210 protein-coding genes, 3 tRNA genes, 1 pseudogene and 1 riboswitch (1 of these 215 cut by a window edge) are annotated in these 230,686 nt (G+C 70.0%); of the genes and pseudogenes, 98 read left to right on the plus strand and 116 right to left on the minus strand.

The window, feature by feature from the left end; genetic code table 11:
* Window positions 1-326: 326 nt before the first annotated feature.
* From CLV68_RS00005 to mfd, 6 genes are all read right to left on the minus strand, one after another.
* Window positions 327-1,238 (minus strand): nucleoside triphosphate pyrophosphohydrolase, encoded by a 912-nt coding sequence (locus CLV68_RS00005; protein ID WP_121388607.1) that lies wholly within the window; start codon window positions 1,236-1,238, stop codon window positions 327-329.
* Window positions 1,235-2,227, minus strand: a complete 993-nt coding sequence (locus CLV68_RS00010; protein ID WP_170224005.1) for a SurA N-terminal domain-containing protein — start codon at window positions 2,225-2,227, stop codon at window positions 1,235-1,237. The genes CLV68_RS00005 and CLV68_RS00010 overlap by 4 nt, the downstream gene beginning before the upstream one ends.
* 53 nt (window positions 2,228-2,280) lie before the next feature.
* Window positions 2,281-3,024, minus strand: a complete 744-nt coding sequence (locus CLV68_RS00015; RefSeq protein ID WP_121388609.1) for an ESX secretion-associated protein EspG — start codon at window positions 3,022-3,024, stop codon at window positions 2,281-2,283.
* Complete coding sequence (locus tag CLV68_RS00020; RefSeq protein WP_121388610.1) at window positions 3,021-4,349, minus strand: PPE domain-containing protein; 1,329 nt, start codon at window positions 4,347-4,349, stop codon at window positions 3,021-3,023. Before CLV68_RS00020 ends, CLV68_RS00015 begins: the two co-directional genes overlap by 4 nt.
* Window positions 4,346-4,660: a hypothetical protein gene (locus CLV68_RS00025; RefSeq protein ID WP_121388611.1), complete on the minus strand. Its 315-nt coding sequence runs from the start codon at window positions 4,658-4,660 to the stop codon at window positions 4,346-4,348. Before CLV68_RS00025 ends, CLV68_RS00020 begins: the two co-directional genes overlap by 4 nt.
* 575 nt (window positions 4,661-5,235) lie before the next feature.
* Window positions 5,236-8,820, minus strand: coding sequence for a transcription-repair coupling factor (gene mfd / locus CLV68_RS00030; RefSeq protein ID WP_170224006.1), 3,585 nt, complete (start codon window positions 8,818-8,820; stop codon window positions 5,236-5,238).
* A gap of 149 nt (window positions 8,821-8,969) precedes the next feature.
* Between mfd and CLV68_RS00035 the strand changes: the two genes are divergently transcribed.
* Complete coding sequence (locus CLV68_RS00035; protein WP_121388612.1) at window positions 8,970-9,566, plus strand: HD domain-containing protein; 597 nt, start codon at window positions 8,970-8,972, stop codon at window positions 9,564-9,566.
* Here CLV68_RS00035 and CLV68_RS00040 read toward each other — a convergent pair.
* On the minus strand, window positions 9,540-10,304 hold the full coding sequence (locus tag CLV68_RS00040) for an enoyl-CoA hydratase/isomerase family protein (RefSeq protein WP_121388613.1): 765 nt from the start codon (window positions 10,302-10,304) through the stop codon (window positions 9,540-9,542). The two genes, CLV68_RS00035 and CLV68_RS00040, sit on opposite strands and share 27 nt — an antisense overlap.
* A 66-nt stretch (window positions 10,305-10,370) precedes the next feature.
* Here CLV68_RS00040 and CLV68_RS00045 point away from each other — a divergent pair, with 66 nt between their 5' ends.
* Entirely contained in the window at window positions 10,371-11,519 is a 1,149-nt protein-coding gene (locus CLV68_RS00045; protein ID WP_121388614.1) for a PQQ-dependent sugar dehydrogenase, read from the plus strand.
* A gap of 23 nt (window positions 11,520-11,542) precedes the next feature.
* Here the strand turns inward: CLV68_RS00045 and CLV68_RS00050 are convergent, their stop codons facing one another.
* Entirely contained in the window at window positions 11,543-12,142 is a 600-nt protein-coding gene (locus CLV68_RS00050) for a TetR/AcrR family transcriptional regulator (RefSeq protein WP_121388615.1), read from the minus strand.
* A gap of 92 nt (window positions 12,143-12,234) precedes the next feature.
* A complete protein-coding gene (locus tag CLV68_RS00055) occupies window positions 12,235-13,185 on the minus strand; it encodes an acyl-CoA desaturase (protein WP_121388616.1) in 951 nt (316 codons plus the stop codon).
* 318 nt (window positions 13,186-13,503) lie between these two features.
* Between CLV68_RS00055 and CLV68_RS00060 the strand changes: the two genes are divergently transcribed.
* The 7 genes from CLV68_RS00060 to CLV68_RS34440 all read left to right on the plus strand — a co-directional run bounded on the left by CLV68_RS00060 (window position 13,504) and on the right by CLV68_RS34440 (window position 20,018).
* Window positions 13,504-13,574, plus strand: a tRNA-Gln gene (locus tag CLV68_RS00060).
* 79 nt (window positions 13,575-13,653) lie between these two features.
* The gene (locus tag CLV68_RS00065) at window positions 13,654-15,411 is read left to right on the plus strand and encodes a GGDEF domain-containing protein (protein ID WP_121388617.1); all 1,758 of its coding nucleotides are present in this window, start codon (window positions 13,654-13,656) and stop codon (window positions 15,409-15,411) included.
* A gap of 85 nt (window positions 15,412-15,496) precedes the next feature.
* Window positions 15,497-16,981, plus strand: coding sequence for a bifunctional UDP-N-acetylglucosamine diphosphorylase/glucosamine-1-phosphate N-acetyltransferase GlmU (gene glmU / locus CLV68_RS00070; RefSeq protein ID WP_121388618.1), 1,485 nt, complete (start codon window positions 15,497-15,499; stop codon window positions 16,979-16,981).
* Entirely contained in the window at window positions 16,978-17,958 is a 981-nt protein-coding gene (locus CLV68_RS00075; protein WP_092779760.1) for a ribose-phosphate diphosphokinase, read from the plus strand. The genes glmU and CLV68_RS00075 overlap by 4 nt, the downstream gene beginning before the upstream one ends.
* 229 nt (window positions 17,959-18,187) lie before the next feature.
* On the plus strand, window positions 18,188-18,811 hold the full coding sequence (locus tag CLV68_RS00080) for a 50S ribosomal protein L25/general stress protein Ctc (protein WP_121388619.1): 624 nt from the start codon (window positions 18,188-18,190) through the stop codon (window positions 18,809-18,811).
* An 85-nt stretch (window positions 18,812-18,896) separates the two neighbouring features.
* Complete coding sequence (gene pth / locus CLV68_RS00085) at window positions 18,897-19,475, plus strand: aminoacyl-tRNA hydrolase (protein ID WP_121388620.1); 579 nt, start codon at window positions 18,897-18,899, stop codon at window positions 19,473-19,475.
* 12 nt (window positions 19,476-19,487) lie between these two features.
* Window positions 19,488-20,018, plus strand: coding sequence for a DivIVA domain-containing protein (locus CLV68_RS34440; protein ID WP_092779754.1), 531 nt, complete (start codon window positions 19,488-19,490; stop codon window positions 20,016-20,018).
* Between the two features lie 510 nt (window positions 20,019-20,528).
* Here the strand turns inward: CLV68_RS34440 and CLV68_RS00095 are convergent.
* Complete coding sequence (locus CLV68_RS00095) at window positions 20,529-22,193, minus strand: fatty acyl-AMP ligase (RefSeq protein WP_121388621.1); 1,665 nt, start codon at window positions 22,191-22,193, stop codon at window positions 20,529-20,531.
* Between the two features lie 21 nt (window positions 22,194-22,214).
* On the minus strand, window positions 22,215-23,993 hold the full coding sequence (locus tag CLV68_RS00100; RefSeq protein WP_121388622.1) for an ABC-F family ATP-binding cassette domain-containing protein: 1,779 nt from the start codon (window positions 23,991-23,993) through the stop codon (window positions 22,215-22,217).
* A gap of 243 nt (window positions 23,994-24,236) precedes the next feature.
* Here CLV68_RS00100 and CLV68_RS00105 point away from each other — a divergent pair, with 243 nt between their 5' ends.
* Both CLV68_RS00105 and CLV68_RS00110 read left to right on the plus strand, forming a co-directional pair.
* Entirely contained in the window at window positions 24,237-24,761 is a 525-nt protein-coding gene (locus CLV68_RS00105; RefSeq protein ID WP_121388623.1) for a hypothetical protein, read from the plus strand.
* Between the two features lie 980 nt (window positions 24,762-25,741).
* A complete protein-coding gene (locus CLV68_RS00110; RefSeq protein ID WP_121388624.1) occupies window positions 25,742-26,701 on the plus strand; it encodes a 4-(cytidine 5'-diphospho)-2-C-methyl-D-erythritol kinase in 960 nt (319 codons plus the stop codon).
* Between the two features lie 496 nt (window positions 26,702-27,197).
* Here CLV68_RS00110 and CLV68_RS00115 read toward each other — a convergent pair whose 3' ends face one another.
* From CLV68_RS00115 to metG, 5 genes are all read right to left on the minus strand, one after another.
* Window positions 27,198-28,205 carry a methionine ABC transporter ATP-binding protein gene (locus CLV68_RS00115; RefSeq protein ID WP_121388625.1) on the minus strand — a complete coding sequence of 336 codons (1,008 nt, stop codon included), beginning with the start codon at window positions 28,203-28,205 and terminating at the stop codon, window positions 27,198-27,200.
* A 197-nt stretch (window positions 28,206-28,402) separates the two neighbouring features.
* Window positions 28,403-28,492, minus strand: a riboswitch (SAM riboswitch).
* A 108-nt stretch (window positions 28,493-28,600) separates the two neighbouring features.
* Window positions 28,601-29,458, minus strand: a complete 858-nt coding sequence (gene rsmA / locus CLV68_RS00120) for a 16S rRNA (adenine(1518)-N(6)/adenine(1519)-N(6))-dimethyltransferase RsmA (RefSeq protein WP_121388626.1) — start codon at window positions 29,456-29,458, stop codon at window positions 28,601-28,603.
* Window positions 29,459-29,580: 122 nt separating this feature from the next.
* A complete protein-coding gene (locus CLV68_RS00125) occupies window positions 29,581-31,128 on the minus strand; it encodes a resuscitation-promoting factor (RefSeq protein ID WP_246009603.1) in 1,548 nt (515 codons plus the stop codon).
* 304 nt (window positions 31,129-31,432) lie between these two features.
* Window positions 31,433-32,293, minus strand: coding sequence for a TatD family hydrolase (locus CLV68_RS00130; protein WP_121390850.1), 861 nt, complete (start codon window positions 32,291-32,293; stop codon window positions 31,433-31,435).
* Window positions 32,290-34,077: a methionine--tRNA ligase gene (gene metG / locus CLV68_RS00135; RefSeq protein ID WP_121388627.1), complete on the minus strand. Its 1,788-nt coding sequence runs from the start codon at window positions 34,075-34,077 to the stop codon at window positions 32,290-32,292. Before metG ends, CLV68_RS00130 begins: the two co-directional genes overlap by 4 nt.
* A gap of 105 nt (window positions 34,078-34,182) precedes the next feature.
* On the opposite strand from metG, the gene CLV68_RS00140 reads away from it, so the two are divergent.
* The 3 genes from CLV68_RS00140 to CLV68_RS00150 all read left to right on the plus strand — a co-directional run bounded on the left by CLV68_RS00140 (window position 34,183) and on the right by CLV68_RS00150 (window position 36,545).
* A complete protein-coding gene (locus tag CLV68_RS00140; protein WP_121388628.1) occupies window positions 34,183-34,755 on the plus strand; it encodes a PadR family transcriptional regulator in 573 nt (190 codons plus the stop codon).
* Between the two features lie 64 nt (window positions 34,756-34,819).
* The gene (locus tag CLV68_RS00145; RefSeq protein ID WP_121388629.1) at window positions 34,820-35,788 is read left to right on the plus strand and encodes an ATP-binding cassette domain-containing protein; all 969 of its coding nucleotides are present in this window, start codon (window positions 34,820-34,822) and stop codon (window positions 35,786-35,788) included.
* Window positions 35,778-36,545, plus strand: a complete 768-nt coding sequence (locus tag CLV68_RS00150) for an ABC transporter permease (RefSeq protein WP_121388630.1) — start codon at window positions 35,778-35,780, stop codon at window positions 36,543-36,545. Before CLV68_RS00145 ends, CLV68_RS00150 begins: the two co-directional genes overlap by 11 nt.
* On the opposite strand, the gene CLV68_RS00155 is transcribed toward CLV68_RS00150, so the two are convergent.
* The 4 genes from CLV68_RS00155 to CLV68_RS00170 are packed head-to-tail and all read right to left on the minus strand — an operon-like array spanning window position 36,498 to window position 39,631.
* Entirely contained in the window at window positions 36,498-37,529 is a 1,032-nt protein-coding gene (locus CLV68_RS00155) for a glycoside hydrolase family 183 protein (RefSeq protein WP_121388631.1), read from the minus strand. The genes CLV68_RS00150 and CLV68_RS00155 overlap by 48 nt on opposite strands.
* A complete protein-coding gene (gene rsmI, locus CLV68_RS00160; protein WP_121388632.1) occupies window positions 37,526-38,353 on the minus strand; it encodes a 16S rRNA (cytidine(1402)-2'-O)-methyltransferase in 828 nt (275 codons plus the stop codon). Before rsmI ends, CLV68_RS00155 begins: the two co-directional genes overlap by 4 nt.
* The gene (locus tag CLV68_RS00165; RefSeq protein WP_147459847.1) at window positions 38,350-38,751 is read right to left on the minus strand and encodes a hypothetical protein; all 402 of its coding nucleotides are present in this window, start codon (window positions 38,749-38,751) and stop codon (window positions 38,350-38,352) included. The genes rsmI and CLV68_RS00165 overlap by 4 nt, the downstream gene beginning before the upstream one ends.
* 40 nt (window positions 38,752-38,791) lie before the next feature.
* Complete coding sequence (locus tag CLV68_RS00170) at window positions 38,792-39,631, minus strand: helix-turn-helix domain-containing protein (RefSeq protein WP_121388634.1); 840 nt, start codon at window positions 39,629-39,631, stop codon at window positions 38,792-38,794.
* Between the two features lie 186 nt (window positions 39,632-39,817).
* On the opposite strand from CLV68_RS00170, the gene CLV68_RS00175 reads away from it, so the two are divergent.
* The gene (locus CLV68_RS00175; protein WP_121388635.1) at window positions 39,818-41,386 is read left to right on the plus strand and encodes a dolichyl-phosphate-mannose--protein mannosyltransferase; all 1,569 of its coding nucleotides are present in this window, start codon (window positions 39,818-39,820) and stop codon (window positions 41,384-41,386) included.
* On the opposite strand, the gene CLV68_RS00180 is transcribed toward CLV68_RS00175, so the two are convergent.
* Window positions 41,337-41,573: a hypothetical protein gene (locus tag CLV68_RS00180; protein WP_147459848.1), complete on the minus strand. Its 237-nt coding sequence runs from the start codon at window positions 41,571-41,573 to the stop codon at window positions 41,337-41,339. The genes CLV68_RS00175 and CLV68_RS00180 overlap by 50 nt on opposite strands.
* An 86-nt stretch (window positions 41,574-41,659) precedes the next feature.
* On the opposite strand from CLV68_RS00180, the gene CLV68_RS00185 reads away from it, so the two are divergent.
* Window positions 41,660-42,616 carry a GlxA family transcriptional regulator gene (locus CLV68_RS00185; RefSeq protein WP_121388637.1) on the plus strand — a complete coding sequence of 319 codons (957 nt, stop codon included), beginning with the start codon at window positions 41,660-41,662 and terminating at the stop codon, window positions 42,614-42,616.
* Window positions 42,617-43,077: 461 nt separating this feature from the next.
* Here CLV68_RS00185 and CLV68_RS00190 read toward each other — a convergent pair whose 3' ends face one another.
* The gene (locus CLV68_RS00190) at window positions 43,078-45,003 is read right to left on the minus strand and encodes a serine/threonine-protein kinase (protein ID WP_121388638.1); all 1,926 of its coding nucleotides are present in this window, start codon (window positions 45,001-45,003) and stop codon (window positions 43,078-43,080) included.
* Window positions 45,004-45,276: 273 nt separating this feature from the next.
* Between CLV68_RS00190 and CLV68_RS00195 the strand changes: the two genes are divergently transcribed.
* Window positions 45,277-45,489: a KTSC domain-containing protein gene (locus tag CLV68_RS00195; RefSeq protein ID WP_092779719.1), complete on the plus strand. Its 213-nt coding sequence runs from the start codon at window positions 45,277-45,279 to the stop codon at window positions 45,487-45,489.
* Window positions 45,490-45,550: 61 nt separating this feature from the next.
* Here the strand turns inward: CLV68_RS00195 and trxA are convergent, their stop codons facing one another.
* Window positions 45,551-45,916 (minus strand): thioredoxin, encoded by a 366-nt coding sequence (trxA, locus tag CLV68_RS00200; protein ID WP_121388639.1) that lies wholly within the window; start codon window positions 45,914-45,916, stop codon window positions 45,551-45,553.
* Between the two features lie 83 nt (window positions 45,917-45,999).
* The gene (locus CLV68_RS00205; RefSeq protein WP_170224007.1) at window positions 46,000-46,599 is read right to left on the minus strand and encodes a TetR/AcrR family transcriptional regulator; all 600 of its coding nucleotides are present in this window, start codon (window positions 46,597-46,599) and stop codon (window positions 46,000-46,002) included.
* 77 nt (window positions 46,600-46,676) lie between these two features.
* Between CLV68_RS00205 and CLV68_RS00210 the strand changes: the two genes are divergently transcribed.
* A complete protein-coding gene (locus CLV68_RS00210) occupies window positions 46,677-47,243 on the plus strand; it encodes a TIGR03086 family metal-binding protein (protein WP_170224008.1) in 567 nt (188 codons plus the stop codon).
* Here the strand turns inward: CLV68_RS00210 and CLV68_RS00215 are convergent.
* The 9 genes from CLV68_RS00215 to CLV68_RS00260 form a co-directional block, all read right to left on the minus strand.
* On the minus strand, window positions 47,200-48,042 hold the full coding sequence (locus tag CLV68_RS00215) for a putative RNA methyltransferase (RefSeq protein WP_121388641.1): 843 nt from the start codon (window positions 48,040-48,042) through the stop codon (window positions 47,200-47,202). The genes CLV68_RS00210 and CLV68_RS00215 overlap by 44 nt on opposite strands.
* 2 nt (window positions 48,043-48,044) lie before the next feature.
* Window positions 48,045-49,409, minus strand: coding sequence for a dihydrolipoyl dehydrogenase family protein (locus tag CLV68_RS00220; RefSeq protein WP_121388642.1), 1,365 nt, complete (start codon window positions 49,407-49,409; stop codon window positions 48,045-48,047).
* The gene (locus CLV68_RS00225) at window positions 49,409-50,602 is read right to left on the minus strand and encodes a glycosyltransferase 87 family protein (protein ID WP_121388643.1); all 1,194 of its coding nucleotides are present in this window, start codon (window positions 50,600-50,602) and stop codon (window positions 49,409-49,411) included. The genes CLV68_RS00220 and CLV68_RS00225 overlap by 1 nt, the downstream gene beginning before the upstream one ends.
* Before the next feature lie 22 nt (window positions 50,603-50,624).
* Complete coding sequence (locus tag CLV68_RS00230) at window positions 50,625-51,356, minus strand: M48 family metalloprotease (RefSeq protein ID WP_246009606.1); 732 nt, start codon at window positions 51,354-51,356, stop codon at window positions 50,625-50,627.
* A 583-nt stretch (window positions 51,357-51,939) separates the two neighbouring features.
* Window positions 51,940-52,012: transfer RNA gene (locus tag CLV68_RS00240), tRNA-Ala, on the minus strand.
* A 56-nt stretch (window positions 52,013-52,068) separates the two neighbouring features.
* Window positions 52,069-52,758: a divisome protein SepX/GlpR gene (sepX, locus tag CLV68_RS00245; RefSeq protein ID WP_121388646.1), complete on the minus strand. Its 690-nt coding sequence runs from the start codon at window positions 52,756-52,758 to the stop codon at window positions 52,069-52,071.
* A gap of 179 nt (window positions 52,759-52,937) precedes the next feature.
* A complete protein-coding gene (locus CLV68_RS00250; RefSeq protein ID WP_121388647.1) occupies window positions 52,938-53,591 on the minus strand; it encodes a GNAT family N-acetyltransferase in 654 nt (217 codons plus the stop codon).
* On the minus strand, window positions 53,584-54,807 hold the full coding sequence (gene glp / locus CLV68_RS00255) for a molybdotransferase-like divisome protein Glp (RefSeq protein WP_121388648.1): 1,224 nt from the start codon (window positions 54,805-54,807) through the stop codon (window positions 53,584-53,586). Before glp ends, CLV68_RS00250 begins: the two co-directional genes overlap by 8 nt.
* 33 nt (window positions 54,808-54,840) lie before the next feature.
* Window positions 54,841-55,731: a UTP--glucose-1-phosphate uridylyltransferase gene (locus tag CLV68_RS00260; RefSeq protein WP_425454805.1), complete on the minus strand. Its 891-nt coding sequence runs from the start codon at window positions 55,729-55,731 to the stop codon at window positions 54,841-54,843.
* A gap of 24 nt (window positions 55,732-55,755) precedes the next feature.
* Between CLV68_RS00260 and CLV68_RS00265 the strand changes: the two genes are divergently transcribed.
* The 4 genes from CLV68_RS00265 (at window position 55,756) to mscL (ending at window position 57,952) form a co-directional block, all read left to right on the plus strand.
* On the plus strand, window positions 55,756-56,364 hold the full coding sequence (locus CLV68_RS00265) for a 5-formyltetrahydrofolate cyclo-ligase (protein ID WP_121388650.1): 609 nt from the start codon (window positions 55,756-55,758) through the stop codon (window positions 56,362-56,364).
* Window positions 56,365-56,481: 117 nt separating this feature from the next.
* Window positions 56,482-56,823, plus strand: coding sequence for an FmdB family zinc ribbon protein (locus tag CLV68_RS00270; protein ID WP_121388651.1), 342 nt, complete (start codon window positions 56,482-56,484; stop codon window positions 56,821-56,823).
* A 107-nt stretch (window positions 56,824-56,930) separates the two neighbouring features.
* On the plus strand, window positions 56,931-57,500 hold the full coding sequence (locus CLV68_RS00275) for an SAF domain-containing protein (RefSeq protein ID WP_121388652.1): 570 nt from the start codon (window positions 56,931-56,933) through the stop codon (window positions 57,498-57,500).
* Window positions 57,501-57,553: 53 nt separating this feature from the next.
* Window positions 57,554-57,952: a large-conductance mechanosensitive channel protein MscL gene (mscL, locus tag CLV68_RS00280; protein ID WP_121388653.1), complete on the plus strand. Its 399-nt coding sequence runs from the start codon at window positions 57,554-57,556 to the stop codon at window positions 57,950-57,952.
* Between the two features lie 472 nt (window positions 57,953-58,424).
* On the opposite strand, the gene CLV68_RS00285 is transcribed toward mscL, so the two are convergent.
* The 12 genes from CLV68_RS00285 to CLV68_RS00340 form a co-directional block, all read right to left on the minus strand.
* Window positions 58,425-58,610 carry a hypothetical protein gene (locus tag CLV68_RS00285; protein ID WP_121388654.1) on the minus strand — a complete coding sequence of 62 codons (186 nt, stop codon included), beginning with the start codon at window positions 58,608-58,610 and terminating at the stop codon, window positions 58,425-58,427.
* Window positions 58,611-58,615: 5 nt separating this feature from the next.
* Window positions 58,616-59,116 carry a MogA/MoaB family molybdenum cofactor biosynthesis protein gene (locus tag CLV68_RS00290; RefSeq protein ID WP_121388655.1) on the minus strand — a complete coding sequence of 167 codons (501 nt, stop codon included), beginning with the start codon at window positions 59,114-59,116 and terminating at the stop codon, window positions 58,616-58,618.
* 454 nt (window positions 59,117-59,570) lie between these two features.
* The gene (locus CLV68_RS00295) at window positions 59,571-59,879 is read right to left on the minus strand and encodes a hypothetical protein (RefSeq protein ID WP_121388656.1); all 309 of its coding nucleotides are present in this window, start codon (window positions 59,877-59,879) and stop codon (window positions 59,571-59,573) included.
* A gap of 740 nt (window positions 59,880-60,619) precedes the next feature.
* Window positions 60,620-61,984 (minus strand): S1C family serine protease, encoded by a 1,365-nt coding sequence (locus CLV68_RS00300; RefSeq protein ID WP_246009816.1) that lies wholly within the window; start codon window positions 61,982-61,984, stop codon window positions 60,620-60,622.
* 1,056 nt (window positions 61,985-63,040) lie between these two features.
* Entirely contained in the window at window positions 63,041-64,117 is a 1,077-nt protein-coding gene (gene galT, locus CLV68_RS00305; protein WP_121388658.1) for a galactose-1-phosphate uridylyltransferase, read from the minus strand.
* On the minus strand, window positions 64,114-64,914 hold the full coding sequence (locus tag CLV68_RS00310; RefSeq protein WP_121388659.1) for a DeoR/GlpR family DNA-binding transcription regulator: 801 nt from the start codon (window positions 64,912-64,914) through the stop codon (window positions 64,114-64,116). Before CLV68_RS00310 ends, galT begins: the two co-directional genes overlap by 4 nt.
* A 66-nt stretch (window positions 64,915-64,980) precedes the next feature.
* Window positions 64,981-66,375: a sensor histidine kinase gene (locus CLV68_RS00315; RefSeq protein WP_121388660.1), complete on the minus strand. Its 1,395-nt coding sequence runs from the start codon at window positions 66,373-66,375 to the stop codon at window positions 64,981-64,983.
* A complete protein-coding gene (locus CLV68_RS00320; RefSeq protein ID WP_092779677.1) occupies window positions 66,375-67,082 on the minus strand; it encodes a response regulator transcription factor in 708 nt (235 codons plus the stop codon). The genes CLV68_RS00315 and CLV68_RS00320 overlap by 1 nt, the downstream gene beginning before the upstream one ends.
* 41 nt (window positions 67,083-67,123) lie before the next feature.
* Window positions 67,124-67,735 carry a trimeric intracellular cation channel family protein gene (locus tag CLV68_RS00325; RefSeq protein ID WP_092779675.1) on the minus strand — a complete coding sequence of 204 codons (612 nt, stop codon included), beginning with the start codon at window positions 67,733-67,735 and terminating at the stop codon, window positions 67,124-67,126.
* An 18-nt stretch (window positions 67,736-67,753) separates the two neighbouring features.
* The gene (locus CLV68_RS00330) at window positions 67,754-68,917 is read right to left on the minus strand and encodes a GNAT family N-acetyltransferase (RefSeq protein ID WP_121388661.1); all 1,164 of its coding nucleotides are present in this window, start codon (window positions 68,915-68,917) and stop codon (window positions 67,754-67,756) included.
* Entirely contained in the window at window positions 68,911-69,753 is an 843-nt protein-coding gene (locus CLV68_RS00335; RefSeq protein ID WP_211346402.1) for a 3-hydroxyacyl-CoA dehydrogenase family protein, read from the minus strand. Before CLV68_RS00335 ends, CLV68_RS00330 begins: the two co-directional genes overlap by 7 nt.
* On the minus strand, window positions 69,750-70,067 hold the full coding sequence (locus tag CLV68_RS00340) for an EthD family reductase (RefSeq protein ID WP_121390853.1): 318 nt from the start codon (window positions 70,065-70,067) through the stop codon (window positions 69,750-69,752). The genes CLV68_RS00335 and CLV68_RS00340 overlap by 4 nt, the downstream gene beginning before the upstream one ends.
* A 53-nt stretch (window positions 70,068-70,120) precedes the next feature.
* On the opposite strand from CLV68_RS00340, the gene CLV68_RS00345 reads away from it, so the two are divergent.
* Both CLV68_RS00345 and CLV68_RS00350 read left to right on the plus strand, forming a co-directional pair.
* Window positions 70,121-70,762: a histidine phosphatase family protein gene (locus CLV68_RS00345; protein WP_121390854.1), complete on the plus strand. Its 642-nt coding sequence runs from the start codon at window positions 70,121-70,123 to the stop codon at window positions 70,760-70,762.
* A gap of 113 nt (window positions 70,763-70,875) precedes the next feature.
* Window positions 70,876-72,387, plus strand: a complete 1,512-nt coding sequence (locus CLV68_RS00350; RefSeq protein ID WP_121388662.1) for a GGDEF domain-containing protein — start codon at window positions 70,876-70,878, stop codon at window positions 72,385-72,387.
* Here CLV68_RS00350 and CLV68_RS00355 read toward each other — a convergent pair.
* From CLV68_RS00355 to CLV68_RS00365, 3 genes are all read right to left on the minus strand, one after another.
* On the minus strand, window positions 72,363-73,010 hold the full coding sequence (locus CLV68_RS00355; protein ID WP_121390855.1) for a response regulator transcription factor: 648 nt from the start codon (window positions 73,008-73,010) through the stop codon (window positions 72,363-72,365). The genes CLV68_RS00350 and CLV68_RS00355 overlap by 25 nt on opposite strands.
* A gap of 95 nt (window positions 73,011-73,105) precedes the next feature.
* Window positions 73,106-74,311: an ABC transporter permease gene (locus CLV68_RS00360; protein ID WP_121388663.1), complete on the minus strand. Its 1,206-nt coding sequence runs from the start codon at window positions 74,309-74,311 to the stop codon at window positions 73,106-73,108.
* Window positions 74,308-75,228: an ABC transporter ATP-binding protein gene (locus CLV68_RS00365; RefSeq protein WP_246009607.1), complete on the minus strand. Its 921-nt coding sequence runs from the start codon at window positions 75,226-75,228 to the stop codon at window positions 74,308-74,310. The genes CLV68_RS00360 and CLV68_RS00365 overlap by 4 nt, the downstream gene beginning before the upstream one ends.
* Before the next feature lie 167 nt (window positions 75,229-75,395).
* Here CLV68_RS00365 and CLV68_RS00370 point away from each other — a divergent pair.
* Window positions 75,396-75,468, plus strand: a tRNA-Arg gene (locus CLV68_RS00370).
* A 274-nt stretch (window positions 75,469-75,742) separates the two neighbouring features.
* Window positions 75,743-76,176, plus strand: a pseudogene (locus tag CLV68_RS35930) (IS30 family transposase); the annotation flags it as partial.
* Window positions 76,177-76,282: 106 nt separating this feature from the next.
* On the opposite strand, the gene CLV68_RS00375 reads toward CLV68_RS35930, so the two are convergent.
* Genes CLV68_RS00375 through dndB form a run of 5 tightly spaced genes read right to left on the minus strand, consistent with a single transcriptional unit; the run spans window position 76,283 to window position 82,781 of the window.
* Window positions 76,283-77,704: a DNA phosphorothioation-associated putative methyltransferase gene (locus CLV68_RS00375; RefSeq protein ID WP_121388665.1), complete on the minus strand. Its 1,422-nt coding sequence runs from the start codon at window positions 77,702-77,704 to the stop codon at window positions 76,283-76,285.
* Entirely contained in the window at window positions 77,701-78,090 is a 390-nt protein-coding gene (dndE, locus tag CLV68_RS00380; RefSeq protein WP_121388666.1) for a DNA sulfur modification protein DndE, read from the minus strand. Before dndE ends, CLV68_RS00375 begins: the two co-directional genes overlap by 4 nt.
* Window positions 78,091-78,109: 19 nt before the next feature.
* A complete protein-coding gene (gene dndD, locus CLV68_RS00385; RefSeq protein ID WP_121388667.1) occupies window positions 78,110-80,083 on the minus strand; it encodes a DNA sulfur modification protein DndD in 1,974 nt (657 codons plus the stop codon).
* Window positions 80,080-81,621, minus strand: a complete 1,542-nt coding sequence (gene dndC / locus CLV68_RS00390; RefSeq protein WP_121388668.1) for a DNA phosphorothioation system sulfurtransferase DndC — start codon at window positions 81,619-81,621, stop codon at window positions 80,080-80,082. The genes dndD and dndC overlap by 4 nt, the downstream gene beginning before the upstream one ends.
* The gene (dndB, locus tag CLV68_RS00395; protein ID WP_211346404.1) at window positions 81,618-82,781 is read right to left on the minus strand and encodes a DNA sulfur modification protein DndB; all 1,164 of its coding nucleotides are present in this window, start codon (window positions 82,779-82,781) and stop codon (window positions 81,618-81,620) included. Before dndB ends, dndC begins: the two co-directional genes overlap by 4 nt.
* A gap of 178 nt (window positions 82,782-82,959) precedes the next feature.
* Between dndB and dndA the strand changes: the two genes are divergently transcribed.
* Window positions 82,960-84,105, plus strand: a complete 1,146-nt coding sequence (dndA, locus tag CLV68_RS00400; protein ID WP_211346405.1) for a cysteine desulfurase DndA — start codon at window positions 82,960-82,962, stop codon at window positions 84,103-84,105.
* A 51-nt stretch (window positions 84,106-84,156) separates the two neighbouring features.
* Here dndA and CLV68_RS00405 read toward each other — a convergent pair whose 3' ends face one another.
* Window positions 84,157-85,929 (minus strand): ATP-binding protein, encoded by a 1,773-nt coding sequence (locus CLV68_RS00405; RefSeq protein ID WP_211346406.1) that lies wholly within the window; start codon window positions 85,927-85,929, stop codon window positions 84,157-84,159.
* Between the two features lie 702 nt (window positions 85,930-86,631).
* Between CLV68_RS00405 and CLV68_RS00410 the strand changes: the two genes are divergently transcribed.
* The 5 genes from CLV68_RS00410 (at window position 86,632) to CLV68_RS00425 (ending at window position 93,685) form a co-directional block, all read left to right on the plus strand.
* Window positions 86,632-88,833, plus strand: a complete 2,202-nt coding sequence (locus CLV68_RS00410; protein WP_170224010.1) for a sigma factor-like helix-turn-helix DNA-binding protein — start codon at window positions 86,632-86,634, stop codon at window positions 88,831-88,833.
* Entirely contained in the window at window positions 88,830-90,962 is a 2,133-nt protein-coding gene (locus tag CLV68_RS00415) for a DEAD/DEAH box helicase family protein (protein ID WP_121388673.1), read from the plus strand. Before CLV68_RS00410 ends, CLV68_RS00415 begins: the two co-directional genes overlap by 4 nt.
* Before the next feature lie 67 nt (window positions 90,963-91,029).
* Window positions 91,030-91,164 carry a hypothetical protein gene (locus CLV68_RS35560; protein WP_281274617.1) on the plus strand — a complete coding sequence of 45 codons (135 nt, stop codon included), beginning with the start codon at window positions 91,030-91,032 and terminating at the stop codon, window positions 91,162-91,164.
* Window positions 91,161-93,221, plus strand: coding sequence for an AAA family ATPase (locus CLV68_RS00420; protein WP_170224011.1), 2,061 nt, complete (start codon window positions 91,161-91,163; stop codon window positions 93,219-93,221). The genes CLV68_RS35560 and CLV68_RS00420 overlap by 4 nt, the downstream gene beginning before the upstream one ends.
* Window positions 93,218-93,685 carry a DNA phosphorothioation-associated protein 4 gene (locus CLV68_RS00425; RefSeq protein ID WP_121388675.1) on the plus strand — a complete coding sequence of 156 codons (468 nt, stop codon included), beginning with the start codon at window positions 93,218-93,220 and terminating at the stop codon, window positions 93,683-93,685. Before CLV68_RS00420 ends, CLV68_RS00425 begins: the two co-directional genes overlap by 4 nt.
* Before the next feature lie 641 nt (window positions 93,686-94,326).
* Here the strand turns inward: CLV68_RS00425 and CLV68_RS00430 are convergent.
* The 5 genes from CLV68_RS00430 to CLV68_RS00450 form a co-directional block, all read right to left on the minus strand.
* Window positions 94,327-96,297, minus strand: coding sequence for a hypothetical protein (locus CLV68_RS00430; RefSeq protein ID WP_121388676.1), 1,971 nt, complete (start codon window positions 96,295-96,297; stop codon window positions 94,327-94,329).
* Window positions 96,294-97,154, minus strand: a complete 861-nt coding sequence (locus CLV68_RS00435) for a 5'-methylthioadenosine/S-adenosylhomocysteine nucleosidase family protein (protein ID WP_246009608.1) — start codon at window positions 97,152-97,154, stop codon at window positions 96,294-96,296. The genes CLV68_RS00430 and CLV68_RS00435 overlap by 4 nt, the downstream gene beginning before the upstream one ends.
* A 203-nt stretch (window positions 97,155-97,357) precedes the next feature.
* The gene (locus tag CLV68_RS00440; RefSeq protein WP_121388678.1) at window positions 97,358-98,056 is read right to left on the minus strand and encodes an NUDIX hydrolase; all 699 of its coding nucleotides are present in this window, start codon (window positions 98,054-98,056) and stop codon (window positions 97,358-97,360) included.
* Window positions 98,057-98,106: 50 nt separating this feature from the next.
* Complete coding sequence (locus CLV68_RS00445) at window positions 98,107-100,929, minus strand: CHAT domain-containing protein (protein WP_121388679.1); 2,823 nt, start codon at window positions 100,927-100,929, stop codon at window positions 98,107-98,109.
* 12 nt (window positions 100,930-100,941) lie between these two features.
* The gene (locus tag CLV68_RS00450; protein WP_170224012.1) at window positions 100,942-102,063 is read right to left on the minus strand and encodes a TIR domain-containing protein; all 1,122 of its coding nucleotides are present in this window, start codon (window positions 102,061-102,063) and stop codon (window positions 100,942-100,944) included.
* A gap of 246 nt (window positions 102,064-102,309) precedes the next feature.
* Between CLV68_RS00450 and CLV68_RS33255 the strand changes: the two genes are divergently transcribed.
* The 3 genes from CLV68_RS33255 to CLV68_RS00460 all read left to right on the plus strand — a co-directional run bounded on the left by CLV68_RS33255 (window position 102,310) and on the right by CLV68_RS00460 (window position 105,187).
* Complete coding sequence (locus CLV68_RS33255; RefSeq protein ID WP_147459849.1) at window positions 102,310-102,669, plus strand: CATRA system-associated protein; 360 nt, start codon at window positions 102,310-102,312, stop codon at window positions 102,667-102,669.
* Window positions 102,644-104,584, plus strand: coding sequence for a CATRA conflict system CASPASE/TPR repeat-associated protein (locus CLV68_RS00455; protein ID WP_121388681.1), 1,941 nt, complete (start codon window positions 102,644-102,646; stop codon window positions 104,582-104,584). The genes CLV68_RS33255 and CLV68_RS00455 overlap by 26 nt, the downstream gene beginning before the upstream one ends.
* A 177-nt stretch (window positions 104,585-104,761) precedes the next feature.
* Window positions 104,762-105,187 carry a transcriptional regulator gene (locus CLV68_RS00460; protein WP_246009609.1) on the plus strand — a complete coding sequence of 142 codons (426 nt, stop codon included), beginning with the start codon at window positions 104,762-104,764 and terminating at the stop codon, window positions 105,185-105,187.
* 4 nt (window positions 105,188-105,191) lie between these two features.
* Here the strand turns inward: CLV68_RS00460 and CLV68_RS00465 are convergent, their stop codons facing one another.
* The 3 genes from CLV68_RS00465 to CLV68_RS00475 all read right to left on the minus strand — a co-directional run bounded on the left by CLV68_RS00465 (window position 105,192) and on the right by CLV68_RS00475 (window position 107,361).
* Window positions 105,192-106,331 carry an alpha/beta hydrolase family protein gene (locus CLV68_RS00465; RefSeq protein WP_121388682.1) on the minus strand — a complete coding sequence of 380 codons (1,140 nt, stop codon included), beginning with the start codon at window positions 106,329-106,331 and terminating at the stop codon, window positions 105,192-105,194.
* 62 nt (window positions 106,332-106,393) lie between these two features.
* Window positions 106,394-106,801 (minus strand): hypothetical protein, encoded by a 408-nt coding sequence (locus CLV68_RS00470; protein ID WP_121388683.1) that lies wholly within the window; start codon window positions 106,799-106,801, stop codon window positions 106,394-106,396.
* 86 nt (window positions 106,802-106,887) lie between these two features.
* Window positions 106,888-107,361: a helix-turn-helix domain-containing protein gene (locus CLV68_RS00475; protein ID WP_170224013.1), complete on the minus strand. Its 474-nt coding sequence runs from the start codon at window positions 107,359-107,361 to the stop codon at window positions 106,888-106,890.
* 578 nt (window positions 107,362-107,939) lie between these two features.
* On the opposite strand from CLV68_RS00475, the gene CLV68_RS00480 reads away from it, so the two are divergent.
* Window positions 107,940-108,692 carry a type VII secretion system-associated protein gene (locus CLV68_RS00480; RefSeq protein ID WP_121388685.1) on the plus strand — a complete coding sequence of 251 codons (753 nt, stop codon included), beginning with the start codon at window positions 107,940-107,942 and terminating at the stop codon, window positions 108,690-108,692.
* Window positions 108,693-109,483: 791 nt separating this feature from the next.
* On the opposite strand, the gene CLV68_RS00485 is transcribed toward CLV68_RS00480, so the two are convergent.
* Window positions 109,484-110,797: an aminotransferase-like domain-containing protein gene (locus CLV68_RS00485; protein ID WP_121388686.1), complete on the minus strand. Its 1,314-nt coding sequence runs from the start codon at window positions 110,795-110,797 to the stop codon at window positions 109,484-109,486.
* Between the two features lie 75 nt (window positions 110,798-110,872).
* On the opposite strand from CLV68_RS00485, the gene CLV68_RS00490 reads away from it, so the two are divergent.
* Together CLV68_RS00490 and CLV68_RS00495 are read left to right on the plus strand one after the other, a co-directional pair.
* A complete protein-coding gene (locus CLV68_RS00490) occupies window positions 110,873-111,559 on the plus strand; it encodes an alpha/beta fold hydrolase (RefSeq protein WP_121388687.1) in 687 nt (228 codons plus the stop codon).
* Between the two features lie 50 nt (window positions 111,560-111,609).
* Window positions 111,610-112,155, plus strand: a complete 546-nt coding sequence (locus CLV68_RS00495; protein ID WP_121388688.1) for a PadR family transcriptional regulator — start codon at window positions 111,610-111,612, stop codon at window positions 112,153-112,155.
* Between the two features lie 16 nt (window positions 112,156-112,171).
* Here the strand turns inward: CLV68_RS00495 and CLV68_RS00500 are convergent, their stop codons facing one another.
* Entirely contained in the window at window positions 112,172-112,546 is a 375-nt protein-coding gene (locus CLV68_RS00500; protein WP_121388689.1) for a very short patch repair endonuclease, read from the minus strand.
* A 198-nt stretch (window positions 112,547-112,744) separates the two neighbouring features.
* Between CLV68_RS00500 and CLV68_RS00505 the strand changes: the two genes are divergently transcribed.
* On the plus strand, window positions 112,745-114,625 hold the full coding sequence (locus tag CLV68_RS00505) for a trypsin-like serine protease (RefSeq protein ID WP_246009610.1): 1,881 nt from the start codon (window positions 112,745-112,747) through the stop codon (window positions 114,623-114,625).
* Between the two features lie 76 nt (window positions 114,626-114,701).
* Window positions 114,702-115,619 (plus strand): helix-turn-helix domain-containing protein, encoded by a 918-nt coding sequence (locus CLV68_RS00510; RefSeq protein ID WP_092779646.1) that lies wholly within the window; start codon window positions 114,702-114,704, stop codon window positions 115,617-115,619.
* Between the two features lie 218 nt (window positions 115,620-115,837).
* On the opposite strand, the gene CLV68_RS00515 is transcribed toward CLV68_RS00510, so the two are convergent.
* Complete coding sequence (locus CLV68_RS00515; protein WP_121388691.1) at window positions 115,838-117,421, minus strand: S8 family serine peptidase; 1,584 nt, start codon at window positions 117,419-117,421, stop codon at window positions 115,838-115,840.
* 158 nt (window positions 117,422-117,579) lie between these two features.
* Entirely contained in the window at window positions 117,580-119,172 is a 1,593-nt protein-coding gene (locus CLV68_RS00520) for a S8 family peptidase (protein WP_121388692.1), read from the minus strand.
* A 274-nt stretch (window positions 119,173-119,446) separates the two neighbouring features.
* On the opposite strand from CLV68_RS00520, the gene CLV68_RS00525 reads away from it, so the two are divergent.
* From CLV68_RS00525 to CLV68_RS00545, 5 genes are all read left to right on the plus strand, one after another.
* On the plus strand, window positions 119,447-122,356 hold the full coding sequence (locus CLV68_RS00525) for an ATP-binding protein (RefSeq protein WP_246009611.1): 2,910 nt from the start codon (window positions 119,447-119,449) through the stop codon (window positions 122,354-122,356).
* Window positions 122,357-122,975: 619 nt separating this feature from the next.
* Window positions 122,976-124,640 carry a M14 family metallopeptidase gene (locus CLV68_RS00530; RefSeq protein ID WP_121388693.1) on the plus strand — a complete coding sequence of 555 codons (1,665 nt, stop codon included), beginning with the start codon at window positions 122,976-122,978 and terminating at the stop codon, window positions 124,638-124,640.
* Between the two features lie 273 nt (window positions 124,641-124,913).
* Window positions 124,914-125,684, plus strand: a complete 771-nt coding sequence (locus CLV68_RS00535; protein WP_121390858.1) for a S1 family peptidase — start codon at window positions 124,914-124,916, stop codon at window positions 125,682-125,684.
* Between the two features lie 210 nt (window positions 125,685-125,894).
* The gene (locus CLV68_RS00540; protein WP_121388694.1) at window positions 125,895-127,688 is read left to right on the plus strand and encodes an AMP-dependent synthetase/ligase; all 1,794 of its coding nucleotides are present in this window, start codon (window positions 125,895-125,897) and stop codon (window positions 127,686-127,688) included.
* A 77-nt stretch (window positions 127,689-127,765) separates the two neighbouring features.
* Window positions 127,766-129,424, plus strand: coding sequence for a substrate-binding and VWA domain-containing protein (locus CLV68_RS00545; RefSeq protein ID WP_121388695.1), 1,659 nt, complete (start codon window positions 127,766-127,768; stop codon window positions 129,422-129,424).
* A gap of 3 nt (window positions 129,425-129,427) precedes the next feature.
* Here CLV68_RS00545 and CLV68_RS00550 read toward each other — a convergent pair whose 3' ends face one another.
* Window positions 129,428-129,931: a PadR family transcriptional regulator gene (locus CLV68_RS00550; protein ID WP_147459850.1), complete on the minus strand. Its 504-nt coding sequence runs from the start codon at window positions 129,929-129,931 to the stop codon at window positions 129,428-129,430.
* Between the two features lie 164 nt (window positions 129,932-130,095).
* On the minus strand, window positions 130,096-131,727 hold the full coding sequence (locus CLV68_RS00555; protein WP_121388697.1) for a long-chain fatty acid--CoA ligase: 1,632 nt from the start codon (window positions 131,725-131,727) through the stop codon (window positions 130,096-130,098).
* Between the two features lie 383 nt (window positions 131,728-132,110).
* Here CLV68_RS00555 and mihF point away from each other — a divergent pair, with 383 nt between their 5' ends.
* The 3 genes from mihF to CLV68_RS00570 all read left to right on the plus strand — a co-directional run bounded on the left by mihF (window position 132,111) and on the right by CLV68_RS00570 (window position 134,848).
* Window positions 132,111-132,422, plus strand: a complete 312-nt coding sequence (mihF, locus tag CLV68_RS00560) for an integration host factor, actinobacterial type (RefSeq protein ID WP_177215623.1) — start codon at window positions 132,111-132,113, stop codon at window positions 132,420-132,422.
* A 126-nt stretch (window positions 132,423-132,548) separates the two neighbouring features.
* Window positions 132,549-133,670: an isochorismate synthase gene (locus CLV68_RS00565; protein WP_121388699.1), complete on the plus strand. Its 1,122-nt coding sequence runs from the start codon at window positions 132,549-132,551 to the stop codon at window positions 133,668-133,670.
* Window positions 133,671-133,729: 59 nt separating this feature from the next.
* The gene (locus CLV68_RS00570; RefSeq protein WP_121388700.1) at window positions 133,730-134,848 is read left to right on the plus strand and encodes a PucR family transcriptional regulator; all 1,119 of its coding nucleotides are present in this window, start codon (window positions 133,730-133,732) and stop codon (window positions 134,846-134,848) included.
* A 109-nt stretch (window positions 134,849-134,957) separates the two neighbouring features.
* Here the strand turns inward: CLV68_RS00570 and CLV68_RS00575 are convergent, their stop codons facing one another.
* On the minus strand, window positions 134,958-135,806 hold the full coding sequence (locus CLV68_RS00575) for an SDR family oxidoreductase (RefSeq protein ID WP_121388701.1): 849 nt from the start codon (window positions 135,804-135,806) through the stop codon (window positions 134,958-134,960).
* Window positions 135,807-135,928: 122 nt separating this feature from the next.
* On the opposite strand from CLV68_RS00575, the gene CLV68_RS00580 reads away from it, so the two are divergent.
* The 3 genes from CLV68_RS00580 (at window position 135,929) to CLV68_RS00590 (ending at window position 137,500) form a co-directional block, all read left to right on the plus strand.
* Window positions 135,929-136,315 (plus strand): winged helix-turn-helix transcriptional regulator, encoded by a 387-nt coding sequence (locus CLV68_RS00580; RefSeq protein ID WP_211346407.1) that lies wholly within the window; start codon window positions 135,929-135,931, stop codon window positions 136,313-136,315.
* 98 nt (window positions 136,316-136,413) lie between these two features.
* Complete coding sequence (locus CLV68_RS00585; protein WP_121388702.1) at window positions 136,414-136,893, plus strand: DUF4232 domain-containing protein; 480 nt, start codon at window positions 136,414-136,416, stop codon at window positions 136,891-136,893.
* A 217-nt stretch (window positions 136,894-137,110) separates the two neighbouring features.
* Window positions 137,111-137,500 carry a hypothetical protein gene (locus CLV68_RS00590; RefSeq protein WP_121388703.1) on the plus strand — a complete coding sequence of 130 codons (390 nt, stop codon included), beginning with the start codon at window positions 137,111-137,113 and terminating at the stop codon, window positions 137,498-137,500.
* Here CLV68_RS00590 and CLV68_RS00595 read toward each other — a convergent pair.
* On the minus strand, window positions 137,448-139,100 hold the full coding sequence (locus tag CLV68_RS00595) for an FAD-binding oxidoreductase (RefSeq protein ID WP_121388704.1): 1,653 nt from the start codon (window positions 139,098-139,100) through the stop codon (window positions 137,448-137,450). The genes CLV68_RS00590 and CLV68_RS00595 overlap by 53 nt on opposite strands.
* On the opposite strand from CLV68_RS00595, the gene CLV68_RS00600 reads away from it, so the two are divergent.
* On the plus strand, window positions 139,099-139,704 hold the full coding sequence (locus CLV68_RS00600; RefSeq protein WP_121388705.1) for a TetR/AcrR family transcriptional regulator: 606 nt from the start codon (window positions 139,099-139,101) through the stop codon (window positions 139,702-139,704). The genes CLV68_RS00595 and CLV68_RS00600 overlap by 2 nt on opposite strands.
* Window positions 139,701-141,242, plus strand: a complete 1,542-nt coding sequence (locus CLV68_RS00605; protein WP_121388706.1) for a glycerol-3-phosphate dehydrogenase/oxidase — start codon at window positions 139,701-139,703, stop codon at window positions 141,240-141,242. The genes CLV68_RS00600 and CLV68_RS00605 overlap by 4 nt, the downstream gene beginning before the upstream one ends.
* Here CLV68_RS00605 and CLV68_RS34445 read toward each other — a convergent pair.
* From CLV68_RS34445 to CLV68_RS00625, 4 genes are read right to left on the minus strand one after another with little or no spacing between them, the layout of a single operon-like run.
* Window positions 141,232-141,654, minus strand: coding sequence for a hypothetical protein (locus CLV68_RS34445; protein WP_211346408.1), 423 nt, complete (start codon window positions 141,652-141,654; stop codon window positions 141,232-141,234). The two genes, CLV68_RS00605 and CLV68_RS34445, sit on opposite strands and share 11 nt — an antisense overlap.
* Before the next feature lie 37 nt (window positions 141,655-141,691).
* Window positions 141,692-143,257, minus strand: coding sequence for a hypothetical protein (locus CLV68_RS00615; RefSeq protein WP_121388707.1), 1,566 nt, complete (start codon window positions 143,255-143,257; stop codon window positions 141,692-141,694).
* The gene (locus tag CLV68_RS00620; RefSeq protein WP_121388708.1) at window positions 143,258-143,557 is read right to left on the minus strand and encodes a type VII secretion target; all 300 of its coding nucleotides are present in this window, start codon (window positions 143,555-143,557) and stop codon (window positions 143,258-143,260) included. It abuts the gene before it with no gap.
* Between the two features lie 17 nt (window positions 143,558-143,574).
* Entirely contained in the window at window positions 143,575-144,006 is a 432-nt protein-coding gene (locus CLV68_RS00625; protein ID WP_092779601.1) for a YbaB/EbfC family nucleoid-associated protein, read from the minus strand.
* Between the two features lie 170 nt (window positions 144,007-144,176).
* Here CLV68_RS00625 and CLV68_RS00630 point away from each other — a divergent pair, with 170 nt between their 5' ends.
* The 3 genes from CLV68_RS00630 to CLV68_RS00640 are packed head-to-tail and all read left to right on the plus strand — an operon-like array spanning window position 144,177 to window position 146,668.
* Window positions 144,177-145,073, plus strand: coding sequence for an ABC transporter ATP-binding protein (locus CLV68_RS00630; protein ID WP_121388709.1), 897 nt, complete (start codon window positions 144,177-144,179; stop codon window positions 145,071-145,073).
* The gene (locus CLV68_RS00635; RefSeq protein ID WP_121388710.1) at window positions 145,070-146,257 is read left to right on the plus strand and encodes an ABC transporter permease; all 1,188 of its coding nucleotides are present in this window, start codon (window positions 145,070-145,072) and stop codon (window positions 146,255-146,257) included. The genes CLV68_RS00630 and CLV68_RS00635 overlap by 4 nt, the downstream gene beginning before the upstream one ends.
* A 54-nt stretch (window positions 146,258-146,311) precedes the next feature.
* Window positions 146,312-146,668, plus strand: a complete 357-nt coding sequence (locus CLV68_RS00640; protein WP_121388711.1) for a hypothetical protein — start codon at window positions 146,312-146,314, stop codon at window positions 146,666-146,668.
* Window positions 146,669-146,683: 15 nt separating this feature from the next.
* On the opposite strand, the gene CLV68_RS00645 is transcribed toward CLV68_RS00640, so the two are convergent.
* The 3 genes from CLV68_RS00645 to CLV68_RS00655 form a co-directional block, all read right to left on the minus strand.
* Window positions 146,684-148,027 carry a cryptochrome/photolyase family protein gene (locus CLV68_RS00645; RefSeq protein WP_425454806.1) on the minus strand — a complete coding sequence of 448 codons (1,344 nt, stop codon included), beginning with the start codon at window positions 148,025-148,027 and terminating at the stop codon, window positions 146,684-146,686.
* Window positions 148,028-148,711: 684 nt separating this feature from the next.
* Window positions 148,712-150,028, minus strand: coding sequence for a citrate synthase (locus CLV68_RS00650; protein ID WP_121388712.1), 1,317 nt, complete (start codon window positions 150,026-150,028; stop codon window positions 148,712-148,714).
* Between the two features lie 187 nt (window positions 150,029-150,215).
* Entirely contained in the window at window positions 150,216-150,818 is a 603-nt protein-coding gene (locus tag CLV68_RS00655; protein ID WP_121388713.1) for a TetR/AcrR family transcriptional regulator, read from the minus strand.
* Window positions 150,819-150,903: 85 nt separating this feature from the next.
* Between CLV68_RS00655 and CLV68_RS00660 the strand changes: the two genes are divergently transcribed.
* Window positions 150,904-152,049 carry an acyl-CoA dehydrogenase family protein gene (locus CLV68_RS00660; protein ID WP_121388714.1) on the plus strand — a complete coding sequence of 382 codons (1,146 nt, stop codon included), beginning with the start codon at window positions 150,904-150,906 and terminating at the stop codon, window positions 152,047-152,049.
* A gap of 130 nt (window positions 152,050-152,179) precedes the next feature.
* Entirely contained in the window at window positions 152,180-152,803 is a 624-nt protein-coding gene (locus CLV68_RS00665) for a hypothetical protein (RefSeq protein ID WP_121388715.1), read from the plus strand.
* 43 nt (window positions 152,804-152,846) lie between these two features.
* Here the strand turns inward: CLV68_RS00665 and CLV68_RS00670 are convergent, their stop codons facing one another.
* Window positions 152,847-154,058, minus strand: coding sequence for an amidohydrolase (locus tag CLV68_RS00670; RefSeq protein ID WP_121388716.1), 1,212 nt, complete (start codon window positions 154,056-154,058; stop codon window positions 152,847-152,849).
* Between the two features lie 88 nt (window positions 154,059-154,146).
* Window positions 154,147-155,031 (minus strand): aldose 1-epimerase family protein, encoded by an 885-nt coding sequence (locus CLV68_RS00675; RefSeq protein ID WP_246009613.1) that lies wholly within the window; start codon window positions 155,029-155,031, stop codon window positions 154,147-154,149.
* A gap of 64 nt (window positions 155,032-155,095) precedes the next feature.
* Here CLV68_RS00675 and CLV68_RS00680 point away from each other — a divergent pair, with 64 nt between their 5' ends.
* Window positions 155,096-155,659 (plus strand): TetR/AcrR family transcriptional regulator, encoded by a 564-nt coding sequence (locus CLV68_RS00680; RefSeq protein WP_121388718.1) that lies wholly within the window; start codon window positions 155,096-155,098, stop codon window positions 155,657-155,659.
* Window positions 155,660-155,661: 2 nt separating this feature from the next.
* On the plus strand, window positions 155,662-156,486 hold the full coding sequence (locus CLV68_RS00685; protein ID WP_121388719.1) for an MBL fold metallo-hydrolase: 825 nt from the start codon (window positions 155,662-155,664) through the stop codon (window positions 156,484-156,486).
* Here CLV68_RS00685 and CLV68_RS00690 read toward each other — a convergent pair.
* Together CLV68_RS00690 and CLV68_RS00695 are read right to left on the minus strand one after the other, a co-directional pair.
* On the minus strand, window positions 156,476-157,837 hold the full coding sequence (locus tag CLV68_RS00690) for an APC family permease (protein WP_121388720.1): 1,362 nt from the start codon (window positions 157,835-157,837) through the stop codon (window positions 156,476-156,478). The two genes, CLV68_RS00685 and CLV68_RS00690, sit on opposite strands and share 11 nt — an antisense overlap.
* 926 nt (window positions 157,838-158,763) lie before the next feature.
* Window positions 158,764-159,915: a citrate synthase 2 gene (locus CLV68_RS00695; RefSeq protein ID WP_121388721.1), complete on the minus strand. Its 1,152-nt coding sequence runs from the start codon at window positions 159,913-159,915 to the stop codon at window positions 158,764-158,766.
* Between the two features lie 306 nt (window positions 159,916-160,221).
* Between CLV68_RS00695 and pdxH the strand changes: the two genes are divergently transcribed.
* The 11 genes from pdxH to CLV68_RS00750 all read left to right on the plus strand — a co-directional run bounded on the left by pdxH (window position 160,222) and on the right by CLV68_RS00750 (window position 173,536).
* Window positions 160,222-160,881 carry a pyridoxamine 5'-phosphate oxidase gene (gene pdxH / locus CLV68_RS00700; protein WP_092779573.1) on the plus strand — a complete coding sequence of 220 codons (660 nt, stop codon included), beginning with the start codon at window positions 160,222-160,224 and terminating at the stop codon, window positions 160,879-160,881.
* Between the two features lie 55 nt (window positions 160,882-160,936).
* Window positions 160,937-162,244 (plus strand): MFS transporter, encoded by a 1,308-nt coding sequence (locus CLV68_RS00705; protein ID WP_121388722.1) that lies wholly within the window; start codon window positions 160,937-160,939, stop codon window positions 162,242-162,244.
* Between the two features lie 84 nt (window positions 162,245-162,328).
* The gene (locus CLV68_RS00710; RefSeq protein WP_121388723.1) at window positions 162,329-163,162 is read left to right on the plus strand and encodes an ABC transporter ATP-binding protein; all 834 of its coding nucleotides are present in this window, start codon (window positions 162,329-162,331) and stop codon (window positions 163,160-163,162) included.
* On the plus strand, window positions 163,159-163,998 hold the full coding sequence (locus tag CLV68_RS00715) for an ABC transporter permease (RefSeq protein WP_121388724.1): 840 nt from the start codon (window positions 163,159-163,161) through the stop codon (window positions 163,996-163,998). The genes CLV68_RS00710 and CLV68_RS00715 overlap by 4 nt, the downstream gene beginning before the upstream one ends.
* Window positions 163,995-165,176: a sensor histidine kinase gene (locus CLV68_RS00720; protein ID WP_121388725.1), complete on the plus strand. Its 1,182-nt coding sequence runs from the start codon at window positions 163,995-163,997 to the stop codon at window positions 165,174-165,176. The genes CLV68_RS00715 and CLV68_RS00720 overlap by 4 nt, the downstream gene beginning before the upstream one ends.
* A gap of 5 nt (window positions 165,177-165,181) precedes the next feature.
* Window positions 165,182-165,802, plus strand: coding sequence for a response regulator (locus tag CLV68_RS00725; protein ID WP_092780031.1), 621 nt, complete (start codon window positions 165,182-165,184; stop codon window positions 165,800-165,802).
* A 22-nt stretch (window positions 165,803-165,824) separates the two neighbouring features.
* On the plus strand, window positions 165,825-167,186 hold the full coding sequence (locus CLV68_RS00730) for a serine hydrolase domain-containing protein (protein WP_121388726.1): 1,362 nt from the start codon (window positions 165,825-165,827) through the stop codon (window positions 167,184-167,186).
* 85 nt (window positions 167,187-167,271) lie between these two features.
* Entirely contained in the window at window positions 167,272-168,405 is a 1,134-nt protein-coding gene (gene serC, locus CLV68_RS00735) for a phosphoserine transaminase (protein WP_121388727.1), read from the plus strand.
* Between the two features lie 269 nt (window positions 168,406-168,674).
* Window positions 168,675-169,673, plus strand: a complete 999-nt coding sequence (sepH, locus tag CLV68_RS00740; RefSeq protein ID WP_121388728.1) for a septation protein SepH — start codon at window positions 168,675-168,677, stop codon at window positions 169,671-169,673.
* A gap of 270 nt (window positions 169,674-169,943) precedes the next feature.
* Window positions 169,944-171,707, plus strand: a complete 1,764-nt coding sequence (locus CLV68_RS00745; protein ID WP_121388729.1) for an ABC transporter ATP-binding protein — start codon at window positions 169,944-169,946, stop codon at window positions 171,705-171,707.
* Window positions 171,704-173,536, plus strand: a complete 1,833-nt coding sequence (locus CLV68_RS00750; protein ID WP_170224015.1) for an ABC transporter ATP-binding protein — start codon at window positions 171,704-171,706, stop codon at window positions 173,534-173,536. The genes CLV68_RS00745 and CLV68_RS00750 overlap by 4 nt, the downstream gene beginning before the upstream one ends.
* A 35-nt stretch (window positions 173,537-173,571) precedes the next feature.
* Here the strand turns inward: CLV68_RS00750 and CLV68_RS00755 are convergent, their stop codons facing one another.
* From CLV68_RS00755 to CLV68_RS00765, 3 genes are read right to left on the minus strand one after another with little or no spacing between them, the layout of a single operon-like run.
* A complete protein-coding gene (locus tag CLV68_RS00755) occupies window positions 173,572-174,069 on the minus strand; it encodes a P-loop nucleotide/nucleoside kinase family protein (RefSeq protein WP_121388730.1) in 498 nt (165 codons plus the stop codon).
* Between the two features lie 17 nt (window positions 174,070-174,086).
* Window positions 174,087-174,695, minus strand: a complete 609-nt coding sequence (locus tag CLV68_RS00760; RefSeq protein ID WP_121388731.1) for a DUF2537 domain-containing protein — start codon at window positions 174,693-174,695, stop codon at window positions 174,087-174,089.
* Complete coding sequence (locus CLV68_RS00765) at window positions 174,673-175,503, minus strand: TrmH family RNA methyltransferase (RefSeq protein ID WP_121388732.1); 831 nt, start codon at window positions 175,501-175,503, stop codon at window positions 174,673-174,675. The genes CLV68_RS00760 and CLV68_RS00765 overlap by 23 nt, the downstream gene beginning before the upstream one ends.
* A 177-nt stretch (window positions 175,504-175,680) precedes the next feature.
* On the opposite strand from CLV68_RS00765, the gene CLV68_RS00770 reads away from it, so the two are divergent.
* The 5 genes from CLV68_RS00770 (at window position 175,681) to CLV68_RS00790 (ending at window position 179,514) form a co-directional block, all read left to right on the plus strand.
* Window positions 175,681-177,174: a glutamate-cysteine ligase family protein gene (locus CLV68_RS00770; protein ID WP_092779552.1), complete on the plus strand. Its 1,494-nt coding sequence runs from the start codon at window positions 175,681-175,683 to the stop codon at window positions 177,172-177,174.
* A gap of 85 nt (window positions 177,175-177,259) precedes the next feature.
* Window positions 177,260-177,895 carry a superoxide dismutase gene (locus tag CLV68_RS00775; RefSeq protein WP_121388733.1) on the plus strand — a complete coding sequence of 212 codons (636 nt, stop codon included), beginning with the start codon at window positions 177,260-177,262 and terminating at the stop codon, window positions 177,893-177,895.
* Between the two features lie 595 nt (window positions 177,896-178,490).
* Complete coding sequence (locus CLV68_RS00780; RefSeq protein ID WP_147459851.1) at window positions 178,491-178,847, plus strand: DddA-like double-stranded DNA deaminase toxin; 357 nt, start codon at window positions 178,491-178,493, stop codon at window positions 178,845-178,847.
* A complete protein-coding gene (locus CLV68_RS00785) occupies window positions 178,844-179,248 on the plus strand; it encodes an Imm1 family immunity protein (protein ID WP_170224016.1) in 405 nt (134 codons plus the stop codon). Before CLV68_RS00780 ends, CLV68_RS00785 begins: the two co-directional genes overlap by 4 nt.
* 65 nt (window positions 179,249-179,313) lie before the next feature.
* Complete coding sequence (locus CLV68_RS00790) at window positions 179,314-179,514, plus strand: Imm1 family immunity protein (RefSeq protein ID WP_170224017.1); 201 nt, start codon at window positions 179,314-179,316, stop codon at window positions 179,512-179,514.
* Here CLV68_RS00790 and CLV68_RS00795 read toward each other — a convergent pair whose 3' ends face one another.
* Together CLV68_RS00795 and CLV68_RS00800 are read right to left on the minus strand one after the other, a co-directional pair.
* Window positions 179,515-180,783, minus strand: coding sequence for an MFS transporter (locus CLV68_RS00795; RefSeq protein ID WP_246009818.1), 1,269 nt, complete (start codon window positions 180,781-180,783; stop codon window positions 179,515-179,517).
* 102 nt (window positions 180,784-180,885) lie between these two features.
* Window positions 180,886-181,317, minus strand: a complete 432-nt coding sequence (locus CLV68_RS00800; protein WP_425454807.1) for a MarR family winged helix-turn-helix transcriptional regulator — start codon at window positions 181,315-181,317, stop codon at window positions 180,886-180,888.
* A 77-nt stretch (window positions 181,318-181,394) separates the two neighbouring features.
* Between CLV68_RS00800 and CLV68_RS00805 the strand changes: the two genes are divergently transcribed.
* Window positions 181,395-181,892: a GNAT family N-acetyltransferase gene (locus tag CLV68_RS00805; protein ID WP_121388739.1), complete on the plus strand. Its 498-nt coding sequence runs from the start codon at window positions 181,395-181,397 to the stop codon at window positions 181,890-181,892.
* On the opposite strand, the gene CLV68_RS00810 is transcribed toward CLV68_RS00805, so the two are convergent.
* Both CLV68_RS00810 and CLV68_RS00815 read right to left on the minus strand, forming a co-directional pair.
* Entirely contained in the window at window positions 181,889-182,053 is a 165-nt protein-coding gene (locus CLV68_RS00810; RefSeq protein WP_121390862.1) for a DUF397 domain-containing protein, read from the minus strand. The genes CLV68_RS00805 and CLV68_RS00810 overlap by 4 nt on opposite strands.
* Before the next feature lie 8 nt (window positions 182,054-182,061).
* Complete coding sequence (locus CLV68_RS00815) at window positions 182,062-182,916, minus strand: helix-turn-helix domain-containing protein (protein ID WP_246009819.1); 855 nt, start codon at window positions 182,914-182,916, stop codon at window positions 182,062-182,064.
* 146 nt (window positions 182,917-183,062) lie between these two features.
* Between CLV68_RS00815 and CLV68_RS00820 the strand changes: the two genes are divergently transcribed.
* Together CLV68_RS00820 and CLV68_RS00825 are read left to right on the plus strand one after the other, a co-directional pair.
* Window positions 183,063-183,278 (plus strand): hypothetical protein, encoded by a 216-nt coding sequence (locus CLV68_RS00820; RefSeq protein ID WP_121388741.1) that lies wholly within the window; start codon window positions 183,063-183,065, stop codon window positions 183,276-183,278.
* A 15-nt stretch (window positions 183,279-183,293) separates the two neighbouring features.
* The gene (locus tag CLV68_RS00825; protein WP_121388742.1) at window positions 183,294-183,542 is read left to right on the plus strand and encodes a DUF2530 domain-containing protein; all 249 of its coding nucleotides are present in this window, start codon (window positions 183,294-183,296) and stop codon (window positions 183,540-183,542) included.
* 8 nt (window positions 183,543-183,550) lie between these two features.
* Here CLV68_RS00825 and CLV68_RS00830 read toward each other — a convergent pair whose 3' ends face one another.
* Together CLV68_RS00830 and CLV68_RS00835 are read right to left on the minus strand one after the other, a co-directional pair.
* On the minus strand, window positions 183,551-186,478 hold the full coding sequence (locus CLV68_RS00830; protein ID WP_121388743.1) for a sacsin N-terminal ATP-binding-like domain-containing protein: 2,928 nt from the start codon (window positions 186,476-186,478) through the stop codon (window positions 183,551-183,553).
* Window positions 186,475-187,446, minus strand: coding sequence for a DUF3027 domain-containing protein (locus CLV68_RS00835; RefSeq protein ID WP_121388744.1), 972 nt, complete (start codon window positions 187,444-187,446; stop codon window positions 186,475-186,477). Before CLV68_RS00835 ends, CLV68_RS00830 begins: the two co-directional genes overlap by 4 nt.
* A 58-nt stretch (window positions 187,447-187,504) precedes the next feature.
* On the opposite strand from CLV68_RS00835, the gene CLV68_RS00840 reads away from it, so the two are divergent.
* The 3 genes from CLV68_RS00840 to CLV68_RS00850 are packed head-to-tail and all read left to right on the plus strand — an operon-like array spanning window position 187,505 to window position 190,660.
* The gene (locus CLV68_RS00840) at window positions 187,505-188,296 is read left to right on the plus strand and encodes a glutaminyl-peptide cyclotransferase (RefSeq protein ID WP_246009614.1); all 792 of its coding nucleotides are present in this window, start codon (window positions 187,505-187,507) and stop codon (window positions 188,294-188,296) included.
* Between the two features lie 54 nt (window positions 188,297-188,350).
* Window positions 188,351-190,198, plus strand: a complete 1,848-nt coding sequence (locus CLV68_RS00845) for an MFS transporter (RefSeq protein ID WP_121388745.1) — start codon at window positions 188,351-188,353, stop codon at window positions 190,196-190,198.
* Window positions 190,199-190,207: 9 nt separating this feature from the next.
* A complete protein-coding gene (locus tag CLV68_RS00850) occupies window positions 190,208-190,660 on the plus strand; it encodes a DUF2771 family protein (protein ID WP_092779539.1) in 453 nt (150 codons plus the stop codon).
* An 11-nt stretch (window positions 190,661-190,671) separates the two neighbouring features.
* On the opposite strand, the gene CLV68_RS00855 is transcribed toward CLV68_RS00850, so the two are convergent.
* Complete coding sequence (locus CLV68_RS00855; RefSeq protein WP_092779537.1) at window positions 190,672-191,058, minus strand: cold-shock protein; 387 nt, start codon at window positions 191,056-191,058, stop codon at window positions 190,672-190,674.
* Window positions 191,059-191,256: 198 nt separating this feature from the next.
* Between CLV68_RS00855 and CLV68_RS00860 the strand changes: the two genes are divergently transcribed.
* A complete protein-coding gene (locus CLV68_RS00860; RefSeq protein ID WP_121388746.1) occupies window positions 191,257-191,448 on the plus strand; it encodes a hypothetical protein in 192 nt (63 codons plus the stop codon).
* A gap of 34 nt (window positions 191,449-191,482) precedes the next feature.
* On the opposite strand, the gene CLV68_RS00865 is transcribed toward CLV68_RS00860, so the two are convergent.
* The gene (locus tag CLV68_RS00865; protein ID WP_281274620.1) at window positions 191,483-192,100 is read right to left on the minus strand and encodes an HAD family hydrolase; all 618 of its coding nucleotides are present in this window, start codon (window positions 192,098-192,100) and stop codon (window positions 191,483-191,485) included.
* 10 nt (window positions 192,101-192,110) lie between these two features.
* A complete protein-coding gene (locus tag CLV68_RS00870) occupies window positions 192,111-193,694 on the minus strand; it encodes an AMP-binding protein (RefSeq protein WP_121390865.1) in 1,584 nt (527 codons plus the stop codon).
* A gap of 96 nt (window positions 193,695-193,790) precedes the next feature.
* Between CLV68_RS00870 and CLV68_RS00875 the strand changes: the two genes are divergently transcribed.
* Window positions 193,791-194,165, plus strand: a complete 375-nt coding sequence (locus CLV68_RS00875; RefSeq protein WP_121388747.1) for a YccF domain-containing protein — start codon at window positions 193,791-193,793, stop codon at window positions 194,163-194,165.
* Here the strand turns inward: CLV68_RS00875 and CLV68_RS00880 are convergent.
* The 3 genes from CLV68_RS00880 to CLV68_RS00890 form a co-directional block, all read right to left on the minus strand.
* Window positions 194,155-194,976, minus strand: a complete 822-nt coding sequence (locus tag CLV68_RS00880) for a metallophosphoesterase (RefSeq protein WP_425454808.1) — start codon at window positions 194,974-194,976, stop codon at window positions 194,155-194,157. The two genes, CLV68_RS00875 and CLV68_RS00880, sit on opposite strands and share 11 nt — an antisense overlap.
* Window positions 194,977-195,066: 90 nt before the next feature.
* On the minus strand, window positions 195,067-195,858 hold the full coding sequence (locus CLV68_RS00885; protein WP_121388749.1) for an HAD-IIA family hydrolase: 792 nt from the start codon (window positions 195,856-195,858) through the stop codon (window positions 195,067-195,069).
* A gap of 9 nt (window positions 195,859-195,867) precedes the next feature.
* Complete coding sequence (locus CLV68_RS00890; RefSeq protein ID WP_092779524.1) at window positions 195,868-196,263, minus strand: TOBE domain-containing protein; 396 nt, start codon at window positions 196,261-196,263, stop codon at window positions 195,868-195,870.
* Between the two features lie 147 nt (window positions 196,264-196,410).
* Between CLV68_RS00890 and moaA the strand changes: the two genes are divergently transcribed.
* From moaA to CLV68_RS00915, 5 genes are all read left to right on the plus strand, one after another.
* Entirely contained in the window at window positions 196,411-197,454 is a 1,044-nt protein-coding gene (moaA, locus tag CLV68_RS00895; RefSeq protein ID WP_425454835.1) for a GTP 3',8-cyclase MoaA, read from the plus strand.
* Between the two features lie 14 nt (window positions 197,455-197,468).
* Window positions 197,469-197,714 (plus strand): MoaD/ThiS family protein, encoded by a 246-nt coding sequence (locus CLV68_RS00900; RefSeq protein WP_281274621.1) that lies wholly within the window; start codon window positions 197,469-197,471, stop codon window positions 197,712-197,714.
* Window positions 197,715-198,163: 449 nt separating this feature from the next.
* Complete coding sequence (locus CLV68_RS00905) at window positions 198,164-198,829, plus strand: LysM peptidoglycan-binding domain-containing protein (protein WP_121388751.1); 666 nt, start codon at window positions 198,164-198,166, stop codon at window positions 198,827-198,829.
* A gap of 113 nt (window positions 198,830-198,942) precedes the next feature.
* Window positions 198,943-199,302: a VOC family protein gene (locus CLV68_RS00910; protein ID WP_121388752.1), complete on the plus strand. Its 360-nt coding sequence runs from the start codon at window positions 198,943-198,945 to the stop codon at window positions 199,300-199,302.
* Between the two features lie 172 nt (window positions 199,303-199,474).
* Complete coding sequence (locus CLV68_RS00915; RefSeq protein ID WP_121388753.1) at window positions 199,475-199,678, plus strand: hypothetical protein; 204 nt, start codon at window positions 199,475-199,477, stop codon at window positions 199,676-199,678.
* 17 nt (window positions 199,679-199,695) lie between these two features.
* Here the strand turns inward: CLV68_RS00915 and CLV68_RS00920 are convergent, their stop codons facing one another.
* The 4 genes from CLV68_RS00920 to CLV68_RS00935 all read right to left on the minus strand — a co-directional run bounded on the left by CLV68_RS00920 (window position 199,696) and on the right by CLV68_RS00935 (window position 203,243).
* A complete protein-coding gene (locus CLV68_RS00920; RefSeq protein ID WP_121388754.1) occupies window positions 199,696-200,610 on the minus strand; it encodes a molybdenum cofactor biosynthesis protein MoaE in 915 nt (304 codons plus the stop codon).
* Window positions 200,607-201,083: a cyclic pyranopterin monophosphate synthase MoaC gene (gene moaC / locus CLV68_RS00925; RefSeq protein WP_121388755.1), complete on the minus strand. Its 477-nt coding sequence runs from the start codon at window positions 201,081-201,083 to the stop codon at window positions 200,607-200,609. Before moaC ends, CLV68_RS00920 begins: the two co-directional genes overlap by 4 nt.
* A gap of 14 nt (window positions 201,084-201,097) precedes the next feature.
* Window positions 201,098-202,480, minus strand: coding sequence for an NAD-dependent malic enzyme (locus CLV68_RS00930; RefSeq protein ID WP_121390867.1), 1,383 nt, complete (start codon window positions 202,478-202,480; stop codon window positions 201,098-201,100).
* Window positions 202,481-203,060: 580 nt separating this feature from the next.
* A complete protein-coding gene (locus CLV68_RS00935) occupies window positions 203,061-203,243 on the minus strand; it encodes a hypothetical protein (RefSeq protein ID WP_121388756.1) in 183 nt (60 codons plus the stop codon).
* Between the two features lie 73 nt (window positions 203,244-203,316).
* On the opposite strand from CLV68_RS00935, the gene CLV68_RS00940 reads away from it, so the two are divergent.
* Window positions 203,317-205,551, plus strand: a complete 2,235-nt coding sequence (locus tag CLV68_RS00940; protein ID WP_121390868.1) for a helicase-associated domain-containing protein — start codon at window positions 203,317-203,319, stop codon at window positions 205,549-205,551.
* Window positions 205,552-206,153: 602 nt separating this feature from the next.
* Here CLV68_RS00940 and CLV68_RS00945 read toward each other — a convergent pair.
* Genes CLV68_RS00945 through CLV68_RS00960 form a run of 4 tightly spaced genes read right to left on the minus strand, consistent with a single transcriptional unit; the run spans window position 206,154 to window position 210,847 of the window.
* The gene (locus tag CLV68_RS00945; protein ID WP_092779506.1) at window positions 206,154-206,759 is read right to left on the minus strand and encodes a GTP-binding protein; all 606 of its coding nucleotides are present in this window, start codon (window positions 206,757-206,759) and stop codon (window positions 206,154-206,156) included.
* The gene (locus CLV68_RS00950; protein ID WP_092779504.1) at window positions 206,740-207,450 is read right to left on the minus strand and encodes a DUF742 domain-containing protein; all 711 of its coding nucleotides are present in this window, start codon (window positions 207,448-207,450) and stop codon (window positions 206,740-206,742) included. Before CLV68_RS00950 ends, CLV68_RS00945 begins: the two co-directional genes overlap by 20 nt.
* 29 nt (window positions 207,451-207,479) lie before the next feature.
* On the minus strand, window positions 207,480-207,905 hold the full coding sequence (locus tag CLV68_RS00955; RefSeq protein ID WP_075978064.1) for a roadblock/LC7 domain-containing protein: 426 nt from the start codon (window positions 207,903-207,905) through the stop codon (window positions 207,480-207,482).
* Complete coding sequence (locus CLV68_RS00960; RefSeq protein WP_246009615.1) at window positions 207,902-210,847, minus strand: sensor histidine kinase; 2,946 nt, start codon at window positions 210,845-210,847, stop codon at window positions 207,902-207,904. The genes CLV68_RS00955 and CLV68_RS00960 overlap by 4 nt, the downstream gene beginning before the upstream one ends.
* 650 nt (window positions 210,848-211,497) lie before the next feature.
* On the opposite strand from CLV68_RS00960, the gene CLV68_RS00965 reads away from it, so the two are divergent.
* From CLV68_RS00965 to CLV68_RS00980, 4 genes are read left to right on the plus strand one after another with little or no spacing between them, the layout of a single operon-like run.
* Window positions 211,498-212,535, plus strand: coding sequence for an ABC transporter substrate-binding protein (locus tag CLV68_RS00965; protein WP_121388757.1), 1,038 nt, complete (start codon window positions 211,498-211,500; stop codon window positions 212,533-212,535).
* A gap of 41 nt (window positions 212,536-212,576) precedes the next feature.
* Complete coding sequence (locus CLV68_RS00970; RefSeq protein ID WP_246009616.1) at window positions 212,577-213,353, plus strand: ABC transporter permease; 777 nt, start codon at window positions 212,577-212,579, stop codon at window positions 213,351-213,353.
* On the plus strand, window positions 213,350-214,150 hold the full coding sequence (locus CLV68_RS00975) for an ABC transporter permease (protein WP_121388758.1): 801 nt from the start codon (window positions 213,350-213,352) through the stop codon (window positions 214,148-214,150). Before CLV68_RS00970 ends, CLV68_RS00975 begins: the two co-directional genes overlap by 4 nt.
* Window positions 214,151-214,157: 7 nt before the next feature.
* On the plus strand, window positions 214,158-214,925 hold the full coding sequence (locus CLV68_RS00980; RefSeq protein ID WP_121390871.1) for an ABC transporter ATP-binding protein: 768 nt from the start codon (window positions 214,158-214,160) through the stop codon (window positions 214,923-214,925).
* Window positions 214,926-214,982: 57 nt separating this feature from the next.
* On the opposite strand, the gene CLV68_RS00985 is transcribed toward CLV68_RS00980, so the two are convergent.
* Together CLV68_RS00985 and CLV68_RS00990 are read right to left on the minus strand one after the other, a co-directional pair.
* A complete protein-coding gene (locus CLV68_RS00985) occupies window positions 214,983-215,831 on the minus strand; it encodes an LppU/SCO3897 family protein (RefSeq protein WP_121388759.1) in 849 nt (282 codons plus the stop codon).
* 140 nt (window positions 215,832-215,971) lie between these two features.
* Window positions 215,972-216,565, minus strand: a complete 594-nt coding sequence (locus CLV68_RS00990; RefSeq protein WP_121388760.1) for an LppU/SCO3897 family protein — start codon at window positions 216,563-216,565, stop codon at window positions 215,972-215,974.
* 148 nt (window positions 216,566-216,713) lie between these two features.
* Between CLV68_RS00990 and CLV68_RS00995 the strand changes: the two genes are divergently transcribed.
* Entirely contained in the window at window positions 216,714-218,369 is a 1,656-nt protein-coding gene (locus tag CLV68_RS00995; protein ID WP_121388761.1) for a DNA repair helicase XPB, read from the plus strand.
* Window positions 218,366-218,548: a hypothetical protein gene (locus tag CLV68_RS01000; RefSeq protein WP_121388762.1), complete on the plus strand. Its 183-nt coding sequence runs from the start codon at window positions 218,366-218,368 to the stop codon at window positions 218,546-218,548. Before CLV68_RS00995 ends, CLV68_RS01000 begins: the two co-directional genes overlap by 4 nt.
* On the opposite strand, the gene CLV68_RS01005 is transcribed toward CLV68_RS01000, so the two are convergent.
* Window positions 218,545-219,351, minus strand: coding sequence for a serine hydrolase domain-containing protein (locus CLV68_RS01005; RefSeq protein ID WP_121388763.1), 807 nt, complete (start codon window positions 219,349-219,351; stop codon window positions 218,545-218,547). The two genes, CLV68_RS01000 and CLV68_RS01005, sit on opposite strands and share 4 nt — an antisense overlap.
* 65 nt (window positions 219,352-219,416) lie before the next feature.
* Between CLV68_RS01005 and CLV68_RS01010 the strand changes: the two genes are divergently transcribed.
* Window positions 219,417-220,370 (plus strand): o-succinylbenzoate synthase, encoded by a 954-nt coding sequence (locus CLV68_RS01010; RefSeq protein WP_281274622.1) that lies wholly within the window; start codon window positions 219,417-219,419, stop codon window positions 220,368-220,370.
* Window positions 220,371-220,801: 431 nt separating this feature from the next.
* Here CLV68_RS01010 and CLV68_RS01020 read toward each other — a convergent pair whose 3' ends face one another.
* From CLV68_RS01020 to CLV68_RS01060, 9 genes are all read right to left on the minus strand, one after another.
* Window positions 220,802-221,929 carry a CapA family protein gene (locus tag CLV68_RS01020; RefSeq protein ID WP_246009617.1) on the minus strand — a complete coding sequence of 376 codons (1,128 nt, stop codon included), beginning with the start codon at window positions 221,927-221,929 and terminating at the stop codon, window positions 220,802-220,804.
* Window positions 221,926-222,864 (minus strand): ribose-phosphate diphosphokinase, encoded by a 939-nt coding sequence (locus CLV68_RS01025; RefSeq protein WP_121388765.1) that lies wholly within the window; start codon window positions 222,862-222,864, stop codon window positions 221,926-221,928. The genes CLV68_RS01020 and CLV68_RS01025 overlap by 4 nt, the downstream gene beginning before the upstream one ends.
* A gap of 104 nt (window positions 222,865-222,968) precedes the next feature.
* Window positions 222,969-223,895 (minus strand): SRPBCC family protein, encoded by a 927-nt coding sequence (locus CLV68_RS01030; protein ID WP_121388766.1) that lies wholly within the window; start codon window positions 223,893-223,895, stop codon window positions 222,969-222,971.
* 13 nt (window positions 223,896-223,908) lie between these two features.
* Entirely contained in the window at window positions 223,909-224,763 is an 855-nt protein-coding gene (locus tag CLV68_RS01035; RefSeq protein ID WP_121388767.1) for an FAD binding domain-containing protein, read from the minus strand.
* Window positions 224,760-227,195, minus strand: a complete 2,436-nt coding sequence (locus CLV68_RS01040; RefSeq protein ID WP_121388768.1) for a xanthine dehydrogenase family protein molybdopterin-binding subunit — start codon at window positions 227,193-227,195, stop codon at window positions 224,760-224,762. The genes CLV68_RS01035 and CLV68_RS01040 overlap by 4 nt, the downstream gene beginning before the upstream one ends.
* Complete coding sequence (locus tag CLV68_RS01045) at window positions 227,195-227,686, minus strand: (2Fe-2S)-binding protein (RefSeq protein ID WP_121388769.1); 492 nt, start codon at window positions 227,684-227,686, stop codon at window positions 227,195-227,197. Before CLV68_RS01045 ends, CLV68_RS01040 begins: the two co-directional genes overlap by 1 nt.
* A gap of 179 nt (window positions 227,687-227,865) precedes the next feature.
* A complete protein-coding gene (locus tag CLV68_RS01050) occupies window positions 227,866-228,978 on the minus strand; it encodes an XdhC family protein (protein ID WP_121388770.1) in 1,113 nt (370 codons plus the stop codon).
* Window positions 228,971-230,068: a vWA domain-containing protein gene (locus tag CLV68_RS01055; protein ID WP_121388771.1), complete on the minus strand. Its 1,098-nt coding sequence runs from the start codon at window positions 230,066-230,068 to the stop codon at window positions 228,971-228,973. The genes CLV68_RS01050 and CLV68_RS01055 overlap by 8 nt, the downstream gene beginning before the upstream one ends.
* A gap of 34 nt (window positions 230,069-230,102) precedes the next feature.
* Window positions 230,103-230,402 (minus strand): PadR family transcriptional regulator, encoded by a 300-nt coding sequence (locus CLV68_RS01060; protein WP_121388772.1) that lies wholly within the window; start codon window positions 230,400-230,402, stop codon window positions 230,103-230,105.
* A gap of 266 nt (window positions 230,403-230,668) precedes the next feature.
* On the opposite strand from CLV68_RS01060, the gene CLV68_RS01065 reads away from it, so the two are divergent.
* On the plus strand, window positions 230,669-230,686 hold the beginning of the coding sequence (locus CLV68_RS01065; RefSeq protein WP_121388773.1) for a Pls/PosA family non-ribosomal peptide synthetase. 3,855 nt of this gene lie beyond the right edge of the window; 18 of the gene's 3,873 nt are visible here — the first part of the coding sequence; its start codon is at window positions 230,669-230,671; the stop codon falls past the right edge of the window.

Below are 230,686 nucleotides of genomic sequence, written 5' to 3' on the forward strand. Positions count from 1 at the left end.
CCATCGAGCTTGTCGCTTGAATCGCGCACAGGCCAATGCCGCAGGCGAGGCGTTCACCGTCGACGGCGCAGCCGAGAACGAGAGCCGGACAGTCCTCAGCCCAAGATCAAACCGCCCAAAGCACCCCCCGATATACAGCCTACCGAGAGCCGCCATCAGCCAAGAAGACTGAAAATCGCAGCTGTGGACAACCCACACCCATGGGGACAACACCAATCGACACCAACGCCCGCAGCACCAACACCACGCCACACACCATCAGCCAACACAAGCCATCAGCCATCACCAAGCCCCAAGCCCCAAGCCCCAAGCCCCAAGCCAAAGGATCAAGCCAAAGGCCAGTGCGCCCGCCACCCCTCAGCCGTGAGTTCCGCCCCCGCCGCCCGAGCTGACTTCTCTGCCGACCGCACCCGGTCCGCGAATCCCCGAGCCACTTCACGCAACTCCTGCTCCGGGTCCAGCCCGCTCAACCGTGCCCGGGCCGCCAGCGCGAAGAGCTGCGACCCCACGGACTCCCCCGCGGGCACCAGGTCAGCCGGAAACCCGGCCTTCCCCGCCCGGTGCACCAGTTTCGCCGCCAACGCCACCGCGGGCTGCCCCATGGCGACCCCATCAACGCTCGACGAACGTTGCTTCTCCTGCTGCTTCAGCTCATCCCAGCGCCCCTGCTGGGTCTCCGCGTCCCACACCGCCGGGCCGTCCGCGAACACGTGTGGGTGACGGGAGACCAACTTGTCCACCAACGCCGTGGCGACGTCGTCGATGGTGAAGGGGTCTGTGGGGTCGTCGGAGGCGATGCGGGCGTGGAAGAGGACTTGGAGGAGGACGTCGCCCAGTTCTTCGCGCAGTGCGGTGCGGTCGGTCTCGTCGATGGCGTCGAGGAGTTCGTACGACTCCTCGATCAGGTACTGGCGTAGCGACTCGTGTGTCTGCTCGGCGTCCCACGGGCACCCGCCGGGGGAGCGGAGCGTGTCCATGACCTGGGCCGCGAGGATCAGGCTCGCGCCGCTGGTCCGGTAGACCGGGGCGCCCGGGAGTGCGTAGTCGGGGTCGTCGGTCAGCACCACGATCGGGTGGGTGGCGGCTTCAGCGGCCACGTCCGGGGGAAGCGGGCCGTCACCGAGTGCCGGGTCTACGCCGCCTGTGACGTAGACGCGGGTGGCGGCGCGGAGGAGGGGTAGTGCTGACGCGGGCAGGGTCGTGGCGGTCAGGACCACTACGGCGGTGCCCGGTGTCACTGCTGGGGCGTGTTCTTGATCGGCATGACCACGCCGAGGGTCTCGGACTCGCTGCCCGCGACGTTCATGTCGGCGATGTCCCACACGCCGTAGCGGGGGCTGATGGTGATGCCGAGGTCCTGGCCGGTGGTCTGCAACAGCCTGCGGCCGAGCGAGGTGGCGACGCGGGGGTCGTTCTGGGCCTCGGCGGTGGGCTTGCCGTCCTGGGTGCGCTTGAGGATGACGGCGACCACCCAGTTGGCGTTCTCCGGGTTGGGCTGGAACGCGATGACCGAGTTGGCCGGGGCGCCGAAGATGACCGTGCCCGCGATGTCCGGTGCGGCGCCCGGGGTCAGGGTCTCGCCCTTGGCTGCCTGGGCACCGGCGGCGACGTCGGCGTCGATGACCTTCGCGGCCTCGGCGAGGCCCTGGGACAGCTCCTTGGCCTTGTCCAGCGCCTGCTGGCGCAGCGACCCGGTCTGGCCCTGCCCGGCGGCGGCGACCAGGGTGAAGTCGAAGGTGACCGACAGCTTGTCCAGCTGCGCGGTGCCGAACTGGGCCAGCAGCAGGTAGTCGTGCGCCAGGTAGTCGGCGGGGAAGGTGCGGTTCACCGCCTGCTGCACGATGGCCTCCGGCGAGGCGCTGCCGTCGGCGGGGAACTCCTTGAACGAGCCGGTGATCTGCTCGGCGAGCTCGGTGACCGCGGCGGGCTCGACGGTGATCCGCTGCTTCGCCGAGTAGTCCTCGATCAGCTCGTGCAGGACGAGCTGGCGCAGGATCGCCCTGGAGAGCAGCGCGAGCTTGCGCTGGTCGGCCAGCACGCGCACGGCGGGCTCGGCCTGCGTGGCCTTCTCCACCAGGTCCTGGACCTCGTTGACGCCGATGGTCTTGCCGCCCACGATCGCGGCGGTGTTCACCTGGCTTGGCCCGCTCGCGCAGGCGCCGAGCACCAGTCCGAGCGCGAGGAGCGACGCGACGAAGGGGCTGCGGCGGCGGATGACGGTGGTCACAGTGGCCAAGCCTCTCACAGGACCCCTGGCGCGGCGACGAGTACCCGACCGTGTTACACGCCGTGAGCGGCGCCGCTGCCGCGCAGCAGGTGCGCCAACTGCTCGCGCAGCATGGCCGCGTCGGCGGGGGCGAGGGCGACCCAGGGGCGGCCGTCGGCGCGCACGGTGCGCATCAGCGCGTAGCGGCCGTCCCCGGCGACGTCGAACCAGAACAGCGACGGTCCGCGCTCACCGTGCGTGGTCACGCCGAGCTGCCCGGCCCGGAGCCTGCGCGCGGCCAGCAACTCGGTCAGCGCGGACACCTGCTCGGCCTGTTCGGCGGGCCAGTGGCCGCCGGGCAGCCTGCCCGCCCGGTCCGCGGGCAGTTCGGCGACGACAGCGGAGACCAGGGCGCTGATCCCGACGTCGCGGACGAGGACGTCGCCGCCCGCGTGCTCGCTCGGTCCCGGTTCCTGGGTGGCGATGGCCGCGCGCCTGCCGACCCTGGCGGCCAGGACCCGGTGCGGGGAGTCGGAGCCGTCCTCGGCCATCCACACCGAGTCGACGGAGATCTCGGGGGCGTGCAGCATCCGCAGGCTGGCGTCGAGCTCGGGGTCGACCCGGTCGCCGCGACCGAGGATGCCCGCCGTGCGCAGCCTGGCGCGCACCCGCTCGTTGACCTCCGCCTGCTCGCGCTGGGTGATGCCGGCGCGGGCCACCTGCAGCGGGTACGGGAAGACGTCCATGCCGAGCCGGTCCCACACGTGGCCGAACTCCTCGGGGGTGAGCGTCCAGCCGAGCTGGGTCGTCAGGGTCACTGCTGCTCCCCGATCACGGGCGGCGCCGCCTGGATGCCTGCGCCGAACACCTCGTCCTTGTCGATCTCCGTCAGGTACCGGTTGCGGTGCTCGGTGTCCTCATCCCCGGTCGAGGAGCCGCGCGCACCCGTCGGTCCCGGCGCGCCCGCCGAGCCGGGGCGGGGCGCCGTAGCGGACCCTTTCGCCGACGCGGGCCCACCGGTAGGGCCGAACTGCCCTGGTGGCACCGCCGCCGACCACGGGCGAGGGCCGCGCGAGTCCGTCCACGCGGTCGCGTTCGGACCCGAACCGACCCCGGCGCGCATGCGGCTACCTGCGGAAACAGCCCCGCCGGTGATCGGTAGCGCAGCCGAAAACGGCACGGTCGACGCCGGAACCGTTGGCACGGTTGGTGTCGCGGAGGACACGGTGGGCGATACGGCGTTCGGCGGCACAGTGCCGGATGGGACAACGGGTGATGGCACAACACCCGATGACACCGTCGTGTGGTGCGTCGCGGGCGGGAGGTATTCGGCCGGATGTCTCGACGAGGTGGTGTAGTCGGGTGGACCTGATGGCGTCACATGCGTTGGTACGAATACGGGACGCCGGTCGACAAACGTCCACTGGGGACGCGAGTCGGACGCCGTGGCCTGGTAAACACTGGACGAGGACTGCGGGGTGTTGCCCGTGCGCGTGCCCGGTGGTGGTGGGAACGCGGGCACGCTGCTGTCGACGTAGACATAAGGGCTTGTGAAGTACGTGGCCATAACCTGGCGCGCACGGGCCAATGCGGCCTCGCGTTCGTTGAACTGCTGACGCATGTCGTAGACGCCTGCGGCGCTTGCACTTGCTGCCGCTAGAGGGCCGTAGCCGCCGCCGAACGCGGCACCCGTAAGAGCGGCCGTCATGTTGCGTCGCCAGTTGAAGTCAACGGGCTCAGGTAGGTGTGCCTTGGTGTTGCGGACCGCTTGGGCTACCTCGGCGAGTTTGTCCGCTGTGCCGTGCATGGAGTCGCTTAGGTCTGTGGCCCACGCGCGGTAAGGGTTCACGGTGGCACTAGCGCGCTCGGCGGCGTCGCCGGTCCAGCTGACGCCCACGATCTTCGACAGGTCGTCGCTGAAGTCCTCGAAGGACTGGACGAACCTCGCGCCGAGGTCGCGCCACCCGTGCGCGGCCGCGTCGATCTTGCCGATGTCGATCCGGTGGACCATGCGCTTGAGGTTGTGGTGGTCCCACACCCACCAGTTGTCCAACTCGGCCAGTCGAGGTGAGTCGAACCCGGCGAACTGGCCGTGCTCGGGGAACTGGCCGTAGTGCGGAACTCTGGCGGGCTCCAAGGTCACCGGCTGCCACCGATCCACCGCAGGCTGTCGAGGTCGGCCTCGGCGTAGCCGTCGGCGATCGCGCGGAACTTCTCCGCCATGTCCCACAACTCGGCCCGGACCTGCGCCACCCGGTGGTCGAAACCGTGGTACGCGGCGGCCTTGTCGGCGAACTTGAAGCCCATCTCCCGGCCCGACTGGCAGTCGCCGTAGTCGATGTACTCGTGCACCGTCGCCCCCGCGACGAGCGCGTCCAACCGGTTGATCTGCGCCATGCAGTGCGCGGTAGCTCGGCGCGCCTCGTCGGGACTGATCGAGAACTCGCCGCTCATGACCGTTCCTCCCCTGGTCAGCCGCCCTTTCCAGGCCGCTCGCCAGGGGAGTCGCCGCGTGCGGGACCTGTGTTACCGACCACAGCACCGTCCACACCCTGGACGCCGCTTAGTCGCCGGCCGTCCCCCCGACCGACACCGGCCCCCTCACGACCCGACGCCCGCCCCCGCGGGCACGACCTCAAGGGAGGCAAGGAACTTGACGCACCAGTCCAGGAGGTCGCGGTCGCGCCCTATCAAGCGCGCCAAGGCGCCCACCGATGAAAGCCGTCCTGACGAGAGGTCGAGACCGTTCCGCGCGGCAGGCCATCCGGCCGCGTGGTCGGCGCATTCCGGTGGCAGACGCGGCCCGCGAGTGCATGAGGCCGGTGAACGATTCCCGGCAGAGTCCGGCAATCCGGACTTCCGCGATCGGGGTCGGGAATCGACGTCGCGCGCCCACCGTTCACCACCGACCCGTTGGTGGCATTGCCGGTTGGTCGCATTGCCGGGTCTGGCGCGCTCATCGAACGGGCGAGGAGTCGGACCTGCGCCCTATCGGGATGTCCGCCACCGATCCAGGGGGCCGTGGTGGCTCACACGCCCGCCACCGCGGGTTTGACCTCCAAGGACTCCAAGAACTTGACGCACCAGTCCAGGAGGTCGCGGTCGCGTAGGACGGGGGCGCCGATGCGGCCGCCTGCGCCGCCCTCGGTCGGTCGGGGGACGGTGATGGTGTTGGTGACCGCTTTGTGGGTGGCCTTGGGGTGCAGGCGCTTGAGGCGGACGAGTTGGGAGTCGCGCAGTGGTAGTGGGGCGAAGCGGATCGTGTTGCCCTGGGCGATGGCCTCGGTCACCCCGTGGGCACGGCACTGCTGGCGGAACCCGGCCACCGCCAGCAGGTTCACCACCGGGGCCGGTGGCTCGCCGTAGCGGTCGACGAGTTCCTCGCGGACCGAGTCGAGCGCGGCCTCGTCCGGGGCGGCCGCCAGTTTGCGGTACGCCTCCAGGCGCAGGCGCTCGCCGGGGACGTAGTCGTGCGGGATGTGGGCGTCGACCGGGAGGTCGACCCGCACCTCGGCCAACTCGTCCTCGTCCTCGGCACCCGGGGCGCCCGCGTGCTTGCGGAACGCCTCGACCGCCTCGCCGACCAGGCGGACGTACAGGTCGAACCCGACGCCCGCGATGTGGCCGGACTGCTCGGCGCCGAGGATGTTGCCGGCGCCGCGGATCTCCAGGTCCTTCATGGCCACCGCCATGCCCGCGCCGAGCTCGGTGTTCTGCGCGATGGTGGCGAGCCGGTCGTGCGCGTGCTCGGTGAGCGGCGACTCCGGCGGGTACAGGAAGTAGGCGTAGCCGCGTTCCCTGCCGCGGCCGACCCGGCCGCGCAGCTGGTGGAGTTGGGCCAGGCCGAGCATGTCGCCGCGCTCGACGATCAGGGTGTTGGCGTTGGAGATGTCCAGCCCGGTCTCCACGATCGTGGTGCACACCAGCACGTCGTGCTCGCGTTCCCAGAACCCCTGGATGATCTTCTCCAGCCGGTCCTCGTTCATCTGGCCGTGCGCGGTGACCACCCTGGCCTCGGGGATCAGCTCGCGCAGGGCGCGCGCGGCCTTCTCGATCGAGGACACCCGGTTGTGCACGAAGAACACCTGGCCGTCGCGCAGCAGTTCGCGGCGGATGGCGGCGGCGACCTGCTTGTCGTCGTAGCCGCCGACGTAGGTGAGGATCGGGTGCCGGTCCTCGGGCGGGGTGAGGATGGTCGACATCTCGCGGATGCCCGCCAGCGACATCTCCAGGGTGCGCGGGATCGGCGTGGCCGACATGGTCAGCACGTCGACGTGGGTGCGAAGGGACTTGATGTGCTCCTTGTGCTCGACGCCGAAGCGCTGCTCCTCGTCGACGATCACCAGGCCGAGGTCCTTGTACCGCAGGCCGGTCTGCAGCAGCCGGTGCGTGCCGATGACGATGTCGACGGAGCCGTCAGCGAGACCTTCGACGGTGCGCTCTGACTCCTGCGGGTCCGTGAACCGCGACAGGCCGCGGACCGTGACCGGGAAGGAGTGCATGCGGCCCGCGAAGGTGTTGAGGTGCTGCTGGGCCAACAGCGTCGTCGGCACCAGGACCGCGACCTGCTTGCCGTCCTGCACCGCCTTGAACGCCGCGCGCACCGCGATCTCGGTCTTGCCGTAGCCGACGTCGCCGCAGATGACCCGGTCCATCGGCACGCCGCGCATCATGTCGGCCTTGACCTCGTCGATGGCGGCGAGCTGGTCGATGGTCTCGGTGAACGGGAACGCGTCCTCCAGTTCCCGCTGCCACGGGGTGTCCGGGCCGAACGCGTGCCCGGGCGCTGCCTGGCGGGCGGCGTAGAGCTGCACCAGCTCCGCGGCGATCTGCTTGACCGCCTTCTTGGCCTTGGCCTTGGTGTTCTTCCAGTCGGAGCCGCCGAGCTTGTTGAGCGTGGGCAGTTCGCCGCCGACGTAGCGGGAGATCTCGTCGAGCTGGTCGGTCGGCACGAAGAGCCGGTCGCCCGGCTGGCCGCGCTTGGAGCTGCCGTACTCCAGCACCAGGTATTCGCGGGTGGCGCCAGCGACGGTGCGTTGCACCATCTCCACGTACCGGCCGATGCCGTGCTGTTCGTGGACGACGTAGTCGCCCGGCTTGAGCGCCAACGGGTCCACCGCGTTGCGGCGCCGCGACGGCATCTTGGCCGACATGTCCTTTGTGGACGTGCCGTGCCTTCCGCCGGTCAGGTCCGCTTCGGTGAGCAGGACCAGGTTTGAACCGGGCGCGATAAGCCCATCTTCGATGGCACCGCACACGACGGTGACCAGCCCGGCGCGCGGAGACTCCGACAGACCTTCCTCGGCGAACACGGCCGACACATCGGCGTCGGCCAACTGCTCCACCGCACGCTTGGCCGTACCGGCGCCAGGTACGACCAACACCGCCACGCCACCGGTCGCCGTATGTGCGCGCAGGTCGGCGAAGGCTCGTTCGATCTCGCCGCGGTAGCCCTCTACCGGGCGCACGTCGAGGGTGATCGAGTCTTCGTCGGGGGTGGTCAGCTGCGAGAGGGTCCACCACGGGTGGTCGCTGTCCCGCGCGTGCGCGGCGACCTCACCGAGATCGCGGTAAGCGGAGGCGCCCAGGTCGATCGGAGCCTTACCGCCACCGGCCGCGGCCATCCACGACGCCTCTAGGAACTCTTGGCCTGTGCGGACGAGGTCGTGCGCACGGGTGCGGATCTTCTCCGGGTCGTTGAGCAAGACGTGCGTGCCCGCGGGGACGACATCGGTGAGCAGTTGCATCTGACCCGCGACCAGAGCCGGGATCAGCGCCTCCATGCCCTCCGACGGGATGCCCTCGGCGAGCTTGGTCAGCATCTCGTGCAGGTGCGCGTCGGCCTGGTGCGCCTCGGCCAACGCGGCGGCGCGCGCCCGCACGGCCTCGGTGAGCAGCAACTCCCGGCACGGCGGCGCGGTGACCTCGGCGACCTCACCGGGCAGCGACCGCTGGTCGGCGACGGCGAACGGGCGGATCTCGCTGACCTCGTCGCCCCAGAACTCGACCCGGACCGGGTGCACGGCGGTCGGCGGGAACAGGTCGACGATGCCGCCGCGCACCGCGAACTCGCCGCGCTTCTCGACCATGTCGACCCTGGCGTAGGCCAGGTCGGCCAGCCGGGCGATCACCGCGTCGAAGTCCTGCTCGACACCGGTCCGCAGGTGCACCGGCGCCAGTTCACCCAGCCCGGGGGCCATCGGCTGGATCAGGCTGCGGACCGTGGCGACCACGACCTTGAGCTGACCGGCCGGGTGCTCCTCTGGGTGGGCGAGCCTGCGCAGCACCGCCAGCCGGGCACCCACCGTGTCGGCGCGCGGCGAGAGGCGCTCGTGCGGCAGGGTCTCCCAGCTGGGGAAGTCCGCCACCGCGTCCCGGCCGAGCAGGTCACCGAGCACGGCGACCAGGTCGTCGGACTCGCGGCCGGTCGCGGTGATCGCCAGCACCGGCGCCCTGGCGGCCAGCGCGGCCACCACCAGCGGCCTGGCGGCGACCGGGCCGGACAGGACCTTGGTGGGGGCACCGACCGCGTCGCTGATGGCGACGGCGGCGGGGTCGGCGAGCAGGGTGGTCAGCAGGCCGTGCAGCTTCGACACGAGCGGGGTGTCCTTCATGGCGTGGGGTGCGGTTGGGCGTCTTGGGGCGTCCACGGACGTGCGGGAGCGCCTGGCCCAGGGCTGGCGCCCGGCCGGGGGTCCACCTCCCACACTACGGCTTGGCACCGACAGCCGTCGCGTCGTATCCGGGCGGCTAGCGTGCCGGTATGGCGCTTGCGCGGTGGGTCTCGCTCGGGCTCGACGAGTCGGTGGGGCGGTCGTTGCTGGACCGGTGGTCGGAGCCGCACCGGCGGTACCACGACCTGGCGCACCTGGCGGCGGTGTTGTCCGGTGTGGACCTGTTGGCGGAGCACGCCGACGACCCTGACCTGGTGCGATTGGCCGCGTGGTACCACGACGCCGTCTACCGGGGCAGCCCGGACGACGAGGAGCAGAGCGCACTCCTGGCCGAGGCAGAGCTACCTGCGGCAGGTCTTGATGCGGCTGCGGTAGCCGAAGTGGCGCGCCTGGTTCGTCTTACGGCGGGGCATCGGACGTCGCCCGGCGACCGCAACGGTGAGGTGCTGTGCGACGCGGACCTGGCCATCTTGGCGTCGGACGGGTACGACGCTTACGTGGCGGCAGTCCGGGAGGAGTACCGCCACGTTCCAGAGGAAGCCTTCCGCGTCGGTAGAGCCGCCGTGCTTCGGAACCTGTTGGCTCTGCCCAACCTCTACCGGACTCCCCTGGCACGTGAGCGGTGGGAGGCCGTCGCGCGGAAGAACCTGCGCTCGGAGCTAGAAGCGCGGAGCTCTCTTCTCTAGGAACGCGGAGACACCCTCTGCGTAGTCAGGGCTGTTCACCGACGCGGAGTACATGAAGTGCACTTCCTCGTCCTCCTCGTAGCGCCCGTCGACGATGCGCCTGACGATGTCCTTGGCACCGCGGATCGTCACCTGGGAGCGCGAGGCCATGGTGGTGGCCAGTTCAGCCGCACGCTTGGCAGGCTCGGCGTGCAGCTCGTTGACCAACCCGATCCGCAGAGCGGTGTCGGCGTCGATGATGTCGCCGGTGAAGAGGATCTGCTTGGCCCAGGCAGGCCCGACAGCGTCAACGAGCTGCTTGGTCGACGGCAGGTTGAACACGATGCCCAGCTTCGACGGCGTCACCCCGAACCGGGCGTCGGTAGCCGCGACCCGCAGGTCGCACGCAAGAGCCAGTTCGCAGCCACCACCGATGCAGAAGCCGTTGATCGCGGCGATGGTGGGCTTGGCGAGGCTGGTCAGCGCCTTGGTGGCGGCCTCGATCGCGTCGGCGTAGCGGCGCGCTCCAGCGGGGTCCTTGCGCAGGGTGGTGAACTCGCTGATGTCGGCGCCCGCGGAGAACAGGTCCGCGCTGCCCGTGATCACCAGGACCCGCACGTCGTCGTCGGCGCGGACCCGGGCGGCGATACCGGGGATGGCGGCCCACATCCGGTAGCTGATCGCGTTCTTCTTCGCGGCCCGGTCGATGACGAGGGTGGCGACCGGGCCGTCGCTGGTCAGGATGAGGTGCTCGCTCACGCGGTCACGGTAACCGTGGGAAAGTTCTAGTAGTTAGTGTTTGGCTAGATGGGGCATTCTGCCCATATGCGCCGTACTCCCCTGGTTGGCCTGTCTGCCGTGTTGGTACTCAGTGCGTGCGGTTCGAGTGGGGCCTCGGTGCCCGCTGGACCGGCCCCCGCGGGCGCACCGGGGTTAAAGGTGGAGACGGTCGCGACCGGCCTGAGCCATGGCTGGGACATCGGCTTCCTGCCCGACGGCAAGATCCTCGTGACCCAGCGCAACGGCGAGTTCGCGCTCATCTCGGGCGGCGGCACCGTGACCCGGCTCAAGGCGGCAACGGAGACGGTGCAGGTGCGCGGTGAGGGCGGCCTGATGGGGCTGGTCGTGCACCCGGACTTCGCGACGAGCCGCGAGTTCACCACCTGCCAGACGCACACGGAGAACGGCGAGCCGGTCGACATCCGCCTGGTGACGTGGCGGCTGACCCAGGACGAGTTGATGGCCACGCGGGTTCGCGAACTGCTCACCGGGCTGCCTCTAGCCGCTAGCGGGCGTCACTCGGGCTGTCGACCCACCATCGCATCCGACGGTGCCCTGCTGGTCGGCACGGGCGACACAGCCCGCGGCGACGCGTCTCAGGATCTCCGCTCACTGGGCGGCAAGGTCCTGCGCATCGACCTCAAGACAGGACAACCGCTGCCGGATAACCCCACCGCAGGCTCCCCGGTCTACACCTACGGGCACCGCAATGTGCAGGGCGTGGCGGTACGGCCAGGCGGCCAGGTCTTCGTCGCCGAACACGGCCCGGACAAGAACGACGAAGTGAACCTCTTGAAGCCAGGAGCCAACTACGGCTGGGACCCCTCCCAGGGCGGCACGGTCCCCGGCTACGACGAGAGCGTCCCGATGACCGACCTGACCCGCTTCCCCGACGCCATCCCCGCCAAGTGGCAGTCCGGCAGCACAACCGAGGCCATCTGCGCCGCCGCATTCCTCACCGGCGCCCAGTGGGGCTCCCTCGACGGCACCCTCGTCATCACCGCCCTCAAGGGCGCCAAGGCCCTCTTCCTCACCCTCAACCCCGGCGGCGACGTCACCTCGACCACCATCCCCACCGAACTCCAGGGCCACGGCCGCCTCCGCGCCGCCAGGACCTCCCCCGACGGCTCCCTCTACATCACCACGTCGAACGGCACCGACGACAAACTCCTGAAGGTGACCCCGGCGAACTAGCCGGAGCCGCACGGGTCACCGGACTAGGGCTGTTCGCTCAGGCGGGGTTTGCCGTCCAGGTTGGACAGGCCGTTCCAGGCGAGGTTGACCAGGTGGGCGGCCACGTCGGCCTTCTTGGGCTTGCGGGCTTCCAGCCACCACTGGCCGGTGAGGGCGACCATGCCGACGAGGGCCTGGGCATAGAGCGCGGCCAGCTTGGGTTCGTAGCCGCGGCGGTGGAACTGGACGCCGAGGATGTGCTCGACCTGGCTGGCGATGTCGTTGAGCAGGCTGGAGAAGGTGCCGGTCGTGGTGGCGACCGGGGAGTCGCGGACCAGGATCCGGAAGCCGTCGGTGCTGCTCTCGACGTAGTCCAAGAGGGACAGCGCGGCGCGTTCGAGCAGGACGCGCGGGTGCTCTTCCTCCGACAGCGCGGTGGTCATGCCCTCAAGCAGGGTTTCCATCTCGCGGTCGACGACCACGGCGTAGATGCCCTCTTTGCCGCCGAAGTGTTCGTAGACAACGGGTTTGCTGACGCTCGCGCGGTGGGCGATCTCCTCGACCGAGGTGCCGTCGAAGCCCTTCTCCGCGAACAGCGACCTGGCGACGTCGAGCAGCTGCTGCCTGCGCTCCTTGCCGGTCATGCGGACGCGGGGGGTCTCGATCTTTCTCGGCACCGGGACAGCCTAGGCGTCACGGGCGGCGCCGGCCGCAGGACCGGCGCCGCCCCGCGGGCTCACTTGACGCTGAGCTTGGCCAGTCGGGCCTCGGTGGGCCAGCGGACGTCGCTGACCCAGCCCGCCTTCTCGAAGATCCAGATCAGCCGGGCGGAGGTGTCGATCTGGCCGCGCTGCACGCCGTGGCGGGCGCAGGTGGGGTCGGCGTGGTGCAGGTTGTGCCACGACTCGCCGAAGCTGAGGATGGCCAGCGGCCAGAAGTTGGCCGCCTTGTCCCGGCTGGCGAACGGCCGCTCGCCGATCATGTGGCAGATCGAGTTGGTCGACCAGGTCACGTGGTGCAGGATCGCGACGCGCACCAGGCCCGCCCAGAAGAACGCGGTCAGCGCGCCCCACCACGACCAGCTGATCAGTCCACCGAGGATCGCGGGCAGCACGAAGGTGGCCACGGTCAACCACGGGAACAGCGTGCTGACGCGGATGATGTCCTTGTCCGCCATCAGGTCCGGGGCGAACCGCTCCTTGTTGGTGACGTCGTTGTCGAAGATCCAGCCCATGTGCGCGTGCCAGAAACCGCGGGCCAGCGCCGCCGGGGAGGTGCCGAACAGCCACGGCGAGTGCGGGTCGCCCTCGCGGTCGGAGAACGCGTGGTGGCGGCGGTGGTCGGCGACCCAGGTGGTCGGCGGGCTCTGCACGGCCATGCTGCCCATCACCGCGAGCAGGATCTTGAGCGGCCGCTTGGCCTTGAACGAGCCGTGGGTGAACAGCCGGTGGTAGCCGACGGTCACGCCGAGGCCGGAGAAGTAGAAGAAGAACACCGACAGCGCGATGTCGACCCAGCTCAGTCCCCAGCCCCAGGCGAGCGGGACGGCGGCGACCAGCGCGGCGAACGGGCCCAGGATGAAGATGTAGACCGCGATCCGCGAGGTCAGCGTGCGCTGTCCCTCGAACATCGGTTTGCGCCCCTTGGGCGACTGTTCCGTCGTCGCGTCGTCGAGCGTGCTCGTCATGGGATGTCCCTCTCTCGAACCAGGGCCAGGCTCACCTACGGCGCCGTAACCTACGACAGCGTAAGGAACGATCCACCGACCGCGCCAGTGCCCGGGGTGCGCGCCACCCCACCACTGTGCCGAGACCCCGGCGACGGCGCTGACCAGGTGAACGACGGTGCGCACCCATACCGCCGCGTTCGGTGACACCGCCGCGGATCTTGTGACACCGCTAACACCCGAACGGACGCGAGAGGGGGCCAATCGCCCGGGTAGGGCTGCCCCGGTGGGTACCCTCGTGCCACGATGTTCCCCACTGTGAGCGAACACCGCTCGCGATCCGCCGTGGTGTAAAGGCAGCACCTTGGATTTTGGTTCCAATGGTTCAGGTTCGAATCCTGGCGGCGGAGCAAGCCTCATCTGAGTCACGACACCGCACCACCCCGACTCAGCACCAGCAGACGCGTACGAGGGGGTGCCGCGCCGCACGTGGACGACGAGCAGCGGGACCCTGGCGACCTACCCGCGTTGGAGGAGCGCTCCGACGCCTGGCTGGTCGGGCGCGCCAGGGAGCTGCTCGCGGTCATCCAGGTGAGCCCGGTCGCCGAGCGGATCCGGCACACCGACGAGGTCGACCGGCTGCTCGCCGAGGCCCAACACCGCGGTGAGCCCAGGATGGTCGCCCAGCTGCTGCGCTCGGCGGTCGCGGTGCGGGTGGTCAACAACGAACTCGCGGACACCGCTGAGCCGCTGCTCGACGAGATGCTCGCGCACACCCGCAGGCACGGTCTTGTGGTGCTGCAGGCCGACGCGCACGCGCTGCGCGGTCGCCGGTTGCTGCTGGCGGGCGCCGAGGACGCCGCGCTGACCGAGGCCGCGGTCGCGCTGGCCATGCTGGACGAGGACATGACCCCGGACGTGCTGCTCGGCGGCCGCAACTGGGACATGATCATGGCGGCCACGCTGATGGACATCGGCACCGTGCTCACCCAACTCGGCGTCTACGAGGTCGCCGACCAGGTGATGGCCAGGGCCAACAAGTGCATCCGGGCCAGCGCGGGACCGCACCTGATCTCGGTGCACCTGATCAACCGGGCCCGGTTGCTGGTCGGCTGGGGGCTGCGGCTGGAGCGCATCGGCGAGGACGAGCGGGCCGCGGAGCGCTTCGCCACGGCGGCGGCGATCGCGGTCGCGGTGGAGGCCCCGTTCCGCGAGTCGCTGTTCCCGCGCGACCAGAACCTGTCCGCCGCGGACCAGAACCCGATCATCGGCGCGGCGCTCGCGCTGGCCCAGCCCTCCGGCGCGCACATCAACCGGTTGCAGCGGCTGTCGGCGTCGATGCGGTACCCGCGCGAGCTGGTCATCGTCGCGGTCGCGCTCGCCCGCTGCCTGGAGCACGAGGGCCGCGAGGACGAGTCGGTGGACGTGCTCGGCGAGGCGCGGTCGCGGATGTACCACGAGGCGGCCGAACCGACGCTGCGCCTGTGCCTGATCCGCGAGTACGCGCGGCTTTCCGGCCCTGAGGGCGGCGAGCGCACTACGGGCGCGCTGGAGCACTACGCGACCGAGTTGGAAGCCCAGCTCTGGGACATGCGCGAGTCGCGGATCGCGACCCTGAACACGCGGCGCGAACACGAGCGGTTGTCGCGCATGCACGGCGCGATCGCCCGGCAGGCATTGCAGGACCCGCTGACCGGGTTGCCCAACCGGCGCGCGTTGGACGAACGGCTGGAGACCCTCGCGGGCTCACCGGCGAACCACCCGCTGGCGGTGGCGCTGGTCGACCTCGACGGCTTCAAGGGCGTCAACGACCGCATGTCGCACGCGGAGGGCGACGACGTGTTGCGTGTCGTCGCGAGCACACTGCGCGATGCCTTGCGCGGCAGCGACATGGTGGCCCGTTACGGCGGTGACGAGTTCATCGTATTGCTGCCGGGTGCGCCTCTTACCGCCGCCGAGGCAGCTTTGCGCAGGGCGTTGACGGCGGTCGCCGGTCTACCGCCGGACCTGTCGCACGGGGTTACGCTGTCCATCGGCGTGGTGTCCTTGCGTCCACAGGAGACCGCCGTCCGCGCGCTCGCCCGGGCCGACGCCGCGATGTACCAGGCCAAGCGGGGCGGCGGCAACGACATCGTCGCCATCCACGCGGGCGAGGGCGACGGCACGGCGGAGGACGGGAAGCCGGACACCGACCGCGTCGACGGCGAGCGGCTGGACCCGGCGTGGGTCCTCCCGGAGACCACGTAGGATTTGGCACCGGTCGCCCGTCGCGCGCGATACCCCGCCGACGGCGGACCCCTTCCGCCTCGTTTCGCCAATGCTAGGGAGCGCGATGTCTACACCCTCCCCCGATCGTGCACGCCTGGGTCAGGTCACCTCCGTCATCCTGGCCGCGGGGGAAGGCACCCGGATGCGGTCGGCCACCCCGAAGGTGCTGCACCCGGTCGCGGGCAGGCCGCTGGTCGAGCACGCCGTGCGGGCGGCCGCCGGCCTGGAACCGGACCACCTGGTCGTGGTGCTCGGGCACGGCAGGACCGCCGTCGGCGCGCACCTGAGCGGTGTCGCCGACGCACTCGGCCGGGAGGTGACCACCGCGGTGCAGGAGACCCAGGACGGCACCGGACACGCGGTCGCCTGCGGGCTGGCGCCGCTCGGCACGGTCACCGGCACCGTCGTGGTCACCTACGGCGACGTGCCGCTGCTGGACACCGCGACGCTCACCGCGCTGCTGGCCGAGCACGCCGAGCAGGGCAACGCGGTGACCGTGCTGACCGCGCGGGTACCGGACCCCACCGGGTACGGCCGGATCGTGCGGGCCGACGACGGCACCGTCGAGCGGATCGTCGAGCACAAGGACGCCACCGAGGCCCAGCACGCGATCGACGAGGTCAACTCCGGGGTCTACGCCTTCGACGCGGCCGTCCTCGTCGACGGGCTGGCCCGGCTCAAGACCGACAACTCCCAGGGCGAGCTGTACCTGACCGACGTGCTGGGCACCGCCCGCGCCGACGGCCGCCGCGTTGGCGCGCTGGTGTGCGCGGACCCGTGGCTGGTCGAGGGGGTCAACGACCGGGTGCAGCTGGCCAAGCTGGGCGCGGAGCTCAACCGGCGCACCGTGGAGACCTGGATGCGGGCGGGCGTGACCGTCGTCGACCCGGCCACCACCTGGATCGAACTGGGCGTCACGCTGGGTCGCGACGCGCGGATCGAGCCGAACACGCAGCTGCGCGGCGCCACCACCGTCGGTGCCGGTGCCCTGGTCGGGCCGGACACGACGCTGACCGACGTGGTCGTCGGCGACGGCGCGGAGGTCGTCCGCACGCACGGCACGTCGGCCCTGATCGGCGACGGCGCGAGCGTCGGGCCCTTCGCCTACCTGCGGCCGGGCACGAAGCTCGGCGCCAGGGGCAAGATCGGCACCTTCGTCGAGACCAAGAACGCCGACATCGGGGTGGGGTCGAAGGTCCCGCACCTCAGCTATGTGGGTGACGCCACGATCGGTGACCACAGCAACATCGGTGCGGCTAGCGTGTTCGTCAACTACGACGGGGTGAACAAGCACCACACAGTTGTCGGCTCCCACGTGCGCATGGGGTCGGACAACATGTACGTAGCACCCGTCACCATCGGTGACGGTGCGTACAGCGGCGCCGGGACGGTCCTGCGCCGCGACGTGCCGCCCGGCGCGCTCGCGGTCTCGGGGACCCCCCAGCGCAACATCGAGAACTGGGTGGTGCGCCGCCGCCCGGGCACGGCTGCCGCGGACGCGGCGCAACGGGCACTCCCCGCCGACGGAACCAGCGAGGACAACGGATGAGCTTCAAGGTCGGTACCCCCAAGAAGAACCTGATGTTGTTCTCCGGCCGGGCGCACCCGGAGCTGGCGGAGGAGGTCGCCAAGCACCTCAACGTCAGCATCACCCCGCAGTCGGCCTACGACTTCGCCAACGGCGAGATCTTCGTCCGGTTCGAGGAGTCGGTCCGCGGCTGTGACGCGTTCGTGATGCAGAGCGCCACCGCGCCGATCAACCAGTGGATCATGGAGCAGCTGCTCATGGTCGACGCGCTCAAGCGGGCCAGCGCCAAGCGGATCACCGTGATCATGCCGTTCTACCCGTACGCGCGGCAGGACAAGAAGCACAAGGGCCGCGAGCCGATCTCCGCGCGCCTGATCGCCGACCTGTTCAAGGTCGCTGGCGCCGACCGGATCATGACCGTCGACCTGCACACCGCGCAGATCCAGGGCTTCTTCGACGGCCCCGTGGACCACCTGTTCGCGCAGAACACGCTGGCCCGCTACATCAAGGACAACTACCCCACCGACAACATCGTGGTGGTCTCCCCGGACGCGGGCCGCACCAAGCTGGCCGAGAAGTGGGCCGACGACCTCGGCGGCGTGCCGATCGCCTTCATCCACAAGACCCGCGACCCGCTGCGGCCGAACGAGGTCGTCGCCAACCGGGTGGTCGGCGAGGTCGAGGACAAGCTGTGCGTCGTCATCGACGACATGGTCGACACCGGCGGCACGATCGCCAAGGCGGTCCGCCAACTGCTCGACGAGGGCGCCTCCGACGTGGTCATGGCCGCCACCCACGGCGTGCTCTCCGGCCCGGCCCGCGAGCGGCTGCAGGGCAGCGGCGCGCGGGAGGTCATCTTCACCAACACGCTGCCCATCCCCGACGACAAGCGCTACCCCGGCATGACCGTCCTGTCGATCGCCCCGCTGCTGGCCCGCGCCATCCAGCAGGTGTTCGAGGACGGGTCGGTCACCTCGCTGTTCGACGGCGACGCCTGAGCGCACCGCACGGTGGGGCGACCCCCGGGTGCGCCCCACCGGTGACGCGTGCGTAAACTATTCGAGTTGCCTCGGCGAGGCGGGCATCGCGCCTGGCGTGATCGACGTGGCGGTTCGGTTCTTCGAACCGTGGCGTCTCACTGCCTCCCGTGCCCCTTGCCGCAGGCCACCCGCCCCGACTGTGAAGTCGCGCCCCCGCCGCACTGCTGATCGCAAGGAGAGCACCACCGTGTCCGAGGTACGTCTGGCCGCCGAACAGCGCACCGAGTTCGGCAAGGGCGCCGCGCGCCGCACCCGCCGCGCGGGCAAGATCCCCGCCGTGCTCTACGGACACGGTTCCGACCCCAAGCACCTGGCCCTGCCCGGCCTGGAGTTCGCCCGCGTCGTGCGCGAGCACGGCCAGAACGCGGTGCTGACCCTCAACATCGGCTCGGCCACCGAGCTGGCGCTGACCAAGACGGTCACCACCCACCCGCTGAAGAACTACATCGAGCACGTCGACCTGCTGCTGGTCCAGCGCGGCGAGAAGGTCACCGTCGAGATCCCGATCGTCGTCACCGGCGACGCGGTGCCCGGCACCCTGGTCACCCAGGACCTCACCTCCCTGCTGATCGAGGTCGAGGCGCTGCACATCCCCGAGCAGGTCGAGCTCAGCATCCAGGGCGTGGCGGCGAGCACCCAGATCACCGCGTCCCAGGTCGAGCTGCCCTCGGGCGCCGTGCTGGTGACCGACCCGGAGGCCCTGGTCCTCGCGGTCAACCCGGCGCCGACCGCCGCCCAGCTCGAGGCCGAGCTGGACACCGAGGGCGCAGGCGTGGTCGAGGACCCGAAGTCGGACTCCTCGGACAGCTGATCCCTTACGCTTCCCCGGTGCCCCGGTCCCTCGTTCAGGGTCCGGGGCACCGTGCTGTAGGCAGGCCAGGTGCTGGAGGGATGACATGGCTGACGACGCGCCCTGGGTGGTGGTCGGGCTCGGCAACCCCGGGCCGAGGTACGAGGGCAACCGGCACAACATCGGGTTCCTGGTCGCCGACGAACTGGCCAGCAGGCTCGGCGGCCGGTTCAAGGCGCACAAGGCGGGCGCCGAGGTGGTGGAGGGCAGGCTGGGCGACCAGCGGGTCGTGCTGGTGAAGCCGCGCTCGTTCATGAACCTGGCAGGCGGTCCGGTCGCGGGCGCCACCCGGTTCTTCAAGGCGGGCGCCGACCGGCTCGCGGTGGTGCACGACGAACTCGACCTGCCGTTCGGCACCATCCGGTTGAAACTGGGCGGCGGCGAGAACGGCCACAACGGACTGCGGTCGATCACCAAGTCGCTGGGCAGCAAGGACTACTATCGGGTCCGCTTCGGCATCGGCCGCCCACCCGGCCGGATGGACCCGGCTGACTTCGTGCTCCGGGACTTCTCGGCCACCGAGCGCAAGGAGTTGGCGTTCGAGGTGGACACCTGCGCCGACGCGGTGGCCGCGCTGGTCTCGCAGGGCATCGAGGCCGCGCAGAACACCTACCACGCGAACTGAAGGAGGCCCCCGTTGTCCCTCACCCCCGACGCCGTGCGCGCGGTGACCTTCGACAAGGCCCCCTTCGGCAAACGCGGCTACCACGAGGACCAGGTCGACGCGTTCCTGGACAAGGTCGAGGCCGCCCTGGAGGGCCGCGGCAAGCTGACCGTCGCCGAGGTCCGCGAGGCCGAGTTCGACGCCGCCCCGCTGGTCAAGCGCGGCTACAACGAGGACCAGGTGGACGAGTTCCTCGACTCGGTCGCCGTCGAACTGGAGTCCCGCGCGGCCGAGGACGCCCTCAAGGTCATCCCGGCCAACTCCGAGGCCCCGTACCTCCCCCTGCCACCCGCACCCCCCGGCACCCGCGGCTACCACCCCACCGACGTCGAACGCCTGGCCCACCTCCTCGACCGAGCCGCCAACGAACACGGCGCGGGCCCCAGCGCCGACCAGGTCGAAAACCTCCGCCTCGGCCTCTCCGCCTACCCCGGCCAGGGCTACCACCCCGCCGCCGTAGACGCCATCAAAGCCGCCTGGCTCACCGAACTCCGCCGCCGCTAGTCCCCCGGCGTTTGAACCGCGACCAGGGCCCAGGAGGCTCCGGGTCAGGCCATGAGCCGCACACGCTCGCGCTTCGAGAACGGCACCAGGATCAGCCCGCAAGCCCGCCCAGGCGGCCCCCCACCCCAAGTGACCCACCCACGCCCCCCGGTGCCACCCATTGCCCAACCAGCGCCCGCCCAACACCAGCCCGAAACGGCCCCGCCCACTGGCCCTCCACGACGGCCTCGCGCGCGCACGCCAGTCCGGCCCCAGCCCCCACCCTCTCCGGGGGGCGTCCCAGGTCCCAGCCTACCGGCACCCCCCGACAAACGATCTTCACACAAGGCGCCGAAGATCCACATGTGGATAACTTCTGTCGCTGGACCGGGTGAATGTCGCCACCCGGCCGTGCGAGAAACCCCTGGTCAGCGCGTCGAGCCCGCACAAGAGCCACCCCGCCGACCCAGGTCGCTCAGAACCCGGGTGAACGGGGCGGGAAACCACCGCTAAGTGTCCACAGTGGACAGATCAGCCCTCGGACGCCTTGATCGTCGCCGCGACCTGGTCCCCCGCGGCGGCCCGGCGGAGCTTGCCCGAGGGGGTCTTCGGCAGTGATCCCGGCTTGAGGACCACCACCGCCACCGGTCGGGCGTTCACGGCCTCGAACACCCGCGCCGCGACGTCCTTGCGCAACACCTTCGCGGCAGTGTCGTCCTCGGCCAGTCGCGACTCGACGACCACCGCGAACCGCTCCCGCCGGGACCCGGCGTCGATCCGCACGGCGACCGCGTTCCCAGCTCGCACACCCTCCACAGTGGACGCCGCGCGCTCGATGTCGGTCGGGTAGATGTTGCGCCCGCCGAGGATGATCACGTCCTTGCGGCGTCCGCAGATGACGATCTGCCCGTCCACCAGGTACCCGATGTCCCCGGTGGCGAGCCACCCCTCGGCGTCCTGTGTCGCGACAGGACCGTCGACGGTCAGGTACCCGGGCGTCACGGCCTCGCCGCGCAGGCGGATCTCGCCGACCTGGCGCGAGCCGAGCACCGCGCCCTCCGGCGACACGATCTGCGCCTCGATGCCCCGCAAGGGCTTGCCCAGCACCGCGAACGCGCGCCCGGAGTCCACACCGGCCGGTACCGCGAGGTTGTCGGACTCCAGCTTCTCCGCGTCGACGTGGTCGAGGGTCAGCCCGGTGAACAGCGGCGCGAACGACACCGCCAGCGTCGCCTCGGCCATCCCGTACGCCGGGAACACGCACTCCGCGCGCAAGCCGAACCGGGCGCCCTCACCGGTGAACGCCAGCACCGCCTTCTCGTCGATCGGCTCGGCACCGTTGAGCGCCAACCGCAGCGACGACAGGTCGTACTTGTCCTCTTCGTCCACTCCGGACAGTCGGCGGCCGAGCAGCGCGTAGGCGAAGTTGGGCGCGGCGGTGATCGTGCCGCCGTAGCGGGAGATCAGGTCGGCCCAGATGAGCGGGCCGCCGAGGAACTCGACCGGGGTGACCTTGACCAGTTCGATGCCCGCGGTCATCGGGACGGTCAGGAAGCCGACCATGCCCATGTCGTGGAACAGCGGCAGCCAGGACACCATGACGTCGGCCTCGGTGTCGATCTCGGCGGTGTCGACCATGGCGGTCAGGTTGGAGAACAGGTTGCCGTGGGTGATCCGCACGGCCTTCGGGTCGGCGGTCGAGCCGCTGGTGAGCTGCAGCAGCGCGGGCGCGTCCTCGCCGACCTCGACCACGTCGGCGAGCGGGGCGCCGCTGTCGAGGTCGGCCAGCCGCAGGTAGCCGATGCCGTGCTCGTCGAGCAGCGGGGCCAACTGGTCGAACGGGGCACCGAGCAGGACGAGCTTGGAGTCGATCATGTTCAGCACGCGCACGGTGTCGTGCGCCCACTCGGCCAGGTCGGTGCGCGCGGTCGGCTGGTGCAGCATGGTCACGCTGCCGCCCGCGAGCCACACGGCCTGCACCGCGGGGGCGATGGCGACCGGCTCGGCGGCCAGCACCGCCACCGCGCCGTGCCTGCCGAGCCCCCCGGCGGCCAAGGCGCCCGCCATCCGCAGCGCGCGCTCGTGCACCTGTCCCCAGGTGTGGCGGACGGGCTCCTTGGGCTCCCCGGTGGTGATGCCCTTCCGCTCACCCCTGGTGCGCGCGGTGTCCAGCAGCATGTCGACGAACCGGCTCATGCCGCCAAGCCTAGATCAGTGTTACTCCGCGGTATCGGCCAGTTCGAGCCACCGCTGCTCCAGTTCGTCCTTCGTCGCGACGACCGACCGCAGCTCCGCGTCGAGTTCGAGCAGCTTGGCGGCGTCGGTGGCGGCCTCGGCGAGGGCCGCGTGCAGCGTGGCCTCCTTCTTCGCCAGGGTCTCGACCTGCCGCTCCAGCCTGGCCAGCTCCTTCTGCGCCGCGCGCCGGTCGGCCGCGTTGACCTTGACCGCGGTGGCGGCGGCCGCGGGCTGGGGCTTGGCGGGCGAGGGGGTGGCCAGGGCGGCGGCGCGCCTGGTCAGGTACTCCTCGATGCCGCCGACCAGGTGGGTCACCTTGCCGTCGCCGAAGAGGGCGACGACCCGGTCGCAGACGCGTTCCACCAGGTACCGGTCGTGCGAGACCACGACGATGGTGCCCGGCCACGAGTCGAGCAGGTCCTCCAACTGCTGGAGGGTGTCGATGTCGAGGTCGTTGGTCGGCTCGTCGAGCAGCAGCACATTCGGCTCGGCCATCAGCAGCCTGGCCAGCTGGAGCCTGCGCCGCTCGCCGCCGGACAGGTCGCCGATCGGGGTCCACTGCTTGTTCGCCGGGAACCCGAACCGCTCCGCCAGCTGCGACGCCGACAGGTCCTGCTTGCCGAGCGTCACGCGGCGCGCGATCTCCTCGACCGCCTCTAGGACCCGTAGCTGCGGCGGTAGCTCGTGCAGCTCCTGCGTCAGGTGGGCCAAACGGACTGTCTGCCCCTGGATCCGCTTACCGGCTTGAGGCTCGCTGTCGCCCGCCAGCAACCGGAGCACGGTGGTCTTACCTGAGCCGTTGACGCCCACGAGCCCGACACGGTCACCGGGCCCGATGCGCCAGGTCTCGCGGTCGAGGATCGGCTTGTCCCCCGCGCTGATCGACACGTCCTCGAGCTCGACCACGGTCCGCCCCAGGCGCCGCTTGGCGAACGCGAGCAGCTCCACGTTGTCGCGCGGCGGCGGGACGTCGGCGATCAGCGCCTCGGCCGCGTCGATCCGGTAGCGCGGCTTCGAGGTGCGGGCCGGGGCGCCGCGGCGCAGCCAGGCCAGCTCCTTGCGGGCCAGGTTGCGCCGCTTCTCCTCCAGCGTGTCGGCCAGCCTGGCGCGCTCGGCCCTGGCGTAGATCCAGTCGGCGTACCCGCCCTCGTACTGCTCGACCTGCCCGCCGACGACCTCCCAGGTGCGGCCGCAGACGGTGTCGAGGAACCAGCGGTCGTGGGTGACGACCACCAGCGCGGTGCCCCGGGAGATCAGGTGGTCGGCCAGCCACTGCACGCCCTCGACGTCGAGGTGGTTGGTCGGCTCGTCGAGCACGACCAGGTCCAGCTCGCGCACCAGCGCGGCGGCCAGCGCGACCCGGCGCCGCTCACCGCCGGACATGGTGTCGACCGGGCTGTCCAGGCCGAGCGTGGTGATCTCCAGGCCGGTGAGGATCGACCGCGCCCTGGGGTCGGCCGCCCACTGGTGGTCCTCGGTGATCCCGAGTGGATCCAGCACGGCGTTGCGCACAGTGGACCCCGGCGCCAACTCGGTGCGCTGCGTCACCACCGCCATCCGCAGGTCGCGCACCCGCGACACCCTGCCCTCGTCAGCGGGCTCTATGCCTGCCAACACCTCGAGCAGGGTGGTCTTACCGCCGCCGTTGAGCCCAACGACGCCGATGCGGTCACCGCGCCCTACGCCGAGGGAAACTCCGTCCAGCAGCGGCCGCACACCGAAGCTCTTGCTGACGTTCTCCAGGTTGACCAGGTTGGTCATCTAGCCCCGCACTCCCCGCCGTCCGCCGGACACACCGGGGGCAAGCGTATCGACCGTGGCCGGTGGCCGACCGGGTGCGGGCCGTCACTTTCCCAGTTTTACCGAATATCGAGCGCATTCGGACGGCGACCCAAGGTGAGCGGTTCTGTTTGTGCGCAACCGTTCGGACACGCTCCGTGTGATTCTTTTGACGTGGTAACAAAATTCGACTAGTTACGACATAGGAGTTCGTCTGGAGGTCAAATGTCGTACGTGCGCCGGTGGGCGCGGTTCCCGGTCGTCGCGGTGACCGCGGGTCTGCTGCTCGCCGCCTGTTCGAGCGGGTCCGACTCGTCCGGGGGGACCACGGCCGCCCGCCTGGGTGGCCAGATCGCGATCCGCTCGAGCGGTAGCCCCACCCTGGCCACCCTCTGGCTGGACAGCGTCGTGGCCGTCGACTGCACCGAGCCGGGCAGCCTGCCGCCCAACAACGGCCACTACCTCGCCGCCACCATCGTGCTGAAGACCAGCGAGCAGTACCAGCCCGACTCCGGCTGGTGGATGAGCGCGGGCGACTTCGCCACCGAGGACGCCGACGGCAAGCAGACCGGCAAGGGCATCGTGACCTCTTGCCTCCCCGAACACCGCTACCTCCCGGACGACTTCTACCTCTCCGACTCCGGCTACTACGGCGTGGTCCTCATCGACTCCGCCAGCGTCCACGGCACCCTGACCTACAAACCCCACAACCTCCCCAACAACGTCACCGGCTGGCACTGGAGCTATTAGTTCCCGCCACCCGCCCCCACGTCCCCGCCCGGCATCGTTCCCGGCTTGGCAGGTGTGCGTCCTCGGAGCCGTCCCCGGCTTGGCCGGGTGACGTCGCTGGAGCGGTTCTCGGCCTGGCGGGCGGGCCTCGCAGCAGCGGTCCCGGGCTGGCAGGGTTGCGTACCTGGAGCGGTTCCCGGCTTGGCGGGCGGGCCTCGCAGCAGCGGTCCCGGGCTGGCAGGGTTGCGTACCTGGAGCGGTTCCCGGCTTGGCGGGCGGGCCTCGCAGCAGCGGTCCCGGGCTGGCAGGGTTGCGTACCTGGAGCGGTTCCCGGCTTGGCGAGCGCATCTCCCAGCAGCGGTCTTGGGCTGGCAGGTTGACATCCCCTGTAGCCGTTCCCTGCCTCGGCGGGCACGTTGCCCCGACAGCGGTCCCAGGCTGGCAGGTTGACGTCCCTGGAGTTGTCCCAGGTCTGGCGGGGCCGCGTCTCGCAGCAGTGGTCCCGGGTTGGCGGGGTTGCGTACCTGAAGCCGTTCCCTGCCTGCGCGGGCACACTGCCCGGCAAGGGGCCCGGGTTGGCAGGTTGACGTCTCTCACTCAGCGCCCTGCCCGGCCAGCAGATCCATCCCGGGCTGCCAACGCCCCGGACCTGACGCTCTTACCCCACCGCCGCCGCCATAGCGGTAACCCCACCTCCACCCCCACACGACAGCCCAACCCAGCCCGTTAGCCCTACCGAACCTCCGCCCCCTCTTACGCGCACGCGCGGTCCCACCCCAGCCCGGCCCCCACCCTCTCCGGGGGGCGTCCCCGTCGCCAGTCTAGTGGGTCACGGTTGCGGGGCAGGGGGAATGGGGCGGGCTGTGGACAACTCGGGAGTTGGGGATGGCGCGACCTGGGGATCTGTGGGGGTTGGGTGGGGTGCGGCGGGAAGGTTCACCCGGGAGTGGGGTGGACCAGGGGATTCATGGTGTGCGGTCGGGTCCCCGTAGGCTGGCCGGGTGCTCGCTGTCGTGCCTGCCCCGGTGACCGTCCGGGTGCCGTCGAAGGTCAACCTGCACCTCGCCGTGGGGGACCTGCGGCCGGACGGGTACCACGACCTGGCCACCGTCTTCCAGGCGTTGTCGTTGACCGACGAGGTCACCGTCGCCGTGGCCGATGAGCCGGGGGTCGAGGTGCACGGCGAGGGGGCCGACTCGGTGCCGACCGGCGCGAGCAACCTGGCCTGGCGCGCGGTGCAGGAGTTGGCGCGGCACGTGGGGCGGGACGCGGACGAGCCGAAGGTGCGCATCGTCATCCGCAAGGGCATCCCGGTGTCCGGCGGTATGGCCGGGGGCAGCGCGGACGCCGCGGCGACCCTGGTCGGGCTGGCGTCGCTCTGGCGGTTGGACATCGGCCGCGACGAGCTGGCGAAGGTCGCCGCGCGGCTGGGCAGCGACGTCCCGTTCGTGCTGCACGGGGGTACCGCGCTGGGCACCGGTCGGGGCGAGCGGCTCGTGCCGGTGCTGACCAGGCACACCTACCACTGGGTCCTCGCGTTCGACCGCCGCGGCCTGTCGACCCCCAAGGTCTACGGCGAGCTGGACCGCCTCCGCGCCGACGGCGACCCACCCCGCATCGGCGATGTCGAACCCGTCCTCGAGGCCCTCGCCACCGGCGACCCGCGCAAGCTCGCCCTGCTCCTCGGCAACGACCTGCAGGCCGCCTCGGTCTCGCTGCGCCCCGGCCTGCGCCGCACCCTCCGCGCCGGTGTCACCGCGGGCGCCCTGGCGGGGACCGTCTCCGGCTCCGGCCCCACCTGCGCCTTCCTCTGCGAGGACGCCGAAGCCGCCCTCCGCGTCGCCGCCGAACTCTCCGGCGCGGGCGTCTGCCGCACCGTCCGCGTAGCGCACGGCCCCGTCCCCGGCGCCCGCATCACCCCGACCGAGGAACGCCCCGTCCCCCCGGAAGCCCACGCCTAGACCAGTTTCGAACGACTTGCCCGCCGCGGCACCGCTTTCCCGGCCATTGACGCCCGCGGCCTGCGAAAGCCTTCCAGCCGAGTGAACCCGATTCACCCGTCCCAGCGACAGAAGTTATCCACATCTGGATCTTCGGCGCCCTGTTTCAAGATCTTCTGTCGGTGGGTGCCGATAGACTGGCACTGGGACGCCCCCCGGTGTGGGTGGGGGCTGGGCAGGGTCGGGACCGCGTGCGCGCGAAGCGGCTGGGGCGGGCATAGAGGTGCGTTCGGGGGAGAAGTTGTTGTGGGGCAAGGAGACTGGCGCGCGTTAGAGGCGCAGTCACAGCTGACTGTGTAAGAGGATTGACGCACACTAGAGGTGCGCGGTCACGGTTGCCTGTCGGGACGAGTGCGGAATAGAAGCCGCACACAGCGGTACGCGAGAAACGAAGACCAGCGCAGCGCAAAGGAATCGCCCGGCCCACCGAAGTGAGCCGGGCGATCAAAGAAAACACTCAGGCGGCAACCGTGCGGGCGAGGCCGACCTGCGGGCGGACGACACCGCCGCGCTCGGCGATCCAGGTGAGGGATTGGTCGGACCAGGCGCCGGTGACGCCGAGGAGGAAGCGGGCCACCGGGGTCTCGCCGATGCGGGTGAGGCCGCCGCCGATGACGGAGATGGTGGCGCCGAAGCGGGCGGTGGCCTCCGGCAGGAGTGCGCCGACGGCGGCGAAGCCGATGAGGACGACCTCGGCGACCCGGTCGTACCCGGCGGTGGCGCCCTTCGGGACGTCGATCGACGGCAGCAGCGTCTGCGCGACCTGGCTGTTCGCGTCCTGCACCAGCGACAGCAGGCTGCCGCTCTCGGTGATCTTGCCGCCGTCGAGCAGCGCGACGTCGTCCGCGATCCGCCGGACGACGGCCGAGTCGCTGGTCACGACCAGGACCGTGGCGCCCAACTCGGCGCGCGCCCGGTCGAGGACCGTCAGCACACCGGCGGCGGCGTCGGAGTCGAGCGAGCGGGTCGGGTCGTCGGCGAGCAGCAACCCGGGGTCACCGACGAGGGCGCGGGCGACCTCGACGCGGGCGCGCTGCCCGTCGGTGAGGGTGTCGGGGTAGCGGGCGGCCTTGTCGGTGAGGCCGATCAGGTCGAGCAGCTTGCCGACCTTCTCGCGGCGCTGCGGGCCATCGATCCCGGCCTGCTCCAGCGGTAGCGCGATGTTGCCCGCGGCGGTGCGCTGCGGCAGCAGGTCGCCCTGGGTGATGACGCCGATGCGCCTGCGGGCGGCCCGGAGTCTGCGCGGGTCGAGGGCGGCGGTGTTGAAGCCGTCGACGCGGATGACGCCGCTGTCGGGGCGTTCCTGCAGCGCGACGAGGCGGGCGAGGGTGGACTTGCCGGAACCGGAAGGGCCCACCACCCCGGTGATGGTGCCGGTGGGCACATCCAGGGTGACGTCATCGATGGCGACGACGGGGCCGGTGTTGCCCCAGAAGGACTTGCTGAGGTTCTCGACGGTGATCACGGTGCTTAACTCCAAGCGGGCGCGACGGCAGACCAGAAGTCCACAGAGGACAGTCCGGTTCCGGGAGGGGGGTGCTGCGAAAGACGTGGTGCTACGCGAAGATCAGCGGGCTACGCACATCGGTCGACATGCCGTCACAGAACGCCTGCACTGGTCGATGACCCGGCGTGTGGTGAGGATCTGCATCCGTTCTCACTCCTCCATCGCTCCTGGCGGTAGCACCTGCCCGCGGTGGGTGGTTGCTGCGGCGTCTTGGAGCCAGGTCTCTCGGCCGCTCGGGATGGAATGCCCCAAGAGTAGACCCGACCGGGACCGCCAAAAGCAAGCGTGTGAGGTCAAGTTGAGGTCCCGGGTTCGATACATCACACCGGGGGAGTAACGGTGGCGGGTTCGCGCTACTGCACCGGAGTGAACGCCTGGGCTATCCGGACGAAGTCCCCTACCGACAACTGCTCGCCCCTCAGGGTCGGGTCGACCCCCGCTGAGGTGAGCACCGCCTCGGCCCGCGCGGGTGAACCGGCCCAATCGGACAGTGCCGCGCGCAGCGTCTTGCGCCGTTGGGCGAACGCGGCGTCGACGACGGCGAACACCGCGGCGCGGTCGACGCCCGCGGGACTTGGCCGCCGGGTGAGAAACACCAACGCGGAGTCCACATTGGGTACTGGCCAGAAGACCGCCCGCGGCACCGTCGCGACGCGACGCGACTCGGCGTACCACGCGATCTTGACGCTGGGCACCCCGTAGACCTTGCCGCCCGGCCCGGCCGCCATCCGGTCGGCGACCTCCGCCTGCACCATCACCAGCACGGTGCGCAGGCTCGGCAGCTCGGCGAGCAGGTGCAGCACGACCGGCACCGCGACGTTGTAGGGCAGGTTGGCCACGAGCGCGGTCGGCTCGGCGCCGAGTTCGGCGCGGGTGACCCGCATGGCGTCGCCGAGCACAACGCTGAGTCGACCGGCAAACCCGGGCGCGCGTTCGGCGACCGTCCCGGGTAGACGCGCGGCGAGCACTGGATCGATCTCGACGGCCACGACCGAGGCGCACTCGGGCAGCAGCGCCAGCGTCAGCGAGCCGAGTCCCGGGCCGACCTCGAGGACGACGTCGTCGGGCGTGAGCCGCGCGGTGGTGGCGATGCGCCGGACGGTGTTGGGGTCGTGCACGAAGTTCTGGCCGAGCTTCTTGGTCGGCCGCACCCCGAGTTCGGCGGCGAGCCTGCGCACGTCCACCGGGCTGAGCAACGCCGAACCGGTCATTGCCGAGATGCTACTCGGGGCATCCGGCAATGCGCGCACCGGCCTGTTTCCCGCCCATTCCCGAAATAGCAAAAGGCCCCCTCCGCAGAAAGGAGAGGGCCTTTTGGCGGTGCTTTAGCGGATCAGGTCGGCAGGCCGAGCTTGCGGGCGCAGGCGGGCCAGGCGGAATAGCCGCCGCGGGCGTCGCGGACCTTGGTGGCGATGGCGATCTGCTGCTCGCGGGTGGCCTGGTGCGGGTAGGCGGCGTACTGGCTACCGCCGTTGGAGTCCCAGGTGCTCTTGTTGAACTGCAGGCCGCCGTAGTAGCCGTTGCCGGTGTTGATGGCCCAGTTGCCGGTCGCCTCGCACTGGGCGAGCCGGTCCCAGGCCGCGCCGTCGGAGATGACCGGCTGCGGCGGCTTCTTGGTGCCGACCTTGACGACCTTGGGCTTGGCCTCGGTGAGCGTCTTCGCGCCGATCTCCTCGCGCTTGACGACCTTGCCGTTCTTCTCGGTGATCCGGTAGGTCACCATGCGCTCGCCGGGGACACCGGGCTCGACCACGGTCTCCTTGCCCTTGTCGAGCTCCGGGTCGTCGACCTTCTCGACCGGGGGCGCGATGGGCTCGGCCTGGTTGATCACGGTCACGCCGGTGCGGCTGATCCGGATCTCCGCGCCACCGGCCAGCTTGAGGTCGGCGCCGGGCAGGATCGCGTCCTGCGGGCCGAGCGACAGGCCGCGCTCGCCGAGCAGCTCGCCGACGGTCACCGCGGTGGTGCGGACCGGGACGCCCGCGTTGCCGCCGTCGTAGAGGGTGATCTCCTTGGCGGTCTTGATCTCGACCGCGAGGCCCTCGAGCGGGACCTGGGCGTCGTTGCCGACGGAGACCCACGACCCGGCCACGGGGGCGCCTGCCTGGCGCAGCGCCTCGCCGACGGAGCTGGCGCGCACCCAGACGTCGCGCTGCTCGCCGTCGACCTTGAGGTGCAGCTGGCGGCCGCGCTGGAGCACGATCTTGCCGTCGTCGCCGATCTCGGCGCTCGGCGACGGGCTCAGCGAGTCGTGCGCGCCGACCGCGATGCCCTCTTCGGCCAGGACCTCGCCGACGGTGTCGGAGTAGGTGTTGACCTGCTTGGTCTGGCCGTCGACCTCGACGGTGACCGTGTTGTTCATCGCGATGGCCGCGCCGCCGCCACCGATCAGGGTGACCAGGACGGCCGCGATGGTGGCCTTGAGGAACGTGCCCTTCCACCGCTTGACCGCGGCGAGCAGCCCGGGCGCGGGCGCGTCGGCCTCGCCGACCTTGAGCGGCTGCGCGGCGACGGACAGGTCATCGGGGATGACCGGGAGAACGGTGGTCTCGGCGTTGATGAGCCGGATGAGTTCGTCGACGTCGACACCGGCGGTCGCCATGATCTCGTCGGCCTGCGGGCCGAGTGCGTGGCGGACGTCGTGGTCGGTGATGCTCAGCGAGGACGAGTAGCCGTCATCGAACTCGCGGCGCGTGTCGTAGAAGCCGGTGGACTGACCATCGGGGAAGCTGGGGAGACTCGGGAACTCCGACTGCCACGCGGTGAAGTCGTCGTCGAGCGTGGTCGCGCTGACCGCCTGGACCGGGGTGAACCAGTCGGTGTCGGCGGAGAAGCTGTCGTGCCCAGGGCGGTCGGAACCGCCGGTCTGTTTACCGCTCACAGGGTCGTTTCCTCCAGAGGGCACCAGACCCGGCCGCGTCCCGCCGTGGCTGTCGGTTCGGTCTGGCCACCGACGTCCACTCCCTCGCGTGCTCGGCCGCTCTCGCGCCTCGTGTGTGTCCGACGACCCGCAACCAGCCAACCCCGACGGTCAACACTGCTCGGACTGGCTCCGGGCCGACTCGGGGCAGGTGCCCCTAGTCGTACGGTCACGGGACAGTAACGGGGGCCGGGGGGTTGCGCAAACACATCCAGCGATCTCGTGAGTCCTGTCACACCCCTGTCCGCGTCGCGCCATCCCCCGATCATCGCAATCCTTCACCGTTCGGAAGGTCCGATGTCACGGTGCGCAATCGGAACACGCGGTCAGCGGTCGCGGACACCGCGCTGGCGAGCTCGGCCACGTCGTCTCCGCGTAGCTGCGCGAGGTCTCTGAGTGTGTAAGCGGCGCAGTAGGGCTCGTTGGGCCTACCGCGGAAAGGGTGGGGGGTGAGGAATGGGGCATCGGTCTCGACCAAGAGCTGATCCGCGGGCACGAACGCCGCTGCTTCACGCAAAGGGGCCGCGTTGCGGAAGGTCACCGGGCCCGCGAAGGAGAGGACGAAACCGCGCTCCACACACGCCTTCGCGAACTCGAGGTCCCCGGAGAAGCAGTGGAAGACGACCACCTCGGGGGCGCCCTCCTCGACGAGCACCTTGAGGATGTCCGCGTGCGCGTCCCGGTCGTGGATCATCAGCGGCTTGCCGACCCGCTTGGCGAGGTCGATGTGCCAGCGGAACGCCTCGTGCTGGGCCGCGGGCGGGCTGTAGTCCCAGTAGTAGTCCAGCCCTGTCTCGCCCACCGCCACTACCCGCGGCTGTTGGGCTAACCGCTCGATCTCCGCCTTGTCGGCGTCGGTGAACTCTGCCGTGCGGGTCGGGTGGATGGCGACGGCAGCGAAGACACGGCTATCCCACGTGGACGCTTCAGCGGCCCACCGCGCCGAGGCGAGATCATCGGCGACGGTGATGACCCTGTCCACTCCGGCCGCTTCGGCGCGGTCGAGCATTGTGGACACGTCGGCGGCATCCTTGGCACCGCAGGCGTCCAGGTGGGTGTGCGCGTCGACCACCGGCGCCGGAAGTCGCTCCGGCACCGGCGGTCGCTCGCCCTTGCGGGGTGTCACGTGACCGGCGCCCACTCCGGACCGGTCTCGCCGAGCTTCGGGTCGAGCTTGGCGAACAGCGGCTCCGGCTTGGTCAGCGGCGTGCCGACCTCGATGTCCACCGACCCCCACGCGGCCTGCTCGCCCGCGTAGTCACCGGTGAGCACCGGGTAGCTGATCGACGGGTCGTCCAGGTCGTCGACCTCGCGCAGCTCCGGCTGGGCCGCCCAGACGCCCTTGCCGCCGAGCAGCTCGTGCACCTTCTGCGCCGAGTGCGGCAGGAAGGGGGTGAGCAGCGTGTTGGCGTCGGAGACGACCTGCAGCGCGGTGTGCAGGATGGTGTCGCGGCGCGCGGGGTCGTCCTTGCGCTTCCACGGCTCCTCGTCGGACAGGTACTTGTTCGCCGCGCCGACGACCCGCATCGCCTCCGAGGCCGCCGCCTTGAACCGGGACCGGCGCAGGTTGTCGCCCACCGTCGCGAACGCGGCCTTGGCCAGCGCCTTGAGCTCGGCGTCGGCCGCGGTCGGCGCGGTCGGGGCGGGCACGGCGCCCACGTTCTTGTGCGCCATCGACACCGACCGGTTGACCAGGTTGCCCCACTCGTTGGCCAGCTCGAAGTTGGTCCGGCGGATGAACTCGTCCCAGGTGAAGTCGGTGTCCTGGTTCTCCGGGCCCGCGACCGAGATGAAGTAGCGCAGCGAGTCGGGGCCGAACTCCTTGAGGAAGTCGCCGACGTAGATCACGGTGCCGCGCGAGGTGGAGAACTTCGACCCGCTCATGGTCAGGAACTCGCTGGAGACGACCTCGGTGGGCAGGTTCAGCGTGTCGAACCGGCCCGGGGTGCCGCCCTTGTCGCCTGCGCCGTTCTGGCCGAGCAGCAGCGACGGCCAGATCAGCGAGTGGAAGACGATGTTGTCCTTGCCCATGAAGTAGTACGCCTGGGCCGGGTCGGTCCAGAACTCCTTCCAGGCGTCGGCGTCACCGGTGCGGCGCGCCCACTCGACACTGGCCGACAGGTAGCCGATGACCGCGTCGAACCAGACGTAGAACCGCTTCATCGGCGCGTCCCGCCAGCCGTCGAGCGGGACCGGGATGCCCCAGTCCAGGTCGCGGGTGATCGCCCGGGGGCGCAGGTCGTCGAGCAGGTTCTGGCTGAACTTGAGCACGTTCGGGCGCCACTCGGTGCGGGTGGACAGCCACGAGCCGAGCGACTCGGTGAACGAGGGCAGGTCGAGGAACAGGTGCTCGGTCTCGACGAACCTCGGCACCTCGCCGTTGATCCGGGACCTGGGGTTCTTGAGGTCGACCGGGTCGAGCTGGTTGCCGCAGTTGTCGCACTGGTCGCCGCGCGCGCCGTCGTAACCGCAGATGGGGCAGGTGCCCTCGATGTAGCGGTCGGGCAGCGTGCGGCCGGTGGACGGGCTGATAGCGCCCATCTGGACCTTGGACTGCACGTAGCCGTTGCGCCATAGAGAGAGGAAGAGGTCCTGCACGACCTTGTAGTGGTTACCGGTCGTAGTGCGCGTGAACAGGTCGTAGGACAGGCCGAGGCCCTGGAGGTCCTCGGCGATGACCCGGTTGTACTTGTCGACCAGCTGGCGGGTGGTCAGTCCTTCCTTCTCGGCTTGGACGAGGATCGGCGTGCCGTGCTCGTCGGTGCCGCTGACCATGAGCACGCGGTGGCCGGACATGCGCATGTAGCGGGAGAAAACGTCCGAAGGGACACCGAATCCGGACACGTGACCGATATGGCGGGGGCCGTTGGCGTAAGGCCAGGCCACCGCGGTCAACACGGGGGCGCTCATGGGCCACTAGCGTACGGAGTGGCCGCGCACCAGAGCCGCCGGGTTACACCTGGCCAGGCCCGCGCCTAGCCTTGGACGCAAATCACCGGTTCCCGGGAGGGCGGCATGTCGGCCACGCGGATGTTGGTGCTCGGCGTGGTCTTCTGGGCGGGCAAGGCGCACGGGTACCAGATCAGGGCCGAGCTGCAGAGCTGGCGGGCCGACAGCTGGGCGCGGATCAAGCCCGGTTCGCTCTACCACGCGCTGCGCCGGGCGGTCACGGACGGACTGCTGGTCGACGCGCCCGAGCAGGGTGACGGCGGCCCGGAGCGCACCTCGTACAGCATCACCGGGGCGGGGCGCGAGGAGCTGACGAGGCTGGTCCGGTCAGGGCTGTCCACGCCTGGGGACCCGTGGATGCTCAACGCGGCGATCGCGATGTTGCCGACTCTGCGGCGTGAGGACGCAGTCGCGCGGCTAAAGGAGCGGGTCTCGGCGCTAGAGGTGCAGCGCCGGGAGATGGAGGACTGGTCCTTCGGCGGTCCGCCGATCAAGCCGGAGCACGTCATGGAGCAGGCGCAGTTGTGGCTCGCGCAGCTGGTCGCGGACCTGGAGTGGGCGCGCAAGCTGCTGGCGAAGCTGGAGGACGGCGCCTACGAGATGACCGAGGACGGCTCGCCGCCGAGTATTCAAGTTTGACTAGACCCGCCAGGCGGGGTCATGCTGCACACCTTGGTAGTCAAGTTTGACTAGAGGGGTGCGCATGATCGAGGCACAGGGCCTGGCCAGGAGCTTCCAGGCCAGGGGCAAGACCATCGAGGCGGTGCGCGGCGTCGACCTGGACGTGGCGTCGGGGGAACTCGTGGGGTTCCTCGGGCCGAACGGCGCGGGCAAGACCACGACCCTGCGGATGCTGACGACGCTGCTGCGGCCGACCGCGGGCCGCGCGGTGGTCGCGGGCAAGGACCTGGCCACGGACCCGGTCGGCGTGCGGCGCCGGATCGGTTACGTCGCGCAGGGCGGCGGCACGATCCCGGAGTCCAGGGTGGTGGAGGACCTGGTCCTGCAAGGCCGCCTGCACGGCATGGGCAAGGCGGACGCGACGGTCCAGGCCCACTCGGTCGCCGAGCGGCTCGACCTGGGCGACCTGCTGGAGCGTCCGATCAAGTCGCTCTCCGGCGGGCAGCGGCGCAGGCTCGACATCGCACTGGGCCTGGTGCACCGGCCGAGCGTCGTGTTCCTCGACGAGCCGACCGCCGCACTCGATCCGCGCAGCAGGGCGAACGTCTGGCAGCACATCCGGGCACTGCGGGCCGACCTCGGTACCACTGTCTTCCTCACTACGCACTACCTCGACGAGGCCGACGCACTGTGCGACCGCGTGCTGGTCATCGACAACGGCACGATCGTCGCTACCGGCTCCCCCGCCGAACTGAAGGCGAAGGTGTCTGGGGACTTGGTAGCGATAGGAGTGCCGGAACTGGCTCTTACCCGTACGGCGGAGATCGCGGCGCGTATTGCTGGTGGGGATGCCGTGGCCACCACTGGTTCCACTGTCGAGTTCCGGGTCCCTCGCGGCGATCTGGCACTGCCGGAACTGCTGCGCGCGCTGGACTCCGCCGGAATCGGCACAACCTCGCTGCGAGTACTCCAACCCACTCTCGACGACGTATTCCTCACCCTGACCGGTAGGACCATCCGCGACGCAGAGGAGGCCCACGTTGCTGCGTGAAACCTGGCTCGTCTTCAACCAGGCCATGAGGCTGTCCCTGCGGAACCCCGCGTGGATGGTGATCGGCGTGATGCAGCCGGTCCTGTACCTGTTCTTCTTCGGCCCCCTGTTGGAACGGATGACCGAGAACACCCCTGGCTTCCCGCCCGGCACCTCGTGGCAGATCCTCACCCCGGCGTTGATCGTGCAGCTGGCGCTGTTCGGGGCGTCCTTCGTCGGTTTCGGGCTACTGGCCGAGCTGCGAATGGGCGTGGTCGAGCGGATGCAGGTGACCCCGGCCAGCCGGGTCTCGCTGCTCCTCGGCCGTGTCCTACGAGACGCCGTGCAGACCTTGGCTCAAGCGGTGCTGATCCTGATCCTCGCGTTCACCGTGTTCGACCTCAGCGCCTCGTTCGGAGCGGTGGCGCTGACCTTGGTGATGGTGGCGTGCCTGTCTCTAGCGCTGTCCTCGTGCTCTTACGCGTTGGCCCTGACCTTGCGCAGCGAGGAGGCGTTCCCCGCTGTGCTCAACACGGTCCTGATGCCGATCTTGCTGCTGTCCGGCATCTTCATCCCGATCACGCACGGCCTCGCGCCGGACTGGCTCTACACCCTCTCGCGGTGGAACCCCTTCACACACGTAGTGGATGCCGAGCGGGCATCCTTCCGCAGCGAGTTCACCACCGACGCCCTTCTCACCGGCTCGATCGTCTTGTTCGCGATGACCGCCCTAAGCCTCTACTGGGGCGTCCGAACCTTCCGCCGCGAGAGCGCCTAGATCAGTCCGCATGAGATAGACGTTGTAGGACTGCCAGAGTGACATGGTGAAGTAGATGACCGGGCCGTGCGCGGACGCTGGGTGGATGAAGCCGCCATAGAGGCCGGGGGAGTCCTGACTGGTGACGATTACCCTGCCTTCGCTCCATGGCCCGGTCAGCGTCTTTGCGCTGCGCAGCACAAGAGCGCCCAGCGCCTCGTCCAAGTGGATGGCGAGCCAGCGTCCGAAGTGGACCGAGTAGATGACCGACAGCTCGGCGACGTTGCCCTGCATCACCGGCACCGCGCGGAACTCGTCCCGCGGGTACCAACCGGCGCCGTTCCAGTAGTCGTAGGCCCGTGTGTCTAAGACGTCGTCCTTGGCGACACGGGCCAGGCTGGCGCTACCCCAGCGACCATTGGGGGTGCCTAAGAGGTAGAGGTAGTTCTCCCCCAGCGCGAACGCACCCATCTGGAAGGGGTGGTCTCGCTCGGCGCGGTTGATCCACCGCGCGCTCATGGGCTTGTCCCACGTCTCGCCGTCGTCGGTGGAGACAGCGATACCGCTGTAGTTGGTGGTCCACCGCCCGCGGGAGCCCCAGGCCCGGACGGACATGTAGTGCAGGTAGTGCGTGTCGCCGATGGCCACGCCCGAGCACGGGATAACCGTCTCCTCGTCGATGCGTGGATCGCGGTCGAGGACCTGCCGGGCATGGCCGCCCGGCCCGGTGATCACCGCGTCGAACCGCAGGCCGTTGTCGAGGTCGCGGTCGGTGGACACGGCGAGGAAGTTGCACCGCCAGTCGCTGCCCTCGCTCGGCCCGGCGCCGTCACCGCACCAGCCCTCGCCGTAGGTGTCGCCGAACAGCACGAACGTCCGCCCCGCGGCATCGGCCCACAGCAGGCCGAGGTCGGTGGCGTGCACCCCGAACCGGCGGGCGGTGTCGTTGGCCGAGTCGTGCCCGGTGATCTTGGCGATCAGCGTGGTGCCGATCGGAGGGGTCATGCTCGACTCACCGCCGCGTCGTAGAGGGTCTTCTTGCTCACCCCCGTGGCCGCCGAGACCTCGGCCGCGGCGTCCTTGAGCCGGGTGCCCTCAGCCGCCAACGCCCTGACCCGCTCGACGAGGGTGTCGAGGTCCAGTGTGCGGGGCTCGGCGCCTGCCAGCACGACGGTGATCTCCCCGCGCACCCCCTCGCGCGCCCATTCGGCCAGCTCGGCGAGGGTTCCGCGCTTGACCTCCTCGTAGGACTTGGTCAGCTCCCGGCACACCGCCGCGCGCCGCTCGCCACCCAGCACCTCGACGGCGTCGGCGAGCAGGTCGTCGATGCGGTGCGGCGCCTCGAAGAGCACGGCGGTCCTCGGCTCGTCGAGCAGGTTCGCCAGCCACTTGCGCCGCTCCCCCGACTTCCGCGGCGCGAAACCCTCGAAGCAGAAGCGGTCGCAAGGGAGCCCGGAGAGCGCAAGAGCCGTCGTCACCGCCGACGGACCCGGTAGGCAGGTGATGGGGAGCTCGGCCTCGACGCACGCGACGACCAACCGGTACCCCGGGTCGGACACGCTGGGCATCCCGGCGTCCGTGATCAGCAGGACGGTCTGCCCGTCGCGGACAGCGTCAACGAGCGCAGGTGCCCGGCTGGCCTCAACCGCGTCATAGAAGCTCACGATCCGGCCGATCATCGTTACCCCAAGAGCCGCCGCCAACGCTCGCGCTCGCCGCGTGTCCTCAGCGGCGATGACGTCGGCGCTCCCCAACGCGTCGACCAACCGCGCCGAGGCGTCCCCGATCTCGCCCAGCGGCGTTCCCGCCAATACCAACCTGCCGGTCACTTCTGCAGCCCGATCGGCAGCACGCTCTGGTCCCGCAGGAACTGGTAGGCCGGAACGCGCCACTTGACCCGCTTGGCGGCGCTGCGCGACGGCCAGTCGTCGTTGTGCTCGACCAGGCCGGTGGTGAAGTGCAGGGTCCCACCCTTGCGTTCGATGAAGTCGACCCAGCGGAAGGTGACCCGCACGCCGTTGCCCTCGACCACGCAGAGCTCGTCGCTCACCAGCAGCCTGCGGGACCGGAGCGGGAACACCGTCATGACCACGGCGGCGACCGCGATGGCGACCGTGGCGAGGTCGACCGCCTGGCGGATCAGGAAGTGGCCCAACGCACCGGCGGCGCCTGCGAGCAGGGCGATCCCGAGGATGATCTCCCAGCGCGGGCGATGAGTGGTGAACACCAGGCGAGGGTACCCGCGCACCCCGGGCCGACCCCGGCGCTCAGGTCAAGCCGGTGATCATCTCGGTGGACTCCTGCGCCGACAGGGCGACCGCGGCGATCCGCTCCCACGCCCGCTGGTGGACCGCCACCGACTCCTCGTCGTCGAGGAACAGCGACCGGGACCGGTGCTCGGTGTGCACCACGGACCGGTCCTGGTCGAAGTCCATCAGCAGGAACGAGCCGTCGAGCCCGGGGTGCGCCCCGGCCGAGTCGGGCACCACCCGCACCTGGACGTGCGGCTTGCGGATGGCCTCGGCGAGGTGGCGCAGCTGCGCGGCGGCGATGGCGGGACCACCGACCGGGATCCGCAGGGCCTGCTCGCCCATCACCGCGAGCAGGGTGGGCGGGCGGTCCCGGCTGAGGATGCCCTGCCTGGCCAGCCTGGCGGCGACCTTGGCGTCCAACTCGGCGTCACCCGGCGGCTCGGCGGCGGTGTCGCGCAGGACGGCCCTGGCGTAGTCCGCGGTCTGCAGGAGCCCGGGCACCAGGCCGCCGTGGTAGGCCCGCAGCGCCACCGCCTTGGACTCCCAGTCGATGAGGGTCAGCCACTGCTCGGGCAGGCCGCGCCCGTGCACCTGCGGCCAACCCGGCTCGGCGGCCCGGCGGACCAGGTCGAGGATCTCGGCCTGGCGCGGCTCCGGCACCCGGTAGAGCCCGAGCATGGCCTGCACGTCGCCGAGCCGCAGGCCGCTGCTGCCGGTCTCGACCCGGCTCACCTTCGCCTGCGAGAGACCCAGCTGCGCACCGACCTCACCGGTGGTGAACCCGGCCTGCTTGCGCAGCCTGCGCAGCTCGCCCGCGACCTGTCGCGACCTGATGGTCGGCCGTCCTGGAGGCACTGTGCACCCCGTCCGTCACGCCAGCGTCCCGGTACGACAACGGCTGATGATCCTCTTGTACCGCTCCTGAACTGGGCGAACAACTACACGATCAGCTGATCCCTAGATCACCGCGAGACACCGACGCGCCACGATCGAGGAACTTCCGACGCGGATCGCACACCCGGGCGCCTACGATCTCCCCCCGTGAGCGCCCTGGTAGCCGACGACGAGGCCAGCCGGACACCGTCACCCGAAACGGTGACCCCGGCCGCCGACCCCACCGAGGTCACGCGCGCGCGGCTGCTGGGCACGCCGATGCCCACCGACCGGCTGCGCGGCTGGCTGGTCACCCTCTTCGTCGGGCTGATCGGGGGCATCGTCCGGTTCCAGAACCTGGGCTGGCCGACCGACCAGGGCACGCCCGTCTTCGACGAGAAGCACTACGTGCCGCAGGCGTGGCAGATGCTGCGCAACGGCGGCGTCGAGGACAACCCCGGCTACGAGCTGACCGTGCACCCCCCGTTCGGCAAGACGCTGCTCTCGATCGGGGAGTACCTGTTCGGCTACAACGGCTGGGGCTGGCGGTTCACGGCGGCCGTCGCGGGCGTGCTGATGATCGTGCTGGTCGTCCGGATCGCCCGCAGGCTGACCCGGTCCACCCTGCTCGGCGGCGTCGCGGGCGTGCTGCTCATCGCCGACGGGGTCTCGCACCTGCAGTCGCGGATGGGGATGCTCGACATCTTCCACGCGTTCTTCGTGCTCGCCGCGTTCGGCTGCCTGCTGCTCGACCGCGACCTGGTGCGCAGGCGGTTGGCCCGCGCGGTCGAGGAGGGCTGGGCGACGGCGTCGGCGCTGGGCCCGCGCCTGGGCGTGCGCTGGTGGCGGCTCTCCGGTGGCGTGCTGCTCGGCCTGGCCTGCGGGGTCAAGTGGTCCGGCCTGTACTTCATGGCGGCCTACGGGCTGCTCACCGTCATCTTCGACCTGACCGCCCGCCGCGCGGCCGGGGTGCGCAGCCCGTGGTGGGGCACCCTCGCCAGGGACGTGGTCCCGGCGCTGTGGGCGTTCGTCGGGGTGGCCCTGCTGGCCTACCTGGCGACCTGGTCGCCGTGGTTCGCCAGCGAGACCAGCATCGACCGGCACCTGGTCGCCACCACCGGCAGCGACCCGATCTCGGTGATCAAGGGCGCCCTGGGGTCGCTGCTGCAGTACCACGACAAGGTGCTGACCTTCCACGAAGGACTGGTCACCAAGCCCGAGTCCCAGCACCCGTGGGAGTCGAAGCCGTGGACGTGGCCGATGAGCCTGCGGCCGATGCTCTACTACTACGAGGGCAACACCACCGCGTGCGGCGAGTCCAAGTGCGTCTCGGCCACGATGCTGATCGGCACCCCGGCGCTGTGGTGGCTGTCGCTACCGATGCTCGGCTGGGGCCTGTGGCGGATGTTCAGCAAGTTCGACTGGCGCTACGGCGCGGTCGTCACCGCCTACCTGGCCGGGTACCTGCCCTGGTTCCTCAACCTCGACCGGCAGATGTACTTCTTCTACGCCACCCCGATGGCGGCGTTCCTGGTGCTCGGCCTGACGCTGACGGTCGGGCACCTGCTGGGGAAGGCGGGCGACGGACCGGAACGCCGTCGTACCGGTCTGCTCGCCCTCGCGCTCTACGTCGGCCTGGTGGTGGCGAACTTCGCCTGGCTGTGGCCGATCCTCAACGGCGACTCGATCACCGAGTGGCGCTGGCAGGCCGAACTCTGGCTGCCGTCCTGGCGCTGACCGGGCGCTGCTCGGTCCGGTCGGGCTCGACCGCGCGCAGTTCGGCGCTGACCCGGAGCAGGTCGCGGTCCTCGACATCGGCGCTCCCGGCGAGCCTGGCGTGCGGGGCGGTGGTGCGGACGTGGTTGCGGTCGAGCCCCAGCAGCAGCAGGGCCAGCAGTGTGACCAGCACAAACGCGGTTGTCATGGCGCTAAGTTTGCGATGAGCCAGTTCCCGCCAACAGTGGCAGTTCTGACCTTGTGCGACAAAATCCTGCCAGCTACGCTTTGGGCATGCTGAGGACCGTGACCGCCGTCCTGATCGACGGTGTCGCCCCGTTCGAGTTCGGCGTGCTGTGCGAGGTGTTCGGCACCGACCGCACCGACGACGGGGTCCCGCCGATCGAGTTCCGGGTGTGCGGCGAGGTCGCGGGCGCCCCGGTCCGCAGCAACGTCGGCGTCACCATCACACCCACGTTGGGCCTAGAGGCACTCGATGGCGCCGACCTGATCGCCGTCCCCGCTACGACTATCCGCGACGGCTATCCCCCAGCCGTCCTCGATGCTCTTAGAGCGGCCGGCGACAGCGGCGGAAACCTGCTCTCCGAGTGCAGCGGCGCCTTCGTCCTCGGCGCGGCGGGCCTGCTCGACAACCGCGCCTGCACGACCCACTGGCGCCACGCCGACGAGTTCGCCGCCCGCTTCCCCCAGGCCCGCCTCAACGCCGACGTCCTCTTCGTCGACGACGGCAACATCATCACCAGCGCGGGCACAGCCTCCGGCATCGACGCCTGCCTGCACGTGGTCCGCCGAGAACTGGGCGCCGCCGCAGCCACCGCCATAGCCCGCCGCATGGTCGTCCCCCCACAACGCGAAGGCGGCCAACGCCAGTACGTCGACACCCCCATCCCGGAGTGCACCAGCGACAGCCTCCAGCCTGTTCTCGCGTGGATGCTGGAGACCCTCACCGAGGACCACACGGTGGCCGCGTTGGCCGCTCGGGCGCGCATGTCCGAGCGCAGCTTCGCCCGGCACTTCGTCGCCGAGACCGGCACCACGCCGCACAAGTGGCTGTCAGCACAACGAATCCTGCACGCGCGGCGTTTGCTGGAACAGACGGGACTGTCCGTGGACGAAGTCGCCCGAGAATCCGGCTTCGGCAGCGCCGCCCTCCTCCGCCACCACTTCCAGCGACTGGTGGGCGTGCCGCCCAAGGACTACCGCCGGACATTCGCGAACCAGACGGCGTGAGCGGCTCTCGGTCTCGGCTGCGCCATCGACGGTAGACGCCTCGCCTTCGGCATTGGCCTGAGCGCGAGTTACGAACCAAGCTCGATGGGGCGAACTTGTTTTGCGCGGGGCCCCTACGACCTCCTGGGAAGAGCACAAAGGCGGGGCCTGAAGAGACGGCCCTCCCCCGCGCAGCGAGCTTACGGACGCCGCCACCCCACACAAAACAAGTCCACCCCATCGAGCCGGCCTGGCACCAGCGAATCCGAGGAGCGCGGTTCGGCCAACGTCGTTCAGGAGCGCGTGTTGGCCAACGTTGCAGAGGGGCGTGTAGGGGCCAACGTCTGAGAGGGGCACGTGGGGACCGCCCGGGAGGGGCGCGTGGGGACCAATGCCCGGGAGGGGCGCGTGGGGGCCAACGATCGTGAGGGCCGGGTGTGGGCCACCGTTGTTTAGGGGCGTGTTTGGCCCAGCACTGACCTTTAGCGCATGGGGCGGGTGCGGTCTGCTTGCTCGATCGCGCTTCGGCGGACTATTTGGGTTACTGGGCCGGTTTCGGTGTGGCCTTCGCGGGAGAGCCAGTCGCTGAGTTCGCGGGCGACCGTGTTGAGGGTGGGGCGGCGGGCGGGTTCGGCGTCGAGGGAGGCGGTGAGGAGGCGGCGGTGGGCGCTGCGGAGGGGGAGTTCGGAGAGGGGTTCGCCCTTGGCGGCGGCCATGAGGGCGGCCATGGCGTTGTCGCGGCTGCCGCGTGGGGGTTTGCCGGTGAGGGCGTAGCTGACCGTTGCCGCTAACTGCCAGGCGTCGGATGCGGGGGTGGCGTTGGCGCCAGCGGCGGTTTCCGAGGCTAGGAAGTCGGGGGTGCCGACCATCATCCCGGTGGCGGTCAGCGTTGAGTCGCCCTTGGAGCGGGCGATGCCGAAGTCGATCAGGTGGGCGTTGCCGTTCGGGTCGATGATGATGTTCGACGGCTTCACGTCGCGGTGCAGGACGCCCTTGGCGTGGGCGGCGGACAGGGCGCCCGCCATGGTGATCCACAGGCGGGCGACGGCGACGTCGTCGAGCGGGCCGCCGCGGCTGACCCGGTCGGCGAGCGGCTGGCCCTCGATGTACTCCATGACCAGGCCGAGGCCGTCCGGTTCGGCGACGATGTCGTAGACCCGGACGCAGTTCGGGTGGTGCACGGCGGCGAGGGCGCGGGCCTCGCGCAGCATCCGCTCCTCGGTCTCGGCGTCCGGCGCGTGCGCCATCTTCACCGCGACCGTGCGGTCGAGCTGCGTGTCGACGGCCAGCCACACCGTGCCGAAACCGCCGTGGCCGAGCGCGCGCACCTTGCGGAACCGGCTGCCCGACGGCTTGACCGGCGGGGGCGGCGGCGTGGCGCCCCGGGGCGTGAACGGGAGCGGACCGGGGTCCGCGGCGAGCTTGCCGAGCGCGGCACGATCCGGCTCGGGCTCGCGCAGGGTCGGGTTGGGCAACGGCGGCGGCACGTACGCGGGCGGTGGCTGGCGCACCGACGGCTGCCCCTGGGGCACGTACTTGGGCACCGGGGGCGGCGGCACGTACGGCGGCGGCTTCTGCTGCCCGTGCTGCTGGCTGTGCTGGGGCTGCTGGCCGGGTGGCGGCTGCGGTGGGTGCTGCTGGCCGTGCTGGGCCTGCGCCTGGCTGTGCTGCGGAGGCGGCGGTCCCCCCGCATCCGGTTTCTGGTAGTTGCGCTCGACGGAGCCCCAGCTCGGCGGTCCGATGACGTACACAGGTACCAACCCCAAGATGCTGATCGGCAGGAAGCCGAGCCACAGGTGTGCCGCGGTGTTCGCCTCGACCGGCAGGCTCAGCACGGCCATGATCGCGAACGGGATCCAGATGAGCCTGCTCGGCCACTTCGGCCCCCTGCGCATCGCCGCGCGCGCCTGCAGGATCACGAACAGCAGGCAGACGGCGGGCACGACGACGAGAGCGCCGATGCGCAGCAGGTACATGGGCCAGGTCTCGTATGGGTGGAACAGGACCTCGTAGCCGTTGGCCCTACCGCCGAGGTAGGAGTTCTGCGGCCCCACCCAGCAGGTGCCCTCCTGGAACGACCGCATCTCCTCGGCCGTGAAGGTCACCGCGCCGTCTCCGGTGAAGATGCTGCGGTAAGCGCTACCGACGCCGTTGAAGAGCAGCCATGGCAGCAGGAACGCGGTGACCCCGCCGATGACGCCGAACACCGTCAAGGTGACCGGGTTGTAGGTGTTGCCGGTGAACTTGCGGACCAGCGCGATGATCACTGTGCCGAGCACCGGCAGCAGCGCGATGAGCGCCCCGGCCGTGCTGGTCGCCCACACCCAGTCACCGGGGCAGATCCCCGGGCCGAAGATGCTGTGCGCGAAGGACAGCAGTGAAGCAGCCAGCTCCAGCACCGCGTCCACCAGCTCCTCTCTCGTCAGGCTTGCCCCGGGCGTCCAGGGTACTTCGGCCGTGACCGGTAGCCGGTCGGTTGTCCACAGGACGTCACAGGGGGCACCGAGGTTGTGGTGGCCTCGCACACGGGCCGCCCCCGCGCGCCTGATCCCGGCATCCAGTCTATCGGGGCCGGGTGGGCACCATCGGTGGCCGAAAGGCGGCCTACCGGTTCGGCGGGTGGCAAGGTGGTCGCGATGACAGGGTGGGGTCGCACGGTAGGCCAATCGGAGGGGCAACGGATGGAACGCAGACCGGTCGCGTCCACCAGCATCGCGGCCATCGGCTACGACGCCGACCGGCGCGTCCTCGAGGTCGAGTTCCACAACGGCGGCGTCTACCAGTACCTGGACGTGCCGAAGAAGGTCTACTGGCAGTTCGCGTCCTCCCCCAGCCTCGGCGCCTTCCTCAACCACGAGATCAAGGACCGCTACAGCATGCGAGAAGTCGACTGACAGACAGCGCAAGAGGCCCCGGTGACGCGGTTGTCACCGGGGCCTCTTGCGCTGTCGAGGACTACTTGGTCTGCGTGGCGGCTACCTGCGCACGGACCTCGTCCATGTCGACGGCCTGGACCTGGCCGATCAGGTCTTCCAGGGCGGGCGCGGGCAGTGCGCCGGGCTGCGCGTAGAGCACGACGCCGTCGCGGACCGCCATGAGCGTGGGGATGGAGGCGATGTTGAACGCCTGCGCGAGCTGGGGCTGCGCCTCGGTGTCGACCTTGGCGAAGACGATGTCGTCCCACTTCTCCGACGCGGCGTCGAAGACCGGGGCGAACTGGCGGCACGGTCCGCACCAGGCAGCCCAGAAGTCGACCAGCACGGTACCGCCACCGCCCACGACCTCGTCGAAGTTCTCGGCGGTCAGTTCCACCGTTGCCACGTGGCCTCCTCAGTCCGGGTATGCCTTCCGGGATACAGCCCTACCAACGAGCGGCCCCCGGCAAACATTCCCGGGGTGACCGGCTAGCCCGATGCCCCCAAACGGGTCCGCACCGCGGTTGTGGCGCGATCGTAGTGGGAGTCTTGGCGCGTGAGGAGGCTGTCGTGGTTGGCAGCCCTACCGAGCGCGCTTAGCTCGAAGACCAGCTGATCTACGTCAACGCCCTCCGGTAGGTGCCCCTCCTCGACGCACTCGGAGATCAACCTGGCCAGGAGCTCGTTCCACACCCGGCTCCACCTGACGACCACGTCGTAGACACGGCCCTCTCGCGCGTCGAACTCGGCCATGACCGCGGTGAAGAAACACCCGCCCGCGAACACCCGCGCGCGGGAGAAGTCCATCCACCGGTCGAACAGCGTGAGCAGCCGCGGTCGGCCGCGGGGGGCTTGGAAGGCGGGTCGCAGTACGTGCTCGGTGAACACCTCTTCGGCGAACGAGATGGTCGCGAGCTGCAACTCCTCCTTGGAGCCGAAGTGCGCGAAGATGCCGCTCTTGCTCAGCTGCAGCTCGGCGGCGAGCCTGCCCAGGGTCAGCCCTTCGAGCCCGTCGACGGTGGCGATGTCCACCGCGCGGGCGAGGGTGACGCGGCGGGTGTGGACGCCGCGGGCGTGTCGTCCGTCCATGGAAAACAATCTAGACGGTCGTGCGGGCATCTGACACTATCTGACCGATCGTTCGTATAACTTTCTGGAGGACCCGCGTGGACGTCAGGGACTTGGACCGCCGCGCCATCGAGGCGACCGGTCGGATCATCGACACCCTCACCGACGACCAGTTGGCCACCGCGACGCCGTGCCCGCAGTGGCGCGTGCGGGACGTGGTCGCGCACATGGTCGACAACAAGAGGCAGCTGCTCACCAACCTCACCGGTAGCGCGCCGGAGCCCGAGGACGACGTGCGGGCCGGTTTCCGCACCGCCGCCGAGGCCCTTACCGCTGCCGTCGCCGATGACACCGTGCTCACCACCCCGTACAAGCTGCTCGACGTGGAGTACAACGCCGCAGTGGCCCTGTTTGTGCACTTCGCCGACACACTTGTCCACGGCTGGGACATCGGTACCGCTATCGGCCGCGATGTCCGCCTACCGGAAGATCTCGTCCACGCCGCCCTCAAGGGCATCTCGCGGTGGCCGGAGGACGGCACCATCTGGGGCAAAGAGGGTCTCTTCAGCGAGAAGCTCCCCGCACCCGAGGACGCGTCACCACAAGAGAAGCTGCTCGCGATTACCGGCCGTTCTCCACAGTGGACACCGGCAAGTAAGTCGTGACCGTCACCGATCCAGTTACGGCTACCGGCTCTGTCAGACCTCTTACTCTGGCCGCGATCGCGCCCGCTTCGGTATGGAACGCAGTGGGCCCCATGCCTACCAGAGCAGCGGCATCGCGGTGAGGTAGCGCCATCGGGAACTCGCAGAGTGCCCGGCTCTCTTCAGTGAAGTACGGCGCCAGCCGCGCCGAGACTTGGTCACCCTTGTCAGCGGCCACGGTCAGCATGTCCACAGCGGACACCAGCTCGCCCAGGTGCCGTTCAGTCGGAGCGACTACGACGAGTTTACCCAAGGGATGCAGGATCCGGTTCAGTTCAGCGGGATTGCGTGGGGCGAACACGTTCAAAACCAGGCCAGTTGAGCCTGTCCGTATCGGTAGCGGCTGCCAGGCGTCACACAGAACCGCGCCAAGGCGTTCATGCGCCCGCGCAGCCCGCTTGAGCGCTGGTTTGGCGGCGTCAAGGGCAATCCCCACGCGATCCGGGTTCGCGTCCAGCACAGCTGACAGATAGTGCCCGATGCCAGCACCGATGTCGGTGACACATCCAGGCCCAAGGTCGACAGCAACGAGTTCCCGCACGATCGGGTCGTAGTGACCCGAGCCGAGGAACGCGCTGCGCGCCTCGATCATGGCGGCAGTGTCACCGGTGAAGTTGGTCGGTGCTCGTAAGAGGCTGACGTAACCCTGTTTCGCGATGTCAAAGCTATGCCGGTTCGAGCAGTACAAGGAGGTGCCGGACAGCACAAGGTCGTTACCGCAGTGCGGGCAAACCAAGTACGGCAGTACGTCGGTCAGCACGGTTAGGCGCGCAGGTCGGCCAGCGCCGACTCGATTGCCCGGTGGAAAGTCGGGTACGCATAGATCATGCGACGGAGCTGGTCGACCGGCACGCGCGCGTGCACCGCGAGAACCAACGCACCCAGAACCTCACCACCGGTTGGACCGGCCGAGGTAGCACCAACGAGCACTCCCGTGTCCGCGTCCTCGATCAGCTTGATCAGACCCTCTGCCTTGTGCAGGAACCCCCGTGTCGAGGACGACAACTGCGTGATGCCGACGCGAACGTTGATTCCGGCGGCGCGCGCAGCCGCCTCCGTCAGACCTACCGAGCCGATTTCCGGGTCCGTGAAGGTAACCCTAGGAACCGCGTGGTACTCGGCACCAGGTCCTTCCTCACCGAGGATGTCCGCGGCCGCGATAGCCGACTGGTACATGGACATGTGCGTGAAAGCGCCCTTGCCGGTGAGGTCGCCGATCGCCCACAGCCCGTCGGCGGCGCGCATGTGGTCGTCGACCGTGACCCCGCGCGCCGACTCGTCCAGCCCGTAGGCGCCCACACCCAACTCGGCCAGGTCGGACTTGCGCCCGGCGGCCACGAGGACCTGCGCGGCGTTGATCGGGTTGTCCCCGTCGAGTTCGACGGTGAACCGCTCGCCGTCGTGGCGAACCGCGGTGATCTTGGCGCCGGTCTTGACCCGGATGTGCTCGGCGGCGAACCGCTCGGCCAACAGCGCGCCCGCCTCCGGCTCGTCGAGCGGGAGCAGCCGGTCGTTGGACTGCAGGAGGGTCACCTTGGCCCCGAACCGGGCGAACACCTGCGCGAACTCGCACCCGACCGGACCGCCGCCGATCACGACGAGCGACTCGGGCACGGCGGTCGCGCGGACCGCCTCCCGGTTCGTCCACAGCGGGGTGTCGGCCAGACCGGGCACCGGGGGCACGGCCGGGTCTGTGCCCGGGTTGAGCACGATCCCGCGCCTGGCCCGCACGACCTGGTCACCCACAACGAGGACACCCGGCTCGGTGATCCTGGCCCGGCCGCGGACGATCTGGACACCCGCGGCCACCAGCCGGTCGACGGCCGCCTGGTCGTTCCAGTCGGTGGTGATCTCGTCGCGCACCCTGGCGGCGACCTTGCCCCAGTCGGGGGTCACCTGCGCGGTCCCGGCGAACTCGGGCACCCTGCGGGCCTCGGCGAGCACGTCGGCGGCACGGATCATGCCCTTAGTCGGCACGCACGCGTAGTAGGGGCACTCGCCGCCTACGAGCCGGGCCTCGATACCGGCCACAGACAGCCCTGCCTGGGCGAGTCGGCTGGCCACGGCCTCACCACCGGGACCAAGCCCGACCACGGCGACATCAACGACCAACTCGGCCACGCCCATCAACTCCTCGACTTCTCGCCTGGCTCTAGCTCAACACGGGCAGTCCGACCGCGCAGAGCCGGGTCGGCACCAGCCAACAGGATCACGATCGGCGCGGCCACCAGCGCCGCTATGAGATAAGAGTTGCCCAGCAGGACATCCGCGGCGGTCCAGGTCAGCTCGCTCTTGGCCCCACTCGGCACCATCTTGAACTGCCAGCCCGAGAACACGACCACGAGCGCTAGAAGTCCCCACACGTTGCTGCGGGCGATGAGGTAACCGGCCAGCGGTACGACCCACACCCAGTGGTGGGTCCAGGACACGGGGCTGATGAGCAGGCCGATGGCGGCGGTCACCAGCAACGCGCCCAAGTCGTCGCCGTTCCGATGGAGGCGGCGAACGACCATCGCCCCTAGAGCGAGCGCGATCACCGCGGTGGCGGCGAACAGGAACAGCGCCGTCTTACCTTCCCCGGTGAGCCGCTGGAGGATTCCGTTGAGCGACTGGTTGCCGATCCACGAGTTCGTGGTCGCGTCGTTGCCGTCGACCAACGCCTCGGTCCAGAACCGCACCGTGTCGTGCGGCAGGACAACCGCGGCGACGAGGTTGAGGACGACGAAGGTCGCCATCGCCCGGGCCGCGTCCGCCCAGCGCCTGGTCAGCACGAGGTGCGCGACGAAGATCAGCGGGGTGAGCTTGATCGCCGCGGCTGCCCCGATGAGGACCCCGGCCCCCTTACGGCCACGGAGCAGCAACACGTCCGCCACGACCATCGCCAACAGCAGCAGGTTGACCTGTCCTAGCCCTATGGACCGCCACACCGGCTCTAGCGCCAACGTCGCCACTAGGAGAGCACCGAACCGCCACCCGGTCCGTAGGCGCGGCGGGAGGCTCTCGTGCAGGACGAGCCCGAGCGCGAGCGCGGAGAAAGCCGCTAGGACGCCCCAGCCCAACTGCGAGGGCAACATCGTCAACGGTAGGAACAAGAGGCCCGCGATCGGCGGGTAGGTGAATGGCAATGACGGCGCCCATGGCTCCCCGGTCGTGAGCGGCGCGTAGAGAGAGTCACCGTGCAATAGCGTCAACGCGCCCGCTCGGTAGACAGAGCTATCTACGCCTAGTCCCTGCCCCTTTACCCAGCAGGCGACAGCGAGAATGACGAACCCTGCCGCGACCGCTGTCGCCGCGTACGGCACTCGCCGCGCGACCCCCATGACGTCACACTAATGGCGCAGCTCACCGGCCCGCTCGCAACCGCCGGATCCGGTCCGCGGTCGCCGGGTGGCTGGCCAGCATCCGCACCCGCAGCGGGCGCCGGACGGCGTGCTCGGCGGCCAGCCAGCCGGACAGCACGGTCACCAGGTCGGGCCCGTAGCCGAACCCGGCCGCGGTGGCGTCCGCCCGGTACTCGCCGAGCCGCCGCGACCAGGCGAGCAGCGGGCTGAGCAGCGGCATCAGCAGCAACCAGGGGTTCAACGCGATCAACCCGGCGAGCAGCAGGAGCGACAGCAGCGTCGCCGCCAACGCCCCCGCCGAGCTCCCGAACCGGGCGAACACCTTGCCCACCGCGAGCACGAGCCGCATGGCCGTCGTGACCAGCCAGATCGCGCCCTGGGCGGGCAGTTCGTACCACCAGGCGAGCAGGGAGACGCGGGAGTGACCGGAGAGGTGGTGACCAAGCTCGTGCGCCAGGATCGCCTCTAGAGCCCTCGGCGGCAGCTCTAGCGCCCGCCTGGTCACCGCGACCGTCCGCCCACCGGCAGCGAACGCGTTCAGCTCCTTGGACTGCTCTACCCACAGGCTGTACTTAGAGCTGTTGGCCGAGGCAGCCACACACACCGACTCCCACAGCGGCCGCAACCTCGTCATCTCCACCGTCGTAGGCGGCCGCATGTCGAACATGAGCTTCGCCAACAACGCCTCAACCGACGGTACGAACGTCACCGCCCCCGACAACACCCACAGCACAGCCACAACCCAAACAACCCAGCCTGCCGACCACACCAGCCCAGCCAGCAGCCCCACCACAACCAGACTGCTCACAAACCCCGGCAGCCCAAAAACAACCCCCATCACCGCCGAAGCGTCAGGCCGAACCCCCCGCCCACGCCCCGACCCCCGCGGTATCCACGTCTCCGCCACCACACCTCACAAGATCGCCATCCCCCCACCACCCTCCCGCCCCCCACTCCCCCTTGTCCACCCCACCCCCACCCCGAAGCCAAGCGACCCCCGCTAGTTCCGCCCCCACCCCCGTATGCGACCAACCCCATCGCTCACACACCCAATGCGACGGCCGAAGGCCAAGCGAATTGCTCACATACTCGACGCGAGGACCGAAGGCCCGAGCGAGCCCACCCTGGATCAGGCACCCACCGCCCCGTGGGCGACAAACCCATTGGTTACATACTCGACGTGAGGGCCGCCAGGCCCGAGCGAGCACCGCTGGGTCGAGAGTGATCGCACCGTGGGGGCCTGGGGGGTCGCCCCCCAGATAACACAACAGGCGACCCGGTCCACGCTTTCCGTGGACACAGGTCGCCTGAGCCTGTGGAGCTGCGGGGAATCGAACCCCGGACCTTCTCGATGCGAACGAGACGCGCTACCAACTGCGCTACAGCCCCTTGTTCGTGCTCGGAGAGCTTAGCAGGGCTCTAGCTCGCGCTCGCGCGCAGGGGGGCTATTCACCGACGGCTCGGCGGTAGGTGTAGTGGTGGCCGGTTTCGCCGAGTTCGTCGAACCAGGGGTCTTCGTCGTCGAGTTCGACGACGATGGCGCCGGGGTGGATGGAGCGGGTGGGGATGGTGACGATGTGGTCGTCCTCGGCGGGGCGCGCGTGGGAGCGGCGGGGGGTGCCGGTCATGCGCGCGGCGCGGCGTTCGCGGATCTCCTGCTCGATGCGGACCTGCCTGCGCAGGTAGCTCAGGTAGCCGACGAGGGTGAGGTCGACGACGCCGTGCAGCCACCAGAGGAGGGGTTCGAAGACGCCCGCGGCGACACCGGTGCCGATGGCGGCGAGGAGCATCAGGACCACGACGCGCTGGCGGAAGGCGTACTTGGCGCGGGCGGCGCGGGCCGCGGCCTCGGGGTCGTAGCCGCCCCGGCCCGGGCGGTAGCGGCGGGGTTCGGCCGGTTCCTCGTCGGGCTCGTCGTCGAGCTCGTCGAGGGTGTCCAGGGCGTCGTCGTCAGCGGGGTCGTCCACGGCGATCTCCTCCGGGGTGTCCGCGCTGTGCGAGCCGCTGCGCACCACGCGCGCCGCGAGTGCGGTGTCGGTGGTCCTGGCGATCTCCTGGCGCTTGCGCACGACCATCGGGACCAGGACGACGAGCCACGCCACCACCAGTCCGACCACGATCAACGAGCTCGGCATGTCCCGTCACCTCCCCCTCGCTGTGCTCCGGCGTTCGCCACGTTAGTCACAACAGTCACACCCGCGGCGGAGGCGCGCCGACCCCACGGATCCACGCCCACCCGATCGGGTAGTTCGTTTGTGGACCGTTCCCCGTAACGCTCGAGATCAAACTTCACGCGCGAAAAACGTGAACGCGCCTACACGGAACCTGCTTTTCCCGCCTCGACCAGGCGCGGTACCAGGCCGTTCCGAATGTCCTCTGTGGTCAGCGCGAGGCACTGGTGGTCGCGCCACCCGCCCGCGACGTCGAGGTACCGGCGGAACAGGCCCTCGTACCGGAAACCCAGCTTGGCCAGCACACGGAGGCTGGCCGCGTTCTCCGGTCGGACCGTGGCCTCGACCCGGTGCAAGCCCGCGGCGGTGAAGCAGTGGTCGACGACAAGGGCCGCGGCGGCTGTCGCGACGCCCCCGCCGACGATGTCGGCCGCGACCCAGTAACCGACCCAGGCCGAGCACAAGGACCCGCGGATGACGTTGCCCACAGTGACCTGCCCCGCGAACTGCCCGTCTACGGTGATGACGAACGGCAGCGACATGCCGCGCCTGCCCAGAGCGCGCAGGGTGGACCACTGCGCGAACCACGCTCCGGGGGCGTTGCGCTCCTCCCACGTGCCGGGGACGGTTGGCTCCCACGGCTCCAGGTATGCCTGATCGCGCAACCTGATCCGGCTCCACGCGCGCCCGTCGGTGAGCCTCGGCGCGCGTAACTCCACCACTCCCGCGGGGACGCGCAGCGGTCCCAGGCGGGCAGGCCAACCGGGATGGCGGCCGACCGCGTACGGGCTAGCCACGCTGTGCGAGGAACAGAACCTGGACCCCCTCGCCGACGGAGACCTCGGTGGTGTCCTCGTCGACCAGGATCAAGCAGTTCGCCTCGGCGAGTGAGGCAAGCAGGTGCGAGCCGGACAGGCCCAACGGCTGCACCAGGTACTCGCCGTTGCCTTCGTCGCGCAGCAACTGCCCACGGACGTAGCCGCGGCGCGCCTTGCTAGAGGTGATGGGCGACAAGAGCCTCGCCTTCACGATCCGGCGGTGGGGGTTGCGTTTGCCCTGTGCGGCGCGGATGAGCGGTCGCACCATCACCTCGAACACGACAAGAGCGCTCATCGGGTTGCCTGGCAGCAAGAAGGTCGGGACCGCGTCAGGACCGAGCCTGCCGAAGCCCTGCACGGAGCCAGGGTGCATGGCCACCCTGGTCAGGTCGATCTCCCCGAGTTCACTCAGCGCGGAGCGGACCTCGTTCGAGAGGTCGCCGCCCGCGCCACCGGCGATCACCACGATCTCCGACAGCAGCAGCCTGCTCTCGACGGTCTCGCGCAAACGCCGGGTGTCCGTGGACACGATGCCGACCCGGATGACCTCCGCGCCCGCATCGCGCCCGGCGGCAGCGAGTGCGTAAGAGTTCACGTCGTAGACCTGCCCCTGGCCAGGGGTCCGGTCGATGTCGACCAGTTCGTCGCCAAGCGAGATCACCGACACGCGCGGCCTCGGGTAGACCAAGACCTTGGAACGGCCTACCGCGGCGAGTAGCCCTACCTGAGCGGACCCGATCACCGAGCCACGGCGTACGGCTACGTCACCGGTCTGCACGTCCTCACCGGTCCGCCTCACGTAGGCGGCGGAGGGCACGGGTTGTTCGATGGTCACCCTGGCGTGGTGGCCGTCGGTGTAGCTGTTGGGCACCACGGCGTCGGCCAGGGTGGGAAGCGGCGCGCCTGTCGCCACGCGCACCGCCTGCCCTGGTTGAAGCCTGCGTGGTTGCCTTGACCCGGATGCGATCTCACCGACGACCGGTAGCACCACCGGGTCGGTTCCCGCCGCCTGGGTGTCGACACTGCGCACCGCGTAACCGTCCACGGCGGCTTGGTCGAACCCGGGCAGGGCGCGCTCGGCCACGACCTCCTCGGCGCAGAGCAGACCCTGCGCCTCGGAGATGGCGACCCGCACGGGTGCGGGCCGGACCGCGGCCGCCAGCGCCCTGGCGAGTTGCTCGTCGACTGACCTCATCCGGTTTACCTTGGTTCCGTCCGCTGTTGCCGTCTACTCGGAGCCGACGCGATCGCGCAGCCACGCGCGCAAGCCAGGCCCATACTCCGGGTGCTCGAGGGCGAAGTCCACGGCGGCACGCAGGAACCCGCCAGGATTGCCCAGGTCATGCCGTCCACCGCGGTGGACGACGACGTGCACCGGGTGCCCCTCGGAGATCAACAGCGCGATGGCGTCGGTGAGCTGGAGCTCGCCACCGGCGCCCGGGGTGATCCGCTTGAGCGCGCCGAAGATCGCCCGATCGAGCAAGTAGCGGCCCGCCGCGGCGAAGGTCGAAGGCGCCTCGGCGGCCGGGGGCTTCTCGACCATCCCGTTGACCTTCTTGACGTCATCGTCGTCGGTGGCCTCAACGTCGAAGACACCGTAAGCGGAGATCTCCTCGCGCGGGATGTCGAAGGCACAGAGGACGGTGCCGCCCTTCTCCTCGCGAACCTTGGCCATGCGCGCGAGAACGCCGGTGGGCAGCACGAGGTCGTCCGGCAAGAGCACCGCGACGGCCTCGTCCTCGGGTCGGAGGTTGGGCTCCGCGCACCCGACAGCGTGACCGAGCCCGAGCGCCTGCTCTTGGATGGCGGTCTCTACCGCGAGCAGGTTGGGCGCGCGGCGGATCTTTTCCAGTAGTTCTGTCTTACCTCGATCCTCAAGGGTCTTCTCCAGCTCGGGACGCGGCTGGAAGTACTGGGCCACTGACTCCTTGCCCGGCGAGGTGACGATGATCAGCCGGGTGGCTCCCGCCTCGGCGGCCTCCCTGGCGACGTACTCGATGCCGGGGGTGTCCACCACCGGCAGGAGCTCCTTGGGGACGGCCTTGGTCGTGGGCAGGAACCTGGTGCCCAACCCCGCCGCGGGCACGATGGCGGCGGTGAATGCGGTCGACGCGCTCATGGACATGCAGCCTAACCTCGACATGTGGCCGGGCCCGGTAATGATCTCGACGCGACGCGCGCGTGGACCAAGGACCAGTGGCGCAGGGCGCTGCTCGCCGAGCGGCGGCGAGTGCCCGCGAGCGTCCGGTTCGCGGAGGCGATGCAGCTGACCACGCTGCTGACCAGCGGCAGGGTGGTGGGTCGCGGCCAGACGTTGTGCGCGTACGTGCCGATCGGGTCGGAACCGGGGTCGGTGCAGATGCTCGAGGAGGTCGCGGACCACGGCGTGCGGATCCTGCTGCCGGTCGTCTCCGGGGCGGGGCCGCTGGACTGGGGCTGGTACGACGGGCGGGAGTACCTGCGGCCGGGGCCGTTCGGGCTGCTGCAGCCCATAGGGGAACGGCTGGGGGAGAGCGCGCTGCGGATCGCGGACGTGGTGTTGGTGCCCGCGCTGGCCGTGGACCGCAACGGCACCCGTTTAGGGCGTGGCGCGGGTTACTACGACCGCTCGTTGTCGCTGGCCGCGCCCGGGACGCCGCTGGTCGCCGTGGTGCGCGATCCGGAGTTGTTCGACCAACTGCCGTCAGAACCGCACGACGTGACCGTCACCGGAGTGTTGACGCCGGGTCGTGGCCTGCTGCGGTTGCGCTGACCGGTCAAGACCGTGTGTGACCTTGAACGGGAACATTTGCGCTGCGCGTAGGCGTTACCGCAGAATCGGTTGGCACTCTTGCTGACCGAGTGCCAGATGCGACGAGGAGCCCAGTCCGTGCCCACGTACCAGTACGCCTGTACGGCATGCGAGCACCGCTTCGAGGCGGTGCAGTCGTTCACCGACTCCGCGCTGTCCGAGTGCCCGGAGTGCACCGGGCGCCTGCGCAAGCTCTACGGGTCGGTCGGGGTCGTCTTCAAGGGCAGCGGCTTCTACCGCAACGACAGCCGGTCCGGCTCGTCGAGCGGCTCGACCCCGGCTGCCGCGGCGACCGCGAAGACCGAGTCGACCACCAAGTCGGAGCCGAAGACCGAGTCGAAGTCGAAGTCGGACTCGTCGACCGGGTCGACGGCGCCCGCCGCCGCCAAGCCCGACAGCACGGCGGCCAAAGCCTCCTGAGTTATCCCCAACCCCCGGGATCATCCACAGCCCCGATCCCGGGGCTTCCGCCTGTCCCGACGTCCTCCTAGCTTGGTGTCAGAGCCCATCTGACCAGGAGGAACGCCATGATCAGGCCCCGCAGGCCACGCCAGTCGACCGTCCGCCGAGCGCTCGCCGCGGCGCTGGTGCTCGCCGCCGTCGTCCTCGCCGTCCGGCCGTCCGCACCCGACGCCTCGGTGCCCGTCCTCGTCGCCGCCCGGGCACTCGCCCCTGGCGTCGCACTCACACCGGGCGACGTCAAGGTCATGCGCGCGCCGCCGGACCTCCGACCGGCCGCCGCGCTGTCCGACCCGGCCGAGGCGGTGGCGCGGGTGCCCGCAGGGGCCATCGGCGAGGGCGAGCCGATCACCCGGGTGCGGCTCGTCGGCGCGGACAACCTGGCGGCGACCGCGGGCCCGGACGGCGCGGCCGTGCCGGTGCGACTGCCGGACGACGGCGTGGCGGACCTGCTCTACCCGGGCGTGCGGGTCGATGTGATCGCCAGGGAGCGCGTCGTGCTGGCCAGGGACGCGTCGGTGCTGACGGTGCGCCCGTCCGAGGCGGGGGCGCTCGTGCTGCTCGCCTTACCCAGGGCCGAGGCCGCGGAGGTGGCCGCGGCGGCGTTGCGAGAACCGGTGGCGGTTACGCTCCGGTAGCCATCGCCCCCGGACGGTGACGCGCCGTCCACCAGAGAAAACGGAGCGCAGCGGTGTTCAAGGGCTTCAAGGACTTCCTGATGCGCGGGAACGTCATCGACCTCGCGGTCGCCGTCATCATCGGCGCGGCCTTCACCACCATCGTCACCTCGTTCACCGACGGCCTGATCAAGCCGCTGATCAACTCGGCTGGCGGCACGAAAGCGGCGGAGGGCCTCGGCTTCCGGATCATCGGCAGCAACCCGACGACGTTCCTCGACTTCGGCGCGGTCATCAACGCGGCGATCAACTTCCTGATCGTCGCCGCGATCGTCTACTTCGTGATCGTGCTCCCGGTCAAGCACATCCAGGACCGCCGCAAGCGCGGCGAGGAGCCCGGCCCAGCCGAGCCCACCGACGTCGAACTCCTCACCGAGATCCGCGACCTGCTCCGCCAGCAGCAGTCCCGCTGACCCCCGCGCGAGCGCGCTGCGGCCCCCGGCCACACCGACCCGCAGCGCGCCCCCGCGATCACCTTCAACAACCCAACCAGGAGGTGCGAGAACCCCTCAGCCCGCACAACAACCGCAGCCCACCACACCTCGCCGCCGCCTGGACCTCGACCACACCTGCGGCCGCCCACGCGAAACACCTCGCCGTGGCCTGACCAGCCGCCTCGGCTGGTAGCCGATGTCAGTAGCTTCGCCCCGGTCGCACACCATCGCCGACCCGTCACGGCTTGGCTTGGCCGACATTGGCTGGACGACCGCCGCCCTACCGCCGATGGGCACACCATCGACTCGACAGCGCTGGGTCGACATCAACCAGGTGGCCGATCGGCGCAGCATGGCCAGCCGCCCGTGGCTTGGCAGGGGCGCGGCTGGCCGCTGGGTGGGCTAGGTGTCGGGATGGGTACCCGGTCGGGGTGCGGCGATGTGGGGGTGGTCAGCCGCCGTGGTGGGGTGGGCGGTTGTGGTGGTACCAGTCGTCGGTGGGGGGTTGGGTGGGGGACGGGTCGCGTTCGTCGGTGGTGGTGTCCGGGAGGACGTCGCCGAAGATCTCGTCCAGGGTGGGGCGGCGGCGCTTCGGGGGCTCCGCGGGCTGGGGAGGTGGGGTTGGTGGGGGCGACACGGGGGTCAGTTCGTGTCCAGGCCGGACAGCTCGCCGATGACGTAGGGGACGAGGGCGGACAGGGTCGCCATGCCGTCGCGCACGGCGCTGCGGGAGCCCGCCAGGTTCACCACGAGCGTGCTGCCGGAGACACCGACCAGCCCGCGGGACACGCCCGCGTCCACGGCGCCCGCGGCGAGGCCGGACGAGCGCAGGGCCTCGGCGATACCGGGGATGGGGCGGTCGAGCACGCCCTGGGTGGCGTCGGGGGTGACGTCGCGCGGGGACACGCCGGTGCCGCCGACGGTGACCACCAGGTCGGCGCCACCGATGACGGCGGTGTTGAGCGCGTTGCGGATCGCGACGGTCTCCCCCTCGACGGTGACCACACCGTCGACGATGAACCCGGCCTCCTCGAGGAGCTCGGTCACCAGGGGCCCGACCGTGTCATCGTGCTCCCCGTGGGCCACGCGGTCGTCGACGATCACGATCAGAGCCCGGCCAAGCCGCTGCGCGCTGCGTTCCATAGGTGCCACCGTAGTCGGATCACCGGCGGCAAGCCGCCGGAGGTCAACCGCGACAGCGACTGTTCACCGATGCCGCCACGGGCGGCGCAAGACGCCCTGGACGGCCGCTAGCGCGACACGCGACCCCAGCACAGGCGACCGGCACGGGTGGCGACACGGCAACAGGCCGGTGGGCGTACGTGCGCATCGAGAGGGACGAGCTCCAGGCGGCGTCCGAGGCGAGGGCCCGGACGCGGCGGCAGATGCGGCCCGCCCGTGGCGGGTCCTGAGGCGGGGTGCGGCGGCGCGGGGGCTTCGGTACCGGCGCTCGCGGGCCCGGTCCCGGAGCGCTGGCGTTCCCTACTGGGGAGCAGGTAGCGGTGGGCCGCAGTCAGGCGAGAGGGCGCTCAGCCCGGTGCGCGCCCGAGCCGGGGCGTCGTACGTGGACGGTCACTGTGGACTGGGCGTCCGGGGATCAGGCGAAACTCACCGAGAGCAGGAAGGCCAGGTAGAGACCTACCGCCACCATGGCGGTGCGGTTGAGGATGATCCGTTCGGCGCGCATCGCGTATTCCAGGCAGACAGCGCCCAGCACCACCCACACGGCCGGGTGGGCCCAGTGGACGAGGAAGGCGTGGGTCCCGGACAAGCCCTCGGTGCGGACGGTCAGCACGGTTGCCTGGAGCACGGCCACGCCTGCGCACACGACAGCGGCCAGCAGGCCCAACGGCACCCGCACCGGACCGCTCAACGAGTCCCGAACCCTGCGCAGCGTCGACGCCATAGCCCCATTGTCACGTCTGCGACCCCGTCGTGTCGCGGTAGATCGCCTGCAGCTAGATCACAATTCGCGATCCTGCCGCTTTCTTGGAACCAATTGTGCCGCTGTCATCGCGCAATGTGCACGACGCAATCCCGTGGCGCTGTTGCCGCGCGCACCCGGGGGATCGGACGGGGGCAGATGGAGCATCGGCAGCATACCCATCGCGCGACCGTCCACTACAGCTGGTGACCAAACCGAACACGGAGAGACAGTGACTGTGTCAGCCGCACCGTTCCCGGGTGACCGGAGTGGACAGTGCGCCGGGTGCGGGACAGGACTGGGAACGCTACCAGTCCCGTGCATCCTCACCATGCATCCGCCCGCGACCCCCTGGCGCGGATAACCGAATTCACTGAATTCAAGGATCCACATTCCCCTGACAACCCGGCGCCGGTCGACAAACAGTTCTCGACCAAACACGAAAAGTAATCTCGACCGCGCGGACTACCGTTATCCCCGTGGCCATGACCCGGTCCGGCCAAGAGCCGCACGCGGGTGGTGAGGGGTGGTCCAACCGCGTGCGGCTCGGCATTGGGCTCCTCAGGAGGAGCCCGGTCCGGTTCGGGGGCAACGAACCGGAGTCGGTGTCGGGGGCGCGGGCCCGACGGAGTCAGCAGCCACCGCCTCCGAGGGGAGGCGGTGGCTGGTGGACGTTGGTCTCGGGCGCGTGGGGGCGCCCGAGCGATCGGGGGACGGGCCGGTCAGCCGGTTTCCACGGGCTGGCCGCCCAGGGTGGCCTGGCTCGTCTTGCCGCCGGTGAGGGTCAGCGTGACCTTGTCACCGGGGGCCTGGGAGCGGACAGCGGCCACCAGGGCGTCGGCGGTGTCGATGCGGCGGTCGTTGAGCTTGGTGACGACGTCGCCCGGCTTGAGGCCCGCCTGCTCACCCGCGCCACCGGAGACGACGTCGGCGATGACGGCGCCACCGTCGTCGGCGTCGCGGACCGAGACACCGAGGACCGTCTGGGTGGCCTTGCCGGTCTTGACGATCTCGTCGGCGGTGCGCCTGGCCTGGTCGATCGGGATGGAGAACCCGATGCCGACCGAGCCGCCGCTGCCCGACGCGCTGCTCTGCGGGCTGTAGATGGCCGAGTTGATGCCGATGACCTGGCCCTGCATGTTGACCAGCGGGCCACCGGAGTTGCCCGGGTTGATCGCGGCGTCGGTCTGGATGGCGTCCATGACCGTGGCCTGGCTGCCGCCCTCACCGCCCGCACGGGTCGGCCGGTGCAGCGAGCTGACGATGCCCGAGGTGACGGTGCCGGACAGCTCGAACGGCGACCCGATGGCCACCACCGCCTGCCCGACCCGCAGGTCGTCCGACCGGCCGAGCTCGCTCACCTGGAGGTTGTCGACGCCCTGCGCCTTCACCACGGCCACGTCCGATGTCGGGTCCCTGCCGACGATGGTGGCCGTCGCGGTGCGGCCGTCCTGGAACACGGCCTGGATCTGACCGCCGCCCACGGCGCCCTCGATCACGTGGTTGTTGGTCACGATGAACCCGTCGCTGCTGATGACGAAGCCGGAACCCTCCCCTGCCGAGGACCGACCACGCACCTGCAACTGCACCACGGTCGGCAGCACCTTCTGCGCCACCGACTCGACCGAGCCCGCCGGGGCGGCGGTCTGCCTGGCGGGCGGCGCCGACTCCAGCGCGTTCTGCACCGGCGCCCGCTGATCCGAGGCGATCAACCCGCCCGCGACCCCCGCGCCACCCCCGACGACCAGCGCGAGCACCGCGACCCCGACCACGAACCCCACGCGCCGCGGCTCCCGACGCGGCTGTGGGTGGAGATGAGTTCCCTGCTGCGGCACTCCCTGCCGCCACTCCCCCTGCGGCCACCCGTGCGGCGCGCCGCCACCCTGATGGCCCGCCCCGCTCTGGTGCGCGGCGGTGGCCTGGTGCGCGCCCGCAGCCCAAGCGCCGCTCTGCGGTCCCGACCACTCGGACTGCTGCGCCCCGCTGGTCGGCCATTGCCCAGACTGCTGTCCTGCGTTGTGCTGCCCCGCGGCTGGCTGTCCCGCGGCCTGCTGCCCCAGACCATGCTGCCCGGACGCCTGCCACACCGCGTCCGCCCCCGCACCCTCCGGCTGCCCGACGCCCTGCCGCGCCGTGCCACCCGGTGCGGGGGCCTGCCACTCACTGGACTGCCCCGCGCCCTGCCGCGCGACACCGCCCTGTTCCACCTCTGCCTGCGACCCGCCTGCACTGCCTGACGCCGAAGCGCCTCGCACCCCGCCGAGGTACTCAGTCGAACCCGATGGTTCCGCTACCGGTCGCTCGTCACTCACGCCCGACCCCCAGGCAGCGTCCTCGCCCGATCCAGCGCCCTGCCGCGCTGAACCACTCTGGTCACTACCGCTCGCCCACGCCCCGGCGGCATCACGCTGCTCCGTCGAGCCCGACGGCCGCTCGGTAGCGCCATCTGCCGCCGAAGCGGTCAGCGGGGCGTCGAGGGGTTCGGAGTAAACCGAACGCTGGTTGACGTCTTCGCTCGGTTCAGCGCCCTGCCGCGCTGTTCCGGGCTGTTCGTCTGTCGAGTCTGACGCCGAACCCACCTGTGGCCCCGCTTCCCCGTGCCGCGCGGCGGGCTGCGACCCGCCGGGCTGCGCTACCGAACCTGACAGTTCGTTCGTGCGCGGTGCGGCGCCCTGGTGCGCCGCACCGTCCTGCTGTTGGGTCTGCCGCTCCGTGGGCTGCCACGCACCCTGCTGCGCGGTGTCGCTCTGGTCGGCGGACCCCGGCTGTCGCGCACCCTGGTGCGCGGAGCCATCCTGCTCAGCCGAACTCGGCCGCCAAACGGCACCCGGATCCGACTCCGAAGCCGCGGGCGACCCGGTTCGGGGGTCGTGCGGCGAGTTCTGGGTGGAGGTGCCGGCACCCGGCGCGGTGGGGCCCTGCTCCCCACGCGCCGGGGTACCGGCCTCCGGCCGAACGGGGCCCTGTTCCCCGGTCGGTGTCCGGTCGCCCGACGGCTGCGCGGCGCCGGTGGCTGCTCGCGGTGACCGGGGACCGGTGGATCCGGTCTGCTCGTCGGGCTCGTTCTCGGTCATATGAACCACCTTGGCCGTCGTGACTGAGAAGCACCTGAGACCGTCCTGTGCGGAACCCGTGATTCCGGTTCAGCCGCGATAACGGGCCGGGGCGGCGCGCAGACGGGCGGCCTGGTCCTCCGGCGTGGTGTCGTTGATCCACACCGCCATGCCGGACTCGGAACCCGCCAGGTACTTCAGCTTGTCCGCAGTTCGCAGCGTAGAGAAGACCTCCAGGTGCAGCCAGGCGAACTCGCGCCCCGTCCTGACCGGGGCCTGGTGCCACGCGGCTATGTAAGGCAATGGCCGGTCATAGAGCCCGTCCAGCCTGCCGAGCACAGTCAGATAGAGCGCTGCGAAGTCGTCCCGCTCGGCTGCCGTAAGCGCGGGCAGGTCCAGAACGTGCCGGTGCGGCACTAGATGCACCTCTACCGGCCAACGCGCCGCGGCGGGTACGTAGGCGGTCCAGTATTCGGAGGTGGCGACGATGCGGCTGCCGTCCGCCTGTTCGTACGCGAGTACGTCGCCCAGTATTGGCCCGCCGTGTGCCTGGGCGACAGCGAGCATCTTCTCGGTGCGGGGTGTCACGAACGGGTAGCCGTAGATCTGCCCGTGTGCGTGGCTCAGGGTCACGCCGATCTCGTCGCCGCGGTTCTCGAACGGGAAGACCTGTTCGACGCCGGGTAGTGCTGACAACGCTGTTGTTCGGTCCGCCCAAACGTCAACGATCGTGCGCACGCGCGCTGGGCTCAGTTCGCCGAATGAGACGTTGTGGTCGGCGGTGAAACACACGACCTCGCACCGGCCGATGCCTGGCGCGCGCGGGACGAGACCTGGCTCGTACGGCCCGGCCGCGTGTTGGGTGAACGAGGGGAAGCGGTTCTCGAAGACGACCACGTCGTAGTCGGCTTCCGGGACCTCGGACGGCTGGTCCGGCGCAGACGGACACAGTGGACACAACCCGGCCGGGGGCTTGTAGGTGCGGGTCTGCCGGTGGGCGGCGAGGGCGACCCACTCGCCGGTCAGCGGGTCGCGGCGGATCTGCGACGAGGTCTCGGCGGGCGGCAGGTCCCTGGTGTCGACGGCGACCCTCGCGGGTGCCCCTGGGGTGTCGTCGAAGTAGATGATCTCCCGGCCGTCGGCGAGCCTGGCCGCGGTGCGCCTCACACCTCGGCCTCGACGTATTCCTCGAGCTCCGGCAGCGCCTCGGCCACGACCAGTTCGCCGACCCTGGCCCGCAGCAGGGTGACGGCCGCGTCGGGCAGCCCGTCGTCGGTGATCAGCACATCCGCCTCCTCCAGCGCGGCGACGGTGGAGATGCCGATGACCCCCCACTTGGTGTGGTCGGCGATCACCACCAGCTTCTGACCCGCCTCCACCAGCGCGCGATCGGTCTCGCTCTCGTTGATGTTCGGCGTGGTGAAGCCAGGTCCCTCGGCCATGCCGTGCACACCGAGGAACACCATGTCGAGGTGCAGAGAACGCAGCGTTCGCACAGCGACAGGGCCAACGAGCGCGTCGGTCGCGGTTCTCACGCCGCCCGTTAGCACTACCGTGCAGTCTCGCCGCCCGGCGCGCAGCACGTCGGCAACCTTGATCGAGTTGGTGACAACGGTCAGATCGGGGATGTCGTCGAGGAATCTGGCGAACGTCCACGTCGTAGTGCCCGCGGAGATCCCGATAGCGGTACCGGGGCGGATGAGCGACGCGGCGTGCGCGGCGATGGCCTGCTTCTCTTGCAGTGACCGCACGGACTTGAACCCGGGCTCGCGGGTGACCTGCCCGACGGCAGCGGTAGCACCGCCGTAGACCTTCTCCACGAGGCCGCGTTTGGCCAGCACGTCCAGGTCCCGGCGGATGGTCATGTCGGACACGCCGAGCCGGGCAACCAGGGCGTGCACCTGGACGGCGCCGGTGCGCCGGATCTCCTCCAGGATCAGTTCCTGACGCTGACGTGCGAGCACAACACAATTCTACGCAGTCAAACGAGCGGTTCTGTTTGTCCGCGACGCCCGCTTACCCCGGTCGGCTCAGTCCGCCCTGCCGGGAAGGCGCATCGCCATTAGCGCGCCGCCGTCGGCAGATCTACCGGCGAACACTGATCCACCGTGCCGTTCCGCGGCCTGCTTTACGATCGCCAGGCCCAAACCAGAGCCTGGGAGCGTGCGGGCTTCCTCCGAGCGGTAGAACCGGTCGAACACGTGCGGGAGGTCGTCGTCGCTGATTCCCTGGCCCGCATCAGCAACTTGCAAAAAGGCAAAACCATCACCCGTTGGTGTCAACTCGACCCGGACGACACCACCTGGCGGGCTGAACTTCACCGCGTTGTCCAACAGGTTCAGCACCGCGCGCTCCAACGACGCGGCGTGCCCGATGAGGTGCCACGGCTGTAGTCGTACGTCGAACTGGACGTGGCTGGCCCGCCTGCGCGCGCGGTCGAGCGCCTGCTCGACCACCTCGAGCAGCTCGACGTGCTCCTGCACCGACGGCGCCGCGTCCTCCCTGGCCAGTTCGACCAGGTCGCCGATGAGCTGGGTGAGCTCGTCGAGCTGGGCCCGCAGGTCGTCCTGGATCTCGGCGCGGTCCTGCGCGGACAGGTTCGGCGCGCCGGGGGCCTCGGACGCGAGCATGAGCTCGAGGTTCGTGCGCAGCGAGGTGAGTGGCGTCCGCAGCTCGTGCCCGGCGTCGGCCACGAGCCTGCGTTGTCGCTCTTGGGCTTCCGCCACGGCGCCGAGCATGGTGTTGAAGCTGTCGGTCAGCCGAGACAGCTCGTCGTCCCCGGCGACGGGGATAGGTCTGAGTTCACCGGTTCTGGTCACCCGCTCCGCCGCGGCGGTAAGGCGCTGCACCGGTCTTAGGCTGCCGCGCGCGACAGCGGTACCGGCCAAGGCGGCGACGATGATCCCGGAGCCGCCGATGACGATAAGGACCACCGCGAGCTTGCTCAGGGTGCTCTTCGTCGACTCCAGCGGTTGCGCCAAGACCAAGGCGGTGCCTTCGAGGAACGGGTACTTCACGGTGAGCACCCGGGCGTCGGTGGCCTGGTCGGTGCGGACGTGCTGGACCTTCGCCCCGGCGGCGACCTCGAGCTCCTCCGAGCCGACCGGCGGGCGGATCACCGGGCGGTTGATCGCGGACTGGCCGGTCTCGTCGATCACGTCGAACTTGATGTCGGACAGCTCCAGGAAGATCCGCGGTATCTCGGTGCGGCCCTCGGCGACGACCTGGGTGTTGTTGACCAGCGCGTCGGCGCGTTCGCGCAGGTTGTCGTCGATCTGCTGGTAGAGGCCGCGGTAGACGGTGATGTACGCGCCGAGGGACACCAGGGCGACCGCGCCGCCGACGCAGAACGCGGCCAACAAGGTGATGCGGGAGCGCAGGGACACACGCTGCGTCGCGCGGTCCCCGACATGGATGTCCGTCATCAGGGTGGGGTCTCACGCAGGACGTAGCCGACACCGCGGACGGTGTGGATCAACCTGGGCTCGCCGTCGGCCTCGGTCTTGCGGCGGAGGTAACCGACGTAGACCTCCAGGGCGTTGCCGGAGGTGGGGAAGTCGTAGCCCCACACCTCCTCCAGGATCCGGCCGCGGGTGAGCACCTGCTTGGGGTGCGAGAGCAGCAGCTCCAGGAGGGCGAACTCGGTGCGCGTGAGGCTGATCTGGCGCTCGCCCCTGCGGACCTCGCGGGTGCCCGGGTCCATCTCCAGGTCCGCGAAGCCCAGCGTGGGCGCTGTGGAGGTCGTCTGCTCGTGGGCGGCCCGGCGCAGCAGAGCGCGCAGGCGCGCGAGCAGCTCCTCTAGCGCGAACGGCTTGGGCAGGTAGTCGTCCGCGCCCGCGTCGAGCCCGGCCACGCGGTCGGAGACCAGGTCGCGAGCCGTGAGCACCAGGATGGGCAGGTCGTCGCCGACGCCGCGCAGCCGCCTGCACACCTCCAGCCCGTCGAGCCGGGGCATCATCACGTCGAGCACCATGGCGTCGGGGCGGTCGACCTGGTCGCCGCCGGTGCCGAGGACGGCCTCCAACGCCTGCTGGCCGTCGCTGGCGAGGTCTACCAGGTAGCCGTTGAACTGCAACGACCGCCGGAGGGACTCGCGCACGGCCCGGTCGTCGTCGACTACCAGAATGCGCATGCGGCTAGTGTTCACTGTGCTGCTGAGACGCGCCTGAGAGTTCACCGTTCAAGACCCTTAGCGACTGGCGCGTTCCATTGCCTCCAGAGTGCGACCAGCCGGACAGCGCTAACGATCGTCGCCCCCACGACCGCGACAAGAGCCGCTGGCCAGCCAGTTCGGGTGCCGACGACAACTACGACAGCACCAGCGAGCGCGGCCAGTGCGTAGATTTCGCGCCGAAGAACTAGGGGTATCTCGCGGAGCAGAAGATCGCGTAGTGCCCCGCCCCCGATGCCTGCGGTCATGCCGATGAGGCAAGCGGTGTAGGCCGGGACGCCGGTGTTGAGGGCGGTAGCGGTACCGGACACGGTGAACAGACCTAGCCCTACCGCGTCGGCTAGCAGTACCGCGCGCCTCAGCTTGGCCACCTGAGGGTGGAATCCGAAGACTCCTAGCGCTGCCCCGACCGGGACGACCAGGTAGGTCCAGGTCGTGAGGCTCGTCGGCGGGTGGATACCCAGCAGCACGTCGCGGAGGATGCCGCCGCCCAGGGCCGTGGTGAGCCCCAGGACGACGACACCGAACAGGTCAAGCCGCGCTCGAACGGCCGCCAAGGCCCCTGACGCCGCGAACACGGCGAGACCGATCAGTTCGAGGACGATGAGCAGCACAAACGCGCAGAGTAGTACTCAGAAGGATTCGGCTAGGTGGACCGGGTGCGGCGCGCCGGTGAGCCTGTCGAGCGCTATGGCCGCCTCTCGCGGGCCGACCAAGAGCCCCGCCTTACGCAGCGAGGTCGCTGTCGCCGAACCCGCGTACCAGGGACCGAGCGCACGAGCCTCCAGTCGAACCTCACCGCTACCGCCTGGCTCGGCCGTGACCGCGCCGTCTTCGTGGATCAAGCGCCACCGCCCTGCCTGCCACGGGGCATGTGGGTCATTGATCTCGATGTCCACGCTGAACGGCTTCGACTCCGCCACGGCTGGCCAACCGCGCGCCGCTACCGCTACCGGGAGGTCGACCACGCGGAGCATGAAGTCGTGCATCTCCAGGCCGCGCTGAAGACCGCCCGGCACGGTGAGGTCGAGCAGGGTGTAGTCGACGAGTCGGACATTGGCGTCGGTTATGCCACCTGACCAGCTTCCGAGTTGCCGCAAGAGCGCGTGCGCGGTGTCTACGTCGTCGGCGATCAGGTCGTACACGCGCAAGCGTTTGCCGTCGGGCCGAGCGGCGGTGAGATAGCCGCGTAGACCGTCAGGTCCAGGAGCGACGGTGACGACGTCGAGTTCGAGCACGCGAGACAGGGTGAACGCCGGAGTGGCGCGGTCGAGCATGCCGTCGATGGTTGACGCTGTCCTGAGGTAGCAGGCGTGGATCGCATCCAGGTCGGCGTCGGTCGCGGGCCGGACCGGGACCGAGGACCGTGGTGTGCCCGCGAGGTCGGACAGGGTCACCAACGCGGTCTGCATCGTGCCGACGTGTTCCCAGCCATGGCGGCGGTAAGGCGGGATCACATACGGGTACAGCGCGGAGATCCCCTGTCCCTGTTCGCGCATCAGCGCTAGAGCGTCGGTCAGCAACTTCCCAGCAACGCCACTACCTCGCGCGTGAGGCGCCACTGACACGCTGGCCACTCCGCCCATCGGCACTGCCCTACCGCCGAAGAACTGGCGGTAGCCCCAGACACGCAGGTACCCGGCCAGGCCGGAGTCGTCGTGCGCGACAAGAGCACTCGACCCACCGGGTGGGTCCACCGTGGGTGGTGGCGGCTCGTGAGGCCCACCGAACGCCAAGCGCCGCAGCCGGTAGACGGCCTCGTAGTCCTCGTCGACGTAAGGGCGAACGACTACCACGAGAAGAATCCCTGCCCGGTCTTACGCCCGAGCTCTCCGCGGGCGACCTTGTCGCGCAGCAACTGTGGCGGCTCGAACCGCGGACCGAGTTCACGCGCGAGGTGCTCGGCGATGGAGAGCCGCACGTCAAGGCCGACAAGATCGGTCAAGCGCAACGGGCCCATGGGCCACGCGTAGCCCAGCCGCATGCCGGTGTCGATGTCCTCGGCGGAGGCGACGCCTTCCTCGACCATGCGGATCGCCTCCATCCCGACCGCGATCCCGAGCCGGGAGGTGGCGAACCCCGGCGAGTCCCTGACCTCGATGACGGTCTTGCCGAGCGCCTCGGCCCAGCCCCGGGCTGTGGCGGCGGTCGACGCGGCCAAGCCGGGGTGCACGACCAGCTCGACCAGCGCCTGGACCGGCACGGGGTTGAAGAAGTGCATGCCGATCAGCCGCTCACCCGGCAGGCCGTCGGCCAGCTCGGTGATCGACAACGACGAGGTGTTCGACGCGAGGACCGCGTCCGGGCAGCGCCGGGCCGCGGTGGCGAACACGGCGCGCTTGAGGTCCAGCCGCTCCGGCACGGCCTCGACGACCAGGGCGGTGTCGGTCGGCAGCGCCGCCAGGTCTTCCACTGTGGACAGGCGGGTGAGCAGCTCGGCCGCGGTCCCGTCGAGCTTGCCGCGCTCCTCGGCCTTCCTCAGCGACGCCTCGACGTTGCTCACGCCTAGAGCCGCACGTTCAGCGTCAGCCTCAGCGAGCACGACAGAGCTACCGGCGGCGAGGAAGACGTGCACGATGCCCGCTCCCATGGTCCCGCCGCCCACTACCGCGACCGTGCCCGGCACGCTCACGACCGCACCTCCGCAGCGAACATGGCGACCAGGTCAAGACCACCGATCTCGGACAGGTTCGCCCCCGCCACCTGCCACTCCGGCGACTGGAGCGCGATCTTCAGGGCCGCCTCGTCCTGGAAGTACATCTCCGCGACCAGGTAGGGCTCACTCTCGCCGAGGAAGCCGTGCACGAAGACCCGCTGCACCTTGGCGACCTCCCAGCGCAGCAGCCCGGGTGTCTTCTCGATGAGCGGCAGGTGGCTGTCGAAGTACTTCGCGTCGAAGTCCTCCGGCTCGTCCGGCCGCCGGTACAAGGCGATGTACTTAATCACGGAATGGCTCCAGGGTTGTTCGGCCAGGGTGGACATTGGGCACGATAGTGAGTGTGCGGATCATCTTGCTGCGGCACGGCGAGAGCCTGGGCAACATCGACGAGCTGGCCTACTGCCGCATACCCGACCACGCCCTCCCCCTGACCCCCCGTGGTGAGGCGCAGGCAAGCGCCGAAGGCACGCGTCTGCGCGAGCTGCTCACGGGCCGACCAGTAGCCGCTTACATCAGTCCGTACGTGCGCACGATGCGCACGTTTGAGTTGTTAGGTCTACCGGTAGAACGGCGTGTGCAAGAGCCCCGGTTACGTGAACAGGACTGGGGGAACCTGCAGGACCCGGTAGAGCAGCAGGTCCAGAAGCAGAAGCGGCACGAGTTCGGCCACTTCTTCTACCGGCTCGCGCACGGTGAGTCGGGCGCGGACGTGGATGACCGCGTGGCGAGCTTCCTCACCGAGCTGGAGGCCCGCGTAGAGCACGATCCGAGCCACCCGGACACCGCGCTGGTCGTGTCGCACGGGCTGACGATGCGGTTGCTGTGCAGGCGGATGTTCTCGTGGAGCATCGAGCTGTTCGAGTCGTTGTCGAACCCGCCGCACTGCGACCACAGAGTCCTGACGCACGAAGACGGTCGATGGACGCTAGACCGGCCGTTCGCGCAATGGAGGGAGTCGCCGGACGGGACCACACAGCTCTAGAGCCTTCGCGCCACTACTCCATTCGGTGCATGTCGCGGCGGGCTTGTAGCCTGGCCGTCACTGTGTCGTAGACCACGAACGGCCCGCCGTTCGGCGAGCAGGTCGGGGACGGTGTGGGGCACGACGGCCAAGGCGCGACCGAGGCGTTGTTGGCGGACCAGGAGGTCCGCCTGCTCATCGACGCCGGGCGGGCCAACGAGGCGAACTCGCTGTTCGACCAGCTGCTGGCCAAGGTCCCGCCGGACCTGGACCCGTGGACCAGGGCGGCGATCCTGACCAGGCGGGCGGTCGCGGCGTGGCGGCTCAAGCGGATCCCGCTCGCCCTCGAACTGGCCGCCGAGGGGTGGAGCGATATCGACGCGGAGAAGCCGACCGGCTCGTACGCGGCGGACACCCTGGGGCGGCTGGGGTACCTGCTGGACGGGATCGGTCACCGCCGGGCCGCGCTGGACATCAGCCGGGTGTCGGTCGAGGTCGCACGATCAGGTGAAGACCGGGACATCCTCGCGCACTGCCTGCAAGGTCTGGCGGGCACGCTGAACTTCCGCGCCTGCGAACTGCCGCCCGAGTTGGCCGAGGCGACGTTCCGGGAGGCCATCCCGCTGTTCGAGGAGGGCCTGGCGCTGGTCACCGAGGGGCGCATCCACATCGCGCTCCTCGCCGCCTACGGCGCGGCGCTGGCGGGCATCGGCGAGTTGTTCCGGGCGGAGAAGACGGCCAACGAGGCGTTGACGCTCGCCGCGCGGCAGGACAACCGGTGGGCGCGGTCGGTCGGGAACTGGGTGCTGTCCATGGTCCGGCGGCGGCAGGGGCGGCTCGACCAGGCCACCGGGTTCGGCCGGATCGCGGTCGACGAGGCCGAGCGCATCAACGACGCCTCACTCTTGCAGCGGTACTCGCAGGACTTGGCCGACATCTGCCATGAGAACGGCGACCCGGTTGGCGAGGCCGAGGCGCTGCGCCGCAACATCTCCGCCCGGCAGACAGCGATAGAGACGCTGCAAGAGGGTCTAGGGCAGGCATTGGAGCAGCGACGGCTGGCGATCCGCGCGCAGCGTCTGGCGACGGCAGCGCAAGAGCTGGCCGCTCGCGATCCGCTGACAGGGCTGTCCAATCGCTTGGGCCTCGAACGCTCCGCGCAAGGCATCTTGGACCGCGCAACGGCGTCAGGTCGGATCCCGTGGCTTGTCCTGATCGACGTCGACTGGTTCAAGGGTGTGAACGACGTGGCCGGTCACGCGGCGGGTGACGCGGCGCTGCGGGAGGTCGCGCAGTTGCTGCGGGCGGAGTGCCGTGGCGGGGACCTGATCGCCCGCTGGGCGGGCGACGAGTTCGTGGTGCTGCTGACCGACGCGGTCACCGATCACTCGGAAGGCCGCACCAGTCCGGTCGGGGTCGCGGTGGCGGAACGCATCCGGCTCGCGGTCGACCACCACGACTGGACCACCATGCTCGGGGTCTCCCAGCAGCCCACGGTGAGCGTCGGCGTCGCCACCGGGCACGACACGCTGGAGCGCTTGTTCGCCAACGCCGACGTCGCGCTCTACCGCGCGAAACGCCATGGCCGCAACCGTGTCGAGGTCTATACGCCGTCCGAGGACTACGCGATCAAGCCGCCCCGGTAAGCCACCAACGCTGCCTGGACCCGGTTAACAGCACCGATCTTGCCTAAGACAGCCGACACGTACCCCTTCACCGTCGCCTCAGACAGATGTAACTGCTGGCCGATCTCGGCGTTCGAGAGCCCGTGACCCACTAAGCCAACGACTTCAAGCTCGCGGTCAGACAGTGTCGACAGCAGTTGCCGCGCAGGTTCAGCGGCGCGGGCACCATCCGCGACCGTGGTAACCACACGCGCGGCGACCTTCGGGTCAAGGACAGCGCCACCGGTCGCGAGGTCACGCACGGCCTTGATGATGTGCGCGGGCTCGGTGTCCTTAAGAAGAAACCCATTCGCACCAATGCGTAGTGCCTCACGCACGTACTCGTCGACGTCGAACGTCGTCATCATCGACACGGCTGGGGGCTCCGGTAGGGCCATCAGTGCGCGTAAGGCATCTAAGCCGTCACAGGTGCGCATCCGGATGTCCAGCAGGACGACGGCGGGCCGGTGCAGCCTGACCAGGTCTGCCACCTGCACGCCGTCGTCGCACTCGGCGACCACCTCGATGTCGCCCGCACTGGTGAGGATCGTCCGCAGACCTGAACGGACCAGGTCCTCGTCGTCCGCGATGAGCACTTTGATCACAGGCGCCTCCCGGTCGACCGTCACTCCATCACCAAGTAGCGGTGCATGAGGTGAGATCGTACCCTGTCGCCCGGTTCCACACGTGACAGTGTTGATCAGGTAGCGCGGAGCGCGTCCCGCAGCTTGACCTTGGCGCCACTACGGGTCACGGCGTTGCGGTAGATGCGGCCGGACAACCACACCAGGCCCGGGATAAGAGCCAGGACAAGCACAACCGCGAGCCCGGCCTCCCACGCAGGCACGCCACCCATCGCCAACCGCATCGGCATCAGCGTCGGGGCGAACAGCGGCACCATCGACAGGATCTCGATCAGCCTGCTGCCCGGGTCGGAGGGGAGGATCGAGATACCGAGCACGTAGCCGAGGATCACGAACATCAACGGCGGCGTGATAACCCCACCGATGTCCTCTTGCCGCGAGACCAGCGCACCGAGCGCGGCGAAGACCAGCGAGTACGCGAAGAACCCGAGCAGGAACCACACGACCAGCCAGACCACCGTGCCGACCGCGGCGGACACCGAGATGGTCAGCACCCCGGTCGCCAGCCCGACGGCGATCCCGGCCCCGCCGATCACCACCATCTGCACCAGGCCGACCACGCCGATGCCGACCACCTTGCCCAGCATCAACTGCCACGGCCGGATCGTGGCCAGCAGCAGCTCGACCACCCGGCTGGACTTCTCCTCGACCACGCCCTGGGCGACCGACTGGCCGTTGATCAGCAGCGACATGTAGATCAGGATCCCGGCGATCATGCCGATGACCAGCTGCTGGCCGTTGTAGTCGAACGGCGGCTCCATCGGCCTGACCTCGGCCTTGGCGTCGGCGACCTGCTTGCCGACCTGCGCGGGGTCGCCACCGAGATCGGTGATCTCCTGGTTGAGCGCGAGCTGACCGGCCAGCACGTTGAGCGTGTTGCGCAGCTTCTCGTCGATCTCCTTCTTCACGACCACGACGATCTTGCCGCCGTCGCCGACCAGGAGCGCGTCGAGATCCCCGTTGTCCACCTGCGCCCGGCCAGCGGCCTCGTCGACCTGCCGGGTGTCGATGGTCTGCCCGATCGAGGTGGCCGTCGCCTTGAGCGGGGCCTCCAGCGCGACCGAGCCGCCGGACACGCCGACCGTGGCGTCGGAGCCGCCCGAGACGAACTTCATCACCAGGCTGAAGCCGATCAGCAGCAGCAGCGTCGCCGCGGTGGTGATGATGAACGCCTTGGACTTGAGCCTGCCGGTGATCTCCCGCCCCGCGACGAGGCCGACCGCCTCCCAGTTGCCGACCCGCACATCGGGAACCGAGCTCATGCCGCCACCGCCTCGTGCGACTCGGACACCACGTTGCGGAACAGCTCGGTCAGCGACTGCCCGCGCCTGCTGAACTCGGTGACCGGCCCGGTCGCCAACGCCGCCCGCAGCACGGCCTGGTCGTCGGCACCGTCACCGAGCTCGAACACGGTCTTGGTGCCGGTCTGCTCGACCACGGTGACACCCGGCAGCCCGTCCGCCCACCCGCGCGGGGCCCGCGGCGCGTCCACCACCAGGTGCTCGATGCCACCCGCGCGCAACGCCTCGACCGTGTCGCACGCGACCATCTGTCCATTTCGGACAATCCCGACCCGGTGGCACAACCGCTCGACCAGGTCGAGCTGGTGGCTGGAGAACACCACCGGCACCCCCTCCGCCGCCTTGTCCGACAACACCTTGCTCATCACGTCCACCGCGACCGGGTCCAACCCGGAGAACGGCTCGTCCAGCACCAGGATCGACGGGTTGTGCACCAGCGCCGCCGCCAACTGCACCCGCTGCTGGTTGCCCAGGCTCAACTTCTGCACCTCGTCGTCCCGCCTGGCCGCGACACCCAGCCGCTCGGTCCACTCCTGCACAGACTGCTTCGCCTGCGCCGTGGTCAAACCGTGCAACCTGGCCAGGTAGACCAACTGCTCGGCGACCTTCATCTTCGGGTACAGCCCGCGCTCCTCAGGCATGTAGCCGATGTGCCTGCGGGTCTCCAGCGTGATCGGCTCCCCGTCCCACCGCACCACCCCGGCATCCGCGGCCAACACCCCCAGCGCGATCCGCATCGTGGTCGTCTTCCCGGCCCCGTTCGACCCGACGAACCCGAACAACTCCCCCGCCCCAACCTCGAACGTCATCTCCCGCAACGCCACGATGTCCCCGTACCGCTTGGACACCCCATCGATCTCCAACCGCCGTCCAGCCACCCCGACTCCCTCCTCCACGGCCCGTACCCGGAGTATCCTGCTCAACTCGAAGCGGACCGACATCCGGTATCGCCCCTAGTGGACCACCCACCCACCTCCCCCGACGTCCACCCTGAGGACCACCCGCGAACCGTGCCAGAGACGGACCCGGTAGGGTGTCAGGCGCCGCCCTCGTAGCTCAGGGGATAGAGCATCGGTTTCCTAAACCGTGCGTCGCAGGTTCGAATCCTGCCGGGGGCACATAAAACATGGGTAACATCGACCGCCGAGCGGCTGGTACTAGAAGACACCTATCAGGTGTGAGTACCGGCCGCTTGGGCGTTGTCCGTGTCCGATCCGCCTTTCAGGGCGATGATCGGTCTCACCTTCGGCCGTGCCCTGCCTGGACTCAACCGTCACAGGCTCGATCGACGGTGCGTTGATTGGGCCAGTTGAGCCACCCGACCTTTCTCGTGGCGGGTCGTCCGGCAACCTGATACTCCCGCCGCCGAGTGCGCCCACCTGGCGGAGCCACGGGAAGGGCGGCAAGTCGGCGGTGGCGACCCTGGCGGAGCGCACCAGTCGATTCCTGATCCTCGTCCCGCCGACCGGGCCAGACTCGCTGATGGGCACCCAGGCGGTCATTGCCGCCGTCGACAACCTCCCCGCGTCGATCACACGCTCGTTGACATGGGACTACAGCTCGGAAATGGCTCTGCACAAGGATGTCACGGCGATCAGGTTGCCGTTTCTTCGCCCACCCGCACTCACCGTGGGAACGAGGAAGCAACGAGAACCTGAACCGGATCGTGCGCGAGTACCTCCCCAAGGGCGTCGAGATCACCAGCGACCCGACCCACCTCGTCGCCATCGCCGGAAGATCAACGACCGACCCGTAAACTCCACGACTGGAAGAAGCCCAGCGAAGTATTCACCGAACTCCTCGAAGCAGATGCTTCCACCGCCTGAACTCGCCGTGGTCTCCTGCACCGGACGCCGCGGAAACGCGGCTAGCGTGGCATACGAATTGCAGATCGTGTAGGCATTCACTGTCGAATAATCGCCAACCTTCGGATCACTCTGAGAGCCTCCGGTGGCGATGCAGTTCGCTGCGCCAGCCGTCGAGGGTCCCTATACGTTCGGGGTGTTGGTAGAGCCCAGCAGCCACCTCGGCGGTAGTGACACGGGCTAGCTCGTCGTACTGCGGGTGATCGGTGTGGAGGAACTCCTCGGTGCGGTGCAGGAGTGGCGGGTCCGAGGAGCGAGTGTAGTCGCGGAAGTCGATGGTTCGGGTGCGGAGGTTGACCGTAAGCGCGGTGGCAAGGGTGGGATGAGGGTTGGCCCCGAACTCCGGGTAGTTGAGGTAGCTCACCAGGGGCTGCTCGCGGTGCAACTTGATTACGTTGGCACCGGGGACGGTGCCGGTCAGGGTACGAGCACATCCTTCGAGGACCCTGAGAACGGGTGGGGTGTGCGGAAGGGCTGTCGCGTGCAGGTAGAGAGCAGTGGGGGTTCGCTTGCCGACAAGGCTGGCGTTGACGGCTAGGGCGACGAGGTTCGGGCTACCGGAGGCGAAGAGGAGACGGTCGGCGCGCTCGCAGGCCGCCTTGTACGTGCCGGTGAACTCGCGGACGTCGTGCTGGAGGTCGCGAGGTAGGTGGGAGTAGCGGGGGCGGCCGTCGAAGCGGGCCAGTGCCAAGAAGACGAGGAGGTCGGCGATGGCACGTTGACGTTGCTGGTTCCAGTGGTCTTCGCCAGTGGCAGTGGCGATGATGGCAAATGCTCGCGCGAGGCTGTCGAAGCGGTGTGTGATGCGACTGGTCTCCGGGAGTTCGCCGGGTTTGGGGAGGCGGCCGCGGTGGGTGAGAAAGTCAATCAACGGGGCGAGCAGGTCGGCGTGTTCGGCGTACAGCCGCTCACAGATCCACGGCTCGGGTGGAGCGGTGCGGCAGCGGATGCGGGCGGCCAGCAGCGCGTTGGCGCGTGTGGGGTCCCGGAACACGTAGATGATGCCGGGTGCCGCGGGCAGCGCCGGGGCGGTGAGTGAGTCCTGGATGAGCGTGCGGAGCTCCTCCTGGGCGAAGAACTTCTGGAACGAGCCGGTGCTGGTGACGAAACCATCCCCAGCAGGGCGGGCACGCAACCCGCGGGCATCCCACGTCATGCGAGCGGAGACGATCAGCACCTCTTCGGTGAGGTCCCAGGCTTCACGAAGAGTGGTGACGCGCTCAGCGGGGTCTTCGATGACATTGAGCACGTAGCCGAGATTGACCACCTGGGCGGGCGCTCGCTCGGCGTCCGGACGGTGGCTGGGATCCCAGCCACCGGCGGTGATGCCTCGTTCATCGAGGTGCATGAGGTCAGTTCCACGGCCACAGCCATAGTCGAACACGGTGTGGTCGGCGGTGATGATCCCGTCGTCGAGCGCAGTGGCGAGCGGGCGCGACAACGTGGTGCGGACCAGGGCTGTGCGGTGCCGCGGAACCGTCCAGGTCATTCCGATGGCGGAGTGATGGCGAGTTCGAACAGGCCGGTTATGGTCTTCATGTTGGGATCGCCGACGAGGTACCCGATGCCGCGGTGCAGGTGGATGCGGAACTGCTGGGCGAGGGTTTCCTCGTCGAGCGGGAGGCCGTCGGTGTGGCAGCGCTGCCGCAGCAGCGCCCAGTATATGTCACCGTGTGCGCCCGCGAAGGTGCGCCAGCCGATGTCGATGTTGCTGTCAGCCGGGTGCTTCGCCGCCGGAGGCGGCGTTGGCTCGGCTAGGGACCGGCAGAACGCCCACCGGCACAGGACGTTCCAGTGAGCGATCTTGGTTCGGCGCTTCAACGTGACCAGCTGGTCACGGGCCTGCTGGCTAGGCTTGATGTTGTCGATCGGCATGAGTGGTCCAGGTGGCGAGTTACCAGAGGTAGCCGGTCCGAGCGTTGGTTGCGCCCGAGGCTGCGTCGTGGGAGAGGGTGTAAGAGTGGCCGACATGCTTGCTGAGCTTGCGCATGGCGGTTTCGTCGATTTCCTGGTCGGTGGAAAGCAGGATCACCTGGTGGCTGGCCTGCGGAAAGTAACGTTCGATCAGGTGGTTGCGGTGTACCCCGTCCAGCCGGCCCAGCGGGGTATCGATGACAACCGGCAGCGGCCGTCCGGATGCCTGGGCCAAGCCCCACAGCATCGACACCGCGAGCAGTTGGCGCTCACCCGCGGACAGCTGCTGGGGTAGCAGGACCGTTCCGTCGCGGCCGTGCAGTTCGACCTCGAAGGTAGCCGGGTTGATCTCGATGTTGGTGATCAACCGGTCCTTCCTGGCTAGGCGTTGCAGGGAGTCCAGGATCAACTTCTGGATCCGGTCGACGTTGCGGCGGGTCGCTTCTTCCCGGAACCTCGCCAAGGTCAACCGGACGCGTTGGCTATGCTCGATGATGCGACGTGCGTCGTCCGCCTCGGCGATCTCGTCGGCCGCTTTGTCCAGGAAGTTGCTCAGCCGCTTCTCGATGGCCGCCGCGTCGGCGATCGCCTTGTTCAACTCGCCTTCGGCCTGGCTGAGCTCTTGGGTCGCGGCGGCCGAGATGCGGTGGGCATCGCGGCGGAGTTCGTGGAGGTCGACCAGGGCCTCGTCCGACGGAACGCTCTGCATGCTGCGTTTAGTGTCCTCGAGGTTCGCCACGGTCTCGTTGCGTTCGTTGATGAGGTCACGAACAGTGGCAGCGTGCTCGTCCAGGACCGAACCAGTCAGTTGACGCAGTGTGAGAAGGTCGTCGTGGTTGAGACCCGCGATGCGTGTCTGCGACCTGCCCCGCCAGGCTTTGCGGTCTGAGGACAGGAACCGCTGCAGCGCCTCGAGGGCTTTGGCCGAGCCGCCGTGCCGCTTGAGGAAGTCGACGGTCTCACGATCCCGGGCGGTGAGGATGTTCGCGACGTCACGCTGCTGAACGTGATCCAGCTCGATTTCCGTTTGGTCGGCTAGCGTGGCGAGCTGATCCCGGACCAGGAGAAGCGGTAGTACCCCGGCGGCCTCGTTCTGCAGCCGGGCGTCGAGGGTCTTGACCGCCGCGGTGAGGATCGCGTCGGTCTTCTGGAGGTCCTGGCGTTGCTCGAGTAGTTCACCGCCTTCCAAGTTGATCTTGACTTCGACGTCGTAGAGGACCTTCTCCGCACGTTCGTCGGCTTCGTGGGCCTCAGCGACCCGATGCTTGGCATCCGTTTGCCGCTGTCGCGCCTCCATGAGCTGCTTGCGGTACAGGTCGACCATGTTCTTCATCGCAGGCGGCGCCTGCGCGGTCTTGTAGTTGCGCTCAATGACAGCCAAATCAGCGGACAGGCGGTCTGGGAGGTCCAGGCCGAGCAGCGAGCCGATCGCGGTACGCAGCATGTCCCGCGCGTTGTCCAGCTCCGCCAGCGTTTCGATCTTTTCGCCGTCGAAGAAGAAGAGCTCAGCGACGCCTCGCGGAACGAAGACGTCGACCCGTTCCGCCCAATGCCGGGACAACGCACCGTCGTGGACGTTGTCGACGAGCACTTCCAGCCGCTCGCGCGCACCTGAGCTGTTCCCCGTCCAGGAGCGGCACACCCGGTAATGCCGTGGCTTACCCTCCTCAATGATGTGGAAGGCGAGCTCGACCGAAGCGCCGTCCTCCGGCGGGACTCCGTTGTGGATCAACCTGCGCAGGTACAGCGGGTAGCTGCCGCTGCCCCGGCTGGTGGTCCGTGCCAGTGGCCCGAACAGGGCGAGTTGTATCGCGTCGAGGAAGGTGGTCTTCCCGCTGCCGTTGAGGGCACCGATAAGGATGACCGGTTTGCTCTCCGAGGGTGGTGTCAGGGTGAACGTGTGGCGGCCACCGAACACACCGACGTTGTGGACAACCAGTTCATCGAAGATCATGATCCGTTGATGCTCTCGATCGGGAGCTGCTTGATGAGCCCGGCCTCCATCAGCTCTTCATTGGACACAAGGTCCTGGTTCTGGCCCGGTTGCTTCTGCTGCTTGCGAGTGAGCGCGCGGCCGACCGCGTCCTCCTCGTTCTCGTAGAAGCTCCTGCGCATGGCGTCTTCCAGCGCGTCGAACAAGCCCGCGCGCCGCGCCATGGCCCGGTGTCGCTGCTCGATGTCCAGAAGCTCGCGGACCATCTCGAAGTGCAGCGGGTTGCCGTCTTCACCGACGATGTCGCGGAGCAGCCGGACCTCGTCGGCACCGAGCGGGAGGTGGTCGTCCATGGACCGGCCTTGGTACGGGTCACCCATCGCGGCTTCGTAGATGCCCGGCAGGGAGTCTTCGAACTCGTGCTTCTCCACAACCCAGATGCGGCGGATCTCCTCGAGCTCGGCCAAGGTGATCAGTTCGATCTTCGCGACGTGGCTCGGCCCCTCTTGCCGGATGTAGGCCTGAGCTTCCAGCAGCTTCCTCAGCCACGCCTCCCGCCACTGCTGCAAGTACGGACCGGGGATGGGCTTGTCGTTGAACAACTGGACGGTGCCGTTCATCCGGCGGAAGTCGCGGCGGTCGCGGTCGTCGGTCTTGTCCAGCTCGTTGCGGATGTCCAGCAGGGGGCGCATCCACTCCTTCTCTTCATCGTTCTGGATCATCGCCGACATGGACTTGTCCTGCTCGACCAGCGTGCAGGTCCAACAACCGAACCGGCTATCCCCGCAACTGGGAGTGCTGGTGTCCACGACGAGTGGGCACTCGGCGTCCGCCGACGCACCCATGTACATGGTGAGCAGATCCTTGTTGTCGTACCCCCACGGATTGGGGCGTTGCATAAGGAACAGCCACACGTCGTCGTTGGTCCAGTTCTCGATGGGGCTATACACGAGCGAGTTCGGCAAGTTCGAGTTCGGGCTCAACTGATCGCGCACGCGCCGCGACTCGAGCGAGTTCATGCGGGCAGCCCGACCGGAGCTCTCCGCCTTGCGGGTACCCAGCACGAGGATTGCCTCACCGTGCTTGCGTACCATGTTCCGGATAAACTCGTTCGACGGCTTGATCTTCAACCGTTCGGTGCACCAACGGAACTTCGGTCGCGGTGCGGGATAACCCCGGCCGATCAAGTTCACCCAGAACGTGTCCGTGATCTGCGGTGTGAGCCGGTGCGGCTCGATCGGCAACGCGCGCGCCTCGGCGACCTGGCCAATCAGCTCCAACGAGTGCGCGACCCAGGACGCGACGACGGGATTCTCCACCAGCGTGTCGGTGCTGATGACATGGATCGGCTTGGTGCGTTGCTCCTCAGGCAAAGCTTCCAGCGCCATCCACACGAGCTGGAGTGTCGCGGTCGAGTCTTTGCCGCCGCTGTAGCCGACGACCCACGGGATGCGGTCGGCAAGATACAGGTCCTGCACTTGCTGGACGAGTCGGTCCACTGACGCGGACAAGCCACCGCCGTCGAACGCGGACTTCTTCGTGCTTTTCGCCTGACTCATGACATCCCTCGCTCGTGCATGGTCTCGATCCGCAACTCCTCCGGGGCTAGCGGGATACCGAGAGTTGTTTTGATCACATTAGCGGTGAGCGCGACGCAGTTGCTCGTTTTCGACACCCGCCCACCGATGATGGCTCGACCTTCCCATAGCTGCGAATTCGTCCGCGACCAGTCCATCGTGCTCAACGGGTCAAGCTTGCGCCGCCAGGAGCGGATGTCCCTGGAATCCCGCAGCAGAGTGTTTCCAACCTTACCCAGAGCATGGAGAAAGATCCCGTGGCTGTGTATAAAGTCACGACGAACATCTCCGGCAGTCACCTTTCTCTCGTGCACGAGCTTCCATTCTGGAATCTTCTCGGCCGCCACTCCCCAATAGGTGCGAGCCAGCTTCGCGGCATCGTCGACGGTCAGCTCACCGATGGAGTCCAGGAGCGCTTTAGTCGCGCCGTACAGTGCCGACAATGTGAACAACTTCCGCGACCTGGCGGAGAGGTTGCTGCGTTCCATCTCAATCAAGTCGGTCCACAGCGACGACTGTCTGACCAGATTCTTCACGATACGGGCACCACTCTCACGCTGGTCATACAAAATCGTCAATGACCGCGACGGCCGAATTGCGTAGCGATTCAGGTCGGTGAACATCTGCTGACATCGCTCAAGGCCAAGGTCGACGAATAGCACGATAGGAATGCTCTCATCGCCGAGTTCCGGATTCTCTCGGAGCGCCTGTTCGATCGCGGCACGACGATGCTGGCCGTCGTTGATGACAAACCGTGCAGACATCGGGATGGTCAGCTGCCCTATATGCGCCGTCGCGCCGCTGCTATCAAAGGAATCGAACAAAATATTAGCGTCCACCGAAGCCGTGAGCGCAGAGAAAACGTACTCCCGAGGGTTGTCCAGAATGTAGCGCGCAATCTCCGGGATTCGCGCCTTGTTCAAGGTGCGCTGCGCACGTAGAGCGGGCTGCAATTCTTCTTCGTCAAAGAGAAACAGTCGAGGTATCAACCGGAGCGGAAACATGGTCACATAGAAGTGACGGCCCGCTTGCAGACCTCGAATGGCAGGAAAGACGTAGCCGAACGAGTCCTTGGGAACCTTCGACGCGGGCAGCGGCGTCTCAGAACGCAGATTCGCAGGGGTAGCCATTGGCGCGGTCAATCCACAACCTCGATCCTGCTCAAGTTCGCATGTCCGACTCCTCGATCCCGTACCACCCAGGGCGTGTCTACGAACAACCATGGACGGCGTTGCGTACACTATCGTCAGGGACCGACAGTGCTGGAAGCAGTGTCGCCAGACTCCTCGCTCTAGCTGCCGTACGTTGTAGGAGATGGTCTTGACCAGCGAGAACCGTGCAGTTTACCTCGACTCAAACGCGACAGCACCCATGGAACCAGCGGTACTCGACGAGGTGCTGCACTACCTGACCGTCGAGTACGGCAACTCGGGCAGCCGCACCCACGAGTACGGCCAGACAGCGAAGAACCGCGTGCAGCGTGCTCGGGAGCAGCTCGCGGCCGTGGTGGACGCGCAGCCCGACGAAGTGATCTTTACGAGCGGCGCGACCGAGAGCGCCAACACAGCGCTGTTCGGCCTTGCCCCGCACGGCGAGAAGACCGGGCGCCGTCGGATCATCACGACCCAGATCGAGCACAAGGCGGTCTTAGAGCCCGCCGAAGAGCTGCGGAAGCGGGGCTTCGACGTCGTCTGCGTACCACCGACTTCAGGGGGTTGGGTCGATCCCGAAGCGATCGCCGCTGCGTTGACACCGGAGACTCTGGCTGTGTCGGTCATGCAGGTCAACAACGAGACCGGCGTGCGCCAGCCACTCACCGACATCACGACCGCGCTCCGCGACCACGACGCCTACCTGCACGTCGACGCCGCGCAGGGATTCGGCAAGGAACTCGACGACCTCCGCGATCCCCGCATCGACCTGATCAGCGTGTCCGGTCACAAGGTCTACGGCCCCAAAGGTGTCGGAGCGCTCATCACTCGGCACCGCGGGTACAAGCGCCCGCCGTTGACCCCGCTCGTCTTCGGCGGCGGCCAGGAACGGGGCCTGCGGGCGGGCACCCTACCTGTCCCCCTCGTCGCCGGGCTCGGGACTGCGGCTCAGCTGGCCCGCGAAAGTCACGCCCGGCGCCGCGACGCGTGCCTCGAATACAGGAAGGACGTGGTCGCGATGTTTCAGCGGCTGGGCGCCGAGTTCAATGGCGACCCTGAGCACACCGTCGCGCACACGATCAATGTGTCCGTGCCCGGTCTCAACTCCGAGGCCGTCATACTTGCCCTCAAAGGTGCGGTCGCGATCTCCAATGGTTCCGCCTGCACCTCCCACAGCTATGACCTCAGCCACGTCCTTACAGCCATGAACCTCCCCAAGGAGCGTATCCAGGGTGCTCTCCGGATCTCCTGGAGCCACCTCACGCCGAGCACGGACTGGGCGGACATCTACGACCGCATAGCCGCGATCCGCTGACCTCCGCCAGTCGGGACGGCGGCGGGTTCACGCCGCCGCCGCCACACCAGCTTAGTCGATCACGTCCTTGATCTTCGCCAGGAACTTGTCGGTGAAGCTTCCCCACCACTGGCGAAGATCGCCGTAGGTCCCGTTCGGGTCGTCACACATCGACTCGGCCCTGGCGTACGCGACGATCAACAAGGTCATCGCCTCCACCGCTCGTCGCGCTGCCGCCGTTCCGTCCTTGACTGAGGCTGGCTCGCCCTTCGAGAGTGCCCGCAACGGCTGGTACATCTGCCGGTAGAACCGGTGCCGGGTGTTCAGGCGAATGAGCGATCTCTCATGGGTATGAGTGATGTCGAACAGGCCAGTACCAGGCATGTCCACCGATTCGATCAGCACGGGTAGTGACTTCGCCTTCTCTACGTAGTCACGCTTCTCTTCCTCGGTGTTCCGGCCAGTGTCGCTCGCCAGGAGCTCGAGCAGTTCGTCGACGCTGATCTCGTCACTATCATCGGTCGGCGGAGCAACACGGGTCTTGGGGAGCGTCGCGTTGACCTGCGCCACCGCTTGGTTGATGTCGTCGTGTTCCCCCGCGGCGGTGCCACCGCGGCGGTCCGCCTCCCCCCAGATGGTCTGGATCTCCAGACGAGCCTCGGGAATAAATTGTGCGAGCCTTTCCCGAAGCGCCGACCGGAAGTCATCGGATGGCTCGGCACCGCGCTTGACGTTGCGAACTCCCATCATCCGGTCAAGGTCAGGTGAGAAGTGAACCTCGATACCGATGAACCGGTCAGGGTCATCCACGCCTTGCGGAAACATCCTCGGCACGTTCGTGTACGAGATTTCACGACCGCGGCGCATGAAGCTGATCTGCCCTTGGTTGTCAGGAACACGTAGCTTCCGGGCGAGCTCGTCTCCGCCCAGGCCGCGGCGACGGACAACCTCTCGAGGGGCGAGCGTCACGACCAAGCCGACATCGTGACCGTCGACCCTGACCTTTCCGTCAAAATAGATCCGCGTCGGCGCGAAGTGCTCGGGCGCGTCAGTCCTGCCCGTGGCCAGTCGGCCGTGCTCCTCGGCGAGCACCTTGTCCGCCCACGTCCGCTCTCGGACGAAGGTGGGGTCGTGAGGCAGGAGCGGACGGTCGTTGACGCGCAACTCGATCCCGCCGTAGAGGAACTCCCGGAAGATCCGCGACAGCTCTTTCTCGATCTCCTGGCGTAAGTTTCCCGGCGTGTGAGGCCCCGAGCCGTCGGCCAGGCGATCGATGTTCGACCACGCCACCAGGGTCCCAGACTTCTGCGGGAAGAGTGGGACCAGGTCCCCCGGGAGGGGCTGGTCATCCGGTGGCATGATCGTGACATCAAGGCCCTCGCGCTCAGCATCCAGTGCTTCCTCGAGGTCGAACCAAACATGTCGCACGGCATCGCCGAGCCTAGTCTTGGTCCAGACGTCAATACGGGTGCCGAAGTTCAGCGCCGCGAGCTTGGCGCCCACTCCGAACTTCCCGATCGAGGTTTCGGACATGTAGCGAGTGGAGAAGCCGAGCTGCAGGTAGTGGTGCAGGATGTCGTCGGTCATGCCGTCGCCGTCATCGGCGACGACGATGCGATCGATCGCCTTGCGCTTCCCCGATTGCACCTCGCGGAGATCAACCTTAATCTGGTTGGCGTTCGCTTCGAGGCTGTTGTCGATGACCTCGCCAAGCGCCGCAGCGAGGGTGTAGCCCGATTCGCGCAGGCTCTGCATGGCGCGGCCTGCCAACATCGCCGGTATCGGTTTCAGAGCATACGTCCGATTAGTCGGACTCCCGGCATGACTGAACAAGTTGTTCGACACTTGCGGCTTCCTTGCCTGTGATCATCGAGATAGCGTTCCCCGTGGGTAAATGGCTAGGCCGCCCGACAGTGGCGATGGGCATTCGTCAGCGGGGTTGACTCAGGCGGGACCGAACGCGACGCCAGCGAACTGCGGGGCGCGTGGGTCGATCACGACAGCCCGTGAGGACTCGCCGTCGAGGCACGGGTTCGCGAGCACTGGTGCACGGACCAGCAGGCGATTTCCATGACGTTACGAAGTGCGCGGTGATTCAACCGTTGTTCGTCGAGGGCCTTGGCGACTCGGTGCTCACTGCCACACCGGCAGTCCAGGCTGACATCTCTTGCGGGCGCGCTTAATCGCGCCGAAGATAACTGTGTCCGCATGCGGTATCTCCTGTGGTGTCCAGCGCTGCGCTGAACCCACCTTGGTTGTGGTCCACTCGTCCCTTTGGCTCGGGCGGCCTTACGGTCCGGCCCCAGCATCGAGTGGGGCACACGCTAGCGCATGGACCAGCACCTCGTAACCCCGGTTCCTGAGAAGCACCACCCGGAGTCGCCTACGCAGGTGTTTGCACTGGTCTACAGGCTCGAGGCTGAGTAGTCGATCAGTCACTCGAGAGTGTTCAGGTATGAAACAGTCTGCGCCGTGTTGGCGATCGGTGAGGTAGCGACTGCCAGGGTCGTCAACAGGCGGCGCCTTCGACGAGGGAGGATGATCTGCATGTCTGGGGAGTCCGCGCTCGGCGTGCGTCCGCGCACATGGCTGGACGCCTTCCCGTGGCTCCTAGGCGTTGCCCAGAGGGAGCACGTCAGGTGGGGTGCGGCGATCGCGGAGTCCGACGCGCCGGAGCGGCAACGACGGCTCCACCAGGTCGTTGACCTGGCGATGGATCGCCTGACGCGATGGACCGTGGGACAGATCTTTCCGGCGCTCGTCCCCGATTTTGATCTCCACCTGCTGGAGTTGCCGACACGAGCGAAGAACGTCCTGACCCGGCGCGGTCACGCTACGACGGGAGGTCTCATCGCGCTGTCGCTCGATGACATGTTCGAGTGGCGCGGCGTAGGCTCTGGCACCATTACCGCGATCTTGCACGAACTTGCAGAACTGTCACTGTCCGGCAAAGTCGTAGTTCCGCCACAAAAGACTGCGGAACCTATTCATCGCTCGGAGAAATCCGATCAAGGGACACTGCACTCGGTTTGGCTGCGATCAGTGGCGGATTCGATTGCGCGGATCGCGACCTGGCAAACCGCGATCGGTAGGCCGACTGAGCCCATCATGGGGGGACACTCGGCTGCGGGCGTTCCGGACGAAGTGGTCAAGGCATCACAGCGACTCGAGGCACTCACCGCTGAGGAAATCCTGGCTGGGTCCGCACTGGGAAGAGATGCGGCAGAACTGCTCGACGACGCCTTCCGCGAACTTGACATCCGCGATGTTCTCGTGCTGCGCCGACGACTGTTCGCCGACGAACCCGCGACCTTGGATGAGTTGGGGGCGCACCTCGGGATTACCCGCGAGCGTGTTCGACAGATCGAGAGCAGGGCTCGAACCACGATGCTGAACCGGTTGTCGGTCGGATCGCTCAACATGGTCGCGGGGTCCGCCCGGACCATGATCGGAACGATTCGGCCGCTATCGGACCTGCTGGTGCACTTGCCCGTCCTCGCGCAGATGGTGGAGTCAGTCGACCAGCCCGCGTGGCGGGTGATCGATCGGCTGGACGACGCGTACGAGATCGAGGACGGGTGGTGTGTGGTCCCTACGCTCAGCGCCGCGAAGGAGCTGACGCGAACGCATCTCGGCGAGCACGCCGACCAGTACGGCGTGGCACTTCTCGAGGACCTGGACCTGGTGACGACAACTGCACCCGAGCAGCAGGCGGAGTTCACCCGCGCCTGGTTGTCGGCGTGCGACTACGTGGTCGATGGGAACCAAGTCATCACGCGAACCCGCTCGATGGGTGACTACGCCGCAGCGATCCTGTCGATCCATGGAGCGCCGATGAGCGCGGACGAGGTCGCGAGCCGATTCACGGTCGAGCGCGGCGCGAGGTCATTGCGCAACGCAATGTCGCTGGATGATCGGTTCGAGCGGGTGGACCGGGATCGTTGGGCGCTCGCCGAATGGGGCATGGAGGCCTACGCGGGCGTTCGGTCGGTCATCCGCGAAGAATTAGCCAAAGCAGGCGGCCGGATCAACCTCGACGCCCTCATCGAGCGGATCACCGGACGCTACAGCGTCGCCGCGAGCAGCGTCATAACCTACGCCAGCGCGCCCCCGTTCAAGACCCTCAACGGCGTTGTGCGTCTGCAAGACGCTTCCCGTGAATCCAGGAAGACACCGGAACGCACGAACCGGATGTACCGGCGGTCTGACGCATGGGTTTATCGGGTGTGTATTACCCACGACCACCTGCGGGGCAGTGGTTCGGTGGCGCCGAAAGCGATCGTGAGCATCCTTGGCATGCAGTTCGGGGAGAAACGCCAACTTGATTCCGCGCTCGGCCCACTGGCGGTCAACTACTGCGGTACCCAACCCACGTTCGGGTCGATCCGCCGCTTCTTGCGCGAGGACGACATCCCGATCGGCACAGAGGTGTTCTTGGTGATCGGCGACGACAACTCCTTCGCGGTCCAAGTGGTGGCGGGACTGCGCGACGAGCCACTCGCCGACGCGCTCGCTCTGGTCGGCGCACCCACCGCTTTGACCGGGGACGCCGCTCGACGCTTCTTCGCTTCTGCGATAAACCTGTCGACCGGCGCCACGGTCCTCGAGGTCATCAGCGCTTTCCGGGAGCGCGGGGACACCGAAATCGCCGATTTGCTTACCAGTGTTCGGCAATCCCTGGAGACGGGTGAGCCGGCTAGGCGACATCACCGGGCACTCAACGTCGACGACATCCTGGAACTCCTGTGACTACGCAACCCAACGGCCTTCGCGGCTTGCCGCTGGCGACTAGCTACCGTAGCAACAGGCAGGACGTGGTCAATGACTTCTACCTGCCCGCGTTCTCGGTCGCGACCAGCTACAGCCGGGCAGTCGGGTACTTCACCTCAACCAGCCTCGCGCTGTTCGCCAGAGGACTCGAGACCTTCACCGCACGCGGTGGAAGAATCCGGTTGATCGCCGCGCCGCACCTCACCGAGGACGACATCCTCGACATCGAACGCGGCTACGATATTCGCGCCGTCCTCGCCAGCATAATCGAGCGCGAGCTCGACGCGGACGTATCCGACAAGGTCCTCGACGGCCTCGGCAGCATCGGCCGCCTCATAGCCAACGGGAGGCTCGACATCAAGCTGGCGTTCGTCGAGAAGGCGAACCGGGTTGGGATCTACCACGAGAAGATCGGCGTTTTCCGCGACTCAGTCGGCGACTTGGTCGCGTTCACCGGGAGCAGCAACGAAACACTCGGCGGACTCGTCGCGAACTTCGAATCCATCGCGGTGTTCCGCAGCTGGGTGAACGGGGACGCAGGCCGTGCTCTCCAGTACGAGCAGGACTTCGAAGACCTGTGGACCAACCAGACGCCGACCTTGCGGGTTGAACACTTTCCAGAGGTAGCACGCGACCGCCTGGTCAAGCTCGGACACGAACACACGGCTCCGCTGCCGCCGATCGACGACGCGCTCGTCGCGTCACCGGCGGTCGTCAGCGAGACCGCGAGCCTCAGCATCCCGGAGTGGTTGACCGTTCGCGGCTACCAACGCCAAGCTGTTGAGGCATGGCTCGGCCGGAGGGGCCGCGGCATACTCAAGATGGCGACCGGGACCGGCAAGACCAAGACGGCCATGATCGCGGCCGCGCAGATCGCCAATCTGCAACGCCAGCACGAAGAGCCTCTGGTATTGCTGATCATCGCGCCGCAGAAGCACCTAGTCGACCAGTGGATCACCGAAGTCGAGGGGTTCGGAGTACGCCCGATCGCGGTTTACGAGTCGAGCCAGAAGTGGGTACCGCTGGTTGAGGAGCAACTCAGCCAGGCCAGGCTCGGGCAACGTCCGATCGTGGCGATGGTGGCCACGAACACATCATTCGCCGGGGACAAGTTCCAATCGGTCCTGGCGAGAATTACCCAGCCGCTGATGGTGATCGCCGACGAGGCGCACAACCTCGGCTCGACCACCTACCGCGCGTCCCTCCCGCCGAACGCGACGTACCGGCTTGCACTGTCCGCGACGCCAGAACGGTGGTTCGACGACGACGGCACAGACGCGCTGATCGAGTACTTCGGCGAGATAGCGTTCGAACTCGGACTCAGCGACGCGATCTCCATGGGTGCGCTCTGCCGGTACACCTACCAACCACGCCTGGTCGAACTCGACGACAACGAGACCCAGCTCTACGCCGAGCTGACCACCCAGATCGCGAAGTACGTCGCAGCGGGCGAGAGGATCGACAGTGCTGACCCGAACTCCCCGCTCGGCTATCTCCTCCGGCAACGCGCCGGTGTACTGGGGCACGCCAAGGGCAAGCTGGCGGCGCTGCGCGCGGACCTCCTGGCCCGCGCGCGGTCATGGTTCCAACTCGTTTATTGCGCCGAAGGCACGCGTCCGGCCCGGCAGGGCGAGCCACATGGACCGAACCAGCTGCAGGACGTGATGACCTTGGCAGGCAACCAGCTGCATCTCGCCGCGCACTCCTACATCTCCGGCACGTCGAGGGGCACCAGGAAGAACCTCCTTCGCCGGTTCAGCTCCGGAGACGACCTCCGTGTGCTGGTTGCGATCCGTTGCCTCGACGAGGGCGTTGACATCCCCGATGCCCGCACCGGTTACCTGCTCGCCAGCAGCAGCAACCCGCGCCAGTTCATCCAGCGCCGGGGCCGGCTGCTCCGCCGAGCCGAGGGCAAGGACAGGGCAGAGATCCTCGACTACCTCGCAATCCCGCCCGCAGGCACGCCGATGAACTTCGACATCGAGCGGAACCTCCTCACCCGGGAGCTTGAACGCGCGAGCGAGTTCGCCAAGTTGTCTGAGAACTACGAAACCACGCTTGACACTCTCCGACCTCTCAAGGAGAGATACCACCTCATGCACATGTGAGGCAGAAGGACGAGCCTATGACGAAAGGGTACCTCGAGTGACAGACACCGGCCGCACGGAAAGGCAAGTGCTGGAGGAGTTGAACCCCGACGAGCAGGCATTCCTCAAGCGCGTACTGGAGATCGAGCGCGCCAAGCTCCACGTCCTGGCCTACGACGCTGTCGACGACCTACTCGCCGCGGTGAAGGAGATCCTCCCGTGAGGCTGCACTCGATCACACTCACGAACTTCCGGCAGTTCAGAGGCGAGCAGCACTTCGACCTCCGCACGGACAAGGTCAAGCCGGTCACGTTGATCTTCGGCGCCAACGGCGCGGGCAAGACGACGCTGCTCAACGCCTTCACCTGGGCACTGTACGGAACATTCTCCGACGATGTCGAGGAGCAGCACCGACTGGTCACCGACAGCACCTGGCGCACAATTATGATCGGCGACTCCGCCGAGTTCGGTGTCGAAGTCGTGTTCGACCACGAGGGTCAGACCTACCGGATCCGCCGGCGCTCCCGCATGCGCAAGGAGTCAGATCAACAATCGCCCATCACGCCCGACCTCGAGCTGTGGAGCACGAAACCCGACGGGTCCTCCGAGGAGGTCGGGGCGCCGCAGAACATGATCTACACAATCCTGCCGCGTGGCGTAAGCCGCTTCTTCTTCTTCAACGGTGAACGCATCGAGAACCTGGTCAAGAAGGACGCATACAGCGAGGTCAAGAAGGACATCAAGGTCCTGCTGGACCTAGAGCAGGTCGAGCGGTCCCTCGAACACCTTCCCCGGGTTGATCGACGGCTGGGCAACGACATCCGCAAGTACGGGGACGCCAACGTCGGCGAGATACAGCAAGCCATCGATGAACTGACCAAACGCAAGGGCATTCTCCGGGATGAGCGGAAGATCCTGGAGGGCGACTTGGCATCGCTCGAACAGGAGCGTTCCAGTGTGCTCGACTTGCTTCGCCAGAACGAGACAGCAAAACCCACCCAGGAACAGCGTGACAACGTCACCCGACAACTCGAAGAAGGCAAGATCGCACTGCAGGAAGCGGTCAACGAACGCGCCAACATAATCGCCAAGCGCGGCTTCCTCGCCTTCGCGGAGAGCCTGGCCGAGTCCACCAGCCAGATGACGAACGCGATGTACCAGAAGGGCGCACTGCCCGCACCGCTCAAACGCGAGTTCGTCGACCAGCTCCTCGAAGACGAGGCGTGCATCTGCGGGACGCGGCTGCACCAGCATACCGAGTCCTGGAGGTTGGTGACCCAGTGGCGCCAGCGCGCAGGCCTCCAAGCCGTGGAGACGGCTTGGCAAAAGCTCCGCGGACAGATTGACCCCATGAACGCGGATCGCCGGGACTTGCGCGACTCGCTCAGCCAGGCCGTGAAGCGCATCGGTGACCTGCGCGACTCGATCGCACGACTTGAAGAGCAGAAGTCCGAACTGGACGACAAACTCCGCAACAATCGCCAGGAGAACGTCCAGAAGCTGGAGTCGAAGCGCATAGATCTGGACATCCGCCACGGCGAGAGGCAGCGCCGACTCGGCGCGGTTGGCAGCGAACTCGAACAGGTCACCAAGAACATCGAGAAGAAGGTCCGCGAACGCGAGACCGCCGAGGTCACCGATGAACTGGCGGCCAAGGCACGTGCCCGCTCCAACCTTGTTCGAAACGTGCAACGCGCACTGGACGAGATCCTGACGATCCGCTCGGAGGACATGCGCCGCCGTCTCGACGCCAAGTTGAAGACGACCTTCCGCAGCATCACCTACAAGAACTACGTGCCGTCCCTGAACGAGCGGTTCGAGCTCACGCTGCACACAGATGTCGACGGCGTGCCGCACCCGGTGCCGAAATCCACCGGTGAGAGCCAGATCCTAAGCCTCAGCTTCGTCGCGGCGGTGTCCGAGCTCGCTCGGGAGATCCGGCGGGAACGACGCGCCGAGGGGGATCCCGCAGAGGACGCGGGTACCTACCCCATCGTGATGGACGCGGCATTCGGGTCACTCGACCACAACTATCAGGAAGCGGTTTCCCGCGCGCTGGCCCAGATGGCGCCGCAGCTCGTGGTCTTGGTCAGCAAGAGCCAAGGCCTGGGCAAAGTGGTGGCCGAGCTCAACCCGTATGTCAGCCACCTCGGTGTCATCGAGTCCCACACCAGCCTGGCGGGTACGACCGAAGACGACATCGAGCTGGGTGGTCAGAACTACCCCTACATCCGACCTGCCGACACTGACCACTCCCTGCTCAAGGAGATCAAACGATGACCGCGCCCATGGACCATCGTGCCCGTCGCCCGGCAGAGCACGAACGGCTCATCCACGAACTTCGAGACGACGCTGGTTTCGGCGCGTACCGCGACATCCTGATCTTCGCCGCCGCTCTGGGCTTCCGCAACGACCGCCGTAAGCCAGTCACCAAGCCCGCTGGCGACCCGATCCGCTACGAGGTCCTGATCAGCGGCTCCGGATACAGTGAAGCACTGATCAACATGATCGCGGTCAACGTGTCCGACGACCCGGAGATCATGGACGACGCCCGCCTCGAGGAGCGGATCAAGATCTTCGAGGAGTACGCGAACGGGGGGCTGGACTGCATCCAGGAACAGATCAACGTCCGGCACCAGACCGCGGCCCTCGTGGTCACCGACTTGGTCACAGAAGCCCTGAGCGATTCCGGCGGCGCCACGGCAGCCTCGGTCGAGGAACTCCTGAGCAGCACAACCTGGTAGTCAGGCCACATGCGAGGGTGGTTGGTCCTACATGGAATCCGGTAGGACCAACCACCCTCTGCGTTGTCAAGTGTGGCGGCACAGCGCCCGTGGACACGTCGCGCCCGTTCTGGGCCGATCTCATCACCGACTTCACCCCACCGCGCTAGCCGCCCCCGCATCCGCCGAGCCGACGGCCGCGGTGACCTTCACCGGAGCGGCTTGACGCGACAGTCGCGACTGCGGACCTGATCATCGCCAGCCTCCCGCTGGGACGCTCGGGGGTCCCGCCCGCCGAAAGCGCGGCGCTGCTTGCGGCCCGACTGCTGCGGGGCGGTGGCGTTTCGTCGTGCTCACCCACTGTGACTGGTACGGCGGTCGGTTGACCGACCCGACCGGGGAGGTGGTGGCCGCCGGGCAGACCGCGGACCTCCTACCTGCAGCACATCGGCGAGGCGGTTGGGGGGCGCTGCGCCCGGGTCCGCGGGCTGCCCGCGCCCCACCGACGCATCCATTCCGTCCGTTCCACTAGCCCATCGCTGACTGACTACAAACCACTACCGCTGTCCATCGATTCCGCTACCCGTGCAACCAGTGCCCCTTCGTGGTGTTTGGGTGGGGTTGTCCGGGGGCGCTTGGTGTGGGTGGTGTGTTCGCGGGGCTCAAGTTGACCAGGTGCGGGACCAGAGGGTTCGGCGGTCACGTTCCAGGGTGATCCAGGCGCTGCCTTGGTGGGCTACGGCTTCCAGGACTGGTAGGGCCGCGTCCATGCCGGAGGTCGCCGCGGCGAGGCGTTCCAGTTCGGATTCGTCGGCGGCTTTGGTGTCGTCCTCGATGTCGAGGCGTTCGTCGACGGTGATGATCTCGTGGTTGTTGAGCAGGCGGAGGGTGAAGAGGCGGTTGCGGACCTTGCCCGGCCTCTTGTACGCGGCCTTCTCCTGGACCCGCAGCGAGGCGGAGGCGATGCGGTCGTACCCGAAGGTGTCCCAGCTCGTGTCCTTGATCTCGCCGGTGAGGAAGTCCAGGTACCCCTGCGATGCCCGGACGCCGTGGGTGGTGAGCAGGATGACGGTGACCTTGTAGTCGGTGTAGCGCGGCGGTCCGTGGTGCACCCGGCCGAGCCTGCCGCCGGGCTTCCACTGGTTGATGACCACGTGCGAGACGAGGTCCCGCTCGGTGATGTTGCCCGCGCGCAGCGCCTCGGCCTTGAGGTGCGCCTTGTCCAGCGCCAGCCACCTGGCCATCTCGCTGTCGGTCGGGCGGTCCCGCAACTCCCGCCGCCACCGGTCGAACTCGGCCATCTCCTCGTCGAACACCTCGTTGGCCTCCTTGAGCGGCAGCAGGGCGGCGCGGCCCGCCGCGACGACCTCCACCAGCCCCGGCACGGCGAACCAACCGCCCACCAGCAGCGGGATGGCCTGCCAGCGCTGCGCCCCGAACAGCAGCAGGAGCACACCCGCGACGGCGACCAGGACCCCGGCCGCCTGCCACAGCCGGGCGCCGCCGGGGGCGGTGGGTTCCGGCTGCCCGTACCGGTCGTGGTGCGGCCACTGCACGGCGACCCGTCGCGCGTGCCAGTCGAGCAGCCACTTGTGCTTCTTGACCTGATCCGGGTCGTCGAAGCGGAGTTGGGCGTTGAAGCGCTGCTTGAGGCGGGTGCGGTAGCCCGCGGCGTACCGCGACCACTCCGCGGCGTACTCGGGGCGCGCCTCGCGGAAGCAGCGGTCGACGAGCTTGTCGACGGCGGTCGGTCCCGCGGGTTCGTTCTCGGCCTTCTCGGTGTCCCGCCGCAGGGCCACGTTCAGCAGGTGCGCGGTGTGCTCGATGCCGTAGCGGCCCAGCACGGCGCACCCGGCCACCACCAGCAACACCCCGGCCACGAGGGAGAACGTCACCGGGCCGAAGAAGAGGCCGATGAACGACACCAGCGCCAGCAGGCCCCCGACGATCACGGGCCGCCGGTCCCCGGTCTCCCCCAGGAGCATCCGGGGCTGGTACCGGACCGGCTCCGCGGGATCGGGCTCGAAGAACAGCCTCGCCCGCAGGACGCGGTCGCGGGAGAAGCGCTCCGCGCCGACCTCGTGCTTGCGCTCGGCGTTGAGCTGCTGCTCGACCAAGCCGTCGACCAGCATCGCCAGGTGCGTGGTGATCTCGTCCTGCCGCTCGGCGGGCAGCCTGCCGAACGCGCCCACCGCGGCGAACGACGCGCCGCCGTCGTCGGACCGGACGTGGTCGAGGATCTGCCAGACGACGTGCAGTGCCTGCTTCCACCGGTCCTGCGGCAGCGAGTCGCAGATCTTCCTGGCGTCCCGGATGCCGCTGACCAGGCGGCTGGTGAGGTCGGCGAAGCCACGCTCGCTGAGCACGGACAGCACGTAGTAGTAGGCGCGCTCGGTGGACGGGTCGCCGTTGAAGACGAGCTCGGCGAGCAACTCCTCGGCGTGGCGCGGGACGCCGCCGGTCAGGTAGGCGAGTGCGACCTCCTGCTTGCGCTCGGGCCGGTCGCCCTTGTCGACGGTGTAGATGGTGGCGTCGTGGTAGACGCTGTAGACGCCGATCTGGGTGTCGACGTGGCCGTTGCCCGAGACGATGTTCTGGTTGTCGATGTCGTACCGGTCCCCGTCCTCGGTCATCGGGATCCCCCGATCGAGCCGAGGTTGACGCCGATCTGCTGGCCGACGTGGGCGTTGTCGCGGGCGATGTTCCTGTTGTGGATGACCGGGACCCCGGGCGCGTGGCCCCCGGCGCCGGGTTCTCCAGCCTGCTCGGCACCGGGTTCGAGCGCGGTGATCAGCGCGATGGCGAACGCCGCGGCGTTGCGGGCCGCGAGCGCCTGCCCGCCAGCCCGGTCCGCGGCGGTCTTCTCGCCGTCGGCGTGGTCGCTGATGCCGCGCACCGCCATCGCGTGCACCTGGTTGCCGAGGTGCGCCGCGTGCGCGAACCCGGAGCCCTCCATGTCGACGGCCACCGCGTCGTTGTACGAGGTGCGCAGCCTGCGGGCCAGCTCGGAGGTGCGGGAGTCGAGCACGGCGTCGCCGACCGCGATGGGCTGGAAGTGGACGGCGGGTGCCCTGGCGGGGAGGTGGGCGTGCCAGGCGTCGCCGCGCAGCAGCCTCCTGGCCTCCTGGTCGAGGCGGTGCGAGACGGACCAGGCCGACGGGCGCACCAGGAACTCGTCGTCCTCGCTGCGCCCGCCCTGGTAGGAGTAGATCTTGGTGGCGACGACGACGTCGCCGATCGCCAGGCACTCGCGCAGGCCGCCCGCGACACCGACGAACACCATGGCGGCGGGGGCGAAGGCGGCGTTGGCCCGCTCGGTGAGCGTCGCCGCGGCGGTGGTGCCGACCCCGGTCAGGGCCAGCGCGACGCGGTGCTCCGGGTGGCCTGCCACCACCCCGACGTCGAACACCGTGCCGGACGGGTGCCGCCGCGGCCGCACGTCGCACAGGTGCGCCAAGACGGCCGCGTGCTCGACGTCGAGCGCTGTCATGATCACATTCACCGGTTGCTCACTCCAACACGATCGGGCGCCCCGGGACCGGGCAACTGCGAGGCGGGTATCGGGATCAGGGGTGGTGTCGTGGTGGCACAGCGGCAGAACCTGTGACACCGCTCTAATTGTCATGCTGACACGAACCGGCGGCGAGCACAAGTGCTTTGGTAGAGCCAATAGTCAAGTTGACAAAAACTAGCCTAGGCGCCGGAACGCGGCCGCATCATCGGCGGGACCAGTTCCGCCGCGGCACCCGCGCGGTACAGGGCAGCGGGCCTGCCGGTGGCCGAGGGGCGCTTGTCGCCGGTGGGTTCGAGGAAACCGTCGGCGTCGGTGACCTTGCGGTGGAAGTTGGGCTTGTCCAACTCGACCCCCCACACCGTCTCGTAGACCTCGCGCAGGTCGCCGATGGTGAACTCGGGTCCGCAGAAGACAGTCGCGATGGTGCTGAACTGCAGCAGCGTGCGGGCCAGGTCCACCGCGTCGGCCAGGATGCGGTCGTGGTCGAAGGCCAACCCTGGATCCGCTGCCCGCGCGACCGGCACCCACCTGGCGGCGCGCGCGTCCGACCCGGCGACCGGGACCGGGAGGTCGGCGGCGATGGCGAGGAAGGCGCAGGTCACCACCCGAGGGCGGCGCGGGTCCCGGTCGGGTGCGGAGTAGACGCCCACCTGCCGCAGCCGCAGGCCCACGGCGTCAAGACCGGTCTCCTCGGCCAACTCCCGCGCCGCGGTCTCCTCCAGTGACTCGTCACCGCGCAGGAAGCCGCCGGGCAGGGCCAGCCGCCCCTGGAAGGGCTTGTTCTCCCGCTCCACGAGCAACACGCTCAGCACACCGTCCCGAATGGTCAGGATGATCAGGTCTGCGGTGAGCGTGACCGTCTGCCGTGCGCGGTTCATGCGCGGAGACTACCCACTGGCGCGCCCACACCTCGGGATGCGCGGAAGTCCTAGTGGATGCCGATGATGGTCAGGGCCGCCCAGTGGTAAAGCCGGTGCGCGCGCAGCGCCGGGTCGCGGAGGATGGCGGACAGGGAGGCGGCAGGCGAGGTGGTGTGCGGGAACTCCGCGTAGAGAGCGGAAAGGCAGTCGCTGACGATGCTGTCCTGGCTGCCGATCTCGAAGGTGGTCGAGACGACGTGGGTGGCGCCCGCGGTGAGGGCGGCCACGGCGAGGCCGAGGGGTTCGTACTGGTCGTCACCCGCGAACGTGGTGTGGCAGGAGGCAAGGGACAGGTACGCGGGCGGGGTGGGTGTTCCGGTGAGGAAGTCGGCGGCGGACAGGGCGATGGCCGGGCCCGCGAGGATGGCGTGGGCCAGGCCGGGTTCGCGGTTGCCGTGCGCGGCGACGACCGCGGTGCGCCAGCGGGTGCCGCCGCGCACGAAGACGGAGACCACCTCGGCCGGGTCGGTGACGCGGGTGTGGCCGTCGGGGTGGGTCGACAGCGCGTCCAACTCGGGGGCATCGATGTCGGCGGTGGTGTCCTGCCAGGAGACCGCGGCCACCGGCGCGGGCGCGACCGGCTCGCGGTCCTGCAGCGCGGTCAGGAAGCGCAGCGACGGCGCCAGCACGATGTCGGCGTGGTCGACCAGCAGGTCGTCCTCTGTGGACAACGGGATGGCGGCGAGCGGCAACGACCACAGCCAGCCGGTGGGGATCACCACCAGCCGCACGGGATCGGGCGCGCTCACCAGGTGGCGCACGAACGCCTCGGGCAGCACCCGGGTCAACGGCGCCAGATCGCCCGCCCGCAGCAGGATCCGCTCCCGGTGCTCCGCGCTGAGCAGCGCCGCCTTCAGGCGCTCGACCTCCTCGGTCACCGGCACCGCGATCGACTCGCACGCACCGCCAGGCGCGCGCCACACCGACACCAGGTGCTCGCCGTCCGCGGTGCGGATGGGGACGAGGACAAGCACGTCCTGGCGCACGTCGGCCAGCCGGTCCATCCGCAGGGGTTCGGCGCCGAAGGTCTCCGCGAACAGGTCGTTGGTGCGGTCGCGGAGGGTGGTGTACAGCTCGGACAGTCGTTGGCTCAGCTGCGGCTCCGACTGCTCGGCCAGGGTGCGGGGCGCGGAGCGGACACCGCGCTGGCTGGGGTCGTGCTCGGCGAGCGCGGAGCTGACCGCGGCGATCTCGGCGAGCAGGTCGGCGAGGTCGGGCGGGAGGTCGGCGTGGCCCCGGCGCAGCAGGCCCGCGAGGCGGTCGGTGCGCAGGCGTTCGGCGACCTCCAGCACCAGTTCCCCGTCACCGATGCGGGCCGCGAGCAGCATGCCCTGTTCGTAGTGGGCGCGGATGTTGTCGGTGATGTGGCGGCGGGCCGTGCCGGAGGCCACCGCGCCCCGGATCCGCTCCAGGTGCCCCATGCCCGCGCGCAGGTGGACGGCGGTGGTGGCGTGGTCGCCGGACTCGTACGCCATCAGGGCGCTGCCCGCCGCGGCGGCCACCGCGAACATCGTGGCGCCCGAGGCCACCGCGGCGGCCTCGGAGGCCGTGTAGGACTCCAGCGCGGCCTCGGTGTTCCCGGAGCGGCTCTGGTACTCCGCGTACAGCAGGTGGTCGCGGGCCTGGTCGAGCGCGTCGCGCGCGGTGCTGGTCAGCCTGCGCGCGCCCTTGGAGTGCCCGGCACCCAGCACTTCCAGCAGATCGATGTGCCAGCCGACGCCGTCGACCCCGGCGGTGAGACCGGCCTCCCGGTACACCTCCCCCGCCTCGCGCAACGCGGTGCGCACCCGCCACAGGTTGCTGATCGACTCGGGCAGGCGGCTCCACCCCCGGACGGACATACCGCCGTTGCGCGCCAGTTCGAGCCGGGCGCGCGCCTTGAGCAGGTTGGCCTCGCTCACCTGGTTGCCGCCGACGACCCGCAGGAGCCGCTGGTACTCGTCCAGGCACCGCGCCGCCTCGTCGAACTCCCCCGCCGTGGTGTGCAGGTGGGCCAGTGGCAGCGTCAGCTCGGCCATGGTGAACGCGTCGTCGGCCTGCTCGAGCGCCTCGGTGGCCAGGTCCTTGGCCATGGCCCACTCGTGACCGCCGACGACCACCCCGCGCTGGAGGAAGTTGGCGAAGTAGACGACGGCGAGCATCTTCAGCCCGCCGGAACCGATCTCGTCGGCGACGTCGAGCAGCTGCCGGGTCAGGTCGATGGACTCCGAGCGGTAGCCCGCGGCGTTGAGGGCGCGCGCCCTGAGCATGTCCGCCAGTCCGACCAGGTACCGGTCGCCGACCGCGCGGTGCACCGCCGCGGCCTCCTCGGCGAGGTCCAGCGCCGTGTCGTGCTTGCCGACCATCAAGTCCCACGCCGCGTGCTCACGTGTGAGGTCAGCGAGCAGGTGCACGTCCGAGCAGCGGTCCGCGACTGCCAGGGCCGCGTCGAGGAGGGTCCGCTTCTCCTTGCGGTAGCTGCGGCGGGCCTCACGGGCGATGCCGGTCCGGGCGGCGAGGACTCCGTCGTCGTCGCCCAGGCGCTCGTACCCGCGGGCGGCTTCCTCGTACTGCCGCGCGGAAGCCCTGCCGTCGCCCTGGGTCCAGTTCAAGGTCGCCAGCGCGAAGGCCACCAGCGGGACGTCGACGCCCTGCGGGGTCAGGGTTTCCAGCAGGCGCAGCCCCTCGGCGCCGTCGCCTGCCCTGCGCAGGAGCTCGGCGCGCAGCACCACGTCACCGGGAGCGGTGACACCGGCGGAGAGCTCGAGCGCGGTGGTGAGGTCGGTCGCGGCCAGGTGCCAGGCGGGGGCCGCGCCGTCGTCGCCGATCGGGGGGAGGTGCGGGTACTTCACCTGGTGGTCTCCTCAACGCTTGGTCAGCGGGAACTCAGCCAGAACACGCAGCAGCAGGGCGAACTCGGCGGCGCTGTAGCCGAGGAACGCGATCTCGTTGAGCAGGGTGCCCGGGGTCGCGCGCAGGTGGTCGAGCGCGGCGTCGACCATGCGGCGCGCGGTCCTCTCCGGCTCGGCACCGGGGTCGGCACCGACCCCGAGCAACGGGAACAGCACCGTCCGCACCCGATCGTCCTCGGCGGCCTCGCGTTCGGCGCAGGCCAGCGCGTTGGTGACGCACTCGTCGACGTTGCGCACCTGCCGGAAGCCCGCGCCCGGCTCGCCCTGCACCGACGCGACGTGGATGATCCGGCGGACGTTGTTGGTCGCGGTCAGCCGCCCGGCCCCGGTCACCACCGCCGTGCCGGGGGCGACCGAGCGCCTGCCCGCGACCGCGGCCGTCAGCTCGTCGGCGACCAGGTCGTCGATCACCTGCCCGGCCCCGTCGTGGGCGGCACCCCAGTACCGGATGATGGCCGACACCGAGAAGTCGTTGTGCCTGGCCATCTGCATGTCGGTGTTCTCGCTGTTGACCCACATGTCGATGTGGCGGACCCTGCGGATCCGCCCCGGCACCACGGCGATCCCGCAGCGGGGGTTCCCCTTCACCTCGTACCGCACCGGTTGCGCCTCGGCCACGCCACCGGCGGCGCGCAACCGCAGCGCGGGCGCCAACCTGAGCAGCTCGTCCACCAGCGCCGACATGTCGTTGTCGAACGAGTAGTGCCGCAGCCGCACCGCCTGGCAGCGGACGAGGCCGACGATGTCGTCGGGCAGGTCGGCGACCACGGGGAGGTCGGCGTCCTCGATGAGGACCGGGACCACGCGGATCCCGGACGCCAGCGCCATGGCGATCTCGCGGCGCACCCAGTCCCGCTCACCGGAGACCGACCAGCGCTCGCCGATCACCGCCAGCAGCACGGAGCACTCGCGCAGCCGGTCGAACGCCTCCCGGACGTAGTCGTCACCCGCGCGGATGGACCGAGCGGCCAGGAACACGCTGTCCGACCCGAATCGCTGCCCCAGTTCGCGGTAGAGGAGCGTGGCGTAACCGGGGTCTTCGCGCACCCGGTAGTTCACGAACACCTCAGGCATCGCGAGTGCCTCCTCGACGATCATGATATCAGCGGCCCCGCCCCCGGTGGGCGAATCCCGGCCTGCTCAAGGCAATCCCCTCCGGCGGCCGCCGACCAAGGATCCAGGTCCGCGCACCCGACTGGCAGTGGGCGACGCGGCCCGGCGGGGCAGTTGTCCTGGAACTGTCGTGCTTTTCGGCCACCACGGCGGGTGGGCGGCTGTCGTACGCTTTCCCCCCGAGACCGCGGCGAGAGGGGATGGGCATTGCCGACCGACGACGCCCTGCGGGACGGTGCGCTGGTCGAGAAGGTGCGGGCGGCAGCGCTGCAGGTCCTGGGGAACGTGCTGCGGTGGCGGGTGGCCGCGCGGCGGTGGCCTCGGCTGGCCGACCTCGTCGCGGCCGTCGAGCACGCCGTCGCCGCGGGCGACACCGCCGCGCTCGACATCGCGGCCGCGAACCTGGAAGCCGCCACGCCGTTTCGCAACCAGCAGATCAACCAGCCGCCGGAGGCCCGCGTCGGCGCACCGGACGAGCTGCGGGAGCGGATCAACCGGCTCCAGCACGACCTCGGGCGCCACACCGACGAGGAGGACGCCGATGCCGGTTCCCGCGGTGACCGCTGAGGAACTGGTCGTCCACGCGTTCGTCGTGGCGGACACCGTCACCGGTGACCAGCCGTACCACCTCCTGCGGCGGATGTGGCACGCGCTGAGCCCGCTGATGGGGCACCCGGTCAGTGGCACGGGGATCGCGGTCGACCCACCGGAGGACCTGCCGGACGAGTCCGTCGAGGAGGTGGTCCTCGCCGTCGCGCAGAACGTCGACGGCACCGCGCAGGCCGTGCTGCGCCGCAGGCACGACGTGGTGAACCTGTCGGTGCTGTTCACCGGCTCCTGCGGCTGGCGCGAACACGAACGCCGCTGGGAGTCGGTCGTGGCGGGTGCGCACGAGCGACTGCTCGGCGAGGTGCGGATCTACTTCGGCCACACACCACCCGGGTCCGGACCGGACTTGCCCGCGAGCGCCGAGTTGGCCGCGGTGGTGGCCGCCCGGCTGCCCGACGTGCCGACGGTGCGCGGCTGGGAGGGCACCGGGGTGACGACGAGGAACGGCTTCCCGGTCTGGGAGATCTCGCCCCGCGCGGACGAGCGGCGGCTGCGCAGGCTGGTCGTCCTCACGCCGCAGGACCGCGATCGGGAGCTGAGCGCGTGGGTGTGGTCGGACGGGCGGCCGGTGGCGCCGCTGCTGGCCAGATATCTCATCCACGCGGCCAAGCTGCGCTACCAACTCCGGGTGTGGGACCGGGGTCGGATAGCCGCCGCGCTCCGGTCCCGGGTGGCGAACGCCGTCGCCGCTCTCGGGGACGACGCGCGCGCCGCAGACACCGGTTCGGTCGAGGCGGACGTCGTGTCCACGCTGACCGCCCTGGCCACGATGCGGCGCACGGTCGAGATCGCCGAGGACAACATGGCGCGGACGCTCGACGGCGTCGCCGACGGCGGCATGTTCGCCGAGGACAGGACCCTCGCCCGCGACGCCCGGATCTGGCTGGCCGACGAGCAGGTGTACCTGGAGCTCGACCGCGACCTGCTGCGCGACGCCCGTGCCGTGCCCGCGCGGACCGCGCCGCGCCCGGTGCCCGTCGAGTCCGGCCCCACGGTCGGCCTGCTCACCGCGATGACGGTGGAGTTCAACGCGATGCGGTCGCTGCTGCTCGACCAGCGGCGCGCCCCCGCCGCCGGGCACGCGGACTACCTGCTGGCCGAGCTGCCCAGCGCCGACCCGGCAAGCCCGCACCGGGTCGTGCTCGCCCAGACCGGGGCGACGGCCAACGCCGCTGCCTCCGACGCGGCCACCAACATGCTGCGCAGCCACCCCACGGTGTCCTGCCTGGTCATGACCGGGGTGGCGGCGGGCATCCCAGCACCCGACGCGCCGCAACGGCACGTCCGACTGGGGGACGTCGTCCTGGCCACCTGGGGTGTCGCGGACTACGCCCACCTGGTCGTCACCGAGGACGGGGCGACCAGCCGGGCGGTGTTCCCGCGCCCGTGGCACTACCTCACCAGGGTGTCGGACCGGCTGGAGGTGGACGAACTGGCGGGCGAACGGCCCTGGGAGCAGTGGCTGGACGAGGCGGGCCCGGCGTTCCGCCGCCCGCCAGACCGCACCGACGTGCTGGCGCCCCTCACCCCAGGTGGGCAGCGCAGGCGCCACCCGCGCCGCGACCGCAGCGGGCACCGGCCCGGGTACCCCAAGGTCCACAAAGGACGAATCGGGAGCGCCGACATCTCGGTGCGCGATGCCGCGCTGCGGGACCGGATAGCCGCCGCGCACAACCTGCGCGCGGTGGAGATGGAGGGCGCGGGAGTGGGGACCAGCGCGTTCCTCAACGACCGCCACTGGTTCATGGTCAGGGGCATCAGCGACTACGCGGACAGCACCTACACCGCCGACTGGCGCCCCTATGCCGCGCTGGCCGCCGCGGCGTACGTCCGGGCCTTGTTGGCCGCGGCCATTCCTTTCGACCAACTCTGAAGGCCGCGCCGACGACCCGCGCGCGCTCCTCGCCAACCTCAGCGGAGTTCTTTTATCCCTATTCGGGGGTTAATATTATCCACTCCGCCGGGCGGGCTGCTGAGGGGGGCGGGGGGCGCTACTCTCGGGCGCCTGTGCCGAGGGTGGAGGGAATTGGTGGAGGAAGACTGGGCGGCGGTGGCTGCTGTGGTTGGGGAGCGGATGGTGGCGCTGGGGCTCAATCAGCAGGAACTGATCCGGCGGTCGCAGCTGTCGAAGGGGACCATTCGGGAGATCCAGTACAACCTCGGCGACCGCAAGCGCAGTCCGCTGACGTTGGAGGCGTTGTCGACGGCGTTGGAACTGCACCCGCAGCACCTGGTTTCCGTGCTGGAGCACCGGTCCCCGCCGCAGCCGGGTGAGCCTGCGGCGAAGTCGGCCGATGACGTGCCCGGGTACCTGGAGTTGATCGTCCACCTGTTGCGGGAAATCAGCGGGAAGATCGACGTGATCGATGTGCGGACGGAACGGCTCGACCGGATCGAGAACAACGTGCAGCTCATTGTCGACCAATTCCACCGGCTGACCGAGAAAGCGCCGGGTGAGGATTCCGCGACCGGTTGAGGGTTCAGCGGATCTCGACTTCCGGGTATCGCGCGACTTCCCGGTCGAACACCGCGGTGGGCACGCCGCGCAGCCAGCGGTCCACGAAGGCGCGGACATAGGTGCGTTGCAACTCGACCGCGCGGGTAGGGCTAACGGTGCCGAATAGCTCGGCGAAGACGTCGGCTGGTAGTGCGCGCAGGTTGCCGGGCTCGACGTAGTACGGCGCGTCGGTGAAGCTGTAGTGGCCCATGGTGTTCACAGCCAGGTGACGACCCCACGAGCGTTGCACCGAAGCCCATTCAGTCCATGAGTCGAAGTGCCACGCGCCGGTCAGCAAGAGCGCTGGAACCGGGACTGGAGCCACCGGTGACGTAAGACCACCGTCGAGATTAAGAGCGGCGTGGATCCGACGGTCGGTTCGGGCGGCTTCGAAGGCGGTAGCGCCACCTGCGGAGTGGCCGACGGCAGCGACTCGACGTGGGTCCACCAGGCGGCGGCGGAGCAGTTCGGTCAGTACCGTGCTGAGGTCGTCGGCCCGGACCCGGATCGCGGCGGCGATGTCGTCCTCGGGCGGGAGTCCGTGGTAGATCACGCGACCGTCGGGGAAGCGCACCGCGGCGGCCTCGTAGGTGTGGTCGACGGCGGCGACGAGGTACCCGTGGCTGGCCAAGTCTTCCGCGAGCGCCGTCCCGGTGGCCCGCGAACCCGCGTAACCGTGGCTGAACAGCACAAGCGGCAACCGAACCGGCACTGCGGCACCGTCCCGCACAGCATTGGGTGTGATCACCCGCAGCGAGTCCCGCGGCGCGCCGAGCGCGGCCTCCAACGACCGGGTCACCTCGACGTCGGCGTACTCGGCGCGGGCGCCCCTGGTGGTCCACGTCGGGTACCACAGCTGGACCATCAGCTCGCGCAGCCGCGGCGACGGCGCCCACGGGTCCACTCTGGACTGATCGACGACGTGGACGGCCGTGGTGGCCACCGGCAGAACACCGGTCGGGCGCGGCAACCGGACCACCGGGGTCCCGGCTGCCGGAGCCACCGTCGCGGTGGCCGGGGTCGCTGTCGCGGTGGCCGGGGCAGTCGTCGCGGTGGCCGGGGCCAAGAGCAGCACCTGGGCGCACACCAGGGCGAGGAACAGGGTGACCACACGCGACCTCATGGGCCGCAGGCTAGCGACAACCGGCCATTATGGTCTAGACCTATGCCTCGCCCGGGTGCCGGTCAGGCCCGGTGGTGCAGCGTGGCGGTGAAGACCGGGCCGTCGGCGGAGCCGCAGCGCTGGGTGATGTCGGCGTCGAAAGCGGTGAGGCGCCCGGTGTCCTCGTCGCGCTCCAGGGTGCTGATGGTGAACTCGGCGACGTCGCTGCCGCAGCCGAGACCGTTCCAGATCACCTGGATGCCGACGTTGTCCGGGTGTTGGTACCGGTTGGTCACGCCGGTGTACGTCCCCGGCACGAGCGGGGCGCCACCGGCACCGGAGAGTTCGACGGCCAGCCAGTCGACTCCGCGGCCGTAGTTGTCACCGTCGAACTTGATGACGTTGTCGTACTCCCAGATCCTCGGTTCCAGCTCGGGGGTAGCCCACGCGCCGCTGGACCCATTGACCGGAAAGGCGCCGGGCGGGTCCACGACCGAGCCTGCCCTGGCCGGTGGTGCGATCGGGTGGATGTCTTGCGGAGGAACGGTGTCCGAACTCCACCCGTTCGGCGGTGCCGCTAGTAGTCGCCCTTGCCGCGCTTCTTGTGCGGCAGCACGTTGTTGTGCCGGTACGCCTCAGCGGTGGTGGGCGAGGTCGAGGGGATCGGCTCGGTGAACGACCGGATCAGGTTGACCACCGCCTGCCGCTGCTCTTCGGTCAGCCGCATCACCAGCTCGCGGACCTCGGTGACCGTCGCCGTCGGCCGCCCGGCGCGGGCTGGCTCGTACTTGGTCGGGTCGAGGTTGGCCAGCCGCAGCGCCTCGCTCGGTTCGATGTCCACCGCCAGCGCGGCGTTGATCACCGTGTCCGCCTTGGGGCGGAACGGCTTGCGGTCCGCCCGCCGCCCACTCTCCAACTGCTGCCACGAGGTGCGCGAGAACCGGGCCTTCTGCGCCGCGTCCTCCTGCGACCAGCCCTTATCGTCGCGCGCACGGCGCAGCAGTTCCCCGAGTGGCCAAGAGTTGGTGTCTTCGCCGTCCCGACCGGTCATGGCGCAGATGATCCCGCATGCCAAGCGCCATGACGACAGCGAAACGCCCATGTGATCGTGTTGCCTATTGTTTCGCAAATGTGCGCAAGCCGTAGTGTCCACTGTGGACTGAGCGGCGGCCGTCGACACCCGAATGGCGGTGGATTTCGCACCACTGCGGGATTCGGTGGCCCCGGCGGTTCACCGGGATGGCCCAACGCCGCCGCCACAAGCAGTCAGCTCCATCCCGGCGGTGTCGTGACCGGACAGCGCCGCTCGCCGCGTTCCCCAGCCGGGCGACGTGCGATCTCGGAACCACCTGGACACGAACGGGTACATCTGGCAGATCCGGCCGAGGGCGTCAGGGGCACTGTCGATGTTGGCCGCTCCCCCGCGTCCACGCAGGTCGGCACCTACACAGAGTGTGAGCAGGCGATTCGGTGGTCACTAGATGGGGTGAAGCGCGTTCCACCTAGTCGGGCAAGACCTCGCGGCCCCCGAGCGGCGTCGACCTGTCGTCCCCTCTCCGGCAACCGATTCTCGTACCCTGCGAGTTACTCGTCAGGACCCGTCACGAGCCAAGGAGTGTGGCACGGCCTATGTCGACCCCGCACCGTCCTCCGATCACCGCCGCCCTGCGCGCGGAGGCCAGGTCGGCGCCGAACAGCTGGCTGCCGGTCGTCGCCGAGGACGGGCAGGTCGCGGGCAGGTACCTGGTCGACGACAACGGGGACATCACCAGCGAGTTCGTCCCCAACCCGCGCTACCGCCCCCGGTGGGCACCCGCGATCACCCCCGACATGCGCTCCTACGCCCTGAGCCACCCCGGCGGCTGGGTCGAGGTCCTCGACCCCTCCCACCCCGGCCCGGACACCCCCGAGTGGGCGGTGGTCGGCCGCTACCCGGTGGACACGTGGGGCGGGATCATCGCCGAGTTCCAGGCCAACCCGCAGTACCGACCGTCCCCGGTCGCGCTGGGGTGGCCCGAGCCGCGGTCGGAGGCAGAGGCCGTGCTGCAACTCGCGCACACCGGGCAGATCGAGTACCGGGAAGCCGTGATCGCCGTCCTCGCCGCGACGCTCGTGCTGCCCGCAGACCCGACCCGGCCGCCCCGGACTCGGCTGGTGCTGCGCGACCGCGTGGTGGACGCGTTCGTGACCGACGACGCGGTGCCGCCGGACTGGCCGCAGCACTGGCAGAAGTTCAGCGGAGTCGAGATCGCGATCCTGATCGACCGGCTGGCGGACCAGGCCGGGGGGCCGCCGGACCTGCTGCTGCACGCGGCGCCGGACCTGCAGGTGCGGATCCCGGGGCCGGTGCTGATCGAGGCACTGCGGTTGGTCGCTGGCTGAGTTCGCGGTTGGTGGCTGGGTGGTTGTCCTGGTGGGCGACTTGGCGGGTTTCTGGCTGGGTGATTGTGCTGGTTGACGGCGTGACGGATTCCAAGCCGGTGACTGGGCGAGCCCGCCGTTGCAGGCCAGTTGGTGCAGTGGCCAGTTGATTCCACCGGTGTTCGACTGGCGGATTCCCGGTCGGCGGTTGGGCGAATCCGCCTCTGGTGGCCAGTTGATTCCGCCAGTGGATGGCCTGGCGAACCCCCGGTCGGTGACTGGACGAACCCGCTGGCTGTGACCAGTTGATTCCGCTGGCGAACTCCAGACCGATGGCTGGGTGAACCCGCTGACAGTGGCCAGTCAATTCCACCCGGTGGGCGACCTGGCGGACTCCGGCCGGTGGCTGGGTGGCCCCACCGGGAACGGCCGGTTGATTCCGCCGGTGGGCGACTTCCCGGCCGGGTGGCTGGGCGAATCCACCGTTGGTGGCCAGTTGATTCCGCCGGTGGGCGGCCTGGCGGACTCCAGGCTGGCGACAGGGCGGAGCCGCTGCTGGTGGCCGGGTGTGGGGGGGTTATCCACATGGTGGCTGGTTGTCCACAAGGCCGCGCGCGAGGCTATTGACGCCGTGGGCGGGGCGATAGGTTCAGAGATGGGGCCCCGGGCCCCGGGAGGGTGGGCCCCGGGAGCGGAGTTGATCTTGGGTGGGGCGGGGGGCAAGGGGGTTGCGGGAGTGTGGGGTTGGCTGATCGTTATCAGCCAGCAGCGGGGCGGGGTCAGTCGTTGTCAGCCAGCAGCAGCGGGCAGAGTCAGTCAGCGTCGGGGGTTGGGGTGGTGGCCAGGGTGGCCAGGTGGGACAGCGCTGTGGCGAGGGTGGGCAGGGGTGGGGAGGCCAGCGCTAGGCGGATGGCTTGTGGGGGGGTTGTTGGGGGGATGGTGAAGGCGGCGGCGGGGGTGATGGAGATTCCGGCTCGGGCGGCGGCGGCTACGAGGGTGTCGGGGCGCCAAGGGGGTGGGAGGCGCCACCAGAGGTGGTAGGAGCGGGGGTCGGCTTGGGTGTCTTGGTCGGACAGGTACTGGGCGGCCAGGGATTGGCGGGTTTGGGCGTCGGCGCGTTTGGCGGTGCGGAGGCGGGCGGCGGTGCCGTCTGTTGTCCAGGTGGTCATGGCGGTCATGGCGACGTGCTGTGGGGACCAGCCGCCGGAGCGGATGGTGTTGATCAGCGCGGGGCGCAGGGCGGGCGAGGTCAGCGCGAAGCCGAGGCTGAGGCCGGGGGCGACGCGCTTCGACAGGCTGTCGACGAGAACCGCGCGCGACACGAGCGGCCACAGTGGAGGGTCGTCGTGGAGGAAGCTGTAGATCGCGTCCTCGATGAGCGGGATGTCCCTGGCGCACAACAGCTCCGCGATCTCCTCGCGGCGACGCGGTCCCATCGAGACACCCAGCGGGTTGTGCAGCGTGGGTTGCAAGTAGACAGCACGCAGCCCCACCGCCGACGACAGCGCCTCCGGTGTCACCCCCTCGCCGTCCGTCGCCAGCGGTACGAGGACCACACCCAGGCGCGCGGCGATCCCTTTCACCACCGCGTAAGTGATGTCCTCCACCCCCAACCGCTCCCCCGGCGCCACCAGAGCCGCGATGGCCCCCGCGATCGCCTGGCGCCCGTTGCCCGCGAACAACACGTCCTCCGGGCGCGGCGCCCACCCCCCACGCGCGAGTAGCTCAACAGCCGCCGCCCGAGCCGGAGGAGTGCCGGCAACACCAACGGCCCGCAGCGACTCGGCGAGCACGTCGTGGCGGAGGATCGCGCGCAGGCTCTCCGCGATCAGCGCCGTGTGCTCCGGCAGGACCGGGAAGTTGAGCTCCAGATCAACCGGCGCACCGCTCGGCTCGGCCAGGGCGGACTCCGCGACCGACGGCGTGGCGCGCACGTACGTCCCCCGCCCGACCTCGCCGACCACCAACCCCCGCCGCACCAGTTCGGCGTACACGCGGGACGCCGTGGACACCGCGATCCCGTGGTCACGGGCGAAGCGGCGCTGCGGCGGCAGGCGCGTACCGGCACCGAGCTTGCCGTTGGCGATGTCGCGGGCGATCCGGTCGGCGACTGCGCGGAAGTCCATCATTGCTCCGAGGGCATTGTTTTCATTGCTCCGACAGCATGCCCCGAATACGGTGGTGGGGACAAGGAGGCCCCAATGCTGCTGCTTATCCACGGCCACCCGTTCGACCGCACGATGTGGACGCCCCAACTGGCCCGGTTCGATGCCGTCGCCCCCGACCTGCGCGGCTACGGCACGGCGGAACCCGCGTCCGGCGTGACCAGGATGAGCACCTTCGCCGACGACCTCGCAGCCTTGGCCCCGAACGAGCCTCTAGTCCTGTGCGGCCTGTCTATGGGCGGCCAGATCGCTATGGAGTTCCACCGGAAGTACCCGGAACGCGTACGCGCCCTGATCCTCGCCGACACAACCGCCCGCGCGGAGACAACACAGTCGCGACAGGACCGCCTCGACATGGCCGACAGGCTCAGTCGCGAAGGGATGGGGCCCTACGCGCGCGAAGTCCTGTCCAAGATGGTCGCCCCCGGGAACGACGAAGCCGCAGAGCACGTGCTGAAGATGATGCTGTCAGCGCCACCGGAGGGCGCAGCAGCAGCGCAACGCGGACGAGCAGACAGACCTGACTACCGCGAGTCTCTGCGCGCCCACCCCGTGCCCACCTTGGTCGTAGTGGGCAGTGAAGACGAGTACACCCCGCTTGACGAGGTGAAGCTCATCCCCGCCACGCACGTCGTAGAGATAGGAGGCGCGGCGCACCTGCCCAATCTGGAGCGACCCGAGGAGTTCAACGACGCCGTCGCCCGGTTCCTGACGGCTCTCTGAGACGCGCGTCTCGTTGTAGTGCACGAAAGCGCTTACCTACTGTCGAGTACATGGCGTTGGAGCACGCGATCCTGGTCGCGCTGAGCGAGCACACGGGGACCGGCTACGAGCTGGCCCGCAGGTTCGACCGGTCCGGCGGTGACTTCTGGCAGGCCACCCACCAGCAGATCTACCGGGTCCTCAACCGCATGGCCGACGGCGGCTGGGTGGCCGCGGAGCACGTCGAGCAGACCGGCAGGCCGGACAAGAAGGTCTACACGGTCACCGCGCCCGGCCAGGCCGAGTTGACGAGGTGGCTGGCCGAGCCCGCCCAGCCGGTGCAGGTGCGCGACGACCTGGCGGTGAAGATCCGCGGTGCCTGCTTCGGCGACCAGGCCGCGGTGCTGGCCGAGGTCGAGCGGCACCGCGCGCACCACGCCGAGCGGTTGGCCGGGTACGAGGTGGTGGAGCGGCACGAGTTCCCCGACCGCGACGTGCTGACCGGCCACCGCCTGCACGAGTACCTCACCCTGCGCGGCAGCATCACCGCAGAGCGCGGCCTGGTTGCCTGGTACGACGAGGTCCGCACTGCCTTGCGCCGCGACTCCCCGGCCTAACCACACACACGGCCGACTACCTACGCGCCAGCACCTCGGCCTGAACGCGCTCGGCGGCGACTACCGGGTCCTCGTGCTCCCAGACCCGCAGCGCCAGCCACCCGGCCTCGGTGAGCCTGGCGTCGGTGTCGCGGTCGCGGCGCTGGTTGGTCTCGATCTTGTCGCGCCAGAACGCCGCGTTGCGCCTCGGCCAGGTCGCGTGCTCGGCGCAGCCGTGCCAGAAGCAGCCGTCGACGAACACCGCGACCCTGGCCCGGGTGAACACGACGTCCGCCTCCCTACGCACAGTGCGCACCGGCCGCTGGTGCACCCGGTAGCGCAGGCCACGGGCGTGCAGGGCCTTGCGCAGCGCGAGCTCGATCCCGGTGTCGCGGGCCCGCTGCCTGCTCATACGCAGTCTCGTGGCGTCCGTCGAGTCCACCCGACCCCCGTCTCCAGCACGTGTTTTCGCAGGTCCGGATAAAGTTCCGTACCCCTACGGATACCGACCCTGATTGTTCCTCACCGGGCGTCACTCGAAAGTGACCTGCAGCGAACCGCCGCCGTCCCTGCCTAGAGGCGAGCGTTCCTGATCCGGAAAGGAACCATCGTGAAACGAACACCACGGTCCTGGGGTCTGATGGCTCTGGCCGCGGCCACGGTGTTGGTGCCGGTCGGCGCCAGCATCGCGAATGCGGCGCAGTCGACCGCCGGTGCCCCGGCGAACGCCCCCGCGGCGAACTACTTGGGTGACACCGTCCCCGCCAACCTCGGCGACGCCACCCCGTCGTTCGTCGGCGGCACGGACGCCACCGTGAGCGAGTTCCCGGGCATCATCGCGGGCATCCGTGCAGGAGGCACTCGTCCCCAGGGCCAGACCTGCACCGGAACCGTCGTCGCCCCGCGCAAGATCCTGATCGCCGCGCACTGCGCCGACGCCGCTGGCGACAAGTCGTTCGTCTACGGCCTCGACGACCTCAAGGACTACAACAACGGATCCGGTACCGGGTTCGCCGTGAAGGCCGTCAGCTACAAGAAGCACCCGAAGTACGTCAACTTCGACCAGGGCTACGACGTCGCCGTCGTGACCGTGGACAAGGACATCGCGCTCAAGGGTGGTGCGGCGTTCCCGGCGTTCGCCACCTCGGCCGACTCCGGCGGTGCCGCCCCCGGCAAGACCGCCCAGGGCTTCGGCTACGGCAAGAAGGACTTCAACGACAACTCCGCCGACGTCACCCTGGACAAGGCGAGCCTGCCGATCGTCAACGGCGACTCGGTCTGCCAGGGCGTCGGCGCGGGCTTCAAGTCGGCGTACATGATCTGCGCGGGCTACTCCGACGGCCGCATCACGATCCTGCCCGGCGACAGCGGTGGCCCGCTGATCGTCAACAACAAGATCTACGGTGTCGCGTCGTGGAGCCGGTCGGACTTCAAGTGGTACAGCGTCTACGGCCGCCTCGACAACGAGATGGGGGACTGGGTCAAGTCGGAGGTCGGCACCGTCGACCCGCCGACCGGTGACTTCGGCGTCAGCGTCACCCCGAGCAGCGGCTCCGTCGCCGCGGGCAAGTACCTGTCGGCCACCGTCAACACCACCGCGGGCTCCGGCGGTGCCGAGAACGCGACGCTGTCGGCCTCCGGCCTGCCCAGTGGCGTTCAGGCTGTCTTCCAGCCCACCTCCGTCACCACCGGTGGCTCGGCGAAGCTGACGTTCGACGCGAGCGCCTCGGCGCCGAACGGCACCTACGAGGTCACCATCACCGCCAGCACCTCTAGCGGTAAGACGGCCTCCGGCAAGTACTCGCTGACCGTGACCGGTGGCGGCGAGCCGCCGGTCGGTGACTTCACCCTCTCGGCCTCGCCGAGCAGCGTGAAGGCGGCCAAGGGCAAGTACATCTCCACCACCATCAGCTCCGCCGGTGGCAGCCGCGGCCAGACCATCAACCTGACCGCCTCCGGTGTCCCGACCGGTGTGAAGGCCGTCTTCCAGCCGACCTCGGTCACCGCTGGTGGTTCGTCCAAGCTGACCCTCGACGTGTCGTCCACCGCGGTGGCAGGCACCTCGAACATCACCGTCACCGGCACCGACGCCAACGGCAAGACGGCCACCACCTCGGTCTCGCTGACCGTGGAGGGCACCACCGAGCCGCCGACCGGCGACGTCACCGTCACCGCGACCCCGTCCTCGGGCAGCGGCTGGCAGGGCCAGCTCGTGCAGACCTCGGTCAAGGCCAGCGGCGGGACCGGCAGCCTGCGGCTGACCGCGACCGGCGCCCCGACCGGCACCCAGGTCACGTTCAACCCGGCGACCATCGCCCAGAACGGCACCAGCAACGTCTGGTTCTTCACCAACTTCCAGACCCCGGTCGGCACCTACCCGATCACCATCACGGCCACCTCGGCCGACGGGAAGACCGGCAAGACCACGTTCACGCTGACCGTCACCCGTTTCGGTGCGTTCAACGCGGGCACCGCGAGGATCCCCAGCTGATCACCTGACCAGCCAGGACGGCAGGCCCCCGACCGGGGGCCTGCCGTTCTTGCCGTTTTCCCCGAAGGAGGGACCAATGCAGCCATTCCGCGTCAGCGACCCCGTACCGCTGGAGACCTTCCCGACGGTGCTCTCGGGCGCCATCGAGCGCAGCGGGCTGAGCCTGGAGCACCTGCAGCGCAAGCTGGCAGGCGAGGGCATCCGGGTCAGCCTCTCCACCCTCAGCTACTGGCGCCGCGGCCGCACCCGCCCCGAGCGCCCGGAGTCACTGCGGGCGGTCGAGGTCATCGAGGAGGTGCTGAAACTGCCGCACGGGTACCTGGTGGCCCTCCTGGGGCCGCGAAAGCCCCGCGGGCGTTGGGTTGCCCGGGGCGGGCTCGTGCGGCCGCACGAGTCGTTGTGGGACAGCACGAACGGCCTCGCCCCGGTGCTCTCCGAGCTCTCGGAGCCCGCGCCGGGTGAGTTGACCTACCTGAGCGTGCACGACCAGCACTTCCTGGACCACAACGGGCGGGACGTGCGCACCAGGGTCCGGATGCTGATCCGGTCCGAAGTGGACCAGCTCCGCTCGATGGTCGTCTTGCACCGCGCCGAGGAGACAGACCGGGCACTGCCTGCTGTGCTGACCGGGTCAGGTTGCGCTGTCGGGCGCGTGCGTCCCGTTACGGCTAGCCGGTTCACGGTGGCGGAGGTGCTGTTCGACCGGTCGCTCGCGGCTGGGCAGACGGCGGTGTTCGAGTACGAGGTGCGTTGGTTCGGGCAGGCCCGGTCTAGCCGGTTCTCTCGGGGTTCACGCCGTGCGTTCCGGGACTACCTGGCAGAGGTGAACTTCCACCCGTCAACGCTGCCTACGTCTTGTTACGCGTACGCGCAGGAGTCGGCGGAGGACCCGGAGGTGCACCGGGAGACGCTGGAACCGGGCTCGTACGGCGGAGTGCACACGGCGGTCCAAGGCTCGGAATCAGCGATCCACGGCATCAGGTGGACCTGGTAACAGCGGCGGCCCCTCGGACTGACTGACCATCCGCGACGGTCGTCAGCTGGGAGGCGAGGGGCGGCCGTTGCCCACTTCCCCTTCACAGCAAGGCACAGGCGCAGCGGGAGTTCACCGGAACCCCGCTGCTTCGCCATGTCCAGAAAGGTGCTGCCACCACAAGCAAGAACCCCGGAGCCGTAGGGGCCTCCGGGGTCCTCGCTGGAGCTATGACAGCCTTAGACCGTGAGGGTCCAGGTGTCGATGTTGCCGGTGTCGTAGGTGTAGATGTCGGTCACCTGGAGCTTCCAGGTGCCGTTGCGGTTCTCCGCCGAGGCGTCCACCGTGAAGGTCTGGTGGATGCCGGTGGCCGAGCTGGCGCCACCGGCGCGCTGGAGGCTGTACGCCTGGCCGGACGGGCCGATGAGCTGGACGTTCAGGTCACCGGTGTAGGTGTGGTTGATGTCGACCTTGACCGAGGTGGTGGTCGGGGCCTTGCCGGTGCAGTTGGCGATGGTGACCGAGGAGGACACCGCGGAGCCGCCGTCGGGGATGGTGACGTCGTCGCCGTTGGTGCCGGGACCGCAGGTGGGGTCCGGGTTGGGGCCGGGGCCGCCGGTGATGAAGCCGCTGTAGAGCAGCTTGTTGGGCGAGCCGGAGCCGGGGTTGGTGACCTTGCCGCTGGTGGCGTTGTTCACCAGTGCGTCGCGCAGCGCCTGCGGGCTGGCCGACGGGTTGGCCGACAGGTACAGCGCCGCGACGCCCGCGACGTGCGGGGTGGCCATCGAGGTGCCGGACATGTTGGTGGCGCTGCCGGTCAGGCTGAGCGAGGTGATGTTGTCACCGGGGGCGAAGATGTCGGTGCACGTGCCGTAGTTGGAGAACGAGGCGCGCGCGTCGTTGGACGAGGTGGCGTTGACGGTGATCAGCGCCGCGACCTTCGCCGGGCCGGTGGAGCAGGCGTCGGTCGAGCTGTTGCCCGAGGCGACCGCCATCTGCACGCCGGAGTTGACCATGCCTGCGAGGGCGTCGTTGCCGAGGTCGGCGGTGTCGAAGGTCCACGAGGCGTTGACCACCGCGGGCTTCTGCGCGTTGGCGGTGATCCACTCGATCGCCTTGACACCGGCGGAGTCCGGGCCGTTGCCGGTGCAGCTGGTGCCGAGCATGCGGACCGAGACCAGCTTGACCTTCTTGGCCACGCCGTAGGTCTTGGAGCCGATGGTGCCCGAGACGTGCGTGCCGTGCCCGGAGCAGTCCTGGCCGTTCTGGCCGTCCTCGATGAAGTCGGCGCCGACGGAGGCGCGGCCCTCGAACTCGGCCAGGCCGGTCTTGATGCCGGTGTCGGTGACGTAGACGGTCACGTTCGACGCGCCGCCGCTGGGGTAGTTGTACTTCTTGTCCAGCGGCAGGTTCGCCTGGTCGACGCGGTCGAGGCCCCAGGTGGGGTTGTCCTGGACGTCGACGGCCTTGGCCGTGCCGTCCTGGTAGACCTTCTTGACCGCGGGGTCGGCCGCGAGCTGCCTGGCCTTGGCCTCGGTGAGGCCCTTGACCTGGAAGCCCTGCATCGACTTGGAGAACACGTAGTCGAGGTTGCCGCCGTACTTCTGGACCAGGCCGCTGGAGGCGGCCTGGATGCTCGCGGCGGAGGCCGACGCGGTCGGCTTGAGCGAGACGATGAAGCTGTTGCCCGCCGCGGGCACCTTGGCCCGCACGAAGTCGGCTTCGGCGGCGGTCGCCGGGGTGGCCACGGCCACCAGGGCGGCGGCGACAGCCGCGGCACCGAACGCCGCGAGCACGACACGCCCGCGAGTGGATCGTTGCATGATGAGGAGGTCCTTCCACGATGGTCGACAGCCGTGCGAGCACGGCCGAACAGGGTGTTCGCCCTTCATGGACCGGGCACCCGGCGCGTGGTGTCCGCACCGCGCGCCGGGTGCCCGGGGTTCGCGCTGCCGCCGGGGACCGGCGGCCACTGGATCCCTTAGAAGGTCAGGGTCCAGGTGTCGATGGTGCCGACGTCGTAGGTCATCACGTCGGTCACCTGGAGCTTCCAGGTGCCGTTGCGGTTCTCCGCGGAGGCGTCGACGGTGAAGGTCTCGTGGATGCCGGAGGCGGAGCTGGCGCCACGGGCCTTCTTGAGGTTGAAGGTCGCGCCGGACGGGCCGATCAGGTCGACGACCAGGTCACCGGTGTAGGTGTGGTTGATGTCGACCTTGACCAAGGTGGCGGTCGATGCCTTGCCGGTGCAGTTGGACACCGTCACCGGGGAGTTCACCGCGGTGCTGGTGTCCGGGATGGACACGTCGGCGCCGTTGGTCACCGCGTCGCAGGTGCCCGGCTCGGGGTCGGGGTTGCCGCCGCCGATGAAGCTGACGTTGAGCAGCTTGTTGGGCGAGCCCTTGAGGTCGGTGACCTTGCCGGAGGTGGCGTTGTTCACCAGCGCGTCGCGGACCTGCTGCGGGGTGGCCGACGGGTTGGCCGACAGGTAGAGCGCGGCGGCACCGGCCACGTGCGGGGTGGCCATCGAGGTGCCGTTCATCGTGGCGGTGCTGCCACCGTTCTTGGTGGACAGGATCGCCGAGCCGGGCGCGAAGATGTCCAGGCAGGTGCCGTAGTTGGACTCCAGCGAGCCCGCGGTCCAGATGGAGCGCTTGTCGGCGTTGTCGCTGGCGCCGACGGTGATCGCCTCGGGGACGCGCGCCGGGCTGGTGTTGCAGGCGTCGCCCGCGTTGTTGCCCGCCGCGAGGGCGAAGGTCACGCCTGCGGAGATGCCGCGCTTGATCGCGTTGTCCACCGAGGTGTCCGCGCCGCCGCCGAGGCTCATGTTGGCCACCGCGGGCTTCTTGGCGTTCTGCGCCACCCAGTCGATGCCCTTGATGATCACCGAGTACGCGCCGTTGCCGGAGCAGTCGAGCACGCGGACCGCGACCAGGTTGACCTTCTTGGCCACGCCGTAGGTCTTCGAGCCGACGGTGCCTGCCACGTGCGTGCCGTGGCCCTGGCAGTCCGAGGCGTCGGAGTCGTTGTCGATGAAGTCGTAGCCGTCGGTCGCCCGGCCCTCGAACTCGGTGTGCGCCTTGTAGATGCCGGTGTCCAGGATGTACGCGGTCACGTTGGAGGCGGTGTTCGCGTAGGTGTACTTCTGGTCCAGCGGCAGGTTCGCCTGGTCGATGCGGTCCAGGCCCCAGGTGGGGTTGGTCTGGGTGTCCGACATCCGGGCGATGCCGTCCTGCTGGACGTAGGCGACCGAGGGGTCGGCCGCGAGGCGCTTGGCGGCGGCCTCGTCGAGCTTCACCGCGAACCCGCGCAGCGACGCGACGTAGGTGTTGCTGACCTTGCCACCGTGCTTGCGGGCCAGGTCCAGCGCCTTGCCGTTCGTGGTGGGCGCGTCGGTGGCGCCGTCCTTGAACACCACGATGTAGCTGCCCGCGATGGGCTGCGCGGCGCTGAGGATGGAACCGGTGGCCTGCTGGGCGGCGGCCGGGCTGGTGACCGCGGCCAGGACCGCGACGGCGGTGGCACCGGCGGCCACCCCGGCCACGACAACCCGGCGGGTCTTGCGATCTAGTCGCATCTGGGCTTCTCCATTCCGCTCCTCCGGGTGGCAGGGTCCACCCGGGGGTGTGGCCGTCGGGCAGGGTTGGTAACTGACAGCCACTTGCGGATCACCATCGAGGGGCGCGGCAGGACGAACAATCCGGATATCGGTACGTAGGGATACCCGTCTTTCACCTAAGATCAACTTCTCAGTCCGTGACATCATGGAGTTTCAGATCACGAGCAGGCCGCCTAGGCTCGCCAAAACCCCAGCGGGTGCGCTAGCGGACACGTCGGTCGGGAGGGTGTGGATGAGCCGGACACCGAGGCCCAGCGTGCGTCGCCCGGACGCGACCGGGTTGATGCGGACCAGCTCCCCCGTGCTGGTCGGCCGGGGTGACCAGCTCGGTGCGCTGCTGGCCGCCGTGCCGAGGCAGCCCGCGGTCATCATGATCGAGGGCGAGGCCGGTGTCGGGAAGTCGCGGTTGGTGCGCGAGCTCCTCGACTCCGAACTGGGTCCGATGGCCGTCCTCATGGGCTACTGCCAACCCGTGGGTGAACCGTTCCCGTACGGGGCCGTGCTGGAGGCGCTGCGCGACGCGTCGGACCGGCTGGCCCGCAACCACCCCAGGCTGAGCCCGGTCGCAGGCGTGATCGGGCCGCTGCTGCCGGAACTGGCCGAATACCTGCCGGAGGCACCGGCGTCGACCGGCGACCCGCGCACCGAGCGGCACCGGCTCTTCCGCGCGATGCGCGAGTTGCTCAGCGTGCTCGGCCCGGTCCTGCTCGTGGTGGAGGACCTGCACTGGGCCGACGACGGTTCCCGGCAGCTGCTGCGGTTCCTGATGGGCGACCCGCCTGCCAACCTGTCCATTGTGGTCACCTACCGGCGCGAGGACGTGCCTGGCGGGGTGCCGCTGGGGTCGGCGTACCGGCCGCCGAGCGGGCTCACCAGCGTGCTGCTCGAACTCGGCCCGCTCGACGTGGACGAGGTGCGGGCGCTGACCGCGGCGATCCTGGACGAGGAGGCCGTGTCGGCGGAGTTCGCCACGAAGCTGCACGAGCGCACCGCGGGCATCCCGTTCGTGGTCGAGGAGACGCTGCGGGCCCTGCGCAACCCGGCTGGCGCGGTGCACGCCGACGGCGCCACGGCGCGCAGGCTGCTGGACAACGTGGACGTCCCGGTGCTGCTGCGCGACGCCATGGCGGAGCGGTTGGCAGCGCTCCCGACGACGGCGACCCGGCTCGCGCAGGCGGCCGCGGTGCTCGGTGTGCCCGCTCCGGCCGAGTTGCTCGGTGAGGTAGCCGCGATCGGTGAGAGCCGGGTGCGGGCAGCGCTGACGCACGCGTTGACCGGGCACGTGCTGCACGAGGTCGACTCCGGCCGCTACGGGTTCCGGCACGCGCTGGCCCAGCAGGCCGTGTACGACACGCTCAGCGGCCCGGACCGCCAGCAGCTGCACAACCGGGCCATCGAGGCGCTCGACCAGGTCGAGCCGCGGCCGCTGGTGCAGCTGGCCGAGCACAGCGAGCGCGCGGGTCGCACCGCGGCGTGGCTGCACTACGGCGAGGCCGCTGCCGACCGGGCCGCCGAGATCGGCGACGCGGGGACGGCGACGGCGCTGCTGCAGCGGCTGCTGGTGGAGCCGACGGTGCCCGCGGCCGATGTGGACCGACTGGCGATCAAGCTGGGCCAGGTCGCGCACCTGGGCCTCGACCAGCACGACCCGACCGAGGCGCTGGAGCGGCTGCTGTCGGACCGGCGGCTGTCCACCCCGGCGCGCGGCGAGGTGCGGCTCTACCGCGGGCTGCTGCTGGTCCGGCAGGCCGGTGGGGTCGAGGAGGCCCGCTCGGAGATCGAGATGGCCATCGCGGACCTCAGCGAGCGGCCGGACCTGGCCGCCAAGGGCGCCGCGGTGCTCGGCCAGCCGTTCATGGGGATGACCCCGCTGCGCGAGTTCGAGCCGTGGCTGGCCCGCACCGACCGCTACCGCGAGGCCACCGACGACAACGAGCTGCGGATCTCGCTGATGGCCAACGAGATGGGCTCCAAGCTGCACACCGGTGACCCGTCCGTGCTGGCCAACCTCGACCGGCTGCCCGACACCGTGTCCACCCCCGGCGAGCAGCGGCAGCTGGCCCGCGCGCACTGCAACCTGGCCGACGCGTGCACCTCGACCGGGCACTTCCGGCTGGCCAACGACCTGCTGCGCAGCGGCCTGCGCTACGCCGCCGAGTGCGGGGCGCCGTTCGTGGTGAGCACCGCGCGGGCGACCAAGGCCAGGTTGGACTGGCTGACCGGCGACTGGGACGGGCTGGCCGAGCGGGCAGGCAGGCTGCTCGACGAGTACCGGGACCTGTTCCCGGTGGCCAGCGAGCTGTGCCTGGTGCTGGGGTCGCTGGCGATGGCCCGCGGCGAGTGGGCCGAGGCGACCAGCTACCTGACCGAGACCGGCGCGTTCGTGCCGGAGGAGTCGATCGCGCCGGTGGCCATCGCGGGCTGCGCGGCGCTGGCGACCACGATGCTCTCGCAGGACGAGGTCACCCGCGCCTGCGTGGACGTCGACCGCGGTGTGTCGATCCTGCGCACCAAGGGCGTGTGGGCGTGGGCGACCGAGCTGGGGCCGGTCGCGGTGGCGACTTTCCTGGCCGCCGGCCGGGAGATGGACGCGGAGAACCTGATCGAGGACGTCGCCGCGGGCATCGAGGGCAGGGACGCGCCGATGTCGGTGGCCGCGCTCGCCCAGTGCCGGGGCCGCCTGGCCGAGGCGCGCGGACAGCTCGACGTCGCGGTGTCGCACTACCGCGAGGCGGTGGACCGCTACGAGCGGCTGCCCGCGCCGTACTTCGCCGCGCTGGTCGGCGAGCGGGAGGCGATCTGCCTGCTGCCGAGCGACAACGACAAGGCCACCGAGATCCTGTCGACCCTGATCGACACGTTCGACTCGTTGGGCGCCACCAGGGACGCGGCCCGGTGCCGCCACCTGCTGCGCGGCATGGGCGGCGGCAAGCCGTCGCGGCGCGGGCGCCGGGGGTACGGCAACGAGCTGTCGCCGCGCGAGCAAGAGGTCGCCCGGCTGCTGGCGGCGGGCCACACGAACCGCGAGATCGCCGACGTCCTGTTCCTCTCGCCGCGCACCGTCGAGCAGCACGCGGCGCGGGTACTGCGGAAGCTGGGCGTGTCCTCGCGAGCCGAGCTGCAAGCCGAGGACCTCAGCTAACTCTCCCCCGCCACCCACCCCCTCGTCCCCGCCCGGCATCGTTCCCGACTTGGCAGGCGACGGCAGCAGCTCCGGGGCCGAACACGAGAAAGACCGTCCGGGGGTGGACGGTCTCTCTCGTCGGAACCCGACGACCGGTGAGCGGCCCCCTGCATCAAGGACGTCACCACACCACGCCAGGCGGTGCCGAGCGCCTGGCTGGTCGCCGCGGGTCCCGGGTGCGTGGCTCGAAGTGACCACGTGGCCGGGGGACCTCGGGCGGGGGAGTGACGAGGGCGTGGGCGCCGCTCCCCCGACTTCCCGAGGTTGGCCCGGGGGCCGGTGGGCCCGCCGTGCTTGAGGTGAAGCGTGCCGGTGCGGCGGCCCACGAACAATCGAGGCACCGGTAGGTAGGGATACGTATCTATTCCGGCCGCGGAGGTAATCGACTGGGAAATATCCGGTAACGGGAAACCACCTCCGCAGCCTTGTGGCGTGCGAAGCGGGCGGGCCACCATCCAACTGCACAGCCATGCGCGCCGGTCGTGAGGGCACCTTCGGGTTCGTCCGGCGCGCGTGGCGGTCGACCCGATTACCCACCTCCAGTGCCCTCGGGCACTCCCTGTAGGAGGGCCTACGCGTGAAGCGCAAACGCCTGTCCGTAGCGGTAGGGGCGATCGCCGCCCTTGCCGTGATCCTGTCAACGAACCCGGGGGCCTCGGCCAAGCCGGACACCGCCGAGACCAGGACCTCGGCCGAGTACGCCGTGGTCGGGGTGAAGACCCACCAGGAGCGCAGCTCCATCGCCAAGACCGGCGCCGCCGTCAACGGCGTCGAGGACAGCAGGCTGCTGATCACCGCGACCCCCGACGAGGTCGCCAAGATCCGCAAGCTCGGCTACCGGGTGGACGCCCAGGACACCGCCGCGCTCGCGGCGGAGCGGGGCGCGGCCGCCCCGGCCGACTTCCCCAGCGCCGACTCGAACTACCACAACTACGCCGAGATGACCGCGGTCATCAACAAGGCGGTCACCGACCACCCCGGCATCATCACCAAGCAGGTCGTCGGCAAGACCTACGAGAACCGCGACATCTTCGCGATCAAGATCTCGGACAACGCCGCGACCGACGAGGACGAGCCCGAGGTGCTGTTCACCGCGCACCAGCACGCGCGCGAGCACCTGACCGTCGAGATGGCGGTGTACCTGATCAACCTGCTGACCGACAGCTACACCACCGACGCCAAGATCAAGGGCCTCGTCGACAGCCGCGAGATCTGGATCATCCCGGACGTCAACCCCGACGGCGGCGAGTTCGACATCAGCACCGGCTCCTACAAGAGCTGGCGCAAGAACCGGCAGCCCAACTCCGGGTCGTCCAACGTCGGCACCGACCTCAACCGCAACTGGGACTTCAAGTGGGGCTGCTGCAACGGTTCCTCGGGGACCACCAGCAGTGAGACCTACCGCGGCCCGTCCGCGGCCAGCTCGCCCGAGGTCAAGGCGCTGCAGAACTTCGTCGGCAGCCGGATCGTCGGCGGCAAGCAGCAGATCACCGTGGGCATCGACTTCCACACCTACTCCGAGCTGGTGCTCTGGCCCTACGGCTGGACCTACGACGACACCGCCCCCGGTCTGACCAGCGAGGACCAGCGCGTGTTCTCGACCATCGGCAAGGCGATGGCGGCCAAGAACAACTACACCCCCGAGCAGTCCTCGGACCTGTACATCACCGACGGGTCGATCGACGACTACCTGTGGGGCGTGCACAAGATCTACGGCTACACCTTCGAGATGTACCCGACCGGCACCGCCGGTGGCGGCTTCTACCCGCCCGACGAGGTCATCGCCCGCGAGACCGCGCGCAACAAGGAAGCCGTGCTCCTGCTGCTCGACTACGCGGACTGCCCGAAGCGCTCCATCGGCGGGACCTGCGGCACCACGCCGCCGGACCCGGGCGGCAAGGTCTTCGAGAACACCGCCGACGTCACCATCCCGGACGCGGGCGCGGCTGTGACCAGCGACATCGTGGTCTCCGGCGTGACCGGCAACGCCCCGGCGACGCTCAAGGTCGACGTGAACATCGTGCACACCTACCGCGGTGACCTGGTCATCGACCTGGTCGCGCCGGACGGTTCTGCCTACCGGCTGAAGAACTCGTCGACCAGCGACTCGGCGGACAACGTGATCGCGACGTACACCGTGAACGCCTCGACCGAGGTGGCCAACGGCACCTGGAAGCTCAAGGTGCAGGACACCTACCGCACCGACACCGGCTACATCAACAGCTGGAAGCTCACCTTCTAGCCGGTTCGCACTCCTGGACCACCGCCCCGGGCCGAGCACCGCGCCCGGCCCGGGGCACCACGGCCGCGTTCCGCCAGCCGAGAGGCGCAAAGCCCTGTCCGCACTCCACTACGGACAGTGCCCGGGCGGCTACCGAGCACCCCCATCTGTCCGTCCACTGTGGAATCCAGTGGGCGGTCGCGAGTTGATTCCACGCCCTGCAACGGCACAACCCGGTGCCGTGTGGACACGAGAGGACACTTCGTGAGCAAGCTCAGCACCCTGCGCAAGGTCATGGCGGTCATCGCCGGGACGGTCGCGGCCGCGGCCATCGCCGTCCCGGCCTCGGCTGCCCAGCCCAGCCCCACCGGCGAGTACGGTCCCGCCGTCGTCGGCGGCACCCGCGCCGCCCAGGGCGAGTTCCCCTGGATGGTCCGGCTGTCGATGGGCTGCGGCGGCGCGATGTACGCCGACAACCTCGTGCTGACCGCGGCGCACTGCGTCAACGGCACCGGCAACAACACCAGCATCACCGCCACCTACGGCGCGGTCGACCTGCAGAGCTCGTCGCGGGTCACCCGCACGTCGAAGTACGTCTACCGCAACCCGGGCTACTCGACCTCCGCGGGCGGCGACTGGGCGCTGATCCAGCTCTCCAGCCCGATCACCGGCGCGGCGAAGCTCCCGATCGCCACGTCCACCGCCTACGACTCGGGCACCTTCACCATCGCGGGTTGGGGCGCGGCGTCCGAGGGCGGCGCGCAGCAGCGGTACCTGCTCAAGGCGACCGTCCCGTTCGTCTCGGACACCAGCTGCAAGACCCCGTACCCGAGCCTGAAGGCCAACGTCGAGATCTGCGCGGGCTACACCCAGGGCGGCACCGACACCTGCCAGGGCGACTCGGGCGGCCCGATGTTCCGCCGCGACAACGCGAACAACTGGGTCCAGGTCGGCATCGTCTCCTACGGCCGCGGCTGCGCCCGACCGAACTACCCGGGCGTGTACGCGCAGGTGAGCGCCCTGTCCTCGGCGATCGCGGCCAAGGCGCGGGAGCTGGGCGCCTGACGACCGAGCGGTAGCCGCGGAATTACTCCGTCCGCCTCGGGTGCGCCGTGCACCCGGGGCGGACTTATTTGTCACAATTGCCAGATATCAGTTCCGTCGCCCCTCTGGCTTCCCGCAGGAGGTTGGCGGCAAGATACGGGCCAAGTTACCGCTAGGTAGACGGTAGGAGTCACCTTCACCGCGCTGCCTGACGTGCGCCGGAGGAGACCTATGCGCGAGTTCGCCGTACCCCCAGTCGCCAAGCGTGAGGTTGCGGGCGGACTCGCCGACCTGGTGTACGACAACGCCGAGGTGGGTCCCGCCGACATCGCCTTCCGGCGCAAGGCGGGCGCGGGCTGGCAGGACGTGACCGCCACCCGGTTCGCCGACGAGGTCACCGAGGTCGCCAAGGGCCTGATCGGCTCCGGCATCGCCCCGGGCGACCGGGTCGCGATCCTGGCCGCCACCCGCTACGAGTGGACCCTGCTCGACTTCGCGATCTGGGCCGCTGGCGCGGTGCCGGTGCCGATCTACGTGACCTCGTCGGCCGAGCAGATCCAGTGGATCCTGTCGGACTCCGGGTCGGTCGCGGTCGTCGTGGAGACCGACGAGCACCTCGGCAGGCTCAACAGCGTGCGCGAGCTGCTGCCCGACCTGCGCCAGGTGTGGCGGGTCGACAACCTCGACGAGATCACCGCCGCCGGTGCCGAGGTCGACGCGGCCGAGATCCACACCAGGCGCGCGGCGGTGTCCGCCGACGACGTGGCCACGATCATCTACACCTCGGGCACCACCGGCCAGCCCAAGGGCTGCGTGCTGACCCACGACAACTTCTTCGCCGAGTGCGGCTACGGCGCCGAGGTGCTCGCCGAGCTGTTCCACGGCCGCGGTCAGGACCAGGCGGCGAAGACGCTGCTGTTCCTGCCGATCGCGCACGTGTTCGGCCGCATGGTCGAGGTGGGCTGCGTGTACGCGCGCTGCACCATGGGCCACAGCGCGGACGTCAAGCAGGTCATGACCGACCTGGCGTCCTTCCAGCCGACGTTCATCCTGTCGGTGCCGTACGTGTTCGAGAAGGTCTACAACGGAGCGCGGCAGAAGGCGCACACCGCGGGCAAGGGCAAGATCTTCGACGCCGCCGCGGCCACCGCGATCGCCTACAGCGAGGCCGACGGCAAGGCGGGCATCGGCCTCAAGCTCAAGCACCTGGTGTTCGACAAGCTGGTCTACGGCAAGCTGCGCACCGCGATGGGCGGCAGCACGAAGTACGCCATCTCCGGCGGTGCCGCGCTCGGCGCCCGGCTCACGCACTTCTTCCGCGGCGTCGGCCTGGTCGTGCTGGAGGGCTACGGGCTGACCGAGACCACGGCGGCGTCCGCGGTGAACACCCCGCGGTACCTGCGGCCGGGCACGGTCGGCCGCCCGCTGCCGGGCACCACGGTGCGCATCGACGAGGACGGCGAGATCCTGCTCAAGGGCGAGCAGGTGTTCCGCCGGTACTGGAACAACGAGGCCGCCACCGCCGAGGTGACCGACAGCGAGGGCTGGTTCCACACCGGTGACCTCGGCGAGCTCGACGCGGACGGCTTCCTGAAGATCACCGGGCGGAAGAAGGAGATCCTGGTGACCAGCGGCGGCAAGAACGTCGCCCCGGCCGTCATCGAGGACCGGATCTCGGCGCACCCGCTGGTCGGGCAGGCCATGGTGGTCGGCGACGGGCAGAAGTACATCGCCGCGCTGATCACCGTCGACCCGGAGTACTTCACCTACTGGAAGACCGGCGCGGGCAAGCCCGCCGGTGCCACCGTCGCCGACCTGGTGGACGACCCGGACCTGCTCGCCGAGATCCAGAAGGCGGTCGACGAGGGCAACGCGGCGGTGTCGAAGGCCGAGTCGGTGCGCAAGTTCACCGTGCTGGCCACCGAGTTCACCCCGGAGACCGGGCACCTCACCCCGTCGCTCAAGCTCAAGCGGCGGATCATCATGCGCGACTTCGGGGCCGAGGTGGACAAGCTGTACTCGTGAGGTCCGTTCACATGACGGCTTCTCGTGGGGGCTGAACGCGTCTAGCATGGCGCCACCCTTCCCACGAGAGGTAGGCCATGGGACGACACTCGTCGCCCAGGCGACCGAAATGGGGCTTCCGCTCGACCGCGCTGCTCCTGGTCGTCCTGCTGGCACTCGTGGTGGGCGGTTGGTTCGCGCTGGACACGGTCAGCAACCGCCCAACCACAGCGAGTTGTGCCCAGGCGACGCTGGCTGTAGCGGTTACGCCTGACCTGGCGCCGATAGTGCAGACGGCCGCGAACAGGGTGAACGACGCTTGCACGCAGGTGCAGGTGTCGCCCCGCGAGTCGAACGCGGTCGCCGAGGCGCTGATCGTGTCCGATGGCACGCCGCTGCCGGACGTGTGGCTGCCCGAGTCGACCCTGTGGCTGCGCCGCGCGCACCAGAAGGGCGCCTGGAACGTCGAGCTGAGCGGTACGCCCGTCGCGTCCACGCCCGTAGTCCTGGCGATGACGGAGGACGTCGCCGTGGGGCTCGGGTGGCCGGGCAACAAGCCGACGTGGGCGCAGGCGCTGGAGATCAACCCCGTAGGCATCTCCGACCCGTCTCGAGACCCGTCTGGCCTGTCCACGCTCTTGGGCATACGCGCGGCTGCCACTGCGGTCGCGGATCCAGCAGCGGCCACCACGACGTCACTACGCAAGCTGGCGCAGAACACGCTCCCCCAGACCTCGGACCTCTATGCCCGCTTACCGGGTACGAACAGCCCGTCGGCTCCGCTGAGTGTCTTCCCGACTCCGGAGAGCACTCTCTTACGCCACAACGCAAGCACCACCGCGTTCCCTCTTGTGGCCACTTATGCCGATGTGCCGTCCTTGGACTTCCCGTACACGGTGTTACCCAACGCGTCGCAGGCAGCACTACCGGTAGCCCAACGCCTCTTGGACGAACTGCGCAAGGCCGAGTCCATGACCGCCTTGGGCGACGCGGGTTTCCGCGGCCCGGACGGCACCGTCCTGCGCGACCGCTCCGCCGACGGGCGCACCACGATCGAGTCGAAGGCCCCGATCCCGCTACCGCCCACCGACGACGTCGACCAACTGCTGAACCAGTGGGCCGGGGTGAACCTGAGCTCCCGCATGCAGGTGCTGCTCGACGTGTCCGGCTCGATGGCCGAGCCCGTCGCAGGCACCGGGCTGGACCGGATGGCGGTGACGATCAAGGCGGCCGAGGTGGGCATCGGGTTGTTCCGGCCCACCACCAAGTTCGGCATGTGGCTGTTCTCCACCAAGCTCGACGGCACCAAGGACTACCGCGAACTGCTGCCCGTGCTCCCGGTGACCGAGCAGCTCAACACCGGCGCACTGGACAAGCTGCGCGGCGTCAAGGCCATCAAGGGCGGGGCCACCGGGCTGTACGACAGCGTGCTCGCCGCCTACAAGTCCGGCCGGGAGAACTGGGAGCCTGGCCGGATCAACCTGGTGGTGGTGCTGACCGACGGCGAGAACGAGGACCCGGACGGCATCAGCCGCTCGCAACTGCTGGAGGAACTGGGCAAGCTCCAGGACCCCCGCCGCCCGCTGCAACTGATCGGCATCGGCATAGGCCCGGACGCCGACCTCGCCGAACTGCAGGCGATCACCACCCCCACCGGCGGCCAGGCGTTCGTCACCCCGGACCCCACCAAGATCGGCGCGATCTTCTACAAGGCGCTCAGCGGCCTGCTCTGCCAACCCCCGTCCTGCGCGGGCTGACCGCTACTGACCTGGCGGGGTCTCGGCGTCGAGGCTGTCGATGAACTCGGTCCAGAACTCCTCGACCGTGCGCTCGATGCGGATGCCCAGTTCCAGGGACTTCACCTGCCACTTGTCCGCGTACGGCGCGATCTGGTCGTAGAGCGCCTGGTAGCCGTCGGCGCGGACGCGGTGGGAGTCGCGGCGGGTGTGGGCGAGGGTGGGCAGGTCGCCGGGGCCCGCGAAGGTGGCGAAGAAGAGCTTGAGCAGGCCCAGGTCGCGGACCTCGGTCTCCTCGGGGGTGGGCGAGGCGAGCCAGTCGGTCAGGGCGGAGCGGCCCTCGTCGGTGATGGCGTAGGTGCGCCTGCGGCGGCCGCCCTCTTCCTCGGTCGCGGTCAGCAGCCCCGCCTCGGCCAGGCGCGCGGGCTCGTCGTAGAGCTGCGAGTGGGCGAAGGCCCAGAAGTTGCCGATGGTGAGGGCGACCCGCTGCTTGAGGTCGTAACTGGTCGCCGGGCCTTGGGCGAGCATGCCCAGCACCACGAAGGAGGTGGGGTTGAGCTTGCGGTTATCGCGGGGCAGGGTGGCACCTCCGGGTAAGTCGCGACGCCAAGACCTTACCTAGCAGGGTGAACCGGTGTCCCCGTTCGGCGGTACCCGGGACGCCGGGTGGGCGTCCCGGGACGGCGACCGGCTCAGTCGAGGTGCTTGACGTCGAGCTTGCCCTGTGCGTGGGCGGCCCGGAGCACCTTCTTGTCGAACTTGCCCACGCTGGTCTTGGGGACCTCTTCCACAAAGGTCCAGTTCTCCGGGAGCTGCCACTTCGCGACCTTCGCGGCGAGGAACTCGCGCAGGTCCTCGGCGGTGGCGGTGGCGCCGGGGCGCAGCACGACCGACACCAGCGGGCGCTCGTCCCACCGCGCGTCGGGGATGCCGATCACCGCCGCCTCGGCGACCGCGGGGTGCGCCATCACGTGGTTCTCCAGCTCCACCGAGGAAATCCACTCGCCGCCGGACTTGATGATGTCCTTGGAGCGGTCGGTGAGCGAGAGGAAACCGTCCGGGGTCAGCGTGCCGACGTCGCCGGTGCGCAGCCAGCCGTCGACGAACTTGGCGACGTCCTCGGGCTCCGGCTTGTAGTAGGCGCCCGCGATCCACGGTCCGCGGACCTCCAGCTCGCCCACGCTTTCCCCGTCCCACGGCACTTCCTGGCCGTCGTCACCGATGAGTCGCGCGGAGACACCGGCGGGCAGGCGGCCCTGTGTGTAGCGGTAGCGCCAAGTCTCCTCTTCGGAGATCTCCACCGGTGGACGGCTGAGCGTGCCAAGAGGTGAGGTCTCGGTCATGCCCCACGCGTGCACGATGTAGAGCCCGTACTTCTCAGAGAACGCGTGCATCATCGCGGGCGGGCAAGCCGCTCCGCCGACGACGACCTCGCGCAGCGAGGACAGGTCTACCGGGTTCTGGTCGAGGTAAGAGAGCACGCCCTGCCAGATAGTGGGAACGGCGGCCGACTGGGTCGGCTTGAGCGTGGCGATCATCTGCGCCAACGGTTCCGGCTGCAAGAACCGGTCCGGCATGATCAGCGACGCCCCGGTCATGAACGCCGCGTACGGGATGCCCCAGGACATCGCGTGGAACTGCGGCACGATCACGAGCGTGCGGTCGGCCGAGGAGATCTGCATCCCGTCCGGCATGCACACCTGCATCGAGTGCAACCAGATCGACCGGTGGGAGTACACGACGCCCTTGGGGTTACCGGTAGTGCCTGAGGTGTAACACATCGCGGCCGCAGCGCGTTCGTCTACCTCTGGCCACTCGAACTCGCCGGACGCCTTTTCCAGCAAGTCAGCGTAAGAGTGGACGGTGATGTGATCGGGCGCGGTCAGCGCTTCCGCCGGTCCGTTGGCGACGATGACGTGCTGGACGGTAGGACAACCGGGCAGGATCCTCGCCAGCAGCGGCACGACCGAGGCGTCCACGATGATCACGTGGTCCTCGGCGTGGTTGACGATGTAGGTCAACTGCTCGGGGAACAGCCGGATGTTGAGCGTGTGCAGCACGGCGCCCATGGCGGGGACGGCCAGGTACGCGGTGAGGTGCTCCTGGTTGTTCCACATGAACGTGCCGACCCGCTGGTCGCCGGTGACGCCGAGCCCGCGCAGCGCGTTGGCCAGCCTCGCCGCCTGGGTGCCGACCTCGGCGAAGGTCGCCGAACGGCCCTCGGTGCCGGTCCACGTGGTGACCGTCGCGGTGGCGTGCACCCTGGCGCCGTGGCGCAGCAGCGTGGCGATCGACAGGTTGCCGTCCTGCATCGTGCTCAGCATCGTTGGTTGCTCCCTGGGGGCGGGTTGACGGATCGGGCCCCGACGCGCGACCGGCGACTTACCCGCCGGTAGGACCCGACGATAGTGCTTTCCCGCTCCGGGCAACACGGGTGAAACAGTCCAATTTGGCTAGTTGATCATGCTGTCACGCTGCGTCGCGAGGTGGCCGCGGGTGCGCTGAACAAGACCTTTGCGCGTGTCGGGGGTATGTTGCCCTCCGAGGTGTCGTTTACTGGTGAAAGGCATCCGGTCCCCGGGTCGCACGGTGCGGCCGGGGCGGGCTGAACAATCCGCTTCGGTCACCGTCGGTAGCCGCGATGCCCATGAACCACAGCTGGCCCGTCCGCTGCCGCGGTCGGGTGAAGAGGGAAAGGACTAGCACGTTGGCTCTGCCCACGTTGACTCCCGAGCAGCGGGCCGATGCGCTCGCCAAGGCAGCCGAGGCCCGCAAGGCCCGGTCCGAGCTGCTGGCGCAGATCAAGTCCGGTGAGCGGACCATCGCGTCGGTGCTCGGCAAGGCCAAGGACGACAAGACCATCGGCAAGACGAAGGTCGCCGCCCTGCTCAAGGCCGTCCCCGGCCTCGGCGCGGTCAAGGTGGCCGCCCTGCTCGAGCAGGCCGGGATCGACCCGGACCGCCGGGCAGCGGGCCTTGGCGACCGCCAGCGCTCCGCGCTCATCGACGCGCTCAACTAGCTCCACCAGAGCGCCACAGCAACCGCGGGTGGGTGCCGTTCCCGGCGCCCACCTGCGGTTTTTTCGTGGCCAACGCCATAGCGGCGCCGCCGGGTCCGCCTGCCGGTCGCTGGGCATGATGGAGGGATGGACGGTGGTCGGGCCGCAGCGCTGGTCGAGGGGTACCAACCGGGGTCGTTCGTGCTGGCCGGGCCCGGAGTCACCGTGGCCGCCGAGGGCAGCAGGGCGGTCGTGGCCGACACCGACCCCGACGAGCTGGCCGCCCAGGTCACCAAGCAGCTGGTCGACACCGGCGCCCCGTTCGCCGTCGGCGCCATCCCGTTCAACCAGGACACCCCCGCCCACCTGGTGATACCCGAGTCCGCTCGGCGCGCGGGCGGGGTGCACCCGTACCGGCCGGTCGAGCCGTGGGTGCCCGCTCGCCCCGAGGTCACCGACGTGCCCGACGCCGCCGGGTACCAGCGCGCGGTGGCGGCCGCGGTCAGTGCGCTGCGTGCTGATCACGAGCTGCGCAAGGTGGTGTTGGCGAGGTCGTCGCGGCTGCTGTTCGACGAGCCGGTGCGGGTCGGCGCGCTGCTGTCCGGGCTGACCGCGACCAACCCACTCGGGTACACCTTCGCCGCCCCGCTGCCCGACGGGTCGACGCTGCTGGGGGCCAGCCCGGAGCTGCTGCTGGAGCGCGACGGCGGCCGGGTGGTGTCGAACCCGCTGGCGGGGTCCCTCCCCCGCGGGGGTGATCCATCCACCGATCGGGCGAACGCGGCGGCGCTGCTGGCCTCGGCGAAGAACCAGGCCGAGCACCGGGTGGTGGTCGAGTCGGTGGTGGAGGTGCTGCGGCCGTTCTGCCGGGAGCTGTCGGTGGAGGGGCCGTCGCTGGTCGGCACGCCCACGATGTGGCACCTGTCGACCAGGGTCGGCGGGGAGCTGGTGGACCGGGGGGTGTCGTCGTTGCGACTGGCGGCCGCGCTGCACCCGACCCCGGCGGTGTGCGGGACGCCGACCTGGGCCGCGCGGGCCGCGATCGCCGAGCTCGAGCCGTTCGACCGGGGCTTCTACAGCGGCGCGGTCGGCTGGTGCACCGCCGACGGCGACGGGCAGTGGGTGCTGGCGATCCGTTGCGCGCAGGTGCGGGCGAACGAGATGCGGCTGTTCGCGGGCGCCGGGATCATGCCGGACTCGGACCCGGCGGCCGAGTTGGCCGAGACCCAGGCCAAGTTGCGCACCTTGTTGCAGGCCCTGGGGCTCTAGTGCCCGCGCCAAGCTAACGGCCGGTAGGAAACAGGTTCACAACCGGCTAGAGTCGAGCGGTGGCTGCCCCGACGACCAGGTCGCCGCTGCCTCCCGAGCTGCGTGACCTGGCGAAAGCCCAGCTCGCGAGGGTGGCAGAGCTCGCGGACGAGCTGGCCGAGGAGCTCACCGAGAAGGAAGCCTCGTACCGCAGGGTCAACGAGGTGGCACCCGCCGAGCTGCGCAAGGTGTGCGAGGTCAACCTGCGGCACGCGTTCACGGCGTTCATCGAGGGCAGCGAGGTAGCGCTGGGCGCGGCGCGTAAAACCGGACGAGCCCAGGCTATGCAGGGCATCCCGCTCTCGGCGGTGCTGCGGGCTTTCCGGATCGCGGGGACGTTCACGTACGAGGCGTTGATGGAACGGGCTATCCCGCCTGGTCTTCTTACGCCCGAACAGTTGTTGCCGATAAGCGCGACCGTGTGGCGCATCATCGACTCTTTCTCGGATGCGATCGCCACTGCCTATAGCGACTTCGCTGCGGACTCGGCTCGACATGACAGAGATGCTGTCGCGGAGGCGTTGCTAGAAGGGCGATTGTCGCACGACTACGAGTACGGGGATGCTGCGCGTGCGTTGGGGCTACCGGAGAACGGCCAGTTCGTCGTCGCCGTTGGTGCCAACGCACTGCCCTCGCACTGGCGGTATGTGGCGCACTCCTTGGGGACGATCCTGTTGGTGCCACGGGGAGATCTGACTCCGGTACGGCAGTCACTGTCGGGGGCCGTGGGCGTGAGCCCGGTGGTTTCGTTGCGGCACTTGCCGTGGGCGGTACAGCGGGCGCGGATCGCGTTGCGGTGTCTAGCACCGGGCGAGAGCGGCGTGGTGGTGTTCGGCGATCGCGCGGTGACGAGTCTTGTCGCGGGCTCACCGAAGCTCGCGGTCGAACTGTCGCGGATGGTGCTGGGCGGGCTGTTGGCGCTACCGGCCAGTGAACGGGATGTGCTGATCCGGACCCTGGTCGCGTGGTTCGAGGTCGCGGGATCAGCCAAAGAGGCGGCGGAGCTGTTGTTCGTGCACCCCAACACGGTGCGGTACCGGATTCGACGGGTGCAAGAGCTGACCGGACGAGACCCGGCGCGGCCCAGGGATGGCGCGGAGCTGCTCCTAGCCGTAGAGGCAGCGCGGCTGGCCTCTTAGTTGCACAGCCCCCGCGACACGGCGCGTGTGTCACGGGGGCTGCTTCGGCGTCTGGCCTGGGAGGCTCGTCTGCCGGTGACCTTTCTATCGGCCACCGCGTCCACGCTTCTCAGTGGGCGTCGCGCACGGCCTCTTCGATCGTCTTGGGCTCGCGACCGATGAGCTTGCCCAGCTCGGAGGTGACCTCGCTGAGCGCGCCGCGGCCGATGTTGACCTGGATGTCGGTGAACAGCGCGGCCAGGAAACCGGGCAGGCCCGCCGCGAGCAGGTTGGCCTGGAAGTCCTCCCCCGGCACGCTGAGGTGCGCCACCGGCTTGCCGCTGACGTCGGAGGCGATCGCGGCGAACTCGTCGAAGCTCCACGCGCGGGGGCCGGTCAGCTCGTAGACCGCCCCGTCGTGCCCCTCGCCGGAGACGACGATCGCGGCCGCGAGGGCCAGGTCGTCGCGGCTGGCGGAGGCGACGCGGCCGGTGCCCGTCGCGGTGATGAGGGTGCCGGTCTCCAGCGCGTGCGGGAGGCTGACCAGGTAGTTCTCGTGGTACATGCCGTTGCGCAGGAACGTGTGCGCCACGCCGCTGGCCTTGATCCGCGCCTCGGTGCCCGCGTGGACCTTCGCCAGGCCCAGCGGCGAGGTCGTGGCGTCGCTGACGCTGGTGTAGACGATCCGCTTGACGCCCGCGCGGGCGGCCGCGTCCACGGCGGCGTTCTGCTGGGCCAGGCGGATCTCGTCCGGGCCGTTGGCGGAGACGAGCAGCAGGGTGTCGACGCCGTCGAAGCGCAGGGTCTCCGGCGCGCTGAAGTCGCCCTGCCGGACGTCGACGCCCTGGTCGGCCAGGTCGGCGGCCTTGCTCGCGTCGCGCACGGAGACGGCGAGGTCGGCGGCGGGCACGCGGTCGAGCAGGTGGCGCACGGCGAGGCCGCCGAGCTGTCCGGTAGCCCCGGTCACCAGGATCGTCATCGTGGGTTCTCCCTCTTCTGTGGTGCGCTCACCGTACGAGTGGTACTAACTCCTGGTAAGTACCTACCTGAACGTCCTATACTTACCTCGATGAAAGAGTCCTGGTGAGGAGCGTGCGGCTGATGAGTGAGATGGTCCAGGACACATCCTTCGACGTCTTCGACCGCAACTGCCCCGGGCGCGGGGTGATGGAACACATCGCCAGCCGCTGGGGCGTGCTGGTACTCGGCGTGCTCCTCAGTAAGACCCACAGGTTCAGCGAACTCCGCCGGGCGGTGGGCGGGGTAAGCGAGAAGATGCTCGCCCAGACCCTCCAGTCCCTAGAGCGCGACGGCCTGATCCACCGCGAAGTGCACCCGGTCATCCCGCCGCGCGTGGAGTACTCCCTCACTGAGCTTGGGCTACCGATCGCCGAGCAGGTGCGTGGCCTCTATCGGCTCATCGAGTCCAGCACCGAACGCGTCCTAGCCGCACAGGCCGCCTACGACGAGCGCAAACCCACGCGGTGACCGATTCGTCCTTGCTCGATGGGGTGAAGGATTCCCATTGCGCCGCAACGGTTCCCGTCGACGCGGTATGACAGGGCCCTCATCAGAGGGAGAACACCATGTGGGGGACCTTGTTCAGCGCCGTCGCGCTCGCTGTCGGGTTGGTGTCACCGGCCCAGGCGGACGTCGTCAACCAGTGCACCGGTCAGCACCTGACCGGCGAGATCAGGAACGTGGAGCCGGGGGCGGGCCAGCGCTGGGCCACCCTGCGCGTCCGCAACGCCTCGACCACCGCGTGCCTGCTCAACGGCTACGGCACGCTGCAGCTCACCAACCAGTCCGGGCGTCCGAACCCGACCAACGCGATCCGCATCGCCCCCGGCCGCGTGCGCGTTCTCTTGGCCCCCGGCGCCGTCGCCGACAAGACCCTGCACTGGGGCGTGATCCCGGGCCCGGGCGAAGCCGATCAGTGCCAACCGCCGTCCGCCGCGCTCAAGGTCACCCCACCGGGCTCCCGAACCGCCGTGACGGTGACCTTCCCCTTTGGCTCTGTGTGCCAGGGCGGTCGGATCGAACACAGCGCCTTCCGCACCCCGTGACCGGAGTGGTGGGCCGACGGTGCCGTCCCACCGTGGCCCACCACCACCCCGATCCCTGTGGGAGCTTCCCCACAACCCACAACACCCAACGGGTGCGTCACGCCCACTCGGCGTCATAGGTAGTTACTTTCTACCCGATATCCGCGATGGGTAAACCGCCAGGCGGGGAGGAATCGGGGGTAGCCGTGGTGGGTGGGGATGGGCGAAGCTCCTCGGCATGAGTGAGCAGCCGGATCCGTTGGCCCAGATCACGCTGACGCCGCGGGCGTTCGGGGCGGTGTTGGCGGTGCTCGCGCTCGTGGTCGGGTTGGTGTTGGCGATCGTGCCGGTGGGGGTGGCGCATCCGAGCAGCAACGGGTCGGTGAGCTGCGGGAACACCTTCGGCGGGGTGGAGAGTGGCGCGCTCGCGGAGGGGTTGGGGAAGCCGGAGCGGCGGGAGCTCGTGCAGTACATCGACATGTGCGAGCGGGCGATCGGGAACCGGGGGGACTACGCGGTGTTCCTCTTCTTCGGCGGCCTGATCGCCGGGTTGGCGCTCGGCGTGGTGCGTCGGGTCAGACCAGTTTCCCCGGGTTCAGGACGCCCGACGGGTCCAGTTCTGCCTTGATGGCGCGGAGGACATCCACGCCAAGAGGGCCGATCTCGGAGGCAAGATAAGGCGCGTGGTCGACGCCCACGGCGTGGTGGTGGGTGATGGTGCCTAGACCCATGATGGCTTCGCTGGCTGCTTCCTTCGCGCGGCGCCATTGCCCTACCGGGTCGGACGGGTCGCGCGGGACAAGAGTCGTGAAGTACAGCGAGGCGCCGGTTTCGTAGGAGTGCGAGATGTGGCAGGCCACGATCGGTCGGCGGCCTCCAGCGGTAAGAGACCTCAGCAGCGCCTCCCGCACTGCCTCGCGGAGGTCACCCAGCTTCGACCAGTACGTGGCCGTCTCCAGGGTCTCCACGCACATCCCGACGTCCATCAGCGCGTCCCGCTGCCGGGGCCCCGAGAACCGCCCGTGCCGCCAGGTCTCCCCCGCGCGAACGCCCAGCCGCACCGCGCCGTCGACCAGCCGCAGCGTCGCCCGGCGGCGGGTCAGCATCTCCTCCCGCGTCGCACCCTCCCAGCCGATGACCAGCAGGCTCGGCTCGGCGATCCCGCGAGCGCGCAGGTATCCCTTCACCGCCGCGGTCTTCCACCCGCCGGACAGGGTCAACGCGACCTCCGTCTCCTGCGGGTCGGACAGCCGGGTGACCGTGCCGAGCACCCCCGCCTGGGCCAACCCCCGCACGACCTCGGCACCCGCGGCGAACCCGTCGACCACGAAGCCCTCGTACCGCTCCCACGCGGGCGCGGGCCGCACCCGGACGGTGACCTCGGTGATCACGCCGAACAGCCCCTCGCTGCCGACCGCGAGCTGGCGCAGGTCGGGTCCGGCGGCCGAGGCGGGCGAGACGCCCAGGCGCCAGTCGCCGCGCGGGGTCGCGAGCCGGACGCCCTCGACCATGTCCTCGAACCGCCCGTAGCCCGCGGATGCCTGGCCGGACGACCGGGTGGCGGCGAACCCGCCGAGGGTCGCGCGCTCGTAGGACTGCGGGAAGTGCCCGAGGGTCAGCCCGTGCGCGGCGAGCATGCGTTCGGCGTCCGGGGCGACCACGCCCGCCTGGAACACCGCGAGCCGCGAGACCGGGTCGACCGACACGAGCTTGTCCAGCCGCGCGAGGTCGAGCACGACCACCGCGACCTTGTCCCCGCGCAGCGCCGACACCCCGCCGACGACGGAGGTACCGCCGCCGAACGGGACGATCCCGACCCCGTGTGACGCGCATGCCTCGACGACCGCGCGCACCTGGTCGGGGTCGCCGGGGAGCACCACCGCGTCGGGTACCGGCAGCTCACCGGCCCCGCGCCGGACCAACAGGTCCACATAGGACAGTCCGCCGGATCGGCCGAGCCGATCTTCGCGCTCGACCAGCACGTGCTCTGCCCCGACAATGTCGGCCAGGACGGCCCGCACCGGCGCGGGCAGCACCGACTCGGGCACCGGGAGGCCGGAGTCGGGCGCGACGGGTGTGTCGACGGGGGTCAGCCCGGTTCTCGCGCTCAACCACCTGCTCGCGTGCGCGGGCAACGCGGCGTCGGCGGCACCGGAGGGGGTCCAGCCGCCGCGGACCCGGTGGTCGAGGTGGTCCACAGGCACGTTCACGAATAGAGTGTGACACATGACGGTGAAACGTCACATGGCTTCGCCCAGTCGGGTGGACGACGACGTCCTGTTGGACGCCGCGCGCGACTGCGTGCTCGCCCAGGGGGTGCGCCGCACCACGCTGACCGACGTCGCGCGCGGCGCCGGGGTGAGCCGGATGACGCTCTACCGGCGGTTCCCGGACGTGCGCAGCCTGCTCGCGGCCCTGATGACCCGCGAGTTCGGCGCGCTGCTGGCAGGCACCAACCGCGGCGCCGACGGTTCGCACGCCAGGGCGCGGCTGGTCGCGGGCGCGGTGGCCGGGGTGCGCGCGATCGTCGCCGACCCGCTGATGCGCAGCGTGCTCGACCGCGACGGCGAACTGGTGCTGCCGTACGTGGTGCAGCGGCTGGGCAGCACGCAGCACATCGCCGAGCAGTTCTTGCTCGCGCAGTTGCTCGCGGGCCACGAGGACGGCTCCGTGCGCGCGGGTGACCCGGCCGTGCAGGCGCGCGCGTTGCTGCTGGTCGTCCAGTCCTTCGTGCTCTCCCACGGCCCGGCCACCACCGACCTCGACCCAGCCGCCCTGTTCGGCGAGCTGGCCCACCTGCTCGACGCCAGCCTGAGACCGGAGCCGACATGAGCACGACCGCGCTGAACGCCGAACGCCGAGCCGCCGACCTGGCCGCCATCACCGCGGGCGAGGTCGTCGACGTCCTGGTCATCGGCGGTGGGGTCACCGGCGCCGGTGTCGCGCTCGACGCGGCCGCCCGCGGCCTGTCGGTCGCCCTGGTCGAGGCCGAGGACCTGGCCTTCGGCACCTCCCGCTGGTCGAGCAAGCTCGTGCACGGCGGCCTGCGCTACCTGGCCAAGGGCGATGTCGGGCTCGCGCACGAGAGCGCCGTGGAGCGCGGCGTCCTGATGACCACCACCGCGCCGCACCTGACCCGCACGCTCCCCCAGCTCATCCCGCTGCACCCGCCGGTCTCCGGCCGCGACGCCGCGCTGGCGTACACCGGCCTGGTCGCCGGGGACGGTCTGCGCCGCGCCACTCGCACTCCCACCGACCTGCTGCCCGGCCCGCGCCGGGTCTCCGCGGCCGAGGCGCGCGCGCTGGCACCCGGGCTGCGCACCGCCGGACTGCGCGGCGGGCTGCTGTCCTTCGACGGCCAGCTCACCGACGACGCCCGCTTGGTCGTCGCGCTCGCCCGCACGGCCGCCTGCCTGGGCGCGCGGATCATCACCAGGGCCAGGGTGACCGGGGTGGCGCCGGACTCGGTCGAGGTCGTCGACGGGCTGACCGGCACGAAGGTCTTGGTGCGGTCGCGGGTCGTGGTCAACGCGACCGGGGTGTGGGCGGGCACGCTCGTCCCCTCGGTGCGGCTGCGGCCCTCGCGCGGGTCGCACCTGGTGGTCGACGCGGCCGCGGTCGGCTGCGGGGCGACGTCTCTGACGGTGCCGATCCCCGGCCCGTTCGGCCGGTTCGCCCTGGTGCTGCCGCAGGACGACGGCCGCGTCTACATCGGACTGACCGACGAGCCGGTCGACGAGATCCCCGATGTACCCGTGGCTCCAGAGTCCGATGTGGACTTCCTGCTCGACGTCGCGTCGTCCGTGCTGGAGGGCAGGCTGACCCGGGCGGAGGTGCTCGGCTCCTTCGCTGGGCTGCGCCCGCTGGTCGACCTGCCCAGCGCGGCGGGGCGCAGCGCCGACCTGTCCCGCCACCACGCGGTGCTCACCGAGGGCAAGGTCGTCACGGTGGTCGGCGGCAAGCTCACCACCTACCGCCGCATGGCCGCCGACGCCGTCGACCGCGCCATCGACCTCGCGGGCCTGCCCGCAGGCCCGTCCCGAACCAGGACTCTGCCCCTGGTTGGCGCCGCCCCGCGCGCCCGACTGGCCACACTGGACGCTCCGCGCCGCCTGATCGCCCGCTACGGCACCGAATCCCCCACGGTGGCCGCGATGGGCCTGCTCGACCCGGACCTCGGCCGCCACATCACCGCCGGGATCACCGCGGCCGAGGTCGTCTGGGCCGTCCGGCACGAGGGCGCGCTCGACGCCGACGACGTCCTGCACCGGCGCACCCGCATCGGCCTGGTGCAACAGGACGCCGACGCCGCGCGGCCCATCGTGGCGGACCTGGTCGACCGCACCCTGCGCGGACTCCCTACCCCATAACGAAAGAACCGCCGCCACCCGGGCACGGGCAGCGGCGGTTCGTCACCGGGGGTACTACTGCGGGGTGATCACCGGCGCGCCCGGCTGCCCGATGGCACCCTGCGGCCAGGATCGACTGGTCGTCGGTACCGGGGGCGACGCGCAGCCTGGTCTGTCCGTTGTGGACCCCCAGCACGGTCACCCCGGCCAGCCCGGACGCCCACCCGGCCGGTGCGACAGGCAGCGCGTTGAGCAGCGAACCCCACTCGGCCAAGAAGTACTTGATCCCAGCCAGCATGTTGTCCACCTGCACCGGCGCACCCGCATCGGCCTGGTGCAACACGACGCCGACGCCGCGCGGCCCATCGTGGCGGACCTGGTCGACCGCACCCTGCGCGGACTCCTTACCCCATAACGAAAGAACCGCCGCCACCCGGGCACGGGCGGCGGCGGTTCGTCACCGGGGGGTACTACTGCGGGGTGATCACCGGCGCGCCCGGCTGCCCGATGGCACCCTGCAGCGCGTTGAGCAGCGAACCCCACTCGGCCAAGAAGTACTTGATCCCGGCCAGCATGTTGTCCACCGGCTGCCAGATGTCCTCGTAGCCGGGGACCTTGTGCTGGTCGAACACCGGGTCCGGCAGCTGGCAGATGCCCTTGGGCGGGAACCCGTTGGCGGCGTTGGGGTCCTGCAGGTTGACCGCGTGCGGGTTGCCGCCGGAGGTCCGGTCGACGATCTGCGCGATCTGCTCGGGGTTGATCTTGGCGGGGTCCACCCCGTGGTTGATCAGGACCTCGACCGCGGCGCCGATCCAGCGGGCGCGGTCCACCAGCGGCGCCGGGGCACCGGTGGTGGGCGGCGGGCCGCTGGGGCCCCAACCGTTGGGCGGCTTCACCTCGGTGGTCTGACCGGGCAGCACGCCGGGGGTGTACGTGCCGGGCGGGCGCTGCGCACCGCCGGGGAGCTGCTGGTACCCGCCGTAGCCGGGGACGCCGGTCGACTGGCCGTAGGTGGGCTGACCGGTCGGCCGCCCGGCGGGCTGCTGGTAGCCGCCGTAGCCGGGGACCTGGCCCTGGCCGTAGTTCGCCGCGTTGGTCGTCGAGCCGGGCAGCGGCTGGTAGCCGCCGTAGCCCGGGACCTGGCCCTGACCGTAGTTGGCGGTGTTCGTGCTGCCGTTCGGGTTGGTGTAGTGCGCGCCCGACGCGGTGTCCAGGGTGCCGGTGTTGACCGTCGGCGCCTGGGTGGTGCTCGCGCTCGGCGAGGTGTTCGCCTTGCCGCCGATGGTCGCCAGCAGCTGCTTGACGGCCTTGGCCAGCGCGACGATCTTCTGCACCGTCTGCATGATCTTCTGCAGCGAGGAGACGAACTTCTGCACCTTGCTCAGGATCTTCTGCGCGGTCTGCACCGCCTGCACGACCGAGCGGGCGATGCCCTCGGCGATGCTGGCGCCGAAGCTCAGCCACGCCTTGGCCAGCGCCTCGATGATGATCTGGATGACCTTCTGCACGCACTGGTTGATGAAGTCCAGCACGGCCTTGCGCACCTCGGCCAGCAGCTTGCCTGCGCCGTCGATCGCCTGGCCGACACCCTTGCTGACCTGCGCGAGCGCGTCGAGGCCCTCGGCCTGGGTCGCGGCGGCGCGGCGGTAGGCGTCACCGGCGGAGCCGTGCCAGTTGTTGGTCTGGGTGCGCACCGCCTCGCGGTACTTCTGCGCGGAGGAGATCAGCTGGTCGCCCGCCTTCACCCAGCCCTGCGCGCTGTTGATGATCGAGCCCGCGTCGCCGAGGAGCTTGTCGAAGGGCTCCTTGAGGAACTTGATGTGGTTGATGATCCAGCCGAACCCGGCGCTGGCGCAGGCGCCGAGCGGGTCGCCCGCGATGTTGATGACGTCCATCGCCACGTTGGTGATCTGCAGGCCCGCGTCGAGCCAGTCACCGCGTTCGATGGCGGACTTGGCGCCCTTGATGTCGTTGTTGAGCGCCGTGGCGGCCTGCCCGCCGGTGGACTGCCCAGCCGTCGTGGTGGTCGTGGTCACTTACAGCCTCCCGCCGAAAGTCGCCGCGTTGCCCAAGTCGATGCGTTCGTAGTCGCGCGCGACGTCCTCGAGCCCCTTGCGGACGTCGTCGATCGCGGTCGCCACCTTCTGGATGCCCTGCAGGACGTCCCCGCAGGCGGCCATGATCGCGGTGGCGAAGAACTGGCCGATCACCCCGTACGCGGCTTTCGAGATCGACTGCGTCGCCCCGGTCGCCGACTGCACCTGCGCGGCGCAGGTCGCGACGGTACCGGCGTGCGCCCGCATCTCCGCCACGTTGACGTTGAACCCTGTACCCATGGAATCCGCCTTGAGGTCTAGTGCACGACTTCGGGGGGGTTGTCGAAGTAGTCGTCGTCGGAGCGCCGCTCGCGCGGCTTGGCCGCGGGACCGTCCGCGGCGTCACCGGCGTAGCCCTGCGGCAGGAAGGACTTGACCACGTCCAGCGCCGCCGAGTCGCCGACCAGGTCCTCCATCGCCGCGACGACCCTGGCGCCCGCGTCCCGCTGGGCCTGCCTGGTGACCTCGAGGATCACCCTGGCCAGCTGCTCCGGCTCCAGTTCGCGCACGCTCGGCCGCAGCACCAGGTCGGTGGTGACCCCGGCCGCGGACACCCGGACGGTGACGTCGCCGTCGGCCGATGTCGCGCTGCCCCCCACCTCGCGCAGCGCCTTCTCCGCCTTCTGCGCGCTCGCCGCGGTCCGTTGCAGCGTCTCGTCGTACTGCGCGAGCCACTGTTCAGGGTTCATCGCCACACCACTTCCCTGGTCCTGCCTGGAGCATCCGCCTGTCGTTGGACGGAGCATCGCGCGTTCGGTTCCGCGCCGGGTGCCAATCGGCCAACTCGTTTGCAGGCGCACCGGACCGGCGGGTAACCGGCGGTGGCCGACCCGGGATACTGGGCGCCGGGAGGTGGGCGATGCTCCAGGTCGACGGGGTCACCAAGCGCTACGGCGACGTGCTCGCCTGCGACCGGGTGTCCTTCGACGTCGGCGCGGGTGAGCTCTTCGGCTTCGTCGGCGGCAACGGTGCCGGTAAGACGACCACGATGCGCATCGTGCTGGGCGTGTTGGCACCCGATGCGGGCGAGGTCCGCTTCCGCGGCGCCCCGGTCGACCACGCGGCGCGCCGCCGGTTCGGCTACCTGCCGGAGGAGCGCGGCCTCTACCCGCGGATGCGGGTGCTCGACCAGCTGGTCTACCTCGCCGAACTGCACGGCGCGGACACGAACGCCGCACACCGGGCCGCTGAACAGTGGGTCGCCCGGCTGGGCCTGCGCGAGTACCGCGGCACCGAGGTGCAGCGGCTGAGCCTGGGCAACCAGCAACGGGTGCAGCTGGCGGCGGCGCTGGTGCACGACCCGCTGGTGCTGGTGCTCGACGAGCCGTTCTCCGGGCTGGACCCGCTCGCGGTCGACGTGCTCGTGGAGGTGCTGCGCGAGCAGGCCGCGGCCGGGGTGCCGGTGGTGTTCTCCAGCCACCAGCTCGACCTGGTCGAGCGGCTGTGCGACCGGGTCGGGATCATCAAGGGCGGCCGGGTGGTGGCCGGTGGCACGGTCGCGCAGCTGCGGGCGGGCAGCGGCAGCACGCTGGTCGTCGACGCGCCTGCCGCACCGGCCGGGTGGGCGTCCGGGCTGGCCGGGGTGACCGTGCTGGGGGTCCACAACGGACAGACCAGGCTGCGCGTCGCCCCCGGTACCGACGACCAGCCGATCCTGGCCGCGGCGCTGGCCACCGGCCCGGTGCGCGGCTTCACCCACCAGCACCCGACGCTGGCCGAGTTGTACCGTGGCGCGGTGGGGGTGGACAGCAGGTGAGCCCGCGGCACACGGTCTGGTTGGTGGCGCGGCGCGAGCTGCGCACCCGGTTGCGCGCCAAGTCCTTCCTCATCGGGACCGCGGTGTCGATCGCCGTCCTGATCGGCTTCGTGCTGATGCAGAGCACCCTGTTCGGCGGCGAGCGGGTCACCAGGGTCGGCCTGTCCGGCCAGGCCGCGGCCATCTCGGGTCCGCTGGCCGAGGAGGCCCGCGCCCGCGGCATCGACGTCCTGGTGAGCACGGTCCGCGACCCGGCGGCAGGCGAGTCCGCCATCGCCGACGGCGACCTCGACGCCCTGGTCACCGGCACCCCGGCCGCCCTGCACGTGGTGGTCGACGAGTCCCTCGACGAGAACCTGCGACGCGCACTCAACAGCCTGGTCCAGCAGGAGGTCCTGCGCGCGCAGTTGGCCGCGGTCGAGGACCTCGACCCGGACCAGGTCCTGGCCACGGTCGGCGACGCGACGGTGGACGTGCGGTCCCTGCGCGCGCCTGATCCGACGCACGACGAACGCCTCGCGATGGCGCTGGTGATCGTCGCTTTGCTGTACCTGTCGCTGCTGCTCTACGGGACGATGGTGGCGCAGGGGGTCGTCGAGGAGAAGTCCAGCCGGGTCGTGGAGATCCTGCTCGCGACGGTCCGCCCGTGGGAACTCCTCGCGGGCAAGGTCGTGGGACTCGGACTGGTCGGCCTGGCCCAGCTGACAGTCGTCGGCGGGGTCGGCGTGGTGCTGGCGGCGATGACCGACGTGCTGACGATTCCGGGCGTCGCACTGGGGACGCTGCTGTGGGGGCTGCTCTGGTACCTGCTGGGCTACCTGTTCTACGCCACGGTGTTCGCGGCGGCCGGCTCACTGGTGTCGCGGCAGGAGGAGACGCAGTCGGTGCTGCTGCCGATCACCTCAGTACTGGTGCTGGCGTTCGTCATGGGCTTCGGCCTGCTGTCCCGCCTGCCCAACGCCAGCGCGACGGCGGTCCTGTCGGTGCTGCCGCCGTTCGCCCCGATCCTGCTGCCGGGTCGGCTCGCCCTGGGGACGGCGACGGTGTGGGAGGTCGTCGTGGCCATCGTCCTGATGCTGATCTCGGTGGCGGGCCTGACGTGGCTGGCCGGTCGGATCTACGCCAAGGCTGTCCTGCGGACGGGCCCGCGGTTGCCGTTGCGCGAGGCGCTGCGCAAGTCCTGATCGTGGCCGCTGCCGTAGCGTGGGTGGACGGGTCGCGGCGGTGGGGAGTCTCGGGTGATCGAGGGCGGACAGGTCTACGAACGGGCCTGGAACGACGGGGTGCGCAGGCATTGCCCTGGGCAGTCGGGGCATCTCAGGTCGTGGCTGACCATGGCCGCGTGGGAACGGGCCAGTGCCAACGCGGTGTACGAGGTGGTGCGGGCGGTCGTCGAGGCGGGCGGGACCGAGTGGTTGAGCCGAGTCCAGAAGGGACGGTTCGTGACCCTGCTGTGGATCGCCCAGGTCCACCGGCACGTGCCTTCGCCCCACGAGTCCATTGTGGCCGATTGGGAAGAGCTGCCCTCGTGGCAACGGGAGACGAACGCGGACGTCTTCGAACACATCGAGGGGCTCATCCTCGGCGCGCGATGAGATGGGGCGTACTGGTCACTTGATCTTGCCGTAGCGCTCCAGTGCGATCTCGCGCTCGTGTTTGTGGTCGACGATGGGCGCGGGGTAGCCGGTGACCTCGGGTGGCTGGTGGGCCTTCTTGCCGGGTACCTCGCGCAGTTCCGGGATGTAGCGGCGGACGTAGTCGCCGTTGGGGTCGAACTTCTCGCCCTGGGTGGTGGGGTTGAAGACGCGGAAGTAGGGGGCGGCGTCGGTGCCGGAGCCCGCGGTCCACTGCCAGCCGTGCTGGTTGGAGGCGAGGTCGCCGTCGACCAGGTGGCGCATGAAGTGGCGGGCGCCCCACCACCACGGGACGTGCAGGTCCTTGACCAGGAAGCTGGCGACGATCATGCGGACCCGGTTGTGCATCCAGCCCTCGGCCAGCAGCTGGCGCATCCCGGCGTCCACGATCGGGTAGCCGGTCTCGCCGCGGCACCAGGCGTCGAAGCGGTCCTGCGCGTCGGCGTCGGTGTCGTGGGTGATGGCGTCGAACTTGCGGTTGTAGTTCTCGCGCGCGGTTTCCGGGCGGTGCCACAGGACGTCGGCGTAGAAGTCGCGCCAGGCCAGTTCGTTGCGGTATGCCTGGGCGCCCTCGGAGTGGCCGAGGTCGGCGAGCAGGGTGCGCGGGTGGACACAGCCCCAGCGCAGGTACGGGGACATGCGGCTGGTGCTGTCGACGTCGGGGCGGTCGCGGTCGCGCTTGTAGTGCTCGACGTCGAACTCGGCCCACGTGTCGTGCGCGGCCTTCTCGCCCGCCTGTGGCAGCTCCGCCGATGTGGCCGGGTCGTCCGGGATCGCGACGCGCCTGGGGCCGCCGTCCTTGTCCGCCGGGTCCATCCAGTCCACAGTGGACGCGTCGGTGTCGGCGGGCTTGCGCCAGCCGTGGTCCAGCCAGGCCCGGCCGAACGGCGTGAACACCCGGTACGGCTCACCGTCGGACTTCACCACCCGCCCCGGCGCCACCGCGTACGGCGACCCGGTGCGCACGAGGTCGACCTCCAACGCCTTCGCCACCGCGGTGTCCCGCTCCCGCCCGTACGGCCCGAAGTCCGCCGACACGTGCACCGACCCGGCCCCCACCGCCTTGGCCACCCGCGGCACCACGTCGACCGGATCCCCGCGCACCACCAGGAGCCTGCCCCCGAGCTGCTCGTCGAGATCCCGCAGGCACCGGTACAGGAACGCCAACCGAGGCCCACCCGAAGCCCCCGTCAACCGCTCGTCGAGCACGAACAACCCCAGCGCGCTCGAACCCCGCTCCGCCGCCGCCAACAACGCCGGATGATCCCCAGTCCGCAGATCCCGCCGAAACCACACCACCGACTCAGCCACGGCGCGCAACGCTACTCACCCACAGGCACACCCGCCGAACAACACCGCCACCCGATCGGGTGTCCCCCGCTCCTCGCCCAGAACTCGGTGCGGAGGTGCAGAGGTGCGCATCAGTCAGCCCTCACTCCGACTTCGCCCACTCCGCCCCGTGTTCGCCCACCGCGAACCCAGGCCCCCACGCCGCCCCAACCGCCCCGCGCACCCACCGCCAGCCATGATCAACTCCGCGGCCGGGGCCCTCCCTCCCGGGGGCCGGGGGCCCATCTCTGAAGCTATCGCCTTGGCGGTGCTGTCAATAGGGGGTGCGGGAGGGCTGTGGACAGCTCAGGGCGTTGTGGATGGATGGGGCGCCGCATGGTCATTTCGGGGGGTTGTGGTGGCGGCTGTTGGTGACCTGGGAGTTCGCTCGGCCGGTCCGCGACGAACGGCGACTGGCCCTGGAGTTGAGCCGCGTCCGCGACCTCGACTACGACCGCGGGTGGCTTCCGAGTGGCTCCTCGGTGCAGGCGCGGGGGTGTTCGGCGCGAACGAGGGCCGGGAGCGTCGTCAGCAGTTCGGTGGGAGTCGGGGTTTTCCAGGGGTTCCAGGCCGCGCGAAGGGGGTGGAGAGGTGGAAAACAGTGGAGAGGTGGGAAAGTGAAAGCGGCGCCGTCCCCGTGGTGGGGAGCGGCGCCGCTTCGTGGTGGTGTGGGGGTCAGCGTTCGGTGACGCCCTTGTACTCGCGTTCGGTGTGGCCGGTGTAGACCTGGCGCGGGCGGCCGATCTTGGTGGCCGGGTCGTTCATCATCTCGCGCCAGTGGGCGATCCAGCCGGGGAGGCGGCCGAGGGCGAACAGGACGGTGAAGAACTTGGTGGGGAAGCCCATGGCCCGGTAGATGAGGCCGGTGTAGAAGTCCACGTTCGGGTAGAGCTTGCGCTGGATGAAGTAGTCGTCCGCGAGCGCGTGCTCCTCCAGCTGCTTGGCGATGCCCAGCAGGGAGTCGTCGCCGCCGAGCTTGCCGAGGATCTCGTCGGCGGTCTTCTTGATGATGGCGGCGCGCGGGTCGTAGTTCTTGTAGACGCGGTGGCCGAAGCCCATGAGCTTCACCCCGTCTTCCTTGTTCTTGACCTTCTTGACGAACGAGTCGACGTCGCCGCCGGAGTCGCGGATGCCCTCGAGCATCTCGAGGACCGCGCTGTTGGCGCCACCGTGCAACGGGCCGAACAAGGCGTTGATGCCCGCGGAGACGCTGGCGAACAGGTTGGCCTCGGAGGAACCCACGAGCCGGACCGTCGAGGTGGAGCAGTTCTGCTCGTGGTCGGCGTGCAGGATGAACAGCAGGTCGAGCGCGCGGACCAGGGCCGGGTCGAGGTCGTAGTTCTCGGCCGGGAACCCGAAGGTCATCCGCAGGAAGTTCTCCACCAGGCCAAGGGAGTTGTCCGGGTAGAGGAACGGCTGGCCGACGGACTTCTTGTACGCGTAGGCCGCGATCGTGGGCAGCTTCGCCAGCAACCGGATCGTGGAGATCTCCACGTGGTGGGAGTCGAACGGCTTGAGGCTGTCCTGGTAGAAGGTCGACAGCGCCGACACCGCGGACGACAGCACCGGCATGGGGTGCGCGTCGCGCGGGAAGCCGTCGAAGAAGCGCTTGAGGTCCTCGTGCAGCAGCGTGTGCCTGCTGATCTTGTGGGTGAAGTCGTCCAGCTCGACCTGGCTGGGCAGCTCGCCGTAGATGAGCAGGTAGCTGACCTCGCTGAAGGTCGAGTGCTCCGCGAGCTGCTCGATCGGGTAGCCGCGGTAGCGCAGGATCCCCGCGTCGCCGTCGATGTAGGTGATGGCCGAGGAGCAGGAAGCGGTGTTGACGAAGCCGGGGTCGAGGGTGACCAGACCCGTCTTGGCCAGCAGCTTGCCCAGGTCGACACCTGATGTGCCTTCGGTTGCGGCCTCGATCGCCATCTCGTGCTCGCCGCCGGGGTAACGGAGGGCGGCGGTCTGCTCGGTGCCGGTGGGCACAGCGGTCCCGTCGGGCATGCAAGTACCTCTCACACTCGGGCAGGGCGGCGGGTACGGCCGAGCCGGAACGGCCCTGGTCGGGTGCGATCACACGCAGCACCGCCCCATTGGGGTCCTGAGCTTCCTACGCTAGTGCTCCGCGCGCATTACGGACAGCCGTGGCCGGGACCCTCGGGCACGGTTGGGACACGTATCACAGGCGAACTCAGCCCCGCGCCGGATCGATCCCGGTCGCGGGGCGGTTCAGACCGACGAGCAGGAGGTCGGCGAGCGCGGTGAACGCGGCGCCGTCGGACACCCTGGCGCGCTTGCCGAGCACCCCGGTCTGGATGCCCTCGATGATCCACCCGGCCATCTCGGCGACCAGGTTGGCGTGCACGTCGCGGAACAGGCCCTCGGTGACGCCGTCGCGGATGAACTCGCCGATGCGTTCGGCGGCGGCCTTGGCGTTGCGCTCGTAGACCGCTCTGGTGGGGGCGAATGCGGCGACGTCGGCGGTGAACCCGGGCGAGGCCAGTGCCATCTCGGTCGCGGCGCCGTCGAGGTAGGCGGCGATGCGGTCGCGGGCGTTGTCCGCCAACGCGACCCGCTTCTCGACGCGTTCGGTGGCGCAGCGGAAGAAGTGGCCGACGACCTTGCGCGCCAACTGCTCCTTGCTCGGGGCCAGCGCGTAGAGGGTGGACTTGGAGCAGCGCAGCCGGGCGGCGAAGTCGTCGAGCGTGGCGGCGGCGAAACCCTCGGTGAGGAAGATGCCCAGCAGCTCCTCCAGCAGTGCCGCCTGCCGGGCCGTGGGGTTCCGCCGTGTCATCCCACCAGCGTATCGACAGGCCGGGCCGCCAAACAGTACTCTGAGCCGTCCTGTAGTACTGGTTTCGGTATCCCGGAGGCCGGACATGCCCGCCGAACGCCTGCTGCCCAGCACGGAGGCCGAGGACCTGCTCAAACTCACCCGCGAGATCGCCCGCGAGGAACTCGCGCCGCGCGCCGCGGAGCACGAGGAACGGGCCAGGTTCCCGCGCGAGCAGTTCCGGCTGCTGGGCCGCAGCGGCCTGCTGGGGCTGCCGTACCCGGAGCGGTGGGGCGGCGCGGCGCTGTCCTACGAGGTGTACCTGCAGGTGCTGGAGGAGATCGCCGCCGCGTGGATGTCGGTCGGCGTCGGCCTGTCGGTGCACACGATGTCCTGCTACGCGCTGGCCGAGCACGGCACCGACGAGCAGCGCGCCAAGTGGCTGCCGGACATGCTCGGCGGCGACCTGCTGGGCGCCTACGCGCTCTCGGAGAGCCACGCCGGGTCCGACGCCGCGGCGCTGAGCACCAGAGCACGCCGCGACGGCGATGACTACGTGGTGAACGGCACCAAGGCGTGGATCACACACGGTGGCGAGGCCGACTTCTACACGACCATGGTCCGCACGTCCGACGACGGCAGCCGGGGCATCAGCGCCCTGCTGGTCGACGCCGCGACGCCCGGCATCGGGTTCGGCGCGCCGGAGAAGAAGATGGGTCTGACCGGCTCGACCACGACCCAGGTGCTGTTCGACGGCGCCCGGGTGGGCGCCGACCGGCTGCTCGGCGCCGAGGGTCAAGGCTTCAAGATCGCGTTGAACGCGCTGAACTCCGGCCGCCTGGGCATCGCCGCGTGCGCGGTCGGGCTGGCGCAGGCGGCGTTGGACGAGGCCGTCGCGTACGCCAAGCAGCGCTCGCAGTTCGGCAGGGCCGTCATCGAGTTCCAGGGCATCGAGTTCCTGCTGGCCGACATGGCCGCCGCGGTGGAGTCGTCGCGGGCGACCTACCTGGAGGCGGCGCGGCGGCGGGACCGGGGGCTGCCGTTCGTGCGGCAGGCGTCGATCGCCAAGCTGGTGGCCACCGACGCGGCCATGCGGGTCACCACGGACGCGGTCCAGGTGCTCGGCGGCGCGGGCTACACCCGCGACTTCCCGGTCGAGCGGTACCTGCGGGAGGCCAAAGTCCCGCAAATCTTCGAAGGCACCAATCAGATCCAGCGGATGGTGATCGCCCGGCAGTTGCGGGACGCCTGAATCCGCCCGGATACCCGCGCGGTGGGAAAACGGCGAAAACCCGCGCGGGCGAGACCATCACGCCGCGCACGCCGACAACGATGCTGTTTCCATGGGGGAACACTGCCGGTCGCGTGGACGAGGGTGATCAATGAGCCAGCCGATCCTTGCCGAGCACGTGGTCGACATCCTGGCGGGGCTGGTGACCAACCGGGTCGACGGCGCGAGCAAGCGGGCGGCGGACACCCTCGCCGACGCCGTCGTCGGCCGATTACGCCGGATCCGCCGGGCCTCGGCGTTCGACCTGTTCGAGACCGACCCGCACGCGAGCGCACACCGGCAGACCCTGGTCGACCTGCTCAACACCGAGTTCGCCACCGACGCCGCGTTCCGCGACGCGGTGGCCGGGCTGGCGACGGCGGCGGGCGCTCCCCCGGTGCGGGTGCCGGAGGCCAAGCGGGACCACCGGCCGCAGAAGCGGGTGCTGCTCGGCGCCGGTGCCGCGGTGGCCGCGATCGCGCTGGCGCTTGGCGGCCGGGCGCTGTACCTGGAACTGACCGAGGCCGCCGAACCGGACGGGACGACGCCCTGCCGCACATTCTGGGCGTTGAAGGAGCCGGAGCAACGCGGATTGCTGGTGCGGGCCTATGAAAAGCACGGGGAAATGCGCCGGACGGACGACCCGTACCTAGTCGCGCGTGTTCTCTACGCTTGTGGACAAAACCCGGAAAACACGGTCGACCAGATCATCACCGCGGACGCGATGCGGCGGTAGTGGGGTCGGCACCGGCCCCCGCCGGAGGCCGGTGCCGCGGGTGTCAGCCCCGGTAGTACGGATCCTCGGTCTCGCCGAGGCCGGTCTCGGCGTTGAAGGTGTAGACCTGCTGCCCGGTGACGAACACCCGGGTCGCGCGGCTCATCACGTCGAGCGGGTCGCCCGACCAGATGACGACATCGGCGTCCAGCCCGGGCTTGAGCGCGCCGACCCGGTCGTCGATGCCCATCATCGCGGCGGGGTTGGCGGTGATGGCGCGCAGCCCGACCTCGGGGTCGAGGCCCTCCTTGACGGCCAGCGTGACCTGGTGCACCAGGAAGTTGATCGGCACCACCGGGTGGTCGGTGGTGATCGCGATCCGCACACCGGCCCTGGCCAGGATGCCCGGGTTGCGCAGCGTCCGCTGGCGCAGTTCGACCTTCACCCGGCTGGTGAACAGCGGCCCGATGACCACCGGGATGTCGCGCTCGGCGATCAGGTCGGCCAGCAGGTGCGCCTCGGTGCCGTGGTTGAGCACCAGGCGGTAGCCGAACTCCTCGGCCAGGCGCAGCGCGGTCGCGATGTCGTCGGCGCGGTGCGCGTGCTGGCACCAGGGCAGGTCGCCGTCGAGCACGCGGACCAGCGCCTCGTGGGTGAGGTCGCGCTCGAACGGGGTGTTCTCGGCGTGCGCGTGGTCGCGGCGGACCTTGTAGTCCTGGGCCTTGGTGAGCGCCTCGCGGATGATCGCGGCGACGCCGAGCCGGGTGGACGGCATGACCTTCTTGTCCCCGTACACCCGCTTGGGGTTCTCGCCGAGGGCGCTCTTCATCGACACCGGGTCGCGCAGCAGCATCTCGTCGACCGTGCGGCCCCACACCTTCACCGCGACGGTCTGGCCGCCGATCACGTTGCCCGAGCCCGGCTTGATCACCACCGAGGTGACCCCGCCCGCCAGCGCGTCGCGGAAGCCCTCGTCGGCGGGGTTGATGGCGTCGATCGCCTTGACCCTGGCGGTGTTCGGGTCGGTCATCTCGTTGGTGTCCTGGCCCGCCCAGCCCTCGGCCTCCTCGTGCACCCCGAGGTGGCCGTGCGCCTCGACGAAGCCGGGCAGCACCCAGGAGCCGGACGCGTCGACGACCTCGGCGCCGTCGGGGACGCTCACCTCGTCCGCCGGGCCGACCGCGAGGATCTTTCCGTTGTCGAACAGGACGGTGCCGCCCTGGATCGGGGGACCGTCAATCGGGACGACATAGCCGCCGGTAACCGCTGTGATCACGCGCAGACCCTAACCGCGACCGGCCCGCCCGGCCCGGCGAACGGCCTGGTCAGCAGGTCTTCGCCATCGGCGCGCGGTGACCGGGCGGTCACCGGGTGCCGGGAACCGGGCGAAGGCCCCACGAGGCCGCCCACGACGCGCCGGGCAGGACGGTCAGCAGGTCGGTGCCCGAGTTGAGCGCGTCCGGCGGGCAGGTCATCGGCTCGATGGCGACGGCGCCACCGTCGTGGCCGGGGAAGGAGTCCGGTGTGTACACCTGGACCCAGCCGAACACCGGGTCCGCCCACAGGTCGACGCCACCGCCGGGGCCGCGCAGGGTGTGGTGGACCAGGCCGTCCGCCGACGGCTGGCAGCCGCCGAACGCGTCGTCCAGGGTGACCTCGCGGACCAGTTGGCTGAAGCGGGCGATCGGGGTGGCCGGGCCGGACGGAACCATGCGCTCGGGGTCGAGCGGCAGGTGGGTGCTGGCGGCCAGGGCGAGCACGCAGTCGTCGACCTCGGCGCGGCCGGGGCGCGGGTACGGGTGCGCGCCGACGCCGAAGGGCATGGGCTCGGTGCCGAGGTTCGCCACGCCGTGGGTGACGGTGAGGCCGGTGCCGTCGACGGCGTAGGTCATGGTGGCGCGGAACGGGAACGGCCAGCCGGGGCGGCCGTCGATCGTCACCGCGAGGGTGGCGCTGTCGGCGGTCGACTCGACGACGGTCCAGGTCTCGCGACGGACCAGGCCGTGGCTGGCGTTGCCGCGCGCCGGTTCGGTGACGTCGAGGTCGAGGGTCTTGCCGCCGTGGGTCCAGCGGGCGCCCGCGACCCGGTTCGGCCACGGCACCAGCACCGCACCGGACCCCATCGGCGGGGCCTCGCCCGCGGGGAAGGTCTCCAGGTAGGCGACACCGTCGACCTCGAACAGGCGCAGCGTGGCGCCCGCGGTGGTGATGGCGGCCCGGGCGCCGCCGGAGCTGATCTCGATCTCCATGCCCGCGAGCCTATGACGGTTCGCGGGGCTCGGCATTACTAGACCGGTCTGTATAGTAGCCGCCATGGCACGCCGCACCGACACCCGCGACCGCACGCTGCGCACCGCGGTCGACCTCTTCCGCGCCCGCGGCTACCACGGCACGGGCATGAACCAGGTGATCAGCGAGGGCAGGCTGCCCAAGGGGTCGCTGTACTTCCACTTCCCCGAGGGCAAGGAACAACTGGCGGCCGAGGCGGTGGAACTGGCGGCCGCCGAGGTGTGCGGCTGGGTGGACGTCGCGTTCAGCCAGACCCCGGACCCGGCGGCCGCGCTCGCGGTGATCACGGAGACGCTGGCGGCCGAGCTGACCGACTCGGACTTCCAGCGCGGCTGTCCGATCGGGACGGTCGCACACGACGCGGGCGGCTCGGACCGGGTCCGACAGGCTTGCGCGGACGCGTTCACGTCGTGGCACGGGGTGATCAGCACCCACCTGCGCGGATACGGTCTCGCCGAGCCGGACGCGCTGGCGACTGCGATCCTGGCCGCCATCGAGGGCGCGCAACTCGTGGCCCGCAGCCAACGCGACGTCGCACCGCTGCGAGCGGTTGCCACCATGCTCTCGCCACTGCTGAAGGGGAACTGACGATGCGCGTGCACCACCTGGACTGCGGCTCGATGCACCCGCCCGGCGGCGGCTTCGTCGACGGCTCGCCCGGGCTCTTCCGGTTCGCGCACATGGTGTGCCACGTGCTGCTGGTGGAGTCCGAGGACGGCCTCGTGCTGGTCGACACCGGCTTCGGGGTCCGGGACCTGACCACGCCGAAGGCGACCCTGCCCGGACCGTTCGTGGCCCTGGTGCGACCGGTGTTCGACGTGGCGCAGGCGGCGGTACGGCAGGTCGCGGCCCTAGGGTACGACCCGGCGGACGTGCGGCACATCGTCCTGACCCACCTGGACCTGGACCACGCGGGCGGTCTCGTGGACTTCCCGGACGCGCGGGTGCACGTCTACGGGCCGGAGTTGCGGGCGGCGTTGGACCCTGCGACTAGCGCCGAGCGTCAGCGCTACCGGAAGGCGCACTGGGCACATGGGCCTAAGTGGGAGGTCCATGAAGGTGGTGGCGGCGACCGCTGGATGGGCCTAGAGGCTGTGCGCGGCCTGACAGGGCTGTCCGACGATTTCCGGCTGGTGCCCTTGGCTGGGCACACGCGTGGGCATTGCGGTGTCGCGGTCCGGTCGGACGAGGGCTGGCTGCTGCACGCTGGTGACTCTTACTTCAACCAGGCCGAGATGGCGGTAGAGCCATCTTGTCCGCCGGGGTTGCGCGTGTTCCAGTCGCTGATGCAGGTGGAGGGCAAGGCCCGCAAGGCCAACCAGGAGCGTTTGCGGGCCATGCTCCGCGACCACCGTGACGAGGTGCGGATCTTCTCCGCGCACGACGTGGTGGAGCTAGACGCCTTTACACGCTGAGCTTCTCCGGGTCGACCTGCATACGGCCCACCACGAGTCGGTTCACGAACCAGAGCAGGACGCCCACGCCGAGGAGGATTGCGGCGATCACGTACTCGCGCGCGGGACGGCCCGACAGTGGGCTGGCCAGGTAGGCGCAAGCGATGGCGCCGATGGCCGGTAGCGCTGTCGGGGCGCGGAAGTGTTTGTGGTCGACCTTCTCCTTGCGCAGTACCAGGACTGCGACGTTGACGACCGTGAAGACGATCAGCAGGAGGAGCGAGGTAGTGCCACCGAGCAGGTTGATGTCCACGGCGGCCACTAGGACTACCGCGATCAGGCTGGTGAACACGATCGACACCCATGGCGTGCGGCGCATGGGGTGAACGACGCCGAAGACTCGGGGGATGATGCGCTCGTTGGCCATTCCGTAGACCAGCCTGCTCGCCATCAGCATGTTGATCAGCGCCGAGTTGATGACCGCGAGCAGCCCGATCAACGCGAACACCCACAGCGGGAAGCCCGGCGCGCCGACCGAGAGCACCTTGAGCAGCGCATCGCTCTTGGCCCCGGCGAGTTCGTCGGCGGGCACCAGCAGCGACGAGGTCAGTGCCACCAACACGTAGATGACGGCGGCGATCCCCATACCGAGGAGCATGGCGCGCGGGAAGATCTTCGTCGGTTCGCGGCACTCCTCGGCCATGTTGACCGAGTCCTCAAAGCCCACCATCGCGAAGAACGCCAACGCAGTCGCGGAACTGACCGCGATAAGAGGCGTCTGCCCAGTGGTGTCGATCTCGACGAGCCTGCCCGGGTCGCCCTGCCCTGAACCGATCGCGTAGAAGCCGACCACGATGATGATGAGCAGGCCGGAGAGCTCAATCATCGTAAGAACCACATTCGCCCATAGAGACTCAGCGACACCCCGGAAGTTGACCGCCGCTAGAAGCACGATGAACCCGACCGCGATCCAGACGGTGGGGATGGCGAGCGAGTCGCCCATGAGCTTCTTCAGATAGGTGTTCCCAAACGCTTGCGCAGCCGACGCTGCCGAGGTGATACCAGACGACATCACAGCGAAGGCGACCATGAACGTGAGGAACTGGACCTTGAACGCCCTGTTCGCGTAGAGGGCGGCGCCTGCGGCTTTGGGGTACTTGCCGACCAGCTCCAGGTAGCTGAACGCCGTCAGGAACGCGACGGCGAACGCTAGGAGGAAGGGGAGCCAGAGAGCGCCGCCGACTTTTCCGGCGACGGTGCCGGTTAGCGCGTATACGCCGGTGCCGATGATGTCGCCGACTACGAACAGCAGCAGCAGGCCGGGTCCGATGACCCGCTTCAACTCGGGCTGCTCACTCTCCTGGGTGGTCATGCAGGCTCACATCTCCCGTGGGGGGAGGGGTTAAACGTGGGATGTTTGGGGTGGGTGTTCGGGGGTGGGTGTTCGGGGGTGTCTACGCGGGTTGTCCACAGGGGGCTGGTCGCTCGGGGCGGATTGTCGGTGCTGCTCGGTAAGCTGTATATCGGGGGGTGCTTTGGCGGGTTTGATCTTGAGCTGAGGGTGTTCCGGCTCTCGTGCTCGCCTGCGGCGTCGACGATCAACGCCTCGCCTGCGGCATTGGCCTGGGCGCGAGTTTCGAGCTTGCTCGATGCGGCGAACTTGTTTTGCGCGGGGCCCCTACAACAACCGTGGCAGAACCACAAAGCAGGGGCCGAAAAGCAGGCCCTGCCGCGTGAACGACGCTACGGCTGCTGTCCCCCCACACAAAACAAGTCCGCCCCATCGAGCCGGCTTGGCACCAGCGGATCCGAGGAGCGCGTGTGGGCCAACGTCTGGGAGGGGCACGTTGGGGGGCCAACGTCGTAGAGGGGCGCGGTGGGGCAACGCCTGAGATGGGCACGTTGGGCTAGCGCCCGAGATGGGCACGTTGGGGCATCGCCCGGCAGGACACGGTGGGGGCAACGCATGAGAAGGGCACGTTGGAGCAGCGCCCAGGCAGGACACATTGGGCTAGCACCCGACAAGGGCACATTGGGGCAACGCCCGAGTAGGACGCGTTGGGCTAGCACCCGAGGAGGGCACCTGTGGAGCAACGCCTGTGAGGGGCGTGTGGGGACCAACGATTGGTGAAGGCCGGGTGCGGGACCCACGACTGCGGCGGGTGTGCGGGGGCCAACGATCGTGAGGGCTGGGTGGGCGGGTTGAGATTCACCCGATTGAGGGAGGGCGGAGGTCCACTGTGGAATGGAAAGGAGGCGGGTCCCAAGAGGGACCCGCCTCCAGGTGGAGCGGTGCGGTCAGGCGATGGTGTCCCAGCCTTCGATGGACTCCGGGCCGCGCGGGGCGGGGCCGATGTACTTGGCGGCGGGGCGGACCAGGCGGCCGGTTTGCTTTTGCTCCATGATGTGGGCGCACCAGCCCGCGGTTCGGGCGCAGGTGAACATGGCGGGCATCATGTGCGGGGGGACCTGGGCGAAGTCCAGGATGACGGCGGCCCAGAACTCGACGTTCGTCTCGATGGCGCGGTCGGGGCGGCGTTCGCGCAACTCCGCGAGGGCGGCCTGTTCCAGGGCGGCGGCGGCCTCGTAGCGTTCGGCGCCCAGTTCCCGGCAGGTGCGGCGCAGGACGCGGGCGCGGGGGTCTTCCGCGCGGTACACGCGGTGGCCGAAGCCCATCAGGCGTTCCTTGCGGTCGAGGATCCCCCGGACGAAGCCGCGCGGGTCGCCGCTGCGTTCGACCTCGGCGATCATCGGCAGGACGCGGGCGGGGGCGCCGCCGTGCAGGGGGCCGGACATCGCGCCGATGGCGCCCGACAGGGAGGCCGCGACGTCGGCACCGGTGGAGGCGATGACGCGGGCGGTGAAGGTGGAGGCGTTGAGGCCGTGTTCGGCGGCGGAGACCCAGTAGGCGTCGATGGCGGCGACGTGGGCCGGGTTGGGTTCGCCGCGCCAGCGGGTCATGAAGCGCTCGGTGATGGTGGCGCACTCGTCGATGCGGCGCTGCGGGACGGCGGGCTGGTGGATGCCGCGCGCCGACTGGGCCACATAGGACAGCGCCATGACCGAGGCGCGGGCCAACTGCTCGCGGGCCTCGTCGTCGGAGATGTCGAGCAGCGGCCGGTAGCCCCAGATCGGGGCGAGCATGGCCAGACCGGCCTGGACGTCGACCCGGACGTCACCGGAGTGCACCGGCAGTGGGAACGGCTCGGCTGGCGGGAGGCCGGAGCCGAAGCGGCCGTCGACCAGCAGGGACCACACGTCGCCGAAGGTGACCCTGCCGACCAGTTCCTCGATGTCCACGCCGCGGTAGCGCAGGGCGCCGCCGTCGCGGTCCGGCTCGGCGATCTCGGTGCGGAACGCGACCACGCCCTCGAGGCCCGGCCGGAAACCGTCATCCGGTTCGGCGGCCGCCGGTGGGTTCTGCTGGATGTCCTGCACCGCGTTCTGCATGTGCCTCGCCTTTCACGCCATGTCCACGACGGTTGCGCGGGTTCGCGTCGGCAGCGGCACTCTCGAGGCAGATCGCCCACGCCGGGCACCACTGCACGGCTTTTCGCACACGATGCTCCTCACCCCTGGGGTTAGCAATCGTTCACACCGGTGTCTTCGGTCACGATCCAGTGAAACGATCCAGATTGTGGGGGACCTCCAGCGCGGGTCGCTTGGTGTCCGCTGTCACCGTGCGGGCGGTTTCCGTTCACCTGGATTCCCCGTACCGTCAAGTGGCCCCCCACGGCAGCGGTGAGGAGATGCGGTATGGCTGACGGCGAGATCGTCCTTGACCTTCCGACCATGCGGGTGGCCTACGAGGTCGGCGACCTGCACGAGAGCGACCTCGCCGAGACCTGGCACGAACAGCTGCAGACCTGGCTCGACGAGGCGAAGCAGGCCGGTCTCGCCGAACCCAACGCGATGGTCCTGGCGACCGCGGCCCCGGACGGCTACCCGTCGTCGCGGACCGTGCTCGCCAAGGGGCTCGACGCGCGGGGGCTGGTGTTCTTCACCAACTACACCTCGGCCAAGAGCCACGACCTGATGGCGTCGCGGGCCGCGTCGGCCACCTTCCCCTGGTACGGGCTGCACCGGCAGGCGACGGTGCGCGGCACTGTGGAGAAGGTCAGCCAGGCCGAGACCGCCGCGTACTGGGCCAGGCGCCCGCGCGGGTCGCAGCTCGGGGCGTGGGCGTCGCCGCAGTCGATCGTGGTGAGCGGGCGGGGTTCGCTGGAGTCGGCACTGGCCAATGTGGAGCGCCAGTTCGCCGACGCGGAGACGGTGCCGGTGCCGCCGCACTGGGGTGGCTGGCGGATCCAGCCTGAGGTCGTGGAGTTCTGGCAGGGGCGCCAGGACCGCATGCACGACCGGTTGCGCTATCGGCTCGGCCGCGACGGCTGGAAGGTCGAGCGTCTCGGCCCGTGAGCCGGGCGCTAAATCACAAGCCCCCAGGTGCTTAGCAAGCCTAAGCTAACCGGTTGTGAGCACCGAGACGGAGGGACCCGCGCGCCGCGGCCGGGTCCGCGGCGTCCTTGGCAAGGTCGTCATCGACACGCGGCCACTGCGCATCCGCGAGTACCGGCGGTTGTGGGTGTCGACCGTGGTCACCGCGGTGGGCAGCCAGTTGACCGCGGTCGCGGTGCCCAAGCAGGTGTACGACCTGACCGGCTCGTCCGGCTACGTGGGACTGACCGGCGCGGTCGGCCTGGTCCCGCTGCTGGTGTTCGGGCTGTGGGGCGGGGCGATCGCGGACGCCATCGACCGGCGCAAGGTCATGCTCTACAGCAACCTCGGCGTCGCGGTGACCTCCGGGCTGCTGTGGTTGCAGGCGTTCACCGGACTTGAGTCGGTCGCCGTCGTCCTGGTGCTACTCGGGCTGCAACAGGCGTTCGTGGCGGTCAACATGCCCGCCCGCAGCGCGGCCGTTGCCAGGGTGGTGCCACCGGAGCTGCTGCCACCGGCCAACGCGCTCAGCTTCACCACGTTCACCTTCGGCATGGTCTTCGGCCCGCTGCTGGCCGGGTCGCTGATCCCGGTGCTCGGTCTGTCCACTTTGTACATGATCGACACGGTGGCGCTGTTCGTCGCGTTCACCTCGGTGTGGTTCCTGCCGCCGATCGCGCCCAGCGCCGGGTCGTCGCGCAAGGCGGGGCTGCGCGACATCGCCGACGGGTTCCGCTACCTCTCGCTCAAGAAGCTGCTGCTGGTGTCCTTCCTGGTCGACATCATCGCGATGGTCGCCGGGATGCCGCGCGCGCTGTTCCCGGAGATGGCCGAGCGCACCTTCGGCGACCCGCCGGGCGGCGGTGCGGCGCTGGGCTGGCTGTACGCGGCGATCCCGATCGGCTCCGCGGTGTTCGGCCTGTTCTCCGGGGCCTTCGCCCGCATCCGCAGGCAGGGCGCGGTGATCACGGTGTCGATCATCGGCTGGGGCCTGGCGATGGCGGCGTTCGGCCTGACCGGCTCGCTGCTGCTCGCGGTCATCTTCCTGGCCATCGGCGGCGGCGCCGACCTGATCAGCGCGGTGCACCGCAGTTCGATGTTGCAGACCGAGGCGACCGACGAGATGCGCGGCCGGATGCAGGGCGTGTTCACCGTGGTTGTCGCAGGCGGTCCCCGCATCGCCGACCTGGTGCACGGCTGGGGTGCCGCGGCGACGAGCACCGCGATCGCGGCCACCGCGGGCGGGGTCCTGGTGGTCGTGCTGACCGTCGCCACGGTCGCCTGGCTGCCGTCGTTCTGGCGGTTCCGGTTCACCCCCGAGGCGGTCGAGACCACCCGGTCGTAGGACAGCTGTCCACCGTCCGGTGGACACCCGGGTTCCATCGCCCGATCGTCGTGCGCGGCCGCGGACCGGCGCAGCATTGGTGTCATGAACGCGATCGAAGTGCGCGGATTGCGCAAGAGCTACGGCGGCAACACCGCCGTGGCGGGGGTGGACCTCGCGGTCGGCGAGGGTGAGGTGTTCGCCCTGCTGGGGCCGAACGGGGCGGGCAAGACCACCACGACCGAGATCCTGGAGGGGTACCGGGACCGCGACGGCGGCGAGGTGCGGGTGCTCGGCGTCGACCCGGCCGCGGCCGACCGGCGGTGGCGGGCCGAGATCGGCATCGTGCTGCAGACCGCGAACGACGCGGCCGACCTGACGGTGCGCGAGACGGTGCGCCAGTTCTTCGGGTACTACCCGGACCCGCGCGGCGTCGAGGAGGTGCTCGCGCTGTGCGGGCTCACCGAGAAGGCAGGCGCCAGGATCAGCTCGCTCTCGGGCGGGCAGCGGCGCCGGGTGGACGTGGCGCTGGGCATCATCGGCCGCCCGCGGCTGCTGTTCCTGGACGAGCCGACCACCGGCTTCGACCCCGAGGTCCGCAGGCAGTTCTGGGACCTGGTGCGGTCGCTGGCCGCCGAGGGCACCACGATCCTGCTGACCACGCACTACCTGGACGAGGCCGAGGCACTGGCCGACCGGCTGGCGGTCATCGCGGCCGGGCGGATCGTCGCCGAGGGCACGCCGCGCACCGTCGGCGGCCGCGACCGGGCGCCCGCGACGGTGTCCTGGGTGGACGCGGGCGGCCCGCACGAGCTGCGCACGACCGACCCGGTGCGCACGGTCGTCGAGCTCTCCGCGCGCGGTCCCGTCCGCGAGCTGCAGGTGCGCCAGCCCAGCCTGGAGGACATCTACCTTGACCTGATCGGAGCTAGGGCATGACGACGACCCAGGTACGCCCGCAGACCACCCACCCGCTGCCGTCCACGCTGAGCAACGGCTTGGCCAGGGGCGCGGCCGAGGTGAAGATGTTCTTCCGCTCCAAGGAGGCGGTGATCTTCACCTTCTCCTTCCCCGCGTTCGTCCTGCTGCTGCTCGGGTCCATCTTCGACACCGGCGAGGCGATGCCGGGCGGGGCGTCGATGAGCCAGGTGTTCGCCGCCAGCATGATCGCCTACGGCATCCTGAACACGGCGTTCACCAGCGTGGGCGTCGGCATCGCGGCCGACCGCGAGGACGGCACCCTCAAGCGGCTGCGCGGCACGCCGATCACCGCGAGCGCCTACTTCATCGGCAAGATCATCCTGGTCGCGGTGGCCACCCTCGCCGAGGTCGCGCTGCTGCTGGCGGTCGGCGTCCTGGTGTTCGACCTCCAGTTGCCGACCGACCCGGCGAAGTGGCTGACGCTGGCCTGGATCCTGGTGCTGTCGGTGATCGCGTGCACCCTGGTCGGCATCGCCGCGAGCGGGCTGGCGAAGTCGGGCAAGAACGCCGCGACGGTGCTGAACCTGCCGGTCATCGCCCTGCAGTTCACCTCCGGCGTCTTCGTCGCCATAAGCTCGCTGCCGGACGTGATGGTCAAGGTCGCGGCGTTCTTCCCGGTCCGGTGGATGGGGCAGGGCTTCCGGTCGGTGCTGCTGCCCGACTCCATGGCCGTCGGAGAGGTGGCGGGATCGTGGGAACTGCCGATGGTGGCGCTCGTGCTCGGCGCGTGGTGCGTGGTGGGTCTGCTGCTGTGCCTGCTCAGCTTCCGGTGGACCGAGCGCAGGGCGGGATGACCGAGCGGCGGCGGGGCGAGGCGGAGGCGTCCACGACGAACTACTGGACCTGGGACGTGTACTTCGCGATCGGGTTCGTGTTCGTGACCGTGGTCGTGCTGCTGAGCCCCGCCTCGCTGTCCGACCGGTTCGCCTCGGTGGTGGCGATGGCCGCCATCGCCCTGTTCTACGCGGTCTACGGCCGCAGGCACGCGATCCTGCGGGAGAACCGCAAGCACGCCGCCGTGTTCGCCGCAGGCGCGACGGTGCTGTTCCTGACCGCGGTCTGGTTCGTCGGCAACAGCACGTTCCTGCTGTTCGTCATGTGCCCGTTGATCTTCATCGCGCTGCCGCTGCCGGTGGCCGCGCCGCTGGTGGTGCTGCTCAACGTGGTACCGCCGCTGCTGTCCGGGATGCGGTTCGGGTCGATGCACGGCTGGCTCGGCCAGCTGCCGACCTCGTTCCTGGGGTTGTCGCTGTCGCTGCTGATCGGGACCTACGTGCACCGGGTGGTCGCGCAGAGCCACGAGCGGGCCGCGCTGATCACCGAGCTGGAGGCCAGCCGGGCCGAGGTCGCCGCCCTGTCGCACGAGGCGGGGGTGGCCCAGGAGCGGACCAGGCTGGCCGGGGAGATCCACGACACGCTGGCCCAGGGGTTCACCAGCATCGTGACCCTGGTGCAGGCCGCGGAATCCGAAGTGGACCGCGACAGCGCGAAGGTGCGGCACGCGCTCGACCTGGCGGCGCGCACCGCGCGGGAGAACCTGGCCGAGGCCAGGGCGCTGGTCGCGGCGTTGCGGCCGAGCGCGCTGGACGAGGCGACGCTCACCGAGGCGGTGCAGCGGTTGGCCGACCGGCTCGGCGCCGAGGCGGGCATCGAGGTCGCCTTCCACACCGAGGGCGACGCGTCCGGGCTGCCGACCGGGGTCGAGGTGGTGCTGCTGCGCGCGGCCCAGGAAGCGATGGCCAACGTGCGTAGACACTCCGGGGCCACCTCGGTGACCGTCGACATCAGACACACACCCCTGGGCGTCACCCTGGTGGTGACCGACGACGGCACCGGCTTCGACCCCGCCTCGCCTGCGGGCGGCTACGGTCTGCGGGGGATGCGGGCGCGCGCCGAGCAGGTGGCGGGCACCGTCACCGTGCACAGCGCGCCGGGGGCAGGCACCACACTGACCGTGGAGGTACCCACATGACCGACGTGATCACGATCGTGCTCGTCGACGACCACCCGGTGGTGCGCGAGGGCCTGCGCGGGATGCTGGAGGCCGAGCCGGACCTGAGCGTGGTCGGCGAGGCGGGCTCCGGCGGTGAGGCGGTGGCCGTGGTGGCCGCGCTGCGCCCGGACGTGGTGCTGATGGACCTGCGGATGCCCGGCCTGGACGGGGTGGGCGCGACCGAGCGGATCGTCGCGGCTGGCGGGCCGAGCCGGGTCGTCGTGCTCACCACCTACGAGACCGATTCGGACATCCTGCGCGCGGTGGAAGCGGGCGCTTCCGGCTATTTGCTCAAAGACGCCTCCCGCGCGGAATTGGCGGGCGCGGTTCGGGCGGCCAAGCGCGGTGAGACGGTGCTCGCACCCTCCGTAGCCGGAAGATTGGTCCGACAGGTTCGTCAACCCGCCAAACAGGCGCTTTCCGGCCGGGAGATCGAGGTGCTCGGATTGGTGGCGAAAGGCCGCACCAACGCCGAGATCGGGGCGTCCTTGCACATCAGCGAGGCCACCGTGAAAACCCACCTGCTGCGCACATTCACGAAACTCGACGTATCCGACCGCACGGCCGCGGTCACGACGGCCATGGCCCGCGGCTTATTGGGTTGAGTTATGACGCACAATTCCATTCATGCTGCACACCACTGAGAACGCGCTGCTGCGCCGGATCGCGGTCGAACAGGCCGAGAGCCGGGCGCCCTCGCTCGTGGCGGCCGTCGTCCGGGGCCACGAGCTCGTCTGGACCGGCGCGCGGGGCAAGGTCGACGGGGCGACCCCCACGACCGAGACCCAGTACCGGATCGGGTCCATCACCAAGTCGTTCGTCGCCGCGCTGGTCATGCGGCTGCGCGACGAGGGCAGGCTCGACCTCAACGACCCGCTGGACAAGCACGTGCCGGGTACCGCGATCGGCGCGGTCACCATCGCCCAACTGCTCGCCCACACCAGCGGCCTGACCTCGGAGTCGCCGGGGGTGTGGTGGGAACGGGCCGAGGGCGCGGACTTCGCGGCCCTGGACAAGAGCCTGGCCACCGACGCGCTGCGGCACCGCTCGGGCGCGCGGTTCCACTACAGCAACGTCGGCTACGGCGTGCTCGGCGAGCTGGTCGCCCGGCTGCGCGGGGCGAGCTGGCTGGAGGTGCTGGAGGCCGAGATCCTCAAGCCGCTGGAGCTCAACCGCACCACCCCGCACCCCATCGCGCCCGCGGCGACCGGCTGGGCCGTGCACCCCTACGCCGACGTCCTGCTGCACGAGCCGACCCCGGACGCGGTCGCGATGGCCCCCGCCGGTCAGCTGTGGTGCAGCGTGCTCGACCTGGCGCGGTGGAACCGGTTCGTCGGCGGCGACACCGGCGACGTGCTCAACCCCGACACCGTCGCCGAGATGCGCGAACCGGCGCACATCGACGACGACGCGCACTGGACCTCCGCCTACGGCCTGGGCCTGCAGGTGATCAAGCTGAACGGCCGCAGGCTCGCCGGTCACGGCGGGTCGATGCCCGGCTTCCTGGCGATGAACCTGGTCGACCCGAAGACCGGCACCGGCGCGGTGATCATGGCCAACTCGACCTCCGGCGTCGGCATCGCCACCACCGCGGCCGACCTGATCGACCTGACCGAGCAGCACGAGCCCACCCTGCCGACCGAGTGGGAGCCGCTGGTCGACGCCGACCCGGCGCTGCTGGCGCTGACCGGGCAGTGGCACTGGGGTCCGACCCCGTACGTGCTCAAGTTATTGCCCGACGGCTGGGTCAGCCTGGTGCCGGTGACCGGCCGCGGCCGCCAGTCCCGGTTCCGGCCGGAGGGCAGCGACACCTTCACCGGTCTCGACGGGTACTACGCGGGCGAGACCCTGCGCGTGCAGCGCGACACGACCGGCGCGGTGACCCACCTCGACCTGGCCACCTTCGTGTTCACCCGCGAGCCCTACGGTGCTCCGGAATCGATCCCGGGTGGCGTGGACGAGCAGGGCTGGCGAACCCGCGAGGGCTGAGGGTGCCAGACTGGGGACGCACCACACGCTCCGCCAACGCCGCCGGGTCGTCCCCAGTCACCCTTTCCAGGAGAAAGGCGCCCAGATGACGCAGACCGCCGATCCGAGCACGTTGGAGCTCCCGGCAGCCCTCCGGCCCGCCGACGGCCGATTCGGTTGCGGACCGTCCAAGGTCCGCCCCGAGCAGGTCGCCGCGCTGGCCGGTCCCGGTGCCGCCCTGCTGGGCACCTCGCACCGCCAGAAGCCGGTGAAGTCCCTGGTCGGGCGGGTCCGCTCCGGTCTGCGCGACCTGTTCTCGCTGCCCGAGGGCTACGAGGTCGTCCTCGGCAACGGCGGCACCACCGCGTTCTGGGACGCCGCCGCGTTCGGCCTGGTCCGCGAGCGCGCGCAGCTGTTCACCTACGGCGAGTTCTCGTCGAAGTTCGCCACCGTGAACAAGAAGGCCCCGTTCCTGCAGGACCCGATCGTGGTGTCCGCCGAGCCGGGCAGCGCGCCGGAGATCGTCTACCAGTCGGGCGCCGACCTGGTCGGTTGGGCGCACAACGAGACCTCGACCGGTGTCGCGGTGCCGGTGAGCAGGCCGGCCGGGTCCGAAGGCGCGCTGGTCGCCATCGACGCCACCTCGGGCGCGGGCGGCCTGCCGGTGCGCGCCGAGGACTTCGACGTCTACTACTTCGCCCCGCAGAAGTCCTTCGCCGCCGACGGCGGGCTGTGGCTGGCGCTGGTCAGCCCGGCCGCGCTGGAGCGCATCGCCGAGATCGGCGCGTCCGACCGGTGGGTGCCGGAGTTCCTGTCGCTGCCCACCGCGCTGGACAACTCGACCAAGGACCAGACCTACAACACCCCGTCCATCGCCACCCTGTTCCTGCTCGCCGAGCAGCTGGACTGGATGAACGGCAACGGCGGTCTGGAGTGGACCGTCGCGCGCACGAAGGACTCGTCGGACCGGCTCTACAGCTGGGCCGAGCAGACCGAGTACACCGCTCCGTACGTCGCCGACCCCGCGCACCGATCCCAGGTGGTCGGGACCATCGACTTCGCCGACTCGGTCGACGCCGCCGCGGTGGCCAAGGCGCTGCGGGCGAACGGCATCGTCGACGTCGAGCCGTACCGCAAGCTGGGCCGCAACCAACTGCGGGTGGCCATGTTCCCGGCCGTCGATCCCGAGGACGTGACCACGCTGACCTCGGCGATCGACTGGGTCGTCGAGCGGATCTGAGCCGGTCCACGCGAGCGGTGCGGCCCCGTGTCGCACCGCTGCGTGGTCACTCGGATCGCCTGTGTCACCACACTTTCCCGAGTTCGCGACAACACACCCGCGAATGGGTGAACGCTGCACCAATCCGGTCGCGCGGAGTGCCTCGGATACGGCAAGATCACGGCGAGATGTCACGGGGATCGCGGCGCGCCTAGCGCGTTAATCCGCCACGCCGATCTACCGTGGGACGCTGGCGAGTGAAGTCCGCTCAGGTCGCAGGGAGGTTCGCGATGCGCGCGCTGCGGGTCGTCGGGCTCTCGGATGACGGCAAGACCGTCATCTGCGAGGACCCGGCACGTGGCGAGCGCTTCACGCTCCCCGCCGACGAGCGCCTGCGTGCGGCCGCGCGCGGCGACGTCACCCGACTCGGCCAGATCGAGATCGAGCTGGAGAGCCAGATGCGTCCTCGGGAGATCCAGACCCGCATCCGCGCGGGTGAGTCCGTCGAGCAGGTGAGCGAGGCAGCGGGCATCCCCGCGCACAAGGTCGAGCGCTTCGCCTACCCGGTCCTGCTGGAGCGCTCGCGCACCGCGGAACTGGCGCAGCGGGCGCACCCCGTCCGCGAGGACGGCCCCGACCTGCAGACCCTCGGCGAGGTCGTCGCGCACGCCTTCGGGCTGCGCGGCCAGGACTACGCCGCGGCTGCCTGGGACTCGTGGCGCGGCGAGGACGGCAAGTGGGTGGTCCAGATCTCGTGGACCGCGGGCCGCTCCCTCAACCGCGCGCACTGGTCCTTCCACCCCGGTGCCCACGGCGGCACGGTGTCCCCACTGGATGAACACGCGCACGACCTGCTCGACCCCCAGCCCAACCGCCCGCTGCGCACGGTCCGACCGGTCACCGAGCTCGCCCAGGCGGCGCTGAACCTGGAAGCCCCCAGGACGGCGCCCGCGGTCGAGCCCGAGCCGGACCCGGAGCTGGACGCCGCGGTGTTCGCGCCGCCGGTGACCCCGGTCCCGGCGGCGGTGCAGGCGCCGGTGGTGGCCGACGAGCCGGACTTCGTCGCGGACTTCGAGTTGACACCAGAGCCGGAGCCAGCACCGGTGGAGCAGGAGGATGAGCAGGTGGCCGACGAGCCGGTGGCGGAGATCCCCGAGCAGGACGCGCTGATCGAGGAGCCCGCCCGCAAGTCGGAACCCCCGCGCGGCAGGCCCAAGGCCAAGAAGGCCAGGCCGATCGTGCCGTCGTGGGAGGACGTCCTGCTCGGCACCCGGTCCAACCGCGGGTAGCGGTCAAGAGCTCGGCGAAGCGGTGCACCCACTGGGTGTGCCGCTTCGCTGTTTTAGCAGGTCAGGCGGGTACGGAGTCGAGCACGGCGGCAGGGAGCCCCGCGTCCTGGCACCACTGCTCGGCCTGGTCCGCAGTGAGCCAGGTGGCTCCGGCTGACCTCGCCCTGGTCGGGGGCCGGTCGTTAACGACTTTGACACCCCGGTGACCCGAAACTCGGATGCCCCCACCGCATCCGGTCGCTACCGTCGAGCGCGACCTCTGGGGGCGTGATGAATCAGGTATCGACCATGGCGGGGCTGCGCAGGCTCGCCCCCTACCTGAGACCGGCCAGGGGGAAGTTCATCCTGTCCGCGGTCGCGGTGCTGGGGTCGATGGTGTGCGGGCTGACCATCCCGCTCGTCCTCCAGCACATCCTCGACGGGCCGGTCGCGCGCCGGGAGACCGGGCCGCTGCCGTGGCTGGTGCTGGTGATCGCGGTGCTCGGCGCGGCCGAGGCGCTGATGTTCTACCTGCGGCGCAAGCTGGTCGCCGGGCCGAGCACGCTGGTCGAGGCCAGGATGCGCGCCGACATCTACGCCCACCTGCAGCGGCTGCCGATCTCCTTCCACGACCGCTGGCAGTCCGGGCAGCTGCTCTCGCGCGCGGTCAGCGACCTGTCCACGCTGCGCCGGTTCATCGCCTTCGCCGGGATCTTCCTGGTGGTCAACACGCTGACCCTGGTGCTCGGCCTGGTCGTGCTGTTCTTCCTGGCGCCGGTGCTCGGCGTGATCACGCTGGTCTGCGCCGCACCGCTGATCCTGATCTCCACCCAGTACGAGTCCAAGTACGCGGTGCTGACCAGGCGCTCGCAGGACCAGGTCGGCGACCTGGCCACGGTCGTCGAGGAGTCGGTGCTGGGCATCCGGGTGCTCAAGGCGTTCGGCCGGGGACCGCACCTGGCCAGGCGGTTCGCCGCGCGGGCCCGCGAGCTGCGGGGCACCGAGCTGCGCAAGATCCGGCTGCTGGCGACGCTCTGGGGCGCGATCATCCTGCTGCCCGAGCTGGGCATCTCCGCGCAGCTGCTGTTCGGCTCGCTCGGCGTGGCCGACGGGTCGATGACGGTGGGCACGCTGGTCGCGGGCATCACCGTGGCGACCTACCTGCGCTGGCCGACCGACTCGATCGGCTGGCTGCTCGCCGAGACCAACCAGGCCGCGACCGCCGCCGCCCGGTACTGGGAGGTGCGCGACGCGGAGGTGACCATCACCGACCCGGAGCACCCCGCGGACCTGCCTGCCGACGGCGTCGGCGCGGTCCGGTTCGACGGGGTGCGGTTCGCCCACCCCGGCGCGGACCGCGAGGTGCTGGCCGGGGTGGACCTGGACCTGCGGCCCGGCGAGACGGTGGCCCTGGTCGGCGCGACCGGGTCGGGCAAGTCGACGCTGACCATGCTGGTCCCCCGGCTGGCCGACGTGACCGCGGGCCGGGTGAGCGTCGACGGGGTCGACGTGCGCGACCTGCGGCTGGCCGACCTGCGCTCGGTGGTCGCGATGGCCTTCGAGGAGCCGGTGCTGTTCTCGGCGAGCGTGCGCGAGAACGTGGCGCTCGGCGCGCCGGGGGTCACCGACGAGCAGGTGCGCGAGGCGTTGCGGGTGGCGCAGGCCGAGGAGTTCGTCGACCGGCTGCCGTGGGGGCTCGACACCAGGATCGGCGAGGAGGGCCTGTCGCTCTCCGGCGGTCAGCGGCAGCGGTTGGCCCTGGCCAGGGCGGTCGTGGGGCGGCCGAAGGTGCTGGTGCTCGACGACCCGCTCTCGGCGTTGGACGTGCACACCGAGGCCGAGGTGGAACGGGCGCTGCGCGCGGTGCTGTCGGGGGTGACCGCGCTGGTGGTCGCGCACCGGCCGAGCACGGTGCGGCTCGCCGACCGGGTCGCGCTGCTCGACCAGGGGCGGATCGCGGCGATCGGCACGCACGAGGAACTGCTCAAGACCTGCGCGGCCTACCGCGAGCAGCTGTCCACCGTGGATGACGAACCGGCCGAGGTGGCCTCATGAGCGCGGTGGCCGACGACCAGTGGCGCGGGGTCGCCGCCGAGGACACCGAGGACATCGACCGGCAGGTCGGGCTCAAGCTCAAGCGGCGGTCGCGGGCCCTGCTCGGCTCGTTGCTGCGCCCGCACCTGCGCTGGGCCGTCCTCGGTCTGGTCATGGTGGTGCTGGAGAACGCGGCGCGGCTGGCCGGGCCGCTGCTGATCGCGGTGGTGATCGACACCGGCATCCCGGACCTGCTGCGCGGCGACCCGACGGTCATGGCGTGGTGCGTGGTCGGCTACGCGGGGTGCACCGTGGCCTCGGCCGGGCTGTGGGCCGGGTTCCTCGTGCTGTCCGGCCGGATCGGGCAGGACCTGGTGCTCGACCTGCGGCAGCGGATCTTCCAGCACGCCCAGCGGCTGTCGCTGTCGTTCCACGAGTCCTACACCTCGGGCAAGGTGATCTCCCGGCAGACCAGCGACATCGACTCCCTCGGCGACCTGCTCGAGGTGGGCATCGACGACCTGCTGACCTCGGTGCTGTCCATTGTGGGCATCACCGTGCTGCTGCTGACCCTCGACTTCGACCTGGCCGCGCTGACCGTGGTCACCGCGCTGCCGCTGTTCTTCGTGACGCGCTGGTTCCTGCGCCGCTCCAACCAGGCGTACCGCGGCGTCAGCGGCCGCACGGCGACGGTGATCGTGCACTACGTCGAGACCATGAACGGCATGCGCGCGGTGCAGGCGTTCCGCCGCGAGGACCGCAACCGGTCCATCATGGACGGTCTGAACAGCCGGGTGCGGTCCGCGGCGCGCGAGTCGCTGGACGTGGTGGCGACGTTCACCATGTCGGTCCGGCTGGTCGGCAACCTGTCGCTGGCGGTGGTGCTGGCGTTCGGCGCGTTCCGGGTCGCGGACGGGACGCTGGAACTCGGGGTGCTGACGGCGTTCACGTTGTACCTGCGCCGGTTCTACGAGCCGCTGGACGACATCGCGATGTTCGCCAACTCGTACTCGTCGGCGATCGCGGCGCTGGAGAAGATCTCCGGGCTGCTGGAGGAGAAGCCCGACGTCCCCGAGCCGTCGCAGCCGCGCGCGCTGCCGCCGCACCGGGGTGGGCTGCCGATCGAGTTCGTCGGCGCGGAGTTCCGGTACCGGCCGGACACGCCGATCGTGCTGCCGGAACTGGACCTGGCCATCCCGGCCGGGCAGACGGTGGCGCTGGTGGGGCCGACCGGCGCGGGCAAGTCGACGATCGCGAAGCTGGTGGCGCGGTTCTACGACCCGACCGCGGGCACTGTGCTGCTGTCCGGGGTCGACGTGCGGGAAGTGTCCGATGTGGAGCTACGCGGGTCGGTGGTGATGGTGACCCAGGAGAACTTCCTGTTCTCCGGCTCGGTCGCCGACAACATCCTGCTCGGCAAACCCTCCGCCACCCGCGCCGAGGTCGAGGCAGCCGCCCACGCGGTCGGCGCGCACGGGTTCATCAGCGCCCTGCCGGAGGGCTACGACACCGACGTCCGCAAGCGCGGCGGCAGGCTCTCCGCAGGCCAGCGCCAGGTGATCGCCTTCGCCCGCGCGTTCCTGGCCGACCCGGCGGTGCTGGTACTGGACGAGGCCACCTCGAGCCTGGACCTGCCCACCGAGCGCGTGGTCCAACGGGCCCTGGAGTCGGTCCTGGCCGACCGCACCGCCCTGATCATCGCCCACCGCCTCTCCACGGTGCTGATCGCCGACCGGGTCCTGGTCATCACCGACGGCCGCGTCACCGAGGACGGCCACCCCCAAGACCTCACCACCACCCCCGGCCACTTCGCCGACCTCCACACCGCCTGGCGCGACTCCCTCGCCTGACCCCGGCTCGGTCGACCAGGCCCGGGTGATCTGGCCTAGGACAACAGGACCGTGGCGTCGGGCAGTTCCTCGCCCTCGTCATGCGGCTCCTCGGACTGCCGAGCGATCCAGTCGAGCGTCTCCGGCGTGATCACCCCGGACTCGGCCTCGGCGTTGCGGATGGCGAGCCGCCGCAGCAACTCGGCCCGGTCGACCGGGAAGCACACCAACCGCCACCGGCCACCGTGGTCGGTGACCAGGCGCTTGTAGGCGTCCCGCTCGGCCTTGGTGCCGAGGCCGTGGTCGAGTACCACCGGCTGCCGCTGCTCGATGAGCTCGACCAGCAGCCGCTGGACCTCGTCCAGGACCGGGCGCAGCAACGAGAGGTGCGCGGACTCCGAGTAGTCCTTACCCAGCAGGCCGTGCCGGGCGATCACCCGCTCATCGACCGACACCCGGGTGACGCCCCGGCGCTCCAGCGCCCGCGCGTAGGTCGTCTTGCCCGAACCGGGCAAGCCTGCGAGCAGGTAGACGAGCGATTCCCGTTCTGCCACCAGCGGTACTCCGCTGGTCAGCTGAAGACGATGAAGGGCAGGGTCAGCCAGCCCAGGACGATGCCTGCGGCGACGCCGACCGCCACCCAGCGCCAGGTGGGGACCTTGCGGGCGAGCCAGACCGAGGGGAGCAGGCCCGCGCTGATCACCAGGTTGGAGGCGACCGCGAGCAGCGGGTTGGTCTCCTTGAGGGTGAGCGCGAGGGTGATCACGGAGAACAGGACGAGGGCGCCGGTGAAGGCGGCCACCAGCAGGCCGACGCCCCAGGGGGTCGGCTCCGCGACGGCGGTCTCCTCGGGGGCGGGCGCGTCGATGACCTCGGGTGGTTGCACGGTCGACACCTCTCCGGACAGGGGGTCCACGTAGCTGACTGGGGTGCCCATGACGGCCGCGACGCGCTCGGCGAGTTGGCGGCCGCGGCGGGTCACGAGTTCGGCGGCCTGGTCGGGGTCCGAGTCGGCGCCTGCGCCGGTTGCCCGGCGAAGCGCGGCGGCGACCTTGGCCCACTCGTGCAGCGCGGTCGACAGGTCCGCGCCCAGGGCGAGCGTGTGCGGGTCGACCTCGCGCTCGCCGGTGCCGTCGTCCCCGATGAGGATGGCGCGGTCATCCCTGGCGCGCAGTTCCACCGGTTCCCCTTTCTGCGAGCGCGTAGAAGGCGACCGCGGCGGCGGTGGCCACGTTGAGCGAGTCGACCTCGCGCGACATCGGGATCCGCACGGCGGCGTCGGCGGCGGCGATGGCCTCGGCGGTCAGCCCGGGGCCTTCCGAGCCGAGCAGCACCGCCACCCGTTCGTCGGCGCGCACAGCCTCGGACAGCGGTACCGCATCGGCCGACGGGGTGAGCGCGAGCAGGCGGAACCCGCTGTCGCGCAACCACTTCAGCCCGTCCGGCCACGGGTCGAGCTCGGCGAAGGGCACCGCGAGCACGTGCCCCATCGACACCCGGACGCTGCGCCGGTACAGCGGATCGCTGCACCCGGGGGCGAGCAGCACGCCGTCGACACCGAGCGCTGCGGCGTTGCGGAACAGGGAACCCAGGTTCTCGTGGTCGCCGACGCCCTCCAGCACCGCGAGGGTGCGGGCGTTCTCGGCCAGGTGCGCGGGATCCGGCGCAGGCGCGCGGTCGGCGGTGGCCAGGATCCCCCGGTTCAGGTGAAACCCGACCGCGTCGGCCATGACCTCGGCGCTGGCGACGTAGGCGGGCACGTCCAGCCCGGCCAGGTCGTCGGCGAGTTCCTCGACCCGGCGGCGGATGCCGAGCAGGGCGCGCACCGGGTACGGCGAGGCCAGCAGCCGCCGCACGACCACGACCCCCTCGGCGATGACCAGGCCGCGGCCACCCGGTCGGTCCGGGCGGCGGTCGGCGGTCGACAGGTCGCGGAAGTCGTCCAGCCGTGGGTCCGCCGGGTCGCTCACCTCGATCACCTGCGCCACGGGGGCAGTCTCGCACGTCCGCGGCGAACGGGTCGCGCCCTTCCCCGCCGCTCGCTCTGTGTCACGCCGAGATAACGCACTGCACCAATTTGGGCGCTAGCCCGACCGGGTTGGCTGTGCGAACGTTGGCCTCCCGCGCGTGCGCCGGACGCCGATCCGGCCAGACGGGAGGGCGGCATGGGGCAAGACGTGAAAACCGACGCTTTCAGCCGAGAAGACCGGCAGCGCTACCGCCAGAAGGTGCGCCGGTGCCTGGACGCGCTGGAGCGCATGCTGACCGAGGGTGGCTTCGCCGACGAGCACCCGAGAATGGGCCTGGAGATCGAACTCAACCTGGTCGACGACGCGCTCGCACCGGCCATGCTCAACCGCACGGTGCTCGAGAAGATCGACGACCCGTGCTACACGACCGAACTGGGCCAGCACAACCTGGAGCTGAACGTGCGGCCGCGGCCGCTGCGCGACGAGCAGTCCACCGAACTCGAGCACGAACTGCGCCACTCGCTGGCCAACGCGGGCCTCAAGGCGCGCGACGCCGGGGCGCGGCTGGTGATGATCGGGACGCTGCCGACGCTGCGCAGCGAGCACTTCGACATCCGCTGGCTGACCCAGAACCCGCGCTACCACAAGCTCAACGACCAGATCTTCGCCCTGCGCGGCGAGGAACTGCTGCTGCACATGGAAGGCGTCCCGCTGCCCGGCCAGCGCGCGGAGCGGTTGCGCTGCCTGCAGGACTCGATCCTGGCCGAGTCGGCTTGCACGTCAACGCAATTGCACCTGCAGGTGCCGCCGGAGACGTTCGCGGCGAACTGGAACGCCGCGCAGTGCCTGGCGGGGGTGCAGGTCGCGATCGCGGCGAACTCGCCCTTCCTGCTGCGCAAGGCGTTGTGGCACGAGACCCGCATCCCGCTGTTCCAGCAGGCGACCGACACCCGGCCGCAGGAGCTGAAGAACCAGGGCGTGCGGCCGAGGGTGTGGTTCGGCGAGCGGTGGATCACCTCGATCTTCGACCTGTTCGAGGAGAACGTGCGCTACTTCCCCGGGCTGCTACCGGAAGTGGACGACGAGGACCCGTTCGAGGCGCTGGACTCCGGACGGGCACCGCGGTTGGCCGAGCTGCGGCTGCACAACGGGACGATCTGGCGGTGGAACCGGCCGGTCTACGACATCACCAACGACGTGCCGCACCTGCGGGTGGAGAACCGGGTGCTGCCAGCGGGTCCGACCGTGGTCGACCTGATCGCCAACGCGGCGTTCTTCTACGGCGCGCAACGGGCGCTGACGGCGGAGGAACGTCCACTGTGGACGCGCATGTCGTTCCAGGCGGCCGAGGAGAACCTGCACGCAGGCGCGCGGCACGCGTTCGACGCGCAGCTGTACTGGCCGGGCATCGGCTGGGTGCCGCCCGACGAGCTGGTGCTGCGGCTGCTGCTGCCGATGGCGCACGAGGGCCTGCGCGACTGCGGGGTGTCCGACGAGTCCCGCGAGCGCTACCTCGGGGTGATCGAGGCGCGCTGCCTGGCGCGGCGGACCGGGTCGACCTGGCAGCGCGCGGTCGTCACCGACCTGGAGGCGCGCGGGTACGACCGGGACAAGGCCCTGGCGACCATGCTGCGCCGCTACATCGAGCTGAGCGCGGCGGGTGAGCCGGTTCACACCTGGGAGATCTGACCGAGGGGTGGACCCGTCCGACGCGTCGGCGCTCTTGCCAGTATGTTGCAGTTAGAACTGACTGGCATCAACTCAAGGAGAGCGCGTGGCTCCGTACGTCTTGCCCGATCTCGCCTACGACTACGGGCAGCTCGAGCCGGTGATCATCGGCGACATCAACGAACTCCACCACAGCAAGCACCACGCGGCGTACGTCAAGGGCACCAACGACACCCTGGAGAAGATCGCGGAGGCCCGGGACAAGGGCGACTTCGGCTCCATCGTCGGCCTGGAGACCACGCTGGCGTTCAACCTCGCGGGCCACACACTGCACAACCAGTGGTGGACCAACCTCAGCCCGGACGGCGGCGACAAGCCGACCGGCGAACTGGCCGCGGCCATCGACGAGCACTTCGGCTCCTTCGACGGCCTGCGCGCCCAGCTCAACGCGGTGTCCGGCACCATCCAGGGCTCCGGCTGGGGCGTGCTGGCCTGGGACCCGATCGGCTCCCGGCTGATCACCCAGCAGCTCAAGGACCACCACTCGAACCTGTCGATCGCCACCACGCCGCTGCTGGTGTTCGACACCTGGGAGCACGCGTACTACCTGCAGTACAAGAACGTGAAGGTCGACTACATCGACCGCCTCTGGAACATCGTCAACTGGGCAGACGTCACCGCCCGCTTCGACGCGGCCCGCGCAGGCATCAACGGCCTACGCCCGCCCACGCCGAACGCGTAACCCCCACACTCCGGCAGGACGCTCCGACAAAGCACTCCCGCCGGACATAGCGAGGCCCCCGCACCGGACGCTTGGTGCGGGGGCCTCGCCGTTCCCGAACTGACTGCCGCTCCCACCACGAAGCGGACGAGAGTTAGGTTAGCCTAACCTCTCAGACCGTGCAAGCCCCGATTCCCCGGCTTGTCGTGGGTACGGTGTACGACTTGCCCCCGTGGCCCTCGATGAGAAGTATCGGCAGCTCACAGCCGCGACTACACGCCTCACCGACCTCCAATCGACCCTCACCCCAGTCCAACACTGGCTCGACGAAGCCCGCCGCACCATCCACCAAGTCCTCTGGGGCGCCGCCCACCACTCAACCCCAGCCCTCCACGTCCTAGGCGCAAGCGACCACCTACAACGCCTCTTGGCGACGCTCAACCAGGTAGAGCTCGCTCTCACCGCAGTCCTAGCGCGAGCAGACACCCCTGCCACTCCCCCGGCACCACCCTCCAAGGGCATCCCAAACCGCCACGGTGACCGCTACCCCGAGGAAGCAGTCCCGTACCAAGACTCGCTCCCGCCCCGAGTGCGCTACCGCCAACACAACGCACCCATGACCGGCATCCTCGAAATCAACGGCACCCCATTCGGCGAACTGTCCGCGACAAGGCAGGACGACTGGGCGCGCGGCTCGGCCGAGCGCTCACGGCAGTTGGGCATCCACGACGATGCGGAAGGCATCACGCACCACGTCGAGATGAAGGCCGTGATCGTCATGATCACATCCGGTGCGACACGAGCGCGGGTGATCATCAACCACGCGCCCTGCGGCTCGGAGCCCGGCCTCGCAGGCGGTTGCCACCGGCTCCTGCCGTGGTTCATCCCGCGCGGCAGTAGCTTGACCGTCTTGGGGACTGACGCCCAAGGCGAACCATTCCAGCGGATCTACGAGGGCAGGGCAGCACAGTGATCGACAGCATCCTGCGAGGAGCGTTCCTCCACGTCGACGACCTCCCCCACGGCGTCGACCTGGTCTCGGAACTCCGTGCGCTCAACGACCCCGCGACCCCGTGCCTCTGGGTGCTCTCCGCCCGATCGCACGACCCGCACTCCCCCGACCGCGTCCGCCTCAAGATCGGCACCCACGGCGACACCGGCGCCCTCATGTGGATCGGCAACAACCAGCGCCTAGTCCCCGCAACAGGCACCAACCCGGACTGGGCCACCTACTACCTCGCAGGCATGCACGACACCCACCTGCCACCCCACGCGGAAGTCCCCATCGAGACCGCCTACCAGGCACTCGCCGAATACCTCGTCACCCGCGAACGACCCACCACCATCCGCTGGCAACCAGCCCAGGAGGAGTAGACCGTCCAGGCTGCGGTCAGACGTGGGAGTAAGGATCCCCGCGATTGCCCGGCGCCCTGCTTTGGGTGGGCCATGACCAGAGCCTCGTCCCCGCAACGGGCACCAACGATGACTGGCAGATCTACCACCTCGCGGGACTCCACGACATGCATCTGCCCCCGCACGCGGAAGTCCCCATCGAGACCGCCTACCAGGCACTCGCCGAGTACCTCGTCACCCGCGAACGACCCACCTGCGTCGACTGGCAGCAAGCCGAGCAGCACTAGCTACTTGACCGGGTTCTCGTACCCCGGCCGACGCAGCAGCAGGCGTCCCCAGCCCGTCACCGGGCGTTGGACGCCGCCGCGCAGGAGCAAGAAGAGGCCGCAGGTGATGGCGGTGAGGGCGGCGATGGCGCCGCCGATGATGAAGGGGCTGCGGGCGCCCCACTGGTCTGCCATCCAGCCGACCATGGGGGCGCCGATGGGGTTGCCGCCGACGAAGACGAGCATGTAGAGGCCCATGACGCGGCCGCGCATCTCGGGGGAGACGGCCAGTTGGACCGTCGAGTTCGCGGTGGTCATGAAGGTCATCAGGAACAGGCCGACGGGGACCAGGGCGATGGCGAACGCGGTGAAGTTCGGCATCAGGCCGACCACGACCTCCAGGACGCCGAACGCGAACGCGGCGCCGAGGAGCATGCGGGTGCGGGGGCGGCCCCGGGAGCTGCGGCGGACGGCGAGGATCGAGCCCGCGAGGGTGCCGACGGCGAGGGCGGTCGAGAGCAGGCCGTAACCGTCGGCGTCGCGGTTGAAGACGGTGGCGGCGACGACGGCGAGGGTGACGAAGAAGGTCATGCCGAAGGTGCTGACGAAGAACACCAAGACCATCACGGTCATGATGTCGGCGCGGCCCCGCACGTAGCGCAGGCCCTCCCGCAGTTGCCCCTTGGCGCGCGGGATCTTGGGGCCGCGGATGAGCTTGGCCGGGTCCATCAACAGCAGGCCCGCGATCACCGCGAAGGTCAGCACCGCGTTGGCCAGGAACAGCCAGCCGGTGCCGATCAGGATGATCATGACGCCCGCGATGGCCGGGCCGACGATGCGGGCCAGGTTGAAGCTGGTCGAGTTGATCGCGACGGCGTTGGTGACCTGCGAGCGGCCGACGATCTCGGCGACGAACGACTGGCGTACCGGCACCTCGACCGCGGAGAACGCGCCGAGCACGAAGCACAGCACGTACACGTGCCACACCTGCACGACCCCGGTCACGTCGAGCACACCGAGCACGAGCGCGCACGCGGCGAGTCCTATTTGGACGCCGACGAGCAGCTTGCGCTTGTCCAACCGGTCGGCCAACACCCCGGCCCACAAGGAGAACAGCAACGTCGGCAGGAACTGCAGCGCCGCAGCGATACCCAGTGCGACCGGGTTGTTGCCGGTAAGGACCAGCACCAACCAGTCCTGCGCGATCCGCTGCATCCAAGTGCCCACATTGGACACAACTTGGCCTGTGGCGAAGAGCCGGTAGTTGCGCACCCGCAGCGAGGAGAACATGCCCGGCTTGGGTTCAGCGGGCGGTGGCTGCCGCAGCGGCGGGGGTGTCGTCGAGGTGCGTTCGGTCTGCTGCTCTCGGGTACCACCCGCGTACGTCGGCATCTAGTTCTGGTTCCCCGCCATCCTGTCGATGATCTCGGCGGCCGCGGCGAGGGTGTCGCGCTCGTCGTCGGTCAGTTCCGCCAGCCGCTTGTCCAGCCAGGCTTCCCTGGCGGAGATGTCCGCCTCGATGAAGGCCCGACCCGCGTCGGTCAACGCGACGATCGCCTGCCTGCCGTCGCTGGGGTGGGGGCTGCGGGTCGCGTACCCGAGCTCCTCCAGCGCGGTGATGACCCTGGTCATCGACGGCGGCTGGACGCCCTCCTTGGCCGCCAGCTCGCCCGGCGTGAGCTGCCCGCACTTGTGCAGGCACGACAGCGCCGAGATCTGGGTGAGGGTCACCGCCGAGTTGGTGCGCTGCGCCCGGAGCCTGCGGTTGAGCCGCACGACCGCCAGCCGCAACCGGCTGGTCAGGAGGTACTCGGACTCAGGCACGATGTTTAGCATACCTCACTAAACAGTCGTCGGTCGACGAACTTACGCCGATGTCACACCGGCGCTACTGTTGATCTATGCAGGTGCGGCGCGCACGCCAGGGGGATGGCAAGGGGATGGCGGCCGTCCACGTCGCCGCGTGGCGTGCGGCCTACGTCGGCATCATGACCGACGACCGCCTGGCCGGGCTGTCCGAGCGCACGTTCGCCCAACGCTGGGAGTCCATCGTGACCAGCCCCGGCGAGGCCCGCACCTTCGTCGCCGAGGCGGACGGCCGCATCACCGGCATCGCCACCGCCGGACCCCCACGCCACCAGGTCCGCGCGGGCGAGGTCCACATGCTCAACGTCCACCCCGACGCCTGGGGCACCGGCACCGGCTCAGCCCTCCTCGCCCGCTGCGTAGAGGAGCTGACCCTCTTGGGCTACAGCTCCGCCTACCTGTGGGTCGCCGAAGCCAACCACCGCGCGATCACCTTCTACACCAACCACGGCTGGACCCCAGACGGCGAAACGATGGACGACCACCGCGAATCCCCACCCTTACGCGAACACCGCTACGTCCGGGACCTCTAGCGGGACCGGACGCTCGCGAGGAAGGCGTTGAACGCCGCGCGGTCGAACCCGAGGCTCCCAGCAGCGGGTCGCTTGGAGTCACGAACACCCACCACCTCAACCTGGACTCGCAGCTCAACACAAGCGTTGTCCGGTGCGCTGCGGGAACTCTTCCGCCACATGCTGCTGTTCACAACTGCTCCTTGATCGCATCGAGGGTCTGCTGGATGAACGCCGTCGACTCCCCAGGAGTCAAGGCAATTCTCCGAACATCCTCGAACATGCGCACGAATCGGGAAACATCGGCTGGGCTGTCGACCAGCGCACCACCGGCTGGATATTCCAGGTAGGCCAAGTGCGAGTCGTCGTCGAACCGCAGGATGGTCAACGGGCCGTTCATCGTCCCGAAGCTGCCCGCGGCGAACGGGACCACCTGGATGGTGATCGTCTTCGATTCAGCTGCGGCGAGCAAGTGCGCGAGCTGCTCTGCCTGAACGGCAGGACCACCGACGGCGAAGCGGAGCACGGCCTCACTCAAGATCGCGTGGGTCACCAACGGTCGTGGCGCATCGAGAAGACGTTGCCGCGCTTGGCGATCCTCGGTCATTCGGCTCCGCCGCGCATCGCCTCCGCCGAGGTCATCCGAGATCGCCATCGCGTAGTCAGCAGTCTGGAGCAGACCGGGAACAGCCACGTAGTTGATGGTGAACTCGGCGACCGCATCGGCTTCGTCGCGGCGGAAGGCCACGTACTTGGAGGGCATGTCGGCGGCGTGCTCGACCGTGACGGCGCTCTGCCTGGCGTGGGCCCACAGCGCCATGGCTTCGGTGCGTTCCTCGTCCGTGGCCCCGTAGACCGTGAGCAGGGCGGCGAACAGGTGCTTGTTGGGCAGTTGGAGGCCGTTCTCCAGTCGGGAGATCGTGGTTCGGGAGGTGTCGGCGAGGGCGGCCGCGCGCTCGGGGAGCAGCGTGGGGTCGTGCCGCTTGCGCAACGCCTCCACGTACCGGCCGACCATGCGCTTGCGTCGAGTCTGCTCTGGCGGCATGGCGATCACCTTAGCGATCCGAACGGACCAGCCACCATCACCCGAACGCGCATTGCGACTCGCACTGTGCGCTAGCTACTGTGCAACGAACACAATCGTCCTCTTGGCAGGACCTATTTATCCCACGTCGACTCGGAGGCACCTCCATGACCTACATCAGCAACGGCGGCATCACCCCCGAGGTCTGGGTGTTCGTCGACCGCAACCCCACCATCGACGTCGACCGGCTGGACCCGCACCAGGTGGCGCTCAAGCTCGGCGACCCCACCTGGCCGCTGCGGCTGGTGGTCGACGAGGACGCGCTTTCCGCCCTTGAGCGGCTCCTCAAGCAGGCCCGCGACGAGTTCGCGTCGACTGCGTGAGGCTAGCCTGGCCCCATGTCCGAGCCGGTGCTTCGACCCACTCCGCCGCTGCCGCCCAGGTTGTTGGCGCTGGCGCCGATCGTTTACGTCGGTACGAGCACCTGGTTCGCCGCCGCGCTGGTCCTCTTCCTGCTGGGCACGCCGAGCATCTGGACCTGGACCGCCCTCTCCGGCGGTGGCCTCGGGATCATCGGCGCACTGATCATGCTCTGGCAGCAACAAGCCCGCCGCCGCGGATCCAAGGCCGCGCAGAAACTCGACTGAGGGGCCCACTACGTGAGGTAGTGGGCGGGTTCCTCGATGAGCGCGGTGAAGGTGTGCCGGTCGGGCCAGCGGTTGGTGGTCCAGGCGAGGGCTCGGGCCAGGGCCTCGGGGGTGTCCTCGCAGTGGACCACGTTGTCGAGGACCCACCAGGTGGGGTTGTGGGTGCCGGTGGGGGTGCGGATGGTGAGTTTCTCGTGCACCAGCAGCGTGCCCAGCGGGATGTCGACGTCCAGGAGTTCGCACGCGGCGGCGACAGCGCCCAGTTCGGCCCAGGGGACGGGGTCGGCGGCGGAGATGATCTCGCCGGAGGACTCCTCGGTGGCCAGGGGGAGGTCCAGGAGTTCGGCGAGCGGCTCGGCCAGGGCGAAGTCGGGGCCTGCGGCGACTACCTGGTCCTCCGGGAGGACCGTCAGCAGCCAAGGGGCGTCGAGGACCACGCAGTCCGCGGCGACCGTGCCCGCGAGGGTGCGAGTCGTCTCGGGGAGGCGGACGTCGGTGGGGTCGAAGACCTCGTCGGCGACGGCCTCGGCCAGGGCGGCGTGGGTGCGCAGGACGGCACCGGGGTGCAGGCCACGGTCGGGGTCGCCCAAGCGGATGAGCAGGTCTTCGGCGTCGTCGGCGTTGTCGACGCGCAGGCCGGTCCGGACGCCGATGGCCGCCAACACGCGCTGGTCGACGCCGATGTCCGGGACGACGTCGTAGAGGCCCGCGAGGTCGTCCGCCTCAGGAAGGCGCCAGTCGGACGGGGCGGCGCCGCCGATGACGGCGTGGCGGGCGATCCACCAGCCGGTGTAGCCGTCGGGTTCGAGCAGCGCGCGCCAGGTGTCCGGGTCGGCGGCCAACAGCGCGAGCGCCCGGGGCCAGGCATCGTCGGTGACCAGGTCGAGGTCGCGGACGGCCAGGACCCGGGCTGGCGGCTCCTGCCTGCTGTCCCACCACTCGGCCTCGTCGGCCAGCCCGTGGTCGGGGCCGGTCGGCGCCTCGTCGGCCACCAGCGCGAACGCGTCCAGCACGCCGACCGCGGCCAGCACGTGATCCGGCCACTCGGCGGCGACCTCGGCCGAGAGCACCCCGACCGGCGCGTCCTCGTCGAGCACGTCCAGCAGCGGCGACCCGGGCAGCGCGAGCTCGTCCGCCCGCCGCCAGTCGCCGACGGAGTCCTTGAGCGCCAACGCACCCAGCCACGGCAGCTCACCCGTGCGCACGCCAGCGTCGCGCACCAACCGGAGCACGACCGACACCAGGCCGGTGATGTCCACACCGGACTCGACGTCGTCCAGGCTGCGCTCGACCGCGTCCTGCAAACCGCCCGCGTCCAGCAGGTCGACCGGACCGCCGCGGTGCGCGCCGAGCCGCTCCAGCACCGGGTGCGCCGCCTCGGCGTGCACGACGTGCAGCACCCCGACCTCGGCGTGCGCCAACAGTTCCAGCAGCTCGGCGTCCTCGACCAGCACGACACCGGCGGGACCGGGCAGCGTCCGCCCGTCCGCCAGCGGCACCGGCAGCGCGCCCAGCTCCAGCCGCGCGGTGCCGTCGGTCTCCACGACCGGCGCCAGCGCGGAGTACAAGCGGTGCCACCACTCCGGCGGCCTGGCCCGGCCGGTGATCGTGTCGACCACGTCGGCGAGCCCCAGGCGGGGGACGTCCAGTGCGGCGAGCGCGGCGGCGTGCCGCTGACCGGACAGCCACCCGGCGGCCAGGTCGGGGACGATCTCGGCGAGCAGTTCGGCCAGTCCGTCCGCCTCGGCGTCGAGCACCTGGGCGCGGGCGGGCGCGAGGTCGTCACCCTCGGCCGCGGGCAGCCACTGGCTCTGGCGCAGCGCGGTGACCAGCAGCTCGCGCAGGCGTTCGTCGACCTCGGAGAGCGGGAAGCCGACCAGCGGCACCAGCGCGGTGCGGTGCTCGGCGGGGGTCAGCTCGACCAGGCCGGGATAGGCGCGGGCGGCCTCGGCGAGCACGGCGGCAGCGGCGGCACCCGCGTGCAGCCTGCGCCGGGTCGGCTCGATCGGCAGGGTCGCGATCAGGCGCGCGGGCAGCGACAAGCGCTCGTCGGTGGGGGTCGGGGCGTGCAGCACGTCCTCGCCCAGTGGACGCGGGACGCCGTCCCGGTCGACCTTGGCCGCCCAGCACACCGACCACTGCCTGCGTTCGCGCGCCTCGACCCCGAGGTGTTCGACCAGGTCGTCGGCGAGGGTGCCGGAGACCCGGTGCACCAGCCAGGACACGACGCCGTCCGGGCCGTGGATCTCGACCCGGGAGTCGTTGTCGACCCGCCACCACGCGTCGTCGCCGATCTCGATGCGGTCCAGGCGGGGCAGGGCGAGGAGGAGGTCGGCGGCTTGAGCTGCGAAGTTGGCGAGGAGCTTGCGACCGTTGACGTCACCGCGCAGCGGTAGGCGTACCTCGGTGGCGAAGCCGTCGGGAACTACAGCGTCGGCGGGCCACACCATTCGGAGGACCGGAACGCGGCCACCGCGATCGGCAGCCCTAGCAGCGAGGTCCGGGTGATCAGCGATGGCGGCGCGTGTCTGCTCAGCGGAGAAGGTGACGCCGCCGTTGAGCGACAGCACACTCGGCGAGTCCGTCACCGCGAGCACCGCGGCGAAGCCGACACCGAACTGGCCCACGCCCTGCACGGAGCTCTTGGCGGACGCGCGTAAGGAGGCCAGTGCGGCGACCCCGTCAGCGTCGAGCGGTCGGCCGGTGTTGGCCGCGCGCAGCTCACCATCCACTAGGGACAGTCGGAGCGTCCCGGTGCCGTCGGCGGCGTCGGCCGCGTTCTGCGCCAACTCCACCAGCAGCCGGTCGCGGTAACCGCCGAGGTAGAGGTCTTCCTCGGCGTTCGCGTCCTCGCGGAACCTGGTCGGGGACGTGGTCCAGGCACTCAGCACTGCCGCTCGGAGCGCGGCAGTGCCGAACGGGTCGGCGGCGCTCACGCGTGCTGGTCGGACTCGGGCTGGCCGGAGGGTTCATCGGCCAGCTCGCCCTGGGCCACGGCGGCGACGGCCAGGTCGACCGACTCGTCGCTCGGCTCGCCCGCGGCTCCTGCCTCATCGGCAGAGCCATCAGCACCAGCGTCGTCAGCAGTGCCGTCAGCACCAGCGTCGTCAGCACTGACGTCGTCGGCGGAGTCGGCAGCAGTACCTGCCTCGGCGTGCTGCTCGACGTCCAGCCGGGCGTCGTCGTAGATCAGCTCGGCGACCAGGACCGGCGAGATCTGCTCGACGTCGGCCTCGGAGTGCGCCCCGCAGCCGTAGCCCGCGTGCACCGCCCGGCCGTCGGCGGGCGAGATCTCGTTGCCGCACACGCCGAACGCGGCACCGAGCGAGCCGGCGACCGGCAGGTAGAAACCGCAGGTGCCGCAGGCGGCTGGCGCGCCGCGGGCCATGTCCGACCCGGGGCCGAACTCGCCGACCTTCCAGCGGTCGGCGGCGTCGAGGCGACCGGGGCGCGACAGCACGCGGACCCGGCCGAGGCCGACTTCCACGGCGAGCCGCTCGACCTCGGGGTCGTCGGAGGCGAGGTAGGCGGGCGCGAGCCGGGGGTCGTCCGGGTCGGTCGGCAGCAGGTCGCCGACCCCCAGGTCACCGGCGCGGACCCGGTCCTGCCAGGGGATCCAGGGCGGGGCGACGAGCGCGTCGGGGCCGGGCATCAGCACGACCTCGCTGACGGTCACGTCGTCACCCACTTCGGCGATGGCGACGGTCACCGCCCAGCGCCAGCCGCGGTACCCGGGCTTGTCCGCGTCGAACAGGTGCGTTGCCGACACCGAGTCCTCGGCCCGCACCTCGACGTGCGGGCCCACCTCGGTCCCGGCGTGCTCCCGCGCGGCGGCGCGCGCGAACTCGACCGCCGCGAGCAGTGCGGGGTCGGTCACGACTTCTGGTGCAGGCGTCGAGGTCATCACGGCTGATTGTGCCCCACGCCCGAAGCGGGTGATACAGCCGTGTCACGCTAGTGGGGTGCTCGCCCGCCTGACCGCCGTCGCCGCCGCCGTCGCCTGCCTGGCCGCGGGCTGTTCGGGTACCGCGCAGCCGCAGCCGAGCAGCAGCCCGGGAGTGCCGACGCTGCGGCCGCAGGTACTGGCCGAGATCCCCCATGACCAGGGCGCTTTCACCCAAGGACTGGAGCTCGTCGACGGCGTCCTCTATGAGGGGACAGGTCTGGAGGGGCGTTCGGAGTTACGGGCGACCGACCCGGCTGACGGGTCGGTGCAAGAGCGGACACAACTGCCGAGTGAGTTCTTCGGCGAGGGCATCACCGTCGTCGGTGACCGGATCTGGCAGATCACCTGGCAGAACGGCGTGGCCATCGAGCGTGACCGGTCGACCCTGGCCGAGCGACGCCGGGTCACCTATGCGGGTGAAGGTTGGGGCATCTGCCACGACGGCACCCGGCTGGTCATGAGCGATGGCACGGACAAGCTGACATTCCGCGACCCGACGACGTTCGCCGCCACGGGTGAGGTGCGGGTGCGCGACGCGCAGGGGCCGGTCGTGAAGCTCAACGAGCTTGAGTGCGTCAACGGCGCCGTCTACGCGAACATCTGGGAGACAGACCGCATCGTCCGGATCGATCCGGCGTCCGGCAGCGTCACCGCGGTGGTGGACCTGACGGGACTGCTCCCCGAGGGGGAACGCACGGGCGCCGACGTGCTGAACGGTATCGCCGCGGTCCCCGGGACCGATGAGTTCATCGTGACCGGGAAGCTGTGGCCGAAGCTGTACCGCGTCCGGTTCGCGACCTCGGGCTAGAGGCCCGAGACTGTCCACTCGACCGGCCGTCAGATCGGCCTCCCGTACGGCAGGATGGAAGACGTGATTCGCAACGGCCCCGCTGATCAGCCGCCGTCCGGCCGCCGCTCGGGCCGGAAGGCGAAGCGGGGCTGGGCGGACGTGTCCCAGCCCAGTTGGCGCGACGACGAACCGCCGACCACCGGCATTCCCCGCCAGAACCCCCAACTCCCGCCGCACGCCCCACACCGGCGCGATCCGCTGCCCCCGCCGCGCACGCGCCGGGTAGAGCCGCCGGAGGAGCCGCGGTACGAGACCTACGGCGACCGTGACCCTGATCGGTACGGGCGTCCCGACAGGTCGTACCGCGACGAGGGGCCGTACCGGGAAGAGCGGGACTACCGCGACGACCGGGGCTACGAAGACCGGAACTACAGGGAAGAGCCGCCGCCAGCGCGCTACCGGGACTCCGGCACTCGATACGAGGAAGAGCCGGGTACGGAGCTAGAGCGGCGGGAAGGGCCACCGCCCGGATACCCCAAGAAGCTGACCGTGACCCGGGTCGCAGCCATGCGCAGCAGGCAGCTGACCTCTCAGGCGATGACCGCGTTCCGCAAGGCCGCGAACGCCGACGGTGCCGACAAGTCCGGGCTGACCTCGCTGACCTACGCGACGATGCTCAACTACGCGGGCGACGCCGCGATGGCGGTCGCGCTGGCGAACACGCTGTTCTTCTCGGCGGCCAGCGGCGAGAGCAAGGGCAAGGTCGCGCTCTACCTGCTGATCACCGTGGCGCCGTTCGCGCTGCTCGCACCGGTGATCGGCCCGCTGCTGGACCGGCTGCAGCGCGGCCGCAGGTTCGCCATGTGCGCCGCGTCGGCCGGTCAGGCGCTGATGTGCGTGATCATGGCGATGCACTTCGACGACTGGATGCTCTACCCGGCCGCGCTGGGGAAGATGGTCCTGTCCAAGTCGTTCACGGTGCTCAAGGCCGCGATCACGCCGAGAGTGCTACCGACCGAGATAACCCTGGCCAAGACCAACGCCCGGTTGACGGTGTTCGGCCTGGCGGCCGGGATGGTGGCCGGGGCCATAGCGGCGTTGTTCCTGAACCTCTTCGATTCACCGGGCGCGTTGTGGTTCACGGTCATCATCTGCGCTGTCGGCGCCGCTCAGGCGCTACGGATCCCGTCGTGGGTTGAGGTAACCGAGGGCGAGGTCCCTGCCTCGATCAGTGCGCGGATGCCGCTACCGACCACGAAACGCAGGCCCATGGGGCGGCAGGTCGTGGTGTCGCTGTGGGGCAACGGGTCGATCCGGGTGCTCACCGGGTTCCTGATGATGTTCGCGGCGTTCGCGGTCCGCGCGCAGAACGAGGCCGAGCCGTTCCAACAGCTCCTCCTGCTGGGTCTTATCGCGGGCGCGGCGGGGCTGGGCAGTTTCGCCGGTAACGCTGTCGGCGCGCGCGTCCACATCGGAAACCACGAGCAGGTGGTGCTGGGCTGCCTCATCGCCGCGTTGGCGACAACGGTGGTGGCCACCCTGACCGCGAGCATCTTCGCCGCGACCATCGTCGGCCTGGTCGGCGCCATCGCGAGCGCGTTGGCCAAGAACAGCCTCGACGCGGTCATCCAGGACGACCTGCCCGAGGAGTCGCGGGCCTCCGCGTTCGGCCGTTCGGAGACCGTCCTGCAACTGGGCTGGGTGTTCGGCGGCGCGGTCGGCGTGCTGCTGCCGCCGATCTGGTGGGTCGGCTTCCTGGTCGTGTCCGTGATGCTGGCCCTCGGCCTGGCGCAGACCCTGGTGAGCCGCCGCGGCGGCAGCCTGATCCCCGGGTTCGGCGGTCAGCGCGCCGCCGACGGGATGGCCGCCGCGCTGCGCCGCTTCCGCCCCGCACCACGGTCGGCGCGGGACGACACGTAGGGTCGCGACGTGCGCAGAGCCATCACCGCCACACTCGCCGTCGCCACCGCCGTGCTCGCGGGTTGCTCCGCTCCCCCGCCGCCGGACGTCACCTTCTACACCGATGGCGAGAGCGTCGTCGCCAGCCCGATGGGGCTGTGCGAGGTCGGCAAGGACACCTGCCTCCAGGACGAGGACGCGGTGGTGACCCTGCCGACCCGCAAGGGCCAGCCGGTGCAGATCTCGGTGTCGTCGCAGGTCGCGAACAGCCCGTGGGGCGTCGTGTTCTCCTACGTCGACCGGGCGGGCCAGCAGCAGGCGGCCAGCAGCAGGCTGATCTCCGACGGGAGCCTCGCCTACACGCTGGTGCCGCCGCCGGACGCGGAACTGCTGATCTACGTCGAGGTGCAGAAGCTGCGCGCCGTGCAGGGCAAGCTGGTCGAGACCGGCATCTGGGGCCTCACGACGCGGCAGCGGGGCTAGTCGGCGGCGGTTTACGGGTCGAGTTCCCTGGCGACCGCGCGGACGACCTCGGAGATCCGCTTGGTGACCTTGCGGTCGGGGTAGCGGCCGCGCTGCAGGTCCGGCTGGACGGTGGACTCCAGCATCTTGATCATGTCCTCGACCAGGCCGTGCAGCTCCTCGGCCGGCCTGCGCCTGGCCTCGACGACGGAGGGCGGCGCGTCGATGAGCCGGACCGAGAGCGCCTGCGGCCCCCGCCGCCCGTCGGCGACCCCGAACTCGATGCGCTGCCCGGCCTTGAGACCGGGGACGCCCTCGGGCAGGGCGGACGCGCGGACGTAGACGTCCTCGCCACCGTCCTGCGTGACGAACCCGAAGCCCTTCTCCGAGTCGTACCACTTGACCTTGCCGGTCGGCACAGCTCTCACCGTTCCCTCGTCATCAGTCCGCCCCGCGCCGAGGGGTCTCCCGCCGCGCAAGACGAACGCGCCCTGGGATCACCCGGGACGCGTCCCCCAAGCCTAAGCCAGTCATCCTGTCGCCTCAGCCCCGCCTGAGCGTTACCGCCGAACCGCAGCGGCTGAGGACGCAACGGTCGAGGCACCTATCCTGTTCCCATGGCGGCCGAAACCCACCCCTCTCGCACCCTCCACGTCGCGTTCGCGCTGTTCGGCGTGGGACTGCTCGCGGTGGTCGCCATCTTCGTGCTGGCCGCCCTCGGCCACACCGCCCCGTGGCTGTGGGCCGTGTCCATGGCCTTCCCCGTGGGCCTCGCTCTCGCCGTCGTCCACGTGGTCCGCCGGCGCTAGCGATAGGTGTTGTCCTGCAAGTCCAGGACAACACCTAGAGGTTACTCAGGTGGGCCTTGAGCCACATAGGAAATTCGGTGAGGTCACGTAGGACCACATCGGCTCCTGCGGCTAGGAGTTCCTCGGCTGTCCTAGGACCGGTCGGCACACCTATGGCGATGGCGTTGGCCGCGTGCGCGCCCGCCACGTCACCCTCGTGGTCGCCTACGTAGACGCCGGCGCCGTGGGCGCGGAGTGCCTCGCCCTTGGCCGTCGACCAGAGTTCGCCGACAAGGGTGTCCACCTGCCACCCGAACTGGGCGAGGTGCTTGGCGGCGTTGGGGCCGTACTTGCCGGTCACGACCAGAGTTCGACCGCCTGCTTCGCGTACCGCTGCCAAAGCGTCACCCGCGCCAGGTAGGGCCACCGTCGAGGGGATGACGATGTCCGGGTAGAGCGCGCGGAAGCGGTCGACCAGCCACGGGATGCGCTCCTCCGGGGCCTCGAAACCCCGGAAGATCATGTCCAGCGGCGGCCCGAGGTTGGCGGCGAAGTACTCGCCGTCGAGGGCCAGGCCGGTCTCGTCGGCGAGCGCGGCCATCGCGGCGACCATGCCGGGACGCGGGTCGATCAGCGTCATGTCCAGGTCGAAGCCGACCGCGAAGCCCTCCACACCACCCAAGCTACCCGCGCCCGAGCAGGTCGACGGCGACCTTGCGCATCTCGACCTTGCGGACCTTCCCGGTCACGGTCATGGGGAACTCGTCGACGACGTGCACGTACCTCGGGATCTTGTAGTGCGCGAGCTTCCCGGTGCAGAACTGGCGCACAGCGTCAGCGTCGAGCGGTACCGCTCCCTCGCGCATGCGGACCCACACCATGAGTTCCTCGCCGTAGCGCTCGTCAGGGACACCGATGACCTGCGCGTCGAGGATGTCCGGGTGGGTGTAGAGGAACTCCTCCACCTCTCGTGGGTAGATGTTCTCCCCACCGCGGATGACCATGTCCTTGATGCGGCCGGTGATCTTCAGGTAGCCGTCGTCGGTCATCACCGCCAGGTCGCCCGTGTGCATCCACCTGGCGCTGTCGATCACCTCGGCGGTCTTCTCCGGCTCGTCCCAGTAGCCCAACATCACTGAGTAGCCCCGCGTGCAGAACTCCCCCGGCTCCCCGCGCGGCACAGTTAGTCCTGTCTCCGGGTCCACGACCTTGACCTCCAGGTGCGGGTGGACCCGCCCGACGGTGGAGACCCGCAGGTCCAGGGCGTCATCGGCCCTGGTCTGGGTGGACACCGGGGAGGTCTCGGTCATGCCGTAGCAGATGGTCACCCCGGTCATCCCCAGTCGATCGATGACCTGCTTCATGACCTCTTCCGGACACGGCGAGCCCGCCATGATCCCGGTGCGCAGCGAACTCAGGTCGAGTCCTCCGACCTCCGCGAGCATCGCGATGAACATCGTCGGAACGCCATAGAGCGACGTACACCGCTCCTCCGCGACCGCGCTAAGAGTTGCCTTGGGATCGAACCCGGGCGCGGGGATCACGATGCAGGCACCGTGCGACGTAGCAGCAAGGTTGCCCATCACCATCCCGAAGCAGTGATAGAAGGGCACGGGGACGCACACCCGGTCCTGCTCGGTGTAAGAGCACAACTCGCCGACGAAGTAGCCGTTGTTGAGGATGTTGTGGTGGGACAGGGTGGCGCCCTTGGGGAAGCCCGTGGTCCCGGACGTGTACTGGATGTTGATCGGGTCGTCCGGTGAGAGCGCTATCGCGGGAAGAGGGTCCCTGTCGGCCACGATCTCGGCCCAGGACTGTTGGCCGATGAAGACAACGTCACAGGCTGGGTCTACCTCGGCGATCATGGCCGCGTAGTCGGAGGTCTTGAAGCTCGGCGCGGAGATGAGCACCCGCACGCCCGCTTGGTCGAGCACGTACTTCAACTCGTGGACCCGGTACGCGGGGTTGATGTTGACGAGGACAGCACCGATCTTGGCGGTGGCGTACTGCACGAAGACCCACTCCGCGCAGTTCGGCGCCCAGATCCCGACCCGATCACCCTTGCCAACTCCGAGCGCGAGCAGCCCTTGCGCCACCGCGTCGACCTCGGCGGCGAGTTCCCGGTAGGTCCACCTTCGACCGGTGGCCCTGTCTACGAGGGCGTCTCGATCTCCGTAAGCGGCGACCGTGCGGTCTAAGTTCTCGCCGATCGTGTCACCGAGCAGCGGGACGGTGGACGTCCCGGACGAGTAGCTGGGCAGCGGCATCGCAGGCTCCTTCCGGCTGTGGGCCAGGTCACCATCCTGCATCGGGGCGGGTGATCCGGACACCCGTGGGCAGCCGGATGCGGAACACTGGGTGTCGTGCGCCTACTGCTGAACCTGATCTGGCTCGTCCTGTGCGGCTTCTGGATGGCCATCGGCTACGTGATCGCGGGCGTCATCTGCTGCGTCCTGATCATCACGATCCCGTTCGGCCTGGCGTCGTTCCGCATCGCGAACTACGCCCTGTGGCCCTTCGGCCGGACCATCGAACCGCGCCGCGAGGCGGGCGCCGCCTCGCTGATCGGCAACGTCATCTGGATCGTCTTCGCGGGCTGGTGGCTGGCCCTCGGCCACATCGTCACCGGCTTCGCGCTGTGCGTCACGATCATCGGCATCCCGCTCGGCATCGCGAACTTCAAGATGATCCCGGTGTCTCTGGTCCCGCTCGGCTCCCGGATCGTGCCTACGGCGTAGGCACGTCCACCCGCCACGGCAGCGGCACCACAAGACAGGGCCCACCGACGAACAGGCCCGCGTCCACGCCGAGAGCCTTACCGTTCGCGTAGAGGTAAGGACCCTCGATCTGCGTTGGTAGGACTCCCAGCTGGTCGGCGATCACACTGTGCCCGTGCACGACCTGCTTACCGCCAAGGGTCGTGAGCAGCTCATCGGCCGCCATCTCCCCCTCCGGGCCACGGAAGGCGTACCGCGTCGTCATGCGCCGCCAGACCTCCCACCACTCGGCGGCGTCATCGGAGTGCAGCACCTCTTGGACGGCCTCGTTGATGCCCGCGATGTCGTCGCCCCACAGCAGGTACTGCGTGGTGTCGGAGTGCATCAGCAGGTGGTCGTCGACCAGCTCGATGACCGGCCGGGTGGTGAGCCACTCGATGTGGTCGTCGGTGAGGGAGTCCTGGTCGGTGTCGATCCCGCCGTTCATGCTCCAGCTGCGGGCGAAGCTGCGCGGCCCGAACTCCGACGGGATCGGGTCGTCGCCGAAGCGGTGCATGCCCAGCAGCAGGATCTCGTGGTTGCCCAGCAGCGCCTCGACCCGGCCGCCCGCGGGCGCCGCCTGCTCGGCCAGGGTGCGGACCAGGTCGATGACACCGATGCCGTCCGGGCCGCGGTCGACGAAGTCACCGAGGAACCACAGGTGGTCGCGGCCACCGGCCCAGTCGCCGTCCGCGGAGACCAGTCCCTCGGCGGCCAGGGCGGTGATCAGTTCCGCGCGGTGCCCGTGGATGTCGCCGACGACGTAGGTCGCCTTCTCCTTCGCCACAGCCACGACCCTAGGGGAGCCACCCCGGCGACGCGCAGCGATGGGTAACCGTGACCGGCGACGACGACTCACCGTGACCATCCTCCTACGAACGAGCTACAAGTCGGGAAACGGATCGGCCGTGTGGCCGACCAGGTCGGCGACCGACCCGATCACCCGGGTCGGCCGGTAGGGGTAGAGCTCGGCGGTCGTGGCGCCGGAGATCCCGGACAGCACCAGGATCGTGCGCAGGCCCGCCTCCAGCCCGCTGCGCACGTCGGTGTCCACCCGGTCGCCGATCATCAGCGTGCTCTCCGAGTGGGCGCCGACCGACCGCAGCGCGGAGCGCATCATCAGCGGGTTCGGCTTGCCGACGTAGTACGGGGCGCGGCCGGTGGCCCGCTCGATCAGCGCGGCGACGGACCCGGTGGCGGGCAGCGAGCCCTCGCGGCTGGGGCCGGTGGCGTCGGGGTTGGTGGCGATGAACCTGGCGCCCGCCTCGACCAGCCGGATGGCCCGGGTGATCGCGGTGAAGCTGTAGGTGCGGGTCTCGCCGAGGACCACGTAGTCCGGGTCGCGGTCGGTGAGCACGTAGCCGATCTCGTGCAGCGCGGTGGTGAGCCCGGCCTCGCCGATCACGAACGCCGACCCGCCGGGGCGCTGGCTGTCCAGGAACTTGGCGGTGGCCAGCGCGGAGGTCCAGATGGCGCTCTCCGGCACGTCGAGCCCGGTGCGCAGCAGCCTGGCCCGCAGGTCGCGGGGGGTGTAGATCGAGTTGTTGGTGAGCACCAGGAACGGGGTCCCGGTCGCGGTCAGCTCGGCGATCAGCGCGTCGGCGCCGGGGATGAGGTGCTCCTCGTGCACCAGGACCCCGTCCATGTCCATCAGGTACGTCCAGCCACCGCTCATGGCGTGAGGCTACCCAGGCGTCTCGACGATGACCTGGGTCGCCTTGACCAGCGCGACCGCCAGCACCCCGGGCGCCAGGCCCATCTCCCGCACCGCCTCCGAGCTCATCAGCGACACCACCCGGTGCGGCCCGCACTGCAACTCGACCTGCGCCATGACGGTGTCGGTGAGCACCGAGGTGACCAGGCCGACGAACCGGTTGCGGGCCGAGCGGCCGACCCCGCTCGGGTCGGGCACCTCGGTGGCCTGCGCCCTGGCGAACTCGGCGAGCGCGACCCCGTCGACGACCTTGCGGCCCGCGCCGTCGGCCTCGGCGGGCAGTTGGCCGTTGTCGATCCAGCGGCGCACCGTGTCGTCGCTGACCCCCAGCAGCCTGGCGGCCTCGACGACCCTGAAGTACGGCATGGGACCGACAGTATCGCCGCAGGCGCGGGACCGGGTGGGGTGCCCGTGTGGACAGTTCCGTGACGCTCGCGGCGGTCGACCCCCGTGTCGGTGACAGCGGCTACCCTGGAACGGGTGACGGCGGCGCGGGTACCCACTCCGGTCGACCTGGGGCTCCCCCGACTCAGGGTGGCGACCCCGGCTCCGGATCGCCCGGACGAGCCGCGGCTGCTCGACCGGTTCGGCCGGGTCGCGACCGACCTGCGGGTGTCGCTGACCGACCGCTGCAACCTGCGCTGCACCTACTGCATGCCCGCCGAGGGCCTGGACTGGATGCCCCGCGGGGAGATGCTCACCGACGGCGAGCTGGGCAGGCTCATCCGGATCGCGGTGGAGCTGCTCGGCGTCACCAACGTGCGGTTCACCGGCGGCGAGCCGACGCTGCGCAAGGGCATCGAGTCGATCATCGCCGACACCGCCGCGCTGGCGCCGCGGCCGCGGATCTCCATGACCACCAACGCGATCGGGCTGGCCAGGAGCGCGGGGCGGCTCGTCAGCGCCGGGCTGGACCGGATCAACGTCTCGCTGGACACGTTGCGGCAGGAGCGCTTCCTGGCGCTGACCCGCCGCGACCGGCTCGACGACGTCCTCGACGGACTGGCCGCGGCCAGGGACGCCGGGCTGACCCCGGTGAAGGTCAACGCCGTGCTCGTGCGCGGCCGCAACGACGACGAGGCCGTTGCGCTGCTGCGGTACTGCCTGGCGCAGGGGTACCAGCTGCGGTTCATCGAGCAGATGCCGCTCGACGCCCAGCACGGGTGGAACCGGGCGGACATGGTCACCGCCGAGGAGATCCTGACCGCGTTGCGCGCGGAGTTCGACCTGGCGCCGAGCCCGGTCCCCCGCGGCGCCGCGCCTGCCGAGCGGTGGCAGGTCGACGGCGGGCCGGGCGAGGTCGGCGTCATCGCCTCGGTCACCCGCCCGTTCTGCGGCGACTGCGACCGCACCAGGCTCACCGCGGACGGGCAGCTGCGCTCGTGCCTGTTCAGCCAGACCGAGACCGACCTGCGCGCGCCGCTGCGGGCAGGCGCGGACGACGAGGAGATCGCCGGGCTGTGGCGCACCGCGATGTGGGGCAAGCTCGCCGGGCACACCATCAACGAGGCCGGTTTCGCGCAGCCGCTGCGGCCGATGAGCGCGATCGGGGGGTAGCTCCATTGGGGCAGGTGACGGTGCGGTATTTCGCGGGCGCGCGCGCGGCCGCGGGCGTGCACGAAGAGAAGGTGCAACTCCCGGACGACTCGACGGTGCAGGACGCGCTGTCCGCCCTCGCGCGGCGGCACGGCAGCGCGCTCGCCCGGGTTCTGCTGGCGGCGAGCTTCCTGGTGGACGGGGTGGCTGTCCGGGACCGGTCCGCGGCACTGCCCGACGGCATCGGGCTCGACGTCCTGCCGCCGTTCGCCGGGGGATGACGCCGTTCCCGGATGGCCCAGTACCCGGAAACGACGTGAGGCAGACCTCACCGACGGTTAATTATCTCGGCCAGGACACGGCGGAGTAACGCGTACGTTTACGAGCCTGACCAGCGAAAAGCGGGAGATCGCGAAAGATAGCAGGGCGTTACTGTGATGACGGTCACGCTCCTCGGAGTTTTCAGATCTTCCCGCGGTTACGTACCGTCGCTTTCGGCTGGCCCCGACCAGCCACCGCACGACCCGAGAGTGCGCCATGCCGAACCCTGTCCGGCGGGCTCCCGGGAACCAACCCCGAGCGAAAGCGATCTCCCGGACAGGGGCGAGGGGCCCGCCGAGCACCTACCCGGTGCGCGGCGCGGCGGCCAGGTCCACCCGGACCCGGTCGGACCGAGGTTCTGGTCCGCACCCGCAGCGCGTGCAGCGCAGGCTTGGGAGGAGAGACCCAAATGTCCTACCGAGGCAAGCACCGCAAGCAGACCGCCACCCAGCGCACCATCGCCCGCGTCCTCGTAGCAGGGGTCGCGGTTGGCGCACCGATGGCGATCGCCGCGTCACCCGCCTCTGCCGACCCGGTGAACTGGGACGCTGTCGCCCAGTGCGAGAGCGGCGGCAACTGGAACATCAACACCGGCAACGGGTACTACGGCGGGTTGCAGTTCACCCCGAGCACCTGGCGGGCCAACGGCGGCACCGGCAGCGCGCACAGCGCCAGCCGCGAGGAGCAGATCCGCGTCGCGGAGAACGTGCTCAAGACCCAGGGCATCGGCGCGTGGCCGGTGTGCGGGAAGAAGTCCGGCGCGAAGTCCGCCGCGGCGCCCAAGAAGGCCGCGACCGCGCCGAAGCAGCAGAGCACGCCGAAGAAGGTCACCACCAAGACGGCGCCCAAGGCCACCCCGAAGGCCGCGCCCGTGACCACCGCCGCACCCGCGGCCGCCGCGGTCACCGCGTCGAACCCCAGCGGCGACTACACCGTCGTCGCAGGCGACACCCTGTCCAAGATCGCGACCCAGCAGGGCGTCGCGGGCGGTTGGCAGGAACTGCACTCCAAGAACAAGGACTTCATCGGCGACCCGGACCTGATCCTGGTCGGCCAGAAGATCGCCACCAAGTAAGACCCGGTGCGCCCGAGCCCCCGCCGCGCGGTTGCGCGGCGGGGGCTCGACCACGTCATCCGGTGGGTCGGGCGGACCCGGCATAGCCTGGCCACATGGGATCTAGACCGTGGATGACCTTGACAGCCGCGGTGCTCGACGCGCCGGACGCGCGCGAGCTGGCGGCGTTCTACCAACGACTGCTCGGCTGGCCCAAGGGCGCCGACGAGCCGGACTGGGTGACCCTGCGCCCGCCGGGTGGCGGCACCGGCCTGTCGTTCCAGAGCGAACCCGGTTACGTACCACCGAAGTGGCCGACCAGGGCGGGCGCGCAGCAGATGATGTCGCATGTGGACATCGAGGTGGCGGATCTCGCCGCGGCTGGGGCGTACGCGGTGTCCGCCGGTGCGGTACTCGCCGAAGTCCAACCACAACAGGGCGTTCGAGTGTACCTCGACCCGGCCGGGCACCCGTTCTGCTTGTGGGTGCGCTAGTCCTCGACGCTCAACAGTCCACTAAGGACATTTGACCCATTCGTCGGTGCCGCTGGCAGAACCGCTGGTGCTTTCAGGTCGGTGGGCGAATGTCGACCTCGCGCGCAGGTTCCGAAGGTCGACCTCCGCGACCTGCTCAGACTCTGTCTCGTGTGGTTGATCTTGAGGTGGGATGGTCTTGGGTGTGGATGGGTTGTCGTTGCGGTTGGTGCCGGACGAGCTGTGGGTGTTCGAGGTCACGGTGCCCACCGCGCATCGGCGGTTCACCGAGTGGACCAAGGCCGGGTCTTGGACCCGTGTCCACCACGCCGTCCTGGACGGACTCGGCCAGCGGGCCATCTCGACGGCCTGGCGTTTCCGCAGGCATCCGGCGTAGCCGCGGAGCGCGACCCGCTAAGGACAGTTGACCCATTCGTCGGTGCCGTCGGTGAAGCGCTGGTGCTTCCAGATCGGCAGGCGGGCCTTGACCTCGTCGACGAGGCGGGCGCAGGTGGTGAAGGCTTGGCCACGGTGTTCGGCGGCCACCGCGCAGGCCAGTGCCACGTCGCCGATGGCGAGTTCGCCGATTCGGTGTGACACCGCGATCGCGTGCACGCCGTCGGCCCGCGCTACCTCGGCCGCCACTTCGGCGATGATCTCCTTGGCGCTGGGGTGGCCCTCGTAGGTGAGGCCCAGCACGCCGCGGCCGCCGTCGTGGTCCCGGACGACGCCCGCGAAGGTGACGACCGCGCCCGCGGAGCGGTGGGCGACCAACTCCTCGTGTTCGGCGACCGAGATGGGGGCGTCGCTGATGTCGGCGCGGAGCACGGCAGCTTGGCGGACCGGGGTCCGTTCGTGGTCGCCGCCCCTTAGTTGGTCGACGGCGTGGTCGAGGACGGGCTCGAGGACGCCGAGGCCGTCGCGGACGCCGCCGGTCGAGCCGGGGAGGTTGACCACGAGGGTGCGGCCCGCGACACCGGCGAGGCCGCGGGACAGCACGGCGGTCGGCACCTTGGGCAGACCGGCGGCGCGGATCGCGTCGGCCAGGCCGGGGACCTCGTGGTCGAGGACGGCGCGGGTGGCCTCGGGGGTGCGGTCGGTCGGGTTGATGCCGGTGCCGCCGGTCGTGATCACCACGTCGACGCCGTCGGTGACCGCCGCGCGCAGGGCCTGCTCGACCGGCGCGCCATCGGCGACGACCACCGGGTCCGGGGTCTGGTAGCCGCGGCCGCGCAGCCAGGCCGCGATCACCGGGCCGGTGCGGTCGTCGTACACCCCGGTCGCCGCCCGGTTGGACGCGGTGATGACCCTGGCCGTGCGCTCGGTCATGGTGTGTCCCTGTTCCAGGTGCCGGACTTGCCGCCGTCCTTGCGGTCGAGCCGCACCGCGTCCAGCACGGCGGCCGGGTCGACCGCCTTGATCATGTCGTGCAGGGTCAGCCCGGCGACGGCGACGGCGGTCAGCGCCTCCATCTCCACCCCGGTCTGCCCGGTGGTGCGGACGGTCGCGGTGATGGTGACCTCGCGCTCACCCAGGTCGAGCGCGACGGTGACGCCGGAGAGCGGCAGCGGGTGGCACAGCGGGATCAACTCCGGCGTCCGCTTGGCGCCCATGATGCCCGCGAGCCGCGCCGTCGCCAGCGCGTCGCCCTTGGGCAGCCCGTCGCGGCGCAACAGTGCGACGACCTCCGCGGTGGTGCGGACGACGCCGCTGGCCACCGCGGTGCGCGCGGTCACCGCCTTGGCGGAGACGTCGACCATCCGCGCGGTCCCGGCGGCGTCCACATGGCTGAGTTCACCCACGTGGCCGATGCTAGTCAGGCTTGGGCCGCCTTGCGGACCGCCTCGGCGACCGCGGGGGCCACCGCGGCGTCGAACACGCTCGGCACGATGAACGACGGGTTGAGCCGCTCGCCCTCGACGATGTCGGCGAGCGCGTCGGCCGCGGCCAGCAGCATCGGGTCGGTGATCGTCCTGGCCTGCGCGTCGAGCAGGCCGCGGAACACGCCGGGGAAGGCGAGCACGTTGTTGATCTGGTTCGGGTAGTCGGACCGGCCGGTGGCGACCACGGCCGCGTGCCGCTGCGCCTCGAGCGGGTCGATCTCCGGGTCCGGGTTGGCCAGCGCGAACACCACGGCGTCCTCGGCCATCGTCGCGACCTGCTCGGCGCCGAACAGGTTGGGCGCCGACACCCCGATGAACACGTCCGCACCGACCAGCGCGTCGTGCAACCGGCCGGTCTTGTTGTGCCGGTTGGTGTTCTGCGCGACCCAGGCCAGGTTCGTGTCCATGCCCTCGCGACCGCGATCCACGATGCCATCGATGTCGACGGCGACCACATCAGCCGGTCCGCGCTGCAACAGGAGCCGGATGATCGCACTGCCCGCGGCGCCGACACCGCAGACCACGATGGTGCAATCGGCGATGTCCTTGCCCACGACCCGCAACGCGTTGCGCAGAGCGGCGACGACGCAGATCGCGGTGCCGTGCTGGTCGTCGTGGAACACCGGGATGTCGAGCTTCTCGCGCAACCGGGCCTCGATCTCGAAGCACCTCGGCGCCGCGATGTCCTCCAGGTTGATACCGCCGTAGACGGGAGCGATCAGCTCCACCGCCCGGATGATCTCCTCGGTGTCCTGGGTGTCCAGGCACACCGGCCACGCGTCGACCCCGGCGAACTTCTTGAACAGCGCCGCCTTGCCCTCCATCACCGGCAGCGCGGCGGCCGGGCCCAGGTTGCCCAGACCGAGCACAGCAGACCCGTCGGTGACGACCGCGACGGTGTTGCGCTTGATGGTCAGGCGGCGCGCGTCGTCCGGGTTCTCCGCGATGGCCTGGCAGATGCGGGCGACACCCGGGGTGTAGGCGCGGGAGAGGTCATCGCGGTTGCGCAGCGCCACCTTCGCCGTGACCTCGATCTTGCCCCCGAGGTGCATCAGGAACGTCCGGTCCGACACCTTGCGGACCACGACCCCCGGCAACCCCTCGAGCGCCGTCGTGATGTCCCGCGCGTGGTTGGCCGACATGGCGTTGCAGGTGATGTCGACCACCACCCGATCGGTGTGCGAGTCCACCACGTCGAACGCGGTGATCACCCCACCGACCCGCCCGACCGCGCTGGTCAGGTCCCCCGCCGCGCTGGCACTCGGCGGAGCCTCCACCCGGACGGTGATCGAGTAGCCGGGACCGGGGACGGGCATGCGGTTCACTCCCGAAAGGACGGCATTCACAGAATCGCAGTGAGCCTAGCCCTGGTCCGGGTGCGCCCACATCCGGGTGATCTCCACTGTTCACAGAACTTCCCGCCCGGGCTCCGGTTGTGGTTTTGCCCGGTCACGAGACCGACTTGCCGCCGCTGCGATCTTGCTCGGCTGGCGGTGTAACGCTGACCTGGGGATCTTGGTTGACCGGGTGCCTCAGATTCACCCGGTCCAGCGACAGAAGTTATCCACATCTGGATCTTCGGGGGGCCGGTTTCACGATCGCCTGTCGGGGGGTACCGATAGACTGGCACAGGGACGCCCCCCGGAGTGGGTGGGGGCTGGGCAGGGTCGGGACTGCGCGCGCGAGTGGCTTGAAGAGGGCGTGGGGGCGGCTAGAGCCGCGAGGGCGGCAAGAGGGCCGGGGGCGACCAGGGGTCGCGTTGAGCGAGGGTCGCCAGCAAACCTTGTTAGGTGGGCGCGCTTGGGATAGCGCTGACCCTCGTCGGTCTACCGGACGCGCTGCACAAAGACCACCAGGCACCCCCGCGGGGAGTGCCCGGAGAGACCGCAGGTGGGGCTAGCGGTTGATCTCGGTGGTCGGGTGGACGTACGGGGTGGTGTCCAGGGGGAAGGTCGTGTTGCCGAAGGGGGAGAGGGCACCCTGGCGGTCCGAGGTGAGCTCGGTGACCGGGTGCGAGCCGTTGTCGTCGTCGCCGATCCAGGTGGGGTCTACGCGGTCGGGCTTGGTGGTTTTGGCCACGGGAACTCCTCGGGTGACGAAAGTGCTCGCCTGCTGAGGTTACTCGACGGTGGTGCCGTATACCGTGGTCAGGGTGTCCGGCACCACGCTCACCGACTGGCTCCGCGCGCGGGACGACGAGGCGCTCGGCGCCGTGTTGCGGGCCCGGCCCGATCTCGCCACGCCCCGACCGGCCAATACCGGGGTGTTGGCGGCCCGGGCGGCGACCAGGGCGTCGGTCGCCAGGGTCGCCGAGGGGCTCGACACGTTCACCCTCGCGGTGCTCGACGCGCTGCTGGCGGCCGGGGCCGACCGAGCGCCGGTGCCCCTCACGGCACTCGACGTCGGCGCCCCCGCGCAGCGGGTCAAGGCCGCGGTGGGGCAGCTGCGGCGCCTCGCGATCGCCTGGGGTGAGGACGGCGGTATCGCGCTGGTGCCCGCCGCGCGGGAAGCCGGGGGCTTGTTCCCCACCGGGCTGGGTCGCCCCTCCCCCGCACTCGACGACGTCGACGTGCCCGCTGCCGTGGCCGCGCTCCCCGAGGACGAGCGGGACGTGCTGGAGCGCCTGGCGAGCAACGGTCCCATCGGCAACACCCGGGACGCCGCGGCGGTCCTGCCGCTGGAGCAGGCCCGCACCCCCGTCCAGCGCCTGCTCGCCCGCCACCTGCTGACCAGGGTCGACGCGACGACGGTCGAGCTCCCCCGCCAGGTCGGCGTCGCCGTGCGACCGGCGGCAGTGGTGGTGGTCGAGGAACCCAAGCCCAAGACCAAGGCGCACAAGGCGGTCGACTCCACCGCGGCCGGAGCGGCGCTCGAGTTCCTCCGGCACACCCAGACGGTGCTGCGGATGTGGTCGCAGGACCCGGCGCCGGTGCTGAAGTCCGGCGGGTTGGGCGTGCGGGACCTGCGGAAGCTGACCAAGGCGCTGGACGTCAGCGAGCGGCACGGGGTGCTGCTGGTCGAGGTGGCCGTCGCGGCGTCGCTGGTGGTGGACAACGAGGCGGCGACGCCGGAGTACGTGCCGACCACGCACGCCGACACCTGGTTGGTGGCGAGCCCGGCCAACCAGTGGGCCGCCGTCGCCGCCGCGTGGCTGGACCTGCCGCGGCTGCCGGGGATCGGCGGGCTGCGGGACGCGAAGGAGCGGCTGCTCGCGCCGTTGTCGGAGGACCTGCGCCGCCCGGTCGCGCCGTTGGAGCGGGCGCGGGTGCTGCACACGTTGGCGGACCTCAAGCCGGGCACCGGGATCGTCGACCCGGACGAATTGGCGGCGCTGCTCGCGTGGCGCGCGCCGCGGCGGGGTGGACGGCTGCGCGACGAGATCGTCCGCTGGACCCTGGAGGAGGCGACGTCGCTTGGCCTTGTCGCGCACGGCGCGCTAACCGGGGCAGGCCGCACGTTGCTCGAAGAGGGCACGGCCGCGGCCGCGAAGCGGATGGCCGAGGCGATGCCGGAGCCGATCGACCACGTGCTGGTGCAGGCCGACCTGACCGTGGTCGCGCCCGGCCCGCTGGAACCGCACCTGGCCGCCCAGATCAACCAGGTCGCCGACGTGGAGTCCGCGGGTAGCGCCACCGTCTACCGGGTCGGCGAGTCCTCGCTGCGGCGCGCGCTGGACGCGGGCCAGACCGCGGGCGACCTGCACGAGCTGTTCCGGGCGCACTCCAAGACCCCGGTGCCGCAGTCGCTGACGTACATGATCGACGACGTCGCCCGCCGCCACGGCAGGCTGCGCGGCGGCGCCACCGCGTCGTTCCTGCGCTGCGACGACCCGGCGCTGATCGCCGAGGTCGCGGCCAGCCCGGCCGCCGCGGCGCTGCGGCTGCGCAAGATCGCGCCGACGGTGCTGGTCAGCCCGGTGCCGCTGCTGGAGATCCTCGACGAACTGCGCGCCGCGGGCTTCACCCCGGCCGCCGAGGACAGCGCGGGCCAGGTGGTCGACCTGCGCCCCACCGGCCGCCGGGTCCAGGCCGCGGTCCGCGCCGTGCGCCGGGTGGCCACCAAGGCCCCCGACGACGACCAGCTCAGCGACATCATCGCCGGTATGCGCGCCGGTGACCGCGCCGCCGACAGCAAGCGCGGCCGCTCCATCGCCGCGTCGAGCACGAACACCGCCGACACCCTCGCCCTGCTGCACCAGGCCATCCACGCCAACCAGACGGTGTGGGTCGGCATGGTCGACGCCAACGGCGTGGCCAGCGAGCGCGTCCTGGTCCCGAACCGGATCGGCGGCGGCGTCCTGGAGGGCACCGACCCGGACACCCAGTCGCCGACCCGCGTCCCCCTGCACCGCATCACCCGCGCGGACCTGGTCGAGCAGAGCGCTTGACCGGTCAGGCACCACCAGCGCGGACACCGGTGACCAGCGCGGACATGGCCAACGGTCCGAGCGCCAACAACCCCTGCGGCTTGTGATCGTCTGCCCCGACTCGACGAGGGTCGTGCCGAGGGTCGCGAGCAGCCCTGCCCGCCGTCGCCGGTGCCGCCGAACGCGTCGATCCGGCTCGGGCCGGAGCGCAACTGCAACGGGTGCCACAGCAGCGCGGCGACCAGCCGGTCGGCCTCGGCGCGCTCGTGCGCCGCGACCCGCCCCGACCACGCCTGCTGGGTCGCGAGCAGCCCGCTGTAGGCCGTGTCGCGCCGGCGGTGTACTGCCGCAGCCTGCTCTTCGCCTCCTGGCCCGCCATGATCATCGGGCCGAGCGAGATCGCCAGACCGGTGAGCAGCACGACGACACCCGCGCCGGGGGAGCCGATCGACACCAGGATCCACCCGGCGAGCGTGCCACCGAGGAACTTCGGCGGCCGCGCCTTGGCCTTGGCCTTGCGGAACTCGAGATCGCCTAGGTCGGGTGGCTGCGGCTCGACCCAGGTGTACGGACAGCGAGAAGGCCCCCGGTGGGCACCGAGGGCCTTCGCAGAGACGGGTGGGTCAGACGGCGCGGGACATGCGTTGGTGCATGGCGTGCTCGACCAGGGTGATGAGGGTTTCCTTGGTGGAGTCGCGGTCGCGGGCGTCGGTGGTGACGATGGGGACGTTCGGCTCGACGGTGAGTGCCTCGCGGACGTCCTCGATCCGGTGGTGCAGCACGCGGTCGAAGCAGTTGAGCGCGATCACGTACGGCAGGCCGCGGTCCTCGAAGAAGTCGATCGAGGCGAACGCGTCGGCCAGGCGGCGGGTGTCGACCAGGACGATGGCGCCGATGGCGCCGCGGACCAGGTCGTCCCACATGAACCAGAAGCGGTGCTGCCCCGGCGTGCCGAACAGGTAGAGGATCAGGTCGGAGTCGAGCGACACCCGGCCGAAGTCCATCGCGACCGTGGTGGTCACCTTGTTGGGGGTCGAGGACAGGTCGTCGACGTCGACGCTGGCCTCGGTCATGACGGCCTCGGTGGTCAGCGGGACGATCTCCGAGACGGAACCGACCAGGGTCGTCTTGCCCACACCGAAGCCACCGGCGACGACGATCTTCGCCGAGGTGGTCGGCTGGGGGGAAGCGCCGCGCGCGCTGAGAGGACTAGAGCCTGCGGAGCCCACTGAGCACCCTTTCCATGAATTCGATCGACGGCCGGTCACCCACGACCATGCCGCTCTGGTGGATCGAGACGAGGCCCATGCCCGCCATGTCGCCGATGAGCACCCTGGCCACCCCCAGCGGCAGCCGCAGGTGCGCGGCGACCTCGGCGACGGACCTGGTGTCCAGGCACAGGCCGCAGATGGACCTGTGCTCCGGGCGGACCGCCGCGTCCGGCACCTTGCCCCGGTCACTGGTGGAGACCAGTGCCTCAATCGCAAGATCGTAGTCGGATCGGGTGCGCCCACCGGTCTTGGTGTACGGGCGGACCATCGACCCGGTCTCGTGCGGGGCGAGTTCGACGGGCTCCGGCTCGGGCTCCAGGTCGGCGACCGCCGGGATCTCCTTGCTGTCCCAGTCCGACTGCGACGGGATGCCCGGGTCACCGTAGAGGGTCGCGCTGGGACCACCGAAGAGCCTGGCCCGGAACCCGTCGATGTCGAACCGGTTCGGCGGCTCGCCGAGACCGGGTTCGGACAGGTCGTCCCACCCTCGTTCCGACATGTCGGCAAGCCTCCGCTCCGGCTCGTCCACCAGCTGGTCCCTGGGGTGCTCGCTGTCCGACGCACCGTAGGCGGCGTCCGGTTCGAACAGGTCCCGGTAGGAGAAGTCGTCCTCGGTACGCCTGCCAGTGGGTCTGCGGCCCGTGCTCATCGCGTTCTCACCCCGCCGTGTGCCCGGTCTTACCTGCGCTGCGAGCCCTGCAGCTGCGCGCGCAGCTCGGGCGTCATCTGTTGGCCGACCCGCTCGACCAGCAGGGTCATCTCGTACGCGACCAGGCCGATGTCGCAGTTGGGTGCCGCGAGCACCGCGAGGCAGGAGCCGTCGGAGATCGACATGAGGAACAGGTAGCCGCGGTCCATCTCGACCACGGTCTGGTTCACCCCGCCTGCCTCGAAGCACCTCGCGGCCCCGGCGGTGAGGCTGACCAGGCCGGAGGCGACCGCGGACAGCTGCTCGGCGCGGTCGCGGGGCAGCCCCTGCGACCCGGCCAGCAGCAGCCCGTCTGCGGACACCACCACGGCGTGTGCCGCGCCGGGCACCTGGCGGACAAAGTCGGTGATGAGCCACCCGAAGCTACCGGGCTGATGTACGGACGCGGTTGTCACTCCTGCTCCTCGTCTTGGCGGCTCTCGTCTGAACCGGTCTGGTCACCAGCGTAGGCGTCGATGAGGGCATGCCTGCCCCGCCGCACCCCCTGCTGGAACTGGGACATGCGGCCGCGGATCGCGTCGGCCGACCGCGGGGGCAGCGCGGGCACGACGGGTTGCTCCGCCGTGGTCTCCCTCGGTGCCGCCGAGCCGGGCACCAGGTGCGCCTTGGGGACGCGCTTGGGCAGGCCCGCCGTCGTGGTGGCGTCCGCTGTGGTGTCGAGCAGGGCACGCGCCCGCTGCCAGCCGTCGTCGCCCGGCGAGTGCCAGGCGTCCGCCCGCGAACGGGCGGGTTCCGGGGTGGCCACGGGTTCTTCGCGGTGGTCGTCGACGACCGGGGCCTGCGCCTCGGGGATCGGTTCGGCCACCACCTCGACCTGGTGGTCGGGCTCGGGTTCGGCGTCGGTCTCCTGCTCGGCTGGCGCGGTGACCGGGGTGGACCCGGTGTCACCGGCCTCGAACCACTGGGAGAGGACGGCCTCGTAGATCGGCAGCCGCTCGGTCGGCGCGTCGACGACGCGCTCCGGCTCGGTCACCGGGTGGTACCCGCTGCCGTTGCGCGGGGCGTCGGCGGGCGGCTCGGTCGGCTCCGGCAGCGGCAGGCCGAACAGCGAGCCGGTGACCTGGTTGTCGATGAGGTGGCCGTTGAGCCGGGACCGGATCTCCTCCGGCGAGGCGGGGGGACCCCAGCCGCCGGTGTCCTCCGGGTTGCCGGTGGCGGCGAACGACGCCGGGTCGAAGGCCGGGTAGCCCGCGACCTCCTCGGCCGGGCGGTCGACGACGGACTCGCTGAGCGGGCCCGCGGTGTCCGGGCGCACCCGCGGCATGCTGCCGGTGAAGGCGCCCGCGATGCCGCTGGCCTTGGCCGCGGTGTCGCCGAGGCTGGGGGTCTGGGCCACGATGCTGGTCGGCTGGGCCGAGCCGGAGGTCTGCACCAGGTTCGCCGGGACGGTGATCCTGGCGATCAGGCCGCCCTCGATGTCCTCGTTGTCGCGCAGCCGCACCTTGATGTCGTGCCGCTTGGCCAGCCGGGCGACCACGTAGAGGCCCATCCGGCGGGTCACCGCGACGTCGATGTCCGGCGGGTCGGCGAGGCGGCCGTTGGCGGTCTCGATCTCCTCGTCGGTCATGCCGACGCCGGAGTCGGTGATCTGGATCGCCAGTTCCTTCTTGCGGGTCACCGCCATCCGGACGTAGACCTTCTTCTCCGGCTCGGAGAACGAGGTCGCGTTGTCCAGCAGCTCGGCGATGAGGTGCACGAGGTCGGAGACCGCGCGGCCCTGCACCGACACCTCGGGGGCGGAGAGCACCTCGATGCGGGCGTACTGCTCGACCTCGGAGACCGCCGCGCCGACGACCTCGGCCGCGGGGACCGGGCGGGAGAGCTGGCGGGACAGGCCGGAGCCGGAGAGCACCAGCAGCGACTCGGAGTTGCGCCGCATGCGGGTGGCCAGGTGGTCGAGCTCGAAGAGGCTGGCCAGCTGGTCGGGGTCCTGCTCGTCCTGCTCGAGCCGGTCGATCAGCGAGAGCTGGCGCTCGACCAGGGTCTGCGACCGGCGGGACAGGTTGACGAAGATCGAGTTGATGTTGTCGCGCAGCAGCGCCTGCTCGGTCGCCATCCGGACCGCCTGGTCGTGCACCGCGTCGAAGGAGCGGGCCAGCTGGCCGGTCTCCTCGCGGGTGAACACCGGCACCGGCTCCACCGCGTTCTTCGACGCCTCGACCGGGTCGGGGTCGGCGAGGATGCGCTGCACCGTCTCCGGCAGCCGCCGGTTCGCCACGTCCAGGGCGTCGCGGCGCAGCACGCGCAGCGGCACCAGCAGCGAGCGGGCGACGATGAAGGTCACGATGAGGGCGAGCAGGATCGCGATGAGCACGATGACCGCGTCGCGCCAGGCGTTGGTCTTGGCCTCGTCGGCGGACTGGCTGGCCAGGGTGCGCAGCTTGCCCAGCAGCGTCACCTCGACCTTCTGCAGCGCGGTCGCGGTCGCCTTGGAGTCGGCGACCAGCTGGTCCATCTGGATGCCCAGGTCCGGGACTCGCTGGTCGGCGTGCACGAACGCGGTCTGCTTGATCCGCTCGCGGTCGTCGACCTCGGCACCGGAGAAGGTGTCGGAGAAGAACTGGGCCTCGGCGACGTCGGCGTTGGACCGGAAGTTGGCGATGGAGGCGTTGTAGCTGGCCTCCGCGGCGCGGGCCTGGTCGAGCATGCTCGACGGGAAGGAGTTGCGGGCGCCCGCGATCATCAGGATCGAGTTCTGGCGGCCGAGGAACTCCTTGGCCTCCACGATGCTCAGCGCGGCGGCGGCGAGCCTGGCGATCTCGGGCTGGGCCAGCGAGGCGGTGAACTCCGACCCCGCGGACAGCACGGCCTCGAGCAGCGAGGTGTAGGACTGGTAGACGCCGACGTCCGGGTACGAGCTGGACACCGCGGCGGAGCGGACCGCCTCGACCGCGCCGAGCCGCTCGGCGAGGGAGTCGAGCAGCTGGCCGTTGTTGGTGGAGACCTTCGCGACCGCCTGGTTGAGCCGGGTCATCGTGGCGTTGGTCTTCTGCATCTGGCCCTGGACCTGGGAGAGGTCACCCGTGCGGCCACCCGCGACGTAGGCGACCATCACGTTGCGCTCGCTCTGCATCTCGTGCACGAGCGCGGTCACGTCGAGGGTCGCGGTCACCGCGATGGCGGCTTGGTCGAAGGTCTCGGCGCGGTCGAGCTCGTTGGTCGCGCGGAGGACACCGAGGGCGACCGCGGTGATGACCGGGACCAGCAGGACCGCGACCAGCTTCGTGCGCAGCCGCCAGTTGCGCAGCCGCCACCTCGAGCCACCCTCCACGGTCTTGCGACCGGAGGGCCTCGGGTTCGCGGCCACCACCTCACTACTGCCGTCTGGTTCTGACACGGCGGCACCACCGTCTTTCCCTGGGCCTGAACCCACCCCAGTGGTGTGGTCGGGCACTGCCAGCACACTCCCTGCATCTGAGCCAAGTAGCCCGTATCCAGCAGGCCATGCTCTTACGGACACCTACCCAGTGACGCCACACGGTTCGTCGCGGACGCTCGGCGCGGACGCGGCTGCCCGCAAGATGTCGGACCTGGGCGGCCCAACGTTACTCGCGAGTGTGGCGACCGCCCATCCCTACCGCTCGGTTGAGCGCCGCACTGTGGACACAGAAGGTAGCGAACTCTCCGTGGCGATGTAACCCTTCCAGGGCATCATCACAGCCTGTATCGGATAGTTAGCACGGACAACATTTCACGAGCGTGATGTAGTGGTGGTTTTCCCTACGTTCATCATCGCCCGTATGGATGAGTAATCACCACCCACTTGCCGATGTGGCTACAGCGCGTAAACCCCTGGTCAGAGGGTCTAGAGAGTTCCCCCACTTGGCGCAACAGGGCCGCCCGAATCAGTGAGAGGGTTCACCGCAAGGCATCCTGTGCGCACTCATTGTGACCCGCACCCCGCTGTCTTAGAGTGCGTCCTTGGTGCCGCAGGGGGACTCGCGCCCCCCTCGACAAAAACCGACCTCCTACGAGGAGAGGCTCCAAATGCTTCGACGCGTTGCCACCAGACGGACCGCTGGGGTTCGCCTGCCCATCGCCGCTCTCGCCATGACCCTCCTCGCCACGCTCAGCGGGTGCGGGCTGCTCGGCGGCGACGACAACACCACCAGCTCGGGGTCGACGGGCAGTGCGGGTGCGGTGGAGAAGGCGAAGATCAAGGTGGGCGTCCTGCCCGTCGTCGACGTCGCGCCGTTCTACCGGGCGATCGAGCAGGGCTACTTCCGCGACCAGGGCCTCGACGTGGAGCCGGTGGTCATGGCCTCGGGTGCCGCGTCCATCAACGCCGTGCTCAGCGGCGACGTCGACGTCGCGTTCTCGTCCTACCCGGCGCCGCTGCTCGCGCAGAGCAAGAAGGTCGCCGAGTTCAAGATCGTCGCCGACGCGCTCGCCGCCAAGCCCGGCCACATCGTGGTCGTCGCCCCGCCGAACTCGCCGCTGAAGAAGCCCACCGACGCGCCGGGCAAGAAGATCGCCATCACCGCCCGCAACACCATGACCGACCTGGCCCCGATGTCGGTCCTCAAGACCCAGGGCGTCGACTACACCCAGGTCGAGTGGCGGGAGATGACCTTCGCCGAGATGATCCCGGCGATGGAGCGCGGTGAGGTCGACGGCGCCGTCGTCGTCGAGCCGTGGGTCACCACCGCGATGAAGAAGATCGGCGCGGTCCCGGTGTTCGACGGTGCGTCCGGCCCGACCGCCGAGATGCCGATGTCGGGCTACGTCGCCATCGGCGGCACCGGCAAGTTCGCCACCACCAGCCCGAACACCATCGCCGCCTTCCAGCGCGGCCTGGCCAAGGCGCAGGCCGAGGCGACCGACCGCACCAAGGTCGAGCCGATGTTCGTCAAGTACGCCAAGATCGACCAGCAGACCGCGCAGCTGGTGACCATCTCGACGTACTCGACCTCGCTCGAGGCCAACCGCATCCAGCGGGTCGCCAACCTGATGCAGGAGTTCGGCGTGATCAAGGGCAACCTGGACGTCGCCTCGATGATCCCCAGCTCCACCAGCAACAAATAGGTCTGGAGGCGGGCTCCCCTTGCGGGAGCCCACAGCACACCGTGAGTGGAGCTCCCCGAGTTCCCGCGAGCCTGGTCGGTCTGGTCGGCTTCTTCGCCATCTGGGAAGTCGCCAGCCGGACCGACCTGGTCCCGGGCTACTACCTTCGTCCGCCGAGCGTGGTGCTGCCCACCATGGTCACCCTGCTCGGCGACCCGGAGTTCGTGCGGGCGGTGGTCGCCACCCTGGCGGCCACCCTCCTCGCGCTGGTCATCGCGGTCCTGATCGCGGTACCGGCCGGACTCGTCCTCGGCAGCGTCCCCCCGGTCCGCCGGGCCGTGATGACGCTGGTCGAGTTCCTGCGGCCGATCCCGTCGGTCGCCCTGATCCCGCTGGCCCTGCTGACCTTCGGCACCGGCCCGGACACCAAGATCACCCTCGCCGTGTACGGGGCGCTGTGGCCGATCCTGTTCAACACCATGTACGCCCTCGACGAGGTCGACCCGCTGCACGTGGAGACGGCGCGCGCGTTCGGCACCGGTCGGCTCGGCCTGCTCGGCCGGGTCGCCCTGCCCAGCGCCGCGCCGTTCGTGCTCACCGGGGTGCGGCTCTCGTTCGCCATCGCGCTGGCGGTGGTGATCAGCACCGAGCTGTTCGCAGGCGGCACCACCGGGCTCGGCCAGGTGGTCACCGTCGCCAGCGGCGGCGGGCTGAACATGGACACCGTGCTCGCGGGCACCGTCCTTGCCGGACTGATCGGCTACGGCGCCAACGCCGGGCTGGAACTGCTGCACCGCAAGGCGTTCGCCTGGAGCCAGCCGAAGGTGGACGCCGAGTGAACCGGGTGACCAGGACCGCGCAGCGCTGGGTCGTGTTCGTCGTCGCGGTCGGGCTCTGGGAGCTGGTGACCCAGCTGGCCAAGGCCGCCGGGGCGGAGAAGAGCTTCTTCTTCCCACCCCCGTCGGAGATCGCGCTGACCGCGAAGGACCTGTGGTTCTCCTCGGCGTTCGGCGACCACATCGTGCCCGGTATCAGCCGGATGCTCGGCGGCTGGGCGCTGGCCGGGGTCATCGGGATCGCGCTGGGCATCCTGCTCGGCCGGTCCCGGCGGGCCATGGCCTACCTCGGCGCGGTCTTCAACTTCCTGCGGTCGATCCCGCCGCCGCTGCTGGTGCCGTTCTTCGTCGCCGCGGTCGGCCCCACCAACATGCAGTTCCCGACGATCGTGTTCGGCGCGATCTGGCCGGTGCTGCTCAACACCGTCGACGGGGCACGCGGCGTCGACGCGACCAAGGTCGAGACCGCCAGGGTGTTCCGGCTGTCGCGGACGCAGTGGACCTTCGGCGTGGTGCTGCCCTCAGCGCTGCCCAAGGTGTTCGCGGGCCTGCGGCTGAGCCTGTCCATCGCGCTGATCCTGATGGTGATCTCGGAGCTGATCGGCTCCGCCAACGGCATCGGCAACCAGCTGGTGCGGGCCCAGCGCGACTACGAACCCACCGCCATGTGGGCGTGGATCGTGCTGCTCGGCGTGCTCGGCTACCTGTTCAACACCTTGCTCCTGGTGCTCGAGCGGCGCGTGCTCGCCTGGCAGCCGCGGCACTCGCTCGAGACACAGGCGCTCGCCACCGGAGGCTGACGTGAACATGTTGGAGGTCGACGGACTCGGCCACACCTACAAGGGCAAGGACGGTTCACACACCGCGATCGATGGCCTCGACTTCACCGTCGGTGCGGGAGAGCTCGGGTGTGTGGTCGGACCTTCCGGCTGCGGCAAGTCAACGCTGCTGCGCACGATCGCTGGGCTCATCCGCCCCTCCAGGGGCACGGTGAGCCTGCACGGCAACAAGGTCGACGGCGTTCCGTCAGACCTGGCCGTGGTGTTCCAGGACTACAGCCGCTCACTGTTCCCGTGGTTGTCGGTGACCCGCAATGTGGAGTTCCCGCTGCGGTCCCTGTCGCGCACGGAACGCGAAGCGCGGGCGGTAGAGGCATTGGCGGCGGTAGGACTGTCCACAGCGGGCAAGAAGTACCCGTGGCAGCTCTCCGGCGGCATGCAGCAGCGCGTGGCCATCGCGCGCGCATTGGCCTACCGACCGTCGTTGCTGCTGATGGACGAGCCGTTCGCGTCGGTCGACGCGCAGACCCGGTTCGAGCTGGAGGACCTGCTGCTGCGGATCCGCCGGGAGCAGGACACCACCGTCCTGCTGGTCACCCACGACATCGACGAGAGCGTCTACCTGGGCGACCGGGTGCTGGTGCTGTCGAAGTCCCCGGCGACCGTGGTGGCGCACCTGGACGTCCCGCTCGGGCCGGTCCGCGACCAGATCACCACCCGGGCCAGCGACGACTTCGTCGAGCTGCGGGCCACGGTGGCGGGCCTGCTGCAACGCGGTCCGGTCACCGTCCGCTGAGGACAGCCGAAGAGGGCCCCACCGGACCAAGTCCGGCGGGGCCCTCTTCGCGTCGTGCTACGGCTTGTCGCCGGGGGCGGAGACCTTCGAGCAGATCGTCAGCACCGGCTCCTTGTAGGCGAAGGGCAGGTTCGCCTCGGCCGGGCACGCCTCCTTGTCGGACTTGCCGTCGAGGACGTCGATGATCTCGACCTGGTGCGAGCCGCAGGTGACCTTCTTGGTCTTGGCCGGGCTCTCCAGGTCGGTCAGGCACTCGCCCTTCTTGACGTTGAACACCAGGCACAGCGAGAAGCCGCCGCTGCCGCCGCGGGAGGACTTCTCCTCGTACTCGAGGTAGTCGCTGTCGGTCGGGCAGGTCGCGCTGCCGCTGTCGAGCTTCTTGCCGACCTTGAACACCGCGGCCTGGTCGGCGCAGTCGATCTTCTCGACGTCGGCGTTGTCCGAGCTGTCGTCGTTGACCTTGATGCAGTCACCGACCGAGGCGGTGGCGGCGTCCTTGGTCAGGTAGCCCCACGCGGCGAGGCCGACGCCGATCACCGCGATCACCAGGACCACGATCAGCAGCACCTTCTTGCCACCGCCGCGCTTGGCGGGCTGGTCGACCTGCGGCGGGGCGGCCGGGAAGCCCACCGGCTGCTGGCCGTGCGGGGGCGGCGGCGCCTGGCCGAAGCCGGGCTGCGGCTGGCCACCGGGCGGCGTGCCGGGTCCCTGCTGCTGCGGGTACGGCTGCCCACCGGGCGGGGTACCGGGACCCTGCTGCGGGTAGGGCTGACCGCCGGGCGGGGTGCCCGGACCCTGCTGCGGGTAGGGCTGACCGCCGGGCGGAGTCCCCGGACCCTGCGGGAACGGCGGGGTGGGGCCGCCCTGGGGCGGAGGGAACTGGCCCGGCTGCTGCGGGTTGGACATCGTGCACCTCAATGGCGTTGGAAAGCGACAAAGCCGACACCATCCCCCCTTGGGATACGCTCGGTGCGGCGGCGCACTGTAACGCGTCCCTCGAACGGACGTAACGGAAACCCCACAACCGGACTAATGGTCACCCTTGGTCACGAATCGGTCGTGCCGGGTGTCTCCAAGCAGAACACAACAGGCGGTTCGGGGTAACCCAGGCCGTTCCCGTTCGGGCAGGGTGACGGGTCCGAGGTGTCGCGCAGCTCGTCGACGACCTTGATCGCGTCGGACGCCTCGCAGGAGCCGACCTTGAACGCCTGGTTCGGGTCGTCCGGGACGTAGCAGTTGCCCTTGACGAAGTTGGGCATCAGGCAGAGCAGCTCTTTCTCGGTGCGCATCTCCCGGTAGGCGCCCTCGGCGCAGCCCGGCGCGGAGACGTCCTTGCGGCTGGCGATCCGGAACGCGGCCGCGTCGCCGCAGCCGACGACCTCGACCTTCGCCGAATCACCCGATCCGGTCACCGTGGCGCACTCGATCGCCGCGGCGTCGTCGGCGAGGACGTAGCGGAAGACGACGAACCCGATCCCGGCGATCAGCACCGCGATCACCGCGACCGCCCACAGCGGCAGCGTCTTGAGCTTGCGGGGACCGGCGGGCTCGACGTTGCCGTCGAGGAAGTCCACCGCGCGGTCGTCGGACTCGGGGACGGGCTGCTCGGCCGGGGTGTCCGGCTCTTCGGGCTTGGTCATGCGCTGCCTTCGCGTTACCTGGGTGGGGGGTGATCGGGCACAGGGCTGGTGGCGGTGGACGGTAACCGGATCGCACAGTCCGTGGTCGCGCCGGTTACCGAACTGTGCCCGGCCCGTGCCCGCGCCCCGGGTTTGCGACACTGGGTGGGTGACCGACGGCCCGCTGATCGTGCAATCAGACAAGACCCTGCTGTTGGAGATCGACCACCCCAGCGCGGGCGAGGCGCGGACGGCCATCGCGCCGTTCGCGGAACTGGAGCGCGCCCCTGAGCACGTGCACACCTACCGGATCACCCCACTGGCGCTGTGGAACGCCCGCGCCGCCGGGCACGACGCCGAGCAGGTGGTCGACGCGCTGTCGAAGTACTCGCGCTACCCGGTGCCGCAGCCGCTGCTGATCGACGTGGTCGACACCATGGCCAGGTTCGGTCGGCTCACCCTGGCCAACCACCCGGCGCACGGGCTGGTCATGACCTCGACCGACCGCGCGGTGCTGGAGGAGGTGCTGCGCAGCAAGAAGATCAACCCGATGCTCGGCGCCCGGATCGACCAGGACAGCGTGGTGGTGCACCCGAGCGAGCGCGGCCGCCTCAAGCAGGCGCTGCTCAAGGTCGGCTGGCCCGCGGAGGACTTCGCCGGGTACGTCGACGGCGAGGCGCACCCGATCGCGCTGCACGAGCAGGGCTGGCAGCTGCGCGACTACCAGCGGATGGCCGCCGAGTCGTTCTGGGCGGGCGGGTCCGGGGTCGTGGTGCTGCCGTGCGGCGCGGGCAAGACGCTGGTCGGGGCCGCCGCGATGGCGCTCGCGCAGGCCACGACGCTGATCCTGGTGACCAACACGGTCGCGGGCAGGCAGTGGAAGCGGGAGCTGATCGCGCGGACGTCGCTGACCGAGGAGGAGATCGGCGAGTACTCCGGGGAGCGCAAGGAGATCCGCCCGATCACCATCGCCACCTACCAGGTGATCACCCGCAAGTCCGGCGGCGAGTACCGGCACCTGGAGCTGTTCGACTCCAGGGACTGGGGCCTGGTGGTCTACGACGAGGTGCACCTGCTGCCTGCCCCGGTGTTCCGGATGACCGCCGACCTGCAGTCCCGGCGGCGGCTCGGGCTGACCGCGACCCTGGTCCGCGAGGACGGCCGCGAGGGCGACGTGTTCTCGCTGATCGGCCCGAAGCGCTACGACGTGCCGTGGCGCGACATCGAGCAGCAGGGCTGGATCGCGCCTGCCGAGTGCACCGAGGTCAGGGTCACCCTCACCGACAACGAGCGGCTGGAGTACGCCACCGCCGAGCCGGACACCCGGTACAAGCTGTGCTCGACGGCGCGCACCAAGATCCCCGTCGTCAAGTCCATCCTCGAGCGGCACCCGGACGAGCCGACGCTGGTCATCGGCGCCTACCTCGACCAGCTCGACGAGCTCGGCGCGGCGCTGGACGCGCCGGTGATCCAGGGCGCGACCAAGAACAAGGAGCGCGAGGAGCTCTTCGACGCGTTCCGCCGGGGTGAGCTGCGCACGCTGGTCGTGTCGAAGGTGGCGAACTTCTCCATCGACCTGCCGGAAGCCTCGGTGGCGGTGCAGGTGTCCGGCACGTTCGGGTCGCGGCAGGAGGAGGCCCAGCGGCTGGGCAGGCTGCTGCGGCCCAAGGGCGACGGGCGGCAGGCGCACTTCTACTCCGTGGTCGCCAGGGACACCCTCGACACCGAGTACGCGGCGCACCGCCAGCGGTTCCTGGCCGAACAGGGGTACGCCTACCGGATCTGCGACGCCGACGACCTGCTGGGGCCCGCGATCCCCGAGTGAGTTTCCGGCGCGGCGCCGGTGGGCACCCGCAGGCGGTGAACGCCAAACCTGATCCGACGCTGCTGGACCGGTCCCGCAAGAAGGTCGACGAGGCGCGGGACGCCGCCACCGAGCTGGAGAACGAGCAGGTGCTCGACGTGCCACCGGAGGAGGACGACGAGCCGAAGCTGCCGAACTAGGCGAGCTCGGCGAGGACGCCGTCGGTGAAGGGGGGCCACGACTGGATGGCCCACTCGCCGAAGGGGCGGTCGGTCACCGCGACGGCCGCCACGCCTGCGTCCGGGTCGACCCACAGGAACGTGCCGGACTGGCCGAAGTGGCCGAACGTGCGCGGCGAACTGCGCTGCCCGGTCCAGTGCGGGCTCTTGCCGTCGCGCAGCTCGAAGCCGAGGCCCCAGTCGTTGGGCTTCTGCATGCCGTAGCCGGGGAGCACGCCGTTGAGACCGGGGAAGGCCACGGTGGTGGCCTCGGCGAGCGTCTCCTCGGCGACCAGGGTCGGGGCCTGGAGTTCGGCGGCGAACCTGGTGAGGTCCGCGCAGGTGGAGACGGCCCCGGACCCGGCAGGGCCTTGGAGCTCGGAGTCCACCATGCCCAGCGGCTCGAAGACGGCCTCGGTGAGGTAGCGGGCGAACGGGATGCCGGTGGCCTGGTGCACGGCCTCGGCGAGCACGTCGAACCCGGTGTTGGAGTAGATGCGGCGGGTGCCCGGCTCGGCCTGCTGGGTGGTGGAGTCGAAGGCCAGGCCCGAGGTGTGCGCGATCAGGTGCCGCACGGTCGCCGGGCCCGCCTGCTGGTCCCACTCCAGGGCGCCCTCCTCGACGGCGACCAGCACCGCGTACGCCGTCAACGGCTTGGTGACCGAGGCGAGCGGGAACCGGCGGCCCTGGTCACCGGTGCTGCCCAGCACCACCCCGTCGGCCGACACCACCGCGGCGGCCGCGTTGTCCACCGGCCACCCAGCCACCACGTCCAAGCTGCGCATGGCCACCACCCTACGGTCCGCGCTCCGGCCAGCGGGCAGCCCCGATGATCTGCGACGATGCACTGGTGTTCGCAGAGCAGACGCGGGTCTACGCCATCCCGATGCACACCTCGTTCCGCGGCATCACGGTGCGCGAGGGGCTGCTGCTGCGGGGCGACGCGGGCTGGGGCGAGTTCTGCCCGTTCGCGGACTACACCGACACCGAGGCCGTGCCGTGGCTCACCAGCGCCCTCGAGGCGGCCGAACACGGCTGGCCCGCGCCGGTGCGCGACCGGATCCCGGTGAACGCGACCGTGCCGGTGGTACCCCCGGAACGCGCTTTCGAGATCGTGCGCGAGTCCGGCTGCACCACCGCGAAGGTCAAGGTCGCCGACCCCGGCACGACGCTGGGCCAGGACGTGGAGCGGGTGGCCGCCGTCCGCGACGCCCTCGGACCGTCCGGCCAGGTCCGCGTCGACGCGAACGGCGCCTGGGACGTGGACCGCGCGGTCGCCGCCATCACCGCACTCGACCGAGCCGCAGGCGGCCTGGAGTACGTCGAACAACCCTGCCGCACCATCGAGGAACTCGCCGCCGTCCGCCGCCGCGTCAACGTCCGCATCGCCGCCGACGAATCGATCCGCCGCGCGGAAGACCCCCTGCGAGTCGCGGTCGCCGGTGCGGCAGACATCGCGGTCCTGAAAGTCGCCCCCCTGGGAGGCGTGCGCCGGGCCCTCGCCGTAGCCGAGTCGGCAGGTCTACCTTGCGTGGTCTCGTCCGCCTTGGAAACCAGCATCGGCCTAGCCGCGGGGCTTGCCCTTGCCGCAGCTCTCCCCACCCTCGACTACGCCTGCGGCCTAGGCACCCTGTCCCTGCTGAAGACCGACGCAGTAACCCACCCCCTCCGCCCCACCAACGGCTGGCTCCCAGTCCCCCACACCGCCCCAGCCCCAGACGCCCTCACCGAAGCCGACCCCCGAACCCGCGACCGCTGGCTCTCCCGCCTCGGCCGAGTAACCGCCCTCAGCGGCCAACGCTGAGCCAGAATTCCGGTTCGCGGTTCGCGGTTCGCGGTTCGCGGTTCGCGGTTCGCGGTTCGCGGTTCGCGGTTCGCGGTTCGCGGTTCGCGGTTCGCGGTTCGCGGTTCGCGGCTCGCGGCTCGCGGCTCCCGGCTCCCGGCTCCCGGCTCCCGGCTCCCGGCTCCCGGCTCCCGGCTCCCGGCCAAATGGTCACCCACAGTCCGTCAAGCGCCCTAGCACCAACAAGATTGCCCCCAGCGCCCCCACACCGCGCAACCCCTCTTACGCCACCCCAGCCGCCTCGCGCGCACGCGGTCCCGACCCTGCCCAGCCCCCACCCACACCGGGGGGCGTCCCAGTGCCAGTCTATCGGCACCCACCGACAGACGATCTTGAAACAGGGCGCCGAAGATCCAGATGTGGATAACTTCTGTCGCTGGACCGGGTGAAGTTCAGGGGCGGGTGAGGCCCGCGGTGGCGGCCGAGCGGCTGAGGATTGCCTGGTCGGTGCGGGTGAGGGCTTGGGATGTGCGGGGGGTGGGGGCGGCGGGGTCTGCGGTCAGGTCGCGGAGGCGGATGGGTGGGCCCAGGTCGGTGAGGAGGGGGAGGTACTCGGCCCGGTCGACGGTCCAGGTTGGGCCGGACTTGGTGAAGTGGAAGCGGGCCAGGACGCCTTCCTCGGTGGGGCCCTTGGGTTCTTCGTGCTTGGCGACCATGTTGCCGAGGCCGTAGGTGACCCACTTGCCGTCGATGCGCTCGAAGGGCTGCACGACGTGGGCGTGGTGGCCGATGATCAGGTCGACGGCGGGGTCGGCGAGGACGGCCTTGGCGATGCGCAGCTGGTCGAGGCTGGGGTCGTGCTTGCCCTCGATGCCCCAGTGCAGGCTGGCGACCACGACCTCCGCGCCTGCCGACTTGGCCGCGCGGGCGGCGGCGCGCACCGCCTCCGGGCTGAGGATGTTGGTCATCCACGGGGAACCTGCCGGGCGGGCGGTGCCCTGGTTGAGGCCGAAGGTGAAGGACAGGAAGCCGACCTTCACACCCGCGACGTCGCGGATGAGTGGGCGGGCTGCCTCGTCGGCGGTGCGGGCCGCGCCGGTGTGGGTGATCTTGGCGGCGTCGAGGGCGTCGAGCGTGCCGGTCACACCGGCGGGGCCCTGGTCGAGGGTGTGGTTCGACGCGGTCGAGCAGGTGTCGAAACCGGTGGCGGCCAGGGCGGTGACGATCTCCGGTGGCGCGCTGAACTTCGGGTAGCCCCGGAACGGCCCGCCCGGACCGGCGATCGGCACCTCGAGGTGGCACACGGCGACGTCGGCGGCCTCGATGGCGGGCTTGATCCCGGCGAGCAGCTTCGTGTAGTCCCGTTTCCCGCCGCCGTCAGCGGTGGCCTGCTCGGTGAGCGCGGGGTGGATCAGCACGTCGCCGCCCGCGATCAGGGTGAAACCCGGGGTCGACGGCGGGGTCGCGCTCGGTGGCGCGGTCGTGGTCGCCTGCGGGTCGTCCGGCACCTCGCCGACAGTGGGGTCACCGCTGCACGCGGCCACGAGCAGGACACCCGCGACGGCAGGCAGCCACCTCACGGGGCATCGAACAGCGCGCTGACCGACTCGCCGTTGTGGATGCGCCGCACCGCCTCGGCCAGCGCGGGCGCGATCGACAGCACGGTCAGCTTCTCGGACCGCTCGTGGATCGGCACCGTGTTGGTGCAGACGATCTCGACGACCTCCGACTGGTCACCGATGCGCTTGAGCGCGCCTGCGGCGAACAGCCCGTGCGTGCAGGCCACCCGCACCGACCGCACGTTGTGCTCGCGCAGCCGGGCTAGCAGCTCGATCACCGTGCTGCCCTTGGCGATCTCGTCGTCGAGCACGATGATGTCGCGGTCGTCGACGTCGCCGATCACCGAGGAGATCGCCACCCGGTCGTCGGCGAAGCGCTGCTTGGCGCCCGCGGCCACCGGCACGCCGAGCAGCCGGGCGAACCGAGCCGCTTCCTTGGCGTTGCCCAGGTCCGGCGAGACGACGGTGGTGTTCGACAGGTCGAGGTTGCGGAAGTGGCCCGCCAGTTCGCGCAGCGCGTGCAGGTGGTCGACGGGGACGCTGAAGAAGCCGTGCACCTGCGGCGAGTGCAGGGTCATGGTCAGCACCCGGTCGGCACCGGCGGCGACCATCAGGTCGGCGACCAGCCTGCCGCCGATGGAGATGCGCGGCGCGTCCTTCTTGTCCGACCGCGCGTAGGCGTAGTGCGGCAGCACCACGGTGATCCGCCGCGCCGACGCCCCGCGCGCCGCGTCGATCATCAGCAGCAGCTCGACCAGGTTCTCCTGGACCGGCTGGACCAGCGGCTGGATGAGGTAGACGTCGCGCTCGCGGCAGTTGGCCTGCAGCTGCACTTCCAGGCAGTCGTTGGCGAACCGCTGGACCCGCACCGGGTGCAGCGGTACCCCGAGGTGTTCGGAGATCTCCGCCGACAGCTCCGGATGCGCACTCCCACCGAACAAGGCGATGTCCCGCACACGCACTCCCGTTGACCAGGCCCAGCCCGCAGCGGTCGCTGCGACCCAACCCTAGTGGCCCCCGGTCAGCCGCCCGACCCGGAGGGGAGCCGCCCACCCGGACCTCAGCGCCACCTCCTCCTGATCAGCAGGACGACCACCAGCGCGACCACCGCAGCCAGCACCGGTACCGCCCGCTTCGCCACCGATGGCCCCGCCATCTCCAGCAGGTCGACCGGTTCCACCTCCGGGACGGCCCGCAGCGGACGCTCCTCCGCCCGCCCTGACCCCGCCGCCGAAGGCCCGGCCGAGCCCGACCCGTCCGGCGCAGCACCCGTGGACCCGGACGGCCGGACACCGTCCGACCCCCCGGCGCCCGACTCGACAGGACTCGCTGCCGCAGGACCGGATTCCTCGGGATCCGGCTGTACCTGCGCGGTCTCCGCGGAACCTGCCGAGTCCGCGGGGTCCGGCTCGGCGGGCCCGTCGGGTGGGCCGACCGCCGGGGTGTCCTCTGCCGCCGGGTCGGTCCGGTCCGGTTCGGCCAACCCCTCGGTGGCGGAACCGGCCTGGACCGACCCGCTCGGGGCGGGCACGTCGGCGGGCGGGGGTGCGGCGAGCTTGTCGGCGAGGCAGTTGGCGAAGACGGTGAGGATCTTGCCGCCCACCTCGGCGATCAGGCCGCGGCCGAACTGGGCCGGTTTGCCGGTGATCGCGAGGTCGGTGTTGACGGTGCCGCTGGTGCTGTCGCCCTCGGCGGTGAGGGTGACGGTGACCGTCGCCGCGGCGGTGCCGTTGCCCCGGGAGTCCTTGCCGGATGCCTTGATGACGAGCCTGCGCATCCGCTCGTCGCGTTCCAGGAACTGCCCGTTGCCCCGGTACAGCAGGGAGATGGGTCCGACCTTGACCTTGACGGTGCCGGTGAAGGCGTCGCCGATGACCTCGGTCAGGGTGGCGCCCGGCATGCAGGGCGCCACCAGGTGCGGGTCGAGCAGGGCCGCCCAGACCTCCGACAACGGGGCCCGCACGGTGAACCGGTGCTCCAGCAGCACTGTCGTGATCCTCCTAGACGCCGGTGGCGGCGGTGATGGCGCGCGAGGTGAGTACCCGCGCCAGGTGTTGGCGGTACGCGGTGTCGGCGTTGCCGTCCGCGGTCGGGCTGGTGCCCTCGGCGGCGTGCGCCGCGGCCGCCCTGATCGCCTCGGCGGTGGCGGGTTGGCCGACGAGCGCCGACTCGACCGCGCGGGCGCGCACCGGGACCGACGACATGTTGGTGAGCCCGACCCTGGCCTCGGCGATCACGCCGCCCTCGACCCGGACCGCGGCGGCGACGGCCACGATGGACCACGCCTGGGCGACCCGGCTGAACTTCTCGTAGTGCGCGCCCCAGCCGGTGTGCTTGGGCACCCGCACCCCGACCAGGATCTCGTCCTGGCGCAGCGCGGTGGTGAAGTAGTCGACGAAGAAGTCCGCGGCGGCCACCGTGCGCGGCCCTTCCAGGCCGTGCAGCACCAGTTCCGCGTCCAGGGCCAGCACCGGGGCGAGCAGGTCGCCCGCCGGGTCGGCGTGGGCGACGGCGCCGCCGAAGGTGCCGCGGTGGCGGACCTGCGGGTCGGCGACGGTGTCGGTGGCGGCCTTGAGCAGCAGCGCGTGCTCGCGCACCGAGGGGTCGCGCTGGACCTCGTAGTGCGTGGTGGTGGCGCCGATGAGCAGCGCGTCGCCCTCGTCGCGGATGCCGCGCAGTTCCGGGATGCGGCCGATGTCGACCAGGGTGCTCGGCGCGGCCAGCCGCATGCGCAGCACCGGGATCAGGCTCTGGCCACCGGCGATGACCTTCGCCTCGTCGCCCGCGTCGGCGAGCGCGCGGACCGCTTCGTCCACTGTGGATGGAGCGGTGTAGTCGAACGCGGCCGGGATCACGCCGCACCTCCGGAGGTGTCGATCGAGCCGAGCCCGCCGCCCGCCTCGCTGCCGAGGCCGCCCGCGTCCGTCGGGCCGCCGTTGATGGCCGTCCACACGCGCATCGGCGTGCAGGGCATCTGGATGTCGTTGACGCCGAAGTGGCGCACGGCGTCGACGACGGCGTTGACCACCGCGGGCGTGGAGGCGATGGTGCCCGCCTCGCCGACCCCCTTGACGCCGAGCTGGTTGCTGGTCGCGGGGGTCTCGGTGCGGTCGGTGTCGAAGTGCGGTAGGTCCACAGCGGACGGGATGAGGTAGTCGGCCAGTGTTCCCGTTGTCAGCGTGCCGCTTTCGTCGTGCACCGCCTCTTCGTAGAGCGCCTGCGCGAGGCCCTGGGCGAGTCCACCGTGGACCTGGCCCTCGACGATGATCGGGTTCACCACCACCCCGACGTCGTCGACGCACACGTACTTGCGGATCTTCACGAACCCGGTCTCGGTGTCGACGTCGACCGCGCACAGGTGGGTGCCGTGCGGGAAGGAGAAGTTGTCCGGGTCGAAGGTGGCCTCGGAGTCCAGCGACGGCTCGACCCCGTCGGGCATGTCGTGCGCGGCGAAGACGGCGAGTGCCACGTCGGTGAGCGCGGTGGCCCGCTCGGTGCCCTTGACGGTGAACTTGCCCGCCGCGAACTCCAGGTCGTCCTCCGCGCACTCCATCATGTGCGCGGCGATCCGGCGGGCCTTGCGGATGACCTTCTCGCCCGCCTTGAGCACCGCCATCGCGCCGACGGTCAGCGAGCGGGAGCCGTAGGTGTCCAGGCCCCTCGGGGAGGACTGGGTGTCGCCGTGCAGCACCTCGACGTCCTCGAACGGCACGCCGAGCTGGTCGGCGACGATCTGGCTCCACGCGGTCTCGTGGCCCTGCCCGTGCGCGGACGACCCGGTGACCACCTCGACCTTGCCGCTGGGCAGCATCCGGATCGCGGCGTGCTCCCAGCCGCCCGCGCCGTAGGACAGCGAGCCGAGCACCCGCGACGGGGCCAGCCCGCACATCTCGGTGAAGGTGGAGGTGCCGATGCCCAGTTGCACCGAGTCGCCGCGCTCCCGGCGTTCCCGCTGCTCGGCGCGCAGCTCGTCGTACCCGAACAGCTCCTTGGCCTTGGCGGTGGCGGCCTCGTAGTCGCCGGTGTCGTACTCCAGGCCGCAGACGGTGGTGAACGGGAACTCGTCGTGCTTGATCCAGTTCTGCTCGCGCAGCTCGATCGGGTCGCGGCCGAGCTCGGCCGCCAGTTCGTCCATCAGCCGCTCGATGGCGTAGGTCGCCTCCGGCCTGCCCGCGCCGCGGTAGGCGTCGGTCGGGGTCTTGGTGGTGAACACGTTGGTGCAGGCGAACCGGTAGGCCGGGAACTTGTAGATGGCGTTGAACATGAACGCGCCCAGGATCGGCACGCCGGGGCCGACCAGCCGCAGGTAGGCGCCCATGTCGGCCAAGAGCTCGACCTTGAGCCCGGTGACCGTGCCGTCGCGGCGGGCGGCGAGGGTGAGCTTCTGGACCTGGTCGCGGCCGTGGTGCGCGGAGAGCAGCGACTCCGAGCGGGACTCGGTCCACTTGACCGGCTTGCCCAGCCTGGTCGCCACCACCAGCGCGACGACCTCCTCCGGGGTGACCTGGAGCTTGCCGCCGAAGCCGCCGCCCACGTCCGGGGCGATGACGCGCAGCTTGTGCTCCGGGGTGCCGGTGGTCAGCGCCAGCATCAGCCGCAGGATGTGCGGGATCTGGGTGGCCGACCACACCGTGGTCTGCTCGCCGGTGGGGTCGACCAGGACCGAGCGCGGCTCCATGAACGCCGGGATGAGCCGCTGCTGGCGGTAGGTGCGCTCGACGAGCACCTCGGCCTCGGCGATCGCCTGCTCGACGTCGCCGCCGGTGCCCGCGTCGGCCGAGTCGAACACCCAGTGCGCGGACCTGTTGGTGCCCAGGTCGGCGTGGACCAGGGCGGAGTCGTCAGCGGCGGCGGCGGTCAGGTCGAGCACGACGGGCAGTTCGTCGTAGTCGACGTCGATGGCCTCCAGCGCGTCGTGCGCCTGCGCCTTGCCGCGCGCGACCACGACGGCGACGGCCTCACCGGCGAAGTTGACCTGGTCGACGGCCAGCGACGGCGCCTGCGGGGCCAACTGGTCCGCGGTCACCGGCCACGCGCAGGGCAGGCTGCCCTGGGCGTCGGCGATGTCGGCACCGGTGAACACGGCGATGACCCCGGGTTTGCGCCTGGCCGCCTCGACGTCGATCGAGGTGATCCTGGCGTGCGCGACCGGGCTGCGCAGGAAGGCCAGGTGCAGCAGGCCGGGCACGGTCAGGTTGTCGGTCCAGCGGGTGCGGCCGGTGACCAGCCTGGCGTCCTCCTTGCGCAGCCTGGCCTTGCCGACCTCGGGTTCGGCGGTCGCGGTCATCACTCGCCCCCGACCAGTTGGGTGGCGCCCGGCTTGAGCTTGGTCGCGGCGTCCTGGACCGCGCGGACGATGTTCTGGTAGCCGGTGCAGCGGCAGAGGTTGCCCTCCAGGCCGTGCCGGACCGCGTGCTCGTCGGGATCGGGGTCGTCGGCGAGCAGGTCGATCGACTGCATGATCATCCCCGGCGTGCAGAAGCCGCACTGGAGCGCGTGGTTGTCGTGGAACGCCTGCTGGACCGGGTGCAGCACGCCGTCGCGGGCGAGCCCCTCGATGGTGGTGATCTCGGCGCCGTCGGCCTGCACGGCCAGCACGGAGCACGACTTCACGCTCTGCCCGTCGAGGTGCACGGTGCAGGAACCGCAGTTGCTGGTGTCGCAGCCGACGACGGTGCCGGTCTTGCCGATGGTGTCCCGCAGGTGGTGGACCAGCAACTGGCGTGGTTCCACCTCATCGGTGTAGGTCGTTGCGTCGACGGTGACGGTGATGCGCATCCTGCCTCCAGCACTCGCGCGGTGGGCGGGTCCAGCGAGCCCGTGCCGCGTGATCGGGCTCACAACCCAGCCTGCCCCCGTTCTCCGCTCCCGACAAGCCCGAGCGCCGAACCTGTGGACAACTCGATCGACTGTGGACAAAACCGCTGATCAGCGCGGTCGACCTCGACCCGGGTGGACTAGCCGTGGATACGTCCGGACAGGACGGACAGCCGCTGCCCGCCGCCGCCCCAGCGGGTGGCGATGATCTCCGCGGCGATCGACACCGCCGTCTCCTCCGGCGTCCTGGCGCCGAGGTCGAGGCCGATCGGCGAGGCGAGCGCCGACAACTCGCCCTCGGTCAGCCCTGCCTCGCGCAGCCGGTCGACGCGGTCGGCGTGGGTGCGCCGCGAGCCCATCGCGCCGACGTAGCCGAGCTTGGCGCGCAGCGCGACGCTCAGCACCGGGACGTCGAACTTGGGGTCGTGGGTGAGCACCGTGACGACCGTGCGCTCGTCGACCCTGCCCTCGGCCAGTTGCCGTTCCAGGTAGCGGTGGGGCCAGTCGACGACGACCTCGTGCGCGCTGGGGAACCGGCTCGTGGTCGCGAACACGGGCCGGGCGTCGCAGACCGTGACCCGGTAGCCGAGGTAGGCACCCATGCGAGCCATGGCGGCCGCGAAGTCGATGGCGCCGAAGACCAGCATGCGGGGCGGCGGCTCGAAGGAGTTCACGAACACCGACATGCCCTCGCCGCGCCGTTCGCCGTCCAAGCCGTAGCCGAGCATCGCGGTGCGCCCGGTCGAGAGCAGCCCCCTGGCGTCGTCGACGACCGCCGCATCGATCCGGGCGGAGCCGGTGCTACCCGAGTGCCGGTCGGGCCAGATCAGGATGCGTTTGCCCAATCGGTCCGGGTCCGCGTGGGCGACGACGGTGGCGATGGCGACGGGGACCTCGGCGTGCACCGACTTGGCCAGGGTCTCGAACTCGGGGAAGGTGTCCGGCGCGATGCGTTCGACGTAGATGTCAATGATCCCGCCGCAGGTCAGGCCCACCGCGAAGGCGTCGTCGTCGCTGACGCCGTAGCGCTGGAGGGTGGGTGTGCCGGTGTCTAGGACCTCGCGGCCGAGTTCGTAGACCGCGCCCTCCACGCATCCTCCGGACACGCTGCCGGTGACGGAACCGTCGCCTGCGACGACCATGGCCGCCCCCGGCGATCGCGGGGCGGAGGAGAACGTGGCAACGACGGTGCCTAGGGCTACCGGCTCACCCAGCCGGTACCGGCGCAAGACCTCGTCGAGCACATCACGCACGGCGCACCTCCCGGAGCAGGAGGTCGAGTGTGGCCACGCTGTGGCCCGCGAGCAACCTGTCCACGTGCGGTAGCGCTACCGCGATGCCTGACTGCACGGGCTCGTAGCCCGGCGACCCGGCGTGCGGGTTCACCCAGAACACCCGGTGGGCGAGCCTGCTGAGCCGCGCGGTCTGCGCACCGAGCAGGGACGGGTCGCCGCGCTCCCAGCCGTCGGAGAACAGCACGACCACGGCTTGCCGCGCGACGCCGCGTTGGCCCCACCTGTCCAGGTAAGCGCGCAGGGTCTCTCCGAGCCGCGTTCCGCCCGCGAAGTCGGGGACGGCGCGCGCGGCGGCGGTCAACGCCAGTTCGGGGTCGCGTTGGCGCAACTGGCGGGTGAGCCTGGTCAGGCGCGTGCCGAGGGTGAAGACCTCGGTGGGGGCGCGGCGGGCCACGGCGTGGGCGAACCGCAGCAGGGCGTCGGCGTACGGGGTCATGGAGCCGGACACGTCGATCAGCAGGACCACCCGGCGGGGTTTGCGCGCGCGGCGCTTGCGGGCGATGCGGATGGGTTCGCCGCCGGTGGCCCGCATCATGCGCAGGGTGCGCCGTTCGTCGACACGACCGCGTCGGTCCGGTCGCCACCTCATCGTGGACCGCTGCGGCGGTTCAGGGCGAAGGAGGTCGATCATTTCCCGCAGGTGCGCGCGCTCGGCAGCGGTTAGCCCTGAGATGTCACGGTGGCGCAAGACCTCCGCGGCGCTGGCGAGCCGGTCGACGTGCACAGCGTCATCGCCTTCTCCTGCGCTGCTAGCCATTAGAGCGGCGATGTTCCCCCGTTTGGGTCGGGGATCGCGGGTTGGCCTTGGCGCGCGCGGGGTGTCTCCGGTGAACCAGGCGTGGAAGGCGCTGTCGTAGCGCGGTAGGTCGTCCGGCTCGGCGCACAAGGTGAGCCTGCCTGCCCAGTACACCTGGCTGACGTCGGCGAGGTCGAGCAGGTCGACCGCGGCCAGGTATGCCTGCACGCGCTCTTGGCCGCAAGCGACACCTGCGGCTCGCAGCGCGACAGCGAACCCGACAAGCCCGGGCAGCGGGTCGACCTGAGTCACCCCAGCAGTGTGCCCCAGCTCACCCGGTCGGTGCTCACGCCATGTCTTCGGCCAGGTCGGCGAGCACGGCCTTGCAGTCGGCGAGCACCCTCTTGCCCCGTTTCGTCGCCCGGTAGCGCCGCACACGCCTGCCGTCGGCCACCTCGGTGCGCGACTTGAGCAGGCCCGCCTCTTGAAGCCGGTGGAGCAGCGGGTACAGCGTGCCCGGCGACACGCGGTGTCCTCTAGCGGCTAGCTCCTCGGTCAGCCACGCCCCGTGTACCTCCTCGTTCGAGGCATACCTCAGCACGCGCAGTCGCAGCGCTCCGTTGGCGAACTCCCGCACCACATCCATCGCTCCACGATATCGCACACCGATATCAATCCGGAAAGCCGGGCAAACTCCCAGCACAGCAAGCCCATAGCGGCTAAATATCGGCAACCGATATCGGATCACGACAACAAAACCGTTGCGCCACAAGGATGTGAGTCGCGACACGTCGGTAAGAGATCGACGAGACAGGCCGATGAGAAGACCGGTAACGTGCGTTGGCCGTGGCGCCGGAAGGCCCGCGACAGTGCTAGGACAACACCGAAAAGGTGAGAGATGCGTTCGCCGCGATGACGATGGTCCACCCC

The organism is Actinokineospora cianjurensis (assembly GCF_003663795.1).
Taxonomy (GTDB): domain Bacteria; phylum Actinomycetota; class Actinomycetes; order Mycobacteriales; family Pseudonocardiaceae; genus Actinokineospora; species Actinokineospora terrae.

Bases quoted from the DNA above. Each gene is read 5' to 3' on its own strand.
- CLV68_RS00025 (WP_121388611.1), bottom strand. From the start codon at position 4,660: ATGAGCGGCGAGTTCTCGATCAGTCCCGACGAGGCGCGCCGAGCTACC.
- mfd (WP_170224006.1), bottom strand. From the start codon at position 8,820: ATGAAGGACACCCCGCTCGTGTCGAAGCTGCACGGCCTGCTGACCACC.
- CLV68_RS00035 (WP_121388612.1), top strand. From the start codon at position 8,970: ATGGCGCTTGCGCGGTGGGTCTCGCTCGGGCTCGACGAGTCGGTGGGG.
- CLV68_RS00045 (WP_121388614.1), top strand. From the start codon at position 10,371: ATGCGCCGTACTCCCCTGGTTGGCCTGTCTGCCGTGTTGGTACTCAGT.
- CLV68_RS00050 (WP_121388615.1), bottom strand. From the start codon at position 12,142: ATGACCGGCAAGGAGCGCAGGCAGCAGCTGCTCGACGTCGCCAGGTCG.
- CLV68_RS00055 (WP_121388616.1), bottom strand. From the start codon at position 13,185: ATGACGAGCACGCTCGACGACGCGACGACGGAACAGTCGCCCAAGGGG.
- glmU (WP_121388618.1), top strand. From the start codon at position 15,497: ATGTCTACACCCTCCCCCGATCGTGCACGCCTGGGTCAGGTCACCTCC.
- CLV68_RS00075 (WP_092779760.1), top strand. From the start codon at position 16,978: ATGAGCTTCAAGGTCGGTACCCCCAAGAAGAACCTGATGTTGTTCTCC.
- pth (WP_121388620.1), top strand. From the start codon at position 18,897: ATGGCTGACGACGCGCCCTGGGTGGTGGTCGGGCTCGGCAACCCCGGG.
- CLV68_RS00095 (WP_121388621.1), bottom strand. From the start codon at position 22,193: ATGAGCCGGTTCGTCGACATGCTGCTGGACACCGCGCGCACCAGGGGT.
- CLV68_RS00100 (WP_121388622.1), bottom strand. From the start codon at position 23,993: ATGACCAACCTGGTCAACCTGGAGAACGTCAGCAAGAGCTTCGGTGTG.
- CLV68_RS00105 (WP_121388623.1), top strand. From the start codon at position 24,237: ATGTCGTACGTGCGCCGGTGGGCGCGGTTCCCGGTCGTCGCGGTGACC.
- rsmA (WP_121388626.1), bottom strand. From the start codon at position 29,458: ATGACCGGTTCGGCGTTGCTCAGCCCGGTGGACGTGCGCAGGCTCGCC.
- metG (WP_121388627.1), bottom strand. From the start codon at position 34,077: ATGAGCGCCCCCGTGTTGACCGCGGTGGCCTGGCCTTACGCCAACGGC.
- CLV68_RS00140 (WP_121388628.1), top strand. From the start codon at position 34,183: ATGTCGGCCACGCGGATGTTGGTGCTCGGCGTGGTCTTCTGGGCGGGC.
- CLV68_RS00145 (WP_121388629.1), top strand. From the start codon at position 34,820: ATGATCGAGGCACAGGGCCTGGCCAGGAGCTTCCAGGCCAGGGGCAAG.
- CLV68_RS00155 (WP_121388631.1), bottom strand. From the start codon at position 37,529: ATGACCCCTCCGATCGGCACCACGCTGATCGCCAAGATCACCGGGCAC.
- CLV68_RS00180 (WP_147459848.1), bottom strand. From the start codon at position 41,573: ATGACAACCGCGTTTGTGCTGGTCACACTGCTGGCCCTGCTGCTGCTG.
- CLV68_RS00185 (WP_121388637.1), top strand. From the start codon at position 41,660: ATGCTGAGGACCGTGACCGCCGTCCTGATCGACGGTGTCGCCCCGTTC.
- CLV68_RS00195 (WP_092779719.1), top strand. From the start codon at position 45,277: ATGGAACGCAGACCGGTCGCGTCCACCAGCATCGCGGCCATCGGCTAC.
- CLV68_RS00205 (WP_170224007.1), bottom strand. From the start codon at position 46,599: ATGGACGGACGACACGCCCGCGGCGTCCACACCCGCCGCGTCACCCTC.
- CLV68_RS00220 (WP_121388642.1), bottom strand. From the start codon at position 49,409: ATGGGCGTGGCCGAGTTGGTCGTTGATGTCGCCGTGGTCGGGCTTGGT.
- CLV68_RS00225 (WP_121388643.1), bottom strand. From the start codon at position 50,602: ATGGGGGTCGCGCGGCGAGTGCCGTACGCGGCGACAGCGGTCGCGGCA.
- sepX (WP_121388646.1), bottom strand. From the start codon at position 52,758: ATGCCGAGCTCGTTGATCGTGGTCGGACTGGTGGTGGCGTGGCTCGTC.
- glp (WP_121388648.1), bottom strand. From the start codon at position 54,807: ATGAGGTCAGTCGACGAGCAACTCGCCAGGGCGCTGGCGGCCGCGGTC.
- CLV68_RS00260 (WP_425454805.1), bottom strand. From the start codon at position 55,731: ATGAGCGCGTCGACCGCATTCACCGCCGCCATCGTGCCCGCGGCGGGG.
- CLV68_RS00275 (WP_121388652.1), top strand. From the start codon at position 56,931: ATGATCAGGCCCCGCAGGCCACGCCAGTCGACCGTCCGCCGAGCGCTC.
- CLV68_RS00290 (WP_121388655.1), bottom strand. From the start codon at position 59,116: ATGGAACGCAGCGCGCAGCGGCTTGGCCGGGCTCTGATCGTGATCGTC.
- CLV68_RS00295 (WP_121388656.1), bottom strand. From the start codon at position 59,879: ATGGCGTCGACGCTGCGCAGGGTTCGGGACTCGTTGAGCGGTCCGGTG.
- CLV68_RS00315 (WP_121388660.1), bottom strand. From the start codon at position 66,375: ATGACGGACATCCATGTCGGGGACCGCGCGACGCAGCGTGTGTCCCTG.
- CLV68_RS00320 (WP_092779677.1), bottom strand. From the start codon at position 67,082: ATGCGCATTCTGGTAGTCGACGACGACCGGGCCGTGCGCGAGTCCCTC.
- CLV68_RS00360 (WP_121388663.1), bottom strand. From the start codon at position 74,311: ATGAGCTCGGTTCCCGATGTGCGGGTCGGCAACTGGGAGGCGGTCGGC.
- CLV68_RS00375 (WP_121388665.1), bottom strand. From the start codon at position 77,704: ATGACCTGGACGGTTCCGCGGCACCGCACAGCCCTGGTCCGCACCACG.
- dndE (WP_121388666.1), bottom strand. From the start codon at position 78,090: ATGCCGATCGACAACATCAAGCCTAGCCAGCAGGCCCGTGACCAGCTG.
- dndD (WP_121388667.1), bottom strand. From the start codon at position 80,083: ATGATCTTCGATGAACTGGTTGTCCACAACGTCGGTGTGTTCGGTGGC.
- dndC (WP_121388668.1), bottom strand. From the start codon at position 81,621: ATGAGTCAGGCGAAAAGCACGAAGAAGTCCGCGTTCGACGGCGGTGGC.
- CLV68_RS00410 (WP_170224010.1), top strand. From the start codon at position 86,632: ATGTCTGGGGAGTCCGCGCTCGGCGTGCGTCCGCGCACATGGCTGGAC.
- CLV68_RS00425 (WP_121388675.1), top strand. From the start codon at position 93,218: ATGACCGCGCCCATGGACCATCGTGCCCGTCGCCCGGCAGAGCACGAA.
- CLV68_RS00430 (WP_121388676.1), bottom strand. From the start codon at position 96,297: ATGACCGAGGACGGGGACCGGTACGACATCGACAACCAGAACATCGTC.
- CLV68_RS00435 (WP_246009608.1), bottom strand. From the start codon at position 97,154: ATGACAGCGCTCGACGTCGAGCACGCGGCCGTCTTGGCGCACCTGTGC.
- CLV68_RS00440 (WP_121388678.1), bottom strand. From the start codon at position 98,056: ATGAACCGCGCACGGCAGACGGTCACGCTCACCGCAGACCTGATCATC.
- CLV68_RS00450 (WP_170224012.1), bottom strand. From the start codon at position 102,063: ATGCCTGAGGTGTTCGTGAACTACCGGGTGCGCGAAGACCCCGGTTAC.
- CLV68_RS00455 (WP_121388681.1), top strand. From the start codon at position 102,644: ATGCCGGTTCCCGCGGTGACCGCTGAGGAACTGGTCGTCCACGCGTTC.
- CLV68_RS00465 (WP_121388682.1), bottom strand. From the start codon at position 106,331: ATGAGGTCGCGTGTGGTCACCCTGTTCCTCGCCCTGGTGTGCGCCCAG.
- CLV68_RS00475 (WP_170224013.1), bottom strand. From the start codon at position 107,361: ATGACCGGTCGGGACGGCGAAGACACCAACTCTTGGCCACTCGGGGAA.
- CLV68_RS00480 (WP_121388685.1), top strand. From the start codon at position 107,940: ATGTCGACCCCGCACCGTCCTCCGATCACCGCCGCCCTGCGCGCGGAG.
- CLV68_RS00485 (WP_121388686.1), bottom strand. From the start codon at position 110,797: ATGGACTTCCGCGCAGTCGCCGACCGGATCGCCCGCGACATCGCCAAC.
- CLV68_RS00490 (WP_121388687.1), top strand. From the start codon at position 110,873: ATGCTGCTGCTTATCCACGGCCACCCGTTCGACCGCACGATGTGGACG.
- CLV68_RS00495 (WP_121388688.1), top strand. From the start codon at position 111,610: ATGGCGTTGGAGCACGCGATCCTGGTCGCGCTGAGCGAGCACACGGGG.
- CLV68_RS00500 (WP_121388689.1), bottom strand. From the start codon at position 112,546: ATGAGCAGGCAGCGGGCCCGCGACACCGGGATCGAGCTCGCGCTGCGC.
- CLV68_RS00510 (WP_092779646.1), top strand. From the start codon at position 114,702: ATGCAGCCATTCCGCGTCAGCGACCCCGTACCGCTGGAGACCTTCCCG.
- CLV68_RS00515 (WP_121388691.1), bottom strand. From the start codon at position 117,421: ATGCAACGATCCACTCGCGGGCGTGTCGTGCTCGCGGCGTTCGGTGCC.
- CLV68_RS00520 (WP_121388692.1), bottom strand. From the start codon at position 119,172: ATGCGACTAGATCGCAAGACCCGCCGGGTTGTCGTGGCCGGGGTGGCC.
- CLV68_RS00525 (WP_246009611.1), top strand. From the start codon at position 119,447: ATGAGCCGGACACCGAGGCCCAGCGTGCGTCGCCCGGACGCGACCGGG.
- CLV68_RS00535 (WP_121390858.1), top strand. From the start codon at position 124,914: ATGGCGGTCATCGCCGGGACGGTCGCGGCCGCGGCCATCGCCGTCCCG.
- CLV68_RS00540 (WP_121388694.1), top strand. From the start codon at position 125,895: ATGCGCGAGTTCGCCGTACCCCCAGTCGCCAAGCGTGAGGTTGCGGGC.
- CLV68_RS00545 (WP_121388695.1), top strand. From the start codon at position 127,766: ATGGGACGACACTCGTCGCCCAGGCGACCGAAATGGGGCTTCCGCTCG.
- CLV68_RS00550 (WP_147459850.1), bottom strand. From the start codon at position 129,931: ATGCTCGCCCAAGGCCCGGCGACCAGTTACGACCTCAAGCAGCGGGTC.
- CLV68_RS00555 (WP_121388697.1), bottom strand. From the start codon at position 131,727: ATGCTGAGCACGATGCAGGACGGCAACCTGTCGATCGCCACGCTGCTG.
- CLV68_RS00565 (WP_121388699.1), top strand. From the start codon at position 132,549: ATGGACGGTGGTCGGGCCGCAGCGCTGGTCGAGGGGTACCAACCGGGG.
- CLV68_RS00575 (WP_121388701.1), bottom strand. From the start codon at position 135,806: ATGACGATCCTGGTGACCGGGGCTACCGGACAGCTCGGCGGCCTCGCC.
- CLV68_RS00580 (WP_211346407.1), top strand. From the start codon at position 135,929: ATGAGTGAGATGGTCCAGGACACATCCTTCGACGTCTTCGACCGCAAC.
- CLV68_RS00585 (WP_121388702.1), top strand. From the start codon at position 136,414: ATGTGGGGGACCTTGTTCAGCGCCGTCGCGCTCGCTGTCGGGTTGGTG.
- CLV68_RS00590 (WP_121388703.1), top strand. From the start codon at position 137,111: ATGAGTGAGCAGCCGGATCCGTTGGCCCAGATCACGCTGACGCCGCGG.
- CLV68_RS00600 (WP_121388705.1), top strand. From the start codon at position 139,099: ATGACGGTGAAACGTCACATGGCTTCGCCCAGTCGGGTGGACGACGAC.
- CLV68_RS00595 (WP_121388704.1), bottom strand. From the start codon at position 139,100: ATGTGTCACACTCTATTCGTGAACGTGCCTGTGGACCACCTCGACCAC.
- CLV68_RS00605 (WP_121388706.1), top strand. From the start codon at position 139,701: ATGAGCACGACCGCGCTGAACGCCGAACGCCGAGCCGCCGACCTGGCC.
- CLV68_RS00620 (WP_121388708.1), bottom strand. From the start codon at position 143,557: ATGGGTACAGGGTTCAACGTCAACGTGGCGGAGATGCGGGCGCACGCC.
- CLV68_RS00625 (WP_092779601.1), bottom strand. From the start codon at position 144,006: ATGAACCCTGAACAGTGGCTCGCGCAGTACGACGAGACGCTGCAACGG.
- CLV68_RS00630 (WP_121388709.1), top strand. From the start codon at position 144,177: ATGCTCCAGGTCGACGGGGTCACCAAGCGCTACGGCGACGTGCTCGCC.
- CLV68_RS00650 (WP_121388712.1), bottom strand. From the start codon at position 150,028: ATGCCCGACGGGACCGCTGTGCCCACCGGCACCGAGCAGACCGCCGCC.
- CLV68_RS00655 (WP_121388713.1), bottom strand. From the start codon at position 150,818: ATGACACGGCGGAACCCCACGGCCCGGCAGGCGGCACTGCTGGAGGAG.
- CLV68_RS00660 (WP_121388714.1), top strand. From the start codon at position 150,904: ATGCCCGCCGAACGCCTGCTGCCCAGCACGGAGGCCGAGGACCTGCTC.
- CLV68_RS00665 (WP_121388715.1), top strand. From the start codon at position 152,180: ATGAGCCAGCCGATCCTTGCCGAGCACGTGGTCGACATCCTGGCGGGG.
- CLV68_RS00675 (WP_246009613.1), bottom strand. From the start codon at position 155,031: ATGGAGATCGAGATCAGCTCCGGCGGCGCCCGGGCCGCCATCACCACC.
- CLV68_RS00680 (WP_121388718.1), top strand. From the start codon at position 155,096: ATGGCACGCCGCACCGACACCCGCGACCGCACGCTGCGCACCGCGGTC.
- CLV68_RS00685 (WP_121388719.1), top strand. From the start codon at position 155,662: ATGCGCGTGCACCACCTGGACTGCGGCTCGATGCACCCGCCCGGCGGC.
- CLV68_RS00690 (WP_121388720.1), bottom strand. From the start codon at position 157,837: ATGACCACCCAGGAGAGTGAGCAGCCCGAGTTGAAGCGGGTCATCGGA.
- CLV68_RS00695 (WP_121388721.1), bottom strand. From the start codon at position 159,915: ATGCAGAACGCGGTGCAGGACATCCAGCAGAACCCACCGGCGGCCGCC.
- pdxH (WP_092779573.1), top strand. From the start codon at position 160,222: ATGGCTGACGGCGAGATCGTCCTTGACCTTCCGACCATGCGGGTGGCC.
- CLV68_RS00710 (WP_121388723.1), top strand. From the start codon at position 162,329: ATGAACGCGATCGAAGTGCGCGGATTGCGCAAGAGCTACGGCGGCAAC.
- CLV68_RS00715 (WP_121388724.1), top strand. From the start codon at position 163,159: ATGACGACGACCCAGGTACGCCCGCAGACCACCCACCCGCTGCCGTCC.
- CLV68_RS00720 (WP_121388725.1), top strand. From the start codon at position 163,995: ATGACCGAGCGGCGGCGGGGCGAGGCGGAGGCGTCCACGACGAACTAC.
- CLV68_RS00730 (WP_121388726.1), top strand. From the start codon at position 165,825: ATGCTGCACACCACTGAGAACGCGCTGCTGCGCCGGATCGCGGTCGAA.
- serC (WP_121388727.1), top strand. From the start codon at position 167,272: ATGACGCAGACCGCCGATCCGAGCACGTTGGAGCTCCCGGCAGCCCTC.
- sepH (WP_121388728.1), top strand. From the start codon at position 168,675: ATGCGCGCGCTGCGGGTCGTCGGGCTCTCGGATGACGGCAAGACCGTC.
- CLV68_RS00745 (WP_121388729.1), top strand. From the start codon at position 169,944: ATGAATCAGGTATCGACCATGGCGGGGCTGCGCAGGCTCGCCCCCTAC.
- CLV68_RS00750 (WP_170224015.1), top strand. From the start codon at position 171,704: ATGAGCGCGGTGGCCGACGACCAGTGGCGCGGGGTCGCCGCCGAGGAC.
- CLV68_RS00770 (WP_092779552.1), top strand. From the start codon at position 175,681: ATGGGGCAAGACGTGAAAACCGACGCTTTCAGCCGAGAAGACCGGCAG.
- CLV68_RS00780 (WP_147459851.1), top strand. From the start codon at position 178,491: ATGACCGGCATCCTCGAAATCAACGGCACCCCATTCGGCGAACTGTCC.
- CLV68_RS00795 (WP_246009818.1), bottom strand. From the start codon at position 180,783: ATGTTCTCCTCGCTGCGGGTGCGCAACTACCGGCTCTTCGCCACAGGC.
- CLV68_RS00805 (WP_121388739.1), top strand. From the start codon at position 181,395: ATGCAGGTGCGGCGCGCACGCCAGGGGGATGGCAAGGGGATGGCGGCC.
- CLV68_RS00810 (WP_121390862.1), bottom strand. From the start codon at position 182,053: ATGTGGCGGAAGAGTTCCCGCAGCGCACCGGACAACGCTTGTGTTGAG.
- CLV68_RS00815 (WP_246009819.1), bottom strand. From the start codon at position 182,916: ATGCCGCCAGAGCAGACTCGACGCAAGCGCATGGTCGGCCGGTACGTG.
- CLV68_RS00820 (WP_121388741.1), top strand. From the start codon at position 183,063: ATGACCTACATCAGCAACGGCGGCATCACCCCCGAGGTCTGGGTGTTC.
- CLV68_RS00825 (WP_121388742.1), top strand. From the start codon at position 183,294: ATGTCCGAGCCGGTGCTTCGACCCACTCCGCCGCTGCCGCCCAGGTTG.
- CLV68_RS00835 (WP_121388744.1), bottom strand. From the start codon at position 187,446: ATGACCTCGACGCCTGCACCAGAAGTCGTGACCGACCCCGCACTGCTC.
- CLV68_RS00845 (WP_121388745.1), top strand. From the start codon at position 188,351: ATGGAAGACGTGATTCGCAACGGCCCCGCTGATCAGCCGCCGTCCGGC.
- CLV68_RS00860 (WP_121388746.1), top strand. From the start codon at position 191,257: ATGGCGGCCGAAACCCACCCCTCTCGCACCCTCCACGTCGCGTTCGCG.
- CLV68_RS00870 (WP_121390865.1), bottom strand. From the start codon at position 193,694: ATGCCGCTGCCCAGCTACTCGTCCGGGACGTCCACCGTCCCGCTGCTC.
- CLV68_RS00885 (WP_121388749.1), bottom strand. From the start codon at position 195,858: ATGAGCGGTGGCTGGACGTACCTGATGGACATGGACGGGGTCCTGGTG.
- CLV68_RS00890 (WP_092779524.1), bottom strand. From the start codon at position 196,263: ATGCCGTACTTCAGGGTCGTCGAGGCCGCCAGGCTGCTGGGGGTCAGC.
- CLV68_RS00905 (WP_121388751.1), top strand. From the start codon at position 198,164: ATGTCCTACCGAGGCAAGCACCGCAAGCAGACCGCCACCCAGCGCACC.
- CLV68_RS00910 (WP_121388752.1), top strand. From the start codon at position 198,943: ATGACCTTGACAGCCGCGGTGCTCGACGCGCCGGACGCGCGCGAGCTG.
- CLV68_RS00915 (WP_121388753.1), top strand. From the start codon at position 199,475: ATGGTCTTGGGTGTGGATGGGTTGTCGTTGCGGTTGGTGCCGGACGAG.
- CLV68_RS00920 (WP_121388754.1), bottom strand. From the start codon at position 200,610: ATGACCGAGCGCACGGCCAGGGTCATCACCGCGTCCAACCGGGCGGCG.
- CLV68_RS00930 (WP_121390867.1), bottom strand. From the start codon at position 202,480: ATGCCCGTCCCCGGTCCCGGCTACTCGATCACCGTCCGGGTGGAGGCT.
- CLV68_RS00950 (WP_092779504.1), bottom strand. From the start codon at position 207,450: ATGAGCACGGGCCGCAGACCCACTGGCAGGCGTACCGAGGACGACTTC.
- CLV68_RS00965 (WP_121388757.1), top strand. From the start codon at position 211,498: ATGCTTCGACGCGTTGCCACCAGACGGACCGCTGGGGTTCGCCTGCCC.
- CLV68_RS00980 (WP_121390871.1), top strand. From the start codon at position 214,158: ATGTTGGAGGTCGACGGACTCGGCCACACCTACAAGGGCAAGGACGGT.
- CLV68_RS00985 (WP_121388759.1), bottom strand. From the start codon at position 215,831: ATGTCCAACCCGCAGCAGCCGGGCCAGTTCCCTCCGCCCCAGGGCGGC.
- CLV68_RS00990 (WP_121388760.1), bottom strand. From the start codon at position 216,565: ATGACCAAGCCCGAAGAGCCGGACACCCCGGCCGAGCAGCCCGTCCCC.
- CLV68_RS01005 (WP_121388763.1), bottom strand. From the start codon at position 219,351: ATGCGCAGCTTGGACGTGGTGGCTGGGTGGCCGGTGGACAACGCGGCC.
- CLV68_RS01040 (WP_121388768.1), bottom strand. From the start codon at position 227,195: ATGACCGCGACCGCCGAACCCGAGGTCGGCAAGGCCAGGCTGCGCAAG.
- CLV68_RS01045 (WP_121388769.1), bottom strand. From the start codon at position 227,686: ATGCGCATCACCGTCACCGTCGACGCAACGACCTACACCGATGAGGTG.
- CLV68_RS01060 (WP_121388772.1), bottom strand. From the start codon at position 230,402: ATGGATGTGGTGCGGGAGTTCGCCAACGGAGCGCTGCGACTGCGCGTG.